Annotated in this window: 193 protein-coding genes, 6 tRNA genes, 3 rRNA genes, 1 CRISPR repeat array, 2 riboswitches and 1 other annotated feature (2 of these 206 only partly in view); of the genes, 175 read left to right on the forward strand and 27 right to left on the reverse strand. The window is 45.6% G+C overall.

Features of this window, described 5'->3' with window-relative positions; translation table 11 throughout:
* Nucleotides 1-1,048 carry the 5' portion of a DNA polymerase IV gene (dinB, locus tag Ami103574_RS06385; protein WP_163065837.1) on the reverse strand. 179 nt of this gene lie to the left of the window's left edge, so 1,048 of the gene's 1,227 nt are visible here — the first part of the coding sequence; the start codon lies at nucleotides 1,046-1,048; its stop codon lies off the left edge, out of view.
* A gap of 159 nt (nucleotides 1,049-1,207) precedes the next feature.
* Between dinB and Ami103574_RS06390 the strand changes: the two genes are divergently transcribed.
* The 9 genes from Ami103574_RS06390 to Ami103574_RS06430 all read left to right on the forward strand — a co-directional run bounded on the left by Ami103574_RS06390 (nucleotide 1,208) and on the right by Ami103574_RS06430 (nucleotide 10,289).
* Entirely contained in the window at nucleotides 1,208-1,585 is a 378-nt protein-coding gene (locus tag Ami103574_RS06390) for an adenine nucleotide alpha hydrolase family protein (RefSeq protein ID WP_163065838.1), read from the forward strand.
* Nucleotides 1,586-1,629: 44 nt separating this feature from the next.
* Nucleotides 1,630-2,205 (forward strand): HdeD family acid-resistance protein, encoded by a 576-nt coding sequence (locus Ami103574_RS06395; protein ID WP_163065839.1) that lies wholly within the window; start codon nucleotides 1,630-1,632, stop codon nucleotides 2,203-2,205.
* 189 nt (nucleotides 2,206-2,394) lie between these two features.
* Nucleotides 2,395-3,687: an aminoacetone oxidase family FAD-binding enzyme gene (locus Ami103574_RS06400; RefSeq protein ID WP_163065840.1), complete on the forward strand. Its 1,293-nt coding sequence runs from the start codon at nucleotides 2,395-2,397 to the stop codon at nucleotides 3,685-3,687.
* A 16-nt stretch (nucleotides 3,688-3,703) separates the two neighbouring features.
* Nucleotides 3,704-5,284, forward strand: a complete 1,581-nt coding sequence (locus Ami103574_RS06405) for an NAD(P)/FAD-dependent oxidoreductase (protein WP_163065841.1) — start codon at nucleotides 3,704-3,706, stop codon at nucleotides 5,282-5,284.
* Entirely contained in the window at nucleotides 5,281-6,834 is a 1,554-nt protein-coding gene (locus Ami103574_RS06410; RefSeq protein WP_163065842.1) for a glycoside hydrolase family 26 protein, read from the forward strand. Before Ami103574_RS06405 ends, Ami103574_RS06410 begins: the two co-directional genes overlap by 4 nt.
* 42 nt (nucleotides 6,835-6,876) lie before the next feature.
* Nucleotides 6,877-7,383: an MFS transporter gene (locus Ami103574_RS06415; RefSeq protein ID WP_163065843.1), complete on the forward strand. Its 507-nt coding sequence runs from the start codon at nucleotides 6,877-6,879 to the stop codon at nucleotides 7,381-7,383.
* A 36-nt stretch (nucleotides 7,384-7,419) separates the two neighbouring features.
* Entirely contained in the window at nucleotides 7,420-8,073 is a 654-nt protein-coding gene (locus Ami103574_RS06420) for a CpXC domain-containing protein (protein ID WP_163065845.1), read from the forward strand.
* A 144-nt stretch (nucleotides 8,074-8,217) separates the two neighbouring features.
* A complete protein-coding gene (locus Ami103574_RS06425) occupies nucleotides 8,218-9,666 on the forward strand; it encodes an aminoacyl-histidine dipeptidase (protein WP_163065846.1) in 1,449 nt (482 codons plus the stop codon).
* Between the two features lie 17 nt (nucleotides 9,667-9,683).
* The gene (locus Ami103574_RS06430) at nucleotides 9,684-10,289 is read left to right on the forward strand and encodes a TatD family nuclease-associated radical SAM protein (protein ID WP_163065848.1); all 606 of its coding nucleotides are present in this window, start codon (nucleotides 9,684-9,686) and stop codon (nucleotides 10,287-10,289) included.
* Nucleotides 10,290-10,372: 83 nt separating this feature from the next.
* Here Ami103574_RS06430 and Ami103574_RS15825 read toward each other — a convergent pair whose 3' ends face one another.
* Nucleotides 10,373-10,876, reverse strand: a complete 504-nt coding sequence (locus Ami103574_RS15825) for an S-layer homology domain-containing protein (protein ID WP_408609096.1) — start codon at nucleotides 10,874-10,876, stop codon at nucleotides 10,373-10,375.
* Entirely contained in the window at nucleotides 10,830-11,363 is a 534-nt protein-coding gene (locus Ami103574_RS15830) for a hypothetical protein (RefSeq protein ID WP_246213210.1), read from the reverse strand. The genes Ami103574_RS15825 and Ami103574_RS15830 overlap by 47 nt, the downstream gene beginning before the upstream one ends.
* 210 nt (nucleotides 11,364-11,573) lie before the next feature.
* Here Ami103574_RS15830 and Ami103574_RS06440 point away from each other — a divergent pair, with 210 nt between their 5' ends.
* From Ami103574_RS06440 to Ami103574_RS06450, 3 genes are read left to right on the forward strand one after another with little or no spacing between them, the layout of a single operon-like run.
* Entirely contained in the window at nucleotides 11,574-12,293 is a 720-nt protein-coding gene (locus Ami103574_RS06440) for a LytR/AlgR family response regulator transcription factor (protein ID WP_163065851.1), read from the forward strand.
* Nucleotides 12,290-14,389, forward strand: a complete 2,100-nt coding sequence (locus Ami103574_RS06445) for a hypothetical protein (RefSeq protein ID WP_163065853.1) — start codon at nucleotides 12,290-12,292, stop codon at nucleotides 14,387-14,389. Before Ami103574_RS06440 ends, Ami103574_RS06445 begins: the two co-directional genes overlap by 4 nt.
* Entirely contained in the window at nucleotides 14,376-16,307 is a 1,932-nt protein-coding gene (locus tag Ami103574_RS06450; RefSeq protein ID WP_163065854.1) for a GHKL domain-containing protein, read from the forward strand. The genes Ami103574_RS06445 and Ami103574_RS06450 overlap by 14 nt, the downstream gene beginning before the upstream one ends.
* 64 nt (nucleotides 16,308-16,371) lie before the next feature.
* On the opposite strand, the gene feoB is transcribed toward Ami103574_RS06450, so the two are convergent.
* A complete protein-coding gene (gene feoB / locus Ami103574_RS06455) occupies nucleotides 16,372-18,528 on the reverse strand; it encodes a ferrous iron transport protein B (protein ID WP_163065855.1) in 2,157 nt (718 codons plus the stop codon).
* 97 nt (nucleotides 18,529-18,625) lie between these two features.
* Nucleotides 18,626-18,865, reverse strand: coding sequence for a FeoA family protein (locus Ami103574_RS06460; protein WP_163065856.1), 240 nt, complete (start codon nucleotides 18,863-18,865; stop codon nucleotides 18,626-18,628).
* A 130-nt stretch (nucleotides 18,866-18,995) separates the two neighbouring features.
* On the opposite strand from Ami103574_RS06460, the gene Ami103574_RS06465 reads away from it, so the two are divergent.
* Both Ami103574_RS06465 and Ami103574_RS06470 read left to right on the forward strand, forming a co-directional pair.
* Nucleotides 18,996-19,475, forward strand: a complete 480-nt coding sequence (locus Ami103574_RS06465; protein WP_163065857.1) for a metal-dependent transcriptional regulator — start codon at nucleotides 18,996-18,998, stop codon at nucleotides 19,473-19,475.
* A gap of 87 nt (nucleotides 19,476-19,562) precedes the next feature.
* A riboswitch (cobalamin riboswitch) is annotated at nucleotides 19,563-19,773 on the forward strand.
* Between the two features lie 621 nt (nucleotides 19,774-20,394).
* Nucleotides 20,395-21,996 carry a copper amine oxidase N-terminal domain-containing protein gene (locus Ami103574_RS06470; protein ID WP_163065858.1) on the forward strand — a complete coding sequence of 534 codons (1,602 nt, stop codon included), beginning with the start codon at nucleotides 20,395-20,397 and terminating at the stop codon, nucleotides 21,994-21,996.
* 74 nt (nucleotides 21,997-22,070) lie between these two features.
* On the opposite strand, the gene Ami103574_RS06475 is transcribed toward Ami103574_RS06470, so the two are convergent.
* Both Ami103574_RS06475 and gpmI read right to left on the reverse strand, forming a co-directional pair.
* A complete protein-coding gene (locus tag Ami103574_RS06475; protein WP_163065859.1) occupies nucleotides 22,071-22,949 on the reverse strand; it encodes an SPL family radical SAM protein in 879 nt (292 codons plus the stop codon).
* A gap of 9 nt (nucleotides 22,950-22,958) precedes the next feature.
* On the reverse strand, nucleotides 22,959-24,503 hold the full coding sequence (gene gpmI, locus Ami103574_RS06480; RefSeq protein WP_163065861.1) for a 2,3-bisphosphoglycerate-independent phosphoglycerate mutase: 1,545 nt from the start codon (nucleotides 24,501-24,503) through the stop codon (nucleotides 22,959-22,961).
* A 278-nt stretch (nucleotides 24,504-24,781) separates the two neighbouring features.
* On the opposite strand from gpmI, the gene Ami103574_RS06485 reads away from it, so the two are divergent.
* From Ami103574_RS06485 to Ami103574_RS06510, 6 genes are all read left to right on the forward strand, one after another.
* A complete protein-coding gene (locus Ami103574_RS06485) occupies nucleotides 24,782-26,380 on the forward strand; it encodes a putative polysaccharide biosynthesis protein (protein ID WP_163065862.1) in 1,599 nt (532 codons plus the stop codon).
* Between the two features lie 210 nt (nucleotides 26,381-26,590).
* A riboswitch (cobalamin riboswitch) is annotated at nucleotides 26,591-26,799 on the forward strand.
* A gap of 173 nt (nucleotides 26,800-26,972) precedes the next feature.
* Complete coding sequence (locus tag Ami103574_RS06490; protein ID WP_163065864.1) at nucleotides 26,973-27,710, forward strand: enhanced serine sensitivity protein SseB C-terminal domain-containing protein; 738 nt, start codon at nucleotides 26,973-26,975, stop codon at nucleotides 27,708-27,710.
* A 146-nt stretch (nucleotides 27,711-27,856) separates the two neighbouring features.
* Nucleotides 27,857-28,720: a hypothetical protein gene (locus tag Ami103574_RS06495; protein ID WP_163065865.1), complete on the forward strand. Its 864-nt coding sequence runs from the start codon at nucleotides 27,857-27,859 to the stop codon at nucleotides 28,718-28,720.
* A 144-nt stretch (nucleotides 28,721-28,864) separates the two neighbouring features.
* Nucleotides 28,865-34,588 carry an S-layer homology domain-containing protein gene (locus tag Ami103574_RS06500; RefSeq protein WP_246213229.1) on the forward strand — a complete coding sequence of 1,908 codons (5,724 nt, stop codon included), beginning with the start codon at nucleotides 28,865-28,867 and terminating at the stop codon, nucleotides 34,586-34,588.
* A 335-nt stretch (nucleotides 34,589-34,923) separates the two neighbouring features.
* On the forward strand, nucleotides 34,924-37,260 hold the full coding sequence (locus tag Ami103574_RS06505) for a nitrogenase component 1 (protein ID WP_246213211.1): 2,337 nt from the start codon (nucleotides 34,924-34,926) through the stop codon (nucleotides 37,258-37,260).
* Nucleotides 37,226-38,566, forward strand: a complete 1,341-nt coding sequence (locus Ami103574_RS06510; RefSeq protein WP_163065868.1) for a nitrogenase component 1 — start codon at nucleotides 37,226-37,228, stop codon at nucleotides 38,564-38,566. Before Ami103574_RS06505 ends, Ami103574_RS06510 begins: the two co-directional genes overlap by 35 nt.
* Before the next feature lie 169 nt (nucleotides 38,567-38,735).
* Here Ami103574_RS06510 and Ami103574_RS06515 read toward each other — a convergent pair whose 3' ends face one another.
* Nucleotides 38,736-39,209: a hypothetical protein gene (locus Ami103574_RS06515; protein WP_163065869.1), complete on the reverse strand. Its 474-nt coding sequence runs from the start codon at nucleotides 39,207-39,209 to the stop codon at nucleotides 38,736-38,738.
* 327 nt (nucleotides 39,210-39,536) lie between these two features.
* On the opposite strand from Ami103574_RS06515, the gene addA reads away from it, so the two are divergent.
* The 20 genes from addA to Ami103574_RS06615 all read left to right on the forward strand — a co-directional run bounded on the left by addA (nucleotide 39,537) and on the right by Ami103574_RS06615 (nucleotide 59,562).
* Complete coding sequence (gene addA, locus Ami103574_RS06520) at nucleotides 39,537-43,169, forward strand: helicase-exonuclease AddAB subunit AddA (protein WP_163065871.1); 3,633 nt, start codon at nucleotides 39,537-39,539, stop codon at nucleotides 43,167-43,169.
* Between the two features lie 48 nt (nucleotides 43,170-43,217).
* Complete coding sequence (locus tag Ami103574_RS06525; protein ID WP_163065872.1) at nucleotides 43,218-44,288, forward strand: homing endonuclease associated repeat-containing protein; 1,071 nt, start codon at nucleotides 43,218-43,220, stop codon at nucleotides 44,286-44,288.
* Nucleotides 44,266-45,909 (forward strand): M20/M25/M40 family metallo-hydrolase, encoded by a 1,644-nt coding sequence (locus Ami103574_RS06530; RefSeq protein WP_163065874.1) that lies wholly within the window; start codon nucleotides 44,266-44,268, stop codon nucleotides 45,907-45,909. Before Ami103574_RS06525 ends, Ami103574_RS06530 begins: the two co-directional genes overlap by 23 nt.
* A gap of 171 nt (nucleotides 45,910-46,080) precedes the next feature.
* Nucleotides 46,081-47,646, forward strand: coding sequence for a copper amine oxidase N-terminal domain-containing protein (locus Ami103574_RS06535; protein WP_163065876.1), 1,566 nt, complete (start codon nucleotides 46,081-46,083; stop codon nucleotides 47,644-47,646).
* 247 nt (nucleotides 47,647-47,893) lie between these two features.
* On the forward strand, nucleotides 47,894-48,904 hold the full coding sequence (gene asnA, locus Ami103574_RS06540; RefSeq protein WP_163065878.1) for an aspartate--ammonia ligase: 1,011 nt from the start codon (nucleotides 47,894-47,896) through the stop codon (nucleotides 48,902-48,904).
* Between the two features lie 297 nt (nucleotides 48,905-49,201).
* On the forward strand, nucleotides 49,202-50,404 hold the full coding sequence (sppA, locus tag Ami103574_RS06545) for a signal peptide peptidase SppA (RefSeq protein WP_163065880.1): 1,203 nt from the start codon (nucleotides 49,202-49,204) through the stop codon (nucleotides 50,402-50,404).
* A gap of 119 nt (nucleotides 50,405-50,523) precedes the next feature.
* Nucleotides 50,524-50,880, forward strand: coding sequence for a YlxM family DNA-binding protein (gene ylxM, locus Ami103574_RS06550; protein ID WP_163065881.1), 357 nt, complete (start codon nucleotides 50,524-50,526; stop codon nucleotides 50,878-50,880).
* Nucleotides 50,881-50,898: 18 nt separating this feature from the next.
* On the forward strand, nucleotides 50,899-52,236 hold the full coding sequence (gene ffh / locus Ami103574_RS06555; RefSeq protein ID WP_163065883.1) for a signal recognition particle protein: 1,338 nt from the start codon (nucleotides 50,899-50,901) through the stop codon (nucleotides 52,234-52,236).
* Between the two features lie 62 nt (nucleotides 52,237-52,298).
* Nucleotides 52,299-52,541 (forward strand): 30S ribosomal protein S16, encoded by a 243-nt coding sequence (rpsP, locus tag Ami103574_RS06560; RefSeq protein WP_163065885.1) that lies wholly within the window; start codon nucleotides 52,299-52,301, stop codon nucleotides 52,539-52,541.
* 17 nt (nucleotides 52,542-52,558) lie between these two features.
* Nucleotides 52,559-52,789: a KH domain-containing protein gene (locus Ami103574_RS06565; protein WP_163065886.1), complete on the forward strand. Its 231-nt coding sequence runs from the start codon at nucleotides 52,559-52,561 to the stop codon at nucleotides 52,787-52,789.
* Nucleotides 52,790-52,880: 91 nt separating this feature from the next.
* Nucleotides 52,881-53,378: a ribosome maturation factor RimM gene (gene rimM, locus Ami103574_RS06570; RefSeq protein WP_163065888.1), complete on the forward strand. Its 498-nt coding sequence runs from the start codon at nucleotides 52,881-52,883 to the stop codon at nucleotides 53,376-53,378.
* Between the two features lie 10 nt (nucleotides 53,379-53,388).
* The gene (trmD, locus tag Ami103574_RS06575; protein ID WP_163065890.1) at nucleotides 53,389-54,138 is read left to right on the forward strand and encodes a tRNA (guanosine(37)-N1)-methyltransferase TrmD; all 750 of its coding nucleotides are present in this window, start codon (nucleotides 53,389-53,391) and stop codon (nucleotides 54,136-54,138) included.
* Between the two features lie 19 nt (nucleotides 54,139-54,157).
* Nucleotides 54,158-55,165: an HlyD family efflux transporter periplasmic adaptor subunit gene (locus Ami103574_RS06580; RefSeq protein ID WP_163065892.1), complete on the forward strand. Its 1,008-nt coding sequence runs from the start codon at nucleotides 54,158-54,160 to the stop codon at nucleotides 55,163-55,165.
* Between the two features lie 43 nt (nucleotides 55,166-55,208).
* Nucleotides 55,209-55,931 (forward strand): YggS family pyridoxal phosphate-dependent enzyme, encoded by a 723-nt coding sequence (locus tag Ami103574_RS06585; protein WP_163065894.1) that lies wholly within the window; start codon nucleotides 55,209-55,211, stop codon nucleotides 55,929-55,931.
* Nucleotides 55,932-55,940: 9 nt separating this feature from the next.
* Nucleotides 55,941-56,426: a cell division protein SepF gene (locus Ami103574_RS06590; RefSeq protein ID WP_163065896.1), complete on the forward strand. Its 486-nt coding sequence runs from the start codon at nucleotides 55,941-55,943 to the stop codon at nucleotides 56,424-56,426.
* Nucleotides 56,427-56,432: 6 nt separating this feature from the next.
* Complete coding sequence (locus tag Ami103574_RS06595; protein WP_163065898.1) at nucleotides 56,433-56,714, forward strand: YggT family protein; 282 nt, start codon at nucleotides 56,433-56,435, stop codon at nucleotides 56,712-56,714.
* A 41-nt stretch (nucleotides 56,715-56,755) separates the two neighbouring features.
* Nucleotides 56,756-57,382: a DivIVA domain-containing protein gene (locus tag Ami103574_RS06600; RefSeq protein ID WP_163065900.1), complete on the forward strand. Its 627-nt coding sequence runs from the start codon at nucleotides 56,756-56,758 to the stop codon at nucleotides 57,380-57,382.
* A 26-nt stretch (nucleotides 57,383-57,408) separates the two neighbouring features.
* Complete coding sequence (lspA, locus tag Ami103574_RS06605) at nucleotides 57,409-57,858, forward strand: signal peptidase II (protein ID WP_163065902.1); 450 nt, start codon at nucleotides 57,409-57,411, stop codon at nucleotides 57,856-57,858.
* 2 nt (nucleotides 57,859-57,860) lie between these two features.
* Complete coding sequence (locus tag Ami103574_RS06610; protein WP_163065903.1) at nucleotides 57,861-58,790, forward strand: RluA family pseudouridine synthase; 930 nt, start codon at nucleotides 57,861-57,863, stop codon at nucleotides 58,788-58,790.
* A gap of 1 nt (nucleotide 58,791) precedes the next feature.
* Nucleotides 58,792-59,562: a flavin reductase family protein gene (locus Ami103574_RS06615; RefSeq protein ID WP_163065905.1), complete on the forward strand. Its 771-nt coding sequence runs from the start codon at nucleotides 58,792-58,794 to the stop codon at nucleotides 59,560-59,562.
* 182 nt (nucleotides 59,563-59,744) lie between these two features.
* On the opposite strand, the gene Ami103574_RS15945 is transcribed toward Ami103574_RS06615, so the two are convergent.
* The gene (locus tag Ami103574_RS15945; protein WP_281350943.1) at nucleotides 59,745-59,870 is read right to left on the reverse strand and encodes a hypothetical protein; all 126 of its coding nucleotides are present in this window, start codon (nucleotides 59,868-59,870) and stop codon (nucleotides 59,745-59,747) included.
* Nucleotides 59,871-60,203: 333 nt separating this feature from the next.
* Here Ami103574_RS15945 and Ami103574_RS06620 point away from each other — a divergent pair, with 333 nt between their 5' ends.
* A complete protein-coding gene (locus Ami103574_RS06620; protein ID WP_163065907.1) occupies nucleotides 60,204-61,271 on the forward strand; it encodes a stalk domain-containing protein in 1,068 nt (355 codons plus the stop codon).
* 94 nt (nucleotides 61,272-61,365) lie between these two features.
* Here the strand turns inward: Ami103574_RS06620 and Ami103574_RS06625 are convergent, their stop codons facing one another.
* Nucleotides 61,366-63,117 (reverse strand): Rqc2 family fibronectin-binding protein, encoded by a 1,752-nt coding sequence (locus tag Ami103574_RS06625; protein ID WP_163065909.1) that lies wholly within the window; start codon nucleotides 63,115-63,117, stop codon nucleotides 61,366-61,368.
* 220 nt (nucleotides 63,118-63,337) lie between these two features.
* On the opposite strand from Ami103574_RS06625, the gene Ami103574_RS06630 reads away from it, so the two are divergent.
* The 30 genes from Ami103574_RS06630 to Ami103574_RS06775 all read left to right on the forward strand — a co-directional run bounded on the left by Ami103574_RS06630 (nucleotide 63,338) and on the right by Ami103574_RS06775 (nucleotide 96,439).
* Nucleotides 63,338-64,222, forward strand: a complete 885-nt coding sequence (locus Ami103574_RS06630) for a YicC/YloC family endoribonuclease (protein ID WP_163065911.1) — start codon at nucleotides 63,338-63,340, stop codon at nucleotides 64,220-64,222.
* A gap of 160 nt (nucleotides 64,223-64,382) precedes the next feature.
* Entirely contained in the window at nucleotides 64,383-64,991 is a 609-nt protein-coding gene (gene gmk / locus Ami103574_RS06635) for a guanylate kinase (RefSeq protein WP_163065912.1), read from the forward strand.
* Entirely contained in the window at nucleotides 64,992-65,198 is a 207-nt protein-coding gene (gene rpoZ, locus Ami103574_RS06640; protein ID WP_163065914.1) for a DNA-directed RNA polymerase subunit omega, read from the forward strand.
* 152 nt (nucleotides 65,199-65,350) lie between these two features.
* Nucleotides 65,351-65,686: a LytR/AlgR family response regulator transcription factor gene (locus tag Ami103574_RS06645; protein ID WP_163065915.1), complete on the forward strand. Its 336-nt coding sequence runs from the start codon at nucleotides 65,351-65,353 to the stop codon at nucleotides 65,684-65,686.
* A 273-nt stretch (nucleotides 65,687-65,959) separates the two neighbouring features.
* Entirely contained in the window at nucleotides 65,960-66,727 is a 768-nt protein-coding gene (rpsB, locus tag Ami103574_RS06650) for a 30S ribosomal protein S2 (protein ID WP_163065916.1), read from the forward strand.
* Nucleotides 66,728-66,806: 79 nt separating this feature from the next.
* Nucleotides 66,807-67,721: a translation elongation factor Ts gene (gene tsf, locus Ami103574_RS06655; protein WP_163065917.1), complete on the forward strand. Its 915-nt coding sequence runs from the start codon at nucleotides 66,807-66,809 to the stop codon at nucleotides 67,719-67,721.
* Between the two features lie 148 nt (nucleotides 67,722-67,869).
* Complete coding sequence (locus Ami103574_RS06660) at nucleotides 67,870-69,096, forward strand: HD-GYP domain-containing protein (protein WP_163065918.1); 1,227 nt, start codon at nucleotides 67,870-67,872, stop codon at nucleotides 69,094-69,096.
* Between the two features lie 173 nt (nucleotides 69,097-69,269).
* On the forward strand, nucleotides 69,270-69,974 hold the full coding sequence (pyrH, locus tag Ami103574_RS06665; protein WP_163065919.1) for a UMP kinase: 705 nt from the start codon (nucleotides 69,270-69,272) through the stop codon (nucleotides 69,972-69,974).
* 71 nt (nucleotides 69,975-70,045) lie between these two features.
* A complete protein-coding gene (gene frr, locus Ami103574_RS06670) occupies nucleotides 70,046-70,600 on the forward strand; it encodes a ribosome recycling factor (RefSeq protein WP_163065921.1) in 555 nt (184 codons plus the stop codon).
* A 29-nt stretch (nucleotides 70,601-70,629) separates the two neighbouring features.
* Nucleotides 70,630-71,391 carry an isoprenyl transferase gene (locus tag Ami103574_RS06675; protein WP_163065922.1) on the forward strand — a complete coding sequence of 254 codons (762 nt, stop codon included), beginning with the start codon at nucleotides 70,630-70,632 and terminating at the stop codon, nucleotides 71,389-71,391.
* A 3-nt stretch (nucleotides 71,392-71,394) separates the two neighbouring features.
* Nucleotides 71,395-72,174 carry a phosphatidate cytidylyltransferase gene (locus tag Ami103574_RS06680; RefSeq protein ID WP_163065923.1) on the forward strand — a complete coding sequence of 260 codons (780 nt, stop codon included), beginning with the start codon at nucleotides 71,395-71,397 and terminating at the stop codon, nucleotides 72,172-72,174.
* 85 nt (nucleotides 72,175-72,259) lie between these two features.
* Nucleotides 72,260-73,399 carry a 1-deoxy-D-xylulose-5-phosphate reductoisomerase gene (locus tag Ami103574_RS06685; RefSeq protein WP_163065924.1) on the forward strand — a complete coding sequence of 380 codons (1,140 nt, stop codon included), beginning with the start codon at nucleotides 72,260-72,262 and terminating at the stop codon, nucleotides 73,397-73,399.
* Between the two features lie 45 nt (nucleotides 73,400-73,444).
* Nucleotides 73,445-74,458 (forward strand): RIP metalloprotease RseP, encoded by a 1,014-nt coding sequence (gene rseP / locus Ami103574_RS06690; protein WP_163065925.1) that lies wholly within the window; start codon nucleotides 73,445-73,447, stop codon nucleotides 74,456-74,458.
* A gap of 60 nt (nucleotides 74,459-74,518) precedes the next feature.
* On the forward strand, nucleotides 74,519-75,595 hold the full coding sequence (gene ispG, locus Ami103574_RS06695; RefSeq protein ID WP_163065926.1) for a flavodoxin-dependent (E)-4-hydroxy-3-methylbut-2-enyl-diphosphate synthase: 1,077 nt from the start codon (nucleotides 74,519-74,521) through the stop codon (nucleotides 75,593-75,595).
* Nucleotides 75,592-76,020 (forward strand): acyl-CoA thioesterase, encoded by a 429-nt coding sequence (locus Ami103574_RS06700; protein ID WP_163065927.1) that lies wholly within the window; start codon nucleotides 75,592-75,594, stop codon nucleotides 76,018-76,020. The genes ispG and Ami103574_RS06700 overlap by 4 nt, the downstream gene beginning before the upstream one ends.
* Nucleotides 76,021-76,074: 54 nt before the next feature.
* A complete protein-coding gene (locus Ami103574_RS06705) occupies nucleotides 76,075-79,863 on the forward strand; it encodes a PolC-type DNA polymerase III (RefSeq protein WP_163065929.1) in 3,789 nt (1,262 codons plus the stop codon).
* 57 nt (nucleotides 79,864-79,920) lie between these two features.
* Nucleotides 79,921-80,154 (forward strand) — a binding site (T-box leader).
* Nucleotides 80,155-80,267: 113 nt separating this feature from the next.
* Nucleotides 80,268-81,566 carry a phenylacetate--CoA ligase family protein gene (locus Ami103574_RS06710; RefSeq protein ID WP_163065931.1) on the forward strand — a complete coding sequence of 433 codons (1,299 nt, stop codon included), beginning with the start codon at nucleotides 80,268-80,270 and terminating at the stop codon, nucleotides 81,564-81,566.
* Between the two features lie 14 nt (nucleotides 81,567-81,580).
* A complete protein-coding gene (locus Ami103574_RS06715) occupies nucleotides 81,581-81,976 on the forward strand; it encodes an ACT domain-containing protein (RefSeq protein ID WP_163065933.1) in 396 nt (131 codons plus the stop codon).
* Between the two features lie 155 nt (nucleotides 81,977-82,131).
* Nucleotides 82,132-82,611 carry a ribosome maturation factor RimP gene (locus Ami103574_RS06720; RefSeq protein WP_163065935.1) on the forward strand — a complete coding sequence of 160 codons (480 nt, stop codon included), beginning with the start codon at nucleotides 82,132-82,134 and terminating at the stop codon, nucleotides 82,609-82,611.
* An 18-nt stretch (nucleotides 82,612-82,629) separates the two neighbouring features.
* A complete protein-coding gene (gene nusA, locus Ami103574_RS06725; RefSeq protein WP_163065937.1) occupies nucleotides 82,630-83,802 on the forward strand; it encodes a transcription termination factor NusA in 1,173 nt (390 codons plus the stop codon).
* Nucleotides 83,803-83,822: 20 nt separating this feature from the next.
* Nucleotides 83,823-84,101 carry an RNase P modulator RnpM gene (gene rnpM / locus Ami103574_RS06730; RefSeq protein ID WP_163065939.1) on the forward strand — a complete coding sequence of 93 codons (279 nt, stop codon included), beginning with the start codon at nucleotides 83,823-83,825 and terminating at the stop codon, nucleotides 84,099-84,101.
* Complete coding sequence (locus tag Ami103574_RS06735; RefSeq protein WP_163065941.1) at nucleotides 84,082-84,396, forward strand: L7Ae/L30e/S12e/Gadd45 family ribosomal protein; 315 nt, start codon at nucleotides 84,082-84,084, stop codon at nucleotides 84,394-84,396. Before rnpM ends, Ami103574_RS06735 begins: the two co-directional genes overlap by 20 nt.
* A 14-nt stretch (nucleotides 84,397-84,410) precedes the next feature.
* Nucleotides 84,411-87,512 (forward strand): translation initiation factor IF-2, encoded by a 3,102-nt coding sequence (gene infB / locus Ami103574_RS16245; protein ID WP_163065943.1) that lies wholly within the window; start codon nucleotides 84,411-84,413, stop codon nucleotides 87,510-87,512.
* A gap of 13 nt (nucleotides 87,513-87,525) precedes the next feature.
* On the forward strand, nucleotides 87,526-87,936 hold the full coding sequence (gene rbfA / locus Ami103574_RS06745; RefSeq protein WP_163065945.1) for a 30S ribosome-binding factor RbfA: 411 nt from the start codon (nucleotides 87,526-87,528) through the stop codon (nucleotides 87,934-87,936).
* A complete protein-coding gene (locus Ami103574_RS06750) occupies nucleotides 87,920-88,909 on the forward strand; it encodes a DHH family phosphoesterase (protein ID WP_163065947.1) in 990 nt (329 codons plus the stop codon). The genes rbfA and Ami103574_RS06750 overlap by 17 nt, the downstream gene beginning before the upstream one ends.
* A complete protein-coding gene (truB, locus tag Ami103574_RS06755) occupies nucleotides 88,906-89,949 on the forward strand; it encodes a tRNA pseudouridine(55) synthase TruB (RefSeq protein ID WP_163065949.1) in 1,044 nt (347 codons plus the stop codon). The genes Ami103574_RS06750 and truB overlap by 4 nt, the downstream gene beginning before the upstream one ends.
* 3 nt (nucleotides 89,950-89,952) lie before the next feature.
* The gene (locus tag Ami103574_RS06760) at nucleotides 89,953-90,888 is read left to right on the forward strand and encodes a bifunctional riboflavin kinase/FAD synthetase (RefSeq protein ID WP_163065951.1); all 936 of its coding nucleotides are present in this window, start codon (nucleotides 89,953-89,955) and stop codon (nucleotides 90,886-90,888) included.
* Between the two features lie 10 nt (nucleotides 90,889-90,898).
* Entirely contained in the window at nucleotides 90,899-93,796 is a 2,898-nt protein-coding gene (locus tag Ami103574_RS06765; protein WP_163065953.1) for an EAL domain-containing protein, read from the forward strand.
* A gap of 115 nt (nucleotides 93,797-93,911) precedes the next feature.
* Nucleotides 93,912-94,178 (forward strand): 30S ribosomal protein S15, encoded by a 267-nt coding sequence (gene rpsO, locus Ami103574_RS06770; RefSeq protein WP_163065955.1) that lies wholly within the window; start codon nucleotides 93,912-93,914, stop codon nucleotides 94,176-94,178.
* Nucleotides 94,179-94,330: 152 nt separating this feature from the next.
* Nucleotides 94,331-96,439 (forward strand): polyribonucleotide nucleotidyltransferase, encoded by a 2,109-nt coding sequence (locus Ami103574_RS06775; protein WP_163065957.1) that lies wholly within the window; start codon nucleotides 94,331-94,333, stop codon nucleotides 96,437-96,439.
* A gap of 150 nt (nucleotides 96,440-96,589) precedes the next feature.
* On the opposite strand, the gene Ami103574_RS06780 is transcribed toward Ami103574_RS06775, so the two are convergent.
* Nucleotides 96,590-96,937 carry a helix-turn-helix domain-containing protein gene (locus Ami103574_RS06780; RefSeq protein WP_163065959.1) on the reverse strand — a complete coding sequence of 116 codons (348 nt, stop codon included), beginning with the start codon at nucleotides 96,935-96,937 and terminating at the stop codon, nucleotides 96,590-96,592.
* A 245-nt stretch (nucleotides 96,938-97,182) separates the two neighbouring features.
* Here Ami103574_RS06780 and Ami103574_RS06785 point away from each other — a divergent pair, with 245 nt between their 5' ends.
* The 9 genes from Ami103574_RS06785 to Ami103574_RS06825 all read left to right on the forward strand — a co-directional run bounded on the left by Ami103574_RS06785 (nucleotide 97,183) and on the right by Ami103574_RS06825 (nucleotide 110,714).
* Entirely contained in the window at nucleotides 97,183-99,387 is a 2,205-nt protein-coding gene (locus Ami103574_RS06785; protein ID WP_163065961.1) for an LTA synthase family protein, read from the forward strand.
* A 20-nt stretch (nucleotides 99,388-99,407) separates the two neighbouring features.
* Nucleotides 99,408-99,563, forward strand: a complete 156-nt coding sequence (locus Ami103574_RS06790) for a hypothetical protein (protein WP_163065963.1) — start codon at nucleotides 99,408-99,410, stop codon at nucleotides 99,561-99,563.
* A gap of 4 nt (nucleotides 99,564-99,567) precedes the next feature.
* The gene (locus tag Ami103574_RS06795) at nucleotides 99,568-100,245 is read left to right on the forward strand and encodes a response regulator transcription factor (RefSeq protein ID WP_163065965.1); all 678 of its coding nucleotides are present in this window, start codon (nucleotides 99,568-99,570) and stop codon (nucleotides 100,243-100,245) included.
* Nucleotides 100,238-101,155: a sensor histidine kinase gene (locus Ami103574_RS06800; RefSeq protein WP_163065967.1), complete on the forward strand. Its 918-nt coding sequence runs from the start codon at nucleotides 100,238-100,240 to the stop codon at nucleotides 101,153-101,155. Before Ami103574_RS06795 ends, Ami103574_RS06800 begins: the two co-directional genes overlap by 8 nt.
* 115 nt (nucleotides 101,156-101,270) lie before the next feature.
* The gene (locus tag Ami103574_RS06805; protein WP_163065969.1) at nucleotides 101,271-101,939 is read left to right on the forward strand and encodes an ABC transporter ATP-binding protein; all 669 of its coding nucleotides are present in this window, start codon (nucleotides 101,271-101,273) and stop codon (nucleotides 101,937-101,939) included.
* 13 nt (nucleotides 101,940-101,952) lie between these two features.
* Entirely contained in the window at nucleotides 101,953-104,610 is a 2,658-nt protein-coding gene (locus Ami103574_RS06810; RefSeq protein WP_163065971.1) for an ABC transporter permease, read from the forward strand.
* Nucleotides 104,611-104,793: 183 nt separating this feature from the next.
* On the forward strand, nucleotides 104,794-106,092 hold the full coding sequence (locus tag Ami103574_RS06815; protein WP_163065973.1) for a sensor histidine kinase: 1,299 nt from the start codon (nucleotides 104,794-104,796) through the stop codon (nucleotides 106,090-106,092).
* Nucleotides 106,070-106,855, forward strand: coding sequence for a response regulator (locus Ami103574_RS06820; protein WP_163065975.1), 786 nt, complete (start codon nucleotides 106,070-106,072; stop codon nucleotides 106,853-106,855). Before Ami103574_RS06815 ends, Ami103574_RS06820 begins: the two co-directional genes overlap by 23 nt.
* A gap of 205 nt (nucleotides 106,856-107,060) precedes the next feature.
* Complete coding sequence (locus Ami103574_RS06825) at nucleotides 107,061-110,714, forward strand: S-layer homology domain-containing protein (protein ID WP_163065977.1); 3,654 nt, start codon at nucleotides 107,061-107,063, stop codon at nucleotides 110,712-110,714.
* Between the two features lie 137 nt (nucleotides 110,715-110,851).
* Here Ami103574_RS06825 and Ami103574_RS06830 read toward each other — a convergent pair whose 3' ends face one another.
* On the reverse strand, nucleotides 110,852-111,508 hold the full coding sequence (locus tag Ami103574_RS06830; RefSeq protein ID WP_163065979.1) for a thiamine diphosphokinase: 657 nt from the start codon (nucleotides 111,506-111,508) through the stop codon (nucleotides 110,852-110,854).
* Nucleotides 111,509-111,911: 403 nt separating this feature from the next.
* On the opposite strand from Ami103574_RS06830, the gene Ami103574_RS06835 reads away from it, so the two are divergent.
* From Ami103574_RS06835 to cuyB, 3 genes are all read left to right on the forward strand, one after another.
* A complete protein-coding gene (locus Ami103574_RS06835) occupies nucleotides 111,912-113,345 on the forward strand; it encodes an acetyl-CoA hydrolase/transferase family protein (protein WP_330587235.1) in 1,434 nt (477 codons plus the stop codon).
* Nucleotides 113,346-113,600: 255 nt separating this feature from the next.
* The gene (locus Ami103574_RS06840; RefSeq protein WP_163065981.1) at nucleotides 113,601-114,413 is read left to right on the forward strand and encodes a DUF975 family protein; all 813 of its coding nucleotides are present in this window, start codon (nucleotides 113,601-113,603) and stop codon (nucleotides 114,411-114,413) included.
* Complete coding sequence (cuyB, locus tag Ami103574_RS06845; protein WP_246213212.1) at nucleotides 114,406-115,110, forward strand: cysteate racemase; 705 nt, start codon at nucleotides 114,406-114,408, stop codon at nucleotides 115,108-115,110. Before Ami103574_RS06840 ends, cuyB begins: the two co-directional genes overlap by 8 nt.
* Before the next feature lie 205 nt (nucleotides 115,111-115,315).
* Here cuyB and Ami103574_RS06850 read toward each other — a convergent pair.
* A tRNA-Glu gene (locus tag Ami103574_RS06850) sits at nucleotides 115,316-115,390 on the reverse strand.
* Nucleotides 115,391-115,693: 303 nt separating this feature from the next.
* Between Ami103574_RS06850 and Ami103574_RS06855 the strand changes: the two genes are divergently transcribed.
* From Ami103574_RS06855 to Ami103574_RS06935, 17 genes are all read left to right on the forward strand, one after another.
* Nucleotides 115,694-117,691 (forward strand): methyl-accepting chemotaxis protein, encoded by a 1,998-nt coding sequence (locus Ami103574_RS06855; RefSeq protein ID WP_163065985.1) that lies wholly within the window; start codon nucleotides 115,694-115,696, stop codon nucleotides 117,689-117,691.
* Complete coding sequence (locus tag Ami103574_RS06860; RefSeq protein WP_163065987.1) at nucleotides 117,684-118,160, forward strand: FMN-binding protein; 477 nt, start codon at nucleotides 117,684-117,686, stop codon at nucleotides 118,158-118,160. Before Ami103574_RS06855 ends, Ami103574_RS06860 begins: the two co-directional genes overlap by 8 nt.
* A gap of 537 nt (nucleotides 118,161-118,697) precedes the next feature.
* Nucleotides 118,698-120,216 (forward strand): 16S ribosomal RNA (locus Ami103574_RS06865).
* Between the two features lie 38 nt (nucleotides 120,217-120,254).
* Nucleotides 120,255-120,331 (forward strand) — tRNA-Ile (locus Ami103574_RS06870).
* Nucleotides 120,332-120,603: 272 nt separating this feature from the next.
* Nucleotides 120,604-123,497, forward strand: a 23S ribosomal RNA gene (locus Ami103574_RS06875).
* A 72-nt stretch (nucleotides 123,498-123,569) separates the two neighbouring features.
* A 5S ribosomal RNA gene (gene rrf / locus Ami103574_RS06880) occupies nucleotides 123,570-123,686 on the forward strand.
* Together the 16S, 23S and 5S rRNA genes with 3 tRNA genes alongside form the textbook arrangement of a ribosomal RNA operon.
* Nucleotides 123,687-123,692: 6 nt before the next feature.
* Nucleotides 123,693-123,767, forward strand: a tRNA-Glu gene (locus tag Ami103574_RS06885).
* 55 nt (nucleotides 123,768-123,822) lie between these two features.
* A tRNA-Leu gene (locus Ami103574_RS06890) sits at nucleotides 123,823-123,905 on the forward strand.
* A 203-nt stretch (nucleotides 123,906-124,108) separates the two neighbouring features.
* Nucleotides 124,109-124,678, forward strand: coding sequence for a GNAT family N-acetyltransferase (locus Ami103574_RS06895; RefSeq protein WP_163065989.1), 570 nt, complete (start codon nucleotides 124,109-124,111; stop codon nucleotides 124,676-124,678).
* 554 nt (nucleotides 124,679-125,232) lie between these two features.
* Complete coding sequence (locus Ami103574_RS06900; RefSeq protein ID WP_163065991.1) at nucleotides 125,233-125,691, forward strand: RNA polymerase sigma factor; 459 nt, start codon at nucleotides 125,233-125,235, stop codon at nucleotides 125,689-125,691.
* The gene (locus tag Ami103574_RS06905; RefSeq protein WP_163065993.1) at nucleotides 125,688-126,437 is read left to right on the forward strand and encodes a hypothetical protein; all 750 of its coding nucleotides are present in this window, start codon (nucleotides 125,688-125,690) and stop codon (nucleotides 126,435-126,437) included. Before Ami103574_RS06900 ends, Ami103574_RS06905 begins: the two co-directional genes overlap by 4 nt.
* A complete protein-coding gene (locus Ami103574_RS06910; protein WP_163065995.1) occupies nucleotides 126,413-127,282 on the forward strand; it encodes an ABC transporter ATP-binding protein in 870 nt (289 codons plus the stop codon). Before Ami103574_RS06905 ends, Ami103574_RS06910 begins: the two co-directional genes overlap by 25 nt.
* Nucleotides 127,279-128,496, forward strand: coding sequence for an ABC transporter permease (locus tag Ami103574_RS06915; RefSeq protein WP_163065997.1), 1,218 nt, complete (start codon nucleotides 127,279-127,281; stop codon nucleotides 128,494-128,496). Before Ami103574_RS06910 ends, Ami103574_RS06915 begins: the two co-directional genes overlap by 4 nt.
* Nucleotides 128,497-128,773: 277 nt before the next feature.
* Nucleotides 128,774-129,715, forward strand: coding sequence for a hypothetical protein (locus tag Ami103574_RS06920; protein ID WP_163065999.1), 942 nt, complete (start codon nucleotides 128,774-128,776; stop codon nucleotides 129,713-129,715).
* Between the two features lie 231 nt (nucleotides 129,716-129,946).
* Nucleotides 129,947-130,023: transfer RNA gene (locus Ami103574_RS06925), tRNA-Arg, on the forward strand.
* 473 nt (nucleotides 130,024-130,496) lie between these two features.
* A CRISPR array of direct repeats spans nucleotides 130,497-131,805; the repeat unit is 28 nt; unit sequence GTGTTCCCCGCAAGCGCGGGGGTGATCC.
* Between the two features lie 122 nt (nucleotides 131,806-131,927).
* Entirely contained in the window at nucleotides 131,928-132,110 is a 183-nt protein-coding gene (locus Ami103574_RS06930; protein ID WP_163066001.1) for a hypothetical protein, read from the forward strand.
* Nucleotides 132,111-132,352: 242 nt separating this feature from the next.
* On the forward strand, nucleotides 132,353-133,720 hold the full coding sequence (locus Ami103574_RS06935; protein ID WP_163066003.1) for a sigma-54 interaction domain-containing protein: 1,368 nt from the start codon (nucleotides 132,353-132,355) through the stop codon (nucleotides 133,718-133,720).
* A 221-nt stretch (nucleotides 133,721-133,941) separates the two neighbouring features.
* Here Ami103574_RS06935 and Ami103574_RS15950 read toward each other — a convergent pair whose 3' ends face one another.
* Complete coding sequence (locus tag Ami103574_RS15950) at nucleotides 133,942-134,067, reverse strand: hypothetical protein (protein ID WP_281350945.1); 126 nt, start codon at nucleotides 134,065-134,067, stop codon at nucleotides 133,942-133,944.
* 31 nt (nucleotides 134,068-134,098) lie between these two features.
* Between Ami103574_RS15950 and Ami103574_RS06940 the strand changes: the two genes are divergently transcribed.
* Nucleotides 134,099-134,668 carry a 50S ribosomal protein L25/general stress protein Ctc gene (locus Ami103574_RS06940; protein WP_163066005.1) on the forward strand — a complete coding sequence of 190 codons (570 nt, stop codon included), beginning with the start codon at nucleotides 134,099-134,101 and terminating at the stop codon, nucleotides 134,666-134,668.
* Nucleotides 134,669-134,767: 99 nt separating this feature from the next.
* Here Ami103574_RS06940 and Ami103574_RS06945 read toward each other — a convergent pair whose 3' ends face one another.
* On the reverse strand, nucleotides 134,768-136,186 hold the full coding sequence (locus Ami103574_RS06945) for an amino acid permease (RefSeq protein WP_163066007.1): 1,419 nt from the start codon (nucleotides 136,184-136,186) through the stop codon (nucleotides 134,768-134,770).
* 39 nt (nucleotides 136,187-136,225) lie between these two features.
* Nucleotides 136,226-137,866 (reverse strand): M20/M25/M40 family metallo-hydrolase, encoded by a 1,641-nt coding sequence (locus Ami103574_RS06950; protein WP_163066008.1) that lies wholly within the window; start codon nucleotides 137,864-137,866, stop codon nucleotides 136,226-136,228.
* 387 nt (nucleotides 137,867-138,253) lie between these two features.
* Between Ami103574_RS06950 and Ami103574_RS06955 the strand changes: the two genes are divergently transcribed.
* From Ami103574_RS06955 to Ami103574_RS06990, 8 genes are all read left to right on the forward strand, one after another.
* Nucleotides 138,254-139,453, forward strand: coding sequence for a CaiB/BaiF CoA transferase family protein (locus Ami103574_RS06955; RefSeq protein ID WP_163066010.1), 1,200 nt, complete (start codon nucleotides 138,254-138,256; stop codon nucleotides 139,451-139,453).
* A 1-nt stretch (nucleotide 139,454) separates the two neighbouring features.
* Entirely contained in the window at nucleotides 139,455-140,228 is a 774-nt protein-coding gene (locus Ami103574_RS06960) for an enoyl-CoA hydratase/isomerase family protein (RefSeq protein ID WP_163066012.1), read from the forward strand.
* Between the two features lie 95 nt (nucleotides 140,229-140,323).
* A tRNA-Ala gene (locus tag Ami103574_RS06965) sits at nucleotides 140,324-140,399 on the forward strand.
* Nucleotides 140,400-140,498: 99 nt separating this feature from the next.
* Nucleotides 140,499-141,521 (forward strand): aldo/keto reductase, encoded by a 1,023-nt coding sequence (locus Ami103574_RS06970; protein ID WP_163066014.1) that lies wholly within the window; start codon nucleotides 140,499-140,501, stop codon nucleotides 141,519-141,521.
* A gap of 47 nt (nucleotides 141,522-141,568) precedes the next feature.
* Complete coding sequence (locus Ami103574_RS06975; protein ID WP_163066016.1) at nucleotides 141,569-141,967, forward strand: (deoxy)nucleoside triphosphate pyrophosphohydrolase; 399 nt, start codon at nucleotides 141,569-141,571, stop codon at nucleotides 141,965-141,967.
* A gap of 97 nt (nucleotides 141,968-142,064) precedes the next feature.
* Nucleotides 142,065-142,706, forward strand: coding sequence for a superoxide dismutase (locus Ami103574_RS06980; protein WP_163066018.1), 642 nt, complete (start codon nucleotides 142,065-142,067; stop codon nucleotides 142,704-142,706).
* A gap of 190 nt (nucleotides 142,707-142,896) precedes the next feature.
* Nucleotides 142,897-145,722 carry a hybrid sensor histidine kinase/response regulator gene (locus tag Ami103574_RS06985; protein WP_163066020.1) on the forward strand — a complete coding sequence of 942 codons (2,826 nt, stop codon included), beginning with the start codon at nucleotides 142,897-142,899 and terminating at the stop codon, nucleotides 145,720-145,722.
* A 96-nt stretch (nucleotides 145,723-145,818) separates the two neighbouring features.
* Nucleotides 145,819-146,913, forward strand: coding sequence for an HD domain-containing phosphohydrolase (locus Ami103574_RS06990; RefSeq protein ID WP_163066022.1), 1,095 nt, complete (start codon nucleotides 145,819-145,821; stop codon nucleotides 146,911-146,913).
* 126 nt (nucleotides 146,914-147,039) lie between these two features.
* Here Ami103574_RS06990 and Ami103574_RS06995 read toward each other — a convergent pair whose 3' ends face one another.
* The 3 genes from Ami103574_RS06995 to Ami103574_RS07005 are packed head-to-tail and all read right to left on the reverse strand — an operon-like array spanning nucleotide 147,040 to nucleotide 149,037.
* Nucleotides 147,040-147,711: a metallophosphoesterase family protein gene (locus Ami103574_RS06995; protein WP_163066024.1), complete on the reverse strand. Its 672-nt coding sequence runs from the start codon at nucleotides 147,709-147,711 to the stop codon at nucleotides 147,040-147,042.
* Nucleotides 147,708-148,304, reverse strand: coding sequence for a hypothetical protein (locus tag Ami103574_RS07000; RefSeq protein WP_163066026.1), 597 nt, complete (start codon nucleotides 148,302-148,304; stop codon nucleotides 147,708-147,710). Before Ami103574_RS07000 ends, Ami103574_RS06995 begins: the two co-directional genes overlap by 4 nt.
* Before the next feature lie 31 nt (nucleotides 148,305-148,335).
* Nucleotides 148,336-149,037 (reverse strand): MgtC/SapB family protein, encoded by a 702-nt coding sequence (locus tag Ami103574_RS07005; protein WP_163066028.1) that lies wholly within the window; start codon nucleotides 149,035-149,037, stop codon nucleotides 148,336-148,338.
* A gap of 199 nt (nucleotides 149,038-149,236) precedes the next feature.
* On the opposite strand from Ami103574_RS07005, the gene Ami103574_RS07010 reads away from it, so the two are divergent.
* Nucleotides 149,237-149,956: a Fic family protein gene (locus Ami103574_RS07010; protein WP_163066030.1), complete on the forward strand. Its 720-nt coding sequence runs from the start codon at nucleotides 149,237-149,239 to the stop codon at nucleotides 149,954-149,956.
* 34 nt (nucleotides 149,957-149,990) lie between these two features.
* Here the strand turns inward: Ami103574_RS07010 and Ami103574_RS07015 are convergent, their stop codons facing one another.
* Nucleotides 149,991-151,259, reverse strand: coding sequence for an argininosuccinate synthase (locus tag Ami103574_RS07015; RefSeq protein WP_163066032.1), 1,269 nt, complete (start codon nucleotides 151,257-151,259; stop codon nucleotides 149,991-149,993).
* Nucleotides 151,260-151,545: 286 nt separating this feature from the next.
* On the opposite strand from Ami103574_RS07015, the gene murB reads away from it, so the two are divergent.
* Nucleotides 151,546-152,481, forward strand: coding sequence for a UDP-N-acetylmuramate dehydrogenase (murB, locus tag Ami103574_RS07020; protein ID WP_246213213.1), 936 nt, complete (start codon nucleotides 151,546-151,548; stop codon nucleotides 152,479-152,481).
* Nucleotides 152,482-152,546: 65 nt separating this feature from the next.
* On the forward strand, nucleotides 152,547-153,317 hold the full coding sequence (locus tag Ami103574_RS07025; RefSeq protein ID WP_163066034.1) for a PHP domain-containing protein: 771 nt from the start codon (nucleotides 152,547-152,549) through the stop codon (nucleotides 153,315-153,317).
* Nucleotides 153,318-153,429: 112 nt separating this feature from the next.
* On the opposite strand, the gene Ami103574_RS07030 is transcribed toward Ami103574_RS07025, so the two are convergent.
* Entirely contained in the window at nucleotides 153,430-154,542 is a 1,113-nt protein-coding gene (locus tag Ami103574_RS07030) for an alanine racemase (RefSeq protein ID WP_163066036.1), read from the reverse strand.
* Nucleotides 154,543-154,807: 265 nt separating this feature from the next.
* Here Ami103574_RS07030 and rapZ point away from each other — a divergent pair, with 265 nt between their 5' ends.
* From rapZ to whiA, 3 genes are all read left to right on the forward strand, one after another.
* Entirely contained in the window at nucleotides 154,808-155,653 is an 846-nt protein-coding gene (gene rapZ, locus Ami103574_RS07035) for an RNase adapter RapZ (RefSeq protein ID WP_163066038.1), read from the forward strand.
* An 83-nt stretch (nucleotides 155,654-155,736) separates the two neighbouring features.
* A complete protein-coding gene (gene kce / locus Ami103574_RS07040) occupies nucleotides 155,737-156,567 on the forward strand; it encodes a 3-keto-5-aminohexanoate cleavage enzyme (protein WP_163066040.1) in 831 nt (276 codons plus the stop codon).
* 115 nt (nucleotides 156,568-156,682) lie between these two features.
* Nucleotides 156,683-157,627, forward strand: coding sequence for a DNA-binding protein WhiA (gene whiA, locus Ami103574_RS07045; protein WP_163066042.1), 945 nt, complete (start codon nucleotides 156,683-156,685; stop codon nucleotides 157,625-157,627).
* Nucleotides 157,628-158,082: 455 nt separating this feature from the next.
* Here the strand turns inward: whiA and Ami103574_RS07050 are convergent, their stop codons facing one another.
* Genes Ami103574_RS07050 through Ami103574_RS07065 form a run of 4 tightly spaced genes read right to left on the reverse strand, consistent with a single transcriptional unit; the run spans nucleotide 158,083 to nucleotide 161,555 of the window.
* Nucleotides 158,083-159,441: a PFL family protein gene (locus tag Ami103574_RS07050; protein ID WP_163066044.1), complete on the reverse strand. Its 1,359-nt coding sequence runs from the start codon at nucleotides 159,439-159,441 to the stop codon at nucleotides 158,083-158,085.
* Nucleotides 159,442-159,461: 20 nt separating this feature from the next.
* The gene (locus tag Ami103574_RS07055) at nucleotides 159,462-159,725 is read right to left on the reverse strand and encodes an ACT domain-containing protein (RefSeq protein ID WP_163066046.1); all 264 of its coding nucleotides are present in this window, start codon (nucleotides 159,723-159,725) and stop codon (nucleotides 159,462-159,464) included.
* A gap of 52 nt (nucleotides 159,726-159,777) precedes the next feature.
* The gene (locus tag Ami103574_RS07060; RefSeq protein ID WP_163066048.1) at nucleotides 159,778-160,830 is read right to left on the reverse strand and encodes an elongator complex protein 3; all 1,053 of its coding nucleotides are present in this window, start codon (nucleotides 160,828-160,830) and stop codon (nucleotides 159,778-159,780) included.
* A gap of 2 nt (nucleotides 160,831-160,832) precedes the next feature.
* Nucleotides 160,833-161,555 carry a DUF6873 family GME fold protein gene (locus Ami103574_RS07065; RefSeq protein ID WP_163066050.1) on the reverse strand — a complete coding sequence of 241 codons (723 nt, stop codon included), beginning with the start codon at nucleotides 161,553-161,555 and terminating at the stop codon, nucleotides 160,833-160,835.
* A 167-nt stretch (nucleotides 161,556-161,722) separates the two neighbouring features.
* On the opposite strand from Ami103574_RS07065, the gene Ami103574_RS07070 reads away from it, so the two are divergent.
* The 35 genes from Ami103574_RS07070 to Ami103574_RS07240 all read left to right on the forward strand — a co-directional run bounded on the left by Ami103574_RS07070 (nucleotide 161,723) and on the right by Ami103574_RS07240 (nucleotide 201,609).
* Nucleotides 161,723-162,400, forward strand: coding sequence for a uracil-DNA glycosylase (locus Ami103574_RS07070; protein ID WP_163066052.1), 678 nt, complete (start codon nucleotides 161,723-161,725; stop codon nucleotides 162,398-162,400).
* A gap of 137 nt (nucleotides 162,401-162,537) precedes the next feature.
* Complete coding sequence (locus tag Ami103574_RS07075; protein WP_163066054.1) at nucleotides 162,538-163,095, forward strand: N-acetylmuramoyl-L-alanine amidase family protein; 558 nt, start codon at nucleotides 162,538-162,540, stop codon at nucleotides 163,093-163,095.
* A gap of 94 nt (nucleotides 163,096-163,189) precedes the next feature.
* Entirely contained in the window at nucleotides 163,190-164,353 is a 1,164-nt protein-coding gene (locus Ami103574_RS07080; RefSeq protein WP_163066056.1) for a class I SAM-dependent methyltransferase, read from the forward strand.
* A 336-nt stretch (nucleotides 164,354-164,689) separates the two neighbouring features.
* Nucleotides 164,690-166,561 (forward strand): translational GTPase TypA, encoded by a 1,872-nt coding sequence (gene typA / locus Ami103574_RS07085; protein ID WP_163066057.1) that lies wholly within the window; start codon nucleotides 164,690-164,692, stop codon nucleotides 166,559-166,561.
* A gap of 328 nt (nucleotides 166,562-166,889) precedes the next feature.
* Entirely contained in the window at nucleotides 166,890-167,636 is a 747-nt protein-coding gene (locus Ami103574_RS07090; protein ID WP_163066058.1) for a LytR/AlgR family response regulator transcription factor, read from the forward strand.
* Nucleotides 167,637-167,705: 69 nt separating this feature from the next.
* Nucleotides 167,706-169,727, forward strand: coding sequence for an S-layer homology domain-containing protein (locus tag Ami103574_RS07095; RefSeq protein WP_163066059.1), 2,022 nt, complete (start codon nucleotides 167,706-167,708; stop codon nucleotides 169,725-169,727).
* A gap of 140 nt (nucleotides 169,728-169,867) precedes the next feature.
* Nucleotides 169,868-170,902, forward strand: coding sequence for an S-layer homology domain-containing protein (locus tag Ami103574_RS07100; RefSeq protein WP_163066060.1), 1,035 nt, complete (start codon nucleotides 169,868-169,870; stop codon nucleotides 170,900-170,902).
* Between the two features lie 36 nt (nucleotides 170,903-170,938).
* A complete protein-coding gene (locus Ami103574_RS07105; RefSeq protein ID WP_163066061.1) occupies nucleotides 170,939-171,607 on the forward strand; it encodes a hypothetical protein in 669 nt (222 codons plus the stop codon).
* Between the two features lie 12 nt (nucleotides 171,608-171,619).
* Nucleotides 171,620-173,089 (forward strand): hypothetical protein, encoded by a 1,470-nt coding sequence (locus tag Ami103574_RS07110; RefSeq protein ID WP_163066062.1) that lies wholly within the window; start codon nucleotides 171,620-171,622, stop codon nucleotides 173,087-173,089.
* Nucleotides 173,079-174,455 carry a hypothetical protein gene (locus Ami103574_RS07115; protein ID WP_163066064.1) on the forward strand — a complete coding sequence of 459 codons (1,377 nt, stop codon included), beginning with the start codon at nucleotides 173,079-173,081 and terminating at the stop codon, nucleotides 174,453-174,455. The genes Ami103574_RS07110 and Ami103574_RS07115 overlap by 11 nt, the downstream gene beginning before the upstream one ends.
* Nucleotides 174,456-174,494: 39 nt before the next feature.
* Complete coding sequence (locus tag Ami103574_RS07120; RefSeq protein WP_163066066.1) at nucleotides 174,495-174,848, forward strand: hypothetical protein; 354 nt, start codon at nucleotides 174,495-174,497, stop codon at nucleotides 174,846-174,848.
* The gene (locus tag Ami103574_RS07125) at nucleotides 174,845-176,251 is read left to right on the forward strand and encodes a sugar transferase (protein ID WP_207710527.1); all 1,407 of its coding nucleotides are present in this window, start codon (nucleotides 174,845-174,847) and stop codon (nucleotides 176,249-176,251) included. Before Ami103574_RS07120 ends, Ami103574_RS07125 begins: the two co-directional genes overlap by 4 nt.
* A 144-nt stretch (nucleotides 176,252-176,395) precedes the next feature.
* Nucleotides 176,396-177,565 carry a glycosyltransferase family 4 protein gene (locus Ami103574_RS07130; RefSeq protein ID WP_246213214.1) on the forward strand — a complete coding sequence of 390 codons (1,170 nt, stop codon included), beginning with the start codon at nucleotides 176,396-176,398 and terminating at the stop codon, nucleotides 177,563-177,565.
* Between the two features lie 99 nt (nucleotides 177,566-177,664).
* Nucleotides 177,665-178,396: a glycosyltransferase family 32 protein gene (locus tag Ami103574_RS07135; RefSeq protein WP_163066068.1), complete on the forward strand. Its 732-nt coding sequence runs from the start codon at nucleotides 177,665-177,667 to the stop codon at nucleotides 178,394-178,396.
* Between the two features lies 1 nt (nucleotide 178,397).
* Nucleotides 178,398-179,654: an O-antigen ligase family protein gene (locus Ami103574_RS07140; protein ID WP_163066070.1), complete on the forward strand. Its 1,257-nt coding sequence runs from the start codon at nucleotides 178,398-178,400 to the stop codon at nucleotides 179,652-179,654.
* Entirely contained in the window at nucleotides 179,645-180,529 is an 885-nt protein-coding gene (locus tag Ami103574_RS07145; RefSeq protein ID WP_163066072.1) for a glycosyltransferase family 2 protein, read from the forward strand. Before Ami103574_RS07140 ends, Ami103574_RS07145 begins: the two co-directional genes overlap by 10 nt.
* A gap of 16 nt (nucleotides 180,530-180,545) precedes the next feature.
* Nucleotides 180,546-181,772 carry a polysaccharide pyruvyl transferase family protein gene (locus Ami103574_RS07150; protein WP_163066074.1) on the forward strand — a complete coding sequence of 409 codons (1,227 nt, stop codon included), beginning with the start codon at nucleotides 180,546-180,548 and terminating at the stop codon, nucleotides 181,770-181,772.
* Complete coding sequence (locus Ami103574_RS07155; RefSeq protein WP_163066076.1) at nucleotides 181,753-183,288, forward strand: lipopolysaccharide biosynthesis protein; 1,536 nt, start codon at nucleotides 181,753-181,755, stop codon at nucleotides 183,286-183,288. Before Ami103574_RS07150 ends, Ami103574_RS07155 begins: the two co-directional genes overlap by 20 nt.
* A gap of 49 nt (nucleotides 183,289-183,337) precedes the next feature.
* A complete protein-coding gene (locus Ami103574_RS07160; RefSeq protein ID WP_163066078.1) occupies nucleotides 183,338-184,522 on the forward strand; it encodes a Coenzyme F420 hydrogenase/dehydrogenase, beta subunit C-terminal domain in 1,185 nt (394 codons plus the stop codon).
* A gap of 137 nt (nucleotides 184,523-184,659) precedes the next feature.
* Entirely contained in the window at nucleotides 184,660-185,592 is a 933-nt protein-coding gene (locus tag Ami103574_RS07165; RefSeq protein WP_330587237.1) for a hypothetical protein, read from the forward strand.
* A gap of 13 nt (nucleotides 185,593-185,605) precedes the next feature.
* Nucleotides 185,606-186,598 carry a UDP-glucose 4-epimerase GalE gene (galE, locus tag Ami103574_RS07170; protein ID WP_163066080.1) on the forward strand — a complete coding sequence of 331 codons (993 nt, stop codon included), beginning with the start codon at nucleotides 185,606-185,608 and terminating at the stop codon, nucleotides 186,596-186,598.
* A 33-nt stretch (nucleotides 186,599-186,631) separates the two neighbouring features.
* Nucleotides 186,632-187,954, forward strand: coding sequence for a glucose-6-phosphate isomerase (locus Ami103574_RS07175; RefSeq protein WP_163066082.1), 1,323 nt, complete (start codon nucleotides 186,632-186,634; stop codon nucleotides 187,952-187,954).
* Complete coding sequence (locus tag Ami103574_RS07180; protein ID WP_163066084.1) at nucleotides 187,954-188,490, forward strand: VanZ family protein; 537 nt, start codon at nucleotides 187,954-187,956, stop codon at nucleotides 188,488-188,490. The genes Ami103574_RS07175 and Ami103574_RS07180 overlap by 1 nt, the downstream gene beginning before the upstream one ends.
* A 120-nt stretch (nucleotides 188,491-188,610) precedes the next feature.
* Nucleotides 188,611-189,438 (forward strand): DUF368 domain-containing protein, encoded by an 828-nt coding sequence (locus Ami103574_RS07185; RefSeq protein WP_163066086.1) that lies wholly within the window; start codon nucleotides 188,611-188,613, stop codon nucleotides 189,436-189,438.
* 109 nt (nucleotides 189,439-189,547) lie between these two features.
* Complete coding sequence (locus Ami103574_RS07190; RefSeq protein ID WP_163066088.1) at nucleotides 189,548-189,934, forward strand: hypothetical protein; 387 nt, start codon at nucleotides 189,548-189,550, stop codon at nucleotides 189,932-189,934.
* Nucleotides 189,935-190,050: 116 nt separating this feature from the next.
* Nucleotides 190,051-190,695 (forward strand): undecaprenyl diphosphate synthase family protein, encoded by a 645-nt coding sequence (locus Ami103574_RS07195; protein WP_330587238.1) that lies wholly within the window; start codon nucleotides 190,051-190,053, stop codon nucleotides 190,693-190,695.
* A gap of 143 nt (nucleotides 190,696-190,838) precedes the next feature.
* Nucleotides 190,839-191,918, forward strand: a complete 1,080-nt coding sequence (locus tag Ami103574_RS07200) for an ABC transporter substrate-binding protein (RefSeq protein ID WP_163066092.1) — start codon at nucleotides 190,839-190,841, stop codon at nucleotides 191,916-191,918.
* A gap of 121 nt (nucleotides 191,919-192,039) precedes the next feature.
* Nucleotides 192,040-192,861, forward strand: coding sequence for an ABC transporter permease (locus tag Ami103574_RS07205; RefSeq protein WP_246213215.1), 822 nt, complete (start codon nucleotides 192,040-192,042; stop codon nucleotides 192,859-192,861).
* Entirely contained in the window at nucleotides 192,858-193,652 is a 795-nt protein-coding gene (locus tag Ami103574_RS07210) for an ABC transporter permease (RefSeq protein WP_163066094.1), read from the forward strand. The genes Ami103574_RS07205 and Ami103574_RS07210 overlap by 4 nt, the downstream gene beginning before the upstream one ends.
* Nucleotides 193,653-193,654: 2 nt before the next feature.
* Nucleotides 193,655-194,629 carry an ABC transporter ATP-binding protein gene (locus Ami103574_RS07215; protein ID WP_163066096.1) on the forward strand — a complete coding sequence of 325 codons (975 nt, stop codon included), beginning with the start codon at nucleotides 193,655-193,657 and terminating at the stop codon, nucleotides 194,627-194,629.
* A 1-nt stretch (nucleotide 194,630) separates the two neighbouring features.
* Nucleotides 194,631-195,503 carry a carbohydrate kinase family protein gene (locus tag Ami103574_RS07220; protein WP_163066098.1) on the forward strand — a complete coding sequence of 291 codons (873 nt, stop codon included), beginning with the start codon at nucleotides 194,631-194,633 and terminating at the stop codon, nucleotides 195,501-195,503.
* A gap of 6 nt (nucleotides 195,504-195,509) precedes the next feature.
* Entirely contained in the window at nucleotides 195,510-196,493 is a 984-nt protein-coding gene (locus tag Ami103574_RS07225) for an ADP-ribosylglycohydrolase family protein (protein ID WP_163066100.1), read from the forward strand.
* Between the two features lie 47 nt (nucleotides 196,494-196,540).
* Nucleotides 196,541-197,071, forward strand: coding sequence for a cysteine hydrolase family protein (locus tag Ami103574_RS07230; protein ID WP_163066102.1), 531 nt, complete (start codon nucleotides 196,541-196,543; stop codon nucleotides 197,069-197,071).
* A 29-nt stretch (nucleotides 197,072-197,100) separates the two neighbouring features.
* Nucleotides 197,101-197,913 carry a mechanosensitive ion channel family protein gene (locus Ami103574_RS07235; RefSeq protein WP_163066104.1) on the forward strand — a complete coding sequence of 271 codons (813 nt, stop codon included), beginning with the start codon at nucleotides 197,101-197,103 and terminating at the stop codon, nucleotides 197,911-197,913.
* A 258-nt stretch (nucleotides 197,914-198,171) separates the two neighbouring features.
* The gene (locus tag Ami103574_RS07240; protein ID WP_163066106.1) at nucleotides 198,172-201,609 is read left to right on the forward strand and encodes a pyruvate carboxylase; all 3,438 of its coding nucleotides are present in this window, start codon (nucleotides 198,172-198,174) and stop codon (nucleotides 201,607-201,609) included.
* Between the two features lie 141 nt (nucleotides 201,610-201,750).
* On the opposite strand, the gene gdhA is transcribed toward Ami103574_RS07240, so the two are convergent.
* Nucleotides 201,751-203,097 carry an NADP-specific glutamate dehydrogenase gene (gdhA, locus tag Ami103574_RS07245; protein ID WP_163066108.1) on the reverse strand — a complete coding sequence of 449 codons (1,347 nt, stop codon included), beginning with the start codon at nucleotides 203,095-203,097 and terminating at the stop codon, nucleotides 201,751-201,753.
* A 525-nt stretch (nucleotides 203,098-203,622) separates the two neighbouring features.
* Here gdhA and mgtE point away from each other — a divergent pair.
* The 17 genes from mgtE to trpA all read left to right on the forward strand — a co-directional run bounded on the left by mgtE (nucleotide 203,623) and on the right by trpA (nucleotide 220,070).
* Complete coding sequence (mgtE, locus tag Ami103574_RS07250) at nucleotides 203,623-204,999, forward strand: magnesium transporter (protein WP_163066110.1); 1,377 nt, start codon at nucleotides 203,623-203,625, stop codon at nucleotides 204,997-204,999.
* Between the two features lie 13 nt (nucleotides 205,000-205,012).
* Nucleotides 205,013-205,864: an NAD(P)H-hydrate dehydratase gene (locus Ami103574_RS07255; RefSeq protein WP_163066112.1), complete on the forward strand. Its 852-nt coding sequence runs from the start codon at nucleotides 205,013-205,015 to the stop codon at nucleotides 205,862-205,864.
* A gap of 45 nt (nucleotides 205,865-205,909) precedes the next feature.
* Entirely contained in the window at nucleotides 205,910-206,269 is a 360-nt protein-coding gene (locus tag Ami103574_RS07260) for a type II toxin-antitoxin system PemK/MazF family toxin (RefSeq protein WP_163066114.1), read from the forward strand.
* Nucleotides 206,270-206,388: 119 nt separating this feature from the next.
* Nucleotides 206,389-206,787: a hypothetical protein gene (locus Ami103574_RS07265; protein WP_163066116.1), complete on the forward strand. Its 399-nt coding sequence runs from the start codon at nucleotides 206,389-206,391 to the stop codon at nucleotides 206,785-206,787.
* A gap of 28 nt (nucleotides 206,788-206,815) precedes the next feature.
* Nucleotides 206,816-209,026, forward strand: coding sequence for a DUF5693 family protein (locus Ami103574_RS07270; protein WP_163066118.1), 2,211 nt, complete (start codon nucleotides 206,816-206,818; stop codon nucleotides 209,024-209,026).
* Entirely contained in the window at nucleotides 209,019-210,116 is a 1,098-nt protein-coding gene (csaB, locus tag Ami103574_RS07275; RefSeq protein WP_163066120.1) for a polysaccharide pyruvyl transferase CsaB, read from the forward strand. Before Ami103574_RS07270 ends, csaB begins: the two co-directional genes overlap by 8 nt.
* Nucleotides 210,116-210,871, forward strand: coding sequence for a WecB/TagA/CpsF family glycosyltransferase (locus Ami103574_RS07280; protein WP_163066122.1), 756 nt, complete (start codon nucleotides 210,116-210,118; stop codon nucleotides 210,869-210,871). Before csaB ends, Ami103574_RS07280 begins: the two co-directional genes overlap by 1 nt.
* Entirely contained in the window at nucleotides 210,868-211,719 is an 852-nt protein-coding gene (locus Ami103574_RS07285) for a transketolase (RefSeq protein WP_281350950.1), read from the forward strand. The genes Ami103574_RS07280 and Ami103574_RS07285 overlap by 4 nt, the downstream gene beginning before the upstream one ends.
* Complete coding sequence (locus Ami103574_RS07290) at nucleotides 211,719-212,645, forward strand: transketolase family protein (RefSeq protein ID WP_163066126.1); 927 nt, start codon at nucleotides 211,719-211,721, stop codon at nucleotides 212,643-212,645. Before Ami103574_RS07285 ends, Ami103574_RS07290 begins: the two co-directional genes overlap by 1 nt.
* A gap of 105 nt (nucleotides 212,646-212,750) precedes the next feature.
* Nucleotides 212,751-213,224: a protease complex subunit PrcB family protein gene (locus Ami103574_RS07295; RefSeq protein WP_163066128.1), complete on the forward strand. Its 474-nt coding sequence runs from the start codon at nucleotides 212,751-212,753 to the stop codon at nucleotides 213,222-213,224.
* Between the two features lie 435 nt (nucleotides 213,225-213,659).
* The gene (trpE, locus tag Ami103574_RS07300) at nucleotides 213,660-215,138 is read left to right on the forward strand and encodes an anthranilate synthase component I (RefSeq protein ID WP_163066130.1); all 1,479 of its coding nucleotides are present in this window, start codon (nucleotides 213,660-213,662) and stop codon (nucleotides 215,136-215,138) included.
* On the forward strand, nucleotides 215,135-215,713 hold the full coding sequence (locus Ami103574_RS07305) for an anthranilate synthase component II (RefSeq protein ID WP_163066132.1): 579 nt from the start codon (nucleotides 215,135-215,137) through the stop codon (nucleotides 215,711-215,713). The genes trpE and Ami103574_RS07305 overlap by 4 nt, the downstream gene beginning before the upstream one ends.
* A complete protein-coding gene (gene trpD / locus Ami103574_RS07310) occupies nucleotides 215,710-216,717 on the forward strand; it encodes an anthranilate phosphoribosyltransferase (RefSeq protein WP_163066134.1) in 1,008 nt (335 codons plus the stop codon). The genes Ami103574_RS07305 and trpD overlap by 4 nt, the downstream gene beginning before the upstream one ends.
* Before the next feature lie 13 nt (nucleotides 216,718-216,730).
* Nucleotides 216,731-217,510 carry an indole-3-glycerol phosphate synthase TrpC gene (gene trpC, locus Ami103574_RS07315; RefSeq protein ID WP_163066136.1) on the forward strand — a complete coding sequence of 260 codons (780 nt, stop codon included), beginning with the start codon at nucleotides 216,731-216,733 and terminating at the stop codon, nucleotides 217,508-217,510.
* A complete protein-coding gene (locus tag Ami103574_RS07320) occupies nucleotides 217,507-218,106 on the forward strand; it encodes a phosphoribosylanthranilate isomerase (protein ID WP_163066138.1) in 600 nt (199 codons plus the stop codon). Before trpC ends, Ami103574_RS07320 begins: the two co-directional genes overlap by 4 nt.
* Complete coding sequence (gene trpB / locus Ami103574_RS07325; RefSeq protein ID WP_163066140.1) at nucleotides 218,099-219,283, forward strand: tryptophan synthase subunit beta; 1,185 nt, start codon at nucleotides 218,099-218,101, stop codon at nucleotides 219,281-219,283. The genes Ami103574_RS07320 and trpB overlap by 8 nt, the downstream gene beginning before the upstream one ends.
* Nucleotides 219,276-220,070 carry a tryptophan synthase subunit alpha gene (gene trpA, locus Ami103574_RS07330; protein WP_163066142.1) on the forward strand — a complete coding sequence of 265 codons (795 nt, stop codon included), beginning with the start codon at nucleotides 219,276-219,278 and terminating at the stop codon, nucleotides 220,068-220,070. The genes trpB and trpA overlap by 8 nt, the downstream gene beginning before the upstream one ends.
* A gap of 93 nt (nucleotides 220,071-220,163) precedes the next feature.
* Here the strand turns inward: trpA and Ami103574_RS07335 are convergent, their stop codons facing one another.
* On the reverse strand, nucleotides 220,164-220,568 hold the full coding sequence (locus Ami103574_RS07335) for a ferritin-like domain-containing protein (RefSeq protein WP_163066144.1): 405 nt from the start codon (nucleotides 220,566-220,568) through the stop codon (nucleotides 220,164-220,166).
* Nucleotides 220,569-220,843: 275 nt separating this feature from the next.
* Between Ami103574_RS07335 and Ami103574_RS07340 the strand changes: the two genes are divergently transcribed.
* From Ami103574_RS07340 to Ami103574_RS07375, 8 genes are all read left to right on the forward strand, one after another.
* Complete coding sequence (locus Ami103574_RS07340; RefSeq protein ID WP_163066146.1) at nucleotides 220,844-221,632, forward strand: hypothetical protein; 789 nt, start codon at nucleotides 220,844-220,846, stop codon at nucleotides 221,630-221,632.
* A 142-nt stretch (nucleotides 221,633-221,774) separates the two neighbouring features.
* Nucleotides 221,775-222,515, forward strand: a complete 741-nt coding sequence (ftsE, locus tag Ami103574_RS07345) for a cell division ATP-binding protein FtsE (protein ID WP_163066148.1) — start codon at nucleotides 221,775-221,777, stop codon at nucleotides 222,513-222,515.
* Nucleotides 222,508-223,401, forward strand: a complete 894-nt coding sequence (gene ftsX, locus Ami103574_RS07350) for a permease-like cell division protein FtsX (protein WP_163066150.1) — start codon at nucleotides 222,508-222,510, stop codon at nucleotides 223,399-223,401. Before ftsE ends, ftsX begins: the two co-directional genes overlap by 8 nt.
* Nucleotides 223,402-223,432: 31 nt before the next feature.
* Nucleotides 223,433-224,563 (forward strand): murein hydrolase activator EnvC family protein, encoded by a 1,131-nt coding sequence (locus Ami103574_RS07355; RefSeq protein ID WP_163066152.1) that lies wholly within the window; start codon nucleotides 223,433-223,435, stop codon nucleotides 224,561-224,563.
* A gap of 145 nt (nucleotides 224,564-224,708) precedes the next feature.
* On the forward strand, nucleotides 224,709-226,517 hold the full coding sequence (gene recJ, locus Ami103574_RS07360; RefSeq protein ID WP_163066154.1) for a single-stranded-DNA-specific exonuclease RecJ: 1,809 nt from the start codon (nucleotides 224,709-224,711) through the stop codon (nucleotides 226,515-226,517).
* Nucleotides 226,518-226,698: 181 nt separating this feature from the next.
* Nucleotides 226,699-227,607 (forward strand): LysR family transcriptional regulator, encoded by a 909-nt coding sequence (locus Ami103574_RS07365; RefSeq protein WP_163066156.1) that lies wholly within the window; start codon nucleotides 226,699-226,701, stop codon nucleotides 227,605-227,607.
* A gap of 392 nt (nucleotides 227,608-227,999) precedes the next feature.
* Nucleotides 228,000-229,307, forward strand: coding sequence for an O-acetylhomoserine aminocarboxypropyltransferase/cysteine synthase family protein (locus Ami103574_RS07370; protein WP_163066158.1), 1,308 nt, complete (start codon nucleotides 228,000-228,002; stop codon nucleotides 229,305-229,307).
* Nucleotides 229,308-229,600: 293 nt separating this feature from the next.
* Nucleotides 229,601-230,686 carry the 5' portion of a S41 family peptidase gene (locus Ami103574_RS07375; protein ID WP_163066160.1) on the forward strand. It continues 93 nt past the right edge of the window, so only the first 1,086 of its 1,179 coding nucleotides appear in the window; it begins with the start codon at nucleotides 229,601-229,603; the stop codon falls past the right edge of the window.

The following is a 230,686-nucleotide window of genomic DNA, read 5'->3' on the forward strand; positions in this document are numbered from 1 at the left end:
CATCTTCATCCGTCAGATTGATGCCTGTCACGGTGAGCAGTCGAATGGGCTTACCCAGTTGCCAGGAGGCCTTTAGCAGGCTGTAAGCGGCGGTGTAGATTTCTTCTGTGATGTTGGTGGCGGATTCCAGCTGACGCTGGCGGGAAATGGTCTTAAAATAAGGGTCTTTGATATCCACTTTTACGCCCCCAGCTTTCATACCGTAAGCGCGCAGCCGGCTGGACACGGTGTCCGACAGGGCTTTCAGGGCGGTTTGTATGTCGGCGGCGCTCTCCAAGTTCCGGCGGAAGGTGGTGCCATTGCCGACCGATTTGATTTTCTGCTTTTCGTAGGCGTAGGCGACGGGGCTTTCATCCAGGCCGTTGGCGTAATCGTAGAGGAGGCCCCCCTGTTTGCCTAGAAGGCCTTGGAGAACGCTGAGATTGGCTGTGGCTAGATCGCCGATGGTGGCAATGCCAGACCGCCTCAGCTTGTCTGCTGTAGCAGTCCCGACGAAGAACATGTCGGATACGTCCATGGGCCACAGCAGCTCTTTGTAGTTATCCCGGCTGATGAGGGTGGTGGCATCGGGTTTTTTGTATTCGCTGCCCATTTTGGCAAATATCTTGTTGTAGGATACCCCGGCAGACAGCGTCAGGCCCAGCTCCTCTTTTACTGTTGTCCGAATCTGGTCGGCGATGGCTGTGCCGCTGCCGAAGAGCTGAAGGCTGCCGGTGACATCCAGCCAGGATTCATCAATGCTGAAAGGCTCTACCATGTCGGTGAAGCGGTCGTAAATTTGGTTAATCAGCTGAGAATACTTTTTATATTTGTCGTGGTGAGGTCGTACCAGTTGCAGCTGCGGACATTTCTTTTTGGCAGACCAGATGGTTTCTGCGGTAACCACCCCACAGCGTTTGGCCAGCTCGTTTTTGGCGAGGATGATGCCGTGCCGGTTGTCCGGGCTGCCGCTGACAGCCATGGGCACGTTTTTTAAGTCGGGCCGTTCTAACAATTCCACCGACGCATAAAAGCCATTCATATCGCAATGTATAATCGTTCTGTCCATAGCTGCTCCCTTCCACCCCGTTTCCCCGGGCTTTCTTTCATCTTGTATTTTATACTAGAAAAGATGAAAATTCTAGTGTATAATTGATTAGTTAAACAGTCTGTCCAAGAGACAGGGGATGGTTTATTGCTATAACAGAAAGGTGAAAGGGGACTCTTTATGAAGAATGTTATGGTTTGCGTGACCCAACAGAGAACCTGCGAAAGGCTGATCAAGTATGGACATGGGTTTCTCGGAGGGGATGAAGGGGAGCTGTTCATCATACATGTGGCCCATTATCAGTTCAAATTCCTGGGCAACCACCAGGAGGGAGAGGCTTTGGAATACCTCTATGAAAAGGCATTGGAATACGGTGCGAATTTAACGGTAGTCCGGTCCAATCACGTATTGGATACCTTGGTAGATCTGGTGGATAAAAACAGCATTTCTCATGTGATTTTAGGGGAATCGGGTGAGATGAAGGCAGAGGACAATCTGGTGGATTCTTTTAGAGAAGCCATTCGGGAAAAAGCAGAGTTAATCGTAGTACCAGCCTAGGGAGCTGCTGCGGTTTTGATATAGGGAACGGAGGAAATGACCTAGTGAGAATTTTAACAATTATTTCTGGAATCATGATGGTGTTAACAGGATTATGGTCCATCGCCAACCAGGGGGTGGCTTTTGCAGCGGTGGCTTTCGTGCTGGGAACAGCCATGGTGCTGAACGGGCTGGTGGTGACCGCAGCCTTTGTGAAGATGAAGAAGCGGGCTGTGGGCCTGGGCTGGGTCTTGTCTGATGCCCTGGTGGGCATTATTCTGGGGTCCATCGTTCTGGCAGGCCAGTTAGCAACGGACCTGATGATTCTCATGTTTTTTGGCATGTGGATGATATTTTGCGGTTGCAGCCGTTTAGTAGGGGGCTGGACCTTGAAGAAACAAGAGGACAAGTCCTGGGAATGGACTTTGGGCCTGGGGTTCCTGGCCACAGTAGCGGGTATTTATTCTTTTTTGAACGCGGACATGGCGGGACTTACTTTAGGTATTCTTATCGGTATCTTCTTTTTGATTCAGGGGGCCAATGTATTGACCTTCGGTATTTCTATGCCCCATGTGAGAAGACGGCGATTTTATCTTCGCCATAAAATAGAAGATAGTAAAGGCGCAAAGGATGTAGATTGAGACGGCATAAAACTCTAGGTGTAAAAACCTGGAGTTTTTTTGAAGGGTTTAGCTGGCTGAATTTGAAGGAATAGATGGAAAATTGTTTTTATTTGTGGTAAAATGAAAAAAGTTATGATGTGAAAAAAAGATGGCATCTGTGATAACAAAGAACGTTATGTAAGGATAAAGCAAATAAGGGGTACATATATGAGCGAGAAAAAATCATTGTATAATATCTTTTTTGACATATGCGTGGTAGGAGGTGGCGCTTCCGGTTTGGCCGCAGCGATTAGCAGCTTGGAAGAGAATCCTACTCTGCGGGTGTGTATCCTGGAAAAGAAAGAAGATGTAGGCAAGAAGCTGCAAGCCACAGGCAACGGACGCTGCAATATCACCAATGCTGATTGCAGTGAGGTTGAATTGGTGAAGAGTTTTCTTCACAGCAGCGGCATCTTGTTGACAGAGGAAGAAGAGGGGCGTTTGTATCCCCGAAGTGGGCAGGCCTCCTCGGTGGTGGAACTGCTAAAATGGCGGGCCAAAAAGCTCAATGTGACCATCTTTACCAGTTGTCAGGTTCTGAACATGGAAAAGGTCTCCTTAGAGACCGAAGATGGACAGGAGGAAGACGGATTCTATGTCTTGGTGGACTGTGCCTCGGAAAAAATCACAATTCCTTGCAAAAAAGTGGTTTTGGCCTGCGGAGGCAAAGCCGCCCCGCAGTTTGGTACGACGGGAGACGGCTATGCCATAGCTAAGTCCTTTGGCCATACCATATCCAAGCTGCATCCCGTGTTGATGCCTATTCAGTGCGAGGGGATTGATCCAGTTTTGAAGGGGGTCCGGGCCAAAGGCCGGGTTGCGCTGTTAAAGGGGGAAGAACTGGTGGCGGAAGAGCTTGGAGAGGTACAGTTTACGGAAGACGGTCTGTCGGGCATCTGTATCTTTAATCTGAGTCGCCATTTAGTTTTGGAACCGGAAGGGGAGGAACGCCTGGAGGAAGCCTTCCGCAACTACAGAGTAGAAATGGACTTCCTACCGGACATGGAGGAAGACGAAGTCATTGAGTTTCTTAAGGAACGGCGGTTTTTACTGGCTGTCCTGCCTAAGGAGGTCTATCTGGATTCTATTCTGCCCGCCAAGCTGGGTCGACAGATTATGGAGGAAGTGGTAGGAGAAAATCAGGCCACCGCAGGAAGCTTGACGTATGAGGGCATTGAGGAAATCGCCATGCTGCTAAAGAGCAGCCGCTATACGGTGACTGGAGCTAAGGGCTGGCGAGAGGCTCAGTGTACAGGCGGGGGTATCCCCTTGGGAGAGGTCTGCCCGAACACCATGCAGTCCCAGCGGGAGCCGGGATTATATCTGGCCGGCGAAATGCTGGATTACGATGGACCTTGTGGCGGTTATAATCTCCAACACGCTTGGCTGACCGGAATCAAAGCAGGACGGGGAGCCGCGTATGCTCTGGCATGTCCTGCCGCGGATGAAGCGGTGCAATAAAAATTTAGGAGGACCGATGTATTACCGGATTAGCGAAATTAAATTAAACGTAAAAGAAAGCCCATCGGCCATCCCTGAAAAAATAGCAAAAAAAATTGGCAGGGATAAAGAAGCTATAATGGATTATAAAATAGTTAGAGAGTCTATTGATGCCAGAGATAAAGAACAGATTCGGCTGGTCTACACAGTAGACTTTGAACTGGCTGGAGAATTGTCCGGCCGGGGAGCTAAATTGGGTTTGAAAGAGGCTGTGGCTTCAACTTATACCTTTGTGGAAACTGGTTTGAAAAAAATGAAAAATAGGCCAGTTATAGCAGGTTTTGGCCCTTGCGGCATGTTTGCGGCTCTGATATTGTCGGAGATGGGATACCAGCCGTTGGTTTTAGAGCGAGGAATGCCCATGGAGCAGCGAGTGGGGCAAGTACAAAAATTCTGGCAGGAGGGTCTGCTGGACCCGGAGTCCAATGTTCAGTTTGGAGAAGGAGGTGCGGGGACTTTTTCAGATGGCAAGCTGACCACTCAGATTAAGGATCAGCGTATCGGCAAGGTGCTTCAGGAACTGGTGGCGGCGGGAGCCCATGAAGAAGTTTTGTATAAGCAGAAGCCCCACATCGGTACGGATGTCCTTCGCCGAGTGGTGGTGAATATCCGCAAAAAGATCTTGGCAAACGGCGGGGAAATTCGCTTTGGAACCAAGGTCACGGATGTGCAGCTGATAGACGGCGCCGTAAGCGCCGTACAAGTCAATGGTCAGGAATGGATTGAAACCGAAAATCTGATTCTGGCTATGGGACACAGTGCCCGGGACAGCTTCCGAATGCTCCATCAGAAGGGCATGGACTTGATGCAAAAACCTTTTTCCATCGGTGTTCGCATCCAGCATCCCCAAGAGCTTATCGATCAGGCTCAGTATGGAAGCAGGGATACCGGACTGGGAGCGGCGGAATATAAGTTGTCCCATCGCTGCCAAAATGGCAGAGGCGTCTATACCTTCTGTATGTGCCCTGGCGGGCAGGTGGTGGTTGCCTCTTCTCAGAAGGGCGGCGTAGTCACCAATGGTATGAGTTTTCATGCCAGAGACGGAGCCTATGCCAATAGTGCGCTGTTGGTAGACGTGCGGACTTCAGATTTTGGCTCCGAGCACCCGCTGGCGGGAGTGGACTTCCAGGAAACCTATGAACGGAAGGCCTTTGCCGAAGGCGGGAAAAACTATCAAGCGCCGACAGCCACCTGGGAGGCTTTTGCAGAGCAGCAGGAAGACGGAATTAAAGTACGAAATTGCCTGCCGGATTTTGCGGTACAAGCCTTGTTAGAGGCGATGCCTCACCTGGGGCGGAAGCTAAAGGGATTTGATTCTTCAGCGGCACTGCTGACAGCAGTGGAGACCAGAAGTTCTTCCCCGGTGCGCATGGTTCGAGATGAGCAGTTAGAGAGCAGCTGGAAAGGGGTTTACCCCGGAGGAGAAGGGGCCGGATACGCAGGAGGTATTACCTCCGCAGCGGTGGACGGCATCAAGCTGGCGGAGAAAATCGCAGAGCGGTACCGCCCGGGATTTATTCACGAAGAGACAACGTTGAGAGGAGAAACATCACATTGAAAAAGATTTTAGCCATATGCGTATTGCTGGCCATGATAGTAGGGACTACTGGAGCAGCCTTCGCTGATTCCACATCCATCACATCCGCCCAGTACAGTCTGACCGACGCAGGGACATATGACTTCTTCACCAATTACGTAGACGGATACAGCATGTACGTTGATAAGAACATGAACGTAGACATGCGGTATTCCAGCGTGGGAACCATACTGGAGAACAGCAACAAACGAATCGAGATTTACAAACAATATGTAGGCAACACCAGCAAGGCTGGCTACATTAATTATTCTAATAAATTTTTAAACAACACCAAAGACCACGTAACGGAATACAATGGCGTACAGAAAATCAACGGCTACGACGTGAATATCGTAGTTTGGCACCGAAACAAGCTGGCCAGGGTAGAAAACGACAAGAATTACTATATCTGTCTGGATATTCAGAAAGGTGATTATTGCTACACCATCTTCATGAAGGCTACCGATCCCATCGCCAACATGGGCGGCTACACCTATCTGGTTGATCACTTGAGCATTTTTGCGCCTACAAAAGCTGCCTACATGCGGGTAGCTCAAAAAACGGATGTAGCGGAAAAGAATTGGAACGATGAGACCAAGGCTTTTTACAAGCAGTATTTTGAGGATGATGCAGAACTGACTTGGGGCATCTTTGAACCAGATACGGCAGGCTTTGATTATTCCATGCTGGATTACTATCAGTCTTATTACGACTATCAATTCCCGATTCTGCTCAACTACAGCGAATTTGACAACACCTATAAGCACCCGAACCTGAAACAGCGGCTGGATGCGGCTTATGAACATAATAAGGTGTTGGAGTTGACCTTGCAGACTACTTGGCGAGATGACGGAAATATGGTCTACGACGTATTGGAGGGCCAGTACGACGAATTCCTGCGGGATTATGCAAAGGTTGTAGCGGACTTCGGTCATCCGGTTCTCTTCCGGCTAGGCAATGAGATGAACGGCGACTGGTGCCCCTATTCCAGTTATAATACCGCTAGAGATACGGCTATCTTCAGAGAATTTTACAAGTATGTGTACAGCTTTTTTGAAACGGCCAACGCGCAGAATGTAATTTGGGTCTGGAATCCGAATGGTGCTTCTTTCCCAAATTTTAACTGGAACGACGAGATGATGTACTATCCTGGGGACAAGTACGTAGATGTGGTAGGCATGACGGCCTATAATACAGGGACTTATTATTCCGGGGAGACCTGGAAAGAGTTTAATCAGCTGTACGAAGGTCTGTATAATGAATACTGCGCAAAGTTCCAGCAGCCTCTGATGATTACGGAGTTCGCCTCCGCCAATATGGGGGGAGACAAGAATCAGTGGGTTATCAATATGTTCAACACCATTCCGTATTATAACCGCATTAAGGTGGCTATCTGGTGGGATGGCTGCGACTGGGACGCCAATGGAAACATTGCCAGATCGTATTTCATGGATGAGACGCCTCAATTGATGAATACCTTTAAAAAATATTTGAATCTGAGCAGCTCTTGGGAAAAGGAGATGTACGTATAACGCGGACGGATGCTCAGGGGATAGAAAATAGAGAGAAAAAAAATGGATTATAAACAAAAAAACGTTAACCGGCGGATTGCCTGGCTGAAAGGAGCCAGGATGGCGGCCGCGCCCCTTGCTCTTTTGATGTTTTTCAGCGTGCAGCAGGCTTGGGGTGTTTTGCCGGCAATTCTTCTGGGGGTCGGCTTTGGTGTGGGCTTTCTGGCTATTCTTAACGCCTCGGTGGCGGACTGCATTGGCGGAGAGTTGAAAAACGGCGTGGAGAACATGATACGCCGGGCTACCGGCATTCCGGTACACATTGAATGTGGAAAGGCTTGGGGGCGGATGAGCTTTCTCATCTTTCTCCAAGAGGACAATGAAGCGGTGACGAAGGCGGTCTACCGGAAGGTGGTGGAAAAGCTGAAAAACTCCGATTATTTTAATCAGATTGAAGTAATCAGCATGGCCAACGTCCCAGATTTGGAAAAGGAAACGATTAAGCGTTTTAAAAACATGATGATGCGGAACGCCGTAGAAATGGTTAGAAGCAAAAAAAGAAGCAAATAAGAGGTCAAACGATTAGAAGCAAGAGGAGCAGATAAGATGTCAAAGTGTATAACAAACGAAATAGAATGCCCTGAATGCGGACACAAACAAGATTTTGTCCGCTGGCAGAGCATTCTGGCCGATATAGACCCGCAGCTGAAGGAACAGGTGCTCAACGGTGAGCTCTTTGTCTTCCACTGTAATTCCTGCGGCAAGAAGTTCCCTATCACCTATCCTTGCCTGTATCACGATATGGGCAAGCACCTGATGGTATATCTGGCTCCGGGGCCGGAGGCAGTAGAGGAGATGAACAGTCTGCTCTTCCAGTCTTCCGAAGCTTTTGAACACCAGGCCCAACAGGGCTACATCTACCGGGCGGTGTCTACAGTCAATGAGATGGCGGAAAAGATTATGGTCCGCGATATGAAGCTGGACGACCGGGTTGTCGAAATCATCAAGATGCTGGTCTTATTCAAATCCGGCAATGAGGGAATGGATGTTGACAGCATCGGCGGTATGTTTTATTACCCGGCAAAGGATGGCAAGCATCAAATCGCGATTCTCTTTGCTGATGGCAAGCAGTCTTTTATTCCTATAGAGGACGCGCTGATTCAGGAGACCATGGACAATCTCAAAGAAAAGATTGAAGAACATACGGAGCCGGGCTACCAGGCCATCAATGTGGAGTGGGTAGGGAAGATTTTGGCTTAAAGCCTTTGTTTTGATAGCATTTGACCGCATACATCAAGGATTATGGAAAGATGAAAGTCTCCTGTTCACCCGGGAGACTTTGTGGTATACTAGTGCCTAGATAAAGTTTCTATATATTTCTATATAATGGAAGAGAGGTAAGAAATGGGTGTATTAAACAATTTAAAACCTGAGAGTGTGTTCAGGTATTTTGAAGAATTATGCAGTATTCCGCATGGCTCTGGTCATATGGACCCGATTGCAGACTATTGCGTGGCTTTTGCTACAGCTCATAACCTGGAATACTACAGGGACGATCTTAGCAACATCATCATCGTAAAGAACGCTTCCAAAGGATATGAACAGGCCCCGGCTATCATGCTTCAGGGCCATTTAGATATGGTCTGCGAGAAGACGGCGGAGAGCACCATCGATTTTCTCAAGGACGGCTTAACGCTGGCGATAGACGGCGATTTTCTCTATGCAGAGGGAACTACGCTGGGTGGAGATAATGGCATCGCCATTGCCATGGCACTGGCCATTTTAGATGACGATACGTTAGAACACCCGAGGCTGGAAGCCATCTTCACCGTAGATGAAGAGACCGGGTTGTACGGTGCAGAGGCAATCGATGTGTCCATGCTTCAGGGTAAAAAGCTTATTAACCTGGACTCCGAAGAGGAAGGCATCCTTACGGTTAGCTGTGCTGGAGGCGTAACCGCCGAAGGATTGCTGCCGGTAAAGCGCCAGCAGTCAGAAGGAATCCAGTTGAAAATTCAGCTGTCTGGTTTGCTGGGTGGTCACTCCGGTGTGGAAATCGATAAGATGCGGGGCAACGCCAACATACTCATGGGCCGTTTCCTGTATACCCTCAACAAAGAGGTGAATATTCAGTTGATAGATATCGCTGGTGGACAGGCAGACAACGCCATTCCAAGACTAACGGTACTGAACATCCTAGTTGCGGAAGGTGATGTGGATAAGGTGAAGGCTCTGGCGGCAGACTATGAGCACACGTTGAACAACGAATATAAGACCAGTGATCCGGAGATGAAAGTGACGGTGGAAAATCTGGGTAAAATCAGTACAGCGGTTTTCTCTAAGGACTCTCAGGAAAAGACCATTGTGCTGCTGTTGGCCCTGCCAAACGGTATTCAGGCTATGAGTGCCGATATTGAAGGCCTGGTGGAGACTTCTCTGAACTTGGGCGTGCTCAAGGTTCAGGAGGAGGGCGTTGCCCTAGTCTCTGCGGTGAGAAGTTCTATTGAGACAGCGAAAAAAGCGGTCTGTGACCGGATTTCTGCTCTAATGGAATCACTAGGGGGGAGCGTAGAATTTGTAGGCGCTTATCCAGGCTGGGAGTTCAAAAAGGATTCTCCGCTGCGAGAGACGGTCATTCGAGTATTTGAAAAGCAGTACGGCAAAAAACCAGTTATTGAAGCGATACACGCTGGACTGGAATGCGGATTCTTTGCGGAGAAGGTGGAGGATATTGACTGCATTTCTCTGGGACCGGATATGTCAGGAGTACACACCGTGGAAGAACGGTTGAGCATTCCTTCTGTGGAGCGGACTTGGGTGCTGCTGCTGGAAATTTTGAAAGAGAGCAAATAGACGGGAGATGAGTCAAGATGGCAAAAGGGACCATCGTTTATTTCTACGGAGATAGTTTATACATCAATATGACCAATCGCTGTTCCAATCGGTGCAGCTTCTGTATCCGCAACTATACGGACAACCTGGGGGATGCGGACAGTTTGTGGCTGGAGGAAGAGCCTTCCCCGGAGCAGGTGGTGGCTCGGGTTCGGGAAGAAATCTGTGAGAAGAAGACATCCGTGCAGGAAATTATTTTCTGCGGCTATGGGGAGCCCATGGAGCGATTGGATGTGCTGCTGGAAATCGCCCGTCAGATGAAGACTTTTACAGATAAACCGATTCGCATCAACACCAACGGCATGGCTGATTTGATTCAAAAAAAGAAGACGGCACCGCTGCTGGCTGGAGTGATTGATGCGGTCTCTGTCAGCTTAAATGCTCCTACGGCAGAGAAATATGCGCAACTGTGCCAACCAGAGTTTGGGGTAGAATCTTTCGATGCTATTCTACGGTGGACAGAGGAGGTCAAAGAGTATGTTCCTGATGTGAGAATGTCCGTGGTGGACGTTATCCCCCAGGAGGATATTCAAGACTGCCGAAAAATAGCAGAAAGCCTGGGCGTATCCTTCCGGGTGAGGTAGGAACATCTGGCTGAGAAAAAACGAATACAGAAAAGAGAGGAGGGAACCAAGTGATGGTTCCCTCCTCTGCTTATATATATTAGCTATTTTATTTTCCTTACGCCGTTTTCATCCACCTGGTATCCGTCAATTTGAGTGCTTCGGGCGAGGGAGCCGTCGGCGTAAAAGTAGTACCACTTACTGTCGATTTGGAGCCACTGGCTGGAAACCATCTTGCCATCGGTATCGAAGTAGTAGTAATTGTCGTTGCCGTTTGTGCCGATATCACTGAAGCCCACCAGCATGGTGTTACCAAAATAGAAGTGCCAGTTTCCGGCATTGTCCTTGACCCAACCGGTTTTCAGTGTGCCGTTGCTATTGAAGTAATATTTCACACTGTTGATGGTCTGGGTGCCGGTGAGAACCTTGCCGTCCTTGTAGTACATAAACTGCCCGTTATCGTTCTTTGTCCAGCCCTGTGCCGTGGCGGGAGTTATGGTCAGTTTGATATAGCGGTGGAGTATGGCGCTGGCCTCGGCGCGGGTGGCGTTTGCAGTAGGATTAAACTGGTTGTTTTGAGCCCCCGTCATGATGCCTGCCTGCTGCATAGCTGTGATCGCTGTTTTGCAGGCGCTGCCGATGTTGGATTCGTCCGTAAACGTGACAGCAGTATGAGTTACCGGCAAGGTATATCCGGTTAACGGCTGTGGGGCAAGCATTGCTTGTTATAACGTCATATCCGCTGCCAATGGCAAAATCGTTTCTGTTCGGAATATCGCTTTCTATCTGAGGTATAGAAACTTGGTTGGCTGGTGAGGCAAGCTCTAATTCCGTGTCTATATTTATAAATTCAAGCTTTACAGGTATTTCTGGTGTGAGATATTCTCCAGTTTCAATAACTGCAGAAATATTTTCGTTTGCTGCTTGCAAAAGTGCTTGGTCGGCCTCAACAATAAATCCGTCCGGCTCAAGCTGTATTATTTCTGCATTTTGAGTAGCGCTCCTGTTGCCCCGAGTGTAATAAAAACAAAGACTTACAATATCACCCAGTGAATATTTTTTTGTATCTCCCCTAAATATTTTAGCTTTTAACATATTTGAATCCTCCGTTATCCTTCTATGTTTGTGTGCAATCCTCTTTTTGCAGTTTGCATATGTTCACTGTAGCAGATTAAGCAGGGACTTTATATAGAAACAGCCTAAACGACGGGCAAACCGCCTGAATTACATCTTCATACTCAAATTCTTGTCATGTTTTCTTAAAAATGATATAATTTTAAAAACGTTTTTGTAGGAGGTGAAGGAATGAATATTGCAATTTGTGATGACAGCACCAAGGATGTAGAACTGATTTGCGCCCTGTTGCAGGAGCATTTTGATAAAAATGGATTTATAGGAGAGCTTCATACCTTCTCCAGCGGAGAAGCACTTGTGAAGGCTTTTGCCGCCCAACCTTTCGATGTTGTATTTCTAGATATTTACATGGAGGGCATGAACGGGATGAAAACAGCCGAAAGGCTTCGAGAACTGAATCCCAGTTTTTCACTGGTATTTATCACTACCAGTAAGGATCATGCGTTGGATTCCTTTTCCCTGGGGACGAGCAGCTATGTGGTAAAGCCAATCAAGCGGGAGGATATTGACCGAGCATTTTTCAAATGCAGAGATGTTTTTTTGAAAAACGGACGGTTCATTGAAGTGATGTCCGACCGAATGAAGCGGAGAATCCCGCTCCATAAGATTTTATTTATGGAGGTGTACGGCAAAGAGGTTTTAGTACATACTTCCACGGAAACGATAAAAACCTCCACGCCTCTGGATGAATTGGAAAAAATGACCACCGCCTCTTTTTTGCGCTGCCACCGTTCTTACATGGTGAATTTGAGGTATGTGGAGGCCATCCAACTGGATGATTTTCGGTTGCGGAACGGCAGCCTTGTTCCCTTGCGCCAACGAGGGCGATCCGAGCTGCGGGACGCCTATGCTGATTTTGTCTCCGATCGGTTGTTCGAGGTATCCCTATGAGCTGGGGGAATGGGCGAGTGCTGCCCGGTTTGCTGGCGGTCTGCCTGATGCTCTGTCAGCCCATATCTGCCTTTGGGGATTCTTCAGAGGAACCTGTGGCACTGGCCTCTGACCGATCTGATGTGTTGGATGTGGACGTGTCGGAAAGTTCCATTGAATTGGAACTGGAGTTAGAGCAGAAAAACCCTATTGGACCGAAACCGGAACCAGAGAATTCTGCTAAACCAGAAGTGCCTGTCGAGCCCGAAGCGGAACCGGAAGAAACCGGAGCTTTTCTCCAGCCCCAGAGCGATGAGGCACCAGATTCTTCTGATGCTCTAGAGCAAACGGAATTCGTTTCCAATGAACAAGAGCTGAAAGAATGGATTGCACAGCATAAGGAGACAGGCGGTACGGTATATCTGTCCGACCGTGTGATTATCACGCAAGCTATGGGCATATACGGAATCCGGGGAAAAATCACCGTGAATACGGGCATTTATGGCTTGGTATTTAACGGCGGGACTCTGCCAAGCAGCGATATTTTAATTACTGGTGAGGGCGTGGAAATGCCCGTAGTGAAAGTGCCGAGGACAGACAGCGGCATGCCTAATGAATCGAACTGGAATGAAACCCTGCTGCAGCTGAATGTTACTGCTACCGGACGGGATGGCGAGGGCGGCACGGCTTTGCGCATATCGGATGTAAATACCAGAAACTTTGACATGACCCTTTTGAGCTGGCAAGGGGTGCTACGTTCCTATGGCAAGGAAGCTGTTGGACTTTGGCTGGATGCCCCCATGGAAGCCTGGTGCTATCGGGTGGAGGTCTCCGGCGAAAACAGCACAGCGGTATACGCACCAAAGGGCGCAGCCCTTTTCTACTGCAAGCTGACGGCTGAAGGAGATGGAGCCGCAGCGGCGGCGGGAAGTGATATATCACTGGAGTCCTGCGCTGCTTCGCCAGCTCCCGCTGAGGTACGGAGCATCAACCGCCTTGTCATGAAAGAATCTTTTTCTCGATTATATCTGCCGTTAAGACAAAATCAATATCATCTCAGTGCCATTGACATGCTGAGCACGCCGAATATTTTTCTTATAGAGGAAGCAGGAGGCGTAACCTCTCAGGTATTTGCTATCGATTGGGATTTGGATGTATATGATGGGATTGATACCAGTATTTTGGGAACAACAATAGTACAGGGTACTGCCAACTCAGCCCTATACGGACTTGGTTTATTTGACGATGTGCCTATTACATTAACGGTGGAGGTGCGGGACCCTGAGCTACCCTGTATTAGTCAGATCGCCGTGCGGGAGCTTGAAGGCTCCCGGTATGCGGTCTTGAATTTCTGGCAGGATTACGACCCTATGGATGAACGCATCATCCTGTGGCGCTCGGACGACCAGGGCGAAACATGGATGGACGCAACACACTCGCCGGATATCTTATGGGATGGTTCCTCTGTGAATTTCAGCTATGAAACACTGGAACATCCTGTATGGTTTCAGCTTGAGGTTACCGGTGTGGGTGAGTCCAACATTGCCATTCTGGATGAAAAGGACGGCGTCTTTATTGGCGGAAATGGCGGTGACCGTACGGGCACCGACCGAGGTGGTGTAAAGCCCCCCGATGGCGGCAGTAAGGGCGGTAACAAAGGGAGTGGCACTCGGCCTGACAGAAGCAATGGCAGTATAGCGGAAAATAATGAAGGATTAAAGGACAACGAAAGCAGTACTGCAAAAGTCGACAGCGTTGCTGGCGGCGAATCAGATGAGCGTTTCGTAACGGCTATTCCTGCCGACGCGCTTCCTCTGGATATGGAGACGGAGGATATCCATGGGGGGACTCTGACAGAGGTCGTTCCTGCGCAAAGGATTCCGGATGAGGCACAGAGGGAAACTGCGGAAAGGGTCCTGACCCCGGCAAATACAGAGGAAGTACTCCTCATAGAGGAGGCTGCGACGCTTGTTGACCCAGAGCAATCCGCACCAGAGTTGAACGTTTCGGTAAAAATATGGACAGTTTTATTTCTCAGCGTGGCAGGCTTATGTGCTGGTATGCTGCTGTTTCTTCGGTTTGGCAGACATGGGAGGTGGCGGCGTGAAAAACCATGAGGCAGGAAATAATCCCATCCAGCTGGGGCTGAAAGTGGCGGTGGTCTTTGCCCTGGCCGCCGCTGTTTTTCTGATGGTTTACCAGTACGACAATAAATATACGGCGGCAGGCCCAAAGGCAAAGGATGGTATTCTCACCCTGGAGAACGAAGTCTTTGTACAACAACCTGTGCTTTTCCTTGTAGACGGCTGGGAATATTACGGGAACCAGTTGCTTACGCCTGCAGACTTTGACCATAACCCGCCTGTCCCAGATCAGTATCTGTTTATTGGACGGTTCGGCGGATTTGAAATGTACGGCGGTTCTCCCCACGGCTGCGCCAGCTATCGGCTGACGATTAAGCTGCCGGAGCAGGTGGACAGCTACCTGCTGGAACTGCCCGAAATCTTTTCTGCCTATCGATTGTACATAAACGGCAGACCGGCTAGGCAGATGGGGGAACCGGAACCAGAAGGGTACCGATCAGAAACTGGCAACCGCACCGTCAGCATTGAAGCCGGCGGCAATCTCGAGATTTTGTTTGCGGTAGCGGATTACTCCCATCTATACAGCGGCATGGTGTATCCTCCTGCTTTTGGTCAGCCGGATGCGGTATCTGATTTATTGAGCACCAGATTAGTGCTTCGAAGTTCTTTGTGTGCTGTGGCATTGACCGTCGGTCTATTGTCAGTGATGGTGGGGCTGCTGGGGCGGAAAAGCTCGCTGGCGTTGATGTTTGGACTTCTGTGTATATTCTTTGTAGGCTATGTGAGCTATCCGATTACCAGAACGCTGCTGAGCGGCACCGGGCTTCACTATGCCCTAGAGAATGTGTCCTTCTGCGCCATGCTTGGGGTTGCCATGCTGGCGGCTATGAGGGTGAGCGGCCTGCCAAGAAAATGGGGCCTTCCCTTTGTGGGCTTCGAAGGAATGATGTGCGCGGTGTCCGCAGTCCTGCATGTGTTGCTGCCCCTTGGCAATTTGAATATGATGTTGGCCTATTCGTGGCTGGTTTCGGCTTACGAATGGATAACGGCTGGATTTATGGCGGCTGCGGTCTGGTATGCCCTTCGGAAGGGTGTGGTGTGTATTGCGCCCTTACTTTATGGTGTCGTGATTTTCGTCTGTGCTCTGCTTGCAGATCGGCTGCTGCCGGTATATGAACCTATTCTCGGCGGCTGGTTTATTGAGCTTGCCAGCTTTGCCCTAGTGCTTTGCATCGGTGCAGTGACCGGACAGGAGGTGGCGGAACAGTACCGGGAAAGCGCCGTGATGACCGAGCGGGCAGGGAGCATGGAACGACTATATCAAAGCCAGTTGGCACATTTTGAGACGCTTAAACAGGAAATGGCGCAGATTAAAACCATGCGCCATGATCTACGCCATCATCTTACCCTCCTAGATGAGTATGTGAGCAGTCATCAGTACGACAGGTTGGAGGCATACATCAAGGAATACCACACTTCCTCCACAAGTGAGGAGTTGCCGGAGTATTGTCCCATTGATGTTATAAATACGTTGACGTACCATTACCGAACGGTGGCACAGCAAAATCATATTCATCTGGATGTTCGCTGCAATTTGAACGCTACGTCAGATCCAGGTCACACAAGGATGACGGATTCCGATTTATGCTGTCTGTATGCTAACCTCCTAGAGAATGCCGTGGAAGCCTGCCAGCGAATGGAAAGGGAAAAACGAACCATTCGGATTGCAGTTTTTCGCACGGCCGCAGATACGCTGCATATTCGTGTATGGAATACTGCTGAGAATGTCCGACCGCTTGGCGGGCGGTTCCTTTCCTCCAAGAAGGGCGGACAGACCGGGTATGGGCTGTTGTCGGTAGAAGCCATCGCTGAGCGGTACGGCGGTAAAGCGGAGTTTCTTTGGGATGCGGACAAGCAGGAATTTGAAAGCAAAGTAACGGTGATGGCTTAACCTGAAGATATCGAATCAAGCAAAAGGCGGACAGTCAAAACTGTCCGCCTGATAACCACATGTTTTATACGAGACCTAATAATCGAACAGAATTTGCTACAGTAAAGCATACAATGATACCTGTTATTGTTGGAACGGCAAAGGAGACCAGCGTCCATTTTAGACTTTGTGTTTCCTTTTTTATGGTAAGGCAAGTTGTGCCGCAAGGCCAATGCATAAGCGAGAACAGCATAACGCAGACGGCTGTAAGCCAGGTCCACCCGTTGTTGACAAACAAGGTATGCAACTCGGATAGACTCTCCAATTCGGTTAAAGATCCTGTAGCCATATAGCTCATGATCATAATAGGGACCACAATCTCATTTGCTGGGAAGCCCAGAATGAATGCCATCAAAATGTATCCGTCTAACCCGATTAAGTGTGCAAATGGGTCGAGAAACTCCGCACAATACGTCAGCAAGCTAATTTGGTCTACTTGAATATTGGCTAGGAGCCAGATGATTAGACCAGCAGGTGCGGCTACAACGATTGCCCGATAAAGGACGAAAAGAGTTCGGTCAAAGATGGAACGGACGACGACTTTTCCAATCTGCGGGCGGCGATAAGGCGGCAATTCAAGATTAAAAGAAGACGGCAGCCCTTTTAAGAGGGTTTTTGACAGCAATTTTGAAATCAATAAAGTCATGATAACCCCAAGAACAATTACAGCTGTGAGCATCATGGCGGAAAGGATTGAGGTTTTAGGTGAGCCCAAGGTACCTGCAAAAAACATGGTTATGATAGCGATTAAAGTGGGGAAGCGGCCGTTGCAAGGGACAAAGTTATTGGTAATTGTTGCGATGAGACGTTCCCGTGGAGAATCTATAATACGGCAGCCAATGATACCAGCAGCATTGCAGCCAAAACCCATACACATTGTAAGCGCTTGCTTTCCATGAGCACAAGCTTTGCAGAAGAAATGATCTAGATTAAAAGCAATTCGCGGTAAATAACCGGAATCCTCCAACAAGGTAAACAAGGGGAAGAAAATGGCCATCGGCGGTAACATAACCGAAATAACCCATGCCAAGGTTCTAAATACGCCGTCCACCAGTATACCAGTCAGCCATGCTGGAGCGGAAAGGCTGTAAAACAGTTGTGAAATCTGATCTTCTACCCAGAACAAGCCCGTAGCCAGCATCTGAGAAGGAACATTTGCGCCTGTTATGGTCAGCCAAAATACACCAAAGAGAAGTAAAAGCATGATCGGGATACCCGTTAGCTTTGATGTTAAAATTTTGTCTATTTTGCGGTCTCTTTCTGCATATTCTTTCTTTTCAAAGGTTATAACCTTGCTGCCAATCTCCTCACAGGTTTTTACTATTTTAGTGACAATCTGATCTCTAAATTGATCTCGTTGAATGCCTGCCTGTTCTAGTAAATCGATGGATTCTGCAACTTTTTGAGTAATCTGTTGGTTTTCCATTAAATCGTAGTCGAGATTTGTTTTGATAGATTGAATTAAACCTTCATCCCCATCCAACAGTTTTAATGCCAGCCAACGGTGGTTGATGGCCCCACCACCCCATTCACTGGCCGTCGCCTCAGCAACGGCGGCAACGGCTTTTTCTATTTCCTCATTATATGTGATGTGAAGAACCTGGGAAGAGGTTGGGGATTCAGTAACTGCTTTTACGGCCGCCATTAAATCGTCAAGTCCTTTGCCGCTTCTTGCACTTGTTCCCACCACCGGAATTCCTAATATAGAGGATAATAAATCTAAATTAATGTTTATTTTCTTTTTCTTGGCTTCATCGAGTAAGTTCACACATAAAATTACATTGTCTGTTATTTCCATTGTCTGAAGTAAAAGATTCAGGTTTCGTTCAAGGCAGGTGGCATCGGCTACAACCACCACGGCATCCGGCTGGCCAAAACAGATAAAATCTCTGGCTACTTCCTCTTCGGCGGAATTAGCCATTAAAGAATAGGTCCCGGGGATATCGACCAAAATATATTTTTTTTCTTTAAAGCGAACGATACCTTGAGCACTTGTTACGGTTTTTCCCGGCCAGTTTCCAGTATGTTGATTTAGTCCGGTCAAACTGTTAAAGACCGTGCTTTTTCCGACGTTGGGGTTACCAGCAAGAGCTATTATTTTGTCTTCCTGGGACTCTTTCTCAATATGTAATCCACAATAATTTAACACGCCCGTCCCGGTGGACTCGCTTGTTAATCCCATTTACTAATCCTCCTTATATAAATTCGGGGTAAAACATGAAAGGACAATGATTAACTATTTTTAGATTGTCAGCTCACAGGATTTACCCCGAAAAAGTTTATAACGTTGATACTAGAATTCTTTCGGATGCATCTGATCTCAGGGCGATAACCGCTCCTCGGATTTGATAAGCAATCGGATTCCCAGAAGGGCTTTTGTAAAGAGCCTCAATCTCGGTTCCATCAATAATGCCCAGATCTAACATTCTCCGTCTAGTAGTGCCATTGGATGTGAGACCTATGACACTGGCCTTTTTTCCAATGGGAAGTTGATTTAAAGATATTTTATTATTTTTCATGTATAAAAGCCTCCGTTTATTTGTATGAGTTCGTGTTAGTAAAAAAGTTTTCCCAAGGCTAATATATGGTCTTTAAACTAATGTGTTACGAATATACTTAAATTAATATAATGATTTTAGAGGTGAACAGATGAGCGAGAATACAAATTCAGATTTTAAAACGGTTCGTGGATACCAGACTGCCAATCGACAAAATGGGCAGTTGACTTCAGCCCTAGAAGATTATTTAGAAATGACATACAGGCTGTGTCAGAAAAATGAGTATACCCGTATAGGAATTCTCTCGGAGCACTTAAATGTACGGCCTTCCTCTGTCTCGAAAATGATTTATAAGCTGGCAGCTTTAGGATATTTAAAATATAACAGATATGAGATTATTCAATTGACAGATGCGGGTCAAGAAGTCGGTGAATATCTTTTGAAAAGACATGAGACCATTGAGCGTTTTTTAAACCTGCTGGGAAGCTCTAATCCATTAGAGGAGACGGAGTTAATGGAGCATTCGCTAGATGTTTCTACCGTTTCCAATATAAATACGTTGTTAGAGTTCTTTCAAGAAAATGAAGGGGTGCAAAACAGTTACAATCTTTTTAAGGCTCAAAAAAAATAAGTTATATTCAGTATTTTTGCAATAAAATACTGGATAACTCGTAAACTTAGTGGTATGATATAGACAAGAACAAAAAAACTGAAAACTTGGTAATCATGTATTTTATGTACTGCGGCAGGAAAGAAACTGCATGCAGGTAAAAGGAACTCCGGTGCAATTCCGGGACGGTACCGCCGCTGTAAGTGCGGAGTCTGAGCCACAGCTCTGAAAGAGAGCAGTCACTGGATAAAAATCTGGGAAGGCTGGCGAAGGATGAAGATGCACAAGTCAGAACACAGACATAAGCCTTAAACAAACCTCGGTAAAGGTGGGACATTACTGTGGCCTAATATATGGCGGCGGTGTTTTGTTACAGGTTTAAGATGCAACATGGATAACATACAGTTAAAAACGGAACTGTGGTAAAGACCACAGTTTTTTTGTGCTAGTTCAGATGCCCGGGCGTTTGAACATTATTCTAAAAAGAAGGGAGGGCAGAAGGGATTCATACACCCCCATCCACGGAAATCGCTATAGGGAAAGTTTGTTTGACCAGGCATCGACGAAGAGCCTGAGTGATGAACCTTGGTGCAGCGGAACCAGGCCTGAGGCGAAGAAATGAGCAGCGGCGCAGCGGTCATTTCACAAGTGGGTGCGGCTAGGTGGAAAATAAACGACAGGGACTAACCTCCTACACGTTACAAAAAAAGCACTTCAAAATAATAAAAATAAACATAAGCAAATCAATTCATTCCAAAAACAGAGCCCTTGTGCCTGCGTTGCAGCCACTTTGGCTCTGTTTTTTACGTTAAAGATTATTTTAGGAAAGGGTGTTTTCTCCTGGCTAAATATGATAAAATCTGAGAGGCAGAGCCTGTACCGAATAAGATATCAGCGGAAGGGTGTAACGGACATTTTATGAAAAGAGGTGTATTTTTATATGAGAAGGCGCATTGCGGCCGCATTTCTGGCGGTGTTTATGGTACTGACTTTCCCGGCAGGGATGTTAGGAAACGAGCGTGTTGCTTACGGAGCGGAAAAAACGGAAATCAAGGTTATTATCTCGGGTACAGCCTTGGCATTTTCCCAGGAAGATGGGATGGGTGTGCCTTTTATTGACAGCACAGGACGGACTCAAGTGCCGGTGCGAAAGGTTCTGGAGAAGATTGGCGCAACGGTGGCCTTTGAAACCGATGCTGGTTCGGGAGAAAAAAATATTATTCTTTCGAAAGATGAAGTCTCCATCAAGCTTACCGCCGGGAGTCTGCTCATGAGGGTTAACACGGATATCGTCTATCAAATGGATACTTCCCCTCAAATCGTAGAAGGCCGAACCTATATGCCTTTGCGGGCAGTATTGGAGGTGTTGGGGTACAACGTTGCTTGGGAAAACACCTCGAAGACGATTGGGATTGAACGAAATCCGGCTGGTCCTGTGGCCCCTGTTGCCGTCTCTCTGGGGGCAGTTACGCCAGTAGGCCAGTTTACACTTCCTGCGGATCAGAGCCCGGAAGAAGATGGCTTTGAGGTGCTTGTAAATCATGGGTATATTTACTATATAGACAAAGATTATATCCTCAGACAGACCACTTTTTCAGATTTGACCAAGTCAAAGAAGGTCTATGATTGTTCCTCCGGGTGGGTTATTCGACTATTTAATGATGAAAATAACACGCCGCGGCTTTATTTTCACACAGAAGGGGCCTCCATGGGAAGTCCCCATCAATTCCTTTTAAACACGGACGGCAGTATGAAAGAACTTAACAGGGACTATGCCGGGGAAGTGTTTTCCGCAGGAGGAAGAGATTTTGCTTTCACCGAATTAAAGTTTGGCCCGGACTATTTGGAGATGAAAAATGATCAAGGTGCATATGCCACACTGGGGGGAAGAGATAACCAATACAAATACCGAAGCGAAATGAATGGCTTTAATGGCAGGCATGGGGTCTACCTCTTAGGAGACGAGCTTTACCTTCTGGGACAGCCAGCGGGAACGGAGGGGCAAACCGCTGTGTACCGGATAAATATGAAGACGGATGAGGCTGTAAGCATAACCGAACCGGCTTATGGCTTACAGATCGAGGGTAATTACCTGTATTATAATACAGGTAAAGAAATCCGCAAGCGAAATCTGCAAGATGGTACGGAAACCTCCATGTATAACTTTTTTGGTTCAGCCACCGACTCGGCTGATGATTTCGCCGTGCTAAACGGTAACTTATACCTGATAAAGCGGTGGTCTCTTTTTGCAGCGGTCGACAGTACGGGGAAAGAGGTTCGTGAAGGGGAAAAAGATGTTGTCTCCTGCTCCGATATGGCCCTGCGCGGCGACGAGGGGAATCCGTATCTAGTTTGCCAGATTGGAAAGACGGATACGGAAAAGAACACCAGCAGCCAGTGGTTGCGCGTTTATGACAAAGACGGCAAAGTTGTCCTGGAGCGAGAGGGCGAAATCGACACCGACTCGGTTTCCATCGAAGGGGATAAAATCTGTTATTATAATAAAACCACCAAGCAAATCAACGTGGAAAAAATAAAGTAAAGAGCGGACATTCAGTCCGTAAGAAAAAACAGAGCTTCTGAGGCTGCATCGGCAGTACCAGGAGCTCTGTTTTTTTACGCCCAATCGAACAGGCTTAGCTGGGTATCTGTTTGCTTTTCTTCAAACAAACTTAAATATTCAAAGATTTTCGCATTGTCATGAACAAGATGATTTTTCTCACATTTTTCATGATATAAAGCCATCAGCTTGGCATGGTTAGGACTGTTCAGCACGTATTGATTGCCGTAAATCTTTTGATATTTTTCTTTCATATGAGGAAATAAACGGTCTAGCTGTCTGTAAAAGTATTCTCGATTCCCCTCCCGAAGGGTCACGCCCATGCCAAAACAAATTACACCATAGACCTTTGCTTCTGCGCAATCCTCTAAAATAGCGGAGATGTTCTCTTCGGTATCATTGATAAATGGGAGTATAGGGCTTAGCCAGACGACAGTTGGTATGCCTGCATCACGCATTTTCTTTAAGACTTCAACCCGTTCTTTTGTGGTACTGACATGGGGCTCAAGCTTCTTGCATAACTCCTCATCATAGGTGGTCAAGGTCATTTGTATTACACATTTTGTTTTCTCGTTTATCTTTTTTAACAAGTCGATATCATCCAAAACGTGATTGGATTTGGTTATGAGCGTAAAGCCAAATCCATATTGGCGGGCTAAGGACAGAGCCTTTCTGACATTTCTAATTTTTCTTTCCAGGGGAATATAGGGATCGGTCATAGAGCCTGTGCCAAGCATACACTTTTTTCGTTTGTGCTTCAGGACATTTTCCAATAACTCGATGGCATTTTCTTTGACTTCGATATCTTCAAAATCATGGTCCATATGGTAGCAGTTGCTTCTTGAATCGCAGTATATACACCCATGAGAGCAGCCACGGTATAAGTTCATGCCATTTCTAGCAGATAAAATCCCCTTTGCCTTGACATAATGCATAACTTAGCCTCAGCCTACCAGGCTCTTGCCATTCATTTCGTCCGGTATGGCGATGCCCATCAAATCTAGCAAGGTTGGGGCGATATCTGCCAGGATGCCGTCGTCTTTCAGCTGGACCGGTTCTTTGGCGATGTGCACCAGAGGGACATCGTTAAGCGAATGGGAAGTAACCACTGCACCGCTTTCATCCAGCATGCAGTCTGCATTTCCGTGATCAGCGGTGAGCAAAATCTGGCCGCCTTTAGCCAAGACCGCTTCGGTCACCTGCCCAACACATTTGTCCAGGGCTTCTACTGCCTGCTTGGCCGCTTCAAAGACACCAGTATGTCCCACCATGTCTGCATTGGCAAAGTTTAAAATGATGACCTCATGTTTGCCCTGCTCAATTTGCTCCAGGAGTTTTTCAGTAATGAGGTAAGCACTCATTTCTGGTTGCAAATCATAGGTTGCCACCTGAGGGGAAGGAATAAGAATGCGGTCTTCATCTTTGTTAGGTGCTTCGACACCGCCATTGAAAAAGAAGGTTACGTGAGCGTATTTTTCCGTTTCGGCGATTCGCAGCTGGGTCCGATTTTGGCTGGCCAGATATTCTCCTAACGTATTTTTTAAAGATTGTGGGGGGAAGGCGATGGAGACGTTAGGCATCTCTGCATCATATTGGGTCAGGCAGACGTAGTGCAGGTTGTCAATCTGTTTCTTTCTTTCAAAACCATCGAAGTCGCTGCTGACGAAAGCCCTGGTGATTTCCCGAGCGCGGTCTGGTCTGAAATTGAACATAATGAAGGCATCGTTGTCCTGGACTGTTCCGATTTCCAATGAATCTCCGGCTTGTCGTACGACGGCTGGCACGACAAACTCATCATTCTGCTCATTGCTGTAGGCCAGTTCGATGGCTTCTGCTGCACAGACAGCCCGGATACCTGCCCCTGTAGTCATGGCATCATAGCACTTTTCCACCCGGTCCCAGCGCTTGTCCCGATCCATGCCGTAATATCTGCCAGAAATGGTGGCAATGGTGCCTAGTCCCAACTCTGCCATATAAGCCTCTAGCTGTTGGATATACTGGAGCGCGCAGCGAGGAGGAACATCTCTTCCATCCAGCAGGGCATGAACATAAACTTGTTTCAGTCCTTTCTTTTTGGCTAGATCCAACAGCGCCAACAGATGCTGGATGTGGCTGTGGACACCGCCGTCGGAGACAAGACCCAGCAGATGAAGAGACGTGTTCTTTTCTAGGGCGTGGTTCATGGCAGCATGTAAGACCTGATTTTCAAAAAAACTTCCATCTTCAATGGCCTTCGTGATTTTGGTCAGTTCCTGATAGACGATTCGTCCGGCCCCGATGTTCAAGTGGCCAACTTCCGAATTGCCCATCTGACCGGCAGGAAGCCCTACCTCCAGGCCGCAGGCTTTCAGGGCTGTATGGGGATATGTTTTAAAAATTCGGTCTAAATTAGGCTTGTGAGCCGCCGCAATGGCATTGCCGTAAGTGCTTTCGTTGAGTCCGTAGCCGTCTAAAATCATCAACATGGTTGGTTTTGCAAATGTATTCATTTTTTACCTCATTAATTGTCTTTTTTTATGGAATAAAACCTCTGGTTCCAATGATATTTACGTTTAGTATATCAAAATTCACAAAGAAAACATATACAAAGAGGGAGTTTTTTTGGTATAATAAATTCTATGACTGTAGCAGCTTTGCTGCAAGGTTGGATTTATTGAAACATGCATCGACGTAGCTCGCATGTTATAATGAATTGACAGGTTGAGTTCACAAATAGAATTCAACATCACTATAAAATTACCAGGGATAAAAGAGGAGATTGATATAGATGAGCAAGAAGTCATTTTTAAAGGGCGCAGCAATTTTAGGGGTTGCCGGATTAATGGTACAGGTTATGGGCGCCATTTTCCGGATTCCCTTGGGCAATATCATCGGCGATGATGGCATGGGGTATTACCAGACGGCGTATCCGATTTATGTCTTTTTGCTGGTATTTTCTACTAATGGAGCCCCGGCGGCCATTTCAAAGATGACTTCTGAGCGGATTGCTGTCGGCAGAAATGATGAGGCTCACCGGGTGTTTAAGCTGTCCTTTATCCTGATGTTTTTGCTGGGTATTGTGGCTTCCTCGATTTTCTTCTTTGGTGCAGAAACCATCGTCAACGCTTTGGGCAATCCAGGGGCCTATTATGCTATGGTCTCCATTGCGCCAGCCTTGCTATTTGTTCCGATTATGGCTGTTTTTAGAGGATATTTTCAGGGAATGCAGGAGATGGGGCCGACGGCCACTTCTCAGCTTATAGAACAGGCTGTTCGGGTGGCTATTGGACTAGCTCTGGCTATTATGTTGGTGCCTATGGGGCTGGAGTACGCCGCCGCCGGGGCTACGGTCGGAACCAGTATCGGACCTATCGCCGGGGTGGTGGTCCTGATTGCGATCTATTTATATAAGAAGAAAAGATTGCCTTTGAGAAATGAGACCGGCAGCAGGAAGCAGGAAAGTGCAGGCAGCATCTTGAAGACCCTGACGGTAATTGCCGTGCCTATTACGATTGGGGTATCTATTCTGCCTATCATGAATATTGCGGATGTAATCATCGTTATGCGTCGGTTGCAGTCCGTAGGTTTTAGCGCCAAGGAGGCCAACGCCCTCTATGGCCAGCTGACTGGTATGGCGGGACCGGTAATCAACATTCCGATGGCTTTAGCCCTGTCCATGGCCTTGTCCATGGTTCCGGCTATTGCAGCAGCAGCCAGCACGAAGGACAGAGCGTTCTTGAATATGAATGTACGCCTTGGTTTGCGGACAGCTATGATTATTGGTGTTCCTTGCAGTTTTGGCCTCATGGCCTTGGCTCAGCCTATTATGAAATTGATTTATCCGATGCAGGCAGAAAGTGCTATGAATGCATCTGGCTGTCTCTTCTTTCTGGCCATGGGGATCATGTTTTTGTGCATCGCTCAGACCATGGCTGGCACGTTGCAGGGGCTGGGCAGACCGGGAATCGCGGTTTGGGGATTGGCGGCAGGCTTTGTTGTTAAATGTGTGTCCACTTTTGTTTTGACCGGGTGGCCGGAATTGAACGTAGAAGGTGCCGCCATCGGCAGCACGCTTGGTTATATCACCATCGGCTTGATTAATTTTGCGGCGGTGAAGAAACTCACCGGCATCCAGTTCGATTGGAAGCTGTCGGTGTGGAAGCCGTTGCTGGCAGGGTTGATCATGTTTGCTTTGGTGGTAGGTGCTTACAAGGGCTTGTCTGGCGCAGTTGGCAGCAGCTTGGCTACGGTGGTAGCTATCGGCGTGGGCGCGGCGGTGTACGGAGTTATGCTGCTAAAGATTAAGGCTATTGAAGAGAATGAGATTATCTTGCTGCCGAAGGGCAAAGCGCTGGTAAAGCTACTAAAAAAGTGTCGACTGGTGTAAAAGTCAGCCTTAACAAGGCAGATTTTATGAATATGAAATGAAAGAAACTAAAGCGGAAGAGATGTCATCTTCTGCTTTTATTTTTTAGGGAGATGTTAGAAATATAAGGTTGGGTTTGGCTGAATATGTCGAAAAATGTTCTAGGAAAACACTGGATAAATTTAGAACTTCGTAGTATCATGAAGATGTAAAGAGAAAAAGTGAAAATTTGGTAACCATGTATTTTATGTACTGCGGCAGAAAACTAACTGCAAGCAGGTAAGAGGAACTCCGGTGAAAGTCCGGGACGGTACCGCCGCTGTAAGTGCGGAGTCTGAGCCACAGCTCTGAGAGTGAGCAGTCACTGGGTGAGAACCTGGGAAGGCTGGCGAAAGATGATGATGCATAAGTCAGAAAACAGACATAAGTTTTAAACATACCTCGGTAAGGGTGGAAACTTGCCACGTACCTGCAAAATAGGTTCGTGTGTTTAGTGTCGGTTTAAAGTGCAGTAGAATACAGTTGAAAACGGAACTGTGGTGTTAACACCACGGTTTTTTTTATTGCATTGAACACTTTTATGGGGTGGTTGTTCTCAAGAAAGGAGCGGGGCATGGAAGAGAGACGCAATCAGCTAATAGATTTATATAAGCAGCTTATGCAGGAGAAGACCCGAGCTTGTGAGGATCAGTTTTTTAAAAAGCTGGTAGAAACAGAGCTGTGGGTACCTGGGACGCCTGAAGAGATTGATAAAAATAAAAAGGGCTTTGCCTTGCTGTTGACTGGCGAAGGCAGAAAATTTGTCCCAGCCTTTTTAGACAGAGAAGCAAATATTGGTCGTTTTCAGCGGGAGGATCTGGTTCCTATGACCTACGACAAGCTGAAATACTTAATTATCGATTCCACGGAGAAGATCAGCGGTGTGGTGCTCAATCCCTTTGCGGAAAATATCCTGCTGGACAGGGTTGTCATGGAACTGGTGGATGCCCGTACCATGGGAATGACCTTAAAGCGGGAAGAGTTTAAGGGAAAGGTCATGCTGCGAACGCCAGAGGCTCTGCCCACAGGCTTGAAACCAGCCTTGGAGCACTTCTTTTCCGAACACCTGCAGGTGGAAGCGGCCTGGTTGATAAAAGCCCAGAGAGAGGGCGAGGACGAAGACTATTGGCTGTTGCTGATTGACTTTCACGGCGAAAAAGTTCAACTGTTCCCTCAAGTGGCAGAAATCGTTAAGCCCTACATGGCGCCCGGTCAGCGGTTCGAGCTGGTACAGAAAAGCCCTGGTTTCTCGGCAGAGGATATGAAGCAGGCTCAGATTTATGAGCTAACTCAGAGCCAGAGGCTGTCGTAAAGAAGACAGCTTGATGAAATTGTTTCAGACACTGCGGTGTTTGGATATAAACTTAAAAGGGAAGGGGGGACAGAACGTTTTCTAGTAAGTTCATTTGATGAGACTAAAACACAAAAAGCACTTTGTAGAAAAATGGAGGTAGAAAAATGAAAAAAATGTTAAATTCTAAAATTATGGCTTTTGCGCTGTCGGCAGCGTTAGTTATGGGCATGTCCGCTACAGCTTTTGCATCAGACAGTGACCCCAACATGACTGACTATACGGGTCAATTGACGTATGTGGTGGATGCAGCTGATGTTACCGCTGGCGGTGCAGCAGTAGAACTGATGGCAGGCCCGGCAAATTCTTATTGGGCTTATACTGGATTCAGCACAGAGGCAGCAGCTGCTGCTGTGGAGTGGGATGTAGTGTCTGGAAGTACTGCAGGAATCGACATAGATAGTACGATGGCTTTAGAAGTAGACACCAATGAGTATGTCAGCTATGCTTACGTTACCATTGACTCTAATGTTACTTCTGGTGTAGCCAGTATTGTGGCTACCAATCCAGCCAACAATGCTTTTGTAAATTTCACCGTGCTGGTAAATCCAACTACATTGGTGTCGGCTGAGGCAGAAGATGTTAATTTTGAAGTGTATGCACCGGCAGCAACTACACCTACTGCATCAGGCACAATAGATGTTGCAGCAAATGGCTACTACTCCAACCGAAATTTTGTAACGGCTCTGGATGGCACTCCAGCCATGCTTTCTAACAGCATCATCCAAAATTACAGCATTCAATATAATGCAGTGGATTCCATGACCTTGGGAACAAATAAATATGGTCAGTATACAGTGGACAACGGTGATGGAACTTACACGTACTATGGCTGGCAGTATCGGGTTTACAGAGGTGGTAATGTAGTAGGTATCTCTGAAGTGTTAGGGGCCGACGATTTTGCCCTGCAGAGCGGCGACACGGTAGTTTGGAAATTTGGTTCATATGATGATGCCGGGCTTTTTAACTGATAATAGCAGGAAAAGGTGTCTAAGCGTACAATCGGATAAATAAGACAACATGCTAAATTAGCAGCAGGTCGGAAAAGGCTTTTTTCTGGCCTGCTGCTATATGTGTTAATAGTTGCATGAACACAGGAGAAAACGGTGAAGATAATGAAAAAACGAATAAAACACGTGCTGCTGACAGCGCTGATGGTTTCTGTAATTTTTACAGGCCAGCCTTTCTTTTCTTATGGAGAGACGGAAAGTACCTTGGAACAAAGTAATGTAGAGACAGCGCAGGCTGCTGAGGTATCCTCTGAGACACCTGACATATCCAACCCCGAGGCGCCTACTGAGTGGATAGAAAATAAGGAACCCGATGGAACTTTACTGCCACTTGAAAGCCCCAAGGATTCAGTAAGCACAACAGGAGCGGCAATTTCCAACAGTGCTTTGAGCCTGGAGGAGGCAGACTTGGAAATTCTGGACGAGCCAGTAACTGTAGCGGTAAAGTTTTATTGGAGCAAAGTGCAATTAAACTATGTAGAATTCTGTAATGAGGCGGGGGAAGTGAGTGGAAGTTTAACCCCAGACCTTTTAAAGGTACCTATGGGCAATTTCTCATTAAATTTAAAGCCGGGTATATACGCATATAAGGCTTATGGAAGCACAGAAAAAGATACCTTACTGGGATCCGGGTCCTTTGAGGTGATGGAGGCTGGCGGACAGAATATTTATTTGTCAAGAATTGCTGTAAAAATATCAAAGCCGGCGACAGATCCAACTATTGAGGATTACCTCAGTGGAGGAGACGTCATGGCTCAGGTGAAGCTGGGGAATGACAACTATGCCCTGCTGGAGGAAGGGGACGTAACAGACAATGGAAACACGGAGACTCATTCTTTTGTCGCTGCTGCAAATATAAACAGCGCAGAGGTTACTTGTGAGGTCACCCCTAAGGATATGCGTTTTGATGATGTCAGCGGCGCTGGTGCTGCTAAGTATTCTGCGTTGACTACCATTACAGCTACCCTGATGCCTTGTACGAAATCCATCAGCTTTCAGGTAACAAAGGGTCAGCCCTTTGGGCTGTATGCCAAGGGAAATGCTCATTATAAACAATTTAAAGAGTATACGCCTGCAAATGTAGATACGACCAGCAACAGCAATTATGACATTTATACATATGAGAAAATACGTACGGGCAGCATACACTATACGGCAGGAGGCGCTGGCAGCGGTTATTTAAAGTCCAGTGGACTTCTAGAGACCGGAAATTGGGGCAACGATAAAACGCCTATGTGGACCGTGGACTTGAAAAAGCTGAACAACGAGGACCGTAGGGATAATGGCTTTTATGAAGCCAACCTGTATCTGAATGTGGACGACAGCAAGCAGTTGAAACTGAGCGAGGGTCAGTCCTTCGATTTAGATATGTTTCGAACTTGGCAAGCAGTTAGTGGCATTATGGCAAATTATTTTATTGAGCCGGACTTTCATTTTGAGATTTTGGGTGACTCTGTGGAACTGACAGAAAAAGGTGGCCCAGGACGGCTGCAGCAGACCATTACTGGAGTAAAAAAAGGCATCAGCATCATCAAAGTTACATACGATGCCATGGAATATGATCCAGACATGAGTTACGAGGCAAACGAAATAAAACAAGGGAGTGTGCAATATTATAACGCCATTGCACCAGAAAATATTGGTATTGTCATTGTCAATGTAGCGGGTGACGCTTCAGCCAATATTAACACTAACATCAATCAGAGTGAATATGATACTATTTATTATACCAAGAGCACCAGAGAGCCAGAGGGGACTGTGTTGCCGGGAACAGACCACGCCGTGTATACCTTTTGGCCTACAGCACATGAAGAAATGACTGTGCGGGTGCATGACCCACTGCAGTCAGCTGAGTGGGGAAGTGGTTGGACCAGTTATGAGATTAGCAAAGACGGTAGTTATACGGTCAATTTAAAAGAGGGGAGAAATATCATCGAGATTGCAGCAGGAGATTCACTGGAATATTATGTAGTCAATGCAAAGGGACTCGATATAAAGATAGACAATCGCACCAGCCCCGGAGAAGGATTGAAAGTGGGAGAGACCGTGGGGATTTCTTTTGGCGGACTGAGCCAGCCAGTTCAGAAAATGGCCGGCATTTATAACCCAGGGTTTCCCAACGAATGTTGGGTGGAATACGAAACGGAGGCCGGGCGCATTCTGAAAAGCGGTGGTGTACAGTATGATCTGATTCTTTATAACACCCTTTCTTTTGTGCTGACAGAGGCAGGAGAGTTGGAGTTAGTCGGCGGGCAGATTCATGCCAGCCATCTGGGCAGCAAACTGGGGGCTCACCGAAGCATTCCTCTGACTGGAAAATATCCCAACCTGAATGCGGGAGGAGGAACCAATAGCCCATATTTTAGCACTCTGCCGGACATTCATCTGCAGGTGGAGTCCAACAGTCAGCAGGAGGAGCTATCTAAGCTGGATTATGCCCAGATAACTACTTCAAAACTAGGTGTATCAGGAACAAATGAGCGAGTCTTATGGTATCGAGCACCCAACTGGGCGGTACTCAATCAGCTTCGAAATCTTTATAGCATCTATAGTAGTACAAATCAAAAGATTGACCTGACTCCAACTATGCCGGAAACTTTTGATGGCACTCTTACAGCAAAATATAAGCAGGAAGGTGAAGATATATGGAATTCGATTTCTCTGGAGCCGTCTGGAAAAGTGACCACTTTATTTTCCAGTTTAAATGGTAACACTTCACCTGTGACCTATGTAGAAATAGCGGCAGCGCCGAAGGATTCCACAAAGGGTTATACTCAAACTTATACACTTCGTTTGTCGGGTACAAGTAATACAGAAACTTATGGAAAGACTCCATATATCACCAATATAGAGGTAATACCAGTACATGGAAAGGTAGACATGGAGCTTATTGATGGACAGCTTCATGCTATTGATCAGCTAGGAGAGGATTTAGGGCTTGGTTACGGGTTTTTAGGAACTAGAAATAATTATGAAGTCAAAGTTCCCTATAGTGTAGATCAGATTAAACTGAAGGCTACCGCTATGATAGAAGACAGTATAGAAACGGGCATAACGATTAATGGCGAGTCTGTAGGAAGTGGAGCAGAATCCCAGGTTATTGCTCTTCCAGAAGGAGAGAAAACCATAACCGTCACAGGGACTATAGACGATAAGACTATAAACTATACCCTGCATGTAATCCGAGCGGGGGCGCCGAAGACCGTTTCCTTCAACAACTGGACTGAGGGTGCGAAAATCGCCGTATACACTGCCAACGGAAAATCGACTAAGGCTGATGAGAAAGGAACGTATCTTCTGCCGGTAGCTAAAGGTTATTCCTATTATTATAGCAAACCGGGATATTTGTCTGTAACGAAAACATTTGATGTAGAGGACGGCACCACTGCTATAGAACTGCCGGAGTTACAGATAGTTACACAAACCTTTGGTGATGTTTCTGTTCGTGTCATGGCACAAGATCGAATTCTGAGAGATAAGACAACGATTAGCTTTACAGAAGATACTCTCTTGGAAACAGAGCATGATCTGGAAGTGCAGGGCTATGTTTCTCATAACTATGGCGGTTATACGGCACTGCATGCACTGATAGATGCGTTTGACACAGGAATTAGTAAAGTAGGTTTCACTTGCTATAAAGGTGTTCTGGTTCCAAAAGTAGATCTTAGCAAAGATGGGGCAGGCAGCAATGCTGGTTGGGTCTGTGAGGTCAACGGAAAAGTTTGCAATCCGGCAACTACCTTAGTAAATAATGGAGATAAAGTTGATTTTTATTATAATCCGGATTACAGCGCAGATATGCAACACGCTTGGTTTGAGGACAGTGACCCGGTCGTGACGGAAGGAAGTACAGCGGAAGTGATTCTGATGGCTACCAAAGTAAAAAACGACGGTTCTGCGGCGGCGGGGGTTGAAGGTGCTGCCATCAAGGTTAACGGAACAGAAGTTGGTACCACGGATGCTTCTGGTAAGGTAATTATTTCTGCAGAGACTATTAAGGAACCAGGTCAATATACTATTACCGCTCAAAAGCAGGAAGGTGGAAAGAACATTCTAACCTATGCTTATACCATCCTGACGGTAAAAAAGGCGGACACCGAACAGCCGACAGACGGCAAGATGACTGTCAAGTTCCGGCTTATCGGCGATGCCAAACATGCAAATGGCACCAACGGGCATGGCAAGTATGTGACTTGGATTGCAACGAAAAAAATGAGTTTTTCAGCAAAATCCGTATCAGTGTATGATGTCTTTACCCAGGCCTTGGATCAAGCGGGGCTGGAGTATGTAGGTGCAGAAAAGAATTATGTGCGCAGCATAACGGCACCGAAGGCTTATGGTGGATATAAGCTTGCAGAATTTACTAACGGTAAGAATTCCGGTTGGATGTATACGGTAAACGGATTTCATCCAGAATTTGGACTAAAAGACTACTATGTAACCAACGGCGATTCTATTGTTTGGCACTATGTTGATGATTACATCAAGGAGACTTCCTTTGAAGGCAGCAGACCGGAATATCCTAACAGATGGTTGGAAGCTGAGGATGTGGATCCGCCGACAGATGGCTCGGTCATAGATATGAGCAAGGGGAACGGCGGCAGCTTGACAGAGGAAAAGGAAAAGACCAGCACCATCACTGTTTCTACAGAGGCTAAAGTGGACAGCAATGGAAAGGCCACGGCTTCTATGGATAAAAAGGATATTACAGAAGCAATCAAGAAAGTGAAGGAAGCTGCCAGAACTGCTGAAAAGGCCAGCAACCAAGAAGTAGCCAAGAAGATTGTGCTGGAGGTAAAGGGAACGGAGAAGGTAAATTCTCTGGAGACGATTATACCAAAGGAGTCCATGAAGGAATTAAATGAAGGTGTAGATATCGTATCTGTAAAGAGCAGCATAGGTGAGGTGCGCTTGGATAAGGCCTCATTGGGAAGCCTGACCGCAGACAACGGAGATGTGAGCATCAGTATGGGTAAGAAGGATGCTAGCGGTATAGCAGCTCTTTCAGAGGCTGATAAAGGACAGATGAAGAACAGACCAGCCTTTGAATTTAGTGCAGCGGTTGGCGGCAAAGCGATTATGGATTTTGCTGGCAAGGTTATTATCAGCATACCGTATGAGAAATCCAGCAGTGAGCAGGAAGAAGCACTGATTATGTTTGAAGTGAAGGCAAATGGTAATTTGATTCCATTATTAAACAGCAAATACAGTGCTGGGCAAATGACAATGCAGAGCAATCACTTGGGCACCTTTATCATTGGCTATAACGAAGCCAAGTTCAATGATACGACAGATCACTGGGCCAAGAGCAGCATCACGTATCTGGCGGCCAGAGAAATCATCAAGGGCAAGGGAGCAAACTTGTTTGCACCAAACAGCCAGATTACACGATCTGAATTTGTGCAGATTTTAGCCAACCTTAGCGGAGCAGACCTGAGCAAATATACTGGATCAGATTTTAAGGATGTATCGGAAAAGGCTTGGTATGCAGCAGCTGTGGCTTGGGCAGCAGAAACGGGTATTACTGGAGGTACAGGAAATGAAAAGTTCTCGCCAGATGCCAACATTACTAGACAGGATATGTCGGTGATGATTGCTAAGTATGTGGCTAATGTAGACAAGGGAACTTTGGGAGAAAAGAATGCGGCCATCAAGTTTGCTGACAATAGTCAGATTGCTGGATATGCTAAGGAATCTGTGGCGGCTATGCAAAAGGCAGGCATTATTAACGGAGAGAAGAATAACTTAGGTTCTTACAGCTTCAATCCGAGTAACAATGCTACCAGGGCAGAAGCCAGTACCATGATTGCTAATTATATCAAGCAGTAAGAGGCACCAGGGGGAAGTATAAGGCGATTTAGCTTGTATGCTAGGACAAGCACTAGAGAAAATAAAAAATGGTATAAATGGCTGTAGCATTTTGTTACAGCCATTTCTGCATACAGGTGAAGTGTGGTATAATTATTTATAAAGCAGTATCTAACAAATAAGGCGAGTGCTGCAAAAACTGCAATACCCACGCCTCTTGATGCAATAGCTAAAATGCAAAGTTCTCCATTTGAGCGGCAGGCATTTTGAAAGAATCCGAATTTACATAGAAATCAAAAGATAGTATCTAGCTTCAATGTTGAAGTAAAATGCTTGATAGAAGAGGAAAGGGACATATGAGTGCATTACAAACTATGCCACATAAGGAAAGTATGAAACAGGAAATAGCCATTTACGGAAAAGGCGGTATCGGTAAATCGACCCTCAGTGCCAATCTATCGGCGGCATTGGCGGATTGGGGAAAAAGCGTATTACAAATCGGCTGTGACCCCAAACACGATTCTACCCGATTACTTTTAAACGGAAGAAAAATAACTACCATTTTGGATTATATCAAGATGACAGGAGCACTGGATTATAAAAAAGAGGATATTTTATTTCAGGGCTATCAGGATATCGGCTGTGTGGAGGCTGGCGGGCCGGAGCCGGGTGTGGGCTGTGCTGGCAGAGGGATTATCACCGCTTTTGAGCTGTTGGAGCAGTTTAAAATAAAAGCGGCTTATGACATCATCCTTTATGACGTGTTGGGGGATGTGGTATGCGGAGGATTTGCCGTACCCATTCGCAGAGAATACGCAGATACCATCTTTCTGGTGACTTCGGGGGAATATATGGCCATGTATGCCGCCAACAATATCCTCCGAGGAATAAAGAATTATGATACGGGCAAGTGCAGAGTCGCGGGGCTGTTATACAACTCCCGCAATGTGGAAGACGAAGATCGAAAAGTGGCGGCCTTTGCAGCGGCGGTGGGCTTGCCCATTTGTGCCAAGATTCCCAGAAGTGATGTATTTGCCCAAGCAGAACGGGAAAATAAAACGGTTGTGGAACTACTTTCTCATAAAGGGGCTGAAGAGGACGTGAAAGACCTTCAAGAAGAAGAACAAAAAATAAAGGAGCTTTTTCGTTCTTTAAGCCAAACCATCATCGAGGGCATACCGCTGTATGAGGCTAAACCGTTGACAGATGATGAGCTGGAAGCAGTCATTTACAATACGGTAAGGACCGCTGCTGGTGCAAGTGAGGAGAAAAGTCGGTGCGCGTTCAACAATGATTTGAAAGAGGAGGCGATTCTAAAGGAAGAATCAGGTGGTACGAGGGAAGGAAAGGGAAATGAGCTGACCGCAGCTAAAAACACGGACACTCACCCCTACTTATCAAAAAACGTCATTCGCAATGAGCCCCTTCACGGCTGTGCTTTTAATGGAGCGGTAACCATGAGCGTACATCTTACAGATGCGGTTGTATTGGCGCACGGGCCTAAAAGCTGTGCGTATCTGTCCTATCAGACCATAAGCTCCGCGGGCAGGCGAAGACTTTTTGAGCGGGGCTCTCTGATGCCGGTGGCGATCTCTCCTAATTTTCAATGTACGGATATGAACGAAACAGATATGATTTTCGGCGGAACCCAAAAGCTGATGGAGACAGTAGAGGCGGTGAAGAGGCAAAAGCCAAAGGCAATTATCGTCATTAGTTCCTGTCCTGCTGGTATCATCGGAGATGATATTGAACGAGTCAAAGGGTTGGCGGAACCAGACCTGCCGATTGTCACCATAAAGACCGATGGAAATTTATCTGGAGATTACTTGCAGGGCATGCTTTTATGCTATACCGAGCTGGCGGCCCAGGTAATTGATAAAAGTGTCAGAGCAGAGAAGAAAGTGGTCAACATTGTTTTTGAAAAAGTGGTGGCAAAGAATACGGAAAGTAATTTTCAAATCATCAAAGCGTATTTGGATCAACTGAATATCTCTGTCAATTGCCGCTTCTTATGCAACACCTCTTTTGACAGCCTGAAAAATTTCTGTAAAGCAGAGCTGAACCTGCTGGCTTATAGAGATTATACCGGGATGATATTAGAGAAATTTTTTACAGAAACCTATCAATGTAAGTTTTTTACACAGCAATTTCCGGTTGGCTTTGCCGAGACAGAACAGTGGCTTTTAGAAATAAGTGCCGCTATGGGGGAACGGGAGACAGCAGAAAAAATTGTGATGGACAATAAACAGATCTATGAAAAGAAAATTGGACAAATAAAAGAGACCTTGAAAGGTAAGAGGCTCCTGATTATTACCTACAATCACAATCTAGACTGGATATTGACCGCAGCCCTTGATGCCGGATTGGAAGTTGTGAAAATTGGCATATTAAACTTTTCACAGGATGAAGGCTTTAGAACACAGCTCCATTTGGATTGTCCGATTGAAGAGAATTATGATAAAGAAGAACGGGAAAAGGATATTGAAAAATACCAACCGGATATCCTGTTGTCCAATTATGAATCCGGCAGGGCCTATAAGCATACCATGACGGATACCATTCCTATGTGCCCAGACGTAGGATTTTTCTCGGGCTGTAATATGGTAGAAAGATGGGCATCCTTAATCAAATCAAATTTACAGGGAGAATGGAAGCAAGATGAACGATTATTTGCAAAATATTACACCGGATAGCTTTTCTGGCATTGTCTTCGGGTTGGAGGGACTTTCCAACACCATTGTTTTAATAAATGGGCCTACTGGCTGTAAATTCTATCACGCGGCAACCTCCGATAATCAAAGTATCAAACAGCTGCAATTCGACTCGTTAAACTACCCCGAGCAATGGTATTTTGGCCAGCCTCGAGTTCCGTGTACTTATTTGGATAAGCGCGATTATGTGTATGGCAGCAAAGATAAAATTATAGAAGCTTTAAACTTTTTTAAGGAAAATATTAATTTTGATATGCTTTGTATTGTTAATTCGCCGGGAGCATCCCTAATCGGGGACGATTTAAAGGGCATTACGGAAGGTCTTTGTGAAAATCTGCCTTGCGTGCTTATACAGACGCCAGGTTATTCCAAGACCGTGTGTGAAGGCTTTGAAGCTGCTATGATACAGCTGTTTTCTCAATTTTTAGAACAGGGCTGGCTGAAAAAAGACCTTAAAAATGAAAAAGAAAGGAATCGCTCATCTCAAAAAACGGTCAATTTGATTGGTTTGTCTATTCTTCATAAATATGTGGAAGGCGATGTGAAAGAACTGACCCGTTTGTTAAATCTATGCGGGATTCAGGTCAATGCAGTTTTAGCCTGCAATCTGACCATGAAGCAATTAGAACGTGTAGGTGAAGCGGATTTAAACATTGTCATTCATGCAGAATATGGACTAAGGACGGCAGAGTATCTGAAAGAGGCTTTTGGCACCTTCTATTATCTGTGCCAGGGTATGCCGGTGGGCTTCAAGGCCACGGAAGACTTCCTCCGGGGCATTGTCAAGGCTCTTGGTGCCGATGAAAGGAACATGAGCAGCGTGGTAGAAGAAAGCGAGCGAGCAAGGGCTCGGGCGTACGTCTATTTATCCAGATTAAATTCCTTAACCGGACTGCCAAAAGGCGTGAGGTTTGCGATAGAGGGGACCTGGTCAGAATGTTATAGTTATGTTACTTTTTTAGTAGAATATTTCGGCATGGCAGCAGAAAGCATATCCGTATTGAATGCTTCCTGGGATTCTGGGCACATGGAGGAGAAACTACGGGATTTCTTAAGGCTCCATCAGATGGAGGAAGCACTGGAAAGAAATATTTTAGAAACCAGCAGTGAGCTGGTGCTTGCCAATGCCAATACCATCGCCAAGCTGAAACTTCGGGGACTGATTTTCAGCGGTATAGAAATCTCGCTGCCGTCCATGGGATATATAGACGTCATTCCTAAGACTCACGTAGGTATTTCGGGGGCATTGCTTTTAAGTGAACAGGTGATAAACGGCATGATGTTTTAGAAAGCTGAATCAGGAAATTCAGCAAAAGTGGCAGTAATTATGGAAAAGGATGGTGTTTAGAAGCCATCCTTTTTAGGATGTATGGCGGACGTGTGGACAATCGGTGACGAATATCCTTAAATTCCTGGTGGCCTACTTGACCACAAGGACAAAGGAAGGAAAAAAAAGGCTAAAATTTAAAATTGCGCAGAATGTATTCATTCAAAAACGAATCATAAAGTGCGCCCCATATCATATTTTCTTTGTAATAATACAGTTCTTTTTTAGATAAATCAACAAGGATTGGCATTTCAAACGCGGACCAATGCTTGGTTGGCCTCTGGGATACAAAAGATATGGCAGATGAATCTATGTTGTCCGAAACTAAGATACTATAACTAACCACTCCATTTTGAAGACCTCTAGGAAGACCTTTTTTATGTTTACAAGCATAGTGTAAACAGTTTTGCGTGTAGCTTTTTATTAAGTGCTCGTCAATCTTATCGGCATAGGTTACAAATGAAAATATTTTTAACTTTGTAGCAAGCCATCTCCATTTAAACACTTCATCATATATGACAAGGGCATCGAACCCACCAATATTTGTCCGTGTTGTATTGATAAATTTGTCTTTAACCTGTAAAAAATATTCTTGATAATCCATTTATAGCACCTTTCTGTTATATAAATTTACTTCTAGAGTCTAAGGGTTTACGACTACCAGATTAAAGGTATTTTATTTGGTAGTTCTATACAATAAGTTTACCATGGTACTGGGCGGCTTTCAAGTTTCTCCTTAGGAACAACGAAAAGGGGCAAGGTTCCGAAGATAATTAAACCAGGCGGTAGTAGGAAGAGAAAAAATATGATATTATAAACACACGAAACCAGATGATAAACGCTGCGTAGTGCTTTATAATATGGAGAAAGCATTTAACGGAAAAAAAATTTCGGATGTGAAGAAAATACATATAGGAATTAGGTTATACGAATGAAATGGACGGAAAAACAGGCGGAAGCAATCAGCCTGAGAAAGAAGAATATGTTGGTAGCGGCGGCGGCGGGTTCAGGCAAAACCGCTGTTTTAGTAGAGCGAATCAAGCAGCTGATTTTGCAGGAAGGGGTTTCCGTCAATGAACTGCTGGTGGTGACTTTTACTAACGCAGCAGCGGCAGAAATGCGGGAAAAGATTGTTAAGGCGGTGACGGCAGAAATTGAGCAGCACCATGGAGACACGACTTTTCTGCGCCGTCAGTTGAATACCATGTACAAGGCTAATATCAGCACCTTTCATGCCTTTGCGCTGGAAGTAATCCGGCGTTTTTTTCACGTGATTGAAATGGACCCCAATTTCAAAATCTGCGACGAGGCCCAGCAGATTATTCTTAAAGGCAGTGCCATGGACAGCCTTTTTGAAGAGATGTTTGAGAGTGGAAACCTAGAATTTACGGACTTTCTCAATCATTACGCCGCCAGCAAGAATGAGAATGCAGTTAAAGAGATGATTCGGGAGGTCTATGAGACCATCCAGAGCGTGCCGGAGCCTTGGGAATGGCTAGATAGCAGTGTAGGCGCGTTGGCTTTGGAGGAAGACGCTTTTACGCAGTCGGAGATTTTTTCGCAGATTTGGCAGCATATCGAAAGAGAGCTTTTTTACGCAAAAGCCAGTTATATGCAGTCGGTAGCACTCTTTGAAGAGGTTGGTGCGGTAAAGTTTGCCGGCAAGTGCCAGGGGGATGTGGCAGCCATAGAGGTAGCCGTAGAGGCCTTTAAAAGAGGAGACTGGAATGGGCTTGGTCAGGCAATCGAAGGCATCTCTTATGCGAGAATGGTGACAACCAAGGATGAAAAAGAAGCCTTTGACGAAGTGAAGGAATTGGCTTCCTTATATCGGGAACGCTGCAAGGAGGCACTGAAAGGACTAAAGGCCGATTATTTCTCCAGGCCTCTAGGGGAGCAGGTGGCGGATATGAATCAAGTCTATCCTTATGCCAAAACCCTGGCCTTGCTGGTTCGCACCTTTGGGGAGTATTACCGGCAGGAAAAAGAAGAGAAAAAGCTTATCGACTTTAGTGACATCGAGCATTACGCCCTGGAAATCTTAAAGAATGACCAGGCTGCCGCAGAATACCGAGATAAGTTCAAATACATTTTTATTGATGAATATCAGGATAGCAATTTGATACAAGATACGCTGATTGCGGCCATCAAACGGGAAGATAATTTATTCATGGTGGGCGACGTGAAGCAAAGCATCTATAAATTCCGGCTGGCAGAACCAGAGCTGTTTTTGGAGAAATACGAGCGCTTTAAAAGCACTGAAACCCAGCAAGATGCCAAACTGGACCTGAATTTTAACTTTAGAAGTAAGGGGTGTGTCATTCAGGCAGTAAATGACTTATTTTCTGGCTTGATGGCGGGCTATGATGCGGATGCGGCTCTCTACAAGGGGGTTGCCTATGAGGGTGAACTGGATTACCCTGTAGAGCTGCATCTGCTGGACCAGAAAATCACCGAGGACATGGAGGTAGACCCCGAGATTCGGGAGCTGAAAGCAGCAGAAATGGAGGCCTTTATAGCAGGCAAAGCCATTCGAGAAACCTTGGGAAAGCCTATTTTTGATATTAAGCTGAATAAAGAACGGCCAATCAGCAAGCGGGATATCGTTATCCTCATGCGAGGGCAGAAAAATTATGCGGATAAATTTCAGCAAGTGTTGCTAGAGATGGACATACCGTCTCATATCAATGACAGTGATGGCTATTTTGACACCTTGGAGATTCAAATATTCTTGAATCTGCTGCGGGTAATCGACAATCGCCGGCAGGATATTCCCCTGATCAGTGTGCTTCATTCCAGCATTTTTGCCTTTACGGTAGAGGATTTGGCTCAGATTCGCAGCCGCTGGAAGGAAGGATCTTATTTTGAGGCCTTTTGCCGTTGCGGACAAGGAGCGGAAGCTGACGGAGAACCAGATGCGGAAGACGGATCCCGGCATTCTGCTATTGAAAAGGATCCTCTGGGGACCAAATGCGCCGCTGTTCTGTCTCAACTGGCGGAATGGAAACAGCTCTCCGAGTTTATGTCACTGGATGAGTTGATTTGGAAGCTGCTATGGGATACCGGATACTATACCTTCGCTGGAGCGCTGCCGGGCGGTACTCAGCGGCAGGCTAATCTGCGGGCGCTGGTGGACAAGGCGGTTCAGTTCCAGTCTGCCCAGATGAAGGGCTTATATGGCTTTATCACCTATGTGGATGCGGTCAAGGACCGAAAGGTGCCTATGGGGCAAGTGACCTTGGTGGGTGAAAATGATGACGTGGTGCGGATTATGACCATTCACAAGAGCAAGGGACTGGAATTTCCCGTGGTGATTGTGGCCGGTTTGGGGCGGCGGTTTAATAATGCCAACGCAAGAAAACCAATTGACATTCATAAGAATATGGGCTTAGGCATTCGCTATGTAGAGCGGGAGCAGCATTTTTATAAAAAGACGATGATTCAGACGGCGATTCAGCATCAGCAGAAGCAAGAGGACATGGAAGAGGAAGTGCGGATTCTCTATGTGGCCCTGACCAGGGCGCAAGACAAGCTGATTCTTTTGGGCAGTGTAAAGGACTTGCAAAAATTTCGAGAGACAAAAGAGATTCTCCCGGAAGCAGACGTGCTCCGCGCCAGTTGCTATCTGGATATGCTTATGCCGTTGATGGGTAAGAGCCAGATTCAGATATACCAGCACGACGCGCAGGAAATCTCTTTCAGCAATACAGAAGATCAGACCCGTAAAGATCAGCTAAGGCAGCTGATACAGGGGATTCCATCCCCAGGGTTGATGGAAGGTCATGGGGCTTCTCCCTCTGTTTATGCCGACTTATATGCCCAGATTGACCGTCAGTTATCCTTTCGGTATGGCTACGAATATGGCCGGCTGCTGAAATCCAAATTTTCTGTCAGCGGACTGAACCGAATCAGTGAAATGCTGGCCCGGGAGGGCCTGGCGGCAGAAGAGTATCAGCGGCTTTATTACGAAGAATCCTATGAGACTGATTTGGCTGTTCCTCAGTTTGCACAGGATGTCAAACTGGGATTTACGGCAGCCGAGCGGGGGACCATCCTGCACAGCGTTTTGGAGCACTGGGATTTCAAAACAGGCTATGAAGTGTGCTCCCAGGAAGAGTCCGAGGCGCTGGCTTATGTGCGAGAGTTTATAACCACCATGGAGCAGCGGCAAATGCTGACGGAAGAAGAAGCGCAGGAAGCCAGAAAGCACGCTAAAATGATTGTGCACTTTCAATGCTCCCCGGCAGGAAAGCGGCTGGCAGAGGCCGAGGAAATCCACAAGGAGGTTCCGTTCAACCTGATGAAACAGATCAAGGGAGAAGACATTATCATCCAGGGTATCATTGACTGCTATTTCAAAGAGAAGGGCCGTTACATTTTGGTGGATTATAAGACCAATCAGCTGCGCCGTCCGGGAGATGCGGATGAACTGGCCTATCTGAAAGAAACGTATCGGGAGCAGATTGACCTGTATCGGGAGGCGCTTGAGGCGGTAAAGGGTGTGCCGGTTCAGGAGGCTTATCTGTACCTGCTGAACGCAGGAGTCACCATTGCATACGACTAGAAGCTCCTAGCGTACCCCAACATGAAGTGAAAAAGTAGAGGATAACTTATGGCTATAGAGGAAAACAAATTAAAAGAATACCGACATACTTTAGATAAACTGGCAGAGAAGGCGGAAGCCGACGGGCAGCTGGAGTACCAGCTGCAATCTCCAGAGCATCGCAAATGGATGGAGATGTACAAAATTAAATCTGTTTCGGGGAGAGCTGTTTATGAGAGCTTTTCTGACGACGATCTCTGTGAATATATCCGCAATCGGGCCAGAGAGTTGGATCATGTGCCAACCCAGAAAGAGGTTTACTGGATTTATCATATGTACATTAAGCACCGCTTCGGCAACTGGCCGAAGGCGCTGAAACAGGCGGTCATGTCTACGAAGGCAGGAAGCGGCGGGGACCGCTACGACGTGGTAGCCCAGCGGGAAAAGCGTTGTCAGGAAATCTTAGAGGAGATCCGGATTAAGGCTGATCAGCTCCATCGTCCGCCTCACTTGACAGAGATGCGAGAGTCTATTGATGGACTGAAATATAAATTTGATACCTGGAGTCAGGTGTTGGAGGCAGCAGGCATCGATCAGGCTTGGAAAAACCAGCATATGGTATTCCGGGTGCCAGACCTGACGGAGGAAGAACTGGCTATGTTGGAAAAAATTCGCGAGAGGGCTGGCCAGTTAGGCCGACCGCCCCTGCGGAAAGAAATAGAAGAAGACGTGAAGGCTGTGCTGAAAGAAAAGTGCAAGACGTGGCGGAACATCCTTTATCAGATTGGCATGAGACCGGTGGAAAAGCCAAAATCTTTCACGGAGACTTATCTGGACGAACGGAAAAACAAAGATCGACGTCACCGGGAAGTGTTGAGTAACGGTACGTACAAGGTGCTCAGCCTCAGTCAAAAGGAGCGGGCCCAGATTGAGAGTCTGCGGGAGTTGGTTCAGGAGTTGGGGCGGCCGCCAATACGGGAGGAAGTGCCAGAAGAGCTGTACACTGGGTTGATTAAGGCTTGCGGCAGCTATAAAAATATGTTGTTTCAGGTGGGTGCCACGCCTTTGGGCAAGGAAGAGGCTCAGAAGGCGAAGCGGAAGTTGAAAGGAGGAGCCCATGACAATAGCGGGCAGAATTGAAGAAAATTTATATAAATATTTAAAGGCTATCACTCATACTGGTACGGCACTGGAGCGTAACAGCGAAGCCTTCTTCCGGGAATGGTTTGATTCCCTGCCTTATTTACGGGAGCATCCGGAGCTTTGCGGGTTTTACCCTCTAGCAAAAGATCGGTTGAATCGGCATATTCCGTGGGCCTTATTGAAGGGCCAGGGCAGCCAGACGGTGATTCTGCTTCACCATACAGATACGGTAGATGTAGAGGACTTTGGCAAGTATGGTGATTTGGCTTACCAGCCGCTAGAAGTGGAAAAGCTTTTTTCTGAGGGAGCGGTAGAACTGAGTCCAGAGGCCAGAGCCGACTTGGAATCGGGACAATGGCTCTTTGGCCGAGGGGCATCGGATATGAAAGGGGGCGGCTGCATTCACCTGTCTCTTTTTGAGGAATATTGCCAGCAGGAGGACTTTGTCGGCAACATCCTGCTGATCGGTGTACCTGACGAAGAAAATCTGTCGGCGGGTATGCGTTCAGCCGTGTATCTGCTGAAAGAGTTAAGGGAGCAGCATCAGCTGTCGTATAAGCTGTTGCTTAATGTGGAACCCCATGACCGGCTGGAGGAGCGAAACATTACCGTATACGATGGTTCCGTCGGGAAAATGATGCCAGTATTTTTGGTCCGGGGTAAGTTAGCTCATGTGGGACAGATTTACAAGGGTCTGAATCCGGTAAATTTGTTGTCGGCTATTGTACGCAAGACAGAGCTGAATCCGGATTTCATTGAAAAGTCCGGCAACACGGTGACACCACCTCCGGCCTGGCTGTATTTTAAGGATCGGAAGGAGACTTATGATGTGTCTCTGCCACTGATGGCAGGGGGCTATCTGTCGGTACTATCTCTGGAGAAATCCCCGAAGGAGATTTTTGAGCAATTGAAAATGCTCAGCTTGGAAGCCTTTGAAGAAGTTCTGGCTGGCATGAAAAAGAGCTATGAAGTCTATCGGAATTTGACAGGCCGGGACTTGGAACATTTGGACTGGAAACCAGAAGTGAAATATTACGGGGAGTTGTATCGGCAGTTGGCCGAGGAACGGGGAGAGGTCTTTCAAGAAGAGATGACGGCGTTCCAACAACAACTGGAGGAGCAGATTCAAGCCGGGTCGCTGGACCGGATTGAGGGAGCCTACCGGCTTATGGAGAATGCTCTCACCTACGACCGGGATTCGTCCCCGCTGGTGGTCATCGCCTTGGCTCCGCCGTATTATCCCAGCACCAACAATGCGATGCTGGAACAGGCTGGAGATATAGATCGACTGCTGGAAAAGCTGGCGGCCTATGGGCTGGACGAGACTGGTTGCGGCATTTATGTGCAAAACTATTTTACCGGCATTTCCGATTTGAGCTATGCCATGTTTACCGCCGATGAGGAAAACATCCGTTATATTCAAGAGAATATGATGTTCTGGGGGGACTTGTATCATATTCCTTTGGATATCATGAAGGAGCAGTCCATGCCGGTGCTGAATCTGGGACCTTGGGGCAAGGATTTGCACAAGTCTACAGAACGGGTCTATAAGAAAGACCTTTTTGAGAACATTCCTAAGTTGGTCGACTTTATGCTGGAGCAGGTGCTTCGTCCGTAAAGGGGATTAGAGCAGCCGGAGGCCGTTTCGTAAACATGGGGTAAAAGAACGGACCTGGGAAAAAAGGATTGGTATTTTTGGACAGAAATGGTAAAATGAAATGAATTCTTGAAAATGTAAAGAAATTTTGAGCTATTGCAGTGTGTGAAGAAAGAGCAGGAGGAGCTTTTTATGAGAAAAAAGATAGCAGTAATTTTATGTATGGTCTTGGGGGCTACGACCTTTTTTGGTTGTTCTGCTGCCGAAATCGGCTATTTGAGTATGAACAAGGAAATCAGCACCCTGGCCTCCTGTGAATTTTCTGGGGCGACAGAGATTTATTATGACGCAGATGCCATCAAAGGGTTTTTAACCCAAGTGGAGGGAAGTGAGGCATTTCTCACCGATGCGCAAGAGGAATTGGATAAGTTTACAGGCCAGAAGACCATTCAGGTAAATTTTGAGGGCAGACAGCAGCTGCTGGAAAAAGACCTGCGGTATGAAATAAACCTCAAGGCAAAGCTGGATGGCCGGGAATGGGACCTGGGACGGTTATATATGGATTCGACCAAAGGCATTTATGTAGAGCGGGATATGCTCATCAAGCTGTACTTGATGTCCAAGGAATTGCTGCCGGAATACAAGGACTCTTATTTTTACAGTGCAGCTTATGAGAAGGACTTGAGAAATGCGTTGGGCACGTCCGAGTATGTGGAGGTTGTTAATGCGGAGGGAACCATGGGATATCTCACAGGAGGTATTTATGGGGATTCGGTCTATGCCTCAGAAGAATTGCTGAACATGGTATTTAATAGTCTTGAGAATATTTTTAAGGGGTATACATCAGGAGCTGTGTCTAGCGTTCAGGGAGGCTACAGCCTTTCTCTGTCCGGAGAACAGTTAATTCCGATGACCTCTAGTTGTTTGGACTATATAAGCAGCAACTTGGATTCGGTTGTCGATGGATTTTATAAGCTGATGATGGATGTGGAGAAATGGTCAGGCGAGGAATCAGAGACGTGGAAGCAGCCGATGAGTAAGGAAGAGCGAACGGAGCTGGCCAGTCAGCTGTCTGCAACGAAAGGACAGCTAGACTATCTGTACAAGAGCGGCCAGCTGGATCTGATAAAACCGTTAAAACTGACCGAGACCGTGAAAAAGTCAGGAAATACCTATACGACGGAGAAGAACCTTTCCATGACCTACCAGGGAAAGAGCTTATTTTATATAAAGAGTCAGGGTTCTTTAATGAAGAAAGATGTGAACATTTCTATACCAGCCGTGGGGACACCGGTAGTGGAAATTAGTCAGCGGCTGGATCAGTTAGAAGCATCTTACAATCCAGTGGTAGCAGCCAAAATTTCCTGGGTAAAGAGCCGTGGATCCGCTGCGGAATACGGAGATGATTACGACGAATACTGGGATGATTATAACTATTGTGATATCTATTACACCAGAGCTCTTCGTTCACCGCTTTCTTCGGAGGAGGAATACGACTGGCTAGAATATAAAAATATCAACAAGGAGCTATACGTGCCGTTGCGGGCCATCGGGGAAGCCCTGGGTCAGGAGATTGGCTGGGACAATGGCAGTCAGACTGCTTACGGAGTCCAAGCTGGAAAGCGGATCGACCTGAACGGAGTACTGGATGCGGATACGGTTTACGTAAAGGTTCGGGAGTTTGAAAAGCTGGGATATCAGGTGCAATATGACGGCAGTAATCCAGAAATTCATGTGGTCAACATCAAAAAAATCTAAAAATTTTGAGATTTTATACAAAAAAGGTATTGATAAGCTGAGATTTTTTGTGTATACTAACGTATAGATGCTTAGATAAGAATCGCAGAAGAAAAAATAATCCGCGGTTTATGGGACAGAAGATCGAAGAATCGAAGCCTGGCCAGGAAAAAGGCAGCGTATTAAAGATCGTACAAAGGGGTGCATTTGTTAATGTGTCCCCTTTTTTCGTTTAAAGCTAATAGCAAGAGAAAAGGAGTTGAAGATTATGTCAAAGTTGATAATCCCTGAGGGGTACACGCCGGTTATTGATTACATGGAGAGTCAAAGAGCCATTAAAAAAATTAAGGATTTCTTTCAGCAGGAACTAGCCTATGGCCTAAGTCTGCGCCGAGTATCGGCCCCACTTTTTGTTACGCCGGAAAGTGGTTTAAATGACAACCTGAACGGGGTAGAACGAATCGTAAGCTTCACTCTGCTGGATATGGAGGAAGCGGAGGTCCAAGTGGTGCAGTCTCTGGCTAAATGGAAGCGCATGGCCTTGGGTAAGTATAATATTCCAGCTGGGCATGGTATTTACACAGACATGAACGCCATTCGGCGAGATGAAGAGTTGGATAACATTCACTCCATTTATGTGGATCAATGGGACTGGGAAAAGACCATCAACAAGGAACAGCGAACCGAGGAGTATCTGGAGGAAACGGTAGTTATCATTTATAATGCCCTGAAGAACTTAGGGGATTATGTAAACCGACTTTATCGTGGACTGCAAACAGAGTTGCCAAATGAAATTACTTTTGTAACGACTCAGGAATTGGAGGACCGTTGGCCAGACAAGACACCAAAGGAGCGGGAAAACCTTATTGCTGAAGAAAAGCGGGCAGTTTTCATCAAAAAGATTGGTGGCAAGCTGAAATCCGGCGAGAAGCATGATGGCAGAGCTCCGGATTACGATGACTGGGATTTGAATGGTGACATCATTCTCTGGAATGAGGTGCTGAACATGGCCTTTGAGATCTCTTCTATGGGCATCCGGGTAGACGAAGAAGCCATGGCAAAACAGTTGAAACTGGCTAATGCGGAGGATCGAAAGGAATTGACTTTCCACAAAGGCATTTTGAACAAGGAAATTCCATATTCCATCGGCGGTGGTATCGGACAGAGTCGGTTGTGCATGTTCTTCTTGCGAAAAGCGCATATTGGCGAGGTACAGGTTTCTATCTGGCCTGAAGATATGGTCCAGGAATGTGAAGAAAACAATATTTTCCTGTTATAGTCTCCATAATCGGTGGACATAAGAGGATAGAAAGCTGTGAGTTTGAGGCTGGTATAGCACTTGGATTCACAGCTTTTTAGTCGGTAAGAGCTATCATCGGCATGGGTGCTTTTCCTTTGAGCCTGCCAAAAAAATGGCGGGATTGGTCTCCTATAGTTGAGAACCGTCGAAAAATGTGATAAAATGATTGTCACGGCGAAAACAGCGGGTTTGGAAAACGGAGCGGGGCAGTAGCTTTAGGCTCTGGGGACCAGATGTACCGCAAGAAATAGAATCTTGAAAGGGGATAAAGAAAAAATGGATGAAGAGAAAAAGGGATCAGAAGGGTCCGTCCACAATGGGCTGATAGATATGGATAATAATATCGCTAAAGAACCTTCAGAAAGCCCGCTAAATGCAGGAATCGGGGCTTCAGACTCAGAGCCTGCCGAAGAAGAGCAGAGAAGCAAGGTATTCAGTCAGCCGGATTTGGCTGGGGTGCGGTTTTACTCCATGGATGGAGAGCGGAATCAGCAGAAGAAAGGACATATGAAAAAAGGCCTGATTATATTTGGCATCATCGTGGCTGTTATTCTGGTGCTGGCTTTTATTATCAACTGGTTCAGTTCAGATGTTTCTAGCAGCAGCGGCAACGTGTATCCAACGGATTCTTATATTGCCCGGTTGAATATAGAAGGAACCATCGCTTCCTCTGGCGGCACCGATTACTTTGGCAGCCCGGTAGGTTATCAGCATCAATGGACCTTAGATACCATCGACGAGTTGATGGACGATGAAAACAACAAAGGCTTGGTTCTCTTTGTGAACAGCCCCGGCGGTGGTGTATACGAAAGCGATGAACTATATTTCAAAATTCGAGAATATCAGGAGCATACGGGCAGACCGGTGTATTCCGCTATGGGCACGATGGCAGCCTCTGGTGGTTACTACATTTCCGCTCCTTGTGATAAGATTATCGCCAACCGAAACTGCTGGACCGGCTCCATCGGTGTGACCTTAGGTACGATGTATGACTTTTCTGGTCTGTTGGAGCGATATGGCGTGAAGACCAATACCATCACCTCCGGAGCCAATAAGGCGATGGGTAGCCCGGTAGATCCGATGACGGATGAGCAGAGGCAGATCCTCCAGTCCCTGGTGGACGATGCGTATGACCAGTTCGTTGGACTGGTGGCCGAAGGCCGCCAGATGGATGAGCAAAAAGTTCGGGCGCTGGCCGACGGACGTATTTATACGGCTAAGCAGGCATTGTCTCTAGGACTGATTGATGCAATCGGTACCTATGATGAAGCCGTAGCAGACATGCAGGATACCTACGATCTGAGAGATTGTGATGTAGTGGAGTTAGATGATGAGGAAGTTTCTTTGTTAAGTTCCCTCTTTGGCAACGTGGAGTTGCCTGCCATAGGTGCTAAAGGTGATGTGGCATCCATCGTGGAGCTCATGAACGAGGGCAATGAATTTCCAATCAGCTATATGTGCAATGTATTAAAAAAATAAATAGAACAACATTTCATCGGTGTCAAGAAAAAAACCTTGACACCGGTTTTTATTTGTGGTAAATTTTTAAAGGTGTCAAGTTCACAAGCTTGGCAGCAAGAGGAGAAAGGACACTCATCATGTTTGATAAAATTGCAGAAGTCAGCTTGTTATATGATTTTTATGGAGAGCTGCTTACGAACAGGCAGCGAGATGCCATGCAGCTTTATCATGAGGAGAACTTGTCCCTTTCAGAGATTGCACAGGAGTTTTCTATCAGCAGGCAAGGCGTACACGATGCCTTGAAAAATGCGGAAAAGGCCCTGTATGAATACGAACAAAAACTGGGACTGGTCAGCAAGTTTGCCAAGACCCGCCAAGCAGTGGAGCAGATTGACAGCAGGCTGGACCAGATTATAGAAGAAAACAGCGACCATCAGAAGCTGATCGGTCAATTAGCGGACATCAAAGGCATCATCGACAAGCTCGATGAATGATGAGAATCGGAGGTCCAGATGGCATTTGAAAGTTTATCGGATAAGCTGCAAGGCGTATTTAAAAAATTAAAAGGAAAAGGGGTCCTGACCGAAGCGGATATCAATGACGCCATGCGGGAAGTCAAGCTGGCGCTTCTGGAAGCAGACGTGAACTTCAAGGTGGTCAAGGACTTTGTGGCCGCCGTCAAGGAGAAATCTTTGGGAAGTGATGTTCTCGAAAGCCTGACTCCGGGACAGCAGGTTATTAAAATTGTCAACGACGAGCTCGTTTCCCTCATGGGGGGAGCTAACAGCAAGCTGACTTATTCCCCGAGAGGATTTACGGTCTTGCTGATGGTGGGGTTGCAGGGTACAGGTAAGACGACTACCTGCGGCAAATTGGCCAATTATTTGAAGAAGAACGGTAAGAAGCCGATGCTTTGTGCCTGTGACATATATCGGCCGGCGGCTATCGACCAGCTGGAGGTAGTGGGCAAGAACGTAGATGTGCCGGTGTTCACCATGCGGGAATGCAGAGAGCCGGAGGTCATCGCTCAACATGCCCTTAAAGAGGCAGAGCTGCGGGGTTACGACGTACTGATTGTGGATACGGCGGGTCGGCTGCAAATTGACGAAGCGCTTATGGACGAGCTGGTACGGGTAAAGAAGGCGATTAAGCCTCATGAAATCCTGTTGGTGGTGGATGCCATGACGGGTCAGGATGCGGTCAATGCGGCGACTGGCTTCGATGAAACCCTAGGCATAGACGGCGTGATTATGACCAAGATGGACGGCGATGCCCGAGGTGGTGCAGCCCTGTCGGTCAAGCAAGTCACTGGAAAGCCGATTAAGTTTATCGGTATGGGAGAAAAGTTTGACGCTTTGGAGCCATTCCATCCAGAACGGATGGCCAGTCGAATCTTGGGTATGGGAGACATGCTCAGCCTAATTGAAAAGGCTCAGGAGAATTTTGACGAATCCAAAGCTGACGAGCTGGAGCAAAAGATTAAGAAAAACCAGTTTACGCTGGATGACTTTTTAGAGCAGATGGGCCAAATCAAAAAGATGGGCGGCATTGGTAAGCTGCTGGACATGATACCGGGAGCCAATACGAAGGCCATGAAAAACGTGGATCTGGAAGATAGCCAGAAAGAATTTGCCCAGATGGAGGCTATCATCCTTTCGATGACGAAGGCTGAGAGAAAGGATCCGTCTCTTTTAAACGCCAGCCGGCGCAAACGAATTGCGGCAGGTTCTGGTCAACCCGTGAGTAAGATCAATACGTTGATTAAACGATACGATGAGGCCAGAAAGATGATGAAGCAGTTTACCAACATATCGGGAGGCAAGCGCAAGCGCATGTTCAGAGGTTTTTAAATTCAGCAATTCGGACTGGGTTTAGATATATATTTTTAAAGCATATTTAGGAGGAATAAAAAATGGTAAAGATCAGATTGAAAAGAATGGGAGCAAACAAGAAGCCTTTTTACAGAATAGTGGTAGCAGATTCCAGAGCACCTAGAGACGGCAAGTTCATCGAAGAAGTTGGTACGTACAATCCACTGACCGATCCGGCTACTGTCATCATCAACGAAGAACAGGTAACAAAGTGGTTGGGTAACGGCGCACAGCCGACTGAGACAGTAAGAGCACTTTTAAAGAAATCAGGAATCATTAAATAAGAAAGCGGTGAACTGTAATGGTAAAACTCGTGGAAGTAATTGCTAAGTCCCTTGTAGATGACCCGAGCGCAGTTGAAGTGAAAGAGGTAGAAAACAAGCAGACTATCGTGATCGAACTTAGAGTTGCACCCAACGATATGGGGAAGGTGATTGGCAAGCAGGGACGAATCGCAAAGGCCCTTCGCACGGTTGTCAAGGCCGCCGCAACAAAAGCAAATAAAAAGGTTGTCGTGGAGATCATCCAGTAGGGGTCCCCAGTCAATGCGATAAGAGGGTATTTCAGAGGTTGAAATTCCCTCTTATTTGAATTTATGAAAGCGTGAAAAAAGGATGACAGAGATGGAAAAAATTAAAATAGGTCAGATTGTCAATGCCGTTGCCTTAAAAGGAGAGGTGAAGGTTTATCACTATTCCGACAGCAAAGAGCGGTTTGAGGACTTGACATATATTTATATAGAAGAAAAGAAAACAACGATTCAGCAAGTGCGTTACATGAAGGATTTAGCGATCCTCAAATTGGAAGGCGTAGACGACCGCGATGGCGCTGAGGCGTTGAAGGGTCGGGACGTGTATATCGATGAGGGACAGCTTCGGCAGCTGCCAGAGGGAACGTATTACATTCGGGACCTGATTGGCTTAGAAGTCCGGGACCAGGAGGAAGCCCATCTCGGACGATTGAAGAATGTGATTCAAAACAGGGCTCAGGACTTGTACGAAATTGAATTGGAAAACGGAAAGGTAGCTTTGATACCAGCAGTAGCAGAGTTTCTTTTAGACATAAATATGGAGCAAAAATATATCAAAGTTAGGCTGATTGAAGGCCTTTTAGACCTATAAGGGAAGACACATGAAGATAAATATACTGACTCTCTTCCCAGAGATGTTTGAGCCGATCATCGGCGGCAGCATTTTGGGAAGAGCCAAGAAAAAAGGAATATTGGAAGTAAACCTGCTGAACATCCGGGACTTTAGCCAGGACAAGCACAAGAAGGCTGACGACTATCCTTTTGGCGGCGGAGTTGGCATGGTCATGCTGGCCGATCCGATCTTTCGAGCCATGGAGGCGGCAGGGGCTCAGGGAAAGCGGGCTTTTTACATGTCTCCTCGCGGAAAAGTTCTGGACCACGAAACCATCTGCCAAATCTCACAGGAGGAAGAAATCGTCATCCTGTGCGGTCATTATGAAGGGGTGGATCAGCGGGTATTGGATTACTGGAATATGGAAGAGGTCTCCATAGGAGATTATGTGCTGACCGGAGGAGAACTGCCTGCTATGGTGTTGATTGATTCGGTAGCCCGGCTGATACCGGAGGTTTTGGCGGGAGAAGCATCTGCCCAAGAAGAGTCCATTTATTCCGGTCTTTTGGAATACCCTCAATATACCAAGCCCCGGGAGTATCGAGATTTGATGGTGCCGGAAGTACTTTTTAACGGCAATCATAGACTTATCGCGCTCTGGAAGTATCAGAAGTCGCTGGAATTAACCAGGGACCGGCGTCCCGACCTGTTTCAGAAGTATTTGTCCAGTCATGGGGACTTAACGAAAGCGGAACTGAAAATATTAAAGGAAGTTGAAAGTGCAGTGAAAAGGGTGTAAAATAGTAGGGGTGAATATTTTGACAAAGGGAAAAAAGCGAGGCCTGCTGCTATACTTGATTGTAGTCATCATATTGGGTGTGGTTACGCAGCTGGTGCCCCAAGTAACCGGGGCTTTGACGAAGACGGAGATTCTTCAATATGAAAACATGCAGATTACCGATGATGTAACCTGCTATTTTGTCAGAAATGAAACGGTGCATCTGGCTCAGACCGCAGGGACTATTAACTATTACATTGAAAACGGTATCAAGGTGCGAAAGAACACTAAGATTTTAGATATTACCCCTCACGCGGCCAGCGCTGATGCGGAAACCAAGTATGGGGATATGATTACTCGGCTGGGCAGCAGCGACGTAACGCTGACTCAGATGAGCAGTGCCAAGACTGGGGTCGTCAGCTATTATGTAGACGGCTACGAGGGCTACTTTACGCCGGAAAAGATGGAACGCATCAAGTATGAAAATGTGAAAGATGTGGAGTTTAAGCCAGTTAATTTGACCCGAAAGACGACTTTGGCCGGAGAGCCTCTCTTTAAAATTTGCGAAAACAATTACTGGTATATGATTGCTTGGGTAGAACCCGGTAACATTGCCAAGTATGAGGTAGGGCGAAGCGTTAAGGCAGATTTGCCTATGGGGCAGGTGAAGGCTACCGTGGAACAGATTGTGGATCAAGGTGAAAAGTGGCTGGTTATTATGAAGACCACGGTCTTTTATGAAGATTTTGACAAGCTGCGGAGCACAAAGGCTACAATCATCACTCAAGATTATTCTGGAATTACAGTACGAAATTCCAGCATCACTACAGAAAAAGGTGTTATAGGCGTTTACATAAAATCAAAGAATGGCGATTTCATCTTTAAACCGGTGAATATTATCACCAGCGATGGCGATTATTCTCTGGTCTCCGTGTCCAATTTCTACGACAAAGAAGGCAAGGAGGTTTCTACGGTGGAGATCTACGATGAAATTTTAAAAAATCCAAAGCAGGACTATAAGTCTGATGAGAAAAATACAAAAGAATGAGTTACGCAGATAAGCGATGAATAGAAAAAGAGGTGAATTCTTTATGTTCAACGAGGAAAACAGAGAACGAATACGGGAAAATATTCAGTATATCAATCAGATAAAGGCTGAGGCCGCCGTCAAAGCAGGAAGGCGCGACGAGGACATCTTGCTGGTAGCGGTAACCAAGACCCGGCCTCCAGAAGACCTGAATGCTGCTATCGATGCAGGAATTACGGACATCGGCGAGAACAAGGTTCAGGAAATTATGGACAAGTACGAAGCGGTCAAGCCGGTTCGCTGGCATTTGATCGGCCACTTGCAGACTAACAAAGTGAAGTACATTATCGACAAGGTGGCAATGATTCATTCCGTGGATTCCATCAAGCTGGCAGAAGAGATTAATCGCCGGGCAGAACAGCACAACTTGACGATGGATATCCTCATTCAAGTCAATGCGGCAGAAGAGGAAAGCAAATTTGGCATCACCACCGACGAAACGGAGGAGATGATTCGTTATATTCTGGAAAACTGTGCGAACATTCGCCTGCGGGGGCTTATGTGCATGGCTCCTTTTGAGGAAGACCCGGAAAAGGTAGGCGTGTTCTTTGCCCAGGTCAAAGAGCAGTACGACCGGTTTGCCAAGATTGAACATGAACGATTGGACTTTAAATATTTATCAATGGGTATGTCCCACGATTTTGAAGTTGCTATAGCGGAAGGGTCTAACCTGATCCGGGTAGGAACGGCGATTTTCGGGGCTCGCAACTACAATAAGACCGTATAGGAGGTACACATGGGAATTTTTGGAATGTTTAAAGATTTGGTGGGCATTGAGGACGTAGAGGACGATGGTCCCGATGAAGAAGTGATGACCCCAGAGCCGGAGCGAAAAGCGATTGAGACGAGAAACTCCTTTACTGCACCGAGACCGGAGGTGCGGGAGCCAAAAGTGGTGACGATGACTGGAAAGCCCCTGACGGCCAATACTGCCCCTTTTAAGATGGTAGTTATCGAACCCAAGGGCTTTGATGAATGCCCTAAGCTGGTGGACAACCTCAAGGCCAAAAAGCCGATTATTATTAACCTGGAAAAAATTGAAACGGAGACCGCCCGTAAGATTTTTGACTTTTTAAGCGGTGCTACATATGCGGTCAATGGAAATGTGCAAAAGATAGCCAACAACATCTTCGTGTTTGCTCCGGAGAATGTGGACATATTGGCCAATGTGGAACATAAGGGTATCGACCTGGGCGCCAGTCCCAAGAGCCCTTGGAGGTAATAGAACATGAAATATTTATTGATTAATGCAGTGAGCTGGTTTGCAGACATCCTGATTTTCCTGCTTTTAGCCAGAGCCATTCTCAGCTGGTTCATAGCTGGCCGCTATAACACTGTCTACCGCATCTATGAAGTGCTCTGCAACGTGACGGAACCTATTGTAGCCCCTTGCAGAAGGCTGTCCATGCGGCTGAACACCGGCATGTTAGACTTGTCCGTCTTCTTTGCCTTTTTTCTGGTGTCTTTCGCCAGGACAATAATCATCATGCTGTTGCGGATTGTTCTATAACAAATAATAGATGAATAGAAAGTTAGGGAAGGACGAAACATATGATTACGCCACTGGATATACAGAACAAAGAATTTTCTAAAGGTGTCAGAGGGTATAAAGAAGAGGAAGTGGACAGCTTTCTGGATCTGCTGACTATTGATTTGGAGAAGCTCCTGGGAGAGCATGCCGCTTTGAAAGAGGAGGTCCGTCACCTGAACGGCGAACTGGAAAAGTATAGAGGCTCGGAGACGGCTGTGGTAGAAACCTTAGAAGCCGCCAAGGCTCTTATGCGGGACATTGCAGTAAGTTCGGAAAAGCGGGCAGAAATCCTGTTAAAAAATGCAGAGCTGGATGCCCAGTTGATTACCAGAGAGGCGAAGGAATCTGTGGAGCGGTTAACAGAAGAAAGTGCCAATCTGCGAAACCGTTACGTCACCTTTAAAACCAAGTATAAGAGTCTTTTGGAATCGGAGCTGGAGCGGTTTGATGCGCTCAGCAACGAAATTTTTGGCGAGTTTGGGGAGCCCGCCAGCACTGCTGGCAACATGGCCACCCGTGTTCACGGACAGAAGGACATCTCGGGAGAAGTTCGCCAAGGAGGCAGCATCTTTTCAGAGATTGAATCTGGGGTGGACGATTTAAAAAAGACGATGATAAATTTAAGAGTAGGAGATGAGGCCCAATAGGGCCTTCTACGTGATATATGTACTATATGGCAATACTTGCAGCCGTTGTGCTGGATCAGGCTGTGAAATATGCCGTCCGGTCTCATATGGCGTTATATGAGAGCATTCCCTTGGTGGACGGTTTTTTTCACATAACCTATATACAGAATACAGGGGCTGCTTTCAGCATGTTCAGCGGACATACGGAACTGTTGGCACTTGTAACTATTCTCATGACCGGAGGGATACTTTTCTATATCCACCGGAGCAGGAAAACGGCCCATTGGGCGTTGCTTTTGTCACTGTCGGCCATTGTAGCCGGAGGACTGGGCAATATTTTAGATCGGGTTTTCCTGAAATATGTAGTAGATTTTTTGGATTTGAAGTTCTGGCCGATTTTTAATCTGGCCGACATCTATGTGTGCTGTGGCTGTGGGCTTTTAGTCCTTTATATATTTTTTATTGAACCAAAGTTAAACGGCCAAAAGGACAGGTGAACATGCAGGAAGACAATGTTTTAGAAATTATCATAGACGAAAGCTTGGAAGGGACCAGAATTGATATGGCCCTTTCTTTAATATATGAGGAAAAGTCCAGAAGCTTTTTCCAAAAGCTCCTGGAGGCCGGACAGATTACCCTCAACGGTCAGCCGGTGGACGCTAAGAAATACAAGGTAAAGGCGGGGGATTTGGTACAAGCAATCATTCCCGAGCCCAAGCCCCTGAAAGTGGAGCCAGAGAACATACCTTTGGATATCTATTACGAAGACCAGGATGTATTGGTGGTTAATAAGCCTAAAGGGATGGTGGTGCACCCGGCCAACGGCAACGAATCCGGAACCTTAGTCAATGCCGTTCTCTATCACTGTGGAGACAGTCTTTCCTCCATCAATGGTATTATCCGTCCTGGTATTGTTCATCGCATCGACAAGGATACCAGCGGGCTGCTGATGATTGCCAAGAATGACAGAGCACACAACAGCCTGGCAGAACAGCTGGCGGAGCACAGCATTACCAGAGCGTACCGAGCCATTGTCTACAACAACTTTTCGGAAGACCAAGGGCTTGTGGACAAGCCCATTGGTCGGGACCCTAAAGACCGGCTGAAACAAGCTGTCACCGATAAGAACAGCAAGCGGGCTGTGACCCACTACCGGGTGTTGGAGCGTTTCGGCAATTTTACTTACGTCGAGGCTCGATTGGAGACTGGCCGGACCCATCAAATACGGGTTCACATGGCTTACATCAAGCATCCTTTGCTGGGAGATTTGGTTTACGGACCGAAAAAGAAGCTCTTTGGAGCGACAAGCCAGACTCTTCACGCCAAAATCCTGGGCTTTAAACATCCCGCTACCGGAGCATACATGGAGTTTGAAAGTCCTTTGCCTGAGGAGTTTGAACGGATATTGCAGAAGTTGAGAAAGGAATAAGATGGATAAGATTTCATTTAAGCCAGGGACGATGCTCAATCCCGTTCCGGTGGTGATGGTCTCCTGCGGGACGAAGCCCGAGGAACGAAATATCATTACGGTAGCTTGGACCGGCATCGTCAACTCGGAGCCGCCGATGACGTATGTGTCCGTGCGAAAATCCCGCCATTCTCATAAGCTTATTGCAGACAGCGGCGAATTTGTCATTAATCTGTGCAGTGAAGACTTGGCTTTAGCTACGGACTTCTGCGGCGTGAAGTCGGGGCGAGAGGTGGACAAATTTCGAACCCAGAAACTGACCGCGGTGAACGGAGAGATGGTAAGCTGTCCCATGATTGGAGAGGCACCAGTGAATTTGGAATGTAAGGTCACTCAGGTGATTTCTCTTCCTTCTCACGACATGTTTCTGGCAGAGATTGTCAAGGTCCATGTGCGCCGAGAGCTAGTCAGCACTTCTGGTAAGATTCTTTTGGAGGAGGCCGGACTGATCTGCTACAATCATGGAGAGTATTTTGGCATCAAGCGTAAGCCTTTGGGGCGGTTCGGTTATTCTGTCATGAAGAATAAGACCAAGAAGCGGCTTAATAAGGAGGCTTCACAGAGCAGAAGAACTGGAAAGGAAGGAAAGCCCTCCAGGGAAAAATCTTCTGGGAGAAAGCAGGAGCCAAGAACAAAGAACGCTGAAAGAAGTCCTGGCAGTCAGAAGGCGACACCGAATAAGGAGCGCAAGGCGAGTATGGACAGAGGGCATAAAACCTATAAGAAAAAATAGGGAGTGGTCAAACGACTATACATGAGAGCCTTTTCCCATAACAAATACCGATTCATTTGAATCGGTATTTTGCAAATAGAGCAACTTTTTTTCAAATAAGTGGGATTGATGAAAATGTTGGTTAATTGGCGATCTCTTAAAATGTAACGTATGGAATTTATTAGCCGCTCAGGCGGTCTTTTTTATGTCTGAGGTGATCGGATGTAGCCGATGCAGTCCTCGCAGATATATCCCCCCATAAAAGCAACATTGTTGTAGTTGCTGCCACAAACCGTACATTTGTTTTTCCGGATATGATGTTTCCTCATCTCTCAAACTTCCTTTCCATCTCAAATCGCTATACACGCTAACGGGATATTTCATATGAATGATTTGCCCTATTTACAGTATCAGTGTACTCGAAGGGCTAAAAAAATTCAAGAATAAAATAGATAAATGTAATAATCAGTACCAAAAATGTAATATTTTGGTCAAAAACTAAAAGCTAGAAAAACTTATTTAAAAGCTGGAAGGCCTTTCTTCGTAAATATTTTAGCCGTATAAATATTGTTTTTTGTCTTACCTTGATTTAATTGGAAATTTTGTGTATGATTAAAGTCTAAAAACATTGTCGAGAAAACAGCGGTAGGAGAAGAAGACAGATGAGACGATTTTTAATCATATGGATGGCACTGTTGCTGGTGAGCACCAATGCAGGGATCACCGCTTACGCAGATGCTACATACGACAGAGAAGCAGCAGAAAATATCGTCAGCTGGATGGACGAATATGTGAAACCCTATCTGGGCAGCGACCTGCTGAACAATTACGACAACGGCAGAGCCCGTCAATGCCATGCGTTCACTAATTACGTTTGGCGCAATACGTTTGGGTACGACGTATACAGTGCCAAGAGCCATCGGACAGAGGCCAGCACGGACTACAGCCAGCTGGGTGAATACATAAACAACTATGCACGGCCTGGAGATATGCTGCGGGTAGACGGCCAGCATTCCATGGTTATCACCAGTTTTGATGAAGACACGGTCAGCGGCTACGACTGGCTGTACAACAAGAAGGAACGGGCCTGCACCTACACCTGGGAAGGGGTTAAGGCCTGGGGTGACGGCACTCAAAGTTATTGGCTTTATCAGATAGACGACAGCGTATACAACCTGTTTGCAGATTCCTCTTATAAGGTGGACAAGCTGTTTGGTCCGACACCAGACGGAAAATCCAGTGAACAGACGGAAGGAGACGATGATCAGGGAGATTCGAGTCCTTCTACCGATAACCAGGCTAACAATCAGCAGCCGAACAGAGGGACCACAGATCGAACCGATTATGGGCGAATCGTCGTTCAGATTAATAATCCAGTGATGACTGCAGATGGCAGCTATCAGAATATTGATGCGACAGGGACCGTGCCGGTTATTGTCAATGATCGGACCTTGCTGCCGGTGCGAGCCATCGTTGAAGCCATGGGCGGAACTGTAGCTTGGAACGATGCCACCAGAACAATCGGCATCTCCTACAAGAATACGAAGATGGAACTGGCGGTGGACAGTCCAGTTATGAAGGTGAATGGGAAGGAGGTAGCCATGGATGTGGCTCCTCAAATTATCAATGATCGGACCATGATGCCGATTCGTTACATCACCGAGAATATCGGCGGACAGGTGGAGTGGTTTGATACCATTCAGGCGGTAGCCATCACGTATCAGCGATAAGCCGAAATGCAATAAAAGAAAACCCCCGTGAACCAGTCAGAAAACTGCTGGGGCATGGGGGTTTATCGTTTTGGTACAAGTGTTCAACCCTATCTTATGTCTCGGGCTTCTCCTGGGGTAGCTGCGGGTGAACGTAGACAGTGCGGTTGTTGGTGAATATCACCATGCCGGGCTTGGCCCCTGCTGGTTTTTTCACATATTTGACAGGCACATAGTCCACGGGGACGTTCTCTGAATCCTTGCCTTTGCTATGGCTGGCGGCTATAGCGGCGGCCTCAAAGATGGCTGTTTCACTGGCTGGGCGGCCTTCTGTAAAGAGCACGGCGTGAGAACCAGGAATATCCTTGGTATGGAACCACAGGTCTTTGGCAGAGGCCAACTTGAAAGTCAGGTGATCATTTTCTTTGTTGTTGCGGCCGACCAGTACACGGAATCCATCGCTGGTGGTGTAAGTCCGTGGAGCAGGTTTGGATTTGACAGGTTTACCATACGTCTTGCGCTTACGCAGGTAGCCGGCTTCCACCAGTTCACTGCGCAGTTCTTCAATCTCTTCTACGGAATTGACGCTTTCTACAAAGACGGACAGGGATTCCAGATAGCCGATTTCAACGGTAGCATCCTCCAACTGGATGGCTTTTTCCTTCACGGCTGTTTTGGCTTTACCATACTTCTTGAAGTAATGCTGAGCATTTTTTGCGGGAGCCAGCTTTTTGTCCAGGGGAATGGTAATCAGGTTGCCGTCGTAGTAGTTGGTTAAGGTCACTTGACTGTCTCCGGTATGAAACAGATGGAGGTTCGCAGTAAGCAGTTCACCGTAGAGTCGATATTCCTCGGAATTCTCTGCTTTCAGCAGATCCTCGGACAGACGTTGTTTCTTTAGATACAGCTTGTCCAAGTGGTTTTTGACGGCCTTTTCCAAATCACTGCTCTTCTGACGAATGCGGTTGGAGGAAGAGCGATGGCTGTAGAAAAACTCCGCTGCCGGGGACAGCTCAGGAAAGGCCTTAGTCAGGTAGGCTTCTTCCAGGGAATGGATGGGAACGGCATGAAAGTCTACCGGCAGTCCATCCCTATTCAGGTAGACCTGAGGTCGGAGGTTGTCTGCCTCCAGAGCCTGGCGCAGATTTAGCAAGTTTTCGTAGACCAGTTGAGCGGTCTGCCGGGATTCCTCCTCTCCATAGGGAACCTGAGAGGAGACCTCCAGACCCAGAGTCAATTGTTCAGCCATAATCGGGCTGAGGCCTTGAATTCCATTCAAAAGGCTTTTGGCCAGTTTATTCGGCGTGCAGCGGCAAAGGAGCTGAATCTGTTCCAGCGTAATCAGGTCAAAGGGAATCTTATCCTGAGCAGGGGGGTATTCATACAGTTTGCCCGGCAAGATCTGGCGAATGCGGTTGACGTCGATGGATATGCGCTTGATGCTGTCGATGATTTTTCCGCTTTCCAGGTCTACGAGGATAATGTTGCTGTGCTTCCCCATGATTTCGATAATCAGCTTTTTACTGACGTTGAAACCCAGCTCGTTGATGGTCTCAAAGGGAATTTCCACAATTCGCTCACAGTCTTTTTGGAAGACCCCGGTAATGCGTCCCCCTTGGATGTGCTTGCGCAGGAGCATGCAGAAGGATAAAGGCGCTGGGGGATTGGGCACTGCTTCGGTAATTAGATGAAGTCGAGCATTGCTACTGTTGCAGGACAGGTAAAGTTTAACATTTCCTGCCTTGGAATGGATGTGAAGAACCAGTTCATCGTTTTCCGGCTGATATATTTTTTCCAGCTTGCTGCCGGAGAGCTTACTATTTAATTCTTGTGCGATGGTGCGAATCGCTATGCCGTCAAAAGCCATGTTTTTCTCTCGCTTTCATTGGTAGATTTTTTCATCAGGTAACAAACTGCTTTCGTGCATGAGCACGGCTGGCAGAATTTACGATGTATGGAATGGGAAATATTGTTTCGCAATATACCCGGGTTTATTGTATACTAGAGATAATGATGGGATTGTTGAAGAACCCATTTCTGTAGTATAAAGGAAAAAGGCAGATAAATCAACTGAGGAGATGATAGCCATGATAAAAAGTATGACGGGCTTCGGCAGAAGCGAATACAGCGACGGAAAAAGGAACATAATCGTAGAGATTCGGTCGGTGAACCATCGGTATTGCGATATTAACGTGAAGATGCCCCGACGGTATTCTTTTGCGGAAGACAAGGTGAAGAACACCGTAAAGGACATTGCTCGCAGAGGAAAAATCGAAGTGGCCATGGTGGTGGAAAACATTACAGAGGACGATACCACCGTCAAGCTGAACCATCTGGTGGCTCGACAGTATTACGACAACTTGAATGCGTTAAAAGAGGAGTTTCAGCTGGAAGGGGACATCTCCCTACAGTTTTTAGCCACCCTGCCCGACGTGATGAAGGCCGTGCCCGATGTGGAGGACGAGGAGGCTATTTGCAAAAGCATGCTCATAGCCGCAGAGGAGGCCGCCCGGAAATTAGACGAAATGCGCACCACGGAAGGAAGTAAACTGGCGGAAGATTTGATTATGAGGGGAGGCCTTATAAGAGACCTGGCAGCAAAAATCAATCAGCGGGCACCGAAGGTAGCAGGAGCCTATACGGAAAAGCTAAAAGAACGGATTAAAGAGCTAGTGGGAAGTCATGTGACCGTACCCGAGGATCGTATCCTTCTGGAAGCGGCTATCTTCGCGGACAAGAGCAGTATTACCGAGGAGTTGGTGCGTCTGGACAGTCATACCTTACAGCTGGCAGACATCATTACCAACAGCCGCCAGCCGGACGGCAAAAAATTAGACTTTCTCGTTCAAGAGATGAACCGGGAGGCCAACACCATCGGTTCTAAAGCCAACGATATGGAAATTACCAGCTTGATGCTGGAAATCAAGAGTGAGATTGAAAAAATCCGGGAACAAGTGCAGAATATCGAATAAGGGACTGAAAACAAACTGGAATCCTGGAATAAGAGGGCAAAAAGAGTCTCCTCAGCCAGCGACAGAAACATTTAGAAGAATTTCCCGATTGCCCTTGAAAAAGTGGCTTGGGCATGTTACAATATCTATTCCAATATGAGTATTTAAGGAAGGAAGCTAAATGGATAAAGGACGATTATTTGTTGTTTCCGGGCCATCTGGAGCGGGAAAAGGCACCATCTGTCAGAAATTAGTGGAGGATAGAAACATCGAGCTGTCTGTATCCATGACCACCAGAGCGCCCAGGTCTTTTGAAAACCACGGCGTAAATTACTACTTTGTCAGCAAGGACGAGTTTCAGGATACCATCGCCGATGATGGACTGCTGGAATACGCAGAAGTATATGGGAACTATTACGGAACGCCGAAGAACATGGTGCTGGAAAAGCTTAACCAAGGCCGGGATGTGGTGCTGGAGATTGATATTCAAGGTGCCATGAAGGTAAAACAGGCCTATCCCAAAGGCGTATTTATTTTTATTTTGCCCCCTTCGATGGCAGAACTGCGGAAGCGGATTACGGGCAGAGGCTCTGAGACAGAAGCAGCCATCAACATGCGTCTAGGGGAAACGTTAAAGGAAGTTGCCTATATTGATAAATATGACTATTGCGTTGTTAACGGAGAGCTTTCCGAAGCGGTGGAACGGGTCCGGGCTATTGTGACGGCAGAACATTCCAGAGTTTCTGAAAGCATACGTCATCTTATAAAAAAGTACGAGGAGGAGATATAGATGCTATACCCATCGATTAATGAAATCAGAACGAAGGCGGACAGCCGATATACCCTGGTAATTCTGGCAGCAAAGCGGGCCAGAGATATTATCGACGGAAAACCGAAGCTGACCCAGGCGCCTACGGATAAGCCGGTCTCCATTGCGGCCAACGAAATCGCAGAGGACTACATCACCTATAACAGGAACAATTGTGAAAAAGAATAGGAAGCTGTAAATACGGGGATAAAAAGCGAGTTGGACTCGCTTTTTTCTTGCCATACAGACAGGCAGAATTCAGATGAACATTGGGCTGTTCAACCCCGGCAGGCTTGTGTATTAATTCCGGAACCTCCCCAGATTAAAGTTGAGGAGGATTCATGAAAGAGGATTTTATCATTATAAAGTTTAGAGGCCAGGTCCGAAGGATAAGTCTGGAGGAGGTGGTTTTTGTGGAGCAGAATCTGCGTAAAGTTTTATTTCACCTGCATTCTGAGATTTGCACTACATATGGAAAGTTGGAAAGATATCGGGAGCATTTGCCCCGGGGATTTTATCAATGCAATAAAAGCTATATTATCAATCTAGACAAGGTGGTCAAGATGGGAGATCAGATTATATATTTTTCAGACGGAGAAGATATAAGAATTGGTCGGCAGAGTTTTCATGGTGCCAAAAAAGCCTTTTTGCAGTTCTCATCGCCGTCTGACCGATAAAATTTAAAAATATTTTAATCTGGAGGGTAATCGGCAATTAATATATTGCAGCAAAAAACTTTGTCTGGGATGAAGTTTTTTGTTGCAAATACCCGCGCGATATAGTATAGTATTTGTGGTTCTTTATGTAAATATTTCTTCGCTTAGGCGAAAAAGGAAAGTAGAGAACGAGAACATTTTATTATTTTGCACACCGGACGACTTGAAGACAGGTGCCCATGTGGTGGTTTTCAGGGGAAATCTCGGTGGAAGTAAAACCAGGAGGAAAAAAACATGGCAGTAATTTCAATGAAACAATTACTAGAAGCAGGTGTACACTTTGGACACCAGACTAGAAGATGGAACCCTAAGATGGCTCCGTACATCTTCACAGAAAGAAACGGCATCTACATCATCGACTTGCAGAAGACTGTAAAGAAGATTGATGAAGCGTATGAATTTATGAAAGAAGTCGGCGCATCCGGCAAACCAGTTCTGTTCGTAGGAACAAAGAAGCAGGCTCAGGCTGCTATTTTCGACGAAGCAAAGAGATGCGGTATGTACTTTGTAAACGAAAGATGGCTGGGCGGCATGCTGACCAACCACAAGACGATTGCTGGAAGAATCAAGAGATTATATGAAATTCAGGATATGGAAGCAAACGGAACTTTTGAAAAGCTTTCCAAGAAGGAAGTAGGCAAGCTGAGATTAGAGCTGGAAAAGCTGGAGAAGTTCTTAGGCGGTATTAAAGAAATGAAGGGTATGCCTGGTGCATTATTCATCGTTGACCCGAAGAAAGAACGTATCGCTGTTAAGGAAGCAAGAATTTTAGGCATTCCAATCATCGGCATCGTAGATACAAACTGCGACCCGGACGATGTAGACTATATCATTCCGGCTAACGATGATGCAATCCGAGCTGTTAAGCTGATTGCAGGCAGAATGGCAGATGCCATCATCGAAGCCAACCAGGGCGAAAGCTTTGACGAAGGTACTGCAACAGCAGTAGAAGAAACCGCTCCTACTTCTATTGAAGAAGTGGTAGCTGCAGAAGAAGCGTAAGCAACTGGATACAAAAGGTAAGTTAGATTCGTGCAAAGTCCTTTGCACGAATCTGTCAAATTTTGAGGAGGAAATACAGATGGCTGTAACAGCACAGATGGTAAAAGAACTGCGGGAAATGACAGGCGCAGGCATGATGGATTGTAAGAAGGTTTTAGTGGAAGCCGACGGAGATATGGACAAGGCTGTAGACCTGCTGAGAGAAAAGGGATTAGCTAAGGCTGCTAAGAAGGCTGGACGAGTTGCTTCTGAAGGTCTGGTAAAGTTTGCTTTCTCCGAAGATGCCAGAAGAGCTGCCATCATCGAAGTGAATTCTGAAACCGACTTTGTTGCTAAAAATGATGAATTTGTAGACTTCGTAGCAACCCTGGCTGGCATGGCATTAAATGCTGCAGATGAATCCCTGGAAGCTTTCGCAGCACTGCCTTATGGCGATGAAGGTTCCGTTCAGGAAGCCCTGGGAAATAAAATTGCTAAGATTGGCGAAAACATGAACATTCGACGTTTCCACAAGATGGAAGAAGATGGTTGCGTTTATGTTGGATACAGCCATGGCGGCGGTAAAATTGGCGTAGTGATTGGTCTGAAAACCGAAGCTTCCGCAGAAGAAGTAGCTGTAGTTGGTAAGGATGTAGCTATGCAGGTGGCATCCATGAATCCGCAGTTTGTGGACGAGACAGCTATCAGTCCAGAATATCTGGAGCACGAAAAAGGCATCTTAATTCAGCAGGCTCTTGCAGAAGGTAAGCCAGCCGATATCGTGGAAAAGATGGTAGTGGGCAGACTGAAGAAGGAATTGAAGGAAACTTGTCTGGTAGAGCAGAAGTTCGTAAAGAATAGCGATCTGTCCGTAAAGGAATATGTAGAGCAGGTAGCTAAGGAAATCGGCAAAGCTATTCAGGTTGTATCCATGATTCGCTATGAAGTAGGCGAAGGCATTGAGAAGAAGGAAGAAGATTTTGCGGCAGAAGTTGCTGCACAACTTGGAAACTAATAGAGACAAACAGACGAGATGTAAGTTGAAAAATAAATCGGCTGCCAGATGTATTTTGGCAGCCTTTCTTTTATTCAATTACTCCAGCGGTAAAGAAGCTTGAGGGAGAGGAATAAAAGGCAATCTTGAGAGAGGAGAGCGATTCAAGATGCGGATAAGTTTTAATGACATTTTATATGCCTTTTCTTATGCCTTAGATTGTGCAGAGCAAGAATTGCTGGGTGTGACTACCCACCATGGCAAGCGAGTAGCCTATCTATGCGTGCTGCTGGGGAAGCACTTACAGTTGATGGAAAATCAGCTGGCTGATTTAGCGGCCTGTGCCATCCTTCACGACAACGCCATTACCGAGTACATACAAGCGGAATATCTAAATGGCATCGGCATGGAATCTGAAAAGAGCAAGAGCAACAAAGGCGTCCACTGCTCCTTAGGTGAAAAAAATATCAAGCATCTACCCCTGTGCTCGGAGGCAGAGAACGCCATTCTCTATCACCATGAGCGCGCTGACGGCAGCGGACCTTTTGGCAAAACCGAGGGAGAGACTCCGCTGTTTGCCCAGCTGATTCACTTGGCTGACAACTTGGACTCTAATTGGGATTTGGGGCGCATGAATCAGCAGAAATATCAGGGATTACTCCAGTATTTAAAGGAAAATAACGGCAGCCTGTTTTCAGAAACGTGTGTGACGGCCTTTACCGAAGCCGTTGGATATTCGGAACTAGAACTGCTTCAACAAGAGGACTTGGAAGAAATCCTTACTGGCTGTCTGGAGAACACTCAGCGGGATTACAGTGAAGAAAACTTGCTGGACTTCGCTAAAATGTTTGCCAGAATCATCGACTATAAATCCTCTTTTACCAGTCGGCATTCCATGGGTATCGCAGAAAGAGCAGCTCAGATGGCCACTTATTACGGCTATGACAGGATGACTGTGGCGAAGCTGTTCTTTGCCGGAGCCGTCCATGATATTGGCAAAATGGTCATTGACAAGGATGTACTGGAAAAACCAGGAAGGTTGTCGAATCAGGAGTATAAGTATGTTAAAAATCACGCCTATTACAGCTATAAGATTCTCAGTCGGGTCAGAGGGCTGGAAGATATCACCCGATGGGCGGCCCTTCATCACGAGACGCTTAACGGCAAGGGCTATCCTTTTGGGCTTAAGGCAGAAGAACTGGGCTTTAACGAGCGATTGATGGCCTGCTTGGACATCTATCAGGCTTTGACAGAGGAACGGCCATATAAGCCGGGTTTTTCCCACGAGAAATCCATGGGGATTTTGAGAAATTTGGTCAACATTGGCAACTTAGATGGAACGATTGTGGCGGATTTGGAAAAAGTTTATGGAGGCAATCCGGTAAAAAATTCTTAAAATAGATGAACCGAAAAATACTTTATGGTATAATAAGTGCGAAGTAATTTAAGAAAGCAATTTACATTGCGTTAAGCAGCTTTGCTGCAAGGAAACGTTTATTGAAACATGCTGCAACGTGGCTGGCGTGTTTTAATTGTTGTACCTGAAAATTTTACTGTGAGGAGAAAGAAATGGAGCCTAAATATAAAAGAGTTCTTATAAAAGTAAGCGGAGAGGCTCTGGCCGGGCCAGATAAGTTCGGCATATCCGATGAGATGCTGCAAGGAGTTGCTGCACAGGTGAAAGAAATCCACGACTTAGGCGTACAAGTCGCTATCGTGGTCGGCGGCGGAAACTTCTGGCGGGGCAGGACCGGTCAGAGCATTGACCGGGCTACGGCTGACTATATGGGCATGCTGGCCACCACCATGAATGCGATGGCTCTTCAGGATGCCTTTGAGAAACAAGGTTTGTCGGCTGTTCTTCAAACGGCAATCGCCATGACTCAAATCGCGGAACCTTACAACCGCAAAAAGGCCATTCGATGCATGGAAGAAGATAAGGTTGTCATCTTTGGCACCGGTACTGGCAGTCCATTCTTTTCTACAGACACCACCTCCGCCCTGCGAGCAGCGGAGATTGATGCCGATGTGATACTGCTGGCGAAAAGCGTCGATGCGGTATATTCTGCTGATCCGGAAAAGGATCCCTCAGCCATTCGCTATGAACAGCTGACTCACAAGGAAGTCATTGAAAAACAGTTGGGAGTCATGGATATTACAGCAGCTACCCTATGTATGGAAAATAACATCGACATTCATGTGTTCGGTGTATCCGAAAAGGGTAACCTGTTAAAAGCTGTCAACGGCGAAAAGATTGGTACCATCATCCGATGATACTATTAAGTATGATTAAAATTGAACATTTCCATAAGCGTTTAAAAAGAGTGTAGGAGGAGAAAGAAGTTATGAGTAATGTACAGGAAGTTCTCGAGCAGAAGATGATCAAGACTATTTCTGTTTTAAAGGAAGAATTAGGCACCGTGCGAGCAGGAAGAGCCAATCCCACTTTGCTGGACAAGGTGATGGTGGATTATTATGGCAGTCCAGCTCCGATTAAGAATCTGGCCAATATTTCTGCGCCGGAACCCAGAACTTTGCTGATTGCCCCTTTTGACCCAAAAACTATCGCCGATATTGAAAAGGCCATCAATAATGCCAATTTAGGCATGGCTCCGTCCAACGACGGCAAGGCTATTCGGCTTTCTGTGCCGCAGCTGACGGAAGAGCGGCGAAAAGAGCTGACCAAGACGGTGAAGAAGTATGGCGAAGATGCCAAGGTGGCTGTGCGAAATGAACGAAGAGATGCCAACGATGAACTGAAAAAGCTGGAAAAGTCCGGTGAGCTGTCAGAGGACGATTTGAAGAAGCAGCTAGATCAGATTCAGAAGAAAATTGACAAGTCCATGAAGGATATTGATGACATTGTGGCGGCAAAAGAGAAAGACATCTTAGAGATTTAGAAAATGAGATTGTACGGCGGATATGGCTGATGTCAGCTATATCCGCTTTTAAAGAAGAGGATACACAGATGTTAGATATGGATAGAATTCCCAGGCATGTGGCCGTAGTTATGGACGGCAACGGCAGATGGGCGGTTAAAAACAGCGTGCCCAGAATGGCAGGGCACAATGCCGGCATGAAGGCCATGAAAGAAATTGTCAAGAGGTCTTCCTCCCTGGGGGTGGAGCACCTGACCGTGTATGCTTTTTCTACGGAGAACTGGAAGCGCTCGGTAGATGAGGTTAACGGAATCTTTAAGCTGATTGTTATCTACGTGGATAAGGAGCTAAAGGAACTTCATAAAAACAACGTAAAGGTGCGAATATTGGGTGATTATTCCATGCTGCCCCGAGAATCGGTAGAACGGCTGGATAAAGCACTGAAAACGACAGAAAATAATACGGGCTTGCAGTTCAACATCGCTTTGAATTACGGCAGCCGAGATGAAATCACCAAGGCGGTGATTCGAATAGGAGAGAAAATAAAGGCAGGTTTGCTGGAACCTCAGGATATAACAGAGGAGACCATCGGCAGCCATCTATATACAGGGACCCTTTTCCACAACATTCCCGACCCGGATTTGTTAATCCGCACCAGCGGGGAGAAGAGATTGTCCAATTATCTGCTCTGGCAGAGCGCTTACAGCGAACTGGTCTACAGCGAGGTGCTGTGGCCGGATTTTTCGCCGGAAGTCTACGAAAAGTGTATTGAGGAATATCAGAACAGAAATAGACGCTTCGGCGGGAGGTAAATTTTGAAAACAAGGGTAATATCAGGGCTGATTATGCTGCCCTTTGGGATAATCGTGCTGCTGGGCGGAAAGGTGCTTATGTTGGGATGCTTTATCATTGGCATTATGAGCGTCCGGGAATTTTTTAACGGCTTTACCAGCATGGGAATCAAACCAGGTTATCTGCTGGCCTATGTCAGCACATTGGCTCTTTACGGGCTCAATTTATTCGTTACAGATGCCAGGTGGTATATGCTGTGGTTCTTTGGGGTAGTTTTGCTCAGTCTGTTGTATTTGTTTAATATACAGGAGCGTAGGCTGGAAGACGGCATGGCTACTTTGACAGGCATTTTATACACGGTGTTTTTCTCTTTTCACGTGACTTTGGTGGAACAGACTGGCGAATACGGCCTGTTGGTATGGTTGATTTTTTTGACGGCCTTCGGAACAGACGTGATGGCCTATTTTACAGGCTATGCTTTCGGCAAACACAAGCTCTGCCCGCATATCAGTCCGAAAAAGACCATAGAAGGCTCCATCGGCGGTATTCTAGGCAGCGTGCTGCTGTGCGGAGTTTTTGGCTGGGTGTTAATACCTCGGCTGCTGATCCACTGCCTAATTATCGGTCTTATGGGAGGCATCGTCTCTCAGTTTGGAGACCTGACTGCTTCCATCTTCAAACGAAAGATGGGCATCAAGGATTATGGAAATTTGATTCCCGGCCATGGCGGTATCTTGGACCGGTTTGATAGCGTGCTCTTTACGGCACCAATGGTGTATTACTATATCGCATTGGTTTTATAATGGGTTTTTATAAAAGCTACAATTAAAATGCGGGCCCATGTAAGCGAAGGGTGCCCCGCAGAAGCTTTTGCATAGGGGAAGAGTTATGAAAAAGATTGCAATACTTGGAAGTACGGGTTCTATCGGTACTCAGGCCCTGGACATGGTGGCCAGGAATCCAGAGCGGTTCCAGGTTACGGTCTTGGCCTGCGGGCGCAACCTGCAGCTGCTTTGTCAGCAGATTGAAGCGTTTAGACCGGAGCTGGCCGTGGTAGAGCGGGAAGAAGACGCCCGGACCTTGGCTGCAAGGTATCCGAAACTAGAAGTGCTCTGGGGTATGGAAGGGTTGATTACTGCCGCTGAATCCCAGTATGATTTATTGCTCAATGCCCTGGTGGGCATGATGGGACTGATTCCTACGTATCGGGCAGTGTGCCGAGGCAGGGATATTGCTTTAGCTAATAAGGAGACTTTAGTAGCCGGCGGCCAGCTGGTTATGGAGATGGTAGCGAGCAATCAGGTGCAGCTGCTGCCGGTAGACAGTGAGCACAGCGCTATTTTTCAGTGCTTGCAGGGAAATAAGGACCAAAAGATAAGACGGATTTATTTGACTGCGTCCGGTGGACCTTTTCGAGGTTGGAATTTGGAGCAGCTGGAACAGGTGTCCTTGGAGCAGGCGTTGAAGCACCCGAACTGGACCATGGGCAGTAAAATTACCATTGATTCGGCCACGATGATGAACAAAGGGCTGGAAGTTATTGAGGCCAAGTGGCTTTTTGATGTGGAGCCGACGGATATTCAGATAGCTGTCCATCCACAGAGCGTAGTCCATTCTATGGTGGAATATCAAGATGGTTCTATTTTAGCTCAGCTGGGTGCACCAGATATGAGGGTGCCTATCAGTTACGCTTTCAGCTACCCGGATCGACTGGAAAATACGCTGGAGCCCTTGGATCTTTTCGGGCTGGGTTCTCAGCTGTCCTTTGAACGACCGGACATGGAGGTATTTCGAACCATTCCTCTGGCCTATGAAGCCATCGAAAAGGGCGGTACATATCCAGCAGCTATGAACGGAGCGAATGAGGCTTTAGTTCAATTATTTTTGCAAAGAAAGATTAAATTTACAGATATTCAGAATACTATAGAAAGAATACTCAACGACCATGTACCAGTATATAATTTAAAACTGGAGGACGTTTTGGAAGCAGATCGGTCTGCCCGTCAGATGGTGCAGGACCTGTTTTAAATTACAGTTTGACGGGAAATCGTATTCAATAAGGGGGTAATAAGGATGACTATATGGACTATCATTTGTGCAATAATTATGTTTTGCATTCTGGTGTTGGTACACGAGGGCGGGCATTTTATTGCAGCAAAATCAGTAGGAGTAAAAGTCAACGAGTTCGCAGTAGGCATGGGGCCGGTGCTGCTTAAAAAAGTTCGGGGGGAAACGCAGTATTCGCTGCGGCTCTTTCCTATCGGGGGATTTTGTGCTATGGAGGGGGAGGATGACCAATCGGAGGATGAACGGTCCTTCGGCAAGCGGCCTCTTTGGGCCAAGGCAATCATCATTGTGGCCGGATCCTTTATGAACCTCGTTCTGGCGGTAATCGTGATGGCGGGTATCATTCTTTACCTGGGCATACCAACTACTTCAATCAGCGGATTCAGTGATGTGAGCCCGGCGGAAGCCGCAGGCATTCACACGGGGGATAAGATTGTCAGCATTCAGCAGCAGGAGGTCAAAAGCTGGACCGATATCACTGAAGCCATTTCTGCAGTGCAGGGGGAGACGGTGACCATTGGCGTAGACCGACAAGGGCAGCAACTGAACTTTACCATGGATTTGACTCAGGAGGAAGATACGGGACGAAAGATTATAGGTATCCTGCCGGATGTGTCGCGCAATCCGTTTACTGCTTTAATCAAGGGAGCGGAGGCCACCAAGCTGCTGGCGGTGCAGATGGTAGAGGTCATCGGACAGCTGGTGTCGGGAGATGTGTCCACCAAGGAATTGACGGGACCTATCGGCATTACGAAGGCGGTCAGTGACTCTGTCAAGTACGGCTATGTTTACGTGGCCAATCTGGCAGCACTGATTAGCTTGAATTTAGCCATCGTCAATATGCTGCCATTTCCAGCACTGGATGGAGGACGGCTGCTGTTTTTAATCATTCGTAAGGTGACCGGCCGAGCCATTACAGACGATATGGAAGCAAAGGTACATTTTATCGGCATTATGCTGCTCTTTGCCCTAATGATTTACGTCACGTGGCAAGACATCGGGCGGTTTATTTTGAACTAGAGATTCGCAGGAAGAGGCAGAGGAACATTTCTCTGTCTTTTCAGTAGGCAGGGAGGCATTATGAGAAAGAGTGTGCGGTGCGGCGATGTAATCATAGGCGGCAATGCCCCTGTGTCCATCCAGTCCATGACGAATATAGATACCAGGGACATTCCCCGGGTGGTTGGGCAGATTCGGCAGTTAGAGGAGGCCGGCTGTCAGATTATCCGGTTGGCAGTGCCAGATATGGAATCAGCGGATGCTTTTGGTCAAATCAAGAAACAGGTGAAGGCTCCCTTGGTGGCCGATATTCATTTCGATTATCGGTTGGCGGTGGCCGCCATTGAAAAAGGTGCGGATAAGGTGCGGATTAATCCGGGCAATATCGGCAGCCGAGAACGGATTCAGGCTGTGGTAACGGCGGCTAAGGCGCGGAACATTCCTATTCGAGTGGGAGTCAATTCTGGTTCTCTGGAGAAGGATATTTTGCAAAAGTACGGTGGAGTCACGGCGGAGGGACTGGCAGAAAGCGCTCTGCGAAATGCAGAACTGCTGGAGCAGATGGACTTTGAGGATATTGTTCTCTCGCTGAAAGCTTCAGATGTAGCACTGAATTATCAAGCTCATCGGCTTATTGCAGAGAAGACGAACTATCCCATCCACATCGGTATCACGGAGTCGGGTACGGTGAACAGCGGTAAGCTGAAATCAGCAATCGGCATCGGCGGCCTGCTGCTGGCAGGTATCGGTGACACCATGCGGGTATCCCTTACTGGAGACCCGGTAAAGGAAGTGTACTTTGCCAGAGATATTCTCAAAGCGATGGGTATTCGGCCAGGAGGTATCAATTTGGTATCCTGTCCGACCTGCGGCCGCACCCGGCTGGAACTGGAGCGAATTGCTCTGGAGGTAGAAGACGCAATCATCCCTTTGGCCCGGAAGCGGGAAGCTTTGGGATTACCGCCAATTACAGTAGCCGTTATGGGCTGTGTCGTCAACGGACCGGGAGAAGCCAGGGAAGCCGATTTTGGTGTGGCAGGAGGCGACGGCAAGGGCGTGATTTTTGCCCGAGGGCAGATTATTAAGACGGTGCCGGAGGAAGCAATCGTTTCTCAGCTGCTGGAGTTGATTGATCAGGATATGGAGGGGCACAGATGAAGACTTATCGATCGACCCATTTGATCAAGCCAGAGGATTTAAATCATCACCAGAACCTGTATGCTGGAAGGGGCATCGAGTGGATGGTAGAGGCCGCTTTTGTGGCAGCTGCTTTGACACATGGTGATTCTAGTGGTCTGCTTTACAGAAACACCCATCAGTTCAGTTTCAATAAGTCTGTGGAGCCAGGAGAAATTGTCAGCTATTACAGCACGGTGGTGCGGGCAGGGCGAACCAGCCTGACGGTGCGGGCCGCTTTGATTGCAGAACAGTCAGGGGAATTGCGGGCGGAAGGCTATGTGACCTTTGTTACCGTCAAATCCCATACTCATGAGCTGGTAGCCCATGGGCTGGAGCTGGATGAGGCGGTGAGCCAGGAGGAGCAGGCCTGGCGGGATAAGGCAGAACGCTTTTTTACCGGGTGACCTTTGATCTTAGGAGAACGGTATATCACAGAAGAGACGAGGAAGCATTACATAATGAAAGAATTAATAGAAGGGATCATCAATTGGAACAAGTTGGGCGGGCACCCAAGGGACCAATATAAATTTTCGCTGGGAAGAGCTCAGATGTCCCAGGAAAGCGCCACGCTTATCCTGGATATCGAGCTCAATTTTGTTATGCCCTTTGAGGATACGGAAAAGATTCGGGCCGTTATCGTCAATCAAATTCAGGGGCTCCGGGATGTGAAGCTGGGTTTTAACTATAGAAACTTGATTCAGAGTCCCCAGGAGATTGTCTGCCTTTGCGTGGGCCACATGATTGAGGAGGTCAATGGGGAATATGCCAGCAGTACAAAGACCATCTTTGCCGAGGAATCGGTCTTCGTGGATGGGGTACTGACGGTGTATGCCCTAGGGGCCGTGGTGGTTGAGGATTTAAACGCCAAGGTAGCACCTCTGTTTCAGCGGATTCTAAAGAGGGATTTCCATATTGAGGCCCAGGTTCTCTTTGAGAACCACCGGGATGAGTACCAGAAGCTGGCCAGTCAACGGCGGAATATGAAGGAATTAGAGGTAAAACAGCTTCAGGAGGAGCAGAAGCGGGCAGCAGCCTTATCCGCTTCCAGACCGGCAGCAACTGCACCCGCTGGGGGCAGCCGGGCTTTTGGCGATAGCGGAGATGCCGGCAAAGGCAAGTGGCAGAGGCGGAGAAAGGAAGAGCCGGTGGTGGGCAATCGCATCTTGGGTCAGCCGATTCAGACGGCAGCCACCCGGCTTGCCAGTGTCAATCAGGACAGCGGTACCGTAACTATTGAAGGGATTCTCTTCCGCAAGGATAATCGGACCATTAAAAACGAGAAGAAGCTGGTAACCCTGCTGATAACGGACCAAACTACTTCCATGTGCGTGAAAGCTTTTACCTCGGAAAACAAGTGGAATGAGATTGATGAACACCTGAAAAATGGTGATTTTGTGAAGATTCGGGGCAATGCGGAATGGGACACCTATGAGAATATCGTGGTGGTTATGGCTCAGGATATTGAGAAAGGCCAGATAAAAAAGCGGCAGGACACCTGCCAGCGAAAGCGGGTAGAGCTTCATGCTCATTCTAAGATGAGTGCGATGGACGGCCTGAACGAGATTAAGGACATGGTTCGCACCCATGAGGAATGGGGCCATCCAGCTATGGCCCTCACCGACCACGGAGTGGTTCAGGGATTCCCAGAAGCAGCCCATTCCCTAAGCAAGGGCTCTCCGATGAAGATTATTTATGGTATGGAGGGTTACGTCTTTGACGACAGAGACTGTATCAATCCCGACGGAACCATTGAATACAAGAAAAAAAAGACCAACCACATCATCATCTTGGTGAAAAATCAGATTGGTCTAAAAAACTTGTATAAGCTGGTTTCTATATCACACCTGGAATACTTTTATAAGCGGCCACGGATTCCTAAGTCTGTGCTTACTGCCCACCGGGAAGGGCTTATTATCGGTTCCGCCTGCGAGGCGGGAGAGGTGTTCCGGGCCGTCTATGAGAAACAAAGCCCAGAAGAAATTGAATATCTGGTAAATTATTATGATTACCTGGAAATACAGCCGCTGATTAACAATCAGTTTATGATTGATAAAGGCATGGTGGCGGACAAGGAGGGCCTGCGGGATTTAAATCGGCAGATTGTCGCTCTGGCTCAGAAGTATAGTAAGCCGGTAGTGGCTACTACCGACGCTCACTATCCTGACGCAGCATCTACACTGTATAGGAACATTCTCATGGCGGGACAGGGCTACAAGGATGGAGGCGGACAAGGCCTCTACCTGCGGACTACTCAGGAGATGCTGGAGGAATTCCAATACCTGGGGACGGACATGGCAGAGCAGGTGGTTATCGACAATACCAACCTGATTGCTGATATGATTGATGTGGTCCGGCCAGTGCCCAAGGAAAAGTATCCGCCGAAAATTCCCAACGCCGAAGAAACTCTGCGGAGTAAATGCTATGAAAAGGCCTGGAGCATTTATGGCAAGCCACTGCCGCCGGAAATTCAGGAGCGGCTGGATGCTGAGCTGGTGCCAATCATCCGGGAAGGCTATGCAGTTATGTACATTGCGGCGGAAATGTTGGTACAGAAATCCCTCAGTGATGGATACTTAGTAGGATCCCGAGGGTCTGTAGGCTCTTCTTTTGCAGCGACTATGGCCGGCATTACCGAGGTAAACCCTTTACCTCCGCACTACATCTGTCCGAACTGTAAAGAGCTGGAGTGGGGAGACCCCAAGGAGTATGACTGCGGGGTGGACATGGAAGATAAGAATTGCCCGAAATGTGGTACACTCTTTAAGAAGGATGGGTTCTCTATCCCCTTCCAAACCTTCTTAGGCTTTGAAGCAGATAAGGAGCCGGATATCGACCTGAACTTCGCCGGAGAATATCAACCGGTGGCTCATCGCTATGTAGATGAGATTTTCGGAGCTAAAAACGTGTTTAAGGCGGGAACCATCGGTACGGTGGCCACCAAGACAGCCTACGGCTTCGTAATGAAATACTTTGAAGAGCGTCAGATCCCGGTGAACAAGTATGAGGTGGAACGGCTGGCGGAATGCTGTACTGGTGTAAGACGGACGACGGGACAGCACCCGGGGGGAATCATCATCGTTCCCGATGACCACGAGATTTACGAGTTCTGTCCTGTTCAGCACCCGGCCAACGATGTGAACTCTGATTTTATTACCACCCATTTTGACTACCATTCCATTGACCAGAACTTGCTCAAGCTGGACATTCTGGGCCACGATGTGCCCTCTATGATTCGTCATTTGCAGGATATGACGGGACTGGATCCGCTGACCCAAGTGCCGCTGTCCGATGCAAAGGTCAACACCATCTTTAACGGCATTGAAGGACTGGATATCAAGGATCCGGAATATCGATTTGTTCATGGCAGCTACGGCATTCCAGAATTCGGCACCAAGTTTACCCGGCAGATGCTGGATGATACCCATCCTACCCGTTTTGCGGACTATGTGCGAATTTCTGGGTTCTCCCACGGTACTGACGTGTGGATTAATAATGCTCAGGAATGGATTCGTTCCGGTCAGACAACCATCAAGGATGCCATCTCCACCCGAGACGACATTATGAACTATCTGATTTTAAAAGGGCTGCCGAAAAAAAGTGCCTTTAACATCATGGAAAAAGTGCGAAAGGGTAAAGGGGTTACGGATGAAGATGTGTCCCTTATGGAGAATAACGATGTACCTGAATGGTATATTGAATCCTGCCGCCGAATCAAGTACATGTTCCCTCGGGCCCATGCGGTGGCCTATGTGATGATGTCCTACCGGATTGCCTATTTCAAGGTCTATTATCCAGTGGAGTTCTACGCCACCTATTTCACCACCAAGGTCAGTGAATTCGATGCGGATACTATCCTTAAGGGATCGGCAGCGGTACTGGAAAAGATGGACAGTCTTTTGGCCAAGGGGAAAAATGCCACCAAAAAAGAAGAGGATGAGGTAATCGTTCTGGAAGTGGCCTATGAGATGTATGCCCGAGGCTATGGATTTTTGGAAGCTCAACTGGGGATTTCCCATGCAACGAAGTTTTATGCCCGGGAGGGTAAGGTGCTGCTGCCTTTTGTGGCGCTAGCTGGAGTTGGAGAAAATGCAGCCCGAGCCATCGTGGAGGAATATGAAAAACAGCCTTTTGAGACTATCGATGAGATTCGGGAGCGGGCTAAGGCTAACAAGACGGCCATTGAAGCTCTCCGTGACCATGGAGTGCTAAAAGGTCTGCCGGAATCGGATCAGCTGTGTTTATTTTAGATTTTTGTTGACAAATACAAAAGTATGGGATAAAATTAGTGAAAATAAATAAATTTCATAAAGGCGAAGATAGGGTAAAGTAAATTTTTGTAACGTCAACAGAGAGCCGGAGGAGCTGGAAACCGGCGGCGACACATTTATTGAAGTTCCCCCTGGAGCTGGTACACTGAACACACTGCTTGTGCAGTCAGTAGGTGCGCACGGGTTCTCCCGTAACAGAGATAAGGATGTTAGTCCTGAGTGGCCTTTTGAAGGCAATAAGAGTGGTACCGCGGACTTTCCGTCTCTTAGGAGAAGGAAAGTCTTTTTTTGTACAGAAGTGGGAGTTTTCACACGCGCTTGTTGCCAGAACCTCAGCAGAGCCGCCCTTCAGGATACAAAGAGTTGGAAAAGGAGAAGGGAAAATGATTTGGAATGAAACAGCAGAATGTATGGAGTTAGCACAAAGGCGGGAGCTGCAAAGCCGCAGGTTGAAGGATACGGTGGCCCGGGTCTACCAGAATGTAGAGTTTTACAGAAAAAAGATGCAAGAAATCGGGGTGGAGCCTGGAGACATTCAAACGATCGATGATATCGTCAAGCTGCCGTTTACCACCAAACAGGACTTGAGGGACAATTATCCTTTTGGCCTTTGTGCTGCCCCAGAAAGTCAGTTTGTGCGGATTCACGCCTCTTCGGGAACGACTGGCAAGCCTACGGCGGTACCGTACACCCGAAAGGATTTGGAGACTTTCTCCGAGTGTGTAGCTCGCTGTATCTGCTCCGCAGGAGGAACCAGAAAGGATATCATCCAAATCGCTTATGGCTACGGCCTGTTCACTGGCGGACTGGGGCTTCACGACGGAGCTACCAAATTGGGTGCAGGTGTCATTCCAATCTCGGGAGGGAACACGCGAAATCAGCTGACGCTAATGAAAGATTTTAAACCTACCATCTTGGCCTGCACGCCGTCCTATGCCATGTTTTTAGCCGAATCCCTGGCTGAAAACGGTATGAGCAAGGAAGACCTATCCTTGAAAGTCGGTATCTTTGGGGCGGAGCCCTGGAGCAAGGAAATGCGGAAAAAAATTGAGGAGGGCTTGGGTCTGACCGCCTATGACATCTATGGTCTCAGTGAAATCATGGGACCTGGCGTGTCCGCCAGCTGCAACCAGCAAGACGGTCTGCATGTAGCAGAAGATCACTTTTATCCGGAAATCCTCAATCCAGATACGTTGGAGGCTGTTTCGGATGGCACGGTAGGCGAGCTGGTGTTCACACATCTGACGAAAGAGGCTATGCCCCTTTTGAGATACCGGACTAGAGACTTGAGCAGCATCACCCGCAGCACCTGTCAATGCGGCAGAACAACCGCCAAGATGGGACGGATTTTGGGTCGAAGCGACGATATGCTCATTATCCGTGGTGTCAACGTCTTCCCTTCTCAGGTGGAAAGCGTTCTCCTGGAGGTGCCGGAGGTTTCTGCTAACTATGTAATCATTGTCGATCGTCAGGGGACGATGGATACGGTGGAAGTCAAAGTAGAACTGGATGAAAAATATGTGCCCGATGAAATGGGTGAGCTGGAGAACATCCGGGAGAAGATTCGCCACAAGCTGAACAGTGTGCTGAGAATCGGTGTAAAGGTTACTTTGGCCGAGCACAAGACTATTCAGAGAAGTGAAGGCAAGGCAAAGCGGGTTCTGGATAAACGCCACATTTAGGAGGTGAAGGGAGGATGAATTACATGAAGATTATCAAACAGGTGACGGTGTTTTTACAAAACGAGACGGGACGGCTGGAAGAGCTGACCCAGATATTTGGTGAAAATAGCATTAATATTTCGGCAATCAGCATCGCGGAAGCGGCGGAATTTGGCATAGCCAGAATGATTGTAGATGATTATGAAAGAGCTGTTGAGAAGTTGAAAGAAAAAGAGTTTTCAGTCCATTTGGTAGACGTCTTGTGTGTGGAAACGCCCGATGAGGCAGGCGCTTTGCATCACATATTGAAAAAGCTGGCATCCGCCGGCATTAATGTTTCCTATATGTATGGCTATTCCAACAACGGTGTAGCACCGATGATTATGAAGGTAAATGATACAGATCGGGCCTTGGCCATTCTAAATATGTAGGGTGAAAACGAAATAAAGGCTTGCTTTTGCAGGCCTTTTATGTTATTCTAATATAAGTTGTTAATTTTAGACTTTTGTTGAGAAGAGTGGGCGTTGTCCACTCTTCTGCTTTTGTAGAAATCAAAATAGAGCGAATGGAATGGAAAGGGAACGAAATGGCTAAGGTGAAAATAAAGGACTTAGTTGAAGACCTGCTGGCTTCATTTTTAGCGGAGAATGGCTTAGAACTTTATAATGTGGAATTTATAAAGGAAGCAAAAGATTGGTTTTTGAGAGTTTATATCGATAAAGCAGAGACGGCTGGAGAAGAATATATCAGTACGGATGACTGCGAGATGGTTAGTCGGTTTTTGAGTGAAAAGTTGGATGAAAACGATCCCATCGAACAAAATTATTATCTGGAAGTCTCTTCCCCAGGCATGGACCGAGAGTTATTCCGGGAGCGGGATTACCAGCGGTATGCCGGCAGTCAGGTAGAGGTCAGCCTTTACCAGGCTTTGAACGGAAAGAAAAAGCTGGAGGGCCAGCTGGTGGGTATTCAGGAGGACACGCTGATTTTGACCGATGAAAAAAATCAACAGATTGAAATTCCTGTGAGCAAAGTGGCTAAGACAAGATTAGCAGTGATATTTTAAAGGAGGTTTTGCGGGAACATGAATAGAGAATTTATAAAGGCCATTGAAGAGCTGGAGAAGGAAAAAGAAATTTCCAAGGATGTTCTTATTGAAGCCATTGAATCGGCATTGGTATCGGCCTATAAGAAGAACTACGGAACATCTCAGAATGTGCGGGTAAATATCAATAAAGATACCGGCGACATCGATGTATTCATGAAGAAAGATGTAGTGGAAGAGGTTTGGGAAGACTTGATCGAAATTTCTCTGGAAGATGCCTTGGAGATCGATCCGCGGTATAAGATTGGCGATGCCATTGAATACCAAGTGACTCCAAAGGACTTTGGCAGAATTGCAGCCCAGACAGCTAAACAGGTAGTAGTTCAGCGAATTCGGGAAGCGGAACGGGGGATGATTTTCGACGATTATATTAATCGGCAAGGTGAGATTATCAACGGACAGATTCACCGCATCAGCAACGACACCCTATTCATCAACATGGGCAAGACCGAAGGCATCCTAGCTGCTACGGAGCAGGTACCAGGAGAACGGTATGATGTCAACGATCGAATTAAGGTTTACATCATGGATGTGAAGAAGACTACTAAGGGCCCGCAGGTGTACTTGTCCAGATCCCATCCCGGTTTGGTAAAAAGGCTCTTTGAGTTGGAAGTACCGGAAATAGAAGACGGAGTTATCGAGATTAAAAGTATTTCTCGAGAAGCTGGCTCCAGAACAAAGATGGCCGTCTATGCCTTGGATGAAAATGTGGATGCCGTAGGCGCTTGTGTCGGACCACGCGGAAGCCGGGTCCAGGTCATCGTAGATGAGTTGTTCGGGGAGAAAATTGACATCATCAACTGGAGTGATTATCCAGAGGAGCTAATCAGCAGTGCCCTGAGTCCCGCTAAGGTGGAGCAGGTGCTTATAAATGATGAAGATAAGACTGCTATTGCTGTCGTACCAGACTATCAGTTGTCTTTGGCCATCGGTAAAGAAGGTCAGAATGTACGGCTGGCAGCAAAGCTGTGTGGCTGGAAGATTGACATCAAAAGTCATACTCAGTATTACTCAGAGCCAGAAGAAATCGTGGACTACGAAGAAGATGATTTGGAAATGGACAGTTTTGAGAGCGAAGAAGAACTGCTGACTGGCGACTTGGAGAATGAAGAAATTTTGCCAAGTGACGAGGTTGAGCAAGAAGAGGAATAAGAAGAATTGAGGTGAGGGCCTTGAAGACGAAGAAAATACCCATGAGACGCTGTGTGGGCTGTATGGAATCCAAGCCCAAGACTCAGCTGTTGCGAATAGCTGGCTACGAAGGCCACGTATCAGTGGATCTGACGGGAAAGGCTAAGGGCAGAGGGGTTTACCTATGTCCGGACACCCAGTGTTTTGAAAAAGCCCAGAAGAGGCGAGCCATTGGTCGGAATCTGGAGATGGAGCTGAGCAGTGAACAGCTGGAAAGTCTGTTTGAGGAATTAAAAAAATATGAGGAAAAAAATCGATAGCTATTTGGGGTTTGCGAAGCGCTCCAGAAATCTGCTCATGGGCTATAATACATGTCTTTTGGCTATGAATAAAAGGAAGATAAAGCTTTTGATTGTGGCAGACGATGTTTCGGAAAATACGATGAAGAAAATGGTCGGCTCGGCGGAAGAGCATCAGGTGGTATACCGCATATACAGCACCTGCGATGAGTTGTCACAAGCCTGCGGAACGATGGGAAGGGGTGTATTTGGCATAACAGATCAAAATTTTGCAAACGTCATTTTGAAAGAGATTGATGAAAATCAGTCTATATAGAAGGAGGTGTTCGGATGACAATTAAAATCCACGAGTTGGCAAAAGAATTGAATATGAACAGCAAAGAGTTGCTGGAGAAGATCAATTCAATGGGGATTCAAGCGAAAAGTCATATGAGCGGACTATCTGACATTGATGCAATTTCAGTGAGAAATACTGTAACTAGAAGCCGGTCAAGCGCAGAGACTAAAATCGTCAAGGCGGCGCCCAAGAAGGTAGAAAAGGAAGACAAAGAGGAGGAACCGAGAATCGTAGTGAAGGCAGCAGAAAAATTGACAGCAAGTCCATCCGCCAAGCCGGCGAAGACTCAGACAGCCAAAGGCCAGGAGAGAAGTGGGGCCATGCAGAAACCGCCGGTAGGGAAACCCGTACCGAGAGATGTAGAAGCAACAAAATCAAAGCCGCCGGTAGGAAAGCCGGTAGTTCCAAAGGATTTTGAAGAAAAGGATGCTAAAAAGCACGCAGAGGCGGCGGTAAAGCCGGCTGCAGAAGCGAAAGCACCAGTAAAGAATGAGGTAGAGAAGCCGGTACAGGCCAAGCCAGAACCAACTCCGGCACCTATTTCAGAAGGCCCTCAGCGGCTGAAAATCATCAAAAAGTTTGACCCGGAAGAAGAACGAAGAGAGCGGGAAAAGGCAGAAGAACGTCGGAAGGCTGAAGCCCAGCGACGGGAGCAGGCCAGAAGCGAAGGCAACCGATCCGGCGGTCGAGGTGATTATCAGCGCAGAGACGGAAACCGGGAAGGCAGCGGTCCCTACAACGGACCACGCAGAGATAATAACGGCGGTGGTTACCGGGACAACAATGGGCCCCGAGATAACAATGGACCACGCAGAGATAACAATGGCGGCGGCTACAGAGATAATAACGGACCACGCAGAGATAACAATGGCGGCGGCTACCGGGACAACAACGGACCACGCAGAGATAACAATGGACCGCAAAGAGACGGAAACCGAGACAACAACGGACCACGCAGAGATAACAATGGCAACAATGGCGGCGGCTACCGGGATAACAACGGAAATCGGCCAAATTATCAGCGCAGCGGTGACCGCCCTTACTACAACAAAGACAAGGACGGGGATAACCGAGATCACAGAGGCGGCGGCGAACGGAAGAATTTCCAGCGCAACGACAGGGGCGGCGATGTGGCAGCTCCTATGGTATCCAAGCCGACTATCAAGCGGGATGAGAAGGAAAAGGAAAAAGAGCGGGATAAATTCGCTAAATTAGAGAAGAATGGAAAGCCAAAGCAGGGTGGAAAGCCTAGATCTTTGGAAAAGGCTCCGAAGCCGAAGAAGCATCAGTCTCGGCCAAAGGTGGTAGAAGAACCAGAAGTAAACATGGAAGAGCTGCCAGTAGGCACCAAGATTATCAACGTGCCGATCACTGTAGCTGGATTCTGTGAACAGCTTGAAATATCCACGTCTACTGTTATCATGAAACTGATGAAGCTAGGCATTATGGCGAACATCAATCAGAACGTAGATGAAGAAACGGTATTAATTCTGGCCGAAGAACTGGGTGTCAGCGTAGTTATCGGCAAGGTAGAGGAAGATGCCGTGGAAGAAGGCTTGGAAAACTTCGAGGATAAGGAAGAAGATCTGAAGCCGAGACCACCAATTGTAACCGTTATGGGTCACGTAGACCATGGTAAGACTTCCTTGTTGGATGCCATCCGTAAAACTAATGTGACGGCTTCCGAATCTGGCGGCATTACCCAGCATATCGGTGCGTCAGAAGTTACCATTAACGGACAGAAGATTGTGTTCTTGGATACACCAGGACATGAGGCCTTTACTGCCATGAGAGCCAGAGGTGCTCACGGTGCGGATATCGCTATTTTGGTCGTAGCTGCCGACGATAGCGTGAAGCCGCAGACCATTGAGTCCATCAGCCACGCGAAGGCCGCAGGTGTGCCGATTATTGTAGCTATCAACAAGATCGATAAGCCAGGAGCTAATCCGGATCGAGTTATGCAGGACTTGACGGAGCATGGTATCTTAGTAGAGTCTTGGGGTGGTGACACCATTGCAGTGCCTGTTTCAGCTAAAGCTGGCGACGGTATTGTTAACCTGTTGGAGATGGTACTGCTTCAGGCAGAAGTGATGGAACTGAAAGCCAACCCGAACCGGCTGGCTATGGGTACTGTTATTGAAGCTCGTTTGGATAAGGCTAAAGGGCCGGTGGCTACGCTGTTAGTGACCAATGGTACGCTTCAGTCCGGTACGAGTATCGTTGCGGGTACCAGCAGTGGACGTATCCGTCTGATGACGAACTTTAAGGGGGACACTATCCGCAAAGCCGGACCGGCTACCGCAGTGGAAATCTTGGGTCTTACCGATGTACCAGAAGCCGGAGATGTGTTCCATGCAGTGAAGGAAGACAAAGTAGCCCGTGAAATTGCGGAAAGCAGAAAATCCAAACTGCGAGAAGAAGTATTGGCAAGAAATGCTAGCAGCACGTTAGAGCAGTTGTTCTCCCAGATTCAGGAGGGCGAGATCAAAGAGCTGAACCTGATTATCAAGGGTGACGTGCAGGGTTCCGTAGGAGCATTGGAAGCTTCCTTAGAAAAGCTGAAAAATGAAAATGTGCGTGTACGCATTATCCATTCTGGGGTTGGTACCGTGACAGAATCCGATGTTATGCTGGCAGGAACGTCCGGAGCGGTTATTATTGGCTTTAACGTGCGTCCGAGCACGGCAGTTTCCACCATGGCTGAACGGGATGGGGTAGAAATCCGAACCTACAGCGTAATCTACAATGTCATCGATGACGTAGAAGCTGCGATGAAGGGTATGCTGGATCCTGAATTTAAAGAAGAAGTTTTGGGTAAAGTAGAAGTACGGACCACCTTTAAGGTACCAGGCGTAGGCACCATTGCAGGCGCTTATGTACTAGAGGGAAAAGTAGTTCGAAATGCGCAAATCCGTTTAGTTCGAGACGGCATCGTATATCACGAAGGCAAGATTTCTTCCTTGAAGCGGTTTAAGGATGACGCCAAGGAAGTTCAGCACGGGTTTGAGTGCGGTATCGGCTTCGAAAATTACAATGACCTGAAAGAGGGAGATATTATCGAATGCTTCCACATGGTAGAGGTCGAGAGAAAATAGGAAGGTAAGGCTAATGGGCAAAGGATATAGACAAGGCCGCCTCGGAGAAGAGATTAGGAGACTGATCGGTGAATTGCTCCTGAGAGAAATTAAAGACCCTAGATTATCGGGATTGGTCAGCGTATCTGCCGTGGAGGTTACCTCCGACGGCAGCTATGCCACCGTCTATGTGACCGCGCTGAATACCAGCAAAGATCAGGAAGTGGCGCAAAAGGAGAAGGAGGACGTTTTGGCCGCCTTCAAAAGCGCCAAAGGCCTGATTAAGCGGGAAATCGGCAGGAGTATCAAGCTTCGGCACGTACCGGAATTGATTTTTAAGCTGGATACCTCTTTGGAATATGGCAGACATATTTCTCAGGTTATCAGCAGCTTAGGCATAGAAGATTACAAGAGCGAAGAAGAACCGGATGAAGAAGATGAATAAAGCAAACAATACATTGAAAGAGATTGCGGAGATTTTAGTAGCTTCAAAAAGTGTGTTGCTGTTCCCTCATACCCATATGGACGGCGACGCACTGGGCTCTTCTGCCGCACTTTGTGCAGCACTTCGGAAGCTTGGCAAACAGGCTTATATCCTCATTGAGGACGAGATTGCTGCCTTTTTAAAGTTTTTGGACAAGGATTTCTGCACCTCTGACTTGGAGATTATCAGCCAGCCAGATGTGTGCCTCTGCATGGACTGCGGAGATGTGAGCCGATTTCAAAAAAGAGAAGAGAAATTTTTATCAGGAAAGCAAAAGGGCTGTTTGGATCACCATACCACGACAGTCCCTTTTGCTGATTTTAATTATATTGATTCAACCGCTGCGGCCACTGGGGAGATTGTTTATGATCTGCTTCAGGAATTGCCAGTGGAATTGGATAAAGAGATTGGCTCAGCCCTCTTTGCGGCTATTACGACGGATACGGGGAATTTTCAATATTCCAACACCACGGGAAAGACTCATCAAATTGCCGCAGACCTGTGGGACCGAGGCGTGGACTACAATGAGGTCAGTGTGGAGCTCTACCAGAATAATCGCCTGGAAAAGTTACTGCTTCAGACCAGGATTTTACAAGGGTTGCATGTCTTTGCAGGGGGCCAGGCGGCCATCTGCGGCTTTACCGAGGAGATGCTTCGGGAGACCGGAGGACTGAGAGATGAGGCGGAAGGCGTGGTGGAAATCATGCGCAACATCGCTGGCGTGGAACTGGCCATCTTTGTCAAGGAGGTCAGCTCTCAGGAGTGCAAGGTCAGCATGAGGTCTAAGAAATATGTGGATGTGGCGGCTATCGGCCAGAAGCTGGGCGGCGGCGGCCACGTGCGTGCGGCAGGTTGTACGGTAAAAGAAGGCTATGAGAAGACTATCCAGGTAATGATGGGGTTGGCAGAAGAACAGTTGAAAGGACAAATATGATTGAGCAGGGAATTATTAACGTAAACAAGCCCAAAGGATATACCTCCCACGACTGCGTGAATGTGGTTCGCAGCCTGACGGGAATCAAGCGGGTGGGTCATACGGGTACCCTGGACCCCATGGCGGAGGGCGTTCTGCCAGTATGCATCGGCAGCGCTGCCCGCATTATGGAATATCTGGACATGGATTTGAAGACATACACCTGTCAGGTTCTTTTAGGTTTAGAAACCGATACCTTGGATATCTGGGGGCAGACGGTGTCGGAGGACATAAAAGGAACCGAAGCCCTTATTGGGGAAGGAAAGATTTCGGAAGTTGCTGTTCGACAGGTTCTGGAAAAGTTTAAGGGGGTTATCTCTCAGATTCCACCAAAGTATTCAGCGTTGAAGGTAAAGGGAAAAAAGCTGTATGAGTACGCCAGAGCAGGGGAAGTGGTTGAAATTTCCTCTAGAAGGGTATATATTAAAAATATACAACTTGTAGATATTACTTTATCAGAGAGGAGCTTTACTTTTGAGGTGACCTGTTCTAAGGGGACGTATGTCCGTTCCATGTGCAGGGACATTGGTCAAGCCCTAGGGTGTAAGGCTGTCATGAGTGGTTTGGTGCGAACAGCCAGCGGTGCTTTTAATTTGGAACAGGCAGTGACCATGGACCAGCTGAAGGCCCTGCGGCAGGGAGAGAATATAAGGGATCCCAAGACCGGAAGGATTACCTCCTACGCTAGGGCATTGCCGGAGGAGCTCAACACTTTTGTGGTATCGGTGGATTTTCCGCTGGTCCATTTTGGAGAGATTTTGGTTCGCCCAGATCGGGTGAAGTGGTTTTGCGATGGCGGCGCTGTTCAGGCTAATCAGGTGGAGGTTCAGAGCAGGCCTCGGTTTGCAGAAGAAGCACCACCCATGGCCGCCAGAGAGGAATTTCGTCAGGCATATAAGGCTTATACAGGAGACAGAGGCGAAGCTGTCTTTCTGGGCGTAGCTTTTTTTGACCAGGAGAAGAATACTTTCAAGGCAGATAAAGTTTTTGGCAGAGGATAGAAGATGATTATTTTTAATAGTACAGAGGAAATCAAAAAGATAGAGGGAACTGTAGTCGCTTTGGGCAACTTCGACGGCGTTCACAAGGGTCATCAGGCGTTGATTGCCCGTACCGTCCAAGCAGCCAAAGCAGCCGGTTTGAAAAGTGCTGTCTTTACCTTTTCTAATCACCCCAAAAATGTTCAGCCTGGAGAAAAGCCTGTGAAAAATATTTTATATTTTGATGAAAAGGCGGAGATTATTGAGCGGTTAGGGGTTGATTACCTGTTCAATATTCCCTTTGATGAGCGGATTCGTACCATGGAGGCCCTAGACTTTATCGATCAAATTCTTTTGGAAAAGTTCAATATGAGACAGGCTTACTGTGGCTTTAACTATAAGTTTGGCTACAAAGCCCAGGGAACGCCGGAAGTCTTAATGCGGGAAGGTATTAAGAAAGGTTTTGGCATTCACGTACTGGAGCCCTTTCAGATTGACGGACAGCTGGTAAGCAGCACGTTTATCCGCAGCCTGATAGGGGAAGGCAAGGTCGATCAATGCATGAAGTACATGGGCAGGCATTACGCCATCGGCGGCGAAGTGGTGGTGGGCAATAAGATTGGCCGGACCATCGGGTTTCCGACTTCTAACCTGATTATCGATGAAAGCATGGTGACACCGCCTAACGGTGTATACGTCACCTATTGCAGTTACAATGGAATTCGTTATCCCAGCATTACTAACGTGGGAGTGAAGCCGACCATCGGCGACTACAAGAAGAACGTAGAAACACATATTTTTAATTTTAATAAGGAATTGTACGGCAAGAACATTCGAGTGGAGTTTCTGGAGAAGAGCAGAGACGAAAGAAAATTTGCTGGCGTAGAGGAATTGTCTAAGCAAATTACAAGCGATTGTATTATGGCGAAGGATTATCATAGAAGAACAAAATATCGGTGAGTGGAGATATATGATAAAGAATCGAATAAATCGAAGTGAACGTACAATAGCTTTATGGTTGGTCCTGATCTGGAGCGTAGCCAGCATTTTCTGCTTTCCCGTTTATGTGGAAGCAGGTGGAAGTTCTGCGGAGAAGGTAGTGAAGGTGGGTTATTACCCAGATTACGCTACCATCATGGAACCTTCCAGTCAGGAGAGCCGAGGGTATGGCTATGAATATTTACAGGAGATTGCGAAGTATACAGGCTGGACCTATCAGTTTGTAAAGTGCTCCTGGGAAGAGGGCCTCCATATGCTGCAAGAAGGAAAGCTTGATCTTTTGGGACCCATGGAGAAGACTCCGGCCAGAGAAGAAATCTATGACTTTCCAGCCATGCAGATGGGGGTAGAGACTGGCGTGCTGTTTGCCAACAAAGACAGTCAGCTTTCCTACGATGACTGGGAGGCTCTGGACGGCATACGGGTCGGTTCAGAACCAGGGAAATACTACATAGAGGCCATGGAACGATACTGTCAGGAAAAAGGGATACAGGTTCAGTATGTGTATACGGATTCCAAGGATATCAGCAGAGAACTGCGAGAAGGCCGATATGATGCCTATTTGACAGGGGATTTGTACACAGTACCCGGGACCATGGTAGTGGCTCGGCTGTCAGCAACCCCTTATTATTATGCCACGACCAAGGGCAACCGAGAGATTCTAGAGGGGATGAACAAGGCCCTTCAGGAAATCTTTAAAAGAGATAAATATTTTGAAGAAAAGCTTTATGACAAGTACTTCAGTGGCCGGGAGAACAGCAAGCCAGGCATGGACAAGAGTGAGCTGGAAGTGGTAAAGAAATACCCTAAGCTGGTGGTGGGGTGTGAGTCAGACAGCCGTCCCTTGCAATATTACGATCGAGATTCAGGTTTACCCAGCGGTATCTGCATCGACATTCTGACAGAGGTAGGCCGCCTTAGCGGCATTGAATTTCAATTTGTGCCCATAACCAGCAGCAAGGGGAAGGTGGCAAAGCAGAAGCTGGAAGAAGTGGATTTGTATGCAGGGCACCGAGGAGGGATTTTAGCCGGCGGCCGTGACACAGCGGCGTATTTGAGCATCCCCATGATGCTGGTATCGGATGAGCAGATTAACTTATCTGATCCGTTGAAGGTGGCCGTCTACTCTTTTGATAAGATGAACTACAACCAGTTGAAAAAGGAGTATCCGCAGTTTTTTGTTCAGACGGCAGAGACATCAGAGGAGGCCTTAAAAGTCCTTCACTCAGGGGAAGCAGATGCGATGCTCATGCCTGCCTACATCTACAATGAGCTGGAACAGTTAGAAAAGACAAGCAGCTTTTTTGTCTACAGTACGGATCTTAAATGCCGCATGAACCTTCAGGTATCTGAGCAGTTGCCGGAGAAAATGATTGATATCCTCAACAAGGGTATCGCCAGATTGGACGGCGATGTGGTGAACACCATCATTTATAAGAATACCTCTGCCAGTGCCTATGAGGTATCTTTTGGCAGATTGATTAAGGAAAATGCCTGGAGTCTGTTGGGGCTGGTGGTGGTGCTCTTCGGGGCGGCGTTATTCCTCATTGAGCGGAACAATAAAAAGCTTAAATCCATCCTCTATGTAGATAAAAGCACAGGAAAATCTTCTTTGGCTAAGTTTCACCTGGAGGCCAGGGATTTGCTGGATAGTGCCGAACCAGAGGAATACATGCTGGTGAGCATGGATGTGAACAACTTTAAATACATAAACGATATTTATGGTTATGATGTGGGCAACCAGGTTCTACAAGCTTTGGCAGAACATATCGAACAAATTTTGCCGGGAGAAATTCTGCTCACGGCTCGGCGGACTGCGGATAATTTTGTATTTATCGGGAAAGCTGCCGATAAGAATCAAATTTTTGCATCTATAGCCGATGATCGAAACCTGAGAAAAGATGTTCAGGCTATCCTGGGACAGGATTATGAGCTGAACTTAAGCATTGGGGCCTATGTTATTCATCAGCCGGAGAAAAACCTCTCGATAATGCTGGATTATGCGAATATTGCCAAGAAGACAGTAAAAGGCAGGGTGGGGAATCCCATCGCCGAGTACACCCCGGAGATGGCGGAGAACATGGAGCTGAAAAAGAAAGTAACCGTGGGCATGGAGGCCGGTTTGCTCCACAAGGAGTTCATTACCTGTATTCAGCCGAAGTATTCCTTGTCGGATGAGACGCTGATTGGAGCAGAAGTGTTGGTTCGCTGGAAACATCCGGAGCTGGGTATGCTGTCTCCTATGCTGTTTATTCCCCTGTTTGAGGAAAACGGTTTTATTGAGAAGTTGGATTTGTATATATTTGAGTCCACCTGCCAGATGATTCAGAAATGGAGGCAGGCAGGCGCAGACAAGATTCCGCGTATTTCGGTGAATGTGTCCAGAGTGACCTTGGGCCGGGAGAACTTGGTAAAAGATATGCTGGAGCTGGCAAAAAAATATCAAGTGCAGACCCCTGGCTTGGAAATCGAGATTACCGAAGGTACCTTGGAAAAGAATACCGAGCGGATTATAGACATTATCAACGAGTTTAAGGCAGCCGGGTTCTACGTGTCCATCGACGATTTTGGCAGCGGTTATTCCTCCTTGAGTATATTAAAGGATATGCCGGCAGATATTATTAAGATAGACAAAGAATTTCTCTCAGAGACCTTTGACAGTCAGAAGGGAAGAAATATCATCCGCAGTGTCATTAAGATGTCCAAGGAGTTGAATTTGGAGATTGTTGCAGAAGGCATCCAGACCAGGGAACAGGCAGAAGCTTTACGAGCGATGGAATGTGATGTGGCTCAGGGGTATTATTTTGCCAGGCCCATGCAGCCCCAAGACTTTGAAGATTTGATTTTGCAGGCGGCTAAAAAGAACTAGACAAGGATATCCAATCATGATATGATTAGGTGTCAATATGTAAGTGCCTTTGACTTAGTCTCTCGAAACTCCGACGAAGACTCGGCAAAGGTGAATGAAGAAAAGGAGAAAGAACATGATTGATCAGACTAAAAAAGCAGAGATTATCAAGGATTATCAGTTGAAGGAAGGTGACACCGGTTCCCCGGAAGTACAGGTAGCTGTTTTAACCTTCAGAATCAATGATTTAAATGAACACTTGAAGATCCACAAGAAGGACCATCACTCAAGAAGAGGTCTGTTAAAGATGGTTGGACAGAGAAGAAACCTTCTTAATTACCTAAAGGATAAGGATATTGAAAGATACAGAAATCTTATTGCACGTTTAGGATTAAGAAAGTAGTCGAGGAATACAAGCGGGGCATGAAAGCTCCGCTTTTATTTTTTAACCGAGGAAGTATTGCTGAAAGCCATATGGACGAGGTTTTATATAATGTATAATAAGATACGGGTTGGCAAAAATAGACCAAGAATTAACAGGAGGTAGTTGTTAATATGGCGAGATTTGAAGATTACAAAACGTTTAAAACGATGGTAGGCGGAAGACCGCTGCAGGTAGAGATTGGCAAGGTTTGTGAGCAGGCCAACGGACAGGCTATGCTGCGGTATGGTGACACAGTGGTTAACGTGACCTGCTGTGCGTCCAAGGAACCAAGACCGGACATTGACTTTTTTCCGCTGAGCGTGGATTATGAAGAAAGAATGTATGCCGCAGGTAAAATTCCCGGAGGCTTTATAAAGCGGGAAGGACGGCCGAGTGAAAAGGCAATTTTGAGCTCCCGGCTGATCGACCGGCCAATTCGGCCTTTATTCCCGAAAGGGTATCGGAATGATGTTGTGGTAGTAGCTACCGTTATGTGTGTGGATCCGGATTGTGCGCCGGAAATCGTGGGCATGCTGGGATCTTCTATCGTCCTTTCTACATCGGATATCCCATGGGACGGCCCAACGGCCTCTGTGCTGGTAGGCATGGTAGACGGTCAGTTTGTAGTAAACCCTACACAGGAACAGCGAGAGCAGTCCGACATGCACTTGGTGGTGTCGGGCACTAAAGAGGCCATCATGATGGTAGAGGCAGGTGCGAAGGAAGTGCCAGAGCAGACTATGCTGGATGCCATTCTCTTTGCTCACGATGAAATCAAGAAACTGGTAGAATTTATCGAGGAAATTATCCGCGAGGTTGGTAAGACAAAGCAGGACGTAGAGCTTTACAAGGTTCCGGAAGATATTGACCAGGCAGTGCGGGCTTTTGCAGTAGATAAAATGAAGGTTGCTATCAAGACGGTAGATAAGCTGGAACGGCTGGATAACATGGATGCGGTAGAGGTGGAAACGAAAGAACACTTCGCAGAGATTTATCCAGAGAATGGAAAGGATATTGCTTCCGTGTTATACAACATTACCAAGGAAGCAGTTCGTTCTATGATTTTAGATGAAGGCATTCGCCCAGATAACAGAAAGCCTGCGGACATCCGTCCGATTTGGTGTGAAACTGGTGTATTGCCGCGGACTCACGGTACCGGTTTGTTCAAGCGTGGACAGACTCAGGTCCTTTCTGTTTGCACGGTAGCTCCGGCTTCTGAAGCACAGACTATTGATGGTATTGGTGAAGAGACAGAAAAGCGTTACATGCATCACTACAACTTCCCGGCTTTCTCTGTAGGTGAGGCCAGAACAGCCAGAAGTCCTGGAAGACGAGAAATCGGACACGGAGCGTTGGCTGAAAGAGCGTTGATTCCAGTGCTGCCGAGTTTGGAAGAGTTCCCGTATGCCATTCGAGTGGTATCGGAAGTACTGTCCTCTAACGGTTCTACTTCTATGGGTTCCACCTGCGGTTCTTGTCTGGCTCTGATGGATGCCGGCGTACCGCTTAAGCGTCCTGTTTCCGGTATTGCTATGGGACTTATTGAGCGAGTAGAGGAAGATGGCAGCAGTAAAATTGCCATCCTGTCTGATATCCAGGGTATGGAAGACTTCCTGGGAGATATGGACTTTAAAGTGACTGGTACAGAGATCGGTGTAACTGCTATCCAAATGGATATTAAGGTTCACGGACTGTCCAGACAGATATTAGAGGATGCACTCAATCAGGCAAAGGAAGGCCGGATGCACATCATGAGAGAGATGCTGGAGGAGATTCCTGCGCCAAGACAGGAAATGTCTGCTTATGCACCTCGAGCTATCACCATGAATATTGATCCAGACAAGACTAGAATTGTCATCGGTCCTGGTGGAAAAACCATCAATCGGATTATCGATGAGACTGGCGTAAAGATTGACATTTCAGATGATGTACCTGGACTGATCAGCATTTACAGTGCCAACATGGAAGGGGCTGAAGCTGCTAAGAAGCAGATTGAGCTGCTGACGAAGGACGTAGAAGTGGGTCAGACTTACGAAGGTACGGTGACTCGAATCATGAATTTCGGTGCTTTCATTGAGATTCTGCCAGGTAAAGAAGGGTTGCTGCACATCTCCAAGATGGCGAAGGAACGGGTAGAGAAGGTAGAAGATGTGATGAACATCGGCGATAAGGTTACCGTTAAGGTTACAGAAATCGATAATCAGAACCGAATCAACCTGTCCAGAAAAGAACTTCTGTAAAATGAATAAATAAAAGACAGCGGGCCATAAGGACCTCTGTTCATAAAAGCTGTTTTCAGTTTTAAGAAAAGCCGTAGGATTTCAGATCCTACGGCTTTTCTCTTTTGTTACCTCAATACTAGACAGCGAGTCAAAATTACAACAACTTTTTTAAAATCCCAATTTTGATAATGTGCCTAATGCCGTAATAAACAGAACTGTTATAATGGCGGTTGATGCTATAATGGCGATTACGCCAATAGTTTTTTGTGCCGTATGACTTAATTGCTTTCTCTGCTTTGGTTCAACTTGAATAGTATCTTCTTGCCCAAGTAAGATGTAGTCAGCGCTTACATGGTAAATTTCTACGAGTTTAATAATATTATCAATCTCAGGCTTTCCTTGTCCACTTTCCCATTTGGATATAGCCTGTCTCGAAATACCTAACATATCAGACACTTGTTCTTGCGAGTAATTTGCTTTTTTGCGCAAAGCTTGCAGCCTTTCTGCCATGCCCATCCCTATCACCTCCTGTAAGAATTGTAGCATAATCTGTTGGTTGCATACCACCAATAGTAGTTTGAATGATGTAAACGGCCTGTTGCAAATATGAAAGCTGCGGTTGCATATCATAAATTAGTTCACGCCCAGGTGGATCAATCGTTACTTTTGTGAATCTTTGATGAAAAAAAGCGGTGATTCTTGAAGAATGGGGGAATTTATGGTATGATAGTCAGGTTAAATTAGTGAATTTGGAGATAAAAATGAATAAAATCAACTATTATATAGATCGAAGCAAGCAGTTTGCAGTAAAGTTCAAAGAGTTGTATGGCCTGGCAGGTTGTGCTGCTGTTCCCTTGGTACTAATAAAATTTATGGTTTTTTACGGACTCATGTCGGTGAAATCCAATCTGGTGCTTATATGGCTCCTTTCCTGGACGCTGACCTATTACTTGTTTAAAGCCTTTAAGAATAAGCTTATTCCGGCAGTCATTTATCTGGTGCTGTCTCTTTTGATGTTTGCAGATGTGACTTATTGCAGTTTCTTCAACAAATACCTATCTGTGGCGCTGCTGGGGTCAGCGGGCATGCTAGGGGATGTAACGGCCAGCATCAAGGAAATTATGAAACCTGTAAACTTTCTCATGCTGCTGGATGCAGCGGTGGTTTTGGGAGCGGTGATTTCACATCAGGTAAAGGATAAAAAGAAGAAACAGGCAGAGCTTGTTCAGCAAGATGAACTGGAATCAGGCCTTGGCAAGGGAACAGCTTCCCATGCAGACGACCAATCAGAGGAGGAATCTGCTAGTGAGAGGGATATTCTGGCAGAATTGGATGCTATCACGCTAAAGGAAACCCAGGCGGTGGAACAGGCATTAGCTGACGGGGCTGTCAGAGAATCAACTGCTGAAGGACAAGAGGGGGTGCTTCTGAGGGCAGATGCTCAGGAAGAAAAACCGCTGGGACGAGTAGAGCGTAAGCGCACGGAGCGCAAGCGCAAGCGAGAAAAGACAAAGCGGTTGCGTCACTATCGAAATCAGACCATTCCATTGGCCCTTATCCTGCTTCTAATTCTCACCAGTGCTTGGTCGCCCTTTATGCAGTCTTTGGCAAAACAGGAGTTTTATACATACCACATCGGAGACATTGCGGGGGAAGTGCTGGGGCTTAACGGTCCTACTCACATCATGGAATTTGCCGACAATTATGAGACGGAAAAGGAAGGACCCCTCTTTGGCGTGGCCAAAGGGAAAAATTTGGTGGTCATTCAGGTAGAGTCTCTGCAAAATTTTACAATTGGTTTGAACTATAATGGCAAAGAAGTGACGCCATTTTTAAACAGTCTTCTTGAGGACAAGACGGTATACTTTGACAATTATTACCAGCAGGTGGGTACTGGTAACACTTCTGATGCAGAATTTGCTACCAACAATTCCATCATGGGGTCCATTGAGGCCTTTACCTATCAGCTCTACGAAAAAAATTATTTCCGTGGACTGCCGTGGTTGCTGAAGGATCAAGGATATGAGACGGCAGTTCTTCATGCTCACGAAAACCGAGATTTCTGGAATCGAGATGACATTTATCCCAGCTTGGGGTTTGACCACTATTACGGTGGCCTCATAGGGGATACAGAGCGTCCTGGTGGAAATTTCAACATGACGGAATGGATGGGCTGGGGCCTGACTGACACGGAGTTCTATCCCCAAGCTATGGAATACATCAAGGAACTGCCAGAGCCTTTTTACAGCTTTGTTATCACTTTGTCCAATCATCACCCCTATGAGATGCTGGACAAGTACAAGTTTATCGATTTGAAGCCAGAAGATGAAGGAACCTTGGTGGGCAATTACTTGAACAGCGTAGCTTATACAGACTATGCGCTTTCAGAGCTATTTGACGAGTTTAAAAAAGCCGGTTTGTATGAAGACACGGTCTTTGCCATCTACGGCGATCATATGGGGCTGCCGTCTTCCGAGGAGACGGATCAGGTCATGGGCCGCCTGTTAGGTCATAGTTATGACTGGGATGATCGGATGAACATTCCGCTGCTGATTCACATCCCTCAAGCAGCGGATGACGTGACACAGACGATCCATCACCCGGGAGGGCAGATTGACTTCCTGCCTACCATTTCTTATGTTATGGGGCTGGATCATCTGGATACTATTTATTTGGGTCACAATCTATTCACTTATAAACAGGGTCTGGTAGCGGAGCATGCCTATCTGCCTTATGGCTCCTTCTTCACCGATGGCTACGGCTTCCAGATGGCTCGATCCGGTGTGTTTAAAGATGGCAGGGCCTGGGATTTAAACACGAGAGAAGATGTGCCTGTAAATGATTTTTATGAAGATTATGTTCGTTCTATAGAAATATCAGATACTTCGGTATACATTCTGCAGGAGGATATTTTGCGAAAGGTATATGAAGAAGGTAAAAGCAGAGAAGAGGTCTTTAAAAAGTAGAAGAGGTATAAATCCTTGTGATGGGACGGACAGTAGGGGCTGTCCGTCCTTTTTGGTTTCATGGCTCTGAAGTGGTATTGACTGTGCTGATGGCGGCATCGATGGGGCATTTCTGGTGTGTGACAACTCCGGGAAAAAGATGCTGGAATAAGAAGTGTGGATTAGAGGAAAGGTAAACTGATGAAACAAATATTAATTGTCGAAGATGACCGCAACCTGAGCAGAGGCTTGTGTCTCGCCTTAAAAGATCCGGAACTGCAAATCGTTCCATGTTTTGATTTGCAATCTGCCCGTGAGCAGCTTGCCTGTGGTGTGACGGATGTGGTTTTGCTGGATATCAATCTCCCGGATGGAAGCGGATTAGAACTTTTGCATGAAATCAAAAGTGCAGATAATTCAATAGGAGTAATCCTTTTAACAGCTAATGATACCGAGATGGATGTGGTGCGGGGCTTGGAATATGGTGCAGATGATTACATCACAAAACCCTTTAGTTTAGCAATTCTGCGTGCAAGGGTAAAAGCCCAGATGCGCCGGGGCGTAGTGAATGTGTCAAAGCCGCTGGTCATTGATAACTATTGCTTTGACTTTGAACACATGATGTTCTCTAAAGAAGGCCAGTTGGTGGAACTGAGCAAAACGGAGCAAAAACTCCTGCGATTGCTGGTGGAAAACCGAGGCATGACTCTAAACAGAACACTTCTTCTCGATCGTATCTGGACGGATGGTGCCGATTATGTGGATGAAAATGCGCTTTCGGTCACCGTTAAGCGCTTGCGGGATAAACTGGAGGCATCGCATTATATCAAAACGGTTTATGGCATGGGATATGTATGGGTGGTGAAAGAGGATGAATGAATGGCGTCTTCTGTGGCTTGCCGTTTCATTGGCAGCAATCCTTTTATGTATGGCAATTGTGCAAATTGAGCATAGAAAAAGCAAAAAAATTATGAAAAACTTGAATCAAATGCTTGATGATGCACTGGACGGAAGTTTTACAGAGCATCGTTTTGATGAGAGTCTTCTGTCTTCCGTGGAGTGCAGATTAAACCGCTATTTAACGGCTTCCACTGTATCCACACGCAACTTAGCCACAGAAAAGGAAAAGATAAAGGAGCTATTAGCAGATATTTCACATCAGACGAAAACGCCCATCGCCAATATTCTGCTCTATGCACAGCTGCTGGAAGAGCAAGAACTGCCGGAAGAAAGCAGGGATTGCGTGGCTGCCCTGGGAGGACAAGCGGAAAAGCTGAGCTTTCTGGTTACCTCCTTGATGAAACTGTCTCGCTTGGAAACAGGCATTTTCTCTCTCCGCCCAGTTCCCAATGAGATTGCCCCGATGCTGGAGGCACTAGCCGGACAGTTTGCGCCCAAAGCAGCAGAAAAAAATATCACTTTGAGAACAAATCCCACAGAAGCCGGTGCTGTTTTCGATTATAAATGGACTGCGGAGGCCCTGTGCAATTTAGTCGATAATGCCATTAAATATACACCTGCAGGTGGCAGTATACAGATTTCCGTCAAGGAATATGATTTGTTTTGCTGCATTGATGTAGCGGATAACGGAATCGGTATTTCAGAAGGCGAGCAGGCTAAAGTGTTTTCCCGTTTTTACCGTTCCCCTTCCGTGGGTGAACAAGACGGCGTCGGGATTGGCTTGTACCTGACCCGACAGATTTTAGCTGGACAAGGGGGATACATTAAAGTGACCTCTGCTTTGGCTGGCGGCTCGGTTTTTTCTGTGTTTTTGCCCAGACAGGGCTGAATTCTTACAAAACTGTTAGAATTGTTTGCCCGCCGGAAAGATTTTAGAAAGAAACGTATGATAAAGTCTGTATTGTAGTAATACAATACAGACTTTATCTTTGGAGGTATTAATCGTGATTATTTTACAGACCCATGATTTAAAAAAAATTTACGGCAAGGGGGAAAATGCCGTTCATGCTCTTGCAGGTGTCAATCTGCAAGTAGAAAAAGGGGAATTTGTAGCTATCGTCGGCACATCTGGCAGTGGGAAGAGCACACTGCTGCACATGCTGGGCGGGCTGGACCGCCCCACAAGCGGCACCGTCAGCGTTGATGGCAAGGATATCTTTTCTTTAAAAGACGAAAAGTTGACCATCTTCCGCCGCCGCAAGATTGGATTTGTGTTCCAGAACTATAACCTGGTGCCAGTGCTCAATGTCTATGAAAACATTGTGCTGCCCATTCAATTAGACGGCAACAAGCTGGATTCCGTCTATGTGGACAGCATCATTGAAACACTAGGGTTGCAATCGAAACTGCAAAATCTGCCTAATAACCTTTCAGGGGGACAACAGCAGCGGGTGGCTATTGCACGTGCTTTGGCCGCAAAGCCAGCTATCATTTTAGCAGATGAACCGACGGGCAATTTGGATTCCAAGACCAGTCAGGATGTGTTGGGACTTTTGAAGGTTACAAGTCAAAAATTTGCCCAAACCATCGTGATGATTACACATAACGAAGAAATTGCCCAGCTGGCCGACCGCATTGTTCGCATTGAGGATGGCCTAATTGTTGCGCGATAAGGAGGGGGATAGCATGAATGTAGCTAACAAGAAGTGTATTCGCCAACTGAGCATGAAAAGTATGAAAGCAGCAAAAACCAGGAACTTGATTGCTATTTTTGCGATTGCGTTGACTGCGGTTTTATTTACTTCCTTATTTACGGTAGCTTTGTCAATCAACCATTCCTTTCAGCAGGCCAACTTTCGGCAAGGCGGCGGCTGGAGTCAGGGTACCTTTAAATATATGACCCGGGAGCAGTGTGATGAGATTAAGACCGACCCCCTCATCAAGGAGTATGGGCTGCGCCGCTTTGTAGGCATGCCAGAGGCCGCACCTTTTCTCAAATCTCATGTGGAAGTTGGATACAGCGATGCCAACCAGGCACATTGGATGTATTGTGACCCGGTAGAAGGTCGTTTGCCTGCCGAAGGGACCCAGGAAGCCGCCACGGATACCCGGGTATTAGAGCTGCTGGGTGTGGAACCGAAAGTAGGAAGTGAGTTTACCATGACTTTTGTTGTGGACGGCACAGAGGTAACCGAGACTTTTACCCTGAGCGGTTGGTGGAAATATGACGAGGCGATTGCAGCCAACCACGTTCTCATTCCTCACAGTCGTGCACAGGCCATCTATGATCAAGTCGGCATTGGCAGTGGAATCGGCGCGGATGAGATGACCGGTTCATGGAATCTGGATGTCATGCTGGGCAGTTCGCTGCATATTGAACGAGATTTGACCCAAATCCTGGAAAACCACGGCTACCAGCACGAAAGCCGCTCTTCGGGAGATAATTTTATTCCGATTGGGGTTAATTGGGGATATGCTGGCGCACAGCTGGCTGACAACATGGATTCAACGACCCTCATAGCCATGATAGGACTTTTGTTGATTATTATGTTTACGGGTTATCTCATTATCTATAATGTGTTTCAGATTTCTGTCTCAAATGATATTCGTTTCTATGGTCTCTTGAAGACTATTGGTACTACAGGGTCACAGCTGCGGAGTATCATCCAAAGGCAAGCTTTGGTGTTGTCCTTGATTGGTATTCCTCTTGGCTTACTGATTGGCTATGGTGTAGGAGTTAAGCTGACTCCGGTGATTCTGTCCCAGCTTAATGGTGTTGCGCAGGATGCCATTTCGGCAAGTCCGCTGATTTTTATTGTTTCAGCACTTTTTGCTTTTGCGACAGTAATGATTTCCTGTCGCAGACCTGGACGTATCGCGGCAAAGGTATCTCCGGTGGAAGCGGTTCGTTATACGGAGGGAACAGCCAATAAGAAAAAGTTGCGCAAGGGGCAGGCCGGGGCATCTCTGCCCAAAATGGCTTGGGCAAACTTAGGGCGGAACCCTAGCAAGACGGCAATCACCGTGACTTCTCTGGCCTTGGCTGTGATGTTGCTCAACATGACCGTCACCTTTACAAATGGTTTTGATATGGATAAATACCTGTCCAAGGTGGTATCGGACTTTATTGTGGCAGATGCAGGATACTTTCAGACAGGCAGTACCTGGTCTGGGGAAGACGCCTTGTCCGAAGAGCTTCTAGCTACCTTGGAGAAGGAGCCAGGACTGGAAGCTGGCGGCCGCGTATATGGGAAAAGCAGCTCCGTAGAGGAGTTTGTTGCGGAGGATTATTACCGGACTATGTATGGCGTGTGGACTGATCAGAAAGACTTGGACGATATGGTGGCCGCCGCAGAAAGAAATGAGAAAGGCTTGCTGGCCGACCGGGTGCAGCTTTCCGGAATGGAGCGTTATGCTTTAGACAAGCTCCAGGTACTAGAGGGTGATTTGTCTAAGCTTTATCAGCCAGGAGGGCGTTATGTGGCGGCGGTGTACAGCGATGACGATTATGGTAAGCCTATCTTAGATTCTCATTGGGCCAAACTGGGGGATACGGTCACCTTGCGTTATATATCAGAGTTTGAGTATTACGATCCGGAGACCGGCGAGATTTTGGATCCGGATCACCTTACCGACAATTCGGATTATCTTACTCGGGCAAAGACCTATGAGGATATTGACTACGAAGTAGCGGCGCTAGTTACTGTGCCGTATTCTCTCAGCTATCGCTACTATGGGGCAGACGAGTTTGTCATGAATGATCAGACCTTTATCCAAGACAGCGGTACCAGCAACGTCATGTATTACGCCTGTGATGTCAGTGATAACAGCACAGCTGACATGGACACCTTCCTGTCTAAGTTGACAAAGGAGCAAATGCCGCAGCTGGATTATGAAAGCAAAGCAAGTTATGTGGCAGAGTTCGAATCTTTCCGCCACATGTTCCTGATGCTGGGAGGGGTGCTGAGTTTTATCGTCGGACTTGTAGGTGTTCTTAACTTTTTTAATGCGATTCTGACAGGTATCCTGACTCGGCGTCGTGAACTGGCGATGCTCCAGTCTATTGGGATGGTTGGCAAGCAGCTCAAAGCTATGCTGATTTGGGAAGGACTGTATTATACATTGGGAGCTGTGGCTGTGTCCCTGTTCCTCAGTATTGCAGTGGGCCCGTTGCTATCCAATGTATTGGCTGATATATTCTGGTTCTTTACGTACCGTTTTACGATTCTACCTATTCTTTTGGTGGCGCCGATTTTTTCTCTGTTGGGTGTTGCTGTACCGTTGGCGGTATATCAGGCTTTATCCAGACACTCCATTGTAGAACGCCTGAGGGAAAGTGAATAGTTGGAACCGAAACCCTTTAAAACGTATAAAGACACCATGAAGAGGGGGCCGTCTAAAGTATGAGTAAACATGCATGTCAAAAATTGTTGATATATGATACAATTAGTTTATGTTTTAAGCCGTTTACTTTTAGAGACTTAAGTACGCACATTTTCATAGTTTATTCCAAGAAAGGGGCAGTTCATGGACCAAGTCAATATTGCCATAAACCTATATAGTGCCTTGATTTGTCTGATTTTACTTTTTTCTATGTGGTTGAATGGCAGCACGAAGGAAAAGTCTGATCGATTCTTTATGGGGATGTGTCTGTTCAATATAGGTATGATACTGGGTGATATTCCTGCTTGGGCTTTTGAGGGCCATGCCCAGGTGTGGTACCCCGCTGCACTTAAAATCGGTTCGGCGGTTTTTTGGAGCAGCTCGGCTCCACTGCTGCTGATGCTTACGGGGTATATATTGGAGTATCTGCCCATTTGGAGAAATCCCCGCAGAATTCTCTGGCGGGTGGCTTGCACTTTAGCCGCGGTATATCTGCTATGCAGCATTTTATCTTACTGGAATGGTATGTTTTTTACCATTGGAGACGGAAATACATACCAGAGGGGGGATTGGTATTGGCTGTCGCAGCTTATCTCGTTTTTCTTTTTTGGTTTGGACACTACATTAATTTTAATCTGCTGGAAAGAGATTCGAAAAAGAGATGCGCTGATTATCTCCAGTTATGTTCTTCTTGCCGCAGTGGCCCTGCTTATTCAGATTTTTAATTATGGTATTGCTCTCATCAATACGGGTACAGCGATTTCCATTTTGATTATATATATCAACATTCAGTCCCAGAGGGAGCTTCGCATGGAACAGCAGAAAAAGGAGCTGACGGAAGCACAGATTGGCATTATGCTCAGTCAGATACAGCCACATTTTCTATATAACACGCTGACGACCATCCGCCAGCTTTGCGAGCTCAACCCCAGGGATGCCAAGGACGCAATAAGCGATTTTTCACGATTTCTGCGTGCCAATATGGATTCGCTGACCAACAAGGCGCCTATCCCCTTTGAACAAGAGCTGACTCATGTGCGGCATTATCTTAATCTGGAACAGCGGCGATTTGGGCAGCGGCTTCATGTGGTATATGAAATCACTGCACGAGATTTCTTTATTCCACCGCTAACCCTTCAGCCTATTGCGGAAAACGCCGTTCGCCACGGCATTCTTCGGCGTGAAAACGGCGGTACGGTAACTATTCGTTCTGAAGAAACAGAGCTATCTTATGTCGTCGTTGTGTTGGATGATGGCGTGGGATTTTCCCATATTCCGGCTGAAACGGATCAAGGCCATATAGGAATCGCCAATGTACGAAAACGGTTGCTGACCTTATGCGGTGGCACACTGGAGTTTTTTAGTGCGCCGGAAAAGGGGTCAACCGTTGTTATGACCATTCCAAAGGGAGGGAAAGACCATGAGATTTCTGATTGTCGATGATGAGCCGTTGGCTTTGCGGGATTTGGAAGAAGCCTTGATAGCAGCCGTGCCAGCTTGTAAAATAGCAGCATTTTCCTCACCGCCGGAGGCGCTGGAACATATAAAGGAAGCATCTTTTCATGCAGCGTTTTTGGATATAGAAATGGGCAGCACCAATGGTCTGGTACTGGCAAAGCAGTTAAAAGATTTACAGCCAGATTTGTATATTATCTTTGTAACGAGCTATGCACAGTATGCAGTAGAAGCGTTTAAGATTCACGCTACCGGCTATCTGATGAAGCCCGTATTGACAGGGGACATCTTGCGAGAACTGAGCTTTCTTTATGGCGACGATATTTCACTTGAAAAGAAGGTGAAGGTGCAGACTTTCGGTGGGTTTGAAATTTTTGCAGACAATAAGCCGCTCCAATTTCGGCGCAGCAAAGCAAAGGAATTGCTGGCGTTGTTGATTGACCGCCGCGGTGCTAGTTTGACCATGGCAGAGGCCTGCGCAGTTTTATGGGAAGGTGAACCGACCGGATTCTCTCAGAAAAGCTATTTGCGCACGATTCTTACCGAAATGAAAGCAACCCTGCACCAAGCAGGGATGGCGGATATTTTAATTAAACGGCATAACAGCTTGGCTATAGATCCTGAAAAGCTGTACTGCGACAGCTATCGTTTTTTGGATGGTGATTCCCAGGCTGTCAATAGCTATCGACACAATTATCTGCCTGCTTATAGCTGGGCAGAGTTCTCTGTGTCACTTTTTGAAAAGCATTAAAATAAAAGTTTTATTAAAGGTATGATTTTTTTAAAATCGTACCTTTTTTGTTGCGCTTTTGTTGCACGTGGTTTGGTATGATAAGGCCGATAGGGGAAAGAGGGAGCAATTCTGAGGCTCCGTCCATCAGTGTGAAGGTAGTTGAACCCGAAAATTTGCTGACCTCATAAAGAAAAAACATGGAAACAACAAGGAGGATTCAAACTTGATACAAGTAAACAACAAAAATTTTCAGTGGGTGTTGGCCGCGTTGCTGTTTACGGCGGTGATACTCAGCAGCGCCACCATCTCCGTTTATGCCGCAGCTCCGCTTGATGTTGCATTAAAGGGAAGCATCGTCGGATTTGGCGGCAAGCAGTGGCATGTGATTGGATATAATGGTACTGGCGTGGCCAGTGAAAAGGATAGCATGACGCTGTTGGCAAAAGATTCCTTTTATACAACAAAGTTTGATGCGGATGGCAGCAGCAACCACTACAGCGGCTCTAATCTGCAAACCTCTATGACTGCCGCCTATAATGGCTTATCATCTCAGGAGCAGGAACTGGTGATAGCCAGAGATCTTGAGGGCGGTGCAACATATAATGATGGCTCAGAGCGGGTTTCAGGGGAGGCGGTAGCCGACGCCAGTTTCTGGCCCTTATCCGTGAGAGAAGCCTATTTGTTGGATGCTACAGTACATCCTTACCGTAGCAGTAAGCACTGGTGGCTGAGATCTCCAGGCAGCAATGATACCCGGGGGGCTGTCGTCAGCGAGAATGGAGGGGTAGACGGGAATGGATTAAATATTTCCTATGATAGAGGAATTCGCCCAGCTTTTAAGTTGGACTTAACATCTGTTATCTTTTCCTCTGGGGCTATAGAGGGCAAACCTTCAACTGTAGGGAGCTTGACAACAGCAGGAAGTTCTGCTGAAGTAGTGAAACTGACAGTAAAAAATAATGAGCAGACGTTAAACGTGATTGCCACCGAAGCTCAAGCTACGCAGACGGGGTCGAATATTTATTTCAGTTATGAGGACGCCACTACTGGCACGAATCAATATGTTTCTTGTGTGCTGACGGACCAGGATGATGTCGTGAAATACTATGGGAAACTGGCCGACAGCAGTAGTACGGCCAGTGGAAAGCTAAGTATTCCTTTGTCTGGGGTTGCAGACGGGACTTATACCCTGAAACTATTCAGCGAGCAGAATAACGGCGATAATTTTACGGATTTTGCCAGCATCCCTGTGGAAATGAAAATAATGGTAAGCAATGCCAGCGGAAGGATCAACGACTTTGGCGGCACGGTACTATCGGACAATGCGGGACTTGTCAGCATAGCAGGGCAGAGCATTACCGCAGGAGCCGAGGAAGGCACGTCATCTGCACCTCGAACAACCACCGTTACTGTGGTCAAAAGCGTTTCTTCTATCTCTGCTTCAGATATTATTGCAGCAGAAGGAGCTCGCCTCAGCCTCTACTCGGACAGTGGATTTACGACAGAAGAAGGGGTGAGCTTAGATATGGGCAGCGAAAACCATCTGTACATCAAAGTAACAGCGGAAAGCGGTGCAATACTATATTATGATGTGACGGTGGTAAGAGGAAAGCCTCCGGTTACCCCCACGCTGACCATGATTGACATAAAGACGACTCTCACAGCGGGTGATGAAAAAGACGGTCAGTCAGTTGCTACCGCCTCTGTTGGGGGATTTAGTGGTAGTCCTATTGGCTACAGCATTAGCGAAGGGACACTTCCTTCTGGTTTAGGTTTAAATCCTTCTACGGGGGAAATCACCGTTACGGCAGCGGCAGATTTAGTTCCGGGGCTTACTACCACCGTAACGATACAAGCGGAACACGACCAGGAGCTGGCGACGGCAGTGTTAATCATTACCGTTAGACCTGGGTCACCGACTGAATCACCGACTATCACCGTTGCACCGACAATTTTAAGCTTTGGACCTGTGCGGACTGGTAGTACCTACTCCATCTTCTTGACAATCGACGGATTGAATTTGACCAAAGATATGGTTTATGCGGTGAGTGGTAGCAGTGATGGGTTCTCCTTGGACGCGTCTCTCTGGAATGAGGTAAGCGGTGGAACCTTGCAAGTGACCTTTCATCCCACACAGGAGAAGAGCTATGCGGGGGTTATTGAATTTACCAGTTCCGGCGCATCCCCAGTGACCGTAATCCTTTCTGGATCAGGATATGCTTCTGGTGGAAGTCATTCTGGCAGAAATAATTCAGATTATAGCGCCAAGACAACCATTATTGTCGCTCCAGTTGCGCAGCCTGACCAACCTAGCCTTGGAATCATCAGAGGAAAAGTGGCCGGAACAAATAAACAGGCAACCTTTACCGTGGCAGGCAGCACCGTGAAAACAGCACTTAAAAAAGCGCAGGCTGATGCAAAAAATCTAAAGCGTACTGATTTTGGCGTGGGTGCAAGGGTTGAACTGGACACCCCCTCTACCGCAGAACTGACTGTAACACTGGAGCGTACTGCTTTAGAGCATCTGGTGAATGGGGGCTCAAAGTCTTTTGAACTTGCAGGAACACCGATTTCCCTTGCTTTTGATAGGCAGGCGCTGAGCGAGCTGCAAAAACAGAGCACAGGTGATGTAACTATTCAGGTGACGCCTGTGACGGTACCGGATGTTCGCCACGCCTATGATATCCGTATTGGCTTTATGAAAGACGGCAAGTCTGCAACTGTGACCAGCTTGGGAGCCGGATCCGTCAGCCTGTCCATTCCTTATACACCCGCTAAAGGGGAAGCCCTCAGATATTTGGATGCTGTATACGTAGATCGTGATGGAAAAATCAGCTACATCTCGGAATCGGCTTATGACACTAGCAGTGGGAGCATGGTGCTCCGCACCAACCATTTTTCGGTGTATGGCGTAGGATATACGCTTCCCAGCAAGAAATTCAGCGATATCGAGAGTCATTGGGCCAAGGGCTTTATTGACTATGTCGTTGGACGGGGGCTGTTTGTCGGCAATGGGGAGAACAAGTTCAATGCAGACACAGCCATTACACGAGGCGATTTTGTGACCGCTCTCGGCAGGCTGGCTGCCGTAGATCTCCAAGAGTACACCAAGAGCAGCTTTACCGATGTGAAAAACGATTCCTCCTATTTCCCCTATGTCGAATGGTCATACAGGAATGGTATCGTTCAGGGCATTGATAACAGGCACTTCGCACCGGACCAGGCAATCAGCAGGCAGGACGCAGCAGTGATTTTGCAAAACTACGCCACAGTCACCGGATATAAGCTGCCGAATCTAGGAAATGGTGTTAATTTTGTGGATGTATCCAATATCGGCAGCCTTTACAAAACAGCGGTCTCGGCCGTGCAGCAGTCGGGACTCATGGAGGGGAAATCAAACGACCATTTCAATCCTACAGGCTGGACCACCCGTGGAGAGGCCAGTGCCATATTGTACCGTTATATCAAACTGACTATTGATCCTGCCACTGCCCAGGGCTGGGTGGAAAATGACGCCGGACAGCACTTGTATTATAAGAACGGTAAACCCCTCACGGATACACAGACTATAGAAGGCATACCATATTTTTTTTATAGCAAGGGGATATTGAAAACTGGCTGGGTGAAGGACGACACTGGAGACTGGCGATTCTATTTCGGCAGCAGAGGAATTATCGGCTGGTGGGATATAGATACCGACGGAAAGAACAACCGCTATTACTTTGACACCAACGGAAAGCTGATCCTTGGAAAATGGCTTCAAATCGAGGATAAATGGTATTACTTTAATACTGACGGATCTCTTGCCAGAAGCACTAAAATAGACGGGCATGAAGTTGACGCAAATGGCGTAAGAAAAGACGAAGTAAGTCATTAAAATAGGAACGCACAGGCTGAAATTCAGCCTGTGCGTTCTTTGTAAGGGCGGACCCTTTTTATATAAACCTTATCGTTAAAAAAATCACATAAAATAGCTGATTTATTAGCCTTGTCTTGAACTTCTAAAACAGAGAATTAATGTTGTTCCATGTCCCGGCAACGAAGAATCAGCAGCATACCTTCTTCTAGCGTAATTTGACAGCTGATGTCGGCAAACTCGTTGCTGATACCCAGGGGAAAGCGGTTGGTCAGTTGGGCATTTACCAGTTCCCATTTCAGCCGGCTGGTGGTGACTCCTAGGCAGCAATCGGAATGGCTAATCAAGGACAACTTTTCACCGGGGACACCCTCCAGCAGGATTTGTCCCGGAGTCATTAAAAGCACATCGTTTTGGTTATCCACCATGCGGATACGGCGGCTGTTTTTTCCTTGAGCCTGCCAGTATTCCGCAGCCCAGGCCATAGCTTGCAGGTTGCCTAGCGTGTGGTCCAGCCGGCCACCCATACCTCCGATTAAGCAGATTTCATCAAAGTCCCGCTCCGCGGCATATTTAATACAGAGCATGGTGTCTGTATCATCTTTTTCTACCGGATAGATTTGAGTCTCCACAAGGGAGTCTGGCTTTTCCGTGACAGAATCCAAATCTCCAATGACCAGCTGAGGAAGGATGTCTTCTTTTCTGGCCAGCTGAAAGCCGCCGTCGGAGCAGATGATATAGTCCTGGGCGGATAGGGAAACGCTGTGACGGATGGTTCCGGTGATAAAAGCTGTAATGATGATGCATCGCTTCATAGTTTACCTCGCAAATGATTCAAACTAAAGCTTTCCTGGGTTTGTGACGGAAAGTTCTTTACTCAGTATACCACAGAGAAAAAGAACATGGATATATTTATTATCAAGAGGATATTTTAGACGAAAAGTGTTTCATAAAAAATACAAATAAAACGGTTATTGCTCGGATAATTCACTTGAAAAGTGCTCTTGCAGAGGGTATACTATAATACAATATAAATTGAGAAAAATTTAACAGGCGGTCCATGGATGGCTGTATGGAGGAGAGGTGAGTGTCTATTTCCTAAGGGAGGAACAGATGGTGACAAGTGCGTGTATTTTGCAGCAACTGGAAGCCAGTTATGATAGAGAAAAGGCCGTGAGCACTTTTGAGGAGAAGTGCGCTGGCTAGGTGAAATTTATCATGGCAGAGGAAAATATCTCTCAAAATTGGGGAAGAAGCCTAGACGGAAGCGATCGCCGGAAAGATCAAAGGTATAAAATGAAAAAGAAGATTAACAAGCAGATGGAGGAAGTTAAGATGGATTGGAAAGAGCTTTACGAAAGCAGAACGTGTACAGCAGAGGAAGCCGTGCAGAAGATTAAGAGCCATGACAGAGTTGTACTGGCCCATAGTGTATCTGAACCCTATGAGCTGGTAGATGCCATGGTGGCCAACGCAGAAAACTATGAAAATGTAACCGTATCCCAGATGGTCAGTTTGGGCAAAGGGGAATATACAAAGGCTAAGTATAAGGGCAACTTCCGGTATGAGGGGTGGTTTACCAGTGCCTGTACCAGAGAATGTTTGGCAGAAGGACATGGTCAGTTTGTGCCAGTTTACTTCCACGATGTTCCTCGATACATAAGGACAGGTATCTTCCCGGTGGATGTGGCTATGGTAACGTTATCTACGCCGGACCGCAACGGATTTTGTTCCATTGGTGCCTCCTGTGACTTCACCTGGCAGGCCATCAAGTCCGCCAAGGTGGTTTTGGCAGAGATTAACGATCAAGCGCCAGTAATTTATGGGGAGACCTTTGTCCATGTCAGTGAAGTGGACGCTTTCGTGGAGACTTCCAGGCCATTGCCTGAATTAAAGCTGCCGGAAATCTGTGAGGTAGAAAAGGCTATTGGCAAGAACTGTGCGTCCTTGATTGAAGATGGAGCCACTCTCCAGTTAGGTATCGGGGCCATTCCAGACGCTGTGCTGTCCCAACTGAAGGATAAGAAGCACCTGGGCATTCATTCGGAGATGATTTCCGATGGGGTAGTGGATTTGTACGAGGCCGGTGTTATCGATAATTCTCAGAAATCCATTGACAAAGGTAAAATCACGGTAACCTTCCTGATGGGGACGAAGAAACTGTATGATTTTGCAGACAGAAATCCAGCTTTGGAGATGAAGCCAGTGGATTACGTAAATGACCCTGTGGTCATTTCTCAGTGTTCTAAGATGGTCTGCATCAATTCCTGTTTGCAGGTGGATTTCTTAGGTCAGGTGGTGTCCGATACCATCGGAACCCGCCAATTCTCCGGTGTAGGCGGCCAGGTGGACTTCGTACGAGGTGCCGCCATGTCTCTTGATGAGCAGGGGAAGGCGATTATTGCCATGCCTTCCATCGTCAAGAAGAAAGACGGCAGCATGATGTCTAAAATTGTTCCCTTCATCGAAAAGGGTGCCGTGGTTACTACGAACCGCCATGATGTAGATTACATCGTTACGGAATACGGTATCGCCCGCATGAAAGGCCAAACCATGCAAGACAGAGCCAGAGCGCTGATTGGTATTGCTCACCCAGAGTTCAGGGAAGAGCTGAAAGAAGAGTTCGAAAAGCGGTTTAATACGACATTCTAAAATAACAAGTATATCACCCCCCTTATCTGCTGGATGAAAAGACACCAGTTGAGCAGATAAGGGGGGATTGTGGTTTAAAGGGTGTGTTTGCATACGTCAGCTCTCCTTTGACCGAGAAGACATTCGGATGTAAATATTAATAAAACCTTAACAAATAAGAGGGGAGATGGAAAACCCTTGAAGAAAAGGAAGATGGAATGTATAATTAAATATTAATAACATAAAATGAACAAGAAAATAGGAAGGAAAGAAAACATGAATCAAAATATCGTATGGGAAAGTTGCCGTAATATCCGGGCCTTGGCGAGAGTGGCCCTTCGAGGAAAGTGGAAAATTGCAGCTGTTGCTACAGCTATATATTTTGTGGCGCTGATGGTGCCCGCTGCCATTTTAAATATGCTCTTTTATGGTAAAGCTAATGCAGAGGTTTTATCTAATCTTTACACTTTTTTAGTGACAGCACCATTTACCGTAGGTTATACCATTTTCTGTATCAACCTATTCCGGGGAAATGCTTTGGAAATAGCTCAAATCTTTTATGGCTTTGAGCGGTTCTTTAAGGCGATGGGGCTTTATCTGCTCATGTGCCTGTTTATTCTCTTATGGACGATTTTGTTTATTGTACCGGGAATTATTGCTGCGTATCGGTACAGTCAGGCATTTTTGGTTATGGTAGATTATCCGGAATACAGTCCGATGGAGTGTTTAGCTGAAAGTAAACGGATCATGAAAGGCAATAAGATGAAGTTCTTTCTTCTAAGCTTGAGCTTCATTGGCTGGGCCATCTTAGCCGCCATTCCGATGATGATTGTGGTAACACCGACAGCATTAAATGCGCCACAGTGGAGTGACCTTGTCACACTGATTGGGAGTATCCCTTATTTTTGGCTGACGCCTTACTTAACTGTGGCAGGTGTAGCTTTTTACGAGATGGCCAGCGGCCGTTTAAAGCCAGAAGTTATCGATGTACAGGGCAGCGAAATTCATCGGGGGGATTTTGTTCCTCAGCAGGTTGAGAGCTCGGAATATAGCGGACAGTCATTCGCAGAAGGTGAAAGAAGTGAGTAAACTTGTAGGGATTCTGGGAGGCATGGGCCCCATGGCCTCTCAGCTGTTCTACAAGATGGTGACCGACATGACGGATGCCGGTTGCGATCAGGAGCATGTGAACCTGCTCTTGTACAGCGATTCTTCCATGCCCGATCGAACCGCAGCCATCTTGAAGGGCGATTATGAGAACGTCCAGGCACAGCTGCTAGCGGATGCGCAAATACTGGAGAGAAGTGGGTGCCAGGCCATTGGCATCACCTGTAATACAGCTCACTTTTTCGCAGACCGGATAAAAGACGAAATTGGTATACCTATTATCCACATGATACAGGAGACCGCCCAGCAGGTGGCAGAGGAGGCCCGAGAACAGAAGGTTGCTTTGCTGGCTACAGATGGAACGATTCGGACCAGACTGTATCAGGATCGGCTGGAGCAGGCGGGCGTTGTGCCTGTTATCCTGCCAGAAGATATGCAGAAAATGGTCATGTACCAAATCTATGAGCGAATAAAAAACGGAAAGCCCTGTGATGAGGAAAAATGGGCTGTACTGGATGAATTTATCAGAGAAGCTGGCTGTAAACGAGCTATCTTAGCTTGTACAGAGCTCTCGGTAATTAGGGAAGAACTCGCTTTAGACGACTTTTATGTAGATCCTTTGAGGGTACTGGCTTGTGAAGTAATCGAATTTAGCGGTAAAAAATTAAAGCTGTGTTAATACATCCCCGAGAGCATGAAATGCACTGGGTTCAAGCTGTAAACAAAATATCCTGGCAAGACGAAAATCTGTCTAGTGCCAGGATATTTTTTTATCAAAAATGGGCTGTGTTTAAAATCAAAATAAAGAAAAAGACTGTAAACAAGCTTTTCCTTGTTTACAGTCTAAAAAAAGTGCGATTATTACAATCGCACTTTTTGTTTTTTGGTGACTCCACCGGGAATCGAACCCGGGTTACCGCCGTGAGAGGGCGGTGTCTTGACCGCTTGACCATGGAGCCATTTTTTTGACTACGTTGTCTATTATAGCATATATTTTGGAAATGTACAGCCCTAAATTTATTTATTTTTAATTTTTTCTTTTTTCATGTTTTTTTAATCAAAAGAACTATTTTTTTAGCTGTATTCAGAAGATTAAGCAGCAATTTCGCCCCTTGTTATTTGAAGGGAAATTTTATATACTATAATGTACATATATTTGACAGAAGAAGACATTATTAGCCATTCTTGAAGAAAATCAAGTTCGCTAAGGTGAACTTACATATAGAAGAAATCCTGTCAGAAGAGAGAAAGGGAGGGAACACGTGGATCTACACATTAAAGAGAGTATTCAAAAGAAAATATTAAAAAATACGGCAATTATAGCCCTTACGATAGCTTTGGGACTAATGGCGGTCATGATTTTTTTCATGAGGTCCTTGACCGACTATATTTTAATAGATACCATGCAGCCTATGTCAAAATCTGCGGCCCAAAGCGTGGAAGCTAATTTACATATGATGACAGACCGGGTCTTTATGATTGGAGATACGGAAGCCTTTACAAATCCGGCCATGAGCGTTCAGGCTAAACAAGAGCTACTGGACAAGGCTAAATCTGGTATTGAGTTTGCTTGGTTGGCCCTGTATTTGCCGGATGGTACTTTGTACACGGGAAGTGAGGACAGCCCGGCGGACATTTCAGCAAGAAGCCAATTCCAGCAATTACAGGAAACGCAGAATCTGGTTATAGACGATACCCAAAGTACCGATGCTGGTTTGGAGATTATTATGGGAACGCCTATTATGGGCCCCGATGGACAGGTGGCTTATTATCTGCTGGGCAGCTACGCGTACGATGTGATAAATGACATCATGAGCAATATTCATATCGGAAAGACGGGAACGACTTTTATCATCAATGAAGACGGCAAGTTTATGGCCCACCAGGACATGGAGCAAGTCAGCGGCGGCAAGTCAATTTTTGACCATTATGGGGATGGGGTGACGATTCAGACCATGGTCAAGCAGATGAGCCAAGGACAGACCGGGATTTCCAAGGAAGGCAGCTGGTGGGATAAGCGATATTTCAGCTATTCACCAGTGCGAGGAACTCATTGGAGTTTGGTAATCACAGCTCCGCAGGAAGATTTCATGACGGCAGCGAACCGGGCTATTTTAGTCAGCGGATTAATTACTGTCTTGCTGCTGCTAGTTGCGGCCTGGATGATGCTGCGATTATCTAAACGGCTCCAAAGACCGCTAGGGCGGGTAACTCAGCGGATTGCGACGTTGGCAGAAGGCGATTTGCACACCACCATTGAGGTAGAGCGGACGAAGGATGAAACGGAGGTTCTCTCTCAGGCCCTAGCGGATACAGTTCAGCGGATGAATACATATACTACAGAACTCTCCAGAGTGCTGTCGGAACTTTCCAACAGTAATTTAAACGTGGGCGTTCAAGGTCAGTTTGATGGCGATTTTGTAATTATGAAAGAATCGCTGGATCAGATTGTAGAATTTCTGAATCAGGTGATGTATGCCATTCAACAAGCTGCGGTAGAGGTATCTCAGACTTCTTATGATATTCAGGAAAATGCCGTGCAGATTGAACAAGGGTCCAGTGGACAGGCAGAGGCCTTGCACCATCTGAGCGGCGAGACCATTATTATTGAAGAAAATGTAGAGGAGATTAACAGGCAGTCGGCAGAAATGCGCCAACTGATGGAAGGGATGACGGTCGACCTGTCTACAGGGAAAGAGCATATGGACAATATGGTCGCCGCCATGGACCGTATACACAGCAATTCAGAGGAGATTAAAAAGATTAATGCCTTTTTAGAAGATATCGCTATGCAGACGAATCTGTTGGCTTTGAATGCAGCCATAGAAGCGGCCCACGCAGGAGAAGCCGGTAAGGGCTTTTCTGTGGTGGCTAAAGAAATTGGCGATTTGGCGGAGAAGAGCGGGCAGGCTTCCAAGCAGACGGCTGTTATGCTGGATCATTCTCAGCTAGCCATCGGTGAAGGAGTTCAGCGGGCAGAGCAGACTGCGTCCTCGCTAGAGCAGATAACCGCTGTTTCGGATCGGTTGGGACAGATTGCAACCTTGTTGTCCGACTCCGTGGCCAAAGAAAAGGTGGCCTTAGAGAATATTAATAATCAAATCGGCGAGATTAATTTGTTGTCGCGCAATAATTTGGTTTCCAGTGAGAAGAGCGCAGAAGCCAGCCAGACCCTAACCCAGCAGTCGGATACCCTGCAAAAGCTGGTAGCCCGGTTTAGTCTGAGAGGGAAGGAAGAAAAGGAGGGGGAATATGAATAGCAAACGATATTTCCTGCATAATAAAAAGTGGTTGCAGTTGATCCTTGCGCTAGTTCTTCTTATTTCATTGCTGGCTGGCTGTGGAGCAAAAGAAGGCACGCTACAAGATGGATATTTTACGGCAGAAATGTCGGATTATTCCCATGGATGGAAAGAATTTGTCACTATTTATGTAAAGGATCAAGAGATTGTGTCGGTAGAATATAACGCTAAAAATGCCAGCGGCTTTATCAAATCCTGGGACATGGCCTACATGAGGCAGATGAATGCCATTCAGCATACCTATCCCAACCGGTACACTAGGCAATATGGAAAACAGGTTCTTGAAAAGCAATCGGCAGAGGGGGTAGACGCGGTCAGTGGAGCTTCCACTTCAGGGGTGTCTTTCCAGCAGCTTGTTCAGGCCGCTATAGATATGTCAAAGTCAGCAAAAAATGAGGTAGCTATTGTTCCTGCTAAAAAAGAGTAGAAAATTAGAAAAAAGTAGTTGACATAGGCGACGGATTTTGGTAATCTATTAAAGCTGTCTCGTGAAACAGTGCCTGCTCAACTGAAAAGCTGAGCACTACATCTTGTTGTTTTCTTGAAAACGACACCTAAATCATTCAGTATATTGTTTTATACACAATGAAATCGAATTTATGAATAAATTTGCAAAAAAGGAAAAAAGATGTTGACAAATTTGCGAGATGGTAGTAAGATATAAAAGTTCCTTAGCGGAACGGCGCTGATAGCTTCGGCTATAGAAGCGCATGAACCTTGAAAACTTCATAGTGTAAAAGAATTAGTCAAGAGAATATTAAGTTATTCTCCAAACTAAGTACAATCAATCAGCATGATTGGTAAGATAACCAAACTTGTTTTGGAAGTCAACGTACAATTTCTTAAAAACAATAATTCTAGGATTTACGGAAACGTGAAGAATAGAACAAGCAAACGCAAATGTGTTTAGCTTGAGTCGAAAGACAAACTTGATTTGAATCAGAGCAATCTGACTTAAATACCATTTACAAAGAGTTTGATCCTGGCTCAGGATGAACGCTGGCGGCGTGCCTAACACATGCAAGTCGAGCGAGAAATTTACAAACAAATCTTCGGAAGAGTGCGTAAATGGAAAGCGGCGGACGGGTGAGTAACGCGTAGGCAACCTGCCTCATGCAGAGGGATAGCCTCGGGAAACCGGGATTAAAACCTCATGATGCAAGGGAAACACATGTTTTTCTTGTCAAAGATTTATCGGCATGAGATGGGCCTGCGTCTGATTAGCTAGTTGGTAGGGTAACGGCCTACCAAGGCAACGATCAGTAGCCGACCTGAGAGGGTAATCGGCCACATTGGAACTGAGACACGGTCCAAACTCCTACGGGAGGCAGCAGTGGGGAATATTGCACAATGGGCGAAAGCCTGATGCAGCAACGCCGCGTGAGCGAAGAAGGCCTTTGGGTCGTAAAGCTCTGTCCTTGGGGAAGAAACAAATGACGGTACCCAAGGAGGAAGCCCCGGCTAACTACGTGCCAGCAGCCGCGGTAATACGTAGGGGGCGAGCGTTATCCGGAATTATTGGGCGTAAAGAGTGCGTAGGTGGTCTTGTAAGCGTGGGGTGAAAGGCAGTGGCTTAACCATTGTAAGCCCTGCGAACTGTGAGACTTGAGTGCAGGAGAGGAAAGCGGAATTCCTAGTGTAGCGGTGAAATGCGTAGATATTAGGAGGAACACCAGTGGCGAAGGCGGCTTTCTGGACTGTAACTGACACTGAGGCACGAAAGCGTGGGGAGCAAACAGGATTAGATACCCTGGTAGTCCACGCCGTAAACGATGAGCACTAGGTGTCGGGGTCGCAAGACTTCGGTGCCGCAGTTAACGCATTAAGTGCTCCGCCTGGGGAGTACGCACGCAAGTGTGAAACTCAAAGGAATTGACGGGGACCCGCACAAGCAGCGGAGCATGTGGTTTAATTCGAAGCAACGCGAAGAACCTTACCAGGACTTGACATCCCTCTGACAGTCCCTTAACCGGGATCTTCCTTCGGGACAGAGGAGACAGGTGGTGCATGGTTGTCGTCAGCTCGTGTCGTGAGATGTTGGGTTAAGTCCCGCAACGAGCGCAACCCTTGTCAATAGTTGCCAGCAGTAAGATGGGCACTCTATTGAGACTGCCGTGGATAACACGGAGGAAGGTGGGGATGACGTCAAATCATCATGCCCCTTATGTTCTGGGCTACACACGTGCTACAATGGCTGGTACAGAGAGACGCAAGACCGTGAGGTGGAGCAAATCTCCAAAACCAGTCCCAGTTCGGATTGTAGGCTGCAACTCGCCTACATGAAGTTGGAGTTGCTAGTAATCGCAGATCAGAATGCTGCGGTGAATGCGTTCCCGGGTCTTGTACACACCGCCCGTCACACCATGGAAGTTGGGGGTGCCCAAAGTCGGCCAGTAAATAGGCTGCCTAAGGCAAAATCAATGACTAGGGTGAAGTCGTAACAAGGTAGCCGTATCGGAAGGTGCGGCTGGATCACCTCCTTTCTAAGGAGACTAACTTTTACACTATGAGTTTTTTTCATGGGCTTGTAGCTCAGGTGGTTAGAGCGCACGCCTGATAAGCGTGAGGTCGGAGGTTCGAGTCCTCCCAAGCCCACCAGAACTTTAAAAAGTTCTAAACGTACTTTGAAAACTGAATAATATGCAAATAAATATCAGAAGTGTTAATAACACACAAAAATAGATACGAAATCGAGGTTATCGAAAGATAACAAAAGAACAGTTAAACTAAGACAAGTCTTTTTAGAATTGTTAAGGGGAAACTACGATTTCAACCGAGAAACCAGAAGAAATGCAAGTCTTTACACAAGTGTGAATGACGAAGTTTCTTAACAAACTAAATCCTGTTTAACGCTAAACAGGTAAATTGCTGGTCAAGCAAATAAGAGCATAAGGTGAATGCCTTGGCACTAGGAGCCGATGAAGGACGTGGCAAGCTGCGAAAAGCTGCGGTGAGGAGCAAACATCCGTCAACCCGCAGATGTCCGAATGGGGGAACCCACCTATGGTAATGCGTAGGTATCCTATGATGAATAAAATAGTCATAGAGAAGGTAACCCGGGGAACTGAAACATCTAAGTACCCGGAGGAAGAGAAAGAAACATCGATTTCCTAAGTAGCGGCGAGCGAAAGGGAAAGAGGCCAAACCAGTGCTTGCACTGGGGTTGTGGACACTCATCACGTATGGCGTGTATAGTCAAAGTTGTCTGGAAAGGCAAACCGAAGAGGGTAAAAGTCCCGTAGACGAAATGCACAAGATGCAGAGTGAATCCAGAGTACCACCGGACACGTGAAACCCGGTGGGAAGCCGGGGGGCCCACCCCCCAAGCCTAAATACTACCTAGTGACCGATAGTGAACAGTACCGTGAGGGAAAGGTGAAAAGAACCCCGGGAGGGGAGTGAAATAGAACCTGAAACCTTATGCTTACAAGCAAAGGGAGCGCAAGTGACCTTGTACTTTTTGTAGAACGGGCCAACGAGTTATGGTATGTAGCAAGGTTAAGGTGCTGGAGCACTGGAGCCGTAGCGAAAGCGAGTCTGAATAGGGCGGTTAGTTGCATGCTGTAGACCCGAAACCGGGTGACCTATCCATGTGCAGGTTGAAGCGAGAGTAAAATCTCGTGGAGGACCGAACTCATGTCTGTTGAAAAAGGCTGGGATGACGTGTGGATAGCGGTGAAATTCCAATCGAACCCGGATATAGCTGGTTCTCCTCGAAATAGCTTTAGGGCTAGCCTCAAGGAAAATGATACTCGGAGGTAGAGCACTGAATGTTCTAGGGGCCTTCACCGGTTACCGAAAACTATCAAACTCCGAATGCCGAAGTATTAAACTTGGGAGTCAGACTATGTGAGATAAGTTTCATAGTCGAAAGGGAAACAGCCCAGACCAACAGCTAAGGTCCCAAAATGTAAGTTAAGTGGAAAAGGATGTGGAGCTGCATAAACAGCTAGGATGTTGGCTTAGAAGCAGCCACTCATTTAAAGAGTGCGTAATAGCTCACTAGTCGAGTGGCTCTGCGCCGAAGATAAACGGGGCTAAAACTTACTACCGAAGCTTTGGAATTATCGTAAGATAATTGGTAGAGGAGCATCGTATGCGGGCAGAAGCGAAGCCGGAAGGCTTGGTGGACTGCATACGAGAGAGAATGTTGGCATGAGTAGCGTAAGGCAGGTGAGAATCCTGTCCACCGAAAATCTAAGGTTTCCTGAGGAAGGTTCGTCCACTCAGGGTTAGTCGGGGCCTAAGCCGAGAGCGAACGCTGTAGGCGATGGACAACTGGTTGAGATTCCAGTACCACCGAAATTCGTTTGAGCGAAGTGGGGACACAGAAGGATAAGCTGAGCGCACCGTTGGTAGAGTGCGTCTAAGCGTCAAGGGAGAACAGGTAGGCAAATCCGCTTGTTCAATTCTGAGGCGTGATGGGGAGGGAAATAAAGTACCGAAGCAGCTGATTTCACACTGTCAAGAAAAGCCGCTAGCGAGAATGTAGGTGCCCGTACCGTAAACCGACACAGGTAGATGAGGAGAGAATCCTAAGGTGAGCGAGAGAACTATTGTTAAGGAACTCGGCAAAATAACCCCGTAACTTCGGGAGAAGGGGTGCCTGCGAAAGCAGGCCGCAGTGAAAAGGCCCAGGCGACTGTTTACCAAAAACACAGGTCTCTGCAAAAGCGAAAGCTGAAGTATAGGGGCTGACGCCTGCCCGGTGCTGGAAGGTTAAGGGGACTGCTTAGGGTAACCGAAGGCATGAACTTAAGCCCCAGTAAACGGCGGCCGTAACTATAACGGTCCTAAGGTAGCGAAATTCCTTGTCGGGTAAGTTCCGACCCGCACGAAAGGCGTAACGATCTGGGCACTGTCTCAACAATAGACTCGGTGAAATTGTAGTACCGGTAAAGATGCCGGTTACCCGCAGCAGGACGGAAAGACCCCATGGAGCTTTACTGCAGCTTGATATTGGATTTCGGCGTTGCATGTACAGGATAGGTGGGAGGCTACGAAGCTAGGACGCCAGTTTTAGCGGAGCCACCGTTGGGATACCACTCTTGTAACGTTGAAGTTCTAACCATGTACCGTGAACCGGTACTGGGACAGTGTCAGGCGGGCAGTTTGACTGGGGCGGTCGCCTCCTAAAGAGTAACGGAGGCGCCCAAAGGTTCCCTCAGCGCGGACGGAAATCGCGCGAAGAGTGTAAAGGCAGAAGGGAGCTTGACTGCGAGACCAACAAGTCGAGCAGGGACGAAAGTCGGGCTTAGTGATCCGGTGGTACCGAGTGGAAGGGCCATCGCTCAACGGATAAAAGCTACCCTGGGGATAACAGGCTGATACCGCCCAAGAGTCCACATCGACGGCGGTGTTTGGCACCTCGATGTCGGCTCGTCTCATCCTGGGGCTGAAGTAGGTCCCAAGGGTTGGGCTGTTCGCCCATTAAAGAGGTACGCGAGCTGGGTTCAGAACGTCGTGAGACAGTTCGGTCCCTATCCGCTGTGGGCGTAAGAAATTTGAGTGGAGCTGTCCTTAGTACGAGAGGACCGGGATGGACATACCTCTGGTGCACCAGTTGTCTTGCCAAAGGCATAGCTGGGTAGCTACGTATGGAAGGGATAAGCGCTGAAAGCATCTAAGTGCGAAGCCCCCCACAAGAAAAGATTTCCTCCAGAAATGGTAAGACCCGTGAGAGACTATCACGTTGATAGGTCGGAGGTGGAAGTGCAGTAATGCATGGAGCTGACCGATACTAATAGGTCGAGCGCTTGACCAAAATGGTTTCAAGGAAAAAATCTGATAGAGCATGTATATTATTCAGTTTTGAGAGTACGCTCTCAAACTCATATCCGGTGACAATAGCGAGGAGGCTCCACCTGTTCCCATCTCGAACACAGTAGTTAAGCTCCTTAGCGCCGATGATACTTGGCGGGCAGCTGCCTGGGAAAGTAGGACGTCGCCGGTTTAAAATGGCTCCATGGTCAAGCGGTCAAGACACCGCCCTTTCACGGCGGTAACCCGGGTTCGATTCCCGGTGGAGTCACCAAAAGAGAAGAAATGATTTCTATGCTGCAAGGGTATAGAAATCATTTTGTCTATATGCGCGATTGGCGGAATTGGCAGACGCACTAGATTTAGGTTCTAGCGGGCGACCGTGGGGGTTCAAGTCCCTCATCGCGCACCATAATGGGGACTGTTGCTTTGCAGCAGTTCTTTTTTATTCTCTTGATTAATCTGACTTTGTATTTATTATAATTATATCAAATTCAAATGAATTTTTGTAATCGTTCGAGGAAATAGAACTAGAATTCCCCAATATTTTATAGTACAATATCAAAAATAAGGCTGGTTCCTATAAAAAATCAGCTTTGAAAGAAGGCGATGAAAATGAGTGCAACCTTGTCTATTCGTTTAGCACAAAGAGCCGATGCGAAAGACTTGCTGAAAATCTACGAACCCTATGTAACTGGTACGGCCATCACTTTTGAGTATGAGGTACCGTCTGTTTCAGAGTTTGCAGATCGAATCAGTAATACCTTGAAGCGGTATCCTTATTTGGTTGCTGTGGAAGCAGGTCAGATTATTGGTTATGCGTATGCGTCCCCTTTCAAATCGCGGGCTGCCTACGATTGGGCAGTGGAAACCACTGTTTATTTAGATGTAAATGTTCGCGGTAAAGGGTTTGGTAAACAGTTGTACCTTGCTTTAGAAGATGCTCTGAAAAAGCAAAACATTATCAATTTGTATGCCTGTATCGCCTATGCGTCATCATCTGATGCTCATCTGTCCAATGCCAGTGCTATTTTTCATGAACACTTAGGATATACACAAGTAGGTTATTTTACTAAATGTGGCTATAAGTTTGATACTTGGTACGATATGATCTGGATGGAAAAGATGTTGAATGAACATTCGGCCAATCCGCCTGTTCTTCTTCCAGTAACAGCCATCTTTTAATCTTTTTGGGACATTAGCACAGCTGGGAGCGTACACACTCTGCAGTGTGGGAGTCAGGGATTTGAATCGCTTATAGCTGGCATAAAACGCTTCCATTATCGTAGCTGGTGACGCTATTGCCTTGGAAAGGGATCAGCCAGTCCTTGCCAATCCTCAATTTACGTTAGACCTTGAACAGGCAACTAAATCTATGGAGAAATTATTGTCTATGAAAGTCAACGCTTACTATTGTTATCACGGTGGTGTTTACACTTTAGCAAACTGAGATTTTAGTTCTTTTAATCGCTCTGGAGAATGAGCTAGGAATATCGCTGTATTTAATTAATTGGTAACTAAAAAAAGACCGTAGTTATGAATATCCTTAAGTGGGTTCATGACAACGGTCTTTTAGATTGGAAAAGCCTATCCTTCAACACGTATGCTTCAAAGATAGAAATGTACGAAGTTAGATAGTAAAATAAATCTATCGAATGAAATTCGTTAAATAAAATTTATTATTTCATCCGCACATTTAAGCGTATTAAACCGTTAAACATTTTGAGAGGAGGTTTTGAATGTCAATCAACATGCAGGAGCAGTATGATAAAATCTATCGTTATTGCTATTATAAAGTAAGAAATCCCCTTTTAGCAGAAGACATTACGCAAGAAACCTTCCTCCGATACTTTGCGCAAAACGTCTACATCGAGCGCGGCAAAAGGCTTGCTTACCTCTATACCATAGCACGAAACCTTTGCATAGATACCTTTCGTAAAATACAGCCTGAACTATTGACGGAAGAGATACCGGGGGCAGATTGCTTTGAACAGATAGAACTTAATATTATGCTCCGGGAAGCCCTTAAAACCTTGTCTGAACAAGAACAGGAATTGTTGCTGCTCCGATATGCTAATGAGCTTTCTGTGGGAGAGATTTCTTCTATCCTTGGAATTTCTCGCTTTGCTGTTTACCGAAGGACAAATGCTGCAATAGCAACCTTAAAAAAGTCCTTCAGAAAGGAGGATTTCTTATGAACGGAAAATTTAGAAAAGAATTGCAGACTGCTTTTGATATCTCTTATCCAAGTGATAAGGAGCGGTTTTTGGAACAATTGAGATATCCTAAAATCACCTATCAAGAATTTCTATTTGAGCAGCTTCGCTATATCCGCAAACGCATATGGATGGCTTCTGTTTTGATTATCTTGTTTGGCTGGATAATTACTTTTCGTTTGCCTGCATTCCAATATTGGCGTGCAGATGGAATAAAAATCTGGAATATTTCTGCTATTCTTCCATTTCTGGCGATGATAACAATTACGGAGATTTATCGTTCTGTTGCTTATAATATGGCAGAGCTAGAGGAAAGCTGTCGCTTTAGTCTATCGCAGATTATTATGGCACGGATGAGCATTCTTGGAGGCGTTAATTTTGTTATTTTGATATTACTCTTGATTTTTATGAATCAAGTATCTTCATGGAGGCTGTTGCAAATCATTTCTTATTCCATGACACCCTATCTTTTGGTGTGTGCTATTTGTTTATGGCTGTTAAATCGAATGCATGGTTCAGATGGCATGTATGCCTGTGGAGCAGCAACCGGGTTTGTTAGTGTAAGTAATATTCTTATTCAAATCTCAGCGGTAAGTCTTTATTCAGATACGTACTTAAACGGTTGGCTGACAATTTTTGCAGGCAGCGTGGTGTTAATTGGATTTCAGATACGTAAATTAGTCGGACAATTGGAGGAAAAACAATGGAACTTAAACTTAGCCGAGTAACAAAGCAGTATGGAAGTAAACTAGCTTGTGACCGCATTTCAATTTCTTTTACACCAGGTGTATATGGTCTCCTTGGGGCAAATGGAGCAGGAAAAACGACTTTGATGCGTATGATGTGCGGTGTATTGGCGCCAACTTCCGGAACTATTAGCTTTAATCGTATTGATGTCAGCCATGAAGATTACCGTGATGCACTGGGTTACTTGCCACAGGGTTTTGGGTATTATCCTGAATTTTCTGCGCTGGATTTCTTGCTATACATTGCCGCTTTAAAAGGTCTGCCAAAACCAAAGGCCAAGGAAAAAGCATGGGAGCTTTTGGAGCAGGTATCCCTTGAAAGAGAAGCAAGGAAGAAGATTAAGACTTTTTCTGGGGGGATGAAACAGCGACTGGGTATTGCTCAATCCCTGCTGAACAATCCACAAATATTAATTTTGGACGAGCCTACCGCGGGTCTTGATCCGAAGGAACGCATTCGTTTTCGTAATTTGATTTCGCGCCTCGGAACAGATCGCATTATATTGCTTTCTACACATATTGTTTCAGATGTGGAGCATATTGCAAACACAATCCTGGTAATGAAAGATGGGCTGATTCTTCATCAAGGAACAAGAGCTGAAATTATAGCAGCTATTGAGGGTAAAGTTTGGGAGTGTATTCTTTCCCCAGCCGAAGCAGATAAACTGTGTAGAAAGTATCCAGTTATTAATTTTCGTCAGGAAGGTCCGGAGACAACCTTCTTGCGTTTGGTATCCGATGAAAAACCGTGTCCGTCGGCATTAAGTGTACAAGCGACATTAGAAGATCTGTATTTGTATTATTTCAGTGAGGTGAATGAACAATGAGTGAATTCTGGAATCTAGTTGGATTTGAATATAAAAAAATTTTATGTAAGAGAAGCATACAAATTGCTTTGATGCTTGCTGTTCTTCTTACAGCATTCACTGTTATTGGGACCCTTCTTGGCAGTTACTATGTGGATGGCAAACCTTATGAATCCAATTATGACGCAATGATTAAAGATAGAGCCTATGCCCGCGCGCTTTCAGGTCAATCGCTGGATACCGAGTTGATTATGAAGACAGTCAATGCCTATGCGCAGATTCCTGAGTCAGAGGTCTACCAGTCTACGCAGGAATATCAAAACATTGCACGCCCCTACAGCCCAATTTACGGAACGATTCGAAGTGTTTTCAATACGGCATCCAAACGCTTTAATATGGAGGATTTTCAAGTCCTTACCAAAGCACAGGCAAAAGATTATTACAGTGCCAGAAGTGAGAAGTTGCAACAATCCATCCAGCAAACCCAGATGGGAGACAAAGCGAAGATGCAAATGCTGGTTCTGGATGAACAAGTTAAAACACCACTTATCTTTTCTTATACGGATGGGTTTACACGTTTTTTTGTAATGGTCAATACGCTGGGGCTGTTTTCAGCGTTTGTTATGGCGGTTTGTATAGCTCCGCTGTTTTCTGGAGAATATAGTTCCGGTGCAGATCAGCTCATTTTGTCCTCCAAACGCGGGAAGAACCGACTCATTTACGCAAAGCTTTTTACAGGCTTTTCTCTAGCAGTAATCATTGGTCTTGTTCTGCTTGCGTTTGCCTTTTGTCTGTCGCTGGCTGTATTTGGCACAGAGGGAGGGAATGCGCCTTTGCAGCTTCATTTAATTCTATCTCCGTATCCGTTGACCATGGGTCAGACCGCACTGTTGCTGACGATTGTTAGTTCGTTTGCCTACCTGATGACGGCGGCGATTACTATGCTGCTTTCGGCGAAGCTGAAATCGTCCTTTGGTGTAATTATTTGGGTGAGCCTCTTACTGATTGCTCCTATGTTGGGCAGTGTTTCAGAAAATAACATACTGCTCTATAATCTGTATCATCTTTTCCCTACACAAATGACCTCCCTTGCGTCAGTAGTGGCTGTGATTCAATATGAATTCGCGGGTATGGTGGTTGGTCCCTATGTGTTCCTTCCCCTATTTGCGATTATAGTCAGTGTCTTGTTGACCCCATTGGCTTATCAATCTTTTAAAAATCATCAAATTGGTTAAAGGTTGAAAGAGGAGGCGCCGGTTTAAATCGTACTGGTGCTTCTGTTTGTCAGCCTAGTTGTATGGTCTATATGAATGTCAGAATTTTTTCATAGAGCCTTATAAATGGAGAGATATGCAAACAGTAAAAAATATGATATCATTAATTTTAGCAGTAAACGGGCTTGGTTAAAATAATTAACAAAAGAAAGTTGTATTTTGCTGCTTCAGTAAGAAAAAATTTTTATCTATTGCTCCAGTAAATTCATAATTTAGGATTACAGAAGGGAAACCACTTATGATACATTATGATCAACAATTACAACTTCTTCAGCAACAATCAGCACAAAAACAACGAACGGAATCTAAGCTGAAAGAATTATACGCTCAACGTGAAGAGTTAAGTACCAGAGTACAAGAATTTAGGAAGAATAAGTTGGACGAACAGGCTGATGTTGACCAGCTGGAGGGCCGCAGTTTAACCGCTTTTTTCTATGCTGTGGTCGGCAAGAAGGATGAAAAATTAGATAAAGAACGAGAGGAAGCTTATGCTGCCAGAGTGAAGTATGACGTCGCCCTCCGGGAACTTTCTGCAGTTGAGCAGGATATTCAGCAGAGTGAGGCCGAACTAAATAAACTAAGTGGGTGTGAACAGCAATATGAAAAATTATTAAAGGATAAGGCGGAGTCTATTAAAGCTCTGGGTCATCAGGCAGGTATAGAAATATTTCAGAGTGAGGAACGTATGGCATATTTAACGAGCCAAGTGAAAGAAATACAGGAGGCTCTTCAAGCTGGAGAAACAGCGTTAAATATCACTAATAGTATTCTGTCCAGCCTGGATGGTGCTGAAGGGTGGGGAACCTGGGATTTATTCGGAGGAGGGTTGATTTCGGATCTGGCCAAGCATGGCCATTTGGATGAAGCTCAAAAGCAAGTGGAGTATTTACAGGTTCAATTGCGCCGCTTTAAAACAGAATTGACTGACGTGACAGTAAACGCTGATATTCAGATTAGTATTGATGGCTTTCTATCCTTTGCAGACTATTTTTTTGATGGATTATTTGCAGATTGGGCGGTGTTAGATAAAATTAATCAGTCCCAAACCCAGGTGCAAAATACTAAATATCAGATTGAAAGGGTAGTAAATCGCTTGAATATTATGTTGCATTCTACAGATAAAGAACTGGAAAATGAAAGAATAAGACTAAATGATTTAATTGTAGAAACGACAATCTAGGGGTGCTGGGATTCAACAAATAAAGTTTATGAAAAAGACGGCTGGTCTAACGTCATTTATTTTGATTAAGTGTAATACCTGTATTGCAATCCTACACATAAAAAAATTAAAAACTTTCGAATTTACCTTTACTAAATTGCCAAAATGATGTATTATAAATAAAGTGCTTTTGATTCGACAGTTTAAAATGTTTATTATAAACGCCGATATTAAATAAAAGTACACTAATGTGCACTCGTAGCTCAGCTGGATAGAGCGTCAGACTCCGACTCTGAAGGCCACAGGTTCGACTCCTGCCGGGTGTACCAATAGTTAAAGACAAGTTTTCAATAAGGAAACTTGTCTTTTTTGTGATTATAAACCTTTTCAAAAGTATCTTTCTCTTTGCAATTTTATAAATGCAAGCGCAAGATCAACATTGCAAATTATAGGTAAATATGGATTTTTCAGTTGATTTGAGACAAAACATTTTATATAATGCCAATATATAGCAAATTATTCATGAAGTGGTGAAACTTTTTCTAATAGACAGTTTGACACGTTGGTCATGCCGAAGAAATTTATTCTGAATATCTCGAACTTGATGAAGGTGAATTTCATTGCAGTATTGATGATGCGCAGTAACGATGCAGGTATTTGAGAAAGTAAAAGAATTTAAGAAGAAAATGGTACTTAAATTGCAAGCTTTGCCAAGGCAATTGATTCGATAGAACTTTTAAAAAAGTAAATGTATTTTATTGAATTTGAAAATAAAAGCCAGGAATTATGGGGTTTTTTAAGTGTGTTCCCCGCAAGCGCGGGGGTGATCCCCTCACCTTTTGGAAAAAGGACAGCCCCCAAAGGTGTTCCCCGCAAGCGCGGGGGTGATCCTCAGCATAACAAGGAAAATAACCCGGCTCACCTGTGTTCCCCGCAAGCGCGGGGGTGATCCTAGGGTCTGTTGTTTGTGGGTTTACAACATTGAGTGTTCCCCGCAAGCGCGGGGGTGATCCTCATAAACTCAAACGTTGTGACAATCAAAACTGGTGTTCCCCGCAAGCGCGGGGGTGATCCCAACAAGGTTACTACAATCAAGCTTGTCAGGGAGTGTTCCCCGCAAGCGCGGGGGTGATCCCGGTGTGCCAATGACTAACGACGATATCACTTCGTGTTCCCCGCAAGCGCGGGGGTGATCCCTCAATACCCAGCAGACTGCGGTTGTACTTATGGTGTTCCCCGCAAGCGCGGGGGTGATCCTGCTTGGCTGGCGGGTTTTGGGTGGGGGTGGGCGTGTTCCCCGCAAGCGCGGGGGTGATCCTATGACCAGTTCATCTAATAAAATCCCATCAAAGTGTTCCCCGCAAGCGCGGGGGTGATCCCTTGTTGTATAAGACGCAAGATGTGGCTGAATGGTGTTCCCCGCAAGCGCGGGGGTGATCCCATCGCCCGCCCTATCATTCCAAGACCGTTCATGTGTTCCCCGCAAGCGCGGGGGTGATCCTTCCACAGACCCCGCAGTCTCAGGGAATTACAAGTGTTCCCCGCAAGCGCGGGGGTGATCCCTCAGTAAGCTTTTGAGTGTCGATAATATCCCGGTGTTCCCCGCAAGCGCGGGGGTGATCCCGTGAAGTGAGACAGGCAGACCAAAGAAAGAAAGTGTTCCCCGCAAGCGCGGGGGTGATCCTCAGCTCCTTGCTATGATGTCTGCATATTATTCGTGTTCCCCGCAAGCGCGGGGGTGATCCTATCATCATTTACGGCTATATCTCTTAACTGTGGTGTTCCCCGCAAGCGCGGGGGTGATCCTAAAGAAGTAGTCTTGTCCTTCCACGAAGATGCGTGTTCCCCGCAAGCGCGGGGGTGATCCTGCCAATGTGGACAAAGCATTCGAGAAAATCATGTGTTCCCCGCAAGCGCGGGGGTGATCCTGTTGGGGTTTCTACAAACAAGTTGCTCGCTAAGTGTTCCCCGCAAGCGCGGGGGTGATCCTTGGTTTCCTTGTTCTCGTTTAGCTGCATTTCTGTGTTCCCCGCAAGCGCGGGGGTGATCCTACAATTGCCGCCCATGGGGACTCTGCCCCTGTGTGTTCCCCGCATGTGCGGGGGTGATTCGCCCTTTACCCCACCGGCCGTTCCAAATGCTATATGTTCCCCGCAGATGCGAGGGTAATCCCCAAAAGTGCTGCTCGGAGGCATGCAAAGCCACGTGTTCCCACAAACACGGGAAGAGTCTTGTGAAGTTGCGATATTTAGGTAAGATTTATCAAGCCTACTACACTGTTCCTGCGGCTTTACAGATTGTGAATTGCTCTGCCAGCGGAAGCATCTCTGGTGATCAAGTCAGGTGGGTGCAACCGATGCAGAAGCAACCGTATCCTTGGAACATGTGGATGATTCCATTCAGTCATCGGCGGTAGATGAGGCGGCTTAAACATCTTTAGAAAGTTACTGAAAGCTTTATGTGGCTTCATCAACGCTCTGTCCTTCAGGATATCCTGGGACGGAGCGTTTTTAAGCTCCTGTTGAAGGTAAAAAAGTAAACGTTTTTCAGTACCTTCGATTTATGATATACTATATTCAGAATTGTCAATAAGATATAAATGGCAGACGGTGAATAGCTGAAAAAAGGTATGTGATATTTGTCTAATCGGGGGTTGTTATGGATATGAATTACGATTATAGAAAAATTAAAGATCATACTAATGTGATGATTACGGATGAACATGGCGTTGCGCTGTTCTATGATACACCTGACTTGGGGGTTCTGAAAGTGCTGAACCTCAATCCCAATGAAATAATCGGGCATAAAATCACGTCACTATATGCCAACATCGACGAAGAAACAAGTACGATTATGACGGTTTTAAAAACAGGGATACCAATCATACATAATACGCAGTCTCTAATTTCCAAAAAAGGAAAGCAGCTTCGCTCTTATAATTCTACTTATCCCATTATGGAGAAGGGAAAGATTATTGGTGCAGTTGAATTTTCCACATATGTTTACACCAAAGAAAACTCTAGCATGCTGGAGCAGTATTCCAAGCATAAAATCTTCAGAAAGAATAACACCAGATATACCATAGAAGATCTGGTAACAGTAAATCCGTCCATGTTAGAAATTAAAGCTAAAATAGCAAAGCTGGCAAATACGAATACTTCCGTTTTGATTTATGGCAAGACTGGTACGGGGAAAGAGGTTGTGGCACAATCTATTCACAACTTAAGCCAGCGGTATAGTGAGCCGTTTATTTCTGTCAACTGTGGGGCGATTCCGTCAACGCTCTTGGAAAGCTTGTTATTCGGGACTGAAAAAGGTAGTTTTACCGGATCTGTGGATGCAAAAGGGATTTTTGAACAGGCAGATGGCGGCACGCTTTTTCTGGATGAGATTAATTCCTTGGATTATCATTTGCAGGTAAAGATCTTAAAAGCAATTGAAGAAAAGGCGGTAAAAAGAATTGGAGGCAGCAAAACGATTCCTCTGGATATTCGGATTATATCGGCCACCAACGAATCGCCGGACAAAATTGTAGCGGAAAAGAAGCTGCGAGATGATCTCTACTATCGGCTGGGGGTTGTCCAGTTAAATCTTCCCGATCTGATAGAAAGAAAAGAAGACATCCCCAGCTTACTGGAGTTTTATGTCAGCCATTTTAACAGCACGATGAATATGCGGATTGAAGGCGTTCATCCGGAGGTACTGGCGTATTTTTACCGATACCGATGGCCGGGAAATATACGAGAGCTTCGAAATGCCATTGAAGCGGCCTTCAATAATGCGTCCGGTTCACAGATTAACCTAAAGGATATTCCTGAAAAAATTCGTGGCTATGTCCCTGCTGTTTCGTTTTCCCCTTCAGAACATATGGCAAAATCTTTAAAGGGGACGATGGAAGAATATGAACAGAGGATTCTTCAAGAAGAACTTCTAATCAGCGGATATCGAATTGCCGAAACAGCCAGAAAGCTGGGCTTATCCAAACAGTTGCTTAAATATAAGATGGAAAAATATCATTTGCGATAGTAATCTGTTGAATTTAAAACAGATTAGTTGATTAATTTGTATGCTGGATCAGATTTGCTTTTGAGGTATAGTTATGTTATAATAACAATAAATTCTAAATAAAGCCCACAAGTATGTTTGGGACAGACCGTGACAAAGATTTGTTATAGGCTAACTTAGGAGGAACTGGGTCACCGTCTCTCCTTATTAAATAAAAAAGAACCGTCTATTTAAGAAGGGCTTTAGGTATCCACCATATGGTGTTGTCTGAAAGGCCCTTCTTTTATATTATCATCTATGCTGCCACATTGGCTGTATAGGGAATCTATGGATTCAATCTGCACCAGGTAATATGTAGATTGAAACATAAAATACTCAACCAATTTAGGAGGGAAAAACATGGATATCATTACCGTACAAAAACGTGATACTGCGACAAAAGCCAAGCATTTAAGGCGCTCAGGGCTTGTACCGGGCAACATTTTTGGTGGAATGCTTCAGGAGTCAATTTCTATCCAAATGGATGAAGTCATTGCGCGCAAGCTGCTTCGGGTTAAGAGAGAAGGCAGCAAACTGCGATTGGCTCTTGGTGACCAGGTCATCCCAGTACAAATTAAAGAAAAAATGCAGAATACTTTAAGTAACGAAATCGTTCATATTAGCTTTCAGGCACTAAAAGAGGATCAAAAAGTCAACAGTGTTATTCATATTTTACTGAAAAATATGGATAAGGTAGCGGGAATCGTAGAACGAATTCTACCTGAAATCCCTTACGCATCGCTTCCGGCTGACATGATTGACACCATAACCATTGATTTGGAAGGTATGCAGGTTGGCAGTGTCTTAACTGTCGGGGACATTCCTGAGTTTCAAAACGAGAAAATTGATTTGCAGGTTGACACAGATAGCATTGTTTTGCGAATCAATGACAAAACGCGCACAGTTGCGCAGGTAGAAGAAGAAGCTTAGTACCTAGTTATGACTTAAATTGATATCATTTATGTATACACAATACATCAAGAAAGCATCTCCAGAAGGAGATGCTTTCTTGATGTAGACATTGGTTCATTAGGAGCAAATCTGCTCTTCCTTGTTATGGGCATCCAGATATTTTTCATATTCCGGGTAGACCATTTTGCCTTTCTTGTACACGATGGTACCGATTATTGCGTATAGAATGAGCATCGGTACGCCAATAAAGAAGGTTAATCTGGTGTCTGGGCTGTAAGCTGTATAAATCCCAATGGCAATCAAGACGACTAAACAGACCAGAGTAGGCAATGGATAAACCCCCATTTTAAATTTCAGCTTGCCAACAGATCCACCTCGCTGAGCCAGCCATGTTCTAAATTTAAAATGGGACAGCAGGATGGAGAACCATCCCAGGAGGGTGTTAAAGCCGGCGATGGAGGTCAGCCAGATAAATACTTTGTCTGGAGAGATGAAGTTTGTGAGCAAAGAAACTTGTGACAGCAATATGCAGAGGACTACGGACGTCATCGGAATGCCTCGCTTATTAATTTTAGCTAATGCTTTAGGCGCCTTACCTTCCCGGGACATCCCCGTCAGGATTCGACTGAGCGCATATAAGGTGGAATTTGCAGCGGAGGTCAGTGAGGTCAGAATAACCAGGTTCATAATGACAGCTGCTGCAGGAACTCCGGCCAAGGTGAACAAACCAGCATAGCCATTGCTCAGGACGCTGACGTTTTCGTAAGGAACCACAAGGCCCATGATGGTGATAGAACCCACATAGAAAAGAACGATTCGATAGAAGATGGTATTGATGGCCTTCGGTACGGCGATGGAAGGATTTTCTGTTTCTCCGGCAACAATTGCCACCGTTTCAACCCCTAGATAGGACCAAATGACACCAGTCATCATTAGAACCACTGCACCAAAGCCGCTGGGAAAGAGGGAGTGGCTGTTCCAATTGGACAAGCCGATGAAGCCCTGATCTCCCACAACGCCGAAAATCATCAGGATGCCGATGATAAGAAAGATGATGATAGCCACGACTTTTATGCCGGCAAACCAGAACTCTGCTTCTCCATAAGCTTTTACATCAATTAGATTTAATCCCAATATGAGCAGGGAAATCATGATACACCATGCTACTGGCGGCACGCCGGGAAAGAACTGATTGAGAATCATCGCTCCGCCGACGATTTCAGCGCCCAGCCCCAGGAAACCATTAATGCTGACGTTCCAGCCCACCATGAAGCCCAAAACTGGGTGGACAAACAAGCCTGCAAAGGTCGTATAGCCTCCGGATACAGGCATAAAGGTAGCCATTTCTCCCAGACCTTTCATTAATATGTAAACAAGAATACCGATTATGAGATAGGCCAGGGGTCCCCCAAGAGCTCCGGCGTTATGGACGACGTTTCCTGAAGCGAGAAATAACCCGCCTCCGATTGTGCCCCCGATGGAAATCATCGTAAGATGGCGTTGTTTTAGGGATCTTTTTAATTCATTACTTTCCATTGTTTACCTCCTTAAATTGTTGCTCATATAGCAATAAAATTACTGCTCAGGTTGAAAGGTGCGGTAGATAAAATCTCTTACCAGCACGGGCAGTATCTCAAAGGCGTAAGGGATGTGGAGCCTTTCTGTAGCCTTATGAGGGTCCCTTCCCAACGGACCGAATACGATGCCTGGAATCGATAGTTTTTCAAGACTTTTCGCCGGAAATTGGTAGGTCTTGCCCATGCCCAGGAGATTTGAGGATATCTCCTGGATTCCGGCCTTATCTCCAAGCTCAAAATAGCTGAAATCCGATACACCGCAAAAGTTATTTTTCTGGAGCTCCAGCTGAAACTGCTCTCGGGCCTGACGAATCATGGCCGCTACATTTCGGTATAAAGCCTTGTAGTCGGGCCGCTCCAGCTCCGGATATCTGTTTGGGTAGTAAGGTGGAGCAAATCCGATGACAATCATCGGTATTTTATTGGGGTACCAGGCGCAGGTTTCCCGGACGATATAGATGGCGATAGTTTGTTTGTCACAGCCGGCCTCCTTCCACTCGGTAACCTTGGAGTCCAGATGGCGGTCAAATTCATCACCATAATTTTTTTTCACTTCCTGATATAGTTCGCTGTAAGTGATGACGAAAGGACTTGCTTCAATTGGTTTGATGGTTCGCTTTTGCACCTGCTGAAATTTTTTGCACCTTGCGCTGTAATCGGACAGCACCTTCTCAAAGGCCTCTAGTGCCAGCTCCCGCAGCTTTCTCATCAGGTCTTCGGTCTTTACGTTCAGTGTTTCCATACTATAATAAGAAGCCGCATATAAGGGGGTGGTTACATTGTACAGCTCTTTTAAGTCTGTCTGCTTCAGGCAGGTAGGCGGTACAGTGAACTCGCCGTCAAATTCTTCACACAAATCCAGATTTTGATCCAGCAGCCGATTTAGCTCCGAAGCCAGGGAGTTTACGTTAATCCCATTAAGGGACTCTGAAACATGTGTTTCCTTGCCAACGAAGAAAAACAGGGGATTTAATTTTCCAATCGCGCCCATATGAAAGGTCTTGGGTTCTTCGGCGGAACCAAGGCTGGAAGGCTCCAGAAGCAGCAGGCTGATGTATTCGCAGCCCTCCTGCTGCAAGGTGACCAGTTCCTCCACGGCGCTGAGCATCCCCTCGGAATTGTATTCTTCCGCAGGGACGGACAGGAAGAGGAGGTTGCCGGCAAGATCATCTTTTTCTGATAGCTCTCGGAGCAGTTCAATGGCTAAGGCCAGGCCGTATTTCATGTCATTGACGCCTCTGCCGAAAAGCCATTCCCCGGAGTTTAAATCCCGGAGGGCTTCCTCGGAAAGGGACAACTCAGAGATGCGTTTTGTCAGCTCTGTAGGGGAAAACGCCAGATCCTTTAAATGGCCATAGGGCTCTATATCCACCACATCGTGATGTCCGGCCAGAAGAAGAGTCTGATTGGTGTTGATAGGACTGCGGTACATCGCGGTAATGTAGGTTCTTCCCAGAGGATCATCCTCAACCTGGATTTTTTTCAGGTTTTGCGGATTCTTTATAAAATAGGGGATTGTCGCAAGGATGGCATATATTTTGTCTGCAGCGAGGTTTTCCTCTGGGGTTCCCGTAATGCTGGGCGCTGAGACAATATCGAGCATGGTTTCCATCAACTTTTCAGAAAATGATTTGTTCATATTGATTCCTCCAATCTAGCTTGTATTTGGTAAGATACTAACGCAATTCCCATGCCAGCTTATCAGCAGTAACGTTTTACCTTCGCCATTCTTGTTGTTGAATTGGCATTTCAGCAGGGGGTTGATTCAATTTTGTACTGGTTAATCTTTTGATGTATGCTTTTCTTCTCGGTAAAAGTAATGGAGGGGGAAAAAATTTTCCCCCTCAAAAGTAAAAATTTTTTTCCTCAATTGCGTTGGGGACAAGCAGGTTTGATGAAGAGGGAAGGCCTTTGCCGGGGGATAGAGCAGATGTTTGTTTTGGCATGAAGGTTGCACTATGTAGTTGGATAATTACAAATTTATAAGAAGACTACTTATAAGCAGAAAAGGAGAGGAGCGTTCCATATGAAGCCATTACAAGATATGACCGTGCTCGACCTGACAAGAGTCGTTGCGGGACCTTATTCTACTATGATTTTAGCAGACCTAGGAGCAAGGGTAATCAAAGTAGAAAATCCAGACGATCCGGATTATATCAGAACCTTTGAACCATTCTTGGGAGAAGGGGACAACAAATTCAGCGGATTTTTTGCACAATATAACAGACACAAATTAGGCATTACCCTGAGCTTGAAAAAAGAAGAAGCCCAGGCAATGTTTAAGGAGATGGTGAAAAAGGTGGATGTCGTCATTGAGAATTATCGGCCCGGGGTAATGAAGAAATTTGCTTTGGATTACCAGGTCTTGAAAGAAATCAATCCCAAATTGATTTATGTAGCACTTTCTGGATTCGGACAGGATGGCCCTTATGTCAAGTGGCCCTCCTACGACAACAGTGGGCAGGCCTTGAGCGGGTTGTGGTCCATAAATGGATTTTCCGATAGACCTCCGGTTAGAGTCGGAACGATTATCGGGGATGAGTCCACGACTTTTTTTGGCACCATCGGTTTGCTTGCTGCATATATCCATGCTCAAAAAACAGGGCAGGGGCAGATGGTGGACGTGGCGCAGCTTGATTCCACCTTTTGTTTAACGGAGGTTGCTGTACCCAATTGCTCGATTGCAGGAAAGGTCCAGGGCCCCTTAGGAAATGACCATCCGTTTATCCGGCCCTATGGCATGTTTCAATCCCGTACCGGCTATATTTTCTTCGGAGGTTATACCGATAAATTTTTTAAAGCGACTTGTGCATTTTTTGGAGAGCCGGAGTTGGCCGCTGACCCGGAATTGGATTCCATGGATAAACGGTTTCAAGATGATGTGTGGTTTAATAAGCTCAAGCCGAAATATGAAGAGTGGTTTTCCAGATATACTACAGAAGAACTGGTAGCGGGGTTGTCAGAGGTTGTTCCTTTAACGCCGATAAACAGCATAGCTGAAGCCATGGCCAATCCGCAGCTAAACGCCAGGGATATGATTATAGATTACCCCCACGGCAACCAGGTTGCCAGGTTATTTGGAACGCCGATTAAGCTGAGCGAAACCCCAGCAGACCCAATAGGACCAGCACCAAGATTAGGGCAGCACAATAAGGAAATCTATCAGGAGTTTTTAGGCTTTTCAGAAGAAGAACTGAAAGAATTACATGAAAAGGGGGTCATTTAATATGTCCATTCAGTATGATGTTCAACATGGCGTGGCTTTAATAACAATCAATCGGCCTGAAAAATTAAACGCACTGACTCTTCAGATGTATGAAGAGCTGGCAAACGCTTTTAAAGAGGCGGGAAATAGTCCAGAGGTTTCCGTATGTATTTTAACGGGAGCTGGCGAAAAAGCTTTCTGTGTCGGCGCTGATTTGACAGAATCCATTCCCCACTTGGCGGCCGGCCATTACATCAGCGAATGGGATGATGCCCATTTGAAGCATACGCCTATGTATAAACCGATTATTGCCGCGGTCAACGGATTTTGTATGGGAGGCGGCTTTGAAATCCTTTTTTCAACCGATATCCGCTTAGCTTCTGAAGAGGCGCTATTTTCATTGCCGGAGGTGGGCCTCGGCGTAGTACCTGCCGGCGGAACTTTAGTCAGACTGGCCAGGCAGATTCCATATGCCAAAGCGATGGAACTGATTTTGACAGGAAAGAGCATTACTGCCCAGGAAGCTTTAGAATACGGGATACTGAATTACGTTGTGAAGCCGAAAGAGTTACTAAGCCAAGCTTTCAAGCTGGCAGAGCGAATAACGGAACGGAGCCCGGTGGCTGTACAAGGGGCTAAGGAAGCTGTTATCAAGCTTTTAAGCCTGCCTATGGATCAGGCCTTTGATACAGAAGCTTTATTGGGATACAAGGTATTTATGAACCCGGATGCCAAGGAAGGCCTGGATGCCTTTTATAACAAACGCAAACCTGATTTTCCTTCGCGAAGACGGTAATTGTGGGAATTTTCTTTGAATAATATTGCTCCCTAAAATTTTTTGTGCTACAATAAACCTCGGAATATAAAATTTCAACATAAGTTAAACAATCTGGGGAATTAGCGCAGCTGGGAGCGCGCCGCGTTCGCAATGCGGAGGTCAGGGGTTCGATCCCCCTATTCTCCACCAACAAATATGGATGGCTTTTATGGCCCTCCATATTTTTTCTTTTCTGCATAAGAGAGGAAGCGAATTTTAAATCATTGAACCGATAAGGAGAATACAGATATGGAGACAGTTAGATTAGGAAAAACGGAGATTGTGACAAATAGGAATGGCTTTGGTGCGCTTCCGATTCAGCGAATCAGCGATGAAGAAGCGGTAAGCCTTATTTGCAGAGCCTACGACCAGGGCATGACCTTTTTTGACACGGCAAGATTTTATACAGATAGTGAGCATAAACTGGGCCTGGCCTTGAAAAAGGTTCGAGACAAGGTATTTATTGCCTCGAAAACAGCGGCAGTAACTAGGGCGGCATTTTGGCAGGATTTAGAAACCACCCTTGGGAATCTACAGACGGATTACTTGGATATCTATCAATTCCACAATCCAGAATTTTGTCCAAAGCCTGGGGATGAAAGCGGGGTTTATGAGTGCATGCTGGAAGCGAAAGAGCAGGGAAAAATCAGACATATTGGTATAACCAATCACCGGTTGGGCATTGCGGAGGAAGCGATAGAATCTGGCTTATATGAGACACTTCAATTTCCTTTTTGTTACTTAGCCACGCCAGAAGAAATAAGGATGGTCAGCCGTTGTCAGGAGGCGGACATGGGTTTTATCGCGATGAAAGCTCTATCGGGAGGGCTGATTACAAATTCGGCGGCAGCTTATGCTTTTGTGGCACAATATGAAAATGTACTGCCTATTTGGGGTGTCCAGCAGGCAGCGGAATTGGAGGAATTTTTATCTTACATAGAAAATCCGCCGATGATGACGAAAGCGTTACAGACCATCATCGATGAGGACCGAGATTCCCTGGCGGGAAATTTTTGCCGGGGCTGTGGATATTGCCTGCCCTGTCCCGTGGGGATTGAAATCAATAATTGCGCCAGAATGTCCCTGCTTCTTCGGCGTTCCCCTTCTGAACTTCAACTGACGGAGGCTGTTCAAGAGAAAATGAGCAAGATTGAAAACTGTATTCACTGCGGACAATGTGTAAAAAAATGTCCCTACCACTTAGATACGCCAGAGCTGCTGGCCAGGAATTTACAGGATTATAAAGAAGTTTTGGCCGGAAAGGCCTTATAGGGCTTGGAAGACGTTATAACAATATTTTAATTGGAAGGGATTATCCGATGGTAGAAGTTGTAGCCGCTCTCTTGTGGGAGGGAGATAAATTTTTAATATGCCAGCGTCCTGCTCACAAAGCCCGGGGCCTCCTTTGGGAGTTTGCAGGCGGTAAGGTGGAGGTCGGGGAGACGAGGGAGCAGGCTTTAATTCGGGAATGTAGGGAAGAATTAGGTGTGACTGTTTCACTTGGGCATGTGTTTATGGAAGTTGTTCACGAATATGCAGATATAACCGTTCATCTGGTTCTTTTTAACGGCACTGTCCAGAGTGGTGTTTTACAGCGATTGGAGCACGAAGCACTCTGCTGGATTCATCCTCAGGACATTCCTCAGTATGAATTTTGTCCGGCAGATGAAGCTATTCTTAAGCGGCTCCAAGAAGAGTTCAAAACAACACAGGCATAAATAGGGGCAGACTGCCATAGATTCTATTATGGAGAAAATATCACTGGCAAGCGATATGGACAAAATATCAAATTTGAAATAAAAGCGAGGTGAAAGCATGCTTCAAAATAACCAGCATTACAAATTTGTTAATACCCCTTTACCTTATGCCTACGATGCACTAGAGCCTTATATTGATGCGAAGACCATGGAACTGCACCACAATCGGCATTTGCAGACTTATGTGGATAATCTGAATAATATTCTAAAAGACTATCCTGAATTGCAGGATATGACGCTAGTCCAGCTTATCTGCAATGCAGATCTTTTCCCAGAGGAAATTCGCCAGCCCATTATTAATAATGCAGGAGGCGTATTCAACCATCAATTTTACTTCAGTCAGTTGGGAAAGGTGAACGATGGCAGGCCTGCCGATCATTTAGGGATTGCCATTATAAACACGTTTGGCAGCTTTGAAGAATTTAAACAGCAGTTCAAAGAGGCCGCTCTGTCTGTGTTTGGATCAGGCTATGCCTGGCTGGTCTTGACTCCCGAAAAAGAACTGAAAATCGTCACGACGGCTAATCAGGATGTGCCGCTTCCCTGTCACTACACCCCTATTTTAAATATTGACGTATGGGAACACGCGTATTACTTGAAACATTACAATAAACGGGCTGATTATATCGACGACTGGTTCAATGTGGTGAACTGGAGTCGGATTGGACAATATTACATGCGCGGTATATCTCCCTGCTGATAAAGCAGCTTGCATCAAAAAAGAAGAATTCTTCAAAATTTTGGTGCAGGCTGTTTTTTTATGGAGAAAGTTTGAGAGAAAAATCTGAATAAAGGCTAGCCCTAATTGTAATTTAATGGTAGAATAGACCTGAAGGGAAAATGAACGTTACGGCTCTATCGTGTGTGAAAAAACAAAAGAGGTACCGCCCATGAATGTACAAAAGAAGTTTACGATTATTGTATGTTTCATTTGTTTGACTTGTATCACCTTAACCGCCTTTATAGGCTATTACGCGGCCTCTAACGAACTGAAGGCTAAGAGCACGGAGAATGCTGAAATTTTGGCCTCTAATTACGCGAACCAAATTAACAACTGGATTTGGGAAAAGGCTGTTTTTTTAAATACTTTAACAGAATCCGTCATTTTGGTGAACAATTTAGATCGGGAATATTTGCATACGTATTTTCAGGACATGCTAAAGCACAATAATCCGGACGACGCCATCTATGACGTATTTTTTCAATATCCTGACAGCTATATGGTTTGTGCCACGGATTTTGTGCCGGACGGTACTATGGATTACACCAAACGAAAATGGTATACGGCGCCTACCACCACCCACAAGCTATCGGTACAAACGGCTTATATGGATACTGATACTAAGCGGGAAATTATCACTATTTCCAGAGAGGTGGTGATTGACGGGGAGCTGAAAGGCGTATTAGCGGTGGATATTTTTGTGGATCAGATGGTAGACACCATCAATGCCATGGAGGTTCCAGAGGATTCTTATGGCTTTCTGCTGGATAGTGACTACGGTTTGGTGGTTCACCCCAACGAAGATTTTGGTTATGTGAATGCTGCCCCTTTGTCCTTAGCTCAGCTGGAGGGAAATCCCTATGAGGAGCTAATCACGGCTATTGACAATGGAGCTGAGCCGCGGCAGTTGCTTTGGATTGAGGACTACGACGGTGAAACCAGGGCCTTTTTTGTCAGTCAGGTAGAGAGCTGTGGCTGGTACGTGGGCATTGCTATCGCAGAAAGTGTCTGGGCTAAAGCGGTGCGAAGCCTGTTGGTAGAATTTGCGTTGATTATGGTGGTCTTGAGCTTTATCATCAGCTTTTTGAGCGTATCTGTAGTGGTACGAGCCTTGCTGAAACCAGTGAGCCTTGCTGAATCTGCATCGAAAGCTAAGTCGGATTTCCTGGCCAACATGTCCCACGAGATTCGCACGCCTATTCACGCCATGTTGGGGATGAATGAATTGATTCTACGGGAGGCCGAAGGCGAAAATATCTCCAGATATGCGGTGAACATTCGCAATGCCGGAAAGATGTTGCTATCCTTGGTCAACGACATTCTGGATTTTTCTAAAATTGAATCGGGCAAGATGGAGATCATGCCTGTGGAATATGAACTCTGCTCCATGCTCAGTGATCTGATTAACATGATTGCTGGCAGGCTGGAGGAAAAAGGGTTGGAGTTGAAACTGGATATCGTCCCAGATATTCCTCACAGGCTATGGGGAGATGAGCGGCGAATCACCCAGATCATAGGAAATCTCTTGATTAATGCAGTAAAATATACCAAGGAAGGCACAGTCATTCTTCATGTTGGCTGGAGAAAGCTGGATGAACAGCAGATCGAGCTGCTGGTAGAAGTAGAGGATACGGGCATCGGTATCCGGCCGGAAGAACTGAATTTGCTGTTTATATCTTTTACTCGGTTAGATGAGGGGCGCAACGGCAGTATTGAGGGCACTGGACTGGGACTGAACATTACAAAGAGCTTGTTGGACATGATGGCAGGCCAACTGAGCGTTCGAAGCGTCTATGGGAGAGGATCCATATTTTCCGCGGTCATCCCCCAGAAGGTAATCAGCTATGAGGGAGTCGGCGACTTTCAGGAAAAATATGAAAACAGCGTAAAGCAGCGCCGCCATTATAAGGAAAGTTTTACTGCGCCAGAGGGAAAAATCCTTATCGTAGATGATAACGCCATGAATCTGGCGGTGGTGACGGGACTGCTTAAGAACACAAAATTGCAGATTCATACAGCCAGCAGCGGACGAGAATGTCTGGAAAAAGTCACCAAGAACACGTATCACGTAATCTTTATGGACCATATGATGCCTGAGTTAGATGGACTGGAGACGTTTGAGCGAATGAAGACCCTCAGCGGCAACCTCAGTAAGGCAGCTCCGGTTATTGCCTTGACTGCTAATGCTATTTCAAATGCCAAAAAGATGTATTTGGACTATGGTTTTACTGATTACCTGTCCAAGCCTATAGAGGGCAGCAAACTGGAGCGGATTCTGTTGGAATATTTACCGCCAGAGTTGGTCCATCTCGTGGAGGTGCCGGAAAAAATTATCCAGCAGGAGGGTAGCGGCAAGGAGGAAGAAACAGGCCTAGAAGACTATATCAATAGAGAGATTGGATTAGCCTACTCGGGAGGCCAGCCGGAAAAGTATTTGGAGATTTTGCACATCTATGCGCAGATGGGGCCAGAATTTCTCCAGAATATAGAGGCCGCGTACAAGGCGGCAGATTGGAAGTTGTATGCTATTTTAGTGCATGGTTTGAAGAGTACTTCCCTGGGGGTCGGTGCAGAAGAGCTGTCGAAAGGGGCAGAGCGCTTAGAGACGGCAGCGAAGTCAGGGGAAGTGGACTATATTTTCCAGCATCATGGGAAACTGTGTGAAATGTATGAGAAGGTACTAGAACAGATTCGCTCCTATTTACACAGGATTGAAAAAAAGTGTGCTGTTCAAGGGGAAGGCGTAAAGATGGATGCGGAAAGGGCTGAGCAGGCAATCCCGGTGCCGTTGCTGAAAGAGCGGCTGCTGGCTTTGGATGAGTCCATCAGTACCTTTGAGCGAATGGAAGCTCAGAGGATTTTGGAAGAACTTTGGGAAAAGTCCTGTCAGGGCTTGCTGCTGGCTGATGATATGCAGGATATCAGTCATAAGCTAGAAAATTTCGAATATGAAGAAGCAAAAAAGACAATCCACCTTTTGCTGGGGCGGTTTTAGCCCCGAAAGAGAACTCCCGGTTGATGCCGGGGCGCGAAACAGAGATGAGGCAGTTGAAATATGCTTGATGTGAGTTATGTCTGGAGGTAAGGCAGAATGCGGCAAATGATTCTTATTGTGGACGATAATCGGTCAAATATCAAAATCGCTCAGACGATTTTGGAAAAAGAGTATCGGGTAGGTGCGGCCTTGTCAGGGGGAAAGGCATTGCAGTTTCTATCCCTAGCGATACCGGATTTAATTCTGCTGGATATTAATATGCCGGATATGGATGGGTTTGCAGTCATGGAGGAATTAAAAAAGAATCCGGAATGGCGAGAAATTCCTGTAATTTTTTTGACGGCTGACGGAAACCCTCACACGGAGGCTAAATGCTTTAATATGGGCGCCGTGGATTTTATCTCGAAGCCATTTGTCCCAGAGGTCATTCAAAACCGCATCAATCGGACTTTGGAATTGCAGCTATACAAGAAGAACCTGGAGAAGGCTGTTCGCGATCAGTCCATGAAAATTTTACAGCAGGCGGAAGAACTTGCTCGGAAGCAGCAAGAACTGATGGCTATCCAACAAGAAGTAATCATCGGCATGGCCAATCTCATTGAGGAGCGGGATGACAGCACCGGAGGCCATATTAAGCGGACCAGTGAATATGTGGAGTTGATTGCCAGAGCCTTGAGAGAGAAGGGAAGGTTTGAATATATTTTAGATAAGGAATACATAGAGACTCTTTACAAGGCGGCACCTATGCACGATGTAGGAAAGATTTATATTCCTGATGTCATCTTGAAAAAGCCTGGCAAGCTGACCAATAAAGAGTTTGAGGTGATGAAGAAGCACGCTGAGCAGGGAGGGCGGGTCATAAACTCCACGATGGCAAAGATTGAGAAGCAGGAGTTTATCGACATTGCCTATGACATTGCTACCAGCCACCACGAAAAATGGGATGGCAGCGGCTATCCGAAAGGGATAAAGGGACAGGATATTCCGTTAAGTGCCAGAATCATGGCAGTAGCTGACGTATTTGATGCTTTGGTATCCCGGCGTTGTTACAAAGAGCCCATGGATAGTCAGGAGGCCTTTGCGATCATCGCTGAAGGCAGCGGCACGCATTTTGACCCAGAGATTGCTGCGGTGTTCATTGAATTACGGGAGGAAATTGAGGCAATCTTGCATAGTAATTGCCCGTTATAAAGGCGGTATGCAGATTGGAATCAAGAGAAGAGATAAAAACAGGACCGGAAAAAATAGCATACGTTATTTTTCGGTCCTGTTGCCGTTTATTCTTAAAAATTATAAATGGGGGACGACTGTCTTCTCTTAAAATCGGTCACTGTAGTTTAAAAGTTTCCGCAGGTATCCGCCCTGAACCCTGCTTGCTTTTGAAGAGGATTTTTTCCCCGGAGATTCTAGCACCGGGGCTTGATTGACTTCGGATGGAGTGGTGGTTCTCTCCGAAGCTTCTCTAGTGTTGGCAGGTTGTCCGCTTCTGCTGGAGCCGAATAAGGGCCTGTCCGAATCCAGCGGCCATATGGCGCCTTCCAGCCCTTCTGGGGATGTAGTCAACAAGGCATAGGTGCCTGGACCGCCCGTCGCAGGTAAAGATAGGCTTCCGGGGTTAACCAGATAGAGGCCCTCCACTTCTGCAAACAGCGGCTTATGTGTGTGGCCAAAGAGGGCTGCTACGCAGCCTTCCTCTTCGGCTCGGTAAAGGATGTTTTGATAGGACATCTTCACATTTTCCATGTGGCCATGAGACAGGTAGAGTTTGCCGCATTCTGTTGGAAAAACGGTAAACTCGTTGGGACCGTAAGCTCTATCCATATTGCCTCGAACAGAGATGATGTCCACCCCCAATCGGCGTTTCAACTCTTGAGCATCCCGCTGGCAGTCCCCCAGATGGATGAGCACGTCCACGCCGGAAAGTTGTTCGTAGACCTGAAAGGCCTTCTCCAGATTGCCGTGGGTATCGCTGATTACTAATAGCTTCAACCTTTTTCGCCTCCCGCATAATAGAATTTAAACTTTAGATAGCCTTCGGCGCTGTCCAGATAGAGCAGTTCAAAGAATTCAGCTGCTTTTTGTACTGGTTCAATGCGGCTCAGATCAATCATCAATTGATGTTGATCGACAAAGATAAAATCAGCCTTGGTCAATTTTATTGCCCGTTGGAGGGCTGAACCGCCGGAAATCGCTGCTTTCAAGGCCATAGATTGCATGACATTGCCCAAGGAGGATACATCCTCCTGAAATGAAGCGTAAATTCTGGTGCCTTCTTCTGAGAAGCGGAGATCCTTAATGGAAAACAAGTATTTAGCCGCCACTGGTCCCAGCTGTTTCAAATTCAGCCGCAGGTCTAACATGATGCAGCCGTTCTGGAAGAGCATAGTATAATCTTTCAAGTATTCCTGTAAGGCCTGTATAGACATGATTCGTTCTTTCAGCCCCACATTGACCAGGTAATCCGGGACCTTTAAGCACCCGTCTTCGATATCCTCCGGCTCAAAGTAATCGGCCAAGGCCAGGATTTCCGCTTTGTTCCTGAGCCCAAAAGCAATGATTTTTTTTAATGTAGCATCGTTCATATTCAATGTATCACCCCTCTTATCTGTAATTTTAAAGCTGCTCTAATAACAGCATTCCCTGAAACTCGTTCATCATAGCGCTTATTTCATCAAAATGAAGATTTTTTGGCAGCTTGATGGACAGGTGAAAGCCGGCACCACCGCTGCCAGCTAAAGGACCTGAGCTGCTGACGTGGTTTTCTAAGATGGTAATATCCATCTCTTTCACCGTTGCCACCAAATCCTTGAAGTTTTGGAGAGAATCCATCTCCACGTATAGGTTGACTACGCGAGCGTGTTGATAAAAATAGTTTTCTACTTTAGGCAGTACCGCCAGGCTGATAAAAATCAGCAGTCCGGAGATTAAGGCTCCGGAATAAAAGCCAATACCCAGAGCCAGCCCTAAACAGGCAGAAGCCCATAAACCAGCAGCGGTGGTCAGCCCTTTGATGCGGTGTTTCCCTGTGACAAATATGGTGCCTACGCCCAGAAAGCCCACTCCGGTGATAACTTGGGCGCCCAGGCGAGCCGGATCAGAGCCGGGAGCTAGGTTTTGGCAGATGTACTGATTGGTCAGCATGGCTAAGGTGGCTCCTACACAGACCAGAATATGGGTACGAAAGCCTGCCGGATGATTGTTAGTGCCTCGCTCCAGCCCGATGATGCCTCCCAGAAGGAAAGCCAGCAGCAGCCGGAGGGTTATGGACAGCAGGTTTACGTCGTACAAGTAGAATGGTAATTGAAATTCAGCCATAAAGACAGCTCCTTTTTGTTAGAAGATAATGAACCTCTGCACGTAAAGGCGTTGCCATCAGAAGTGTTCATTGGACCATGCTTTGGCGCAGCTTGTATAGTCTTGCATGGTATAGTATTTAAGTATATGTAATTGTATCATAATGTGTTAATATATACAAAAGAAAGAATGTAAAAATTCTCATATGGGGAGGTGGACCATGTATCAGGAAATTTTGAAAAAGCGATCCATGTTAAACGACAGAAAGCCCTATAGCACGGAAAAAAGAATAGAAATAAAAGAAGCGGGGCTGAGAGACCTCATCTTTACGTCCCTGCATCTGGAGGGGAGCTGCATAAAAAAAGAACAGGTTCAGCAGATTTTGCGAGAAGAGTTTGTGCCAGAGGTAATCTTGGCGGACCATATGGCCATTCAGCAGTATCGGGAGTTGGCGGTCCACATGGAGTCGTTACTGGAGCTGCAAAGTGATTTAAGCCTCCAGGTCATAAAGGAACTCCACGGCTTTAACAGTGAGGTAGAGCCTGTTAGCTGGCGTAGGTGCAATCCGCTGGTCTATACCTTAGACTACAATCCGCCACCCTGGCAGGAGGTTGACGAACGGATGGAGTTTTTTATCCGCTGGAGTTATGGGGCAGAGGAGGCTAAGGGCAATGCTATTCTGAAGGCGGCTTATCTCCATCATAAATTTTTGGAAATTTATCCCTTTGAGCAGAACTGCGAAGGAACAGCGCGAATCCTGATGTATTACAGCCTCTTGAGAGAAGGGTACCCCCTCTTCCAGTTACGGCTAAGCGAGAGGGAATATAATCAGTCTATCGTGGACTATTTAAAGCATCAAAATGTGGATCCTTTCTATCAGGCCCTGGAGAGGAGTGTTTTTAATCAGTTGGACGTGCTTCTGCAGATGACCGAGGAATAACAAAAAGAACGGATGGAAGTCCGTTCTTTTTATATTAGCGAATGAAATCTCCGCCTTTAAGGATTTTTTTCTCTAATGTGTGGCTGCCTTTCTGCTCCCCAGATTGCTGCTGCTTCTGCATGGCACGGATTTTCAGCGGCAAGGAGAAGAGGTTAATAAAGCCTTCTGCATCGCTCTGATTGTATACTTCATCTTTGCTGAAGGTTGCGTATTCTTCACTGTATAGGGAATAAGGGGATTTGGAAGCTACGGGAATAGCACTTCCTTTATATAGTTTCATCTTCACTGTTCCGGTGACATCTTGTTGTGTGGTGTTTACAAAGGCAGCGATGGCCTCACGAACTGGCGTATACCACAGGCCGTCATATACCAGTTGAGCATATTTTTGCGCCACGATGTTTTTATACTGCATAGTGTCCCGATCTAAAATCAGCTTTTCCAGGGCGGAATGGGCCTTGTATAAAATGGTGCCTCCCGGCGTCTCATAAACCCCTCTGGATTTCATCCCTACCAGCCGGTTTTCAATGATGTCGATGGTGCCAACACCGTTGGCACTGCCCATGGTGTTGAGGGATTCCAAGATCTGTACATCGCTGAGCTTTTCTCCATTTACCGTCACTGGAATCCCTTGTTCAAAGCCAATTTCCACAAGGGTTGGGGTGTCCGGTGCCTGCTCAACTGGCACGCTGAGAATATGAATGTCATCCTTGTGCTCGTTCCAAGGATTTTCCAAATTACCGCCTTCGTGGCTGATGTGCCAGATATTTTCGTCCCGGGAATAAATCTTTTCCGCGGTCTGAGCGATAGGAATGTTGTGAGAGGTGGCATATTCGATCAGGTCTTCACGGGATTCCATATTCCAGGTACGCCATGGAGCGATGATGCGAATAGCTGGATTAAGGGCTTTGATGGTGCTCTCAAAGCGCACTTGGTCGTTGCCTTTTCCGGTACAGCCGTGAGCGATGATGTAGGCATCTTCGGCCTCAGCGATTTCTACTAGCTTTTTGGCCATCAATGGTCTGGCCATGGAGGTACCCAGCAGATAATCATTTTCGTAGATGGCGCCGGCTTTTAACGTAGGCCAGATAAAGTCTTTGACGAACTCTTCCTGGATATCTAGTATGTAAGCCTTTGATGCGCCTGTAGCATAAGCCTTTTTCTCAATCGCTTCATAATCTTCTCTTTGTCCGGCATTGCAGCAGACGGCAATCACATCACAGTTATAATTTTCTTTCAGCCAACTCAGGATGATGGATGTATCCAATCCCCCGGAATAGGCTAGGATAATTTTTTCTTTTTGCATTTGGGTGCCTCCTAAAATTTATACATAAAAAACATTATTTATTCAAAACTTAAAAATGATTATACCTTGACAAAACACAAAAATCAATATAAATTTTGTGAAAAATAACTAAAAACTTAAAAATTTTTAAGAAATAAGGAAAATACTTCGCAAACATATCCAAAAAATGGGTGAATACTTTTGCATAGGTTGCAGGAAAAAGAGGCTGGATATGAGAGAAAACGGTGTAGAAAGAGAAAAAATATGATATACTGATAGAAATGCGAAATCAGGGAGGACAGACTGAATGAGAGCTGAAAAACAGCCGGATATGAAATCGCTATTAATAGAGATAAACGAATTTTCACCAACAGGATCCGTGGAGCCGCAGGTTCCCATGAGCCTGCATACCTCCTTTCGCACAGGAGGAAGAGCGGAGGCTTTAGTTACCGCTGAGAATGAATCACATCTGGCCCAGACCTTGGCGGTGCTTCACAGAGAGCAGATTCCCCATCTGGTATTGGGAAGCGGCTCTAACGTGCTGATAAAGGACGGTGGGTATAGGGGCGTGGTCATTAAGCTGGGCAGCCGATTCCAGGAGATTGAGACAGAAGGAACTCAGCTGACCGCAGGATCGGCAACTAAAATTTCTGCTGCGGCGAAAGCCGCTATGGAGGAAGGGCTCAGCGGACTGGAGTTTGCCAGCGGTATTCCCGGAAGTATAGGCGGCGGCATTTTCATGAATGCAGGAGCCTATGGGAGCGAAGTAAAGGAGATTTTGGTTTCGGCCACGGCTATGGCCAAAGACGGCAGCCGAACTTACCAGCTGTCTGGTTCAGATTTAGAGCTTGGCTACCGCCGCAGTGCCTTTCAGAAGAGTGGAGATATCATCCTTCGAGGCAGTTTCCAACTACAGCCGGCGGACAAGGCTGACATTTTTGCCAGGATGAAAGAGTTGCTGGATAGACGGAATGCGAAGCAGCCAGTTCAACTTCCCAGTGCCGGAAGCTTCTTCAAAAGGCCCGAAGGGTATTATGCTGGAAAGCTGATAGAGGATGCGGGGTTGAAGGGACTCAGCGTAGGGGGGGCTCAGGTGTCGCCGCTTCACGCCGGATTCATTGTCAACAACGGAGAGGCCACCACCGCAGATATTCTGCAGCTTATGAGACTGATTCAGAACACGGTTTATGATCAGTTCGGCGTCCATTTGGAGCCGGAGGTGCGAATTCTAGGAGAAGATTGAATGTAAGCGATTATAAAGAGCAAAGATAGAAATACACAGAAAAGAAAAGGGAAAGGAGTACACCCATGGCAGACCCAACAGACATTCGTATATATAAAGGCTATCGTATGACTTACGATCTGCATACTCATACCATCTATTCTCATGGGAAGGGCACCATCCGAGACAATGTATTGGCCGCTTTGGACAGAGGCCTGAGCAAGATTGCCATCACAGACCACGGACCAGGGCACCTGACTTATGGTATGAAGCGCAATGCTGTGCCCCAAATGAGAGAAGAGATTGAGGCCTTAAAGAAAGAATTTCCTCAAATCCAAATTTGTCTCAGTGTGGAGGCGAATATCATCAACAAGTGGCGGTATTTAGACGTGAAGCCAGATGAATTTGCCCAGTATGATTTCGTCATTGGGGGCTACCATTATGGAGTCTTTAATGGCTATTGCATCAGCAATTATCTGAACCGTCACAAAGAGCAACAGGGACAGGGAGACAGCCGTGCCATGAAACGGCTGAGAAAAAAGAATACGGAAATGACAGTACAGTCCATTTATGAAAACCATTTGAAGATATTAACTCATCCAGGTGATAAGGGACCTTTCGATATTTTAGAGGTAGCCAAGGCCTGTGATAAGCGTGGCACCCTCATGGAAATCAGCACCTGGCACGACCACTTGACTGTGGAAGAAATTCGCACAGCGGCCCTGACTGACGCAGGCTTTATCATCAGCAGTGATGCGCACCACCCCAGCCGGATTGGTGACTTTGAAGGCGGGTTAGACCGGGCTTTAGAGGCTGGACTGGATCTGGAGCGGATTGTAAATATTCAGCGGGTATAAGACAGCGGAGTGAGCTCGTTTCAGACAGATAATTTCATAAAAAGAGAGAACCTATAAAAAATAAGGAGACACAGATTGTGATCTCCTTATTTTTTCAATTGATATTTATTTCTTATACGGAAATATACTGTTTAGTTACAGAGCTGGAATAGGTGGCATGAATCATGGCACCGTAGCAAGCTTCAAAGGGGATAATGTCGCCTAGGGAAATCTCGGATTCGCAGTCCGTGACATCAAGGATTAAGTGATCGCTGCTCCCACCTTCCACTGTGGCACCTTTTAATTTGGGAAGAACACTGAAAATATCACCCACATCCCGCTTCCCTAAAGCGATTAAGGCCCTTTTTCTGATACCTTTATCGAAGTATTCGGGCGTATTGCCGAAGGCATCAACAAAAATTTCGCCGATAGGGTAGGAAGGTTTTTCTTTTATTTCCACGACCTGCGCTTTAATCATATAATTATCTCGGCGGAGCATGGGAAGCTTCAATCCCCAAATGTCTTGTAGATCTCTGGCATTGACAATGCCTTCGCCCACCCGCAGGTGATTAATCCCTTTTGGAATGGTTCCATCCAAAACCAGGGGCAACGTGGAGGTTGCTCCTCCGGATACGATATCAAGCTTTCGTCCAATCGCAGCAGATATCTTATCGGCAATCGAAACCAGCGTGCTCAGGTTGGTGTTGTTAGGCTTAATCGATCCGAAACAGCCTAAGTTTGTACCGACACCATATAGGGTGATATCCTTTAGCTGATTTTCAATAAAAAGAGCATCTTTTATCAGTTCTTCCTCTTGGATATAGCCTTCGCGAAGATCGCCTAAATCCATCATAAGTATGACTTTATGATTTTTATTTTGTTGATAGGCAATCTGATTGAGTGCTTTAATCGTTGCTATTTCTGAATTAAGGCTTATATCGGTATAGGTTATAACATCTTTCAGCTCACAGGCCATGGGGACTCGAATCAAGAAAATAGGCGCGTCTATTTTTTCCTGTCGCATGCGTTTGATAGTATTGATTCTGGAATCCCCAATAGAGGTACAGCCTGCATGAAGCATTTGTGCAGCAATCTGCGCGTATGAGTTTTCATAGGAATCGGTTCCTTTTACAACGCCGGTGACCTGAATGGATTTTTCACGGCACATGTCCACTACAGCTTTGGCATTGTGGTAGATGCCGTCCAGATTAATCTCCAATACTGGATAATTCGAATAGGTTTCCATCTTTTAACCTCCTACAAAATAAATTATGGGCCAGACAAGACACTCAGCCGTGTTTCCTTTACCGAATTTGAGACAGCAATGGACTGAATGTAAATAACTAAGTAGATTGTACATCAGCCCGTTGAAAATAAAAAGATATCAATAGTTTTTAATGCTTCATTTATGGTATAATAATTGTATAAAGATTTACAACAAAATTACCATAAAGCAGTAATTGGAAGATGATTGAATTAATTGTAAATATAGGCGAAAGGTTGAACATATTATGGAAGCAGTAATTATAACAGGTTTATCTGGTGCGGGCAAATCTCAGGCAGCCAACTGTCTGGAAGACTTAGGCTTTTACTGCATTGATAACATGCCCCCGGCTCTGATTAAAAATTTCATTACCTTAGCTATGAGTGAAAAGAGTTCGATTGAAAAGGCTGCTTTTGTAACCGATATTCGAGGCGGAGAATTCTTCGAGGAAATGAAACCTTGCCTGCAAGATTTAAAACTCATGGGGCTTCCTTTCAAAGTCTTATTTTTAGAGGCCTCGGACGAGGTCCTGATTCGGCGGTTCAACGAGACTAGGCGGCAGCATCCGCTGGCAGAAGGCGGCGAGACCCTGTCGGGCTTAAAGCGGGAGCGGGAAGCCTTAAAAGAAATACGGGCCATTTCAGATTTTGTGATTGACACCTCCAACATGAAGGCGGCCAGGCTGCGGGAGGAAATCAAAGATATCTTTGCTAAAGGGGAGGAAGCGGGATTTGTTTTGAATATCTCCTCCTTTGGTTATAAGCACGGCATTCCCCTGGAGGCGGATATGGTCTTTGATATGCGCTTTATTCCCAACCCTTATTATGTACCCAGCCTGAAAAAACTGACGGGAAACAGCAGGAAGATTCAAGACTATGTGTTGAAGTTCCCTGAAACTCAGACCTTTATCAAACATGCGGAGCAGATGCTTAACGAGATGATTCCCTGCTACGTGCGGGAAGGCAAGTATCATTTGAACCTGGCTTTTGGCTGTACCGGCGGTCAGCACCGTTCCGTGACTATGGCCAACGTCTTCGCAAAAAAATTTAAGGAACAAGGTTTGCGAATAACTATTGAGCACCGGGACTTGTGATGGTATACTATAATCTGGCTGGGTTTACGCCTGTAAATCGGCCATGCTGAATTTTTATAAAACCATTTAGGAGGGAATTACTTATGGAAAAATTAATTATTGCAGCTGCTATATGCGGAGCAGAAGTAACGAAGGAACAGAATCCAGCTGTTCCATATACGGTAGAGGAAGTGGTAAGAGAAGCCAAGTCTGCTTATGATGCAGGCGCATCTGTTATCCACCTGCACGTTAGAGAAGACGATGGTACACCGACACAGGATAAGGATCGTTTTCAGGTGTGCGTAGATGCAATCCGCAAGGAGTGCCCAGATGCTATCATTCAGCCATCTACAGGGGGCGCAGTTGGTATGACGGACTTAGAGCGTCTGCAGTCCACTGAGATTGAACCAACTCCAGAGTTCGCTACGTTAGACTGCGGTACTTGCAACTTCGGCGGCGATGACATCTTTATCAATACCGACAACACGATTTTTAACTTTGCTAAGATTATGAAGGAAAGAGGCATCAAGCCAGAGCTGGAAGTTTTCGATAAGGGCATGATCGACACAGCTTTAAAGGCAGACAAGAAGGGTCTGCTGGTACACCCGATGCACTTCGATTTCGTACTGGGCGTACAGATGTCTGCTACAATCAGAGACTTACTGTTTATGGTTGAAAGCCTTCCGGCTGGTTCCACTTGGACGGCTACTGGCCTGGGCAAGAACGCTTGGCATATTGCAGCAGCGACTATCTCCCTGGGCGGACATGTACGAGTTGGATTTGAAGATAACCTGTACATGGAAAGAGGCGTGCTGGCTAAGAGCAATGGCGAAATGGTTGCCAAGGTTGTAGAACTGGCTAAGCTTCTGGGAAGAGAAATTGCTACTCCGGACGAAGCTAGAGAAATCTTGAGCTTGAAGAAGAGAGAAGCATAAACAAGGTATAAAAGAGAGCGCTTCAAGCTGGAAATCAGGTTGAGGCGCTTTTTTGTTTCAGCCTATCCATAGAGGAATGGCACTTGCAATTCATATAAGAGGGAATGTTGTTTATATGTCGTTTTCAGTAGATACAAAAAATGAGCTGGCTCGATTGGAGCCAGAGAAGAAATGCTGTATGCTTGCGGAAATAGCAGGCTTTATTCGCATGTGCGGAAGCATCCGTCTGGCTGGAGGTGGAAAGTTTCATGTAATTCTCACCACCGAAAATCCGGCGGTTGCCCGGCATTTTAAAAAAATTATCAAAGATTACTTCGATGTGGACGCCAACCTGGAAATCAGCCAAGGTACAGCGTTGAAAAAGGGCTATGCCTATCTGCTGAACATCGGACCGGAGGAACGAAGCGAGCAGATCCTGCGGGAAACCGGCATCCTCATGGTCAGAGAAGGGATGAATGTCATCAGCGACGGCATCTATGAAGGGCTGATTAAAACGAAGTGCTGCCGAAAATCTTATTTGCGGGGAATCTTTTTAGGGGCTGGAACCATCAGCGACCCGGAAAAGGGGTACCACATGGAATTTGTGTGCAGTACGCAAACCCTAGCCGGAGATGTGAAAAAGCTTATTAACAGCTTTGTAGACCTTCACGCCAAGCAGGTTCAGCGAAAGAAGAATTACGTGGTGTACGTGAAGGAGTCAGAGCAGATTGCCGATATTTTAAATATTCTCAAAGCCCATGGCCAGTTATTAAAGCTGGAGGATATCCGCATACTAAAAGAGATGCGCAACAAGACCAATCGAATCAATAACTGTGACAATGCTAACTTGGATAAGACGCTGAATGCTTCGGAGAAGCAGGTGGAGGCTATCCGCCTTATTGAGAAGAAAAAGGGGCTGGGTTTTTTAAATGACAAACTGCGGGAGGTAGCTCAGCTTCGGTTGGAACACCCGGAGTCTACCCTACAGGAGTTGGCCGAAATGATGGATCCGCCTTTAAAGAAGTCTGGTATCAATCATCGTTTAAAAAAGATTGAAGAAATGGCCGGCAAATTGGGGTGAGGTCTTCCGACAGCCTGGAAAAAAGTTGGTAAAATAGACAGAAAATTAAGGCAGAATAGAGGCGATTTTTGTCAAGTTTTTTTGAAAAAACTTCTTGTGAACAAGTGGTGTAAACCTGTGGATAACTTGCTGTTGACAAATGTAGAAAAAGCTGAGATAAAGTAAAATAAAGGGGTATACGGATTACACTTATTCACAGACCCATTGGGATAAAATTGTATACAATTTTTGCGAATCATGTGGAAAAGTGGCGAAAGGGCGAAAAAACAAGGAATTATGGCTTGTGGAAAAAGGACCCAGAACAGATGCGATAGTTGACATAATGTGCGAAAAATAATTGGTGTATAATTATTCTTCTTGTGGACAAAGGGATATTTTCTGCATAATAGAAAGGAGCCAATCTTTTTGGGGTGATATCCCAGGAGATTGGCTCCTTTTGACTGTTCTCTGTATTTTTAATTTTTTAAGCTTTGCAGAGGAGCAGGAATCCGGCCTCCACGGTTAATCATCTTTGCAGAAGATTTGTTATGAAGCTTCATGACCGGGCCGTTGCCAAGCAGTCCGCCGAAATCCAGTTCTTCTCCCTCGTTGAGGCCAACGGCAGGGATTACACGCACAGCCGTAGTCTTGGAGTTGACCATACCGATAGCCGCTTCATCAGCGATGATTGCAGAAATGGTTTCCGGCGGGGTATCTCCCGGAATAACAATCATATCCAGGCCTACGGAGCAGACCGCCGTCATGGCCTCCAGTTTTTCAATGGATAGGCTGCCGTCTCTAGCTGCGGCAATCATGCCTGCATCTTCGGTCACGGGAATAAAGGCACCGGATAGACCGCCTACGTTGGAGGAGGCCATAACGCCGCCCTTCTTTACTGCGTCGTTAAGCATAGCCAAGGCGGCGGTGGTACCGTGAGTACCGCACTGCTCCAACCCGATTTCCTCTAGGATATAGGCCACGGAATCTCCGATAGCCGGAGTAGGGGCCAGAGACAGGTCAATGATACCGAAAGGAACTCCCAGCTGTTTGGAGGCTTCGGTACCTACCAGCTGGCCCATTCTTGTAATCTTAAAAGCTGTCTTTTTAATCATGTCAGCTACTTCAGTCAGGTCCGCATGATCCGGCATTTTAGCTAAGGCCGCTCGAACTACCCCTGGTCCAGAAACACCTACATTCAGGACGCAATCTGGTTCTCCGGGCCCGTGAAAAGCGCCCGCCATAAATGGATTGTCCTCAGGTGCATTGCAGAAGACTACCAGCTTGGCCGCGCCGATGCACTGATTTTCCTTGGTGGCCTCGGCGGCTTCTTTAACGATGCGGCCCATGAGCTTGACGGCATCCATGTTGATACCAGCCTTGGTGGTGCCTACGTTGACAGAGGAGCAGACAAAGTCTGTTTCTGCCAGGGCACGGGGAATGGACTCAATCAAAGCCTTATCCCCAGGGGAAAAGCCCTTGTGGACCAGAGCGGAAAATCCGCCGATAAAGTTAACACCCACATCCTTGGCCACTCGGTCTAAGGTCTTAGCGTACTGAACCGGATCGCCGCCGGAAGCACCTACCAGCATGGCGATAGGCGTAACGGATATGCGTTTGTTGACGATGGGAATATCATATTTCTTTTCGATGTCTTTTCCAGTCTTCACCAGATCTTTGGCATAGCGATAAATTTTATCGTAGACTTTTTCGCAAGAACGCTGGATGTCGCTGTCACAGCAGTCCAGCAGAGATATACCCATAGTGATAGTCCGTATGTCCAGGTTCTCATCCTGTATCATGGTGATGGTTTCCATGATGTCTGTCATATTTAGCATTACATGTACCTCCCCATTCTCTAGATGCGGTGCATCGAGTTAAAAATATCTTCGTGCATCACGTGGATTGTCATGCCCTCTACGTTCTTTTGCAGGTCTTCCCGCAAGGTATCCAGTTCACAGTTCATCTTGGAGATGTCGATGAGCATGACCATGGCAAAGTATTCCTGTAAGACGGATTGAGTAACCTCCACTACATTGGCGTTAGCATTAGCACAGGTGGTGCTGACTTTAGCCAGAATACCCACCATATCTTTTCCGATGACAGTTACAACTGCTTTCATATATAAAATCCTCCTTTTGTGATTAAAAACAAAAAATTACAATAATATTATGTTATTCTACCACATTGTACTGGTTGTCTGCAAGAATAGTATTTTCCGTGTAGGCAATTTCTACTTGAGAATATTTTTCGGTGAAGTAATCCCGGTTGCTGCGTCGGTTACCAATCATATTCGAAAAACATCGGGGATTGCTTTCAAAGCGGACTTGTCTTTTCTGGCCAGGGGGGAGAAGGGCAGTCTTTGAGGGACAAGCCAGCAAAGCTTGTAGCTTTTCTTCTAAAATATCCCGGGCGATTTCTCCTTCTACCAGCTGCCGGAAGGCCGGGTGGTAGGTGTTTCCGGTAATAGCGCCACCTTCTTGAATGACATCGGTACTTTTCAATCCCACCCGCAGAATGCGGATGCCTGCTTGATCGAGAATTTTGTACATTTCCTTGACGGTGGCTAGGGCCTGCTCTTGGGAAAGTGGCTGGTATTCGCCCCGCTGGTGCATTTGCAGCAATTCTGTGTCCTCAATGAGAATGGTCGGGTAGAGCCGGGCTAGGCTGGGCCCGATTTTTACGGTCTCTTTAGCGGAATAGATGGAAGTCTGGTGGGTGTCTTTAGGGAGGCCAATCATCAGCTGGATACCCAGCTGAAAGCCGTAAGACTGGATTAGCCGACAGCTTTTATAGACGATTTGGCTGTCATGACCTCGATTGGAGGCCTTTAGCACTTGATCGTCAAAGGACTGGACACCCAGTTCGATGATGTCTACCCCATAAGCGTTCAGATTGTCTAAGATCTCTTCATTGATATAGTCCGGGCGGGTAGATAGATGAATCTTGTGGACCAGACCTTTGTCTTTGTATTCCTTGGCTACAGCTAAATAAGCCTGTTGCTGGTCAAGGGGTAAGCCCGTGAAACTGCCGCCGAAAAAGGCGATTTCCACCGTTTCCAGCCCCCGTCCGGTAAGGGTAGGCAGATAGCTTTCTACCAAGCTCGTCACGTCCGCTGGGCGCATGGGCTGCTGGCGGGCAGTAATTTTTTTTTGATTGCAGAAGACACAGTCATTAGGGCAGCCTTCGTGGGGAATGAAGACTGGAATAATCGCATGCTTTTTCATCTCTATAAATCCGCCTTTCTGGGAAAGGTATTCATGTCCCTCCACTCGATAATGGATCCAATATCCGCTAAGGGATAGTCGGGAAAATATTTAAAAGTCAGACCCTGAGCAGAAATAAAGTCTGAAATTTGCTGAAAGTCTGGATGGGCACTTAAATCACCGTTAAAAATCAGCTGGCCGCCTACCAGGCCGGAGGCTCCGCCCAAAAATCCATAGGGGAAGCTGTCCAGCTTCACATGGCCCGGTCGGATGAGCAGCAAGCGAATGGGGCTTCCAGTTGGCCTGTTTTCCTCAAAATATCGGTGTATGCTGTGGTAGATACCCTCATCAGCCGTGATGGCAGCGGTATCGCTTAACACCGTCATGCTGCATTTGCTGTAGCCTTGGGGGACTTGAATGGTGTTCAGTCCTAACTGCCGGACTTTTTCCAGCAAGGAAGGTGCCGTATATTTTAAATGATGAATGAAATAGGAGCCCATACAGACGGCATTGTACTTGATATTCTCCGGGTAGTTGTGACCCAGCTGATCCGAATCGGCAGTCCCCATGTGGAAAACAGGTGAATGGGCGGCTGTTCCCAGCTTGCACATATATAGGTCGGCGTGGGTCGCAACTGCTGGATAAGTCAGGCCGCGGTCGGCTATCCGTATCAGCTGATGACCTTGACTTGTCAAATAGTCTTGCAGCAGGGGATGGGCCTTTTCTGACAGATAGATGATGCTCATAGTATTCATCCCTTTCGACAGATTTCATGTATTTTTGTCTATAACTGTTATTATCATACCACAACCAGAAGCGGGTGTGGTATGATAATGCTATAATTTCTATTGGTTCCCCGCCGCATTTTGGGAGGGTGGACCGTTATACCAAGGATAGAACAGGAGAACACGTTATGCCAAAAATCAGCAACGACTGGCTGGATGCCGTCGGAGAGGAATTTCAAAAACCGTATTATCTAGAATTGCGCCAGTTTTTAATAAACGAATATAAGACCCGGCGGATTTATCCGGCGGCAGACGATATTTTTAACGCGCTTCACTTTACCCCGCTAAAAGAGGTTAAAGTGCTGCTGATCGGCCAAGATCCTTATCATAATGAAAATCAGGCTATCGGGGCCAGTTTTGCTGTGCCCCCCAGCCAGAAAGATATTCCGCCGTCACTGGTAAACATTTACCAAGAACTTCATGAGGATCTGGGCTGTTCAATCCCCAACCACGGTTACTTAAAAAAGTGGGCAGATCAAGGCGTTTTGCTGCTGAACACGGTGCTCACCGTCCGGGCCCATCAGGCTAATTCCCATCAGGGTCAAGGCTGGGAGCAGTTCACCGATGCAGTTATTCAGGCTGTTAATCGGCAGGATAGGCCAGTGGTATACTTTCTCTGGGGACGGCCTGCCCAATCCAAGAAGCGGATGTTGAATAACCCTAAACACCTTATCTTGGAAGCACCTCATCCGAGCCCCCTTTCCGCTTACCGGGGATTTTTCGGCTGTAAGCATTTCAGCAAGGCGAACGATTTTCTCACCGCTAACGGTGTTTCGCCAGTGGACTGGCAGATTGAGGCGCTATAAGTAAAATAGAAGGGGACTAGAACCAGGTAAATAATTGCAGGCAACAGGTCACATGCGGAAACCGACGGCATATATATGATATATGTTGATTAGTATGCCCTGTTTGTGATGCAGGAGGGCATAGGTTAGGAGTATATATGGAGATTACATCCCCTAGTGTTTATTTGAGCCCATCCGTGCAGGATTACAACGAATATGTCATCGGTGGAAGTGAAGAGTATTACATGAACCTCATTGTTGATGCCATGGTCCCTTATCTGAGAGCCAGCAATATTTCCTTTAACCGCAACAATCCAAATGATTCTTTAGCCCAGGTCATCGAACAGTCCAATGCAGGAGATTATGACTTGCATCTGGCCCTTCATACCAATGAAGCCCCGGAAAATTTATCGGGAATGCTCCAGGGACCGGATGTATATTATTACGCTTTTAGCCAGGATGGAGAAAAAGCCGCCAATATGTTTGCAAAGAATCTGGCTGGCATTTATCCAAACCCTGATTTGGTAACTGTTATTCCAAACACGACTTTGGCAGAGCTGCGAAGAACCCGAGCCACGTCAGTACTCATAGAACTGGCCTACCACGACAACTATGATGACGCCAACTGGGTGGCCAATAACATCGAAGCCATTGCAGAAAATTTGGTATTTTCTTTAGCTGAATATTTTGGTATTCCATTTGTAGATCCCCTCTAGGAAGCAATAACCGTCAAACATATTGGCGGTTATCTACTTTTTTGATATACTAAGCAAAAGAACCTTATTATTATAGAAAAGAAAGGGATGGAAGATGGACAAGCTTATGGATTTGCTTCGGCAAGTTTTTTATAAAGAAACAATCGTTAAGATAACAGTGGGGAACAGCAGAAAAAAGTCCGACCCCTGCAAGAAAGTTACCCTGCGGCCGCTTTTACTTCAAGGCCAGCAGGTTTATCAGGCAGAGTATCACTTTGAAAAGAAGGTTACTCACGAGAATCTGCCGCTAGAAGAAGCCTTGCTGCTGTGTGGGCGGTTGATGAGCGAGAGCTTTAAGCAGCTGAACATCCAAACGGCGGATCAGGATATCCAGGTACTGGCGGCCAAGCCGGAAAATCCTAAAGTCATTCGCAGAAACACAGAAAAGCGGCAGGTGAAAAATTTATCTCACAACAAAGAAAAAAAGTATATTATTCCTGAGAAAACCCCTTGTGAATTTTTGATTAAATTAGGGGTTATGGGGCCTGACGGTGAAGTTTTTCAGAAGCATTACGCTAAGTTTCGGCAAATTAACCGCTACTTGGAAATCGTAGCGGATGTGATGGAGCATCTGCCTGAAAAAGCAGGAAAGCCCTTGAAGATTATTGACTTTGGCTGCGGAAAATCTTATTTAACCTTTGCTCTGTATCATTATCTGAAGATTATGGAAGGGAGAGAGGTGGAGATCATCGGGCTGGATTTAAAGGAAGACGTCATTGACTTCTGCAATAAAACTGCCAGAGAATTAGGCTACCGGGAGCTGACGTTTTTGAAAGGGGATATCGCCGACTATACCAGCGATCATGCGGACATGGTGGTGACCCTTCACGCCTGCGACACGGCTACGGATTTCGCGCTGATCAATGCGGTGGCGTGGCAGGCTAAGGTCATCCTTTCTGTTCCCTGCTGCCAGCACCAACTGTTCAACCAGATTAAGAGCCCCTTGCACCAACCGATGTACAAGCATGGAATTCTCAAAGACCGGTTTACAGAGCTGCTGACCGACGGACTGCGGGGGCTGAAGCTGGAGGCCTGTGGCTATCAGGTGGCCATGATTGAGTTTACCAGTCTGGAACACACCGCTAAAAATATCATGATTCGAGCGGTGAAAAGTGAAAAAGCTGCAAAGGCGGGCGTGATGGAAAAGGCCCAGGTTGAATATGAAGCCTTAAAAGGGTATTACCAGGTGGACCCCGCCATTGACAGTATGAAAGGATAAAAATCAACCCTCAATTCGTGGACAGTGAGGGCTGCTGCCTGCTTTCTTCAAATTCTGCGATTTTTTGCATATAATTGTTGAAATTCTCTATTATTATGGTATAATATTAAGGTTCGAGATATGAGAGGTTACATTTTATGTAAAATGTGGAACTTAATTCATGAGTTCCTTTCATTATAGATCAATCTGTTTTCTTATTTAAATAAGGTTAAATACCTTTAGACTTGGTGACGTTGCTGGAAGGAAAATAGTATTGAAGGAATACCGAATTAAAACTGTTTTTTATTTGGCGTTCGAATAAAGCGGTATAGGAAAGAAAAGAAAGTAGGATCAATTATGGCAGACAAACAAAAAATTATCAACATAGCGGTTATCGCCCACGTCGATGCCGGAAAATCTACTCTGGTAGATGCGTTTTTAAATCAGAGTGGTGTTTTTCGAGCAAATGAAGAGGTCGTAGACTGTGTTATGGATAGTGACGACATTGAACGGGAACGGGGAATTACCATTTATTCCAAGAACTGTTCTGTTATGCACGGAGATGTGAAAATCAATATTGTGGACACACCGGGCCATGCAGACTTTTCCTCAGAGGTAGAGCGGATTATGAAAACCGTGGATACGGTAATTCTGCTGGTGGATTCCAGTGAAGGTCCGATGCCTCAGACTCGTTTTGTGCTCAACAAGTCTCTGGAGCAGGGCTTAAACCCGATTTTGTTGATTAACAAAATCGACAAGCGAGATGCCCGTATTGAAGAGGTCGTGGATGAGGTTTATGAGTTGTTCATGGATTTAAATGCCAATGACACCCAGTTGGATTTCCCTATTCTTTACGGTATTGCCAGACAGGGTATCGTGGTTTACGACCCATCTGATGTGGCTGACGTAGAGGTGGAAGTAGCTGAGAAAAAGGTGGACAAGAACACCCAGGGTATGACGGGCAAGGATATTACCCCATTATTTGAGACCATCGTCAAGCACGTGGCGCTCTACCCAGACCTGCGGGAGGAACCATTGCAGATGCAGATTTCTTCCTTGGGGTATGACGATTACATCGGTCGGTTGGGTATCGGCCGCGTAACAAAGGGAAAGATTCGCACGGGACAGACGGTAGCTGTAGCGAAAGCTGACGGGAGCATCGTATCCCGCAAGGTGAATCAGGCTTTCGTATACCGTGGCTTGAAGCGGATGCCAGTAGATGAAGCGGAATGCGGCGATATCGTCGTGGTGTCCGGTATTGCTGACATTTCTATCGGTGAGACCATCTGCGACAGCAGCAACCCACAGCCGATGGAGATGATTCATATTGAAGAACCTACCTTGTCCATGAACTTCATGGTCAACAAGTCGCCTTTTGCCGGAAAGGTTGGGAAGTTCGTCACTTCAAGACATATTAAGGAAAGATTAGAAAAAGAGCTGGAAGTCAACGTTGGGCTATTAGTGGAACCTACGGATTCCACTGACGTGTTCAAGGTGTCGGGCAGAGGCGAGCTGCATCTGTCCATTCTCATTGAAAATATGAGACGAGAAGGCTATGAACTGGCTGTGTCTAAGCCGGAGGTTATCATGCATCGGGACGAGCGGGGCAAGAAGCAGGAGCCGGTAGAGGAAGTGGTTCTCTCCGTGCCGGATGAATATTCCGGCAGTGTTATTTCCAAGCTGAACGTGCGAAAAGGCATCATGACGGAAATGTCCGGGGATAACGGGTACTCCAAGCTGGTATATCTGGTACCTACCAGAGGTTTGCTTGGCTATCGGAGTGAGTTTATCAATGATACTCATGGCGAAGGCACCATGGTAAGACGTTTCCACAGCTTTGATGAATACAAGGGGGAAATACCTCAGCGGACTAACGGCGTGGCTGTCGCTCAGGAAGAAGGAACTTGTACGGGATATGCCCTGTTCAACATTCAGGAGCGGGTGCAGATGTTCGTGGAACCGGGCACCAAGGTGTATGAAGGCATGATTGTCGGCATGAACAGCAGAAATGAAGATATGATTGTAAATCCGTGTAAGGCCAAGAAGGCCACTAATATGCGGGCTGCCGGCAGTGATGATGCGGTAAAGCTTTCTCCGCCGAGAACCTTCACCCTGGAAGAAGCACTGGAATTTGTCAATGATGACGAATTGGTAGAGGTCGTACCGGATGATGTCCGGCTGCGGAAAAAGCTGTTAAAAGAATTAGATCGGCGCCGGTCCGGCAGATAAGGGCCAGCACGTAAGTCTACAAAAGGACTGAATTCTATGTAATGTAGGATTCGGTCCTTTTAATCTAAACCAATAGTAATCGAAACAAAAAGATCTCCAATCAAATGGAGATCTTTTTGTTCGCTTGAAAGGAGAATAATACCAAATTTATGCTGTTATACTTTGTTGGAAATGTAATATATGTGCAAATTTAATTAAAATCTGATAATAATTTACCAAATATTACATTTAAACAACAATCTATTACATAATGTCACAACATAAATATATTATCTGTTAGACTTTTATTATCTAAGAGTCAGCGAAATAGATACATAGAAGGAGATACATGATGTTTGCGGTGCTTGTCTGCGATATAAACAAAGATACAGCTTGGTTGATTAAGCAAAAAGCAATACAGTGGTGTAAACAAAATATAAAGTTCATTAAGGTATTTGATAAGGAAGAACAAATTTTGAGCTATATAGAAGATAACAAAGAGCAAAAAAATATTATCTTCATAGATATTACTTTTAGTTTAAATAATGGGATTCAGATAGCCGGGAAAATAAAGCAAATACAAAAGAGTTCTGCTATTATTTTTATGTCAGATGAAAAGAGGTATGATTCAAATATTTATAATGTTGAACATATTTATTTTATAAAAAAGCCTTTAGATGGTAAAAGCGTAAAAAATGCACTTGTTAAAGCAGCGGATTATATTGAAAAAAATAGCAAGAAATTCCTTACAGCTATCACAAAAACAGAAGTAGTAATGATACCAATAAAAGAAATCATTCTTATAGAAAAGGAGAAGAGGAAGGTTCATGTGTTGGATAAAAATGGAATAAACGTATCTTTCTATAGCAGTTTTGAAGAGATTGAAAATCAGTTAAATGCTAATTTTTACAGATGCCACAATAGCTACATTGTAAACTTACATGAAATTGCTGCTATTGATTCTAAAACGATTCAAATGAACAATGGGATATGTGTACCAGTGAGCAGAGCTCATGTAAAAGAAATAAAAAGTTTAGCGATTACTATCCACTCAAATAAAAAACCGGATGAAATGAGTGGTTATTCTTTCGGTTAAATATATGTTTTATATATTTAAACATACAATGAGAAAATTGTTTTTATTTTAAAAGGAGGAGATTAAGAAATGACAAGAAAAGTATTTGCGCTTCTCATGGCTGTAATGATGACATGTTGCTATATGCCCGCTATGGCTTTTGCTGAAACAAATGAGATGGCAACCAAAGCCCCAGATACAAAATTTGTGGACATGCCAAGTGATTGGTCTGCAGCAGCGATTGAGAATGCAGTAGCAAACGGATTAATCAAAGGGTATGAAGGAGCAGATGGCTTGTATATCAAGCCAAACGGTACACTGACAAGGGCTGAAATGGCTACTGTAGTAAACAGAGCTTTTGGGGCTCAGGAAAAGGCTTCTTTAAGCGGAGCCAATGACATCGTCTCAGGCGCATGGTATGAAGCTGAAATGGCCAAGGCTGTTCAGATGGGTACCATGAAGAAAGACGGTCAGATGAGACCAAATGCAAATATTACCAGACAAGAAGCCTGCACTATCTTAGCAAGAGCTTTTAAAATGCAAAGTTCTGATTCTACATATGCTGCTTTAAACGGTTTTTCTGACAAGAACAGTGTGGCAGCATGGGCACAGGACAGCATGTCTGTACTGGCTGAAAAGGGATATGTATCCGGAGCAAACGGTGCATTAAATCCTGCTACAAACATGACCAGAGCAGAGTTTGCTAAAATCATGGACAACATGGTTAAACAGTACATCACATCTGCTGGAACAGTTGAAACCGTAGCTGCTGCTGGAAACGTAATGGTCAATGTACCTGGTGTTACACTGAAAAATGTAACGATAAACGGCAACTTAATCATCGGTGACGGCGTAGGCAGCGGTGATTGTACGTTAGATGGTGTAAAGGTCACTGGTGAAACGATTGTCAGAGGCGGTGGTGTGAATTCCATCATCATCAAGGGTGGCAGCAGTCTGGGAACTGTCGTTGTCGCTAAAGTCACTGGCAACGTAAGAGTGGCTGTTGAAGGAGATGCTAAGGTCAGCGTAATCGTTGTTGCTGATGGTAAGGATGACGTAAAAATCGAAGGTAAAGTCGGCACATTAAAGGTTGAGGCAGAGACGCCGGTAGTTATCCAAAAAGCAGACGTTGCAACAGTTCGATTGACAGCAGCAAATGCAACAGTAACGGTTGATAAAGATGCAACGGTTACAAACCTGAAAGTCGAAGCAGCAAAAGCAGCTTTAAACATCAAGGGTACAGTCAGCACAGTATCCGTTGCCAAAGATGCAACTGGTGCGAAGATCACCATTGCAAAAGAGGCTAAAGTAAATACTTTAGAAGCAAATGCAAACGTAACTACAAGCGGTGAAGGAAAACCTGAAAACACAACAGGAACCGGCACGGTAACAACAGATAACGGTAAAATCACACCAGCAACGCCTAGCACCGGCGGTGGTGGTGGTGGCGGTGGCGGATCCACACCGACACCTACCCCTACCCCAGCTAAGTACAGTCTGACCATAGGTAATGAAAAGACACAGGTTACGACACAGATTACAGACTTGGTTACTCGTTCAGATGCTCAATTGGCAACCGGAAATTATGTAAACTTTACAAAGGCCCTGATTACTTTTGCCAATTCGAAGGATTTGCCTTCACAGAAGGCTAAGCTAGAAGCCATGCTGTCAGAATCAAATACAGAAAAATTTGCTTTTGAGACAGTGGACAATGTAAGCCTAAAAAATGCTTATAAGAAGTTTGCAGAGACTAAGAAAATTGATGAGTTACAAGCGCTGTTACTAGCTACGGCTGCTGTATTGGATCAGCCAACTTCTGACAAGGAGAAAATCACAACAGAGTATGCAGAACTTGTGGCAGCCCTGGAAGGTAAGGCCTTTATAACAAGCTATAATGGCAAGACTGGAACTTTAAACAAGATTACTGTTACAACAGGCAGCAAATCTTACAACCTATATGCTAAAGATGGCGGCGCAAAAGAAGATGGTTTTGTTAATGCTGTATATGGCAAGAAATTAACTGAGGTTATTGGCAATAAGGCAGAGATTAAAGTAGAGGTAAAAGTAGAAGAAAAAACTAAAACTTACACTGCTACAATAGAAAAGATTTAAAATCAGAGACATAACCCAACGTGCTCAAGCACAGAGAACACTCAGATACATATGCAGGCAGGTTTTAAGCCCTGGCTGCATATGTTTTGGGTAAAAAATAAAATAAATATATTAAAAAGGGAAAGCATGTGGAGGCAAGTATGAAGATAAGTAAAATGATAGCAATGGGGTTGGCATTAACCGTATTCGGTACGACTAACGTGTTTGCCTTTACAGATATCACAGCAGATAGTGAATTGTCAAAGGCTGTAAAGTTAATGGCAGATTATAAAATCGTAAATGGCTATGAAGACGGCTCGTTTAAGCCGCAAAAAGAAGTTACTCGAGCAGAGTTTGTAAAAATGACAAATAAGCTCTTCTCCTACAAAGAAAAAGCTGTATCGGAGAGCTTTAATGATGTCAATAAAACAGACTGGTTTTATGAAGATATCTTAAAAGCTGTAAATGAAGGGTACATATTAGGTTATGCAGATAGTACCTTTAAACCAAATGATACCGTTACAACAGAGCAGATTTGTGTTATTTTAGATCGAATTTTAAATTTAGAAAAAACTGTAGCTAAAAAAGATTTAGTTATTCAAGATAAAGTGTCCGGATGGGCAGCGGACTCGGTAAACAGAGTTATCAGCAGCGGCATTATAAATTTGGACAGAGATGGAAATTTTAAAGCAACCCAGCCGGCCAGCCGAGGCACGGTGGTTTTGGGTTACGATAAAATTATACAAAAAAAGTTGGTGGTACTTGCCCAAAATGATACGAAAGAGGTGGGCCAGACAGGGAATAATGGAACTAGTGGCGGAGGGGCTTCTAAACCAGATAAACCCGAAAGTGAAAAGCCTAGTGCTGAAATCATCCAGACCATGAAGCTGGCTTCAACCAATATAAATACAACCGGCGTAAAATATTTAACGACGAATCAGAATAGATCGGATTTAGTGCCTTTTCTGCAAAATATCAGTAGGGAGTTAGATAAATACATCAGCGATTCGAGCTATGACTTAAAGACAGCCGCCAGCTCAAGTAAAAAGGATTTCAAAAACAGACCAGAAGCGGATCAAAAAATATTGAAAAGTGCTATAAGCGTGAGCTTCGATATAAGCAATGAGGAAGAGTATAAGGCACTGCAGGAAGCGGCTAAATTTTTTGGTGTAGATATCAATAAGATAAAGGGATAAAGCACTAAGGAAAACACCACATAGGGGAGAAAGATAGTGAAAAAAGTAAAGTGGGCAATATTGATTATAATAAGTATCCTGATTATTTTTGTGCTCGGAGTGCTCTTTTATATTTTTGTAGGGGAAAATGCAGATACAAAGGCAACTAAGAAAGAAGTGGAGGGCATGACCAATGCTATTCTTCAGGAAATTGCCTCCAAGTTAGATGACGACAATCTGATGGCTGATTCAAATGAGAACAGCACCGATAAAGATATTACTTCACAAGGAATTGAGATGAGTGAGAAGGACGATAAAGGCGGAATCGCACAAAAGCAGGGCCCCAATATAACGGCTAAAGAAAAGCAAATATTAAGCATTTATGATGCGGCATTTTACGAGCTTCAGGCTTCGGCAAACGGTATCGTAGATGGATTACTGACAGGCATAAAAAGCGACTATACCGTACTAAAAGACAACAACGAAGCCTCCTTGGATAAAGTGATGATGCTAGGTGCTTCTTATAGCAAAAGAGCAAATGCCTTGGAAAGCCAAGTGGATTCTTCTGTAAATACCATATTGAGCAAGATGGAAACGGATATGACCAGTCAAGGGATAAGCAGCGATAAAATAAAGGCGTACAAGCAAGCCTATGAAGCAGAATATGAAATACAGAAAGAAACAAGACGAAATGCTGTCACAAACAAGGCACAAGAGTTTATGTAAACGGAGGAACACATGAAACGAAATTTCACAAAGGTAGAGCCGGAAAATGTGAAGATTCCGTATCCTCATTCCTATGAGGAGGAAGATGAAATTGATTTAAGAGAACTTTTGCTGGTGTTAATCAAAGGTAAAAAGCTGATTTCTGTCGTTACTGCACTAGTCGTGGTTGTCACGCTGATTGGTTCTCTCGTAATACCGAATATTAGCATAGGAACAAAAGGTGAAGTGCAGACTGCAGTAAAATTATATTTTGGCGGCATTGATAAGGGATTGAGTCCAGATGGCCTGCCTTATGATCCCAATGAGATCAAAGCAGCAGAAGTCTTGGATAAGGCTATGTCCAACATGGCTTTAAAGAACCAACCTACAGCCTCAGAGGTGGCTGCCTGCATTGCTTTGACCGCTGTCATCCCTGATGAGGCGGCAGAGACCCTTCAAAACATCGAGGATTTAAAAACAGAAGATTTAAAGCTGGAGAAACTGGAAAGCCTTGAAATTCATCCAGATACTTATGTCTTGTCATTTGATGTAAAAAATAAATTAGGTCTATCCCTAGAAGAAGGACAAGAGCTGTTGGATAATGTGCTTATTGAATATAAAAATCAGCTGATGAAAAAATATTCGGACTATAGTGTCTTGGCAGACACCTTTGCGGGGGATTTCTCAGTAGATAAATACGATTACATACAGGCGACGGATTTAATGAACGAACAGATCCAAAGCATGGAACAGTATACGAAGAACTATATGACGGATGACAGTTTTACGTCACAGAACACAGGTATGTCAAAAGCAAATATTTTAGATGCCCTGGAGGCCGTGAGAGATGTACATATCGAAATGCTTTATACTAAAATCGCCGTCTCTTATGCAACCAAAAATGCAGATAAAAGCGTAGCCGTATATGAAAAGCTGGCAGAAGATAAACAGCGAGAATACAGTAAGCGCAGTGAAGAAGCCAGCTCCTTGTATCTGCTGATTACCAACTTTAAAGTGCCTGAGCAGACGATGGTTATCAGCGGCAGCACAGGGGGGACGTTGGCATTAAAAGGACAAAACACTCAATATGACAGTATGGTAGCGAGGTATGTTACAGCAGAAAATAAGGCTACTATGGCTTTAGCCGATTCAAATTACTATCTGGCTGAAGCCGCAAGGTTTAGTGATTCGAATACATTTTCAGGCCCTGATAGTCAATCAGCAAAAGACATTGTCAAGTTACTTGCAATAACCAAGGGAAATATCTCTCAGAATATGAAAATAGTAAATACGACAGTGAAGGATTACTATAACGATAAGGCTTATAAAAAGTATGCAGAACAGCTTATTCCGACTCAAAGCTATGAGAAAGATAATGACATCAACCTTCTCCTAAATGCGGCGATTGCGTTTGTAGCAGGCATTATACTGGGCTCCTCAATTGTATTGTTCAGGGAGTATCTAAAGAACGATGAACAGGAAGGAGGAGGAGATGAAGCGTAGACTATCAATACGGACTCAAAAACTAATGGCTGTCAGCTTAATTCTTGCCTTACTGATTACCTTCGCATGTCCTTGGTTGGCAGAAGGTAGAACCGGATCCGCTACGACGTATATATCCCTAGCTTTTGATGGAATAGGAGAAGGGCTTGATTCAAAGGGAAATCATTTTGATATCAACGAAATAAAAAATGAAGAGATTCTAAAAAAGGTCCTGAAGAATACTGGACTGGAAAAAAAGTACACACCGCAAGAATTAAAACAGCGAATCGTCATAACACCTTTGGCAGGCAAGAGCGCATTGAACGAATTGACTAAAATGAATATACGGGTTGATAAAACAGAATCGGTTGCAGAAAAGGCGATTCATACAGGAGATTATGAAATTACCGTTAAAGAAATCGGTTTATTGCCTAATCCTTTTGCCAATCTTAAATTGTCAAAAGCCCTTGTAACCGAATACCAGAATCATTTAAAGACAGCTTATCTGAAAGACTCTAGTGTTTCGTTAGCCTATAAGAAAGACGATATGTTTTCGTTGGATTATCCGGAAATGATGCTGGTAATGGCACAGGAGGCTGATGCTCTGGTCCGATATATTGCGACATTTGAAAAGAATTCGCCGGAGTTTGTCTCGCAGAAAACTGGACTTACGTTTGCAGATCTTCGTTCTCAGGCAGAAACAGTACGGGACAAAGAAGTAGGAAATACAGCAGATATTGTAGACTATTACATCCTAAGCAAAGATGACAATCGCTCAGCTTATGAGAATGTTAAACTGAAAAGGGCTAATTTGATACTGACCAAAGATCAGGGTATAGAAGGCGGCATTAACTATATCTTGCAGGCTTACGACAATACTTCGAATTATATTATCGCTTCGGAAGATGCGGCAGATTTGGCAACAAGCCAAGAAAATGAGTTTTACGGCATGTTAATGGATCAATTGGTGAACAGTAAACATGCCACAATAAGTGCTAAATATGATGTAACAAAAATTCAGCAGCATTTAGATAAGCTATCTCATCCTCAAAACCCAGAGACGGTAGAAGCGATGACAAAAAGTGTATCAAAAGATGCCAAGGTGTCTTTTGAGAGAATGGAGGAGCTAAAAAGCCAGGTCAAAGCCTTAGCAGAAGAGAATTACGACTTAAATATAGGCAGTAAGATTTCAATCTCTAAAGCTTCATACCATGTCCATACATGGGGAAATTTATTGGTGAACTTTATCCTTTTTTTAATTTTAGTCAAGCTGATTCATAGCTTATATCTCTATTACAAAGGGAAGGAAAAGGATTATTTCAGAGAGGCTTTGGCAAACAAATATCAGATTATAAATGATGTCGTCCAAAAGAAACTAAAAAGATGAATGTGTGTAGAAAGCAAAAGATAGAGTAAGGATAGGAATATGAAGAAACGAAAAAATTTGTATTTAGTCATAGCTTTAATTACTATGATACTGTCAGTAAACATGGCTATACCAAATGAGACCGAAGCTTTAGACAGTAAGATTCCACAAGAGCACATAAAACAAGTAGAAGCCAGTTTTACACAACTTGTAAATAATACGGATCAGTATATGGATCGTTCCTTGCAAGAAAAGTCCTTACATATCAGCCGCTTCATCAGCATCGCAATTGTGCTCGTTCTTGCTTATCTATTTTGTATACATCTTGCTGTAAAAAATCATTTATTTTTGGTCCAAACCAAGAAAAAGAAGCAGACAGAATCAACCTATAGTTTACAAGGAGTCAATCAGTGAAAAATACAAAACAAGGCTCCTGGAAACTTATCGTACTTGATTTGTTTTCTATGACTATTGCCTTTGCTGCTGCAGTATGGGTTCGTTACGGCGTGATGTTTGATGAGTGGATTCGGATTATATATGGCACTATATTGATGGTTTTGTGTATCAGCTATATTTGCATTTTTGCGCTGTTTGAATCCTACCAAGATTTTTTTAAGAGAGGGTTCTTTGAAGAACTTATTCGAGTTGGCCGCCTCAATTTAATTTTAGCACTATTTATCAGTGGCGTATTTTTTTTCTTTAAAATCGGAGCTGTGTATTCAAGAGTTTTTTTTGTGACTTTTTTCTTGTTTAATATGGCAATCAGCTATCTACTGAGGCAATATTTTAAAATCATTCTTTTAGGCTATTTTAAACAAAGTAAATTGAGCAATAAAGTGATGCTAGTGACCACTTCAACTAGTGCAGAGAGCATCCTGAGCAACATAAAAAAAGAAAGAGAGTGGGGATTTCAAATAACCGGTGTGGCCATCGTAGATAAAAATATGGCTGGTAAAGAAATCAATGGCGTTCCAGTAGTGGCTCATCGGGAAAATCTTTTCGATGTGGTTACCAAGGAAGTGGTAGATGAAGTATTAATCAATGTGCCGAATGCAAGGCACCTTCAGTTAGATGAGGCCATATTAGAATTTGAAAATATTGGGTTAACGGTAAATGTAAGCATTGCTACCTTTAACCTACGGGTCCATGAAAAGACCTTGAAAAACTTTGGTGGATACAATGTACTCACCTTTACGACAAGGGTGTACAATACCAGTTCTATGCTGATAAAAAGATTTCTGGATATTGTCGGTGCGTTGGTAGGATTGACTCTTACTTTTTTTATCAGCCTTTTGATTGTCCCAGCTATCTTGATTGAATCTCCAGGACCGATTATTTTTTCTCAGACTCGAATCGGTAAAAATGGTAGACGCTTTAAGATTTATAAGTTCCGCTCTATGTATGCAGATGCGGAGAAACGAAAAAAAGAACTGATGGCTCAAAATGAAATGCAGGGATTGATGTTTAAAATAACAAAAGATCCCCGGATTACGAAAGTAGGGGCCTTTATACGAAAGACTAGTCTGGATGAACTGCCCCAGTTTTTCAATGTATTGAAAGGGGATATGAGCCTGGTTGGGACAAGACCTCCCACAGAAGATGAGTTCTTGCAGTACGAAGGAAGACATAAACGCCGCCTAGCTTTGAAGCCTGGTATAACTGGCCTGTGGCAAGTCAGCGGACGAAGTGACATCGATAATTTTGAAGATGTGGTTAAGTTAGATTTGGAATACATAGATAATTGGTCCATATTGCTGGACATGAAACTTTTGCTGAAGACGGTGGGGGTTGTGGTGTTTAGAGTAGGGGCGAGGTAGGTGTACTGTATTTAAGATTTGTGTATTTGCCTTACTAGTCATGTAATTAGACAGTTAGTTAATACAATATAAGCTTATAAATTTAAGCTTATATTTAGGTTTATTATTGGATGTGGGTGGATTCAGGAGTAGCTTAAAATAGTGATGAAAAAAAAAGTTAAATTAAACAGGCAAGATAAAAAATTGCAAATTGCAATGCTTGGACATAAACGAATTCCATCTCGTGAAGGTGGAGTTGAAATTGTTGTAGAAGAATTAGCTACTAGAATGGCTTCTCTTGGTTATGATGTTACTTGTTATAACCGCAAGGGTCATCATATAGCAGGGAAAGAATTTGATACATTTTCAAACAGCACTGTTTACAAAGATATTAAATTAAAATCGGTATTTACTATAGATAAAAAAGGTATGGCGGCAATGAGTTCTTCGGTCTTTGCCGCCATAAATGTGGCTTTTAGTAAATATGATGTTGTACATTTTCATGCGGAGGGCCCGTGTGCCATGCTTTGGTTGCCGAAGCTGTTTGGTAAGCATTGTGTTGCTACTATACATGGTTTAGATCATCAAAGAGATAAATGGGGAAAGTTAGCAAGTGCATATATCATGATGGGAGAAAAATGTGCAGCTAAATATGCTGATGAGATTATTGTTCTCAGTAAAGGAGTACAGCAATATTTTAAAGAGACTTATGAACGTGAGACTAAATTTATTCCTAATGGTGTGAGGCCCCCTGTCTTACGGGAAGCAAACTTAATTAAGGAAATGTTTGGATTAGAGAAGGATAGTTATATTCTTTTTCTTGGTCGTATTGTTCCAGAAAAAGGTATACGCTATTTGCTAGAAGCGTATAAACAAACAAAAACAGATAAAAAACTAGTAATAGCAGGTGGGGCATCTGATACAGATACGTTTATGAGTGAATTGAAACGGATTGCTACTGGTGACGAGCGGATTATTTTTACTGATTTTGTTCAGGGAGTGATTTTAGACGAGTTGTATAGTAATGCTTACTTGTATACGTTACCGTCTAATCTTGAGGGAATGCCGTTAAGTCTACTAGAAGCTATGAGTTATGGAAATTGTTGTATTGTTTCAGATATTCCAGAATGTATTGATGTTGTAGAAAATAAAGCAATTGTCTTTAAAAAGGCTAATATAGAAGACTTAAGAGATAAATTGCAACAGGCTTGTGATGATAAAAATATGGTAAAAAGATACAAAACAAAAAATGTAGATTATATTTGTAATAAATATAACTGGGGCGATGTGGTAGATAAAACGATTAAGTTATATGAAGAAATGGTAAAGGCATAACAGAACTGTTAGGATATATATTCTTAGAAAAAGTTCAAAAATCTATATACAATTATATATCATAAGACTTTCAGATCGCAAACATTTGGAGGAAATAAAATGATACCCAAGATTATACATTATTGTTGGTTTGGAAAAGGTGAGAAATCAAAACTTCTTCAAAATTGCATAGCAAGCTGGAGAGAATTTTTGCCAAATTATAGGATAATAGAGTGGAATGAGGAAAATTTTAATATTGAAAATGCATTGCCATATGTTAAAGAGGCATATGAAAGAAAGAAATATGCTTTTGTTTCTGATTATGTGCGACTGTATGCGTTGGAGAAATATGGAGGAATATACCTGGATACAGATGTGGAAGTAAAAAAAACTTTGGATTCATTTCTGAAGTATAGCGTAGTGTTTTGCTTTGAAAGTGATAATCGAGTGGCAACGGCTGTAATGTTGGCAGAACAAGGAAATAAATTAATTAAGCAATGGAAAGATACTTACGATATAAGACACTTTATTTCAAGCCAAGGTGTAATTGATATGACACCAAATGTTAAAGAGCTTACAGACCTATTGAAAACTCTAGGAATTATACTAAATGGGAATAGACAAGAAATTTCTAGTCTGAATTTGTTGGTATGTGAAAAGGAAACCTTTTGCCCATATGCAATTGGTGAATCGAGAAATCAAAGTTTTAGCTCTTCTTACACCATACATTGGTGTGATGGTAGTTGGGTATCAGGTTCTGTGTGGGTTAAACATAAAGTTATTATTCTAATAAAAAAAATGATTGGTTCTCACAAATACGAGATTATAAGGAAGAAAATTAAGGGTATTTAAGATGAAACCATGTAGGGGTAAATTTAATAGTGAATTGGTGATTATGCTTTTTTTCCTATTGACACCATTGATAGAAATATTAAATTCAAATTTATTAATGAACTTTGGTGGAGATTCAGTTCTGGGAAAAATTTATCGTTTTTTTTATATATTGGCAATGTTTGTAATATTATTCAAAGATAGATTCCGAAAAAAGTCGTTGAATAAAATAATTGTATTTATAAGTATAATTACATTTTCTGCAACGATTAAGGGCATCTGTTTTAATACTAATTTTATAGAAACATTTTTTATAGGGAGCAAGTATTTATTACCTGTCATGACTTTTATAGTATTAGAGGAACTGAACAATAAAAATAAATTAAAAAATGATTTTTTTTATTCTGTCATGTATAAGTATAGTATTATCTTACCATTCACCTACATTTTACCTTTAATATTGAAAATGGGGTATTATCAGTATTCAAATCATATAGGGTATAAAGGTTTAAATTATCAAATTAACGATATTAATATTATCTTTGGCTGTACGAGTCTATTTTTGCTTTATTTATTTATAAAAACAAAGCACATAAAATATGCAACTTTAACACTGTTAAATGTATTTTGCCTTTTATATATGCAAACTAAAACTAGTATTATTATAGTAGCTCTTAGCTTACTTGTTAGTGGTTTGCAATATACTAAAGGTAGAAATAGGCTTATTAAATTAGTGATTCAAATAATGGTAATGATTTTAATTATAAGTGTTATTTCAACAAAATTTCAAGATCAAATAATAGGGTATTTTGCTAGATTAAATGAGATGTATGTATATATGACAAAACAAGGATACTCTTTTTTTGAGTTTTTAACGACTACAAGAAGTTCTCGTTTATCCCAGATTCAATACGTATATGATTTTGATAAATTAAGCGGATATTTAAAGTGCCTAGTTGGATTACCAGAGAAGCAGTTTCTCAATTCAGAAATGGATTTTTTCGATATTTTTTTTCGATTTGGAATAGGCATGTTACTATTTATACTTATTTTTTTTATTAGGCCTTTGATTATCGCAATCTTCAATTATACTTATTCAAAAGATATCGAGGATGCACAACTGTTATGTATATATAGTGTAATGATACTATTTTCAGCATTTGGTGGTCATGTATTAATGTCTGCATATTCAGGTGCAGTTTTAGCTTTAGTAGGATATGAAATAATTAGACGTTATCATTTCATTCGCATTAAGCAAGGAGAAGTCAAATGTCATTAACCATATTTACGCCGACATATAATAGAAGACAGAATCTTGAACCATTATATAGGGCTTTATGTGCACAAAGTTGTATGAATTTCGTGTGGCTTATTGTAGATGATGGCTCTTTAGATGACACAGGAACCTATGTTGAAAAATGGTCACATGATACAAGACTATCAATAACATGTATTCAACAGAAGAACCAAGGTAAGCATATCGCTATGCGTACAGGTATTCAAGAGTGTAAGACAGAATGGTTTATCTGCGTTGACAGCGATGATCTATTAACACCAGATGCTGTTGAAAGGATGTATGATAATATCGTTGAAAAGAAAAATCAAGAGGGAATAGGCTTTATCTATCCAAGGTATGGGTACAATGGAGTTAGGCAGGGAGGATGGATTCCTGAAGATATTGCAATGATTCATATTATGGATGCAAAGGAGTTATTTAATGTAGCAGAAACGGCAATATTGTTAAAGACAAAGTATCTAAAAAAAATAGATATTCCACAATTTCCAGGGGAAAATTTTTTGAGTGAAGAAATAATATATAATTTAATGGCTATTAATGGTAAAATATGGGTAAAAAAAGAAAAAATTTATTTAGCAGAGTATAGAGATGATGGATTAACAAAATCAATCTTTAGGATGTGGGTTAAAAATCCAAAAGGAGTATATTTACTACTACTTTCTCGATACAAAGCTTCCGAATCTTATCCATGGAAGAAAAAAATGATTAGCAGAATAAAATGTATTATTAACTATAATGCATTCTCAATTGCTAAACATAAAAGTAAATTTCTTTTAGAAAGTCCATCTATACTTCTCTCAATTGCAACATTAGCTCCATCCATTTTCTTTTATTGGAAAAGATATGTAAAAAATTAGAAGTTAGGAAATAAATATGGTAAACAGAAAAGAACCAGAAGGGATAGGCATTTTAACCTATTATTTTAGAAATAATAATTTTGGCGGTATTTTACAGGCTTATGCCTTACAATGCATCGTTGATGAGATAAATGGAGATTGCGAGCAAATATCATACCAATTGACTAGTGCTTCCTTTATTAAAAAAATTATTAATATTATCAAATATCAGCCATTAAAAACAGTAGTCAAAACAATACAAGAAAAAATATGTGCCAAAATATCATATTATATATTGGGGAAAAAAATTAGAAATCAATGCGCTGCAAGAAGAGAAAGATTTAAAAATTTTGAAGAAAGTATACCACACAGTGCTATAGTTTATGGTAAAGACGATATTAAATTTGCAAATAAAAAATATAGCACATTTATTGTTGGTAGCGATCAAGTCTGGAATGGCGGAGAAAATTTTGATGTATATTGTCTTAGTTTTGTAGATAATAATAAAAGAAAAATTGCGTATGCAGCTAGTGCAGGTATGACTTTCATCGGAAAATTGCAGTTTGAGCAATTTAAGAGGTATTTACAGGATTTTTCGGCAATTTCTGTTCGAGAAAAATCTTTATCAGATATTTTATCTAAAAGTATTGGTTATAGTGTTACAAATGTTCTTGATCCTGTATTTCTATTGAGCAGAAAGCAATGGGAAGAGATTTGTATTAAGCCAATGATAACAGAGCCGTACATTCTTTGTTATATGTTAGGGAGGAATAAGAAACAGCGAACAATAGCACAGGAAATAGCTAATAAGAAGGGGTGCAAACTTTTAACATTTCCGTATATTACAACGGGGGAATTTAGCTTTTTAGATTGGCATTTTGGTGATATTCGTGATTTTTCATCTGGGCCCCGTGAATTTATAGGATTGCTCAGTAATGCACAAGCTGTTATCACGGACTCTTTTCATGCTACAGCGTTTTCATTAATATTTGGAAAAAATTTTTGTGCTTTACCTAGATATAGTGAAAAGCCGAAGAGTATGGCAAACAATAGAATTATAGGTTTATTAGAACAGTTTTCCTTGAGTGATAGACTAAATGATAACATTGAATCAATTCTTTTTTTCCTACAACAAGGTTTTGATTACAAACAAGTCGAAGCACTTATGAGTGTTTTTAGAGAAGATTCACTTAATTGGCTGAGGGAATCACTTGATTATGAGGAGGATCAAGGACGGAAGGAATATGGATTTGAAAAAGAATGAACTAAAAATGGGAGTCGTTTTATCATATATATCTACAGGATTAAATATGGGAATTCAGTTGGTGTATACACCAATTATGATTCATTTGCTTGGTAAAAGTGAGTATGGACTTTACACATTAGTGGGAAGTGTTGTTAGCTATTTGAGCTTGTTCAGCTTAGGGTTTACTGGAGCGTATTTACGGTTTTATGCTAGGTATCATGTGGAAAAAGATTATAAAGGTATAGCACGTTTAAATGGAATGTTTTTACTCCTATTTTCCGTAATGTCTTTAGCTGCTTTAATTTGTGGCATGATACTAGTACAATATCCCAGACAAATTTTTGGAAATAAGTTGACTATGGAAGAAATACGGATAGCACAGATGTTAATGACAATTTTGGTAATTAATATTGCTCTTACCTTTCCCTCAGGGCTTATGGATTCGATGATTAGTGCTCATGAAAAATTTTTGTTTCAAAAACTACTCAGTTTGACTGGCATTATATTTAATCCTATGATTTGTTTCCCCTTGTTGCTTTTAGGCTATGGCTCGGTTGCAATTGTCTGTGTTACCACTTTTATTACAGTACTCAAGTTGTTTGTTAGCTTATGGTATTGTTTGAAAAAGCTACATACCCATTTTATATTTAGTAAGCTAGAGCTTTCTGTATTAAGGCAAATTTCAGCATTTAGCTTTTTTTTATTTTTAAATATGATTATTGATCAAATTAACTGGTCAATAGATAAATTTATATTAGGGTGGGTATCTGGTACTGGTGCGGTTGCAATATATGGCGTGGGAGCCCAAATTAATTCATTATTTTTAAATTTTTCAGTTGCTATTTCTTCTGTTTTTGCACCGAGAGTGAATCGCATTGCTGCAGAAAATAAGAAAGACATGAATAATCAATTTACCAAACTTTTTATTAAGGTAGGCCGTATACAATTCTTAATCTTGGCATTGGTTGCATCAGGATTTGTTGTATTTGGACAATACTTTGTTACAGAGATTTATGCTACACAAGAATATGTACAGGCCTATTTTGTAGCAATCCTCTTAATTATATCGGTCATGGTACCATTAACACAAAATTTGGGGATTGAGATACAGCGTGCTGTAAATAAGCAACAAGCACGTTCGGTTATTTATTTTGTTATGGCAATTATTAATATATTAATTAGTATTCCGTTGGCACGGACATTCGGACCGGTGGGTTCCGCAATAGGTACAGCAATTGCTTTAATTATTGCAAATGGAATTGTTATGAATATTTATTATCATAAGGCTATATGCATTAATATTATTGATTTTTGGAAAAATATATTTCAACTTTTCAGAGGTATGGTTATTCCTGTTGCATTTGGATGTTTTTTAATGATTTTTGTGGAATTTACAAATACAATGTCTTATCTTTTCCTAGTTGTACTATACACTACTATATATTGCCTATCCATGTGGTTTCTGGGCATGAATGATGAGGAAAGACATTTAGTGCTACAGCCGATAGAAAGAATAAAGAAAAAGTATCGTTAATAAATATTTGACACTATAATGCAAATAAAGGAAAAGGAAAAGGATTTATTTGATTAATATAAAAACAAAAGAGAACTGTTGTGGATGTTCAGCTTGTTCACAGATATGCCCTCAAGCATGTATTGAGATGCACGAAGATCACGAGGGTTTTCTATATCCGGCAGTGGATATAGATTTATGTATTCATTGTCAGATATGTGAAAAAGTATGCCCAGTGATTAATGTTCATTCAGATGAAGGGGAAAAAGTAATTGCATTTGCAGCATATAATAAAGATGAGAGACAGCGGCTTGATAGTTCATCAGGAGGTATTTTTACCGTATTGGCTGAGAAAATTATTAATCAAAATGGAATAATTTTTGGCGCAGCAATATCTAAAGATTGTCGAATGGTGAATCATATTGCGGTTGAAAATGCTGACGAACTATGGCAATTGCGAGGCAGCAAGTATTTACAAAGCCAAATTGGTAATAATTTTGTAAGGGTAAAATTTTTATTAGATCGCGGAGAAAAAGTATTGTTTTCTGGTACACCATGTGAAATTGAGGGCCTAAAGTCTTTTCTACGGAAAGATTATGAGAATTTACTATGTGTCGATTTTATATGCCATGGTACCCCTAGCCCTAAGTTATGGGGAAAATACATTGGTTATCACGAAAAACGTGCAGGCGCTTCTGTACGGCGCGTATTTTTCAGACATAAGAAATATGGTTGGGAAAAATTTGTCGTATTGTTTGAGTTTAAAAACAATACGACATACGAGCAGATTTTTTCCAAAGATTTATTCTTTCAGATGTTTTTACAAGATTTATGCTTAAGGCCATCGTGTTATCAATGTGTGTTTAAAAAGAAGAATAGAGTTAGTGATATTACTTTGGCTGATTTTTGGGGTTGCAATGATATCTGTGCGGATTTAAATGACAATAAGGGACTATCTCTTGTGTTAGTTCATAATAAGTATGGAAATAATTTGTTTAATCAAATTAAAGATCGATTAGTAATCCGAGAAGTGAGCGTAGAGGAAGCTATTAACAGTAATCAATCAATGATTAAATCGTGTCCAAAACCGTTATACAGAAATGTCTTTATGAGTGAAATAGATAAGATATCTATTTCTGAGCTTGGAAACAAATATTTGAAGCGAAGAACTATTGTAGATATAGTCAAAGAAAGAGTACCTAAAAAGGTAAAGTTACAGGTGAAGAAATTTCTAAGGCAATGTAAAACAAAATAGATAGATTTGTTGAAAATGAACAAATAAGCCTTTAGTAATTAAGCTGGACTTAAAATGATAAAACACCACATAACGTGAAGGAAAGAAGTTTTACATATTGCAATAGAATAGGTCTATTAAAGGAGGGATATAGTATCATGAACACAACTTTACTAATCATGGCAGCCGGCATCGGCTCCCGCTTCGGCGGCGGTATAAAACAATTAGAACCGGTAGGACCAAATGGTGAAATCATTATGGATTATTCCATCTATGATGCGCTTGAGGCCGGATTCAATAAAATCATCTTTATCATACGAAAAGATTTGGAAAAAGATTTCAAAGAAGTGATTGGAAATCGTATAGAGAAGATTTGTGATGTAGCATATGCATATCAGGAACTGACAGATATTCCAAGTGGATTTACAAAGCCAGAAGAAAGAACAAAACCTTGGGGGACCGGACAGGCTGTATTAAGCTGTAAAGGAATCCTCAGGGAACCTTTTGCTGTAATTAATGCGGATGATTATTATGGCAAAGAAGCTTTTGTGAAGGTGCATGATTATTTAGTAAGGTCTTCTCAGCCAGGCTCTGAGATTCCAAGCTATTGCATGGCGGGGTTTATCTTGAAGAACACATTGAGTGATCATGGGGGAGTGACAAGGGGGATTTGCCAAATTGATGAAAATGTAAATTTAATCAATGTGGTGGAAACCCACAATATTGTCAAGACCATGGAGGCTGGAAAAGTCGGTGCAGTGATACAAGGCGAGAAAGGTGGTTTTAAATCCATTGATGAAGAGTCCTATGTTTCCATGAATATGTGGGGGCTTACTCCTGATTTTCTGGAGGTCCTTCAGGCTGGATTTAGTGAATTCCTATCGGCCCTGAAACCGGAAGACATAAAATCGGAGTATCTTTTGCCAACCATCGTGGATGAGTTAATCAAAAGTGGCAGAGCAGAGGTGAAGCTTCTTGAAACCCATGATAAATGGTTCGGTGTTACATACAAAGAAGATAAGGAAGTGGTCGTTAAGTCCTTTAGGAAGCTTATTGACAGCGGAATATATAAAGAAAAATTATTTGATTAAAGGGGGACTTGGTATGGAAATCTTAGTTACTGGCGGGGCAGGATATATTGGCTCGCATACTTGTGTTGCGCTACTTAAAGAAGGGCACAAGGTAGTCGTGGCTGATAATTTATGCAACAGTAAAGCCGAAACAATAGATAAAATAGAGCAGATTACGGGCAAAGTGGTTACATTTTACGAGATAGATGTAACAAGAGAAAAGGATTTAGATTCGGTTTTCGCCAAGCATCACTTGGATGGGGCAATTCATTTTGCAGGCCTCAAGGCGGTGGGCGAGTCGAAAAAGAAGCCGCTGGAATATTATTATAATAATGTGGTAAGTACTATTGTTTTAGCTAAAATGTGTCAAAGATATAAAGTGAATCGATTTGTATTTAGTTCTTCGGCTACGGTATATGGAGAAAATGAAATTCCTTTTATAGAGACGATGAAGCTATTGCCCACGACCAATCCATATGGTGAAACAAAAGTGATCAGTGAACGAATTTTAATGGATATGCAGAAAGCAAATCCTGAATTTGCCGTATCTCTCCTGCGTTATTTTAACCCCATCGGAGCTCATGAGAGCGGATTAATAGGGGAATCGCCCAATGGTATACCAAACAACCTGATGCCATATATAACCCAGGTGGCAAAAGGCAAGCTGGAAAAGCTAAGGGTATTTGGCAATGATTATCCGACAATTGACGGGACGGGTGTTCGGGATTATGTTCATGTGATGGATTTGGCGGAAGGTCATGTACTAGCTTTAGAGAATCTGACGGAAGGTGTACAAGTATACAATCTGGGGACAGGTCAAGGCACTAGTGTATTGCAGTTGATTAGGGCTTTTGAAGAAGCAAATAACATAAAAGTTCCCTTTGTGATGGCAGAGCGGCGATCTGGAGACATTGCAGAGTTTTATGCCGACACATCAAAAGCAAAGCGTGAGCTAGGGTTTACAGCTAAGAGAAGTATCCTTGAAATGTGCAAGGATGCATGGCGGTTTGAGAAGGATTTCAAATAATGGATAGCGCTTGGACAATAAGAGGTTTTGAACATGAAAAAAATAACGTTGGACTATTCTCAATCACTTCATCTGATTGACCAGAAAGAGTTGGATTTTTTACAGGAAAAAGTTAGCCAGTGCCATGAACTATTACATAGCAAAACAGGGGAAGGCCATCAGTGCTTGGGGTGGTTAGATTGGCCGGAGCAGTATGATCAGGAGGAGTTTTTGAAGATACAAGAAGCGGCAGAGAAGATTCGAAAACAGTCCGAGGTCTTTATTGTAGTCGGCATAGGCGGATCATATCTGGGTGCCAGAGCTGCTATAGAGATGTTAAATATGCTCGCTTGTACGTGCAAGCATGAAGAACAGACGGGAGCGCCAGCAATTTATTTTGCCGGTCACAATATGAGTTCAATCTATTTAAAAAATTTATATAATAATATAGAAGGAAAAGATGTATCTATTAACGTCATATCAAAATCTGGAACGACCACTGAGACGGCTATAGTGTTTCGTTTGCTAAAAGAATATATGGAAAAAAGGTATGGTCGAAAAGAAGCCGGGAAAAGGATATTTGTCACCACAAACAAGTGCAAAGGAGCATTAAAAACACTGGCAGGTAGACAAGGATATGAAACCTTTGGCATACCGGAGAATATCGGCGGGCGATACTCTGCCTTAACAGCTGTTGGGCTCTTACCTATGGCTGTAGCAGGTATCGACATTGAACAGGTCATGGCAGGCGGGCAGGCCGCTTGCAGGGACTTATCCGATGACTCGTTAGAGAGGAACCCTGCCTATCAATATGCCACGATTCGAAATCTATTATATGTGAAAGGAAAGACCATAGAGGTCTTGGCGTATTATGAGCCAAACTTGTTTTACTTTGGGGAATGGTACAAGCAGTTGTTTGGTGAAAGTGAAGGCAAGGATGGAAAGGGTATCTTTCCTGCTTCCTTGAACTTTACCACGGATTTACATGCCATGGGACAGTACATACAGGAGGGCAGAAAAGATATATTTGAAACAACACTGAATATCGAAGAATCGGAGGATAAAATCATCATTAAAAGAGCAGAAGATGATTCAGATGGATTAAACTATCTGCAAGGAAAGACTCTTGATTATATCAATAAGAAAGCGATGGAAGGGGTTATGAGGGCACATTGTGACGGCGGGGTACCGAATTTGATGCTCTGCATTCCACGCATTTCACCGTATTACGTTGGAAGCTTAATCTATTTCTTTGAGAAAGCTTGTGCTATGAGCGGGTATTTACTGGGGGTAAATCCGTTCAATCAGCCGGGAGTAGAAGCGTACAAAAGAAATATGTTTCATATATTAGGAAAACCGGGATATGAGTCGTTGTGATGATTGATGATTCAGCAAGGGAAAGAGTAAGGGATGAGGGGATTGTGTTAAATAAGTTTTTTAAGATTGTGATGCCAATGATTTGCATTGGGGTAATCTGCTTCATATTTTTTATGTCGTCGGATTCCTATTCTGATGTAAAAAGTTTAAAAATATCACAGGTGGCCTATGAGTTGATGCCTGTGCAAGTACAAGAAGCATTAGTGGATCGCAGCATAGATATAAAAAAAATAGACTTCATGATGAGAAAAAGCAGTCATTTTATAGAATATGTGGTATTGAGCATATTGTTATTAAATGCTGCAATCATTTATAAAATAAAAACAAAAGATGCGATTATATATGTTCTTTTTTTGTGCTTACTACTGGCCAATCTAGACGAATTTTATCAAGGCTTTATAAATGGTCGGAACTCATCGGTGAAGGATTGCTTGATTGACTTAGGGGGAAGTGTCAGTGGAGTCCTTCTATATTTATTTTGTCGGATGAGCCAGCTACAGACAAAAGCACGGAAAAGAAAAACCGGAAACCACTAGAATCAGAAGCTGTCAGCAAATATGAACAATATTTAAGATGAGATTTGGCATAAAATGTGGTAAAATGGAATTCATGGGTGGCAAGGACACCAAATACGAGACAAGGATGACGAGAGACAGATGAAAAAAAGGGGAAAAATACGGGATGAACATCTTTTGGTACGGCTGGTCAAGGGCTTTATTGTAGGGGCCTCCATGCTGATACCGGGAGTCAGTGGCGGAACCATGGCTATCATTTTAGGAATTTATGATGATTTGATTCATGCGGTCAACGCCTTAAAACGAGATTTAAGAAAATATGGACTTCTGCTGGTTCAATATGGAGGAGCTGGGGTGGCAGGTATTATCCTGCTGTCGGGGCCTATGCTGAAAGCGGTGACCCTGTGGGAAAAGCCAATGATGTTTCTTTTTCTGGGAGCGATTTTGGGAAGTTTCCCGCCGTTGTACCGCAAGGCTACAGCTAGCAAGGTAAAGAATATCAACAAGGTGGCAGTCGTGCTGGGGGCGGCTATTGCCTATCTGATTACTCTGTTCCCTAAGGGGTTGCTAGCGGTGGAGCCAGGCTTTCACCTATCCAGCTTTTTTATGCTGCTGGCGGCAGGGGTAGTCATCGCCGTGGCTTTAATCCTGCCGGGCATCAGCGCATCTTATGTGCTGTTAATGCTGGGGATGTATGACCTGACATTAATGGCCATCCGAGATGTAGATTTGGCTTATTTGACGCCGTTGGTGGTGGGCGTGCTAGGAGGAACCTTTCTCACCGCAGGTATTATTGAAATGGAGATGGACCGCCATCCCCAGTTTACGTATATGTTGATTATGGGCTTCATGGTGGGTTCCTTGATGGAGGTCTTTCCAGGGGTGCCCCAAGGAGCAGCACTGGTGCAGTCAACGGTTATGTTCCTAGTGGGGCTGGGCGTAATTCTTTGGATTGGTAAAGCTAGATAGCTTTTTTAAGCAAGCGTATAAAACCGGAAAAGGATGGACTTTCTATCTTCAAAAATAGTATAATAAAGGTAGAAGGATTATCGTACAGCCGAGAAAGAGGGATGAAGCAATGACCGATAATGGGCTGTTATTAGCTATATCTGGGATGTTGGATGTGAAGTTAAAGCCACTGGAAGGACAAATAACAAGAATTGAAGACAGGATGACGAACATCGAAGGCCGGGTGGCAAACATTGAAGGTCAGATGACAACTCTGAAAGAGCAGGTAGACGGAATAGAAAATAGGGTTCTAAATATTGAAGACCGAACGAAAAAAACGGAGATACTGTTGGAAAATGATGTAGTCCCGAGATTACAGAATATCGAGTCTTGCTATACTTCTACCTATGAAAGATATGTAAATGGGATTAGTCAGACAGAGGCGTTAAAAGAAGATATGGGTATAGTTAAACGTGTCGTTGCTGAACACAGCGAAAAATTACAGAAAATTTCATGAGCAGCAATATTACATAAAAAGTGTAAGGTTTAAGGACTTTACACTTTTTTGTTAAATGAATAAGTTTACCAAGGATAGAACATAATACCTTCTATATGAATAGGGGGATGGAAGGATTGAATAGCGAGGCGAATGGAAAAAAGCAACATTTTAAACGGATACCTCGGCACATCGGTGTTATACCAGATGGCAACCGACGTTGGGCAGTAAACTGCGGCCTGGAGAAAAAGGATGGCTATCAGCATGGCATTGGACCGGGCTTTCAACTGTACGACTTGTGCCGCAATCTGGGGGTAGAAGAACTAACGCTGTATGGCTTTACTTTAGACAACACCAAAAGGCCCGCAGAGCAGAAGTGGGCTTTTCAACAAGCTTGTGTGGATGCCGTTATGGAACTGGCGGAACGAGATGCAGAGCTACTGGTCATCGGCAATGATAAGTCTCCTTGTTTCCCGGAGGAATTAAAGCCACTGACCCGCCGTACCTGCTTTGGCAAGGGCGGTATCAAGGTGAACTTTTTAGTAAATTACGGCTGGGACTGGGACCTGACCTGTGAGGAGGGTCTGGCTTCTCAGGATATTTCCCGGATTGACTTGATTCTGCGTTGGGGCGGTATGCGGCGACTCAGTGGATTTCTGCCCATTCAGTCGGTGTATGCAGACATTTATGTGCTGGATGAACTGTGGCCGGAGTTCACGGAGGAACAGTTTTACCGTGGGTTGGCTTGGTATCAGCATCAAGACCAGACCTTGGGAGGCTGACCCCAGGCCGTACCTGGAAAAGTTTAGTTGATTTTTGGACTTATTAGTGATACCCTTAACCATAGAAGCGTAAGAGCGCGCGAAGCAGGTGTGGAAAAGGGGACACTTGCTTTTTTAACAGCCAGACAAGGAGGAATTATCAAATGAAATGTAAGAAGCTATTGGTGGGAGCCCTAGCCTTATCCATGGTGCTGTCCATGGCGGCCTGCGGCAGCAGTTCCGGCGAGAAAGATGCTAAAGACGGCGAAAAGACGAAGCTTTATGTTGTGAACTGGAAGGACTACGGTTCGGACGATGCAGACTTTATCGCTGCTTTTGAAGAGGAGTACAACTGTGAGATTGTCAACACCTATATGTCCAGCGAGGAAGAATTGTTGACCAAACTGAGGACTTCAAAAGAAGGCGACATTGACGTCTGCTTGCCAAACTGCACTATTCTCCCGGCAGCCATCAACGAGGGGCTGTTGGAGCAGGTGGATACGTCAAAACTAACCAATTTTGACAGTATGTTTGAGCGCTTCAAGACGCAGAAGGAATGCTTCAAGGACGATAAAATGTACGCAGTACCATTCGTATGGGGCTCTACGGCAATTGCTTACAACACAGAGGTGATTAAGGAAGCCCCTAAATCTATGTCTGCACTGTTTGACAAAGCCTATGCAGGAAAGATTGCGTTCCGGGATGATTACAACGATGCCGTTATGTCTGCTGCAATCGTATTAGGTCAGGACCCCAACAATCCATCTGATCTGGATGCAATCAAGGCAAAGCTGATTGAGCAGAAGGCGCTGAATAAAACTTACTGGAAGACGGGCGATGAATTTTCCAAGTTATTTGCCGGCAAGCAGATTGACCTTGGCCTGATGTGGTCTGGACAGGCTGCCGCCATGAAGAAGGACAATCAGCCAATTTCATTTGTGGTTCCTGAAGACGGAGCGATCGGTTGGGTAGATAACTGGGCTATTCCGTCAGGAAGTCAGAACAAAGACTTAGCTTACGCCTTCATCGACTGGATGATCAGCAAGGATTTCCAGTATAACTGGGCATCTAAGGGCGGTCCGGCTCCTGTAAATCAGGCTGCCGCAGAAGCCATCGATCCGGAATACGCCGCATCGGCAGGTATGGATGAGGCCTCTCTGAATCGTTTGTACTTCATGGAATACAGAACGGATGAGGTGAAGAATACCTGGAACGAGCTTTGGACGGAAGTCAAGGCAGAATAATTTGATACACGTAAGAGGCCTCATCAAAATTCCTTTGGTGGGGCCTCTTTTTCTATGGCCTATTACCGGTGATTTATGTTAAAATAAAAGATATGTAACTTATAAGCTTGGAGGAACTACATTGAAAAACAATAAACGTGTCATGACTTTGCCGGGCATGGCGGTACTTTTTTTCTGTGCCATCGTACCGCTTTTTATCATGCTGGCCTATAGTTTTCAAAGTGACAGCGGGACAGGCTTCACCTTGGAGAATTATTCCCGCTTTTTTACAAAGACCTTTTACTTAACGTTGACTTTGCGGACCATTGTCAACAGCCTGCTGGTGACGGTAATCAGTCTCCTTCTGTCTTATCCTTTGGCCTATATTATGGCGAAGCATTTGAAAGGACTGAAAAATATCGTCATGGTTCTACTGATTATTCCCTTTTTCACCAATCAGTTGGTGCGGGTCTACAGCTGGTTGATCTTCTTGCAGGACGGAGGCGTCTTTGAACGGCTGATGAACACCTTAGGGTTGGTAGACGGCACCATGGGATTGTTGTATACCAGGGCGGCGGTTATTATCGGCTTGATTCATGCCTTTTTTCCCTATATGGTCATCACAATTTACATGGCCTTAGAGCGGCTGGATAATTCTCTGCTGGAGGCTAGCAGCTGTCTAGGAGCCTCGAAGACGACTACCTTTTTTCGAGTGGTGTTGCCTATGTCCATGCCTGGAGTAATTACAGGCATTATGATTGTCTTCGTGCCATGCTTGGGCACTTTTGTAGAACCGAGAATTTTAGGCGGTGTCAATGGGACGGTTATCGGTACGGTTATCGAGGACCAGTTCTTTGAAATCTATGGCTGGAATTTCGGGGCGGCCATTGCCTTTATCTTGCTGGCTATGGTGCTGGTGAGCATGGCGGCCATCAATCGGTTGGGCAGGAGGTATGAGGGATGATAAAGAGCATATTCATGAAAATTTACGTATTGCTGACGATTCTCTTTTTATATACGCCTATCGTGGTACTCATGGTTATGGGCTTTAATGAATCCAGGTACAATTCGCTGCCTTTCCAGTTCAGCTTACAGTGGTATGAGGATTTGTCCCAAAATACCAGGCTGATTGAGGCGGCAGAACATTCTTTTTATCTGGCTTTGGTCACGGGAATCATTTGTGTGTTGCTGGCCACCTTATTTATTCTAGGGGTTCAGTCCCTGTCCAAAAGGACAGAGGGTCTCTGCCGAAGCGTCATGATGATGCCTATGAGTATTCCGTGGTTAATCATGGGTCTGTCCATGCTGCTGCTGATTCGCTTTATAGATATGGATAAAAATTTACTGTTTGTGGCGGCAGGTCATGTGGTTATTTCTCTGCCTTATGCCATGCTGGTGCTGCAAGCTCGGCTTCATTCCATTGATCCCGCGCTGGAAGAAATGAGTCTTTCTTTGGGAGCTCCGCCGCTGACCACATTTCGGCGCATCACACTGCCGGCCATAGCACCGGCTATGGTGGCGGGAGGCTTTTTATCCTTCATGATTAGCTTCGATAATTTTGCAATCAGCTATTTCCTCATGCCGGCAGGGATTTCTACGCTGCCTATTGAGATTCAGTCGTCTATCAAGTTCGGCTTTACACCAGAGATTAACGCAATCTCTACCATCATCATCGGTATTTCTCTGCTGTGTCTGGCTATAGTCGGCCTCATCATGGGAGGAAGCCTTAAAAACGTACTGGGGGGTAATAAATAATCATGGCAAAGGTGAGCATAAAGAATTTAACAAAAACCTACGGAGAAAATACAGTGGTAAATCACATTTCAGCAGAGATTCCTGACGGGACCTTGGTGTCCATTCTGGGTCCCTCCGGCTGTGGAAAAACTACAACCCTGAGAATGATTGCTGGTTTTGAAGAACCTCAGGCAGGGGAAATCTATTTTGATGATCAACCCATCACCAATATCAGCGTAAATCGGCGCAATATTGGCATGGTCTTTCAAAGCTACGCCTTATTTCCCCACATGACGGTATCTCAAAATATTGCTTATGGGCTGGAACAGCGGAAGCTGGGAAAAAAGGAGATTCAGCAGCAAGTGGAAGACGCCTTGAAAATGGTCCACATGGAGGAATTTGCTGATCGAAAGCCCAAGCAGCTTTCTGGCGGACAGCAGCAGCGGGTGGCTTTGGCTCGAGCCTTGGTTATTAAGCCCCGAGTTTTACTTCTGGACGAGTGTCTCAGTGCTTTAGACAAGAAGCTGCGAGTAGAGATGCAGCTGGAACTGAGGCGGATACTGGAAGCCACTGGCGTGACGACCTTTTTTGTCACTCACGATCAGGAAGAGGCCATGACCCTGTCCGATTACATCATCGTTATGAATAACGGCATCATCGAGCAGATGGGGACGCCTTTCCAGGTTTACGAACAGCCTCGAAATGCTTTTGTGGCCAGCTTTCTGGGAAAAGCCAATTTCTTTGAAAAAGGGGAACGCATTTATGCGGTACGGCCGGAAAAAATCAAGGTATCTAAGCAACACTTGGAGAACACCAAGAAAGAAGGCGTGGTGCAGTTTGTCACCTACTCTGGCAGCCTGACCAGCTATACCATAGAAGTCGAAGGGAAGCTGGTGGTAGCCCAGCAGCAGAACAGTTCTGCCAGGGGGGCTATTAGCAAGGGCGATCAGGTATACATTGGCTGGGAAGAAGCGGCAAAGATTCCGCTGGAGGCGTAAGATGACGGAATGTGTGATATTTGGGGGATTGCTTCTGGACAAGTACTTTGAGGTGGATGAACTGCCAGAAAGAGGTCAAGATGGCTTTATCAGCCGAGAATTTGAGTGCGTAGGCGGCTGTTCCGTCAACATGGCAGTAACGTTTAACAATTTAGGGGGCAACGCCCATGTGGTATCCTACATTGGAAAGGATTCTGTGGGCCAAGCCATCCTGACCTATATGAAAGAGCATGGTCTTTCCACTCGCTATGTGGGAGAAAAAGAAGGAACTACGGGATATTGCCTCGTTTTTTTAGAGCCGGATGGAGAGCGAACCTTTTTGACCAAGACCGGCATGGAACTGGGTTTTTCCAGGGACATTTTGTCGGACGGCCTGCGGGATATCCGTTATGCGGCGGTGACCGGCTATTTTCTGCTTAACGATCAGGCGGAGGAGATTGTTCAGGTGCTGGAGGAATTTCAACAGACCGGGGGCTATATTCTATTTGATCCCAGTCCGCTGGTGGAGTATATTGACAAAGAGCTGCTGGAGAGGCTGATTCGTATCAGCAGTCTGTTGACGCCAAATACTAGTGAGATGGAGTGTATCCGTCCCTGGCTCTCGGCGGAACAGGTGGTCATCCTCAAGCGTGGACAGCGAGGCGGTACGGTGTATCAACCGTCGGGAACCTTTGATTATTTGCCCTGCAAGGTTGAAGCGGTAGATACTACTGGAGCAGGAGACAGCTTTGCGGCAGGAGTACTTTTTGGTATAGCGGAGGGACGGACCTTGCAAGAAGCTGTCCGCTTGGGCAGTGAAACTTCTGCAATTACGGTGGCGATAAATGGACCTCACGGCTTTTGGAAGCTGGAGGATTTTTATAGAAAGAGGTGAAGTAAGATGTTGGATCGAGCATATGGAGCTTTGGTGGGCGGTGCGATAGGAGATGCCATGGGCATGCCAGCCTCCTTTTTTACCAGAGAAAAAATGAAGCGCACGTATGGTTATATTGATGATTTTGTAACGCCGGAAGCGGAGGCTCAGACTTATCACGGCAGCCTTCAAGCCGGCGAGGTGACAGATGACACAATGGAAAGTGTTATTCTAGGCGAGGTACTCATCGGGCATGGACAATTTAATAAAGAAGCTTTCAACCAAGCGATGAAGGAGTGGGCTATCCAGCAGAAGATGCTGGAGACGACAGTCATCGGCCCTTCCACCAGAAGGTATCTCACGGCTTTAATTGAAGGTCGAAATCCGGAGGAAACCTCTGGGGACAGTGCCACGAACGGAAGTGCCATGCGAGTAGCACCTGTGGGAGTAAAGTACTGGAATGATATGGCAGGATGCTTTCAGGCGGCGGCAGACTCTTCGACCCCTAGTCATGGCAGCCGGCCTTGTGTGGCTGGGGCCTGTGCGGTTGCTGCTGCGGTTGCTGCTGGTGTTCACGGGGGCTTTTCTACCGCAGAGGTTATGGAAAAGGCTTATGAAGCAGCCTTGTTCGGAGAGAAACTGGGTAAAGATATTACCGCGCCGATGGTTTCTAAACGGATTCTGCTGGCCAAGCGCATCGTGGACGAGTACCGCGGACAAGGTATGGAAGTGGTTTTAGATGAACTGGTGGGTAACATCGGTGCTAGTATGTATGTATACGAATCTGTGCCTTTAGCCTTGGGAGTCTTTTATGCCGTGGACGGAGATGCTGGAAAAGGCATTCCGGCGGCTATCAACTGCGGCGATGACGCTGATACCAACGGGGCCATCTGTGGCAATATCTGCGGCGCTTATTCCGGAGCACAGGCTTTGCCAGAAGAATGGAAGCAGCGAGTACAGAAGGTCAGCAGTCTGGATTTCCTGGAGACTGCGAAACAGCTGTTGAAATAAGCGAAAGCTGGCATAAAATATAGAGGAAAAAAGTGAAAGGAGCGGCGATGAAAGATATTCTTGTAGTGGTAGACATGCAAAAGGACTTTATAGACGGAGCCTTGGGGTCCCCTCAAGCCCAGGCCCTGGTGGGTCCAGTAGTGGAAAAAATTCGACATTTTCAAGGAGATATCTACTATACCAGAGATACCCATGGGGAGAACTATCTGGAGACGTTAGAAGGTCAGAATCTGCCGGTAATTCACTGTGTGGAATACACGGAAGGCTGGCGGATTCACCCAGACATTATGGCAGCCAGTGAAGGGAAAAAGGTGGTGGTCATCGATAAACCGGCCTTTGGTTCCATGGAGTTACTGCGAATAATGGAGGAGGAAATTTGGAACCCGGTGGGGAGCATTACCTTAGTGGGCCTGTGCACAGACATCTGTGTCATCAGCAATGCCCTCATGCTCCGAAGTCGGTTTTGTCAGATTCCCATCTGCGTAGACGCATCTTGTTGTGCAGGGGCTACGCTTGAGGGCCACCAGGAGGCACTCAATGCCATGGAGCGCTGCCACATTCAAATTATAGGCAGATAAACGAAAGATGATATATAAATAGGAGAGATATGATGTTTTCAGAAAGAGCAATGGAACGGGCTTTAGAAAAGCTGTTGGATTTCGCCGGGGTTTTAGGTCAGGCAGCAATTGTACTGCTGGTAGGCTATATCGCCATTAAAATCCTGTTGGGCATCCTTCGACGGACGTTGAATAAGACACCTCTGGATGCGTCTTTGCACACCTTTATTGAGAATGCAGCCAAAGTAGTTTTGTGGATTGTCCTACTGATTACGGTGCTTGGTGTGCTGGGAACACCGCTGTCCACCTTTATCGCTGTGCTGGGTGCTGCGGGAGCGGCGATCGCCTTGGCTTTAAAGGACAGCTTGAGCAATGTGGCCGGAGGTATTATTGTCCTGATTACCAAGCCTTTTAAACAAGGAGATTACATCGATATTGGCGAAGTCGCCGGTGCGGTGGAGAAGATTGACCTGCTGTATACCACCTTGAAGACGGTTGATAACAAAGTGGTTAGCATACCCAACGGTAAGCTGACTAATGCTGTGCTGACCAATGCTTCTACGGAGGACAAAAGGCGGGTGGACTGTGCATTCAGTCTTGGACCGACGGCTTCCATGGATAAGGCGAAAGAACTGCTTCTGGCGGTGGCGGAAGCGAATCCTGCTATTTTTCAAGATCCGGCTCCATTTGTAGGCATTGCTGGGCAGGGTGCAGGCGGTGTAAGTATCGAGTTGAAGGTCTGGTGCAAAACGGAAGAATATTTAATGGTAAAGTATTTCCTAGAGGAAAATGTGAAGCTGGCCTTTGATGAAGCCGGATTTTCAACCGCGTATCCGCAGGTAGAAGTTAGATATTCAAAATAAAGTTTTACTATTATATCGATAATCAAAAACTATTGACCTATACGTAAAAACGATTGCTTCCCGATAAATATTCGTTGACAAGGGAAGCGGATAGTCCGTATAATGAAGTTGGACCGATAGAAGAGAAAATTGTAAAAAAAAACAAAAAAACATGCAAATAATTAGAGTTGCACGGATAAATTTGTGAAAAATCACAATTAGCTTCTTGGAAAATGAAAAAACTAGATTTGAAGAGATTGAGTTATAAGGAGATTGAACATGCAGCAGAAATTTAAAAGAGTGCTGGTCGCAAACAGAGGAGAGATTGCGATCAGAGTTTTTCGAGCCTGTAAAGAGCTAGGCATCCGAACAGTAGCCATTTACTCAGAAGAAGATAGAAATGCTTTATTCCGCACAAAGGCAGATGAGGCTTATCAAATCGGCAAGGGAAAGTCCCCGGTAGATGTGTATCTGGGCATCAATGAAATCATTGAGCTGGCCAAGGCTAAAGGCGTTGATGCCATTCACCCAGGCTACGGCTTCTTGTCGGAAAACGTGGAATTCGCCAGAAAGTGCGAAGAGGAAGGCATTGTCTTCATCGGACCTACCCACGAGATGATGGATCGTTTGGGCGATAAGATCAAGTCCAAGCTTGTAGCTCATGAGGTCGGCGTGCCGACTATTCCAGGCGTGGAAAAAGCCATTGAAAACGAAGAAGAAGCGAAAAAAATTGCAGAGGAATGCGGCTATCCGGTTATGCTGAAGGCAGCTGCCGGCGGCGGCGGACGGGGTATGCGTATCGTGCGCAAGGCAGAAGAACTGTCAGGTGAGTTCAGAAGTGCCAGAAGCGAAGCAAAAAAAGCATTTGGTATCGATGATATCTTCATAGAGAAGTATCTGGAAAGCCCGAAGCATATTGAAGTGCAGGTTTTTGGAGACAACTACGGCAACTTGGTTCACCTTCATGAGAGAGACTGCTCCATCCAGCGGAGACACCAGAAGGTTATCGAATTTACACCAGCTATTTGTATCTCCGAAGAGCAGCGTCAGAACATCTGTGCCGATGCCCTTAAAATTGCAAAGGCTGTTAACTACAGAAGTGCTGGTACCGTAGAGTTCCTGCTGGATACCGACGGACGGCATTACTTCATCGAAATGAATCCGCGGATTCAGGTAGAACATACCGTGACGGAAATGGTTACAGGTATCGACCTGGTTCAGCTGCAAATTCTAGCGGCTGAAGGGTACAGCCTGGACTCTGAACGAATTGATATTAAGGGACAGGAAGACATTCAGCCGAGAGGTTATGCGATTCAGTGCCGAGTGACTACAGAAGACCCGAACAACGGCTTTGCACCAGATACTGGCGTGATTGACCTGTACCGTACCGGCTCTGGTTTCGGTATTCGTTTAGATGGCGGAAACGGCTTCTCTGGAGCTACTATTACGCCGTACTATGACAGCCTGCTGGTAAAAGTTACCGCTGGCGGACGGACTTTTGAGGACACCATTGCCAAGGCTATTCGAGCTTTGGATGAAGCGAAGATTAAGGGCGTGAAGACCAATATTGGTTTTATCATGAACGTGCTCAATCATGAAACTTTCCGGGCAGGTAAGTGTGATACCAAATTCATCGCTGACAACCCAGATTTGTTTGAAATCCGCAGCGATGATGCAGAGATGAAGATTCTCAATTTCTTAGGCAACAAGTTTGTCAACGAGACCAAGGGTGTCAAGCCGCAGTTTGACGTACCGGTCTTCCCGCGGATAAAGCCGGAAGTTATCAAAGAGCTTCGAGGCACCAGACAGTTGCTGCTGGAGGAAGGGCCAGAGAAATTGGCTAAGTGGGTTAAGGACAGGAAAGAACTTTTGGTGTCTGATACCACTATGCGAGATGCACAGCAATCCCTGATGGCTACTCGAGTGCGGACAATTGATATGGAGAAGATTGCACCGGCTACGGCTCTTTATGGCCAGAATCTATTTTCTCTGGAAATGTGGGGAGGCGCAACCTTTGATACGTCCTATCGATTCCTCAAGGAATCCCCATGGGAGCGGTTGGCTACTTTGCGGGAGAAGATTCCGAATATCCTTTTCCAGATGCTGTTCAGAGGTGCCAACGCTGTCGGCTATAAGAATTATCCGGACAATGTAATCCGTGAATTTGTCAGAGAATCTGCGCAGGCAGGAGTTGACGTGTTCCGAATCTTCGATTCCCTGAACTGGATTGAAGGTATGGAAGTGGCCCTGGACGAAGTATTGAAGCAGGGCATGGTAGCAGAACCGTGCATCTGTTACACCGGTGACATTCTGGATGAAACAAAAGAAAAGTACAACTTAAAATATTATATTAACATGGCAAAAGAACTGGAGAAGCGCGGTGCGCACATTCTGGGCATTAAGGACATGACCGGTCTGCTGAAGCCAATGGCTGCTAAGAAGCTGGTAGAAAACTTGAAGAACGAGATTGACATTCCAATTCATCTGCATACCCACGACACCAGCGGTAACGGCGGAGCTACTTATCTGATGGCTGCTTTGGCTGGCGTAGATATTGTAGACGCTGCTTTCAACAGCATGGCAGGGCTGACCAGCCAACCGGCATTGAACACCTTGGTAGCAGCTATGGAGAACACCGAGCGGGCTACAGGCATCGATTTGGATGGCATCCAGCATATTTCCAACTACTGGAATGCAGTAAGACCAGTATATCGCGGATTTGAATCCGGCTTGCGGGTAAGTACAGCTGAAATCTATAAGTATGAGATTCCTGGAGGACAGTATTCCAACTTGAAGCCACAGGTGGAAAGCTTTGGATTAGGCCATAAGTTTGAAGAAGTGAAGGATATGTACATGACTGTCAACGAGATGTTGGGAGATATCGTCAAGGTAACACCTTCCTCTAAGGCCGTAGGCGACATGGCAATCTTCATGATTCAGAACGACCTGACGGCGGAGAACATCTATGAAAAGGCGGCTGACATCGACTTCCCGGATTCCATCGTATCTTATTTTGAGGGCATGATGGGCCAGCCTCAGGGCGGTTTCCCAGAAGAGCTGCAAAAGCTGGTATTAAAAGGCAAGAAGCCAATTACCTGCCGACCGGGCGAGCTGCTGGAGCCAGAGGATTTTGAATACATTCGCAAGGGTCTGGTGGATAAGCTGGATCTGGAAGGGACTGATCAAGAGGTTCTCAGCTACGCGTTGTATCCGAAAGTATTTGTGGATTATGTCCAGAGCATCCGAAAGGATGGGGATTTCCGCATGATGGGTAGTGACATCTTCTTCCACGGCTTAGCAGAAGGAGAGACCTGCGAAATCAAGATTGGCGAAGGAAAGATTTTAGTCATCAAGCTGGTAGATGTGAAGACACCAGACTCCGAAGGCCTGCGAGAAGTGGTCTTTGAAGTGAATGGCAACAGACATTCCATTATGATTAAGGATAAGGATTTAGAAAACATGGGTCTCACAAAGGCTTCTGTACCAATGGCTGATCCAGACGATCCGACACAGATTGGCGCTAACATCCCGGGCAGTATCATCAAGGTGCTGGTAAAGGAAGGCGAAAAAGTAGCGGAAAAACAGCCAGTGGCTATCATTGAAGCTATGAAAATGGAGACGAACATCTTGGCTGCCATGGCCGGAACAGTAGAGAAAATCTACGTGAAGGAAGGACAGCAGGTGAAGTCCGGAGAATTAATCGTAGAATTAAAGTAGAAAGGTTCTCTTTCTATTAACCGATTGATTAAAGGGTTTAAAGCAAGCGCAAGTTAAAAGTACAAATAAAATAAGAACATAAATAAAGAACTGAGGCCATTGGCCTCAGTTCTTTATTTATGTTTGCTTCTTTTTAATGGTTTATACTAAGCCTTGAGCCGTCATGGCATCAGCAATCTTTTGGAATCCGGCGATGTTGGCTCCGGCAATCAGGTCATATTTGCCGTAATATTCCTGGGAGGCATCGGCACAAGCCTTATGTATACCCACCATAATGCTGTGGAGCTGTTGGTAAACCTGTTCCGTACTAAACACGGTATGACCGGCGTTCTGACCCATTTCGATGCAAGATGCCGCTACTCCTCCGGCATTGGCCGCCTTTGACGGTCCAACGATTATGCCGCCCGCTTGCATGATTTTAAGTGCTTGATTCGTAGAGGACATGTTAGAACCTTCACAGACAAATTTTACGCCTTGCTTTACGAAGCTTTCCGCATCTTCCTCCAGGATTTCGTTCTGGGTGGCACAAGGAATGTAGAGGTCGGCCTGAACCTTCCAAGGCTTTTCTCCTGGGAAGAATTTAGCTCCAGGGAATTTTTCTGCGTAAGGTGCACAGATATTTTCACCAGAACTTCTCAGTTCCAGCATATAGGCAATTTTTTCGTCGGTGTTGATGCCTTCCTCATCTAGAATATAACCATCCGGTCCGGAGATGGTAATCAGCTTGGCGCCTACATCTCGCAGCTTTAAGGCTGTTCCCCAGGATACGTTTCCGAAGCCGGAGATGGCTACAGTCTTGCCCTTGATCTCCTCGCCGTTAGCCTTCAGCATTTCTTCCGCATACCAGACAATACCGAAGCCGGTGGCTTCCGTCCGTCCCAGGCAGCCTCCGTAGGATAAGCCTTTGCCGGTGACGATGCCTTCTGAACGATTAACAATCCGCTTATACTGACCATATAAGTAGCCAATTTCCCGAGCACCTACGCCCAAGTCACCGGCCGGAACGTCGGTTTCCGCACCAATGTACCGGTACAGCTCAGTCATATAGGCTTGACAGAAACGCATAATTTCTGCATCGGACTTCCCGTTGGGATCAAAATCGGAACCGCCTTTGCCTCCGCCGATTGGTAGACCGGTAAGACTGTTTTTAAAAACCTGTTCAAAACCTAAAAATTTAATAATACCTGGATATACGCTGGGTGCAAATCTCAGTCCGCCTTTATAAGGACCGATGGCGCTGTTAAACTGATATCGGTACCCTTTGTTGACATGTACCTTTCCCGCATCGTCTGTCCATACCACACGGAAGGTGATTCCTCGTTCAGGCTCGACTATTCGCTCTAAAAGCCCAGCAGCCTCATATTCCGGGTGCTGCTCTACTACGGGTTTTAAGGAAGAAAGAACTTCTTCCACCGTTTGATGAAATTCCAGTTCGCCTGGATTGTTTTCGATACACTGAGCAATCACTCTTTCGACATAATTTGACATGTTATCTCTCCTTTTTGCGCACGACGATTTTGTTATAAAAAGCACTCAACTGTATTCTAAATATAGCACTTCACCTATTTCTAGTCAACGGAATTATAGCCAAAATCTGGCTGAAAACGAAAGTCCCAATATTCTGAAAAGTGTCCAAGCTAGTTCAAGAAATATTACAAAAAAGGACAAAAAACTCGTTTTTTTTTGCACAAATCAATTGAATTTACCAAAAGAAGGAGAGGAAGGTATGAGAGGTGAAAAAAATAGAGAACCGGGTCTGCCCCAAGCGAAGCAAAAACTTGCAATATACCCCCGAAATGGAGTATAATTTATTAGTTATGTATAAAATAACAGTTAAAAGCGAAAGAAGCTATGAAAGGATGTGAAAACTGTGGAAGCTGGACCGAGTCCCGAGCGGAGAATTTTAACAACGTATAAAGACTGGGCAGATTTGCAGTTTTTGCCGCCGTGGGTGGCTTGACCCTGTGCAAAGGTGGAATTTGCCCCATATAGAAAAGAAGGAGGTAAATTGCCATGGAACAGGAAAAAACATTAAACGAAATTCTGGTAGATATTCTGGAACTGACTCAAAATAAAAGATATGGAAAGGCCAGAGATCTGCTGCTGGAAAACAACGAGGTGGACATCGCCGAGATATTGGAAGATATTATGGGCGAGTTGGGGGTAGAGCGATCCGTTATCTTATTTCGGACTCTGCCCAAGAATGTATCTGTGGAGGTTTTCTCTTATCTGCCCATTGAAGATCAGGTAGCTATCATCAATGCGATTACCGATAAGGAAGTTCACTTTATCATGGAAGAGTTGGCTTTTGACGACATGATTGACGTGTTGGAGGAGCTTCCCGCTAATGTAGTAGATAAAATATTGGAGAAGACCCCCAAGAATGAACGGAAGCTGATTAATACTTTTTTAAACTACCCGGAAGACTGTGCCGGGACACTGATGACCCCGGACTATATCAGCTTGCAGAAAAATATGACCGTGGCAGAGGCTTTGGCGCATATTAAACGGGAAGGAATGGACAGTGAGACGGTTTATACTTGTTACGTGAAGGACAGGGGCCGGACCCTATTAGGCATTGTCTCTCTGCGAAATCTAGTTATTGCCGACGATAATCAGCTTATCGACGAGTTCATGCATACGGATTTCGTCAGCGTCAACGTCTATGACCATCAGGAGGCCGTGTCGGATATCTTTAGGAAGTATGGTTTTCTGGCTGTGCCTGTAGTGGACAAGGAGAACCGCTTGGTGGGAATCATTACTGTCGATGATATCTTGGATGTCATCGAAGAAGAGACTACCGAGGACTTTGAGAGAATGGCGGGGGTTATTGACAGCTCCGACAAGGAATACCTGGATATGAGCGTGTGGCATCACGTGAAGAACCGAATCCCTTGGCTGTTTTTGCTCATGTGTTCTTACGTCATTACCGGCAGCATCATCGCCAGCTTTGAAAATGTATTATCACAGGTTATCAGTTTGGTTTCTTATCTGCCTATGCTCATGGGCACGGGAGGGAACTCTGGATCACAGTCTGCCACTTTGGTAATAAGAGGTATGTCGGTGGATGAAATCAGCCTGTCGGACTTCGGCAAGGTCATGTGGAAAGAACTGCGGATCAGCATCATTGTGGGGATAGTTCTGAGCTCGCTGAATTTCTTGCGTATTTGCTGGTTAGACGGTCAGGGACCGATGGTGGCGCTGACGGTATGCGGGGCCATGCTGGTTATTGTCGTGGCGGCGAAGGTTATCGGCAGTATGTTGCCGATGCTGGCTAAACGCATTGGCATTGACCCAGCATTGATGGCTTCCCCGATGATTTCTTCCCTGACGGATATGGTATCTGTTATCACCTATTTCCTGATGGCTTCTATCTTGTTAGGAATTTAATAGGAATTTTCATATGAAAGATGGTTTAATTACTTTAGAATATGTAAATACTGTAATCAAGAGACGAGATCGGAGCATACATAAAGGTGACTGCGGAAGGATTCTCCTGATTGCAGGTTCCCTGGGGATGGCAGGAGCTGCTGTCCTGTGCGGAAGGGCAGCCTTGCGGAGCGGTGCAGGCTTGGTACAGATCGCTGTACCAGAAGAGCTGTTTCCCATCCTCCAGATGGGCGTGCCGGAGGCCACCTGTGTTTCCAGAAAGTCTCTGAATTTGGACTGGCAGCGGTACGATGCTATCGCCGTCGGTCCTGGATTGGGGGAGGATGCGGAACATGGAGAATTAATCAGACGGATTGCCCGAGAATACGAGGGGACGCTTGTATTAGATGCAGACGGTCTGAATCAAGCAGCTCGGAATCACCTGCAGGAGGACCTGCGAAAGGCTCGGTGCAGCCTGATTATCTCTCCCCATATAGGAGAGGCGGCTAGGTTGCTGGACATGGAGGTGGGCCAAGCAGGGGCTTGGGATCGGCAAGAGCTGGCCAGGCTGCTGGTGGAGAAAACAAATGCGATAGTGGTTCTAAAAGGGGCAGAGACCATTGTGGCAACGCCAGAGGGAACGTCATATACTAATACTACAGGTAATCCCGGTATGGCTACGGCGGGTTCGGGAGATGTCCTCACGGGGATTATCACCTCCCTTTCCGGTCAAGGGCTGTTACCTGTAGATGCTGCTAAAGCTGGTGTCTGCCTTCATGGGCTGGCAGGAGACTTAGGGGCGGATCGACTGGGAGAATACGGGCTGACCGCCGGAGACCTGACGGTGATGACGGCTTTGGCCATGAAAAAAATATTATTGGGATAAAACAAAAGGTAAAAGAGATTAACTGAAAATTGGAGAGTGAACGACTTGTTAGTTAAAAAAGGCGATATTTATTTCGCAGACTTAAGTCCGGTCATAGGCTCTGAACAGGGAGGAATAAGACCCGTTCTTGTAGTGCAGAACGATGTAGGCAATAAGTACAGTCCGACTATCATAGTAGCTGCTGTTACTTCTCAGCTAAATAAGGCGAAGCTGCCTACACACGTGGAAATAGACGCGAAGAACAACGGATTGAGCAAAAAATCTGTGGTGCTGCTAGAGCAGCTCCGGACCATCGATAAGAAAAGATTGAAGGAACGGATTGGAGCCATCGATGAATCGCTGCTTCCCAATGTGAATGAAGCGTTGACCGTAAGTTTAGGAATAGCACCAAATAGCTTAAGCTAGGTGTGACCATAGATCGAATTCATGCCATCAGGAATGAATCGATACGAAAGATAAGAGAATTATAAAAGAGACACAAAAGTGCCCCGGTATGGGGCCAAAAGGGAAATGGGAGGAAAGATATGAAGAAGAGCGTAATAATTTCAACAGTGATCCTGCTTGTCATGGTGTTTGGACTATCCATAGCCATGGCTGCTACCGACCAGCCTGGATCAGAATCGGATCCAGTGGTCACCAAAAGTTATGTGGACAGCAAAACTTCATATTCCCCTATAAGTTTAACCGCAGGACAAAAGCTGATCGGCGGTGAGGGTACAGAGATCATTCTGCGAAGCGGCGAAGCGACGGCCATCGATAACGGCGCTAACGGGGTTTCTGATCTTACCGCAGGAATAGATTTAATGACCGGCAGCCAGGTGGGGACCAACCACCTGCTGCTGGTACCTAGAAGCGACGGTCGAGGCATCCTGGCAGGAACAGACATATGGGTGATGATTAGAGGAACCTACACCATCAAGTAGCAGTTGAACACGGAGGAGTTACATATTTATGAGGGCATTTTTGAAGGAAAACAAATGGTGGGCAGCAGCTGTTTGTATTTTTGTATTGATTTCGGCTATTTCTATCGGATACCGGATGCAGATTGAACGGCAGAACAAAACGTATGACATCATCGCCGATTACAGTGAGCTGGGGCTTATGGCGGAACAGTCTCACAAGGACATTTCCTATTGGTTGAAACAGTTTCGGGACAGGCTGAATATCACGAAGGTTGGTCTTGCAGAAGAGAGTATCATGTCTCTGATGGAGGATACAGACCTGGAGGTCAGCGGTCAAACTATGGACGAGATTACCAAGGAGGCAGACTGGAAGGAAAAGTATCCAGCAGCCTTTGTTCAAGGGTTGACGGACCATGGCTATGATTCCTATGATGTGCTGGTACAGATGAGTTCCAGACGGGCGGCAGATTTCGTTTTGCAGGCCGTAGAGTCCCGCTTTGAAAAGAACAAGTACTATGCCATGGATTTCGGAGATTCCGCTTATGTGGTTATCGACGGAAATGCGAAGAGCGCCCTGTATTCTCAGCCTTACAAGCTGGCCAATTCCAAAAAAGGCGGCTTTATTGAGCGGACGGATATCGTTGGCTCTAAGATTATGTACATCAGCTTGGGATTGCTGCCGGAAAAGGTAGAAAAGGTGCAGGCTCTGGGCATGGAAATTGTCCCTCGAACCTTGTGTTACGGCGGGTATAATGGTGAAAAATATGGCAAGGCTGTCATCGCCGAATATGAAAAGTATGGTATCACACCAGAATATTTAATTGCAGGCGGCGAAGGGGTTATCGGCTACGACGATGGCAGAGAACTGGCAGAGAAATATATCAAGGACAACCACATCACCATCGGCTTGATTGAAAATACCACCCAGTTGCAGAATATTCTTCAGGACGGTGTGGAAGAAATTGCTGAGGATACAGACTATCAGGCGGTGCGGGTCTTTTCTGTCTGGAATTATATTCAGTACCGTTATCAATATTATGGCTATGAAGGAGCAGAAGAAATTGAGAACACCTTGTTTCGGGCTATTACCGAGCGAAACATTCGGGTTATTTACTTCAAGCCAATTAAGGAAAATCAAGATTTGTTCACCTATGTGACCGACATGAAGGTGTACGAGAAGATGTTTAACAATTTGGAAAAGCGGCTGGGGGATCACAATTTTACTTATGGTTCTGCTTCCGTGATGGCCTACCACCAAGTACCTTTTGGCCTAAAACTGGCCTCTGCCTTTGGCTGTGTAGCAGCGGCAGTCTTACTGCTCGGCGCATTTCTTCCTTTAGGGAGACGAAGCAAGCTAATCCTAGGCGGATTAGGAGCGGTAGGTGCATTAGGCGTTTGTTATATAGCACCGAACAGCGTTGTTCTGCTTTTGAGTTTTGCGGCATCAGTCATCTTTGCCTGTCTGTCCATCACGCTCTTTACAGCAGTGAGCCAAGGGATGCGGGAGCGACTAGATAGGAGAACTCCTCTATTGAAGGTTCTGAGTTGGTCCTTGCTGACGCTGGTTGGCTGCGTGCTGGTCTCCCTCATGGGAGGTCTGATGACTGCTGCCCCGTTGTCTTCTACCAGTTACATGCTGGAAATTGATATCTTCAGAGGGGTGAAGCTGGCTCAGCTGCTGCCGATTGTTTACTTTGCCATTGCTTATTTGGCCTATTTTGGCTTCGGTGAAAAGAAGCGCTTTGTAGGCAAGCTGGAGTTTCACGATTTAAAGGACATGATGAATACCTCTATTAAAATTTGGATGATTATTTTAGGGGCGGTTATCGGCGGTATCGGTTATTACTATATTGCCAGAACTGGCCATGAAACCTCGGTAGAGGTTTCCAGCCTGGAGATGATTTTTAGAAATTATTTAGAAGATATGCTGGTGGCACGGCCAAGAAATAAGGAATTTTTGTTTGCCTTCCCAGCTATTATGCTGATGGTTTATACCTCTGCGCGGCAGTTCAAGCTGTGGCCAGTGCTTTTCGGCCTCTGCGGCGTCATCGGTATGACTTCGGTGAACAACACCTTTATGCACATCAGAACGCCGCTTTACCTGGGTTTTTACCGGACAGGCTATTCCCTGCTCTTCGGTATCATCATAGGTATCCTGGGGATTTTGGTGTTTGAAGTGGCTCATGGAATCTATGTGAAGTGGATTCTGCCTCTGCATAAGCAGGACATCCCAGAAAAAGGTCGGAGGATGCATGTATAAGATATTAATTTCAGGCTATTATGGATTCAACAACATTGGTGATGAATCCATTTTACGGGCTGTAGTGGATAATTTGCGAAGTCGGCTGGCGGATACGGAGATTACGGTACTTTCCCAGGACCCGGTGTCCACAGCGGAAAAATATGGGGTGTATTCTGCCAGCAGGAAGTCTCTTCTGAGCATTTTGCAGGAGGTCAAGAAATGCGATTTGCTGATTAGCGGCGGGGGCAGCCTGCTTCAGGATGTGACCAGTAAGAAGAGCATTCTCTATTATTTGATTATTATGTGGATGGCGCAGTTGTTCCGCAAAAAAGTTTTTATTTACAGCCAGGGCATCGGGCCAATCAATGCTAACTTGAATCGGCGATTGACGGCCTGGACATTGTCCAAGGTCAGCGGCATTGTCGTTCGGGATGAGGCCTCGAAAGAGTTTTTAGCCGAAATCGGGGTCAATCCAGCTAAGGTGGCGGTTACCGCTGATCCGGTTCTGCGGATTAAGCCGGTGCCACTGGAAATAGGTCAGGAGATTCTGCGTAAGGAGGGTATCCAGCTTCGAGAGGAAGGCTTGATTGTAGGTTTTGCCATTCGGGAACGCAAGCTGGACAGTCAGTTTGTGGACGAGCTATGTCTGGCTATTCATCAGTTGGTTGAGGAACAACAGGCTCAAATTGTGCTGATTCCCTTTCACTATTCCGAGGATTTGGCAGTCATTGAAGAACTTGAAAAACGACTGGGAGACCAGGTGTCTTCTATCAAACATAAATATCTGACCAATGAGATGCTCAGCATCATCGGTAACATGGACCTGCTGGTGGGTGTCCGGCTTCACGCTTTAATTCATTCGGCTATTATGAATGTGCCAATGATTGGTATCTCCTATGATCCGAAGATTAATTCCTTTATGAAATCCATGGGAATGAAGGCCCTGTGTTCTATTTATGATTTCAGCAGCCAGGACTTTATAGAGGAGTTTAATAAAACCATCCGGCACAAAGAGGTTATTCAGCGACGAGTGCAGGAAAACATGGTCAGCCTGGTTAAGTCGTTGGACACCAACGAAGAGATGATTCGGGAGATAATGAAGAAGTGATGGAAAATAACAAGCGAATAAGAATTTTAGATGTTCCCGTGGATATGGTGAACAACGAGCAGGCCATGGAGATCTTTAAAGGCCTGATGGAAAGGCCAGGCTGTGACTTAATCGTCACGCCTAACTCGGAGATTGTGCTAAACGCCACCAGGGATGAGGAACTGAAAATGCTCATCGAGGAGGCCGGGCTGATTATTCCTGATGGAATTGGTCTGGTTTATGCCTCCAAAATTGTGGGAGAGCCTCTGAGAGAACGGGTCACCGGTGTAGATTTTTTAAATAGTATTCTAGCTTACCTGGAGGAGACGGGAAAGTCCGTTTACCTGCTGGGCAGTAAACCGGCAAACGAAGAACGACCTTCGGTGGCGGCTCTAGCCGGAGAGAATATGCAGATTAAATATCCGAAGTTAAAGATTGCCGGCACTCACGATGGGTACTTTAAAAAGCACCAGGAGGCAGAGCTGGTACGGGAAATCAATGAATCTGGTGCAGACTTTTTATGTGCGGCCCTGGGCGCGCCTAAGCAGGAGAAATTCATCTACGAGCACCGACAGGAGTTTACTAATATTCGAGCTGGTATCGGCGTAGGCGGCAGCCTGGACGTGTGGGCGGGAACGGTGAAACGGGCACCAAAGTTTTATCAAGATCATGGCCTGGAATGGCTTTACCGATTTGCTCAAGAACCAAGCCGATACAAGCGTATGGCCCAGCTGCCCTTATTTATGATAAAGGTGCTGGCCAAGGGTAAAAAATAAGCAAAAATCGCAAAAAGGAGGCGAGTTATATGAAATATCCAGAACTAAAGGAAATGGCTCAGAAAATCAGAATTGATGTGATACGGGAAGTACATGCAGCAGGCTCCGGTCATCCGGGGGGCTCCCTTTCAGCAGCGGACATCATTACAGCTTTGTATTTTCGGGAAATGAACATCGACCCGAAAAATCCAAAGATGCTGACCAGAGACAAGTTCATCCTTTCAAAGGGGCACGCTGCTCCTGTTCAGTATGCTGCTTTAGCAGAAAAGGGCTTTTTCCCCAAGGAAGAGCTACTGACTTTGCGGAAGCTAGGTTCCAAGTTACAGGGGCATCCCGATATGAAAAAGGTGCCAGGCATTGAAATGTCCACAGGTTCTCTGGGACAAGGTTTTTCCGTGGCTGTAGGCATGGCTTTGGCTAACAATATGGATAACAATGAAGGCCGTATCTACGCTCTGTTAGGAGATGGAGAATTGCAGGAGGGGCTTGTGTGGGAGGCGGCTATGTCAGCAGCTCACTATGCCTTGGATAACCTGACGGTGATTTTGGACTGGAACGGTCTACAGATTGACGGCAGAAATGAAGACGTGATGACAGTGTCACCGGTAGATGAAAAGTTCAGAAGCTTTGGTTGGAACATTCTTTACGTGGATGGTCACAATTTTGACGAAATCGTAGAGGCCTTTAACCAGGCCAGACATACAGAGGGCAAGCCGACAATGATTATCGCGAAGACCATCAAGGGTAAAGGCGTTTCCTTTATGGAGGATAATCCGGGATGGCACGGAAAGGCTCCAAGCGAGGAAGAAGCTAAAAAAGCGGTAGAAGAACTGGGAGGTGAATGGTAATGGCAGAAAAGATGGCAACGAGACAGGCATATGGGCAGGTTCTGGTAGAGCTGGGAGAGAAATACGATAATCTAGTAGTTATGGATGCAGACCTTTCAAAGTCTACCATGACAGCTGATTTTAGCAAGAACTTTCCAGAGCGTTTTTTTAACATGGGTATTGCTGAGCAAAATTTGTACGGTACCGCCACTGGTCTGGCTATGTCCGGAAAGATTGTCTGCGCCAGCACCTTTGCGATGTTTGCAGCGGGGCGGGCTTTTGAGATTATCCGAAACTCCATCGGCTATCCCCATGCAAATGTGAAAATCTGTGCTACCCATGCAGGCATCACTGTAGGGGAAGATGGAGCCAGTCATCAGACTTTTGAGGACTTAGCTCTCATGCGAACCATTCCGGGGATGACCGTGATTAACCCAGGAGATGGCGTTTCCGCTAAGGAGTTGATTCGTCAGGCGGTAGCCTTCGTGGGACCGGTATACATCCGGCTGGGCCGGGCGGCGGTGCCAACCATCTATAATGAAAAATCCGAGATTCAGATTGGTAAGGGAAATTGTGTGAGGAAGGGTAAGGATTATACCATCATCGCAACAGGAATCATGGTCAATGAAGCTTTGGTGGCAGCGGAGCAGCTGGCCAAGGAAGGTCTGGACGTGCGGGTAATCGATTTGCATACCATCAAGCCTATCGACGAAGAAATTATCCTGCAAGCAGCTCGAGAAACAAAGGGCATTGTTACCGCAGAGGAACATTCTGTCATCGGCGGGCTGGGTGCTGCTGTAGCAGAGGTGGTGTGCCGACATGCTCCTGTAAAGATGGCGTTTGTAGGCCAGCAGGACACCTTTGGTGAATCTGGTAAGCCAGATGAACTGAAAGAAAAGTACGGTATGACAGCAGCTCACATTGTAACAGCTGTGCGCTCCCTGTAGGGAAACTGTCTAAAATAAAAATAAACGCATATTTGTCTCCCTTGGCGAATAAATTTTTGTATATCGGAAGATTACGAAGATTTACAGGCGAAGGGAGTTTTTATTGTGAGCGAGAATAAGTTTTTGAAAAAGATAAAGTGGCCGTCGAAAAAGGTTCTCATCATAGGGCTGGTCATAGTCATAGCCGTGGTGGCGGGCATATTTATCATGGGAAATCTGAACGGAGCGGAGACCGTGAAGTTCAAGGTGCTGGGGGATAATGAAATTCCGCAGGATATTGTTGGTCAGGTCATACCGGAATATCGGGATTTAGAGCGTGCTTTGGCCTGCATGGTGGACGATAAGGTCTATGTATTGGTTTCCAGAGGGGAAAAACCTACTTCTGGCTTCGCAGTCACCATCGACCGAATGCTGGTTGAAGAGAAGGACGGAGTGACTAATTTGGCTGTTTATGCTAAGTTTGCAGATCCAGAACCAGGAGTAGCTTTGACGCAGATTTTAACTTATCCGCTCCAGGTTGCCGAGACGGGATTGACTACGCTGCCGGATCAAATTGAGCTCAGGGTACAGTATAAATAAGAGAGACCTTAGTCGTATTGTGAATACGCACAATAATTTGATAAAAATATAGTTATAATAAACAAAAAAGTTGACATGCTCTTTTGAATGTGTCATAATGACATACAAATAAGTGAATAAGTAAACCGTTGAAGCGGAGATAAAAATAAGTCGTGCACCTACAGAGAGCTTGGGCAGCTGGAATCCAGGCGGAACGCAGTTTATTAAATGGACCGCTGAGGGCGTGGTCAAAGGCAGTTCTGCCGAGTATTCCACGACGTGAGGCATACGTTAGTTGTCGGGAATATGTTAGTATTCTGCTGAGAGTGTGGGTGACCGCAAAACAAGGTGGTACCGCGGGCTTTATAGTTCTATTTTAGTGACTGGCTCGTCCTTGATGTCTTTTTGACGTCAAGGACGAGTTTTTTGTTTTTGCATTTTGTAAGGAGGTAGAACATGTACAAGCCATCGCTGGAAGAATCTAAAAAAATAGCGGCTGAGGGAGACTACAAGAACATTCCTGTCAGCTGTGAAATCTATGGGGACACCTGCACCCCGGTAGAGATCTTGAAAAAATTACGGCGGGTCAGCGGCAGCTGCTATCTGTTGGAGAGCAACGAGGATGTGCGAGGACGAGGGCGATACACCTTTTTAGGTTATGAGCCCAGTCTGGAGCTGACCTGCACAGGCGGACATATGCAAATTAAGGGGCCAGAGGGCATTCAGTCCTTTCAGACAAAACAGCCTGCTGCTTATATCAGTCAGATTATCCGGGAAAACAGCAGCCCTCGGCTGCCTTATCTGCCGGCCTTTACCGGTGGACTGGTAGGGTACTTTTCTTATGACTACATCCAGTATAGTGAGCCTTCTCTGAAGCTGGGGGCCTCAGACGACGAACGCTTTAAGGATGTGGACCTGATGTTGTTTCATAAGGTTATTATCTTTGATCACCTGCGGCACAAGGTTCTTCTCGTGGCCAACGCAGGAACTGAGAGCTTGGAAAGAAACTACGAGCAGGCCCTGAACGACTTGTCGAAAATGAGGGATCTTATCCGCCAAGGAAAGCCCATAGAAGAAGAGCCTCCGGTGCTGTTAAGCCCTATGAAAGCCTTGTTTAGCAGAGAGACCTATCGGCAGATGGTGGAACGAGCGAAAGAGCACATTCGACAAGGAGATATTTTTCAGGTGGTGCTGTCTAACCGCTTTGAGGCGGAGATGAAAGGCAGCCTGATGAACGTCTATCGGGTCATGCGTACCATCAATCCCGCGCCTTATATGTTTTTCTTTTCCAGCGACCATATTGAGATGGCTGGTGCCTCGCCAGAAACACTGGTGAAGCTGGAGGGGAATCGAGTAAGTACCTTTCCTCTGGCAGGAACCAGACCTCGGGGCAAGACAGTAGAAGAAGATCAAACCCTGGAACAGGAACTGCTGGCCGATGAAAAGGAACTGGCAGAGCACAACATGCTGGTAGATTTGGGCAGAAACGATTTAGGCAAGATTAGCCGCTTTGGCACCCTAAAGGTAGACAAATACTTAGAGATCGAAAAGTTTTCCCATGTGATGCATATAGGCTCTGCTGTTCATGGAGAACTGAGCGAGGGAATGCAGGCCATGGATGCCATCCATGCTGTGCTCCCGGCAGGAACTCTTTCGGGAGCACCAAAAATTCGAGCCTGCCAGATTATCCACGAACTGGAGGAAAATAAGCGAGGCGTCTACGGCGGAGCCATTGGCTATCTGGCGCTTAACGGAGATATGGATACCTGCATCGCCATTCGGCTGGCCTTTAAGAAGAATGGAAAGGTCTTTGTCCGCTCGGGAGCCGGCATCGTGGCTGACAGCGTGCCGGAAAAGGAATATCAGGAATGCCTGAACAAGGCCAGAGCGGTACTAGAAGCTCTGGAAGCATCGAAAGAGAGGTTGGAATCATGATATTGCTTATTGATAATTATGATAGTTTTTCTTACAATCTGTATCAGTTAATTGGCACTTTGGCGCCTGACATCCAAGTGGTGCGAAATGATCAGCTGACGGTGGAGCAGGTGGCAGAGATGAAGCCGGAAGCTATTGTCCTTTCGCCGGGGCCAGGCAGGCCTGGGGATGCTGGTATCTGTGTGGAGCTGGTGCGCAAGCTAGGAGATCACCTTCCCATCCTGGGTATCTGTTTGGGACATCAGGCTATCTGTGAAGCTTACGGGGCCACGGTATCATATGCCAAGGAGTTGGTCCACGGGAAGAAATCCGTCGTGGCGCTGGATACGGACAGCTTGGTTTTCACTGGACTGAAAAGAAATATAAAGGTGGCCCGGTACCATTCATTGGCAGCCTTGAGGGAGAGCCTGCCTGAGAACTTAAAGGTGACAGCCCGAACCTTTGACGGAGAGGTCATGGCGGTAGAACATAGACAGCATCCTGTATATGGACTGCAATTCCATCCAGAATCCATTTTAACAGAGGACGGGGAACAGATGATGAAGAATTTTCTAAAGGGAGGAATGAGACGATGATTAAAGAAGCGATTATTAAACTGGCAGGAAACGAAAACTTAGATTATGAAACAGCCAGACTGGTGATGGATGAAATCATGAGCGGACAGGCCAGTGATGTGCAGAAAAGTGCTTACCTGACGGCCATGAGCCTGAAAGGCGAAACCATTGCGGAAATCTCCGCTTCCGCAGAGGGTATGCGCAAGCACTGCTTGAAGCTGCCTCACCACTTGAATGTGCTGGAGATTGTAGGTACTGGCGGAGACGGCTCCAATTCCTTTAATATTTCCACCACTTCGGCCTTGGTCATTTCAGCGGCAGGGGTACCAGTGGCTAAACATGGAAACCGGGCAGCCTCCAGCAAATGCGGAGCGGCAGATGTGCTGGAAGCCTTGGGGGTGAATATCACCCTGCCGCCAGAACAGAGTGCAGAGCTCCTCCAGACCATAGGTATCTGCTTTCTCTTCGCCCAGACCTACCACAGGGCTATGAAGCATGTGGCTGCCGTGCGAAAGGAATTGGGCATTAAGACGGTCTTTAATATTTTAGGGCCTCTTGCCAACCCGGCAGAGGCTAAGATGCAGCTTCTGGGTGTTTACGACAAAGCCTTAGTAGCACCTATGGCCGAGGTACTGATTCATCTAGGGGTGAATCGGGGGATGGTCGTATACGGCATGGATGGTCTGGATGAAATCTCCATGAGTGACGCTACCGCCGTCTGCGAAATTCGGGACGGCAGACTGGACTTCTATGAAATATCGCCAGAAATCTTTGGATTGAAACGCTGTGATAAATCCCAGTTGGTGGGAGGCAGTCCGCAGGAGAATGCGGCTATCACCAGAAGTATCCTTCAAGGAGAGAAAGGCCCCAGACGGGATGCGGTGGTGCTGAATTCGGGAGCAGCTCTGTATATTGCTGAAAAAGCCGCTTCTATCCAGGCGGGGATTGGGCTGGCAGAGCAAGCCTTGGACAGCGGTAAGGCACTGGAGCAGCTAAACCGATTTGTTGAGCTATCCAATAGGTAGAAGGGAGAGACCGATGATATTAGATAAAATCGTAGCGAGCACCAAAAAGCGGATTTCAGGCCAGCAAGAGCGGCAGCCTTTGGCGCAGCTTCGGGAAAAGGTGCAAAATATGGGAACAGATGGCAACTTTCCTTTTGAACAGGCCTTAAAGAGGGATCAGTTGTCCTTTATCTGCGAAGTAAAAAAGGCATCTCCTTCCAAAGGGCTGATTTCAGCTGACTTCCCTTATGTTCAAATTGCAGAGGAATATGAGCAGGCAGGGGCGGATGTCATCTCTGTGCTGACAGAGCCGGAATACTTCTTAGGCAGCAGTCAATATTTGCAGGAAATCCGCAGGGCGGTGAAGGTGCCTTTGCTGAGAAAGGACTTCATTATTGATCCTTATCAGATTTATGAAGCCAAGGTGCTGGGAGCCTCGGCGGTGCTGCTGATTTGCGCCATTCTTAGCCGGGAGCAGCTGAGCAGCTACCTCAAGCTAGCAGACAGCCTGGGTTTATCTTCCTTGGTGGAAGCCCATACAGAGGAGGAAGTTCAGATGGCTCTTTCAGCAGGGGCGCGGGTCATTGGTGTTAACAACCGAAACTTGACCACCTTTCAGGTGGATTTCACCACTTGTTTGAAGTTGAGATCTCTGGTTCCTCCAGAGGTGGCTTATGTGGCAGAGAGCGGTATACGGGATGGTGATCAGTTGGCCCAGCTAAAGAGCTGCGGTGTTCAGGGCGTTCTCATCGGAGAGACGCTGATGCGAAGTTTGGACAAGCAAGCCCTGTTATCAGAATGGAGGAATTTATGACCAAGATTAAAATATGCGGCCTCAGCAAAGGAGAGCACGCAGCATATGTGAACGAAGCCATGGCTGATTACGCAGGCTTCGTCTTTGCCAAAAGCAGGCGGCAGGTGAGTTTTTCAGAGGCAGCGGTTATCCGCAGGGCTTTGCGCCCCGAGATTGCTGCTGTAGGAGTCTTCGTGGATGAAGAGCCGGAACGGGTATCAGAAGCTGTTCAGGCTGGGATTATTGACCTGGTGCAGCTTCATGGACAGGAAAATGAAGAGTACCTGCAACAGCTGCGCCGCTTGGTATCGGTTCCGATCATTCAGGCAGTGAAGGTCAGAAGGCTAAGTGATATAGAGGAAGCTTGCAGCGGAAGTGCCGATTTTCTGTTGCTGGACAGCGGAGCTGGAGGCAGCGGTGAAGTCTTTGACTGGAATCTGGTGCATACCATCACCAAGCCTTTTTTTCTGGCAGGCGGTATCAATAGCCAGAATGTAGAGCAAGGTATCCGGCTGCTGCGACCCTATGGTGTGGATGTGAGCAGTGGCGTGGAAACTACGGGAGAAATGGATCGGAAAAAAGTTTTAGAATTAGTCAGGAGGGTGCGACATGAGTAAAGGCAGATACGGAATACATGGGGGCCAGTATATCCCCGAAACATTGATGAATGAAATCATTCATTTGGAGGAGTGCTATGAGCAGTGTCAGAGAGATGAAGCCTTTAACCGGGAGCTGAACAGACTGCTGTCGGAATATGCAGGAAGGCCGTCGGAGCTTTACTTTGCCAAAAAGATGACGGAGGACTTGGGTGGAGCAAAGATCTATTTGAAACGAGAGGATATGAATCATACAGGCTCCCACAAAATCAACAATGTGTTGGGACAGGTGCTTCTGGCAAAGAAGATGGGCAAGTCGCGAGTGATTGCCGAGACTGGCGCAGGACAGCACGGAGTGGCCACGGCCACCGCAGCGGCTCTCTTAGATATGGAATGTGAAATCTTCATGGGCAAGGAAGATACCCAGCGGCAAGCCTTAAATGTATACCGGATGGAGCTGTTGGGAGCTAAGGTCCATCCGGTGACCACCGGCACGATGACTCTAAAGGATGCTGTAAACGCAGCCATGAGAGAATGGGCCAGCCGAGTATCAGATACCTTATATGTATTGGGATCGGTTATGGGGCCCCACCCCTTTCCCCTGATGGTGCGTGATTTTCAGAGTATTATCGGCAAAGAGGCCCGAGCACAAATATTAGAAGCAGAAGGTCGGCTGCCCGATGCGGTGGTGGCTTGCGTAGGAGGTGGCAGCAATGCCATGGGCTTATTCTATCGTTTTCTAAAGGATGAACAAGTTCGGTTAATCGGTTGTGAGGCTGCCGGGCTGGGGGTAGAGACAGGCAAACATGCTGCTACTATTGCCAAGGGAAGTTTGGGCATATTTCACGGCATGAAGTCTTACTTCTGCCAGGATAAATTTGGACAGATCGCACCGGTTTACTCGATTTCCGCTGGGCTGGATTACCCGGGCATCGGGCCAGAGCATGCTCAGCTTCATGATATGGGGCGGGCAGAATATGTACCGATAACGGATGAGGAGGCGGTAGCGGCTTTTGAATACATCGCCAAGACGGAGGGCATTATTGCCGCTATCGAAAGTGCCCATGCGGTTGCGTATCTAATGAAGCTGGCTCCACAGATGGGGAAGGAACAGGTAATTATTGCTTGTTTATCCGGCAGAGGAGACAAGGACGTTGCTGCTATTGCAAAATACAGAGGGGTGAATATCGTTGAGTAGAATAAAAGATGTGTTAATAAGAAATGGAAAAGAGCAAAAGGCTTTGGTGGCATTCTTAACTGCGGGAGATCCTGGCATTGAACAGACAAAGGACTTTATCCGGGAGCTGATACGGGCGGGTGCTGATTTGATTGAAATCGGCATTCCTTTTTCCGATCCCATCGCAGAGGGACCGGTCATTCAAAATGCTAACCTCCGGGCTTTAGCAGGTGGGGTTGACACCAACCAAATCTTTCAGCTGGCGGCAGAAATCCGCCAGGAAAGTTCGGTACCGCTAGTATTTATGACTTATTTAAACTTGGTATTTCACTATGGGTATGAAGGGTTTTTCAGCCGCTGCCAGCAGGCGGGGGTGGATGGAATTATTTTGCCAGACCTGCCTTTTGAGGAAAAAAGGGAAGTAGCGGATATTGCGGATAAGTATGGGGTGGATGTCATTTCTCTCCTTGCTCCGACTTCGGAAAACCGCATTCGCGTTATTGCAGAAGAAGCCCAGGGTTTTATCTATCTAGTCTCGTCCATGGGTGTTACTGGTGTGCGAGAGACTATCGACACGGACCTGGAGAGTTTGTCCACCCTCATTCGGAAACATACCGCTATTCCTTGTTTCATCGGGTTTGGTATCAGCCGGCCAGAACAGGCGGTAGAAATGGCCGCAATCAGCGACGGCGTAATCGTGGGTAGTGCTATCGTGAAGCTTATTGAGACTCACGGCAATGAGGCGGGGCGCTATATTTATGAGTACGTAAGAAGTATGAAAGAAGCTGTTATGAGTGCTCGTCCGTAAAATTCCTGAAAAAAATAAGACCTGAGAGAAAAGAAGACACTTCTGTAAAAGCTACAGCAAGCCTTTAAAACCTCCCAGGTCTTTTTAGTTCCTTTAGACTCTGCTTAAAAGGTAGAGCAGGGCCAGGGAATTGAGGTTTTTATTGACCCCGGCACTAAACAAGGAACCTAACAGCAGCGCGTCTCCCAGGCCTCGATTTCGATTGTAGCTGCCCATGTAATTGCGGTAGCGATAGCCCTCTGCCAGCGACTGATTTTGCAAGCCTTCCCGATAGGAGTGCCGCTGGAGGGAGGTGGTGATGCGGGGGGTATATACGTCACCCGTCATCCCTTGATAGATAACGCCGAATTCTTCGGCTTGCTGCATTTCGTTGGCAGCCATATCCTGGAGCAGATCTCTGCTGGTCTGGTCTGGCGCCATTTCTGCCAGCTGCCTGTAATAGGCGCTGTCGGCAACACTTTCATTCATGTACGTTTGGAGGGTTTCCAGTAATGTCATATGTTCGACCTACTTTCTGTCTTAAAATTTTCCCATATACCATTATATGTTTATTTTGTAAATGGGTTATTTAAATTGTAGGTTTTATATTGTAGGTTTTATGACGAAGCCTTTGCACCACTCGAGCCAAGAAAAAAATATCTTGTGAAAATAAAATACAAATATTTACATTTAAAGAAAAATATGCTTAAATAAAGAAGAATAAGACACGGTCACCAGAAAGAGAAACCATCGGAGAGAAATACCGGGAGACGGGAGCGAAAGGAGATAGGGCTATGAAGAGAATTTTTGTCAGGGAAGAAGGAGAAGACGAGTATAGGGTGGTAAAGAACCGCTTTAAGATTGGAGTTACAGGTATGGGTCAAGGGGTAGGCACTAGTCTGGTGGCTACGGCTCTGGCTAAAGAACTGGCTCGAGAAAAGAAAACGTATGTAGCTTATGTGGAAATTAACCAAGAGGGGAAAAGCCCCTTGCTTTACGATAGCCTGGGCATCGATAAACGCTTTGCAGGACGCCGTTTTCTGGATTTTTATGAGGAGACTGCTAAGGGCCACAGTCTGGCGGGGTTGGTTAACCTTGATGAGCGCATTAACTGGGCTCTTTGGATACCAGAAGACGGTTCCAGAAATAAGAGACGGCCTTTAGAGGTAATTGAGTTGTGCCGACTGATTAATAACATTGCTGGGGATCACATTGTCTGCGACATCAATCCAGACCCAAATCAGGAACAGCTTCTAAGAGAGATGGACTGTTTGATTTTTGTCATCGACCCCCTTCCTTCCAGACTGATTGGAGAATATGAAAAGTTGTGTCTGATGAAAAAATATCAGCTAAAAGGGCAAAAAGTCTTCTGGGTGGTAAATAAGTATAACGAAGGCATTAACAAGCGGGAATTTACTGATTTTGTCAAAATCAAACCGTTTTTGAAGATACCCCTTATCCCTCAGGAGGACCTTTATCTAGCGGAATACAACTGTCGGCTGGCTTATAGCTTGCCTTCGGTAAATGAACGCATAGGAGAGCCAATCCGGCAGCTGCTTCAGCTCTGTAAAAAAGAATTGTAATACTTTTGTAATAAAGGTTCCTATTTAAAAAAATTGAATTTTGCGTTATAATGAAAAATAGCGTCCTATGTAATTTCATGAAGAACTTGCAACGGAAAGGACGAATTTGAGAAAAACAGGTACGGGGAGGTTACCCTAGATTATGATAGTTTTTGAAAACGTTACCAAGACCTATAAGACCAACATTGGTCTGGATCATGTCAGCGTGAAGATTAACAAAGGGGATTTTGTTTTTCTAGTAGGACCCAGCGGGGCTGGAAAATCTACTTTTATCAAGTTGATATTAAAAGAAATCGATGCAGATTCGGGCAGCATCAAGGTCAACGGGACGGAAATCACCACCTTGTCTAACCGAAAGATTCCAAAGCTTCGGCGGAGCACAGGTATTGTCTTTCAGGATTTCCGGCTGCTGCCAAAGATGACCGTTTATGAAAATGTAGCCTTTGCTATGGAGATTGTCCACATGAGTTCCAGAGCTATCCGCCGGCAGGTGCCTCAAGTGCTTAGCCTGGTGGGTATCAGCAATAAGGCGAATAAATATCCAGATGAGCTCTCTGCGGGAGAGCAGCAGCGGGTGGCCATTGCCAGAGCCATCGTTAACAATCCTACTGTACTCATCGCCGATGAGCCTACGGGAAATCTGGACCCGGATACCGCCTGGGAGATTATGCGGCTGTTAGAGCAGATTAACCTGCGGGGAACGACCATTGTCATGGTAACTCACGCCAAAGATATTGTAGACAAAATGGGAAAGCGGGTTATCGTTATTGAAAAAGGTAAAATCGTCCGAGATGACGTAGGAGCCTATCTAAAGGAAGAAGACGCCCAAAAGCATAAGCATATGGGCATGTATACAGGAGGTGTATTCGGCCGTCATGTTTAACAGCATTAGATATACCCTCAAGCAGGCGTTTATACAAGTATTTAGAAATCGAACCATGAGTTTAGCCTCTGTTTTTTCTATAACGGCTATGATGCTCATCTTAGGACTGTTTTTCGTCCTCATTGTCAACATCAACATGGCAGCAGAAGCCGCCAAGCAGGAATACGACACGGTGCAGGTCTATCTGCTGAATACCACGACCAATGAACAGGCAGAGAGTATGATCTCTGAAGTCAGCGGTATGCGGGGAGTGGCGAAAGCTGTCTATCTGTCTAAGGAAGATGCTTTAGCAGATTGGAAAGCTGACTGGGGAGAGCAGGCTTATCTGCTGGACTCGCTCAATGGCAACCCTTTACCCAATTCCATTATGGTGACGGTAGATACCCTGGAAGCTTCCGATGCGGTGGTAGCTAATCTGAAACAGAAGGATGGCGTAGAAGATGTCAAGTATTATAAAGAAACGGTGGAAAAGCTGGTAAAGATTACGGGGGCCATTCAGGGAGCTGCGCTAGTAATCATGGTTTTCCTGGTGGTCGTTTCTGTGGTAGTAGTTTCCAACACCATTAAGCTGACTGTTTTAGCCAGAGCGAGAGAAATCCGCATTATGAAGTATGTAGGTGCCACCAACTGGTTTATCCGAGGACCTTTTCTGTTGGAAGGCATCATTATCGGCGTTGTTTCAGCGGGGATTTCCGCAGGGGTTGTCGCTTTTGTGTATGGTAAGGTCGTCGATCTTATCGGTCGGGATTTATTCTTGATTTTATCTACACCGATGGTGTCCCAGAGTTTTTTGACCGTAAACTTGGTATATATTTTTCTGGCCATCGGGGTCAGCATTGGTGCTTGCGGAAGTATCGTTTCCATGAGAAGGTTTTTAGACACATAGAAATAGAAGAGAAAGGAATGTGGGTTTACATATGAGAAAAATAATATCCTGGACTTTAGTGGCGGTATTGATCTTTTCCTTTGGAACCTTGGGGCTGAGCTATGCGGATAATACAGCTCAGAATCAGCTGAGTGACGTGAATGGTCAGCTCAGCGATGTAAAGAGCCAGCTGAAAGAAGGAAAGAAGCTGGAAAATTCCTTAAATAAGGAAATTCAAAGTTTGGAAAATAAGATTAAATCTTCTCAAGCGGAGATTGATGCCTTAGGGGGGAACATTGCCGCTACCCAGCAGAAGATTACGGAAGCGTTGGCAGAGCTGGATGAACTGGAAAAGGACATGGAGGTTCAGAATACCAACTTGAACAGCCGCCTGCGGACTATGTATAAAAATGGTTCTGCCGGATTTATGGACGTGCTGTTAGGTTCTAACAGCATTACGGATTTGATGACTAATTTGGACCGGGTGCAGCGGATTTATGACAGCGACAAACAACTGATGGAACAGCTCCAGGAGGAACATAACCTGATTGATGCCCAGAAGAAGAATCTGCTGACGCTGCAAGCCCAACTGGTAGCAGCCAAAGAAGAGGAAGCCCAGAAGAAAGAAGCGCTGACGGAGGATCAGTCGGAGGTAACAGACAAGAAGGCACAGGTTGCCAGCGACAATAAGGCGCTGGAAGAGATGGAACAAGCATTTCTGGCTGAGGCCAACCGGCTGAAAGCGGAGATTTTGGCATCTCAAAGCACGGGCACTACATATCAGGGCGGCAGCATGGCTTGGCCAGCCCCAGGAGTCACCCGGATTACTTCCCCTTTTGGATATCGAATTCACCCGATTTTGAAGGTAAAAAAGCTTCATACAGGAGTAGACATCGGTGCACCATCGGGGACTACCATCGTGGCGGCTAACGGAGGTACCGTGATTAAGGCGGGCTGGAACAACAGCTATGGTAACATGGTTATGATTGACCATGGAGGTGGTATCGTCACCCTATATGCCCACAATTCCAGTTTGAAGGTGAGCACTGGTACCGTGGTTACCAGGGGACAAGCCGTGGCTATATCCGGTTCTACCGGCCAGTCCACTGGTCCGCATCTGCACTTTGAGGTGCGGGTAAACGGAAACTACGTGGATCCTATGAGCGGCTGGATAGCTAATTAACAGAAATAGTATCAGAAAAATATCAGGCAGAGCTTGTCGATGGAAAGAGCTGGCTTTGTCTGCGGCTTTCGGTCTAAGCCCTTAGAGCGAGCCGGAAGCTTTAGCGAAATCCATTTCCCTGTGCTCGTTGGTAGGGAAATGGATTTTGTCTTTATCAGGTAGAAAGGAATACGGTGAGCAGATGGAAAAATGGATATTGATGAACCGAAAGGCAGATTTAAAGCGGCTTTCGGAGGAGTTTGGCATTGATCCGCTAGTAGCTAAGCTCATTCGCAATCGAGAGGTAATCGCGGATGAGGAAATAGAGGCTTATTTGCAGCCCAGTCTGGATCAGCTTCACGATCCGTTTCTGCTGGCAGATATGGAAAAAGCGGTGGAACTGGTGCAGGAGGCCATCGCTGAAAAATGGAAAATATTAGCGGTTACCGATTTTGACTGTGACGGCATCTGCACCGGCTACATCTTGAAACATGGATTGGCTGAGGTGGGCGGTAACGTGCAGATTGAGATTCCGGAACGAATCCGAGACGGCTACGGCATCAACAGCCGGATTGTACGCCAGGCGGCAGCTCAAGGAGTCCGCTTGATTATCACTGGGGATAACGGCATTGCTGCCGCTCAGGTGATTGCTGAAGCGAAGGCTTATGGTATCCAGGTGGTAGTTACAGATCACCATGAAGTGCCTTATATGCTGGAACAGGGGGAGAAGATGTATCAGCTGCCGCCGGCCGATGCGGTAGTGGATCCCAAGCGAGCGGATTGCAGTTATCCTTATGAAGGAATCTGCGGAGCGGTGGTGGCCTGGAAACTGATTCAGGCGCTTTACATTGCTATGGGCCGGGGTATAAAGAAGGCAGAAGCTTTCCTGCCCTATGCGGCGATTGCTACGGTGGCCGACGTCATGGATCTTCGTGATGAAAATCGGGCTATTGTGAAAAAAGGGTTAGAAGCAATTAATAGCTTGATCGGCGGCGAAGGTGCTGCACATTTGGGTTTACGTCAGTTGATTGAGGCAAACGGTATTGAAAACGTTACTTCCTATAGCATCGGGTTTGTGTTGGGGCCTTGCTTGAATGCCAGCGGGCGGCTGGAGACAGCAGACATGGCTATTCGGCTGTTGGAAGCACAGGAACAGGCGGAGGCTCGGCAGTTGGCTATTCACTTAAAAGAATTGAATAAGGAGCGGAAGGGCATGACCGAGGATGGTATCCGTCAGGCGCTGGAGATTATTCAGCAGCAAAAGATGGAGGAAGACAAGGTTTTAGTTCTCAAGCTAGAGGCGGTTCACGAAAGTATTGTGGGAATTATCGCTGGGCGAATCAAAGAGCGGTATACCAGACCGGTCTTGGTGCTTACCCAGGCAGAGGATGGGCTGAAAGGTTCTGGACGTTCCGTTGAAAGCTACAATATTTTTGAAAAGGTCAGCCAGTGCAAGGATTTGCTGGAGCACTTCGGCGGTCATCCTATGGCTTGTGGTCTCTCCATGAAAGAGGAAAATTTATCTGAGCTCCGGCAGCGGCTAAATCAGGAGTGCGGGCTGACGAAGGAGGATTTGGTGGCTCAGGTACGGCTGGATGCTCAGGTAGATCTGGCTTATTTTACGGAAGAAATTATCCGCGGGCTGGAGATTATGGAGCCTTTTGGTAAAGGCAATGGGAAGCCTCTCTTTGGAGAAAAGGAGGTCAGCATCCGTCGGCTTGCTTATATAGGAAAGGAAAATAATTACCTGCGGTTAAATCTGTCAGGAAAGGATTCAAGGGATAAAAAGGCTTTGTACTTTGGAGATGGGCAAGGTTTGGTGGCTTATCTTCAGGAGAAATATGGAGAAGAAGAGGTGCAAAAGGCGTTTCAAGGAGAGCCAAACCAGATACAACTGATGATTGCTTATTATCCGCAGATTAACGTGTACAACGGAAGTTCATCTATACAGTTCATCATCAGCCATTATCGGTAAGCGTAAAAATTTGCTTGTAAAAGGGTAAAAATCCGGCGGCCACCTATAGGATTCTTGTTCAGAATAGTCTGAGGGATAGGTTTTAGAGAAGCGGTAAAAAATAAACTTGACAAATAACTGCTGGGGGTGTAATATCACATAAAACCTACGGGAATACTATGATAAAGAAAGGTAGAGGGTTATGACACTCCAACAGATGAAATACGCCATCGAGATTGCCAATAAAGGATCCATCAACTTGGCAGCCAAATCCCTGTTTATCTCTCAGCCCAGCTTGTCCGGCACCATCAAAGAGCTGGAGGATGAAATTGGCATTGATATTTTTTTGCGAACCAACCGGGGCATCACCATCACCCCAGAGGGCAGTGAATTTTTAGGTTATGCTAGGCAGGTGGTGGAACAGTACAGCCTGATGGAAGAACAGTACATTGAGAAAAAAGTGCGTAAGAAATATTTCAGTGTCTCTACCCAACACTATTCTTTTGCAGTGAAAGCCTTCGTGGAAATGGTCAAGGAACTGGGTATGGAGCAGTATGAATTTGCCGTCCATGAGACTAGAACCCATGAGGTTATCAATGATGTGAAGATCTTTAAGAGTGAGGTGGGCATTCTCTACCTGGACGATTTTAATGAAAAGGTCCTGCGAAAGCTGTTGAATGAGAGCGAGCTGGAATTTATCGAACTCTTCCCTTGCAGCACCTATGTGTACTTGTGGAAAGGACATCCCTTGGCTTCGCAGCAGCTTATCTCCATGGAGGAACTGGAACCGTATCCTTGCTTGTCCTTTGACCAGGGGGAAAAGAATTCTTTTTACTTTGCGGAGGAAGTGCTGAGCACGCACGAATATAAGCGGATTATCAAGGCCAACGATCGAGCTACCATGCTGAATCTGATGGTGGGCCTCAACGGATATACCTTGTGTTCTGGCCTTATCTGTGAGGAACTAAACGGCAGTGACTATCAGGCAGTAAAGCTGGATTCCGACGAAATCATGCACATCGGCTACATCAAACACAAACGAATCCCGCTGAGTACAGAGGGCAAGAAGTATTTGGAGAAGCTGTTAAAGTATCAGGATTTAGTGCTGTAAAATTTGAATTAAATAGACTTGAAACAGGAGATAAGCTTCTTTTTGCAGGCAGACGTCAAAAAATTACTGGCAGCCGCAAGAGGAAGTTTGTTTTTTATCTTGTATTAATTCGGTTATAGGTTAAACTTATAACAGGCTGTATGTTATCCGTATTAACACTATTGTTGCAGATGCGCTATAATAAGAATTACAAAGAGCAAAGAACATGCGGAGGTGAAAAGAAGATGGTTGTACGAGTAAAACCAAGACAGATTACCATCGAAGATAGACGAATGTGCGATGGGGAAGATAGAAGCTAGAAAAAGGCAAAGCCGTTGAAGAAAAGTTCATTCGATAATAAAGTAAATATTTAATAACGCAATAAAGAAAGATTGAAAAGAGAGGTAATAATCATGAGTAAGAAGACAAGAGAAAATCGTAATTTTAAGTTTGAAACACTACAGCTGCACGTTGGACAAGAGAGTGCTGATCCGGTAACGGATGCCAGAGCTGTACCGATTTATCAGACATCCTCCTATGTATTCCATAACAGCCAGCATGCAGCAGACCGGTTTGGACTGCGGGATCCAGGTAATATCTACGGGCGGCTGACAAATCCTACCGAAGACGTATTCGAAAGACGAATTGCAGCCTTGGAAGGCGGCGTAGCCGCACTGGCTGTGGCTTCCGGTGCCGCTGCTGTTACTTATGCTATTGAAAACATCGCTCAGGTTGGCGACCACGTGGTGGCGGCTAAGAACATCTACGGCGGAACCTTCAACCTTTTGGAGCACACCATCAAACAGTACGGTGTGGAAGCTACTTTTGTAGATCCTTTCAACGAAGAGGAGATTAACGGGGCGATTCAGGAAAATACAAAATTGATTTTCATTGAAACCTTAGGCAATCCGAATTCCGACGTGGTAGATATAGAAAAGATTGCGGCCATTGCCCATAACCATAAAATTCCGTTGGTAGTAGACAATACTTTTGCTACGCCATATCTGGTGAGACCAATTGAATATGGTGCGGATATTGTGGTTCACTCTGCTACCAAATTCATCGGTGGACACGGTACCACCATCGGCGGTGTCATCGTCGACAGCGGCAAGTTTGACTGGGAAGCCAGCGGCAAATTTCCATCTTTGACTGAACCAAACCCAAGTTACCACGGTATCAGCTTCACGAAGGCTGTTGGCGCAGCTGCTTACGTGACCAAAATTCGGGCTATCCTGCTGCGGGATACAGGAGCTACCTTGTCTCCATTCCACGCATTCCTTTTCCTTCAGGGATTGGAAACCCTATCTCTGCGAGTAGAGCGGCACGTGGAAAATGCGCTTAAAGTAGTGGAATACTTGAGCAAACACCCACAAGTAGAAAAGGTAAATCATCCAGCGGCAACGGAAGACGCAGAGCAGAAAGCTCTCTACAGCAAGTACTTCCCAAATGGCGGCGGGTCCATCTTTACCTTTGAAATCAAGGGTGATGATCAGAAAGCAAAAGATTTCATCGATCAGCTGGAGCTGTTCTCCCTGCTGGCCAATGTTGCTGATGTGAAGTCTTTAGTTATCCATCCAGCTTCCACCACCCATTCTCAGATGACCGAGGAAGAGCTGCAAGGCTCTGGCATTAAGCCTAACACGGTTAGACTGTCCATCGGAACAGAGAATATCCAGGATATTCTGGAGGACTTGGAAGAAGCATTCAAGGCTATTCAATAAGCTCAGCAGAATAAAATAAAGCGAAATCGTTAAAACTGCATCAGGTGGAATCTCTGAAAAGAGAGGCCGTCTGATGCAGTTTTTTTGTGGTATTTCATGGACGGGCAGTAGGAAATTTATGCGGGGTTTATGGTAAAAAGTTTGTATTTATGGTATGATAAATCTATTGAATTACCCAGCGTAGCTGTTTTATTTGATAGGGTAACGCTCGAATGAGGACTGGCGATTGCCATGGAGCGGTAGAACTGGCAAGATTTTAATGGACCTTATATAAAAAGAAGAGTGGAGGCAATATGGTGCAAATTAAAAAGAGGAATCTAATTATTGTAGTGGTGGTGGCCGCGCTGCTGGGAGGTGGACTTACCTTTGCTGGCATGACCTGGCTGCCAGATAGCGTACGCATAAGCAAGGCGGACTATGGGGACTATCAGACGATGGTCAAACGATATGGGAAGGTGGAAGCCCTCTACGAAACCTTGAACAAATATTATTACCAGGATTTGGATCAAGATAAATTGGTACAGGGCATGTTATATGGACTTTTTGAGGGGACGGGAGATCCGTATACTAACTACATGTCCAAGGAGGAATATGACAATCTGATGATCAAGACCACCGGTCAGCTGGAGGGCATTGGTGTTACCGTAGGGGCTAACAGCGACGGCTATATCGTCGTGGTATCTACCATAAAGGACAGTCCGGCAGAACGGGCGGGTCTCCAGTCCGGGGATTTAATTACTAAAGTGGATGGAACAGCCTACAAAGGCTCTCAGCTGGATACGGCGGTGGCCAACATGCGGGGAGAGGCCGGATCTAAAGTTCAGGTCACTTATGTACGGAACGGTAAGAGCCTCAGTGCAGATTTAACTAGGGCCAGCATCAAGCTGGAATCGGTCTATGCGGAAACGCTGGACAGCGGACTGGGCTATATTTACATTAGTAATTTTGAGACCAATACGCCAGAAGAGTTTGAAAAAGAATTGCGAAATTTTGAGGTTAAAGGCGTGAAGGGATTGATTATCGATTTGCGGGATAACGGCGGCGGAGTAGTGGAAAGCGGCATCAAGGTAGCCGATTACCTGCTGGACGAAGGCGTGCTGGCCTATATGGAAGGCAAGGCCCAGGAACGGACAGACATGAAGACTACCGAAGGGAAGACGGCTTTGCCTTATGTACTGCTTATCAATGGAGGTACAGCCAGCACCTCAGAAATATTGGCAGCGGGTATCAAGGATAATAAGGGTGGGGCCATCGTCGGCACCACATCTTTTGGAAAAGGCGTTATCCAGTCTATGCTGCCGCTCAAAGGCGGAGATGCGGTGAAAATTACGATTGCCCAGTACTTCTCTCCAAAAGGAACGGTGATTCAAGGCGTAGGG

This window comes from Aminipila butyrica (assembly GCF_010669305.1).
GTDB classification, from domain to species: Bacteria; Bacillota; Clostridia; order Peptostreptococcales; family Anaerovoracaceae; genus Aminipila; species Aminipila butyrica.

What these genes read in the sequence shown, in the direction of transcription:
- Ami103574_RS06750 (WP_163065947.1), top strand. Translation starts at nt 87,920, where the DNA reads ATGAAGAAGATGAATAAAGCAAACAATACATTGAAAGAGATTGCGGAG.
- Ami103574_RS06565 (WP_163065886.1), top strand. Translation starts at nt 52,559, where the DNA reads ATGGTAAAACTCGTGGAAGTAATTGCTAAGTCCCTTGTAGATGACCCG.
- Ami103574_RS07255 (WP_163066112.1), top strand. Translation starts at nt 205,013, where the DNA reads ATGAAAGATGGTTTAATTACTTTAGAATATGTAAATACTGTAATCAAG.
- gdhA (WP_163066108.1), bottom strand. Translation starts at nt 203,097, where the DNA reads ATGTCAAATTATGTCGAAAGAGTGATTGCTCAGTGTATCGAAAACAAT.
- kce (WP_163066040.1), top strand. Translation starts at nt 155,737, where the DNA reads ATGGAAAAATTAATTATTGCAGCTGCTATATGCGGAGCAGAAGTAACG.
- Ami103574_RS07370 (WP_163066158.1), top strand. Translation starts at nt 228,000, where the DNA reads ATGAGTAAGAAGACAAGAGAAAATCGTAATTTTAAGTTTGAAACACTA.
- Ami103574_RS06600 (WP_163065900.1), top strand. Translation starts at nt 56,756, where the DNA reads ATGATTACGCCACTGGATATACAGAACAAAGAATTTTCTAAAGGTGTC.
- Ami103574_RS06940 (WP_163066005.1), top strand. Translation starts at nt 134,099, where the DNA reads ATGGATATCATTACCGTACAAAAACGTGATACTGCGACAAAAGCCAAG.
- Ami103574_RS07240 (WP_163066106.1), top strand. Translation starts at nt 198,172, where the DNA reads ATGCAGCAGAAATTTAAAAGAGTGCTGGTCGCAAACAGAGGAGAGATT.
- typA (WP_163066057.1), top strand. Translation starts at nt 164,690, where the DNA reads ATGGCAGACAAACAAAAAATTATCAACATAGCGGTTATCGCCCACGTC.
- Ami103574_RS07025 (WP_163066034.1), top strand. Translation starts at nt 152,547, where the DNA reads ATGGCAGACCCAACAGACATTCGTATATATAAAGGCTATCGTATGACT.
- trmD (WP_163065890.1), top strand. Translation starts at nt 53,389, where the DNA reads ATGAAGATAAATATACTGACTCTCTTCCCAGAGATGTTTGAGCCGATC.
- Ami103574_RS06780 (WP_163065959.1), bottom strand. Translation starts at nt 96,937, where the DNA reads ATGGGCATGGCAGAAAGGCTGCAAGCTTTGCGCAAAAAAGCAAATTAC.
- sppA (WP_163065880.1), top strand. Translation starts at nt 49,202, where the DNA reads ATGGATGAAGAGAAAAAGGGATCAGAAGGGTCCGTCCACAATGGGCTG.
- Ami103574_RS06495 (WP_163065865.1), top strand. Translation starts at nt 27,857, where the DNA reads ATGAAAAAAATGTTAAATTCTAAAATTATGGCTTTTGCGCTGTCGGCA.
- Ami103574_RS06800 (WP_163065967.1), top strand. Translation starts at nt 100,238, where the DNA reads ATGAATGAATGGCGTCTTCTGTGGCTTGCCGTTTCATTGGCAGCAATC.
- Ami103574_RS06970 (WP_163066014.1), top strand. Translation starts at nt 140,499, where the DNA reads ATGGAGACAGTTAGATTAGGAAAAACGGAGATTGTGACAAATAGGAAT.
- Ami103574_RS06470 (WP_163065858.1), top strand. Translation starts at nt 20,395, where the DNA reads ATGAGAAGGCGCATTGCGGCCGCATTTCTGGCGGTGTTTATGGTACTG.
- Ami103574_RS15825 (WP_408609096.1), bottom strand. Translation starts at nt 10,876, where the DNA reads ATGCAGCAGGCAGGCATCATGACGGGGGCTCAAAACAACCAGTTTAAT.
- Ami103574_RS06955 (WP_163066010.1), top strand. Translation starts at nt 138,254, where the DNA reads ATGAAGCCATTACAAGATATGACCGTGCTCGACCTGACAAGAGTCGTT.
- Ami103574_RS07215 (WP_163066096.1), top strand. Translation starts at nt 193,655, where the DNA reads ATGGCAAAGGTGAGCATAAAGAATTTAACAAAAACCTACGGAGAAAAT.
- rapZ (WP_163066038.1), top strand. Translation starts at nt 154,808, where the DNA reads ATGGAAGCAGTAATTATAACAGGTTTATCTGGTGCGGGCAAATCTCAG.
- Ami103574_RS06515 (WP_163065869.1), bottom strand. Translation starts at nt 39,209, where the DNA reads ATGGATTATCAAGAATATTTTTTACAGGTTAAAGACAAATTTATCAAT.
- Ami103574_RS06990 (WP_163066022.1), top strand. Translation starts at nt 145,819, where the DNA reads ATGCGGCAAATGATTCTTATTGTGGACGATAATCGGTCAAATATCAAA.
- Ami103574_RS06505 (WP_246213211.1), top strand. Translation starts at nt 34,924, where the DNA reads ATGAGTGCATTACAAACTATGCCACATAAGGAAAGTATGAAACAGGAA.
- Ami103574_RS07175 (WP_163066082.1), top strand. Translation starts at nt 186,632, where the DNA reads ATGAAAAAAATAACGTTGGACTATTCTCAATCACTTCATCTGATTGAC.
- Ami103574_RS07290 (WP_163066126.1), top strand. Translation starts at nt 211,719, where the DNA reads ATGGCAGAAAAGATGGCAACGAGACAGGCATATGGGCAGGTTCTGGTA.
- Ami103574_RS06415 (WP_163065843.1), top strand. Translation starts at nt 6,877, where the DNA reads ATGGATTATAAACAAAAAAACGTTAACCGGCGGATTGCCTGGCTGAAA.
- Ami103574_RS06445 (WP_163065853.1), top strand. Translation starts at nt 12,290, where the DNA reads ATGAGCTGGGGGAATGGGCGAGTGCTGCCCGGTTTGCTGGCGGTCTGC.
- Ami103574_RS07185 (WP_163066086.1), top strand. Translation starts at nt 188,611, where the DNA reads ATGAAAAAAAGGGGAAAAATACGGGATGAACATCTTTTGGTACGGCTG.
- Ami103574_RS06400 (WP_163065840.1), top strand. Translation starts at nt 2,395, where the DNA reads ATGAGCGAGAAAAAATCATTGTATAATATCTTTTTTGACATATGCGTG.
- Ami103574_RS06960 (WP_163066012.1), top strand. Translation starts at nt 139,455, where the DNA reads ATGTCCATTCAGTATGATGTTCAACATGGCGTGGCTTTAATAACAATC.
- Ami103574_RS06685 (WP_163065924.1), top strand. Translation starts at nt 72,260, where the DNA reads ATGAAAAAGATTGCAATACTTGGAAGTACGGGTTCTATCGGTACTCAG.
- Ami103574_RS06985 (WP_163066020.1), top strand. Translation starts at nt 142,897, where the DNA reads ATGAATGTACAAAAGAAGTTTACGATTATTGTATGTTTCATTTGTTTG.
- Ami103574_RS07030 (WP_163066036.1), bottom strand. Translation starts at nt 154,542, where the DNA reads ATGGAAACCTATTCGAATTATCCAGTATTGGAGATTAATCTGGACGGC.
- Ami103574_RS06705 (WP_163065929.1), top strand. Translation starts at nt 76,075, where the DNA reads ATGAAAGAATTAATAGAAGGGATCATCAATTGGAACAAGTTGGGCGGG.
- csaB (WP_163066120.1), top strand. Translation starts at nt 209,019, where the DNA reads ATGTATAAGATATTAATTTCAGGCTATTATGGATTCAACAACATTGGT.
- Ami103574_RS07015 (WP_163066032.1), bottom strand. Translation starts at nt 151,259, where the DNA reads ATGCAAAAAGAAAAAATTATCCTAGCCTATTCCGGGGGATTGGATACA.
- Ami103574_RS06835 (WP_330587235.1), top strand. Translation starts at nt 111,912, where the DNA reads ATGGCAGAGGAAAATATCTCTCAAAATTGGGGAAGAAGCCTAGACGGA.
- Ami103574_RS06910 (WP_163065995.1), top strand. Translation starts at nt 126,413, where the DNA reads ATGGAACTTAAACTTAGCCGAGTAACAAAGCAGTATGGAAGTAAACTA.
- Ami103574_RS06420 (WP_163065845.1), top strand. Translation starts at nt 7,420, where the DNA reads ATGTCAAAGTGTATAACAAACGAAATAGAATGCCCTGAATGCGGACAC.
- Ami103574_RS06945 (WP_163066007.1), bottom strand. Translation starts at nt 136,186, where the DNA reads ATGGAAAGTAATGAATTAAAAAGATCCCTAAAACAACGCCATCTTACG.
- trpD (WP_163066134.1), top strand. Translation starts at nt 215,710, where the DNA reads ATGATTAAAGAAGCGATTATTAAACTGGCAGGAAACGAAAACTTAGAT.
- nusA (WP_163065937.1), top strand. Translation starts at nt 82,630, where the DNA reads ATGAATAGAGAATTTATAAAGGCCATTGAAGAGCTGGAGAAGGAAAAA.
- Ami103574_RS06915 (WP_163065997.1), top strand. Translation starts at nt 127,279, where the DNA reads ATGAGTGAATTCTGGAATCTAGTTGGATTTGAATATAAAAAAATTTTA.
- Ami103574_RS07115 (WP_163066064.1), top strand. Translation starts at nt 173,079, where the DNA reads ATGAAGCGTAGACTATCAATACGGACTCAAAAACTAATGGCTGTCAGC.
- lspA (WP_163065902.1), top strand. Translation starts at nt 57,409, where the DNA reads ATGGCAATACTTGCAGCCGTTGTGCTGGATCAGGCTGTGAAATATGCC.
- Ami103574_RS06830 (WP_163065979.1), bottom strand. Translation starts at nt 111,508, where the DNA reads ATGAAGCGATGCATCATCATTACAGCTTTTATCACCGGAACCATCCGT.
- Ami103574_RS06585 (WP_163065894.1), top strand. Translation starts at nt 55,209, where the DNA reads ATGTTCAACGAGGAAAACAGAGAACGAATACGGGAAAATATTCAGTAT.
- Ami103574_RS07305 (WP_163066132.1), top strand. Translation starts at nt 215,135, where the DNA reads ATGATATTGCTTATTGATAATTATGATAGTTTTTCTTACAATCTGTAT.
- Ami103574_RS06765 (WP_163065953.1), top strand. Translation starts at nt 90,899, where the DNA reads ATGATAAAGAATCGAATAAATCGAAGTGAACGTACAATAGCTTTATGG.
- Ami103574_RS06795 (WP_163065965.1), top strand. Translation starts at nt 99,568, where the DNA reads ATGAAACAAATATTAATTGTCGAAGATGACCGCAACCTGAGCAGAGGC.
- trpE (WP_163066130.1), top strand. Translation starts at nt 213,660, where the DNA reads ATGTACAAGCCATCGCTGGAAGAATCTAAAAAAATAGCGGCTGAGGGA.
- rimM (WP_163065888.1), top strand. Translation starts at nt 52,881, where the DNA reads ATGGAAAAAATTAAAATAGGTCAGATTGTCAATGCCGTTGCCTTAAAA.
- Ami103574_RS07320 (WP_163066138.1), top strand. Translation starts at nt 217,507, where the DNA reads ATGACCAAGATTAAAATATGCGGCCTCAGCAAAGGAGAGCACGCAGCA.
- frr (WP_163065921.1), top strand. Translation starts at nt 70,046, where the DNA reads ATGAGTAATGTACAGGAAGTTCTCGAGCAGAAGATGATCAAGACTATT.
- ylxM (WP_163065881.1), top strand. Translation starts at nt 50,524, where the DNA reads ATGTTTGATAAAATTGCAGAAGTCAGCTTGTTATATGATTTTTATGGA.
- asnA (WP_163065878.1), top strand. Translation starts at nt 47,894, where the DNA reads ATGTCAAAGTTGATAATCCCTGAGGGGTACACGCCGGTTATTGATTAC.
- ftsE (WP_163066148.1), top strand. Translation starts at nt 221,775, where the DNA reads ATGATAGTTTTTGAAAACGTTACCAAGACCTATAAGACCAACATTGGT.
- Ami103574_RS07355 (WP_163066152.1), top strand. Translation starts at nt 223,433, where the DNA reads ATGAGAAAAATAATATCCTGGACTTTAGTGGCGGTATTGATCTTTTCC.
- Ami103574_RS07235 (WP_163066104.1), top strand. Translation starts at nt 197,101, where the DNA reads ATGATGTTTTCAGAAAGAGCAATGGAACGGGCTTTAGAAAAGCTGTTG.
- Ami103574_RS06425 (WP_163065846.1), top strand. Translation starts at nt 8,218, where the DNA reads ATGGGTGTATTAAACAATTTAAAACCTGAGAGTGTGTTCAGGTATTTT.
- Ami103574_RS06490 (WP_163065864.1), top strand. Translation starts at nt 26,973, where the DNA reads ATGGAAGAGAGACGCAATCAGCTAATAGATTTATATAAGCAGCTTATG.
- ispG (WP_163065926.1), top strand. Translation starts at nt 74,519, where the DNA reads ATGAGAAAGAGTGTGCGGTGCGGCGATGTAATCATAGGCGGCAATGCC.
- Ami103574_RS06660 (WP_163065918.1), top strand. Translation starts at nt 67,870, where the DNA reads ATGCGGATAAGTTTTAATGACATTTTATATGCCTTTTCTTATGCCTTA.
- Ami103574_RS07120 (WP_163066066.1), top strand. Translation starts at nt 174,495, where the DNA reads ATGAAGAAACGAAAAAATTTGTATTTAGTCATAGCTTTAATTACTATG.
- Ami103574_RS06615 (WP_163065905.1), top strand. Translation starts at nt 58,792, where the DNA reads ATGGATAAGATTTCATTTAAGCCAGGGACGATGCTCAATCCCGTTCCG.
- Ami103574_RS06700 (WP_163065927.1), top strand. Translation starts at nt 75,592, where the DNA reads ATGAAGACTTATCGATCGACCCATTTGATCAAGCCAGAGGATTTAAAT.
- Ami103574_RS07365 (WP_163066156.1), top strand. Translation starts at nt 226,699, where the DNA reads ATGACACTCCAACAGATGAAATACGCCATCGAGATTGCCAATAAAGGA.
- Ami103574_RS06590 (WP_163065896.1), top strand. Translation starts at nt 55,941, where the DNA reads ATGGGAATTTTTGGAATGTTTAAAGATTTGGTGGGCATTGAGGACGTA.
- mgtE (WP_163066110.1), top strand. Translation starts at nt 203,623, where the DNA reads ATGGAACAGGAAAAAACATTAAACGAAATTCTGGTAGATATTCTGGAA.
- rbfA (WP_163065945.1), top strand. Translation starts at nt 87,526, where the DNA reads ATGGGCAAAGGATATAGACAAGGCCGCCTCGGAGAAGAGATTAGGAGA.
- Ami103574_RS07010 (WP_163066030.1), top strand. Translation starts at nt 149,237, where the DNA reads ATGTATCAGGAAATTTTGAAAAAGCGATCCATGTTAAACGACAGAAAG.
- murB (WP_246213213.1), top strand. Translation starts at nt 151,546, where the DNA reads ATGAGAGCTGAAAAACAGCCGGATATGAAATCGCTATTAATAGAGATA.
- galE (WP_163066080.1), top strand. Translation starts at nt 185,606, where the DNA reads ATGGAAATCTTAGTTACTGGCGGGGCAGGATATATTGGCTCGCATACT.
- Ami103574_RS06710 (WP_163065931.1), top strand. Translation starts at nt 80,268, where the DNA reads ATGATTTGGAATGAAACAGCAGAATGTATGGAGTTAGCACAAAGGCGG.
- Ami103574_RS06720 (WP_163065935.1), top strand. Translation starts at nt 82,132, where the DNA reads ATGGCTAAGGTGAAAATAAAGGACTTAGTTGAAGACCTGCTGGCTTCA.
- Ami103574_RS06485 (WP_163065862.1), top strand. Translation starts at nt 24,782, where the DNA reads ATGAGCAAGAAGTCATTTTTAAAGGGCGCAGCAATTTTAGGGGTTGCC.
- gpmI (WP_163065861.1), bottom strand. Translation starts at nt 24,503, where the DNA reads ATGAATACATTTGCAAAACCAACCATGTTGATGATTTTAGACGGCTAC.
- Ami103574_RS06900 (WP_163065991.1), top strand. Translation starts at nt 125,233, where the DNA reads ATGTCAATCAACATGCAGGAGCAGTATGATAAAATCTATCGTTATTGC.
- Ami103574_RS06465 (WP_163065857.1), top strand. Translation starts at nt 18,996, where the DNA reads ATGAGCGAGAATACAAATTCAGATTTTAAAACGGTTCGTGGATACCAG.
- Ami103574_RS07100 (WP_163066060.1), top strand. Translation starts at nt 169,868, where the DNA reads ATGAAGATAAGTAAAATGATAGCAATGGGGTTGGCATTAACCGTATTC.
- Ami103574_RS07165 (WP_330587237.1), top strand. Translation starts at nt 184,660, where the DNA reads ATGAACACAACTTTACTAATCATGGCAGCCGGCATCGGCTCCCGCTTC.
- ftsX (WP_163066150.1), top strand. Translation starts at nt 222,508, where the DNA reads ATGTTTAACAGCATTAGATATACCCTCAAGCAGGCGTTTATACAAGTA.
- Ami103574_RS06775 (WP_163065957.1), top strand. Translation starts at nt 94,331, where the DNA reads ATGGCGAGATTTGAAGATTACAAAACGTTTAAAACGATGGTAGGCGGA.
- Ami103574_RS06460 (WP_163065856.1), bottom strand. Translation starts at nt 18,865, where the DNA reads ATGAAAAATAATAAAATATCTTTAAATCAACTTCCCATTGGAAAAAAG.
- Ami103574_RS06980 (WP_163066018.1), top strand. Translation starts at nt 142,065, where the DNA reads ATGCTTCAAAATAACCAGCATTACAAATTTGTTAATACCCCTTTACCT.
- Ami103574_RS07335 (WP_163066144.1), bottom strand. Translation starts at nt 220,568, where the DNA reads ATGACATTACTGGAAACCCTCCAAACGTACATGAATGAAAGTGTTGCC.
- Ami103574_RS07090 (WP_163066058.1), top strand. Translation starts at nt 166,890, where the DNA reads ATGATGTTTGCGGTGCTTGTCTGCGATATAAACAAAGATACAGCTTGG.
- Ami103574_RS06760 (WP_163065951.1), top strand. Translation starts at nt 89,953, where the DNA reads ATGATTATTTTTAATAGTACAGAGGAAATCAAAAAGATAGAGGGAACT.
- Ami103574_RS06860 (WP_163065987.1), top strand. Translation starts at nt 117,684, where the DNA reads ATGAATAGCAAACGATATTTCCTGCATAATAAAAAGTGGTTGCAGTTG.
- Ami103574_RS07265 (WP_163066116.1), top strand. Translation starts at nt 206,389, where the DNA reads ATGAAGAAGAGCGTAATAATTTCAACAGTGATCCTGCTTGTCATGGTG.
- Ami103574_RS06790 (WP_163065963.1), top strand. Translation starts at nt 99,408, where the DNA reads ATGGGACGGACAGTAGGGGCTGTCCGTCCTTTTTGGTTTCATGGCTCT.
- Ami103574_RS06895 (WP_163065989.1), top strand. Translation starts at nt 124,109, where the DNA reads ATGAGTGCAACCTTGTCTATTCGTTTAGCACAAAGAGCCGATGCGAAA.
- Ami103574_RS06735 (WP_163065941.1), top strand. Translation starts at nt 84,082, where the DNA reads ATGAGGAAAAAAATCGATAGCTATTTGGGGTTTGCGAAGCGCTCCAGA.
- rpsB (WP_163065916.1), top strand. Translation starts at nt 65,960, where the DNA reads ATGGCAGTAATTTCAATGAAACAATTACTAGAAGCAGGTGTACACTTT.
- Ami103574_RS07220 (WP_163066098.1), top strand. Translation starts at nt 194,631, where the DNA reads ATGACGGAATGTGTGATATTTGGGGGATTGCTTCTGGACAAGTACTTT.
- Ami103574_RS06975 (WP_163066016.1), top strand. Translation starts at nt 141,569, where the DNA reads ATGGTAGAAGTTGTAGCCGCTCTCTTGTGGGAGGGAGATAAATTTTTA.
- Ami103574_RS06430 (WP_163065848.1), top strand. Translation starts at nt 9,684, where the DNA reads ATGGCAAAAGGGACCATCGTTTATTTCTACGGAGATAGTTTATACATC.
- Ami103574_RS06525 (WP_163065872.1), top strand. Translation starts at nt 43,218, where the DNA reads ATGGCTATAGAGGAAAACAAATTAAAAGAATACCGACATACTTTAGAT.
- whiA (WP_163066042.1), top strand. Translation starts at nt 156,683, where the DNA reads ATGTCGTTTTCAGTAGATACAAAAAATGAGCTGGCTCGATTGGAGCCA.
- Ami103574_RS07155 (WP_163066076.1), top strand. Translation starts at nt 181,753, where the DNA reads ATGGATTTGAAAAAGAATGAACTAAAAATGGGAGTCGTTTTATCATAT.
- Ami103574_RS15830 (WP_246213210.1), bottom strand. Translation starts at nt 11,363, where the DNA reads ATGTTAAAAGCTAAAATATTTAGGGGAGATACAAAAAAATATTCACTG.
- Ami103574_RS07075 (WP_163066054.1), top strand. Translation starts at nt 162,538, where the DNA reads ATGGAGATTACATCCCCTAGTGTTTATTTGAGCCCATCCGTGCAGGAT.
- Ami103574_RS06500 (WP_246213229.1), top strand. Translation starts at nt 28,865, where the DNA reads ATGAAAAAACGAATAAAACACGTGCTGCTGACAGCGCTGATGGTTTCT.
- Ami103574_RS06815 (WP_163065973.1), top strand. Translation starts at nt 104,794, where the DNA reads ATGGACCAAGTCAATATTGCCATAAACCTATATAGTGCCTTGATTTGT.
- Ami103574_RS06405 (WP_163065841.1), top strand. Translation starts at nt 3,704, where the DNA reads ATGTATTACCGGATTAGCGAAATTAAATTAAACGTAAAAGAAAGCCCA.
- trpB (WP_163066140.1), top strand. Translation starts at nt 218,099, where the DNA reads ATGAGTAAAGGCAGATACGGAATACATGGGGGCCAGTATATCCCCGAA.
- Ami103574_RS15950 (WP_281350945.1), bottom strand. Translation starts at nt 134,067, where the DNA reads ATGTTTCAATCTACATATTACCTGGTGCAGATTGAATCCATAGATTCC.
- Ami103574_RS07190 (WP_163066088.1), top strand. Translation starts at nt 189,548, where the DNA reads ATGACCGATAATGGGCTGTTATTAGCTATATCTGGGATGTTGGATGTG.
- Ami103574_RS07140 (WP_163066070.1), top strand. Translation starts at nt 178,398, where the DNA reads ATGAAACCATGTAGGGGTAAATTTAATAGTGAATTGGTGATTATGCTT.
- Ami103574_RS06535 (WP_163065876.1), top strand. Translation starts at nt 46,081, where the DNA reads ATGAGAAAAAAGATAGCAGTAATTTTATGTATGGTCTTGGGGGCTACG.
- Ami103574_RS06645 (WP_163065915.1), top strand. Translation starts at nt 65,351, where the DNA reads ATGAAAGAGGATTTTATCATTATAAAGTTTAGAGGCCAGGTCCGAAGG.
- Ami103574_RS06810 (WP_163065971.1), top strand. Translation starts at nt 101,953, where the DNA reads ATGAATGTAGCTAACAAGAAGTGTATTCGCCAACTGAGCATGAAAAGT.
- Ami103574_RS06675 (WP_163065922.1), top strand. Translation starts at nt 70,630, where the DNA reads ATGTCAGCTATATCCGCTTTTAAAGAAGAGGATACACAGATGTTAGAT.
- Ami103574_RS07270 (WP_163066118.1), top strand. Translation starts at nt 206,816, where the DNA reads ATGAGGGCATTTTTGAAGGAAAACAAATGGTGGGCAGCAGCTGTTTGT.
- Ami103574_RS06935 (WP_163066003.1), top strand. Translation starts at nt 132,353, where the DNA reads ATGGATATGAATTACGATTATAGAAAAATTAAAGATCATACTAATGTG.
- Ami103574_RS07210 (WP_163066094.1), top strand. Translation starts at nt 192,858, where the DNA reads ATGATAAAGAGCATATTCATGAAAATTTACGTATTGCTGACGATTCTC.
- Ami103574_RS07180 (WP_163066084.1), top strand. Translation starts at nt 187,954, where the DNA reads ATGATTGATGATTCAGCAAGGGAAAGAGTAAGGGATGAGGGGATTGTG.
- Ami103574_RS07225 (WP_163066100.1), top strand. Translation starts at nt 195,510, where the DNA reads ATGTTGGATCGAGCATATGGAGCTTTGGTGGGCGGTGCGATAGGAGAT.
- Ami103574_RS06620 (WP_163065907.1), top strand. Translation starts at nt 60,204, where the DNA reads ATGAGACGATTTTTAATCATATGGATGGCACTGTTGCTGGTGAGCACC.
- rpsP (WP_163065885.1), top strand. Translation starts at nt 52,299, where the DNA reads ATGGTAAAGATCAGATTGAAAAGAATGGGAGCAAACAAGAAGCCTTTT.
- rpoZ (WP_163065914.1), top strand. Translation starts at nt 64,992, where the DNA reads ATGCTATACCCATCGATTAATGAAATCAGAACGAAGGCGGACAGCCGA.
- Ami103574_RS07145 (WP_163066072.1), top strand. Translation starts at nt 179,645, where the DNA reads ATGTCATTAACCATATTTACGCCGACATATAATAGAAGACAGAATCTT.
- Ami103574_RS07095 (WP_163066059.1), top strand. Translation starts at nt 167,706, where the DNA reads ATGACAAGAAAAGTATTTGCGCTTCTCATGGCTGTAATGATGACATGT.
- addA (WP_163065871.1), top strand. Translation starts at nt 39,537, where the DNA reads ATGAAATGGACGGAAAAACAGGCGGAAGCAATCAGCCTGAGAAAGAAG.
- Ami103574_RS07230 (WP_163066102.1), top strand. Translation starts at nt 196,541, where the DNA reads ATGAAAGATATTCTTGTAGTGGTAGACATGCAAAAGGACTTTATAGAC.
- Ami103574_RS06820 (WP_163065975.1), top strand. Translation starts at nt 106,070, where the DNA reads ATGAGATTTCTGATTGTCGATGATGAGCCGTTGGCTTTGCGGGATTTG.
- Ami103574_RS06630 (WP_163065911.1), top strand. Translation starts at nt 63,338, where the DNA reads ATGATAAAAAGTATGACGGGCTTCGGCAGAAGCGAATACAGCGACGGA.
- Ami103574_RS06840 (WP_163065981.1), top strand. Translation starts at nt 113,601, where the DNA reads ATGAATCAAAATATCGTATGGGAAAGTTGCCGTAATATCCGGGCCTTG.
- Ami103574_RS06475 (WP_163065859.1), bottom strand. Translation starts at nt 22,949, where the DNA reads ATGCATTATGTCAAGGCAAAGGGGATTTTATCTGCTAGAAATGGCATG.
- Ami103574_RS07055 (WP_163066046.1), bottom strand. Translation starts at nt 159,725, where the DNA reads ATGAAAGCAGTTGTAACTGTCATCGGAAAAGATATGGTGGGTATTCTG.
- Ami103574_RS07340 (WP_163066146.1), top strand. Translation starts at nt 220,844, where the DNA reads ATGAAGAGAATTTTTGTCAGGGAAGAAGGAGAAGACGAGTATAGGGTG.
- Ami103574_RS07150 (WP_163066074.1), top strand. Translation starts at nt 180,546, where the DNA reads ATGGTAAACAGAAAAGAACCAGAAGGGATAGGCATTTTAACCTATTAT.
- Ami103574_RS06625 (WP_163065909.1), bottom strand. Translation starts at nt 63,117, where the DNA reads ATGGCTTTTGACGGCATAGCGATTCGCACCATCGCACAAGAATTAAAT.
- Ami103574_RS06390 (WP_163065838.1), top strand. Translation starts at nt 1,208, where the DNA reads ATGAAGAATGTTATGGTTTGCGTGACCCAACAGAGAACCTGCGAAAGG.
- Ami103574_RS07110 (WP_163066062.1), top strand. Translation starts at nt 171,620, where the DNA reads ATGAAACGAAATTTCACAAAGGTAGAGCCGGAAAATGTGAAGATTCCG.
- Ami103574_RS07280 (WP_163066122.1), top strand. Translation starts at nt 210,116, where the DNA reads ATGGAAAATAACAAGCGAATAAGAATTTTAGATGTTCCCGTGGATATG.
- Ami103574_RS06595 (WP_163065898.1), top strand. Translation starts at nt 56,433, where the DNA reads ATGAAATATTTATTGATTAATGCAGTGAGCTGGTTTGCAGACATCCTG.
- Ami103574_RS06610 (WP_163065903.1), top strand. Translation starts at nt 57,861, where the DNA reads ATGCAGGAAGACAATGTTTTAGAAATTATCATAGACGAAAGCTTGGAA.
- Ami103574_RS07065 (WP_163066050.1), bottom strand. Translation starts at nt 161,555, where the DNA reads ATGAGCATCATCTATCTGTCAGAAAAGGCCCATCCCCTGCTGCAAGAC.
- Ami103574_RS06905 (WP_163065993.1), top strand. Translation starts at nt 125,688, where the DNA reads ATGAACGGAAAATTTAGAAAAGAATTGCAGACTGCTTTTGATATCTCT.
- tsf (WP_163065917.1), top strand. Translation starts at nt 66,807, where the DNA reads ATGGCTGTAACAGCACAGATGGTAAAAGAACTGCGGGAAATGACAGGC.
- Ami103574_RS06950 (WP_163066008.1), bottom strand. Translation starts at nt 137,866, where the DNA reads ATGAACAAATCATTTTCTGAAAAGTTGATGGAAACCATGCTCGATATT.
- Ami103574_RS06440 (WP_163065851.1), top strand. Translation starts at nt 11,574, where the DNA reads ATGAATATTGCAATTTGTGATGACAGCACCAAGGATGTAGAACTGATT.
- Ami103574_RS06510 (WP_163065868.1), top strand. Translation starts at nt 37,226, where the DNA reads ATGAACGATTATTTGCAAAATATTACACCGGATAGCTTTTCTGGCATT.
- pyrH (WP_163065919.1), top strand. Translation starts at nt 69,270, where the DNA reads ATGGAGCCTAAATATAAAAGAGTTCTTATAAAAGTAAGCGGAGAGGCT.
- Ami103574_RS07080 (WP_163066056.1), top strand. Translation starts at nt 163,190, where the DNA reads ATGGACAAGCTTATGGATTTGCTTCGGCAAGTTTTTTATAAAGAAACA.
- trpC (WP_163066136.1), top strand. Translation starts at nt 216,731, where the DNA reads ATGATATTAGATAAAATCGTAGCGAGCACCAAAAAGCGGATTTCAGGC.
- truB (WP_163065949.1), top strand. Translation starts at nt 88,906, where the DNA reads ATGATTGAGCAGGGAATTATTAACGTAAACAAGCCCAAAGGATATACC.
- ffh (WP_163065883.1), top strand. Translation starts at nt 50,899, where the DNA reads ATGGCATTTGAAAGTTTATCGGATAAGCTGCAAGGCGTATTTAAAAAA.
- Ami103574_RS15945 (WP_281350943.1), bottom strand. Translation starts at nt 59,870, where the DNA reads ATGAGGAAACATCATATCCGGAAAAACAAATGTACGGTTTGTGGCAGC.
- Ami103574_RS07200 (WP_163066092.1), top strand. Translation starts at nt 190,839, where the DNA reads ATGAAATGTAAGAAGCTATTGGTGGGAGCCCTAGCCTTATCCATGGTG.
- Ami103574_RS07000 (WP_163066026.1), bottom strand. Translation starts at nt 148,304, where the DNA reads ATGAACGATGCTACATTAAAAAAAATCATTGCTTTTGGGCTCAGGAAC.
- rpsO (WP_163065955.1), top strand. Translation starts at nt 93,912, where the DNA reads ATGATTGATCAGACTAAAAAAGCAGAGATTATCAAGGATTATCAGTTG.
- Ami103574_RS06920 (WP_163065999.1), top strand. Translation starts at nt 128,774, where the DNA reads ATGATACATTATGATCAACAATTACAACTTCTTCAGCAACAATCAGCA.
- rseP (WP_163065925.1), top strand. Translation starts at nt 73,445, where the DNA reads ATGACTATATGGACTATCATTTGTGCAATAATTATGTTTTGCATTCTG.
- Ami103574_RS06715 (WP_163065933.1), top strand. Translation starts at nt 81,581, where the DNA reads ATGAATTACATGAAGATTATCAAACAGGTGACGGTGTTTTTACAAAAC.
- Ami103574_RS07005 (WP_163066028.1), bottom strand. Translation starts at nt 149,037, where the DNA reads ATGGCTGAATTTCAATTACCATTCTACTTGTACGACGTAAACCTGCTG.
- Ami103574_RS07050 (WP_163066044.1), bottom strand. Translation starts at nt 159,441, where the DNA reads ATGCTAAATATGACAGACATCATGGAAACCATCACCATGATACAGGAT.
- feoB (WP_163065855.1), bottom strand. Translation starts at nt 18,528, where the DNA reads ATGGGATTAACAAGCGAGTCCACCGGGACGGGCGTGTTAAATTATTGT.
- Ami103574_RS07130 (WP_246213214.1), top strand. Translation starts at nt 176,396, where the DNA reads ATGAAAAAAAAAGTTAAATTAAACAGGCAAGATAAAAAATTGCAAATT.
- Ami103574_RS06785 (WP_163065961.1), top strand. Translation starts at nt 97,183, where the DNA reads ATGAATAAAATCAACTATTATATAGATCGAAGCAAGCAGTTTGCAGTA.
- Ami103574_RS07135 (WP_163066068.1), top strand. Translation starts at nt 177,665, where the DNA reads ATGATACCCAAGATTATACATTATTGTTGGTTTGGAAAAGGTGAGAAA.
- infB (WP_163065943.1), top strand. Translation starts at nt 84,411, where the DNA reads ATGACAATTAAAATCCACGAGTTGGCAAAAGAATTGAATATGAACAGC.
- gmk (WP_163065912.1), top strand. Translation starts at nt 64,383, where the DNA reads ATGGATAAAGGACGATTATTTGTTGTTTCCGGGCCATCTGGAGCGGGA.
- Ami103574_RS07060 (WP_163066048.1), bottom strand. Translation starts at nt 160,830, where the DNA reads ATGAAAAAGCATGCGATTATTCCAGTCTTCATTCCCCACGAAGGCTGC.
- Ami103574_RS06530 (WP_163065874.1), top strand. Translation starts at nt 44,266, where the DNA reads ATGACAATAGCGGGCAGAATTGAAGAAAATTTATATAAATATTTAAAG.
- Ami103574_RS07070 (WP_163066052.1), top strand. Translation starts at nt 161,723, where the DNA reads ATGCCAAAAATCAGCAACGACTGGCTGGATGCCGTCGGAGAGGAATTT.